This window comes from Cohnella sp. GCM10020058 (assembly GCF_042683485.1).
Taxonomy (GTDB): domain Bacteria; phylum Bacillota; class Bacilli; order Paenibacillales; family Paenibacillaceae; genus Cohnella.
In genome coordinates this window covers 172426-403111 of the sequence record NZ_JBHUJV010000009.1, presented here as the reverse complement: position 1 = coordinate 403111, position 230686 = coordinate 172426, and the positions used below count along the sequence as shown (strand labels likewise).

Genomic DNA, 230686 nt, shown 5'->3' with positions numbered 1-230686 from the left:
ATCGTCATCGTCAACAAGGACGGCGTCGACATAAAGGCGCTGCGCCGGCAAGCGGCCCGCTGTCCGGACGTTGCCGTCTACAGGGTGCCCGAGAGAATCTCTCTCGGTCAATGCCTCAACTGCGGCATCTCCAAAGCCAGGTATTCGCTGATCGCGAAGTTCGATCACGACGACTACTATTCCCCTTATTATTTGAACGAACAAGTCCAGGCGCTCCTGCGGACCGGCAGCTCCGTCGTCGGCAAGCACGCCTGCTTCGTCTACCTCGCCGCGAGCCGCCGACTGATCGTCCGTTCGCCCGCCGAGCGGCATCGTTTCATGAACTTCGTTCAAGGAGGCACGATTCTGTTCCGCCGGCGCGTGCTGAAAGACGTGCGGTTCGCCGATATTTCCCTGGGCGAGGACGTGCGGTTCCTGCGAAGCTGCCAGAGAAAGGGGCATAAAGTATACGCGACCTCGCCTTACAACTATGTCTATGTCCGCCGCAAGGACAAAAAGACGCATACGTGGAAGGTGAAAGACCGTTATTATGTGAAGGGAAGCACGCCCGTCGCGGTGACGGACCGGTATCGTTCCTACGCGATCCGAAAGGCATGAGCTTGAAGATGGCCCCATCGGGTTCGATCGACGGCAAAAGGCCTGCGGTCCGCATGCTCCGAAGGATGGAGATGCCGAACCGCAGGCCGCTTTTTCAAGTAAATATTCACAGTGCGTTAATGCCCGACCGCATACTCTTCCTGTTCGATCGACGGATCGAATTTCTCCCTGCTCATGAAGAACGCTGCGAGCAGCGCGACGACGGCCGGGACGATCGCCCAGGCGAACGTATGGACGATCGAAGAGGAGAGCGCCGCCGTGATCTTTTCCAGCGCTTCGGCAGGAATGCTGCCGCGCAACTCCGGCGACAGAATCTTGCTCGGGTCGCTCAGGTCGACCCCCTCGGGTGCGGAACCGGCGCCGAAGACGGCCGTCAGCTTGTACGCGAATACGTGGCTCTGGACGATGCCGAACACGGTGATGCCGAGCGTCATGCCGAGCTCCCGGTTGAAGTTCAGCGTCGAGCTCGCCGAACCCCGCTGTCTGGCCGAGAAGCCGTGAATGGCGGCATTGCTGAGCACGGAGAACGAGGAGCCGATCCCGAGGCCGACCAGAATCATAAAGATCGTAATCGTGAGCCGCGAAGAATCGGTCGTCAGCGTGGTGAGCAGGGCGATGCCGATCACGAGCAGCGTCAAGGTCGGAATCATGATGGAACGGTATTTAAGCTTGGAGAGAAAGGAACCGCCCCCGGCAGCGGTCACGACCGATCCGAGCATCATCGGCAGCAGGACGAGCCCCGAATTCGTCGCCTTCCCGCCCAGCACGCCCTGGATGAAGACCGGAATATAGATCGAGGCGGTGATGAACGCCGCGCCGCTGAAGATCGCCATGATATTGCTCGTCGAATACAGACGGTTGCGGAACATCCCGAACGTGATGATCGGCTCCTCGACCCGCCGCTCGATCAAGACGAAGGCGACGATCAGTACCGCGAATGCCGCGAACAAGCCAAGGATCGTCCCGGAGTCCCAGGCGTATTTCTTGCCGCCCAGCTCTAGCGCGAACATCAGGCACACGACCGAAGCGACCAGCGCGAACGCGCCGAAGTAATCGATCCGCTGCTTGGAATGCTGGACGGATTCTTTGTAGAAAAACGCGATCATCACGAACGCGATCAGGCCCAGCGGCAAATTGATATAGAAGATCCAGGACCAGTGGACATAATCCGTCAGATAGGCGCCGAGAAGCGGCCCGAATATGCTGGAGAGGCCGAATACGGCGCCGAACAGCCCGCCCATCTTGCCCCGCTTGTCCGCGGGAACGACGTCGAACATGATCGTGAACGCAATCGGCATAAGCGCTCCGCCGCCGATCCCCTGAATCGCACGGTAGATGCTAAGCTGCACGATCGTCTCCGCCGTTCCGCATAGGGCCGAGCCGGCCATGAACACGATAATGCCGAAAATGAAAAAGCGTTTGCGGCCGTACATATCCGACAGCTTGCCGAAAATAGGCATGCCGGCCATCTCCGCCACCATATAAGCGGAGGTCACCCACATTAGTTTATCGAAGCCGCCCAGGTCGCCCACAATCGTGCCGATCGCGGTCGCCACGATGGTATTGTCCATCGATGCCATGAGTATGGCCAGCAGCAGCCCCGCCAGTATGATGCCCATATTGGTTCTTTTTGCAGCCATTTCGTTTTCCTCCGGTTTCCCTTTTTGTACTGCCGCGATTTGAATTCCGTTTAAATTCCGTATCCCGCGGTTAACGCCAGCTTAAGATACTCCCCGGTATAGGAACCCTTTGCCCCCGCGACCTGCTCCGGCGTGCCCTCAGTTACCAGTCCTCCCCCGGCGTCGCCGCCTTCCGGACCGATGTCGATCACCCAGTCGGAAGCCCCGATCAGTTCCAGCCCGTGCTCGACGACGACGACCGTGTTGCCCGCGTCCACCAGCTTATCCAGCAACGCCAGCAGCCGCACGATATCGGTCGGATGCAAGCCGGTCGTCGGTTCGTCCAGTAGATAGAGCGTGTGGCTCCTGGACGGCTTGCCCAGCTCCTTGGCCAACCGGATCCGCTGCCCCTCGCCGCCAGACAGCGTCTTGACCGATTGCCCCCATTTCAGATAGCCGAGGCCGACCTCGCACAGCATCCCGATCATGCCTGCCATTTTGGGCTCGCCCGCCAGCACCGGCAGGCTCTCCTCCACCGTCAGATCGAGCAGGTCGGAGATGGAATATCCCTTGTAGCGCACCTCCAGTACCTCGTCCGCAAACCTTCTGCCTCTGCAATCCGGACACTTGACCTCGAGATCCGGCAAAAAGTTCATATCCACGGACACCGTGCCGAGCCCCTGACAGGTCTCGCAGCGTCCGCCCGGCGAATTGAAGGAGAAATGCTTGGCGGTCAGCTGCGCGGCCTTGGCCTCCGGCAAGCTAGCGTACATCTGCCTCAGCGGCGTGAACAGGTCCGTGTAAGTAGCGACGTTCGAGCGCTGAACCCGGCCCATCGGAGATTGGTCGACGATGACGATGCTGCCGGCATCCGCCAGACCTTCGATCGCGCTGCACCCCTGCGGCGCAGGTCCCTCCGGACTACCCTTGGCCAGCAGCTCGAACACGAGCGTAGACTTGCCTGAGCCCGATACCCCGGTCACGGCGACGAGAAGACCGAGCGGAAAGGAAACGGCCGGAATATCGAGATTGCGGAGCCGTGCCTCCCGGATCGTGATCCGCTTGCCGCTTCCCGTCCTGCGCGCGCGCGGGGGCGCCGGCCGGCGCTGCCCTGCGAGATATGTGCCGGTCGCCGATTGCCCGCTCGCCATCAGCTCCTCCAGGCTGCCCTCGCCCGTCACCATGCCGCCGTGCACGCCGGCGCCCGGGCCGATATCGATTACGTGATCGGCGGCCCGCATCATCTCGACGTCGTGCTCGATCACGAGCACCGTATTCCCCAAATCTCGCAGCTGCCGCAGCACCCGGATCAGACCCGCCGTGTCCCGTGGATGAAGCCCCGTCGTCGGCTCGTCCAAAATATACAGCACGCCGGTCAGGCCGGAGCCGAGCAGCGAGGCCAGACGCAGGCGCTGCGATTCTCCGCCGGACAACGTCACGGTCTGACGGCTGAGGGACAGATAGCCGAGACCCACGTCCATGATGCGCTGCAGCCGCATCGGCATCTCCTCGAGAACGGGCTCAAGCAGCTGCCGCCCTTCGACCGGCACCGACTCGGCAAGCCTCGCCGTCCATGCGAGCACCTCGCCGAGCGACATCTCCGACACCTCGGACACGGACGCGCCGGCGACCCTTACGCGTCGAATCTCCTCCTTCAGACGGGCGCCGGCGCATTTGGGACAAGTCTGCTCATGGAAAAATCCATCCTTGTCCGCGTTGCCGCCCTCTCCCTCCTTCTCCTTGTAGCGCCGCCACAAGCCGGGGATGACACCTTCAAACTTCGTTCCCTGAACCGGCTTGACGTTCGGATAGTGACGTTTGAACGCTTCGCTGTCGACACCGTAATAGAGCAGGTCGCGCTGTACCTTCCCATACGCCTCAAGCGGCTGATCCGGATCGAATTCAAAGCCGAAGTGTTTGCCGGCAGCGACCAGGATTCGCATCTGGATGTCGCGATGCACGCCGTTCAGCGAGGCAACGCCGCCGTCGCGCAGGCTGAGCGACGGGAAGAATACAGCCGCCTCGTTGAGGCTCGCCGCATGGCCGAGCCCGCCGCAGGTCTCGCATGCGCCCTCCGGCGTATTGAAGGAGAAGTGTCGCATGCCGAACTTCTCCAGCCGCGCTTCGCAGTGCGGACATGCGAACGAACCGGCCGCATCCCGATCGTCCTCCTCTTCGGCCGTCAGGCCGGGTGCAGGACCATAGGACGGCGGGATGCCGCCGCCGCAGAACGGGCATTCCCGCTCCCCCAGCCTCGAGAAAATAAACCGAACGAACGTATAGACGTCCGTCGCGGTGCCGACCGTCGAACGGGGATTGCGGCTCGAGACCTGCTGGCCGATGCTGATCGAAGGGGATAAGCCTTCGATGGAGTCGACCTTCGGTTTGCCGATCGCTTCGGCGCTCATCCCCATCGACTCCATATACTGCCGCTGGCATTCCCGCTGGAGCGTGTCCATCGCAAGCGTCGACTTGCCCGAGCCCGACGGCCCCGTCAGCACCACCAGTTTGTATTTGGGAATCGAGAGCGAGACGTTTTTCAGATTATTTTCCCGCGCACCTCGAATGACGATGCTGTCCATCATGAACATCCGCCCCTTCCATTTAGAATTCCCCTTTTGCATATGCAGAACCGATTCGTTACAATGTGGGATATTAGCTCTGCCTATCAAATATCTTGTCTATCTAATATCTTGATTGTCGAGATATATGTATCTTAGAAGGAGGTTGATCCTCTGTCAAGCGATCGGCAAGACCCCGAAGCAGACCCGCGGGAACAATTTACCTTGCTCATGCGCGGACTCGGCACGCGAACCGTTCAATACCAGCACAACGTCGCCGCCGCGCTAGGACTGTATAACAACGACTTTATATCCGTTGATATTCTCCGCGAAAAAGGGCCGATTACCGCCGGGGAGCTGTCCAGGCTCACCGGCTTGGCGACGGGCAGCGTGACCGCGCTCATCGACCGGCTGGAGAAGATCGGCTACGTCCGCAGGCAAAACGATCCGAACGATCGCCGCCGGGTGATCATCGTGCCGGAATACGAGAGCAAGGAAGAGATCGGCAACATCTACCAGCCCCTCCACGACGCCATGATCGAGTTGGCCGCATCCTATTCGGCCGAAGAACTGGCGTTGATCTCGGGATTTCTGGGCAAGGCCGGCGCCGTCATCGAAGCGCAGATCGAGCGGCTGAGCGCGGCCGTGCGGACCAAGTCGGGGCCGGAGGCGTAACGGGCGAGCCGACAGGAGATAAGACGAAAAAAACCGTCGGGGAGAGCGGACGTCCCCGACGGTTTTTAAGCATGGATTCCGATTCGATTCTTTCATTCGATCGCAGGCGGAAGCTTTCGTTCAAGCGACTTGACATCACGCCGTCTTCGCCTGCGCTTCCCGCGCGGGAGGCGCCGCGCGCCGGCGATGGTGCAGCATGACGTAGAACAGCACGGACAACAACGCGATCGATCCCGCGCCCGCGTACATCATACGGTAGTCCGAGACGGAAGCGATCATGCCCATGAAGTAGGAGCCGACGCCGTAGCCCAGGTCGAACATGAGGAAAAACGTGCCCGTAGCGCTCCCTCTCCGGTGCTCGGACGCCAGCTTGATCGCCAGCGTCTGGAAGCAGGGCAGGAGCGCCCCGTAGCCGATGCCCATGGCGGCGCCGGTCAGCAGCACGGCGGCGCTGGAGTGCGCCTGGCCGAGTACGATCATGCCGATCGCGAACAGAGCGATGCCGGGATAGTACAGATAATGCTCCTTGTAACGGTCGAACACCCGTCCGATGACGGGACGGGAGGCGACGATCATCACCGCGAACACGACAAAAAACAGCGCCGTGACATGCGTCTGATGAATCTCCTCGGTAAAGGCCGCGAAGAAACCTGACAGCGAGCTGTAAGCGAACGATACGACGAAGCCGACGATCGAGATCGGCAGCGCCTTCGGCTCGATCACGTCGCTCCAATGCAGGCGGCCCTTCTTCGCCCCGGTATTCGCCGCCACAGGCGCGGCGGGCCGATCCGGCTCCGGCCTAGTCCCGGTCACCCGCATGCCAATCCCAAACGCGAGCGACAACGCCGCGATGACGCATACCGCAAGCAGCAGCACGTCCACGTTTTTGTCCTTCCACAGCCACAGGCCGAGCGCCGGCCCGATCGCCATCGCGATGCTCATGAACATGCTGTAGTACCCGACGCCTTCCCCCTGCCGCGTGCGGGGAATGAGCGAAGTGGCGGCCGCGCTCGAAGCGGTCGACGCTACGGCATAGCTGACTCCGTGCACAAGGCGCACCGCGAGGAACAGCAGCATCCCTTTCGCACCGAAATAAGCGATGCAAGCGGCCAGGAAGACAGCCAAGCCGATTACCGTCATCCTTTTTTTGCCGAACCGGTCCGCCCACATGCCGGACAGCGGCCTGCCCAGCACGCCTCCGACGACGTAGATCGTGATCGCGAGGCCCATCTGCTGCTGACTGCCATGCATGCTGTCCTTCACGTAAAGCGGAAAGGCCGTGGCCAATATATAAAACGTCAAAAACATAAAAAAGCTGCTCAAACAAACGACGACAAAGTCTCTCGTCCATATTTTCTCCTTGATCACAGCAGTACGCTCTCCATTCTCCTCATAAAGCTTCTCTAGTGTGCAAACATTATAAGCCTCGCCGATTCATCATGTATAATACTAATTTTATGATAAATTGATCACATGAACGTTATATAAGGAGCGCGATCAAGCGGTGGAGTTTTTGCAGCTCAAATATTTTCAAGCCGTGGCGAGGCTCGAGCATATTACGAAGGCCGCCAAGGAGCTTAACGTGTCCCAGCCCTCGCTGAGCAATGCGATCGGGCGGCTCGAGAAGCGGCTCGGCGTGCCGCTGTTCGTGCGCCAGGGCCGGCAGGTCAAGCTCAATGCGTTCGGCAAAACGTATCTGAGACGCGTCGAGCAGGCGTTTCTCGAGCTGGAGGAGGGCGAGCGCGAGCTGGCGGACATGGCGGGACCCGATCATGGCATCGTCTCGATCTCGGTGACGCTCCCCTATGTGCTGCCGACGCTGCTCAAGGACTTTCTGACCGCGCATCCGCATGTCCGGATCATCCAGCATCAGCTCGGCTCCGTACTTGAGATGAAGACGAAGCTGGCAAATGCCGACATCGACTTCTGCGTCTCCTCGACGCCGATCGCAGGTCCCGATATCGAGTGGCTGACCCTGGCGGAAGAGGAACTGTGCCTGACCGTGCCCAAGCGGCACCGGTTCGCAGGGCGAGAGCGCATCGCGCTTGCCGAAGCGGCCGACGAGCCCTTCATCGCGCTGTCGCCGAGGTCCAACTTCAGGGAAATTACGGACAGCTTCTGCCGCCAGGCCGGATTCGAACCGCATGTCGCCTTCGAGCTTGAAGAAGTGAGCGCGATCCAGACGCTCGTCGAGATGGGGCTGGGCATCACCTTCACCCTGCCGCTCTCGCTCGGCAACCGAGCTTCGAGCCCGGACACCGTCCAGGTGAAGATCGCGGAGCCGGTATGCAGGCGGACGTTCGGCATCGCCTGGAACCGGAAGCATTACCTGTCCGAAGCCGCCGTGCACTTCCGGCAGTTCGCGATTCAGTTTTTCGGGAAGCTGTAGGCAATCGCAAAAACGACCGCTCCGGCTAGGACGAACGTCTAGCTGGTCGGGTTGGTTCCTACCTGGGAACAACAGCGCGACTCAGGCGTCTGACTGGTCGGGTTTGTTCCTACGTGGGAACAACAGCGCGACTCAGGCGTCTGACTGGTCGGGTTTGTTCCTACCTGGGAACAACAGTGCGACTCGGGTGTCTGGCCGGTTGGGTTGGTTCTTCGTGGGAACGACGAGGCGACACTTATGTGCTGCTGGTCTGAGGTACTCCCGACATCCCGCGCCGCACGTAACCGCACAAACAAAAATCCGCCCCGCAGTCCGTAATCGGACTTGCGAAACGGCTCCATACTTGCGGCCCATCCTTGCGCCCCGTATCCTTTCGACTCCCGTCCTCTCGCCTTACTCCGCGCTCCGCCGCACCGGCAGGCTCCCCTTCCGCTGCGCGAGAATCTCGGGGATGTGCAGCTCATGCAGAACGCGTTCACCTCCTGCACGCTGTCCTTGCCGAATTTTTTCAGGATGCTTGACGGCACTCAGGATGGCGGAGGCCGGTATATTTTTGAGCAAATAGTTAGTGACGCCCAGCTCGAAGGCGCGGAACACCGTGTCGTCGGTCTCGCACACGGTCAGCATGACGACCTTGATCTCCGGCTTGTACGCCAGAATCTCCGACGTCGCCCGCATGCCCGCCTGTTTATCCAATGGTATCCGGCCGGTACAGCGCCGCGAGCATCGTCCATTCGTAGCCGCCGGTCGCCCGCCCGACGCATTCGATCTGCGAATCCTTGAACAGGATCATCTGATAGCGCTTGGCGATCAGATCGTCGTCTTCGACGATCAGTACCTTGATGATTGGCTCGCTCATGAAGAACGCTACCGTCATAGGCATCGCATACCCGCGAGAAGACACGCCTTGGCGACTGCTCTCGGGCAAGATCAAACAAGTATGGAACCAACACGAGGAGCAGGCAAAGGGAGAAGCGCTGTTCGACTAAATGGCCCGGACGTACTTCAAGCCGATCTCTGCAGAAGCGCGCTATCCGCTGCAGTTCCGGATGCGCACGATTATGCAGGCAATCTGCGTCGAGCAGAACCTGAAGCCGTTCCTTGAGGAACTGCCATGGGAGGCGGCCTACCGGCTGCCGGAGTCGTTTCACTGGGCGCACTGCGACTATTGCGAGCCGTTGGCGGCGCTTGTGCGCAAGTATACGGGCGTTTGATGGCGCTGACCGGCTCGCGATCGGAGAATGACGTGACGGTCGGTGTCGGTCGTTCTATCGCCTTAATGCCTGCAAATATACATCTATTTTCGCCGATGTCTATCCTTTGGAGATAAAAAGATGCAAAAGCGCATGTATTTTCCTCCATTAGCCGGATTTTCGGCCTGCGCTTCGAATATGCCTGCACATTTGCAGGCTTTTCATCAAGTGCCGTCGGTCGGCAGAAAATTCATGTACAAATGCAGGCTTTTCGGCCAGCAGAACATCCCAAAAGCGCCGGCACGTCGGGCAGCGGCGCGTATCGGCTGTCGACTTCACGCCGCAAACGCGCTTACCTGTCCACGGATGGCCGCACCCGGATCAAAAAGGAAAGCGCTGCCTCTTTCGCTGAAGAGCGCCCTCCGAGGCGCTTTTTGGCGTTCCGCGTTCCCGTGCCCTTCTCGCGCTCCTCTCGTGCCCCTCTTTCGCCCTTCCCGCGCCCTTCTCGGACTCCTCTGTGCCCTCTTGCGCCCTTCCCGCGCCCCTCTCGCGCCCTTGCGCCCGGTCTGACCCGATGCTGGCAAATCGCCCGAAGGACGCTATAATGAAGCCGGGAGGAATGAGCATGTCACCTAGAAACGTGGAGAAAGACCAGCAAATGCGCGAAAAGCGCCTCGCCCATATTCTTGAATCGGCCATCGAGATCATGGCGGTCAAAGGGATCGGCTCCGTGAGCATCGGCGATATTGCGGCCGCCGCCGGCGTAAGCGTCGGCAACGTGTACCATTACTTCAAGTCCAAGGACGAGATTTTCGCGGAGCTGCTGAAGCGCGGGCAGACCGGATACGGCGCGTTCGTGACGGAGGTCGCCGGACGGGAGCTCCCCGCGGCGGACAAGCTGCGCGCGATCAGCGAAGCCTGGCTGGCGCTCGGCAACAGCTGGGCCTATACGCTGCTTATCCATACGGCGAGAATGTCCGAGACGTCGACCGACCAGCTCCGCCGCGAGGTCACGGGACGGTTCACGGCCAATCTCGGCCCTGTCGCGGAGATCGTCTCCCAAGGACAGCGCGAAGGCAGCGTCGTGCCGGGGGAGCCGACGGAGCTGGCGCTTTACTTTGTCAGCTTGATTCAGGGGCTGACGCTGCAGCGGGCGCCGGGCGTAGAGGTTCCTGTGGGCATTCGGGCGGAGGGCGTCGTCCGGCTGTTTCTTGCGGACGGTGCCGCAAGGGATGCCTAGCGCCAGGCTGCGCTTGAAATGCGCTTGAAAATACGTATTGACACCTCTGCGGCTCTGTTGATAAAATAGCCACAACCCGAATGATAATTCGGTTTGTGCAACGGAATGAATCGACCAGACCAACTGGAGATTGAAGTCCGCTCGGACGCGCACCTTATGCGAGTACGCTTTCGCATCATGCGCAGGACTTTAGTTTTCTTTTTTTATTTGCCAAATACCAAGTAATCGGGTAGGTTCAATCAATTAAAACAAAGGAGCTGACGAGATGCTGGCGATCGAGGGGCTAAACAAAACGTTTCCGTCCCCCTCCGGGGACATCGTCGCGCTGCATCAGATCCGGCTGCAAGTCGAACAAGGGCAATTCGTGACCTTCATCGGCCCAAGCGGCTGCGGCAAGAGCACCTTGCTCAAGATTATCGCCGGGCTTGACACGGCCTACAGCGGCACGGTGACCCTGAACGGCAAGGCCATCAAGGGACCGAGCGTCGAAAAGGGCGTGATTTTTCAGGAGCCCCGGCTGTTCCCCTGGCTGAACGTCGAGCGCAACATCGCAGCCAACCTGTCGCTGCGCGACCCCGCGATCCGCAAGGAGGTCGACCGGCTGATCGAGCTCGTCCGACTCAAGGGCTTCGAAAAAGCTTACCCCCGCGAGCTTTCCGGGGGCATGGCCCAGCGCGTCGCCATCGCAAGAGCGCTGCTCCGCAAGCCCGACGTGCTGCTGCTCGACGAGCCGTTCGGCGCGCTGGACGCGTTCACCCGCTCGCATATGCAGGAGGCGCTGCTGGATATCTGGCAGACCAGCCGCACCACGATGCTGCTGGTTACGCACGACCTGGACGAGGCTGTATTCCTCGGACAGCGCGTCGTCGTCATGAACCCGCGGCCCGGCCACATCCGCAGCGTGATCGGCATCGACCTGCCCTATCCGCGCAAGCGGACGGGCGCTTCGTTCCAGGAGCTCCGGACGCGGGTGCTGAGCGAATTCGAAAAAGTAGAAGCGCCGGGCATTCAGCTCGGCGCCGGCATCTAAAGCTAACGAAAAGAGGGAGTTCAAACACATGAACAGAAAAAGATCCGTAAAAGGCGGCGCGCTGTCGCTGCTGGCATTGATATTGGTATTGATCGTGGCAGGCTGCGGCGCCAAGAACGGCAACGGCAACGCTAGCCCTGCTGCAGGCAGTGCGAGCGCTTCGCAGGCTGCGGCGGACAGCGGCTCGCCTTCGCCATCCGCTTCGTCTTCGGCGGAGCCGGCGAAGACGACGTCCTATGACGGACTGACGGTCCGCCTCGGCGTGCAGGGCAAGGGCGGCCTGTTCGGCAAGGCGCAGGAGGAGAAGTGGTTCGAGAATGCCTTTGCCGAAGTCGGCGCGAAGGTCGAATGGATCGAATTCCAGAGCGGTCCGCCGATGGTCGAGGCGATGGCGTCGAATCATCTGGACTTTGCGGGCATGGGCAATATGCCTCCGATCGCGGCGCAGGCGGCAGGCGTCGATTTCAAGATCGTATCGCAGGTGCTCGAAGGCAAGAACAACGTCGCGATCATCGTGCCTAAAGACAGCGCCATCCAGACAGTCGCCGACCTGAAGGGCAAAAAGGTCGCGGTGACCAAGGGCAGCAACGCCTACAACTTCCTCTATCGGGTGCTCGCGCAGGAAGGCTTGAAGGAATCCGACCTGTCGGTCATTCAGCTTCAGCCCGACGAGACGCAGCCTTCGTTCGAAGGCGGCAAGGTTGACGCCTGGGCGGTATGGGACCCTTACATTACGCTCAATACGCTGACCGGCAAGGCGCGGGTGCTCGCCGACGGCGAGAGCGCCGGCGTGCTGTCCCCCTCCTACCAGCTCGTACGCGGCGATTTCGTGAAGAAATATCCCGAGCTCGTGACGCTGTATCTCAAGGTACTGGAGCAGGCGCGTTTGTGGGAGGACGGCAACAAGGACGAAGCTTACGATCGCTACGCGAAGGAGCGCAGCATCCCGGTGGACGTCGTCAAGGGCATTCAGGCGCGCAGCACGTTCATCAATATTCCGGTATCGGACGCGGTGGCCGCGGAGCAGCAGAAGACGGCGGACTTCCAGTTCGAGCTCGGCACGATCCGCAAGCAAGTAAAGGTAGCGGACGTCATCGACAACACGTATATCGAGGAAGCGCTCAAGCAAGTCCAGCAAGACAGCCAAAAGTGAGGTGCCCACGATGCAGGGAACGAGATACCGGCTGTCCGGCCGGATGATGAACGCGCTCGTCGGCGCGCTGCTGCCGCTGACGGTGCTCGCCGTCTGGCAGCTGTCCGCCGCCTACGGGCTCGTCAACGCGGTGCTCGTGCCGCCGCCCGCCGAGATCGCGCGCGAGTTCGGCCGGATGATCGCATCCGGCGACCTTCAGCACAACCTGGCGATCTCGACCGGACGCGCCATGCTCGGATTCCTCATCGGAGGCGCGCTTGGACTGGCGGCCGGCGTATGGGTCGGCTTCTCGCTCCGGGCGGAGCGGCTGCTCGATCCTTCGCTGCAGCTGCTGCGGACGCTGCCTCACCTTGCCGTAGCGCCGTTGTTTATATTGTGGTTCGGCTTCGGCGAGACGTCCAAGCTGCTGCTGATCGCCAAAGGCGCGTTTTTCCCGCTATACGTCAATGCGTTCCTCGGCGTCCGTTCGGTCGACCGGAACCTGATCGACGTCGCACGCGTCCTTCAGTTTTCCCGCTGGGAGACGGTCACGAGGCTGATTATTCCCGCTTCCCTACCGTCGCTGTTCCTGGGCGTGCGGCTGTCGGTCGCCGTCAGCTGGCTCGGGCTGGTCGTCGCCGAGCTGATGGGCTCGAGCTCGGGGCTCGGCTATATTATCAACGACGCGCGGTCGTTCTCGCTGACCTCCGTCGTGTTCGTGGGCATTATCGTTTTCGCTGCGGTCGGCAAGGTGACGGACGAGATCGTAAAGCTGCTGGAACGGCGGCTGCTGCGATGGCAGCACACGATGAAAGGGGCGGATTGAGATGGCGGCGCCTTCGCTTCGAACGGATTCGCCGGCGGTTGCCGCCCGCGAGGAAAGGACACGTGCAGGTACGAAAACGGCATCGGGACACGCCCGCTCACGCCTGCCCCGCTGGACGCATGGCTGGCTGCTGCCGCTCGTAGTGCTCGCAGTCTGGGAACTCGCTGCCGACCTCGGCTGGGTATCCGCCTCCATGCTGCCCGCTCCGTCAACGATCGCGGCAGCCTTCGTTCGCCTCGCCGCTTCAGGCGAGCTGGAGACGCACCTGCGAGTCAGTCTGATCCGGGCAGGCGGCGGCTTCCTGCTCGGCGGCGCGACCGGCCTCTTGCTCGGCTTGTTCACCGGACTCGGCAAATGGGCGGAACGCACGCTGGATCCTACGATTCAGATGATTCGCACCGTGCCGCTGCTCGCCGTCATCCCGCTGTTTATCCTTTGGTTCGGCGTCGGCGAGCTGTCCAAGTGGCTGCTTATCGGCCTCGGGTCGTTTTTCCCGCTTTATTTCCACACCTTCCTGGGCGTGCGCAGCGCGGACTTCAAGCTTTACGAGGTCGCCCGCACGCTGCGCTTCTCCCGGATTCAGCTACTGACGAAGCTGGTATTGCCGGCCGCGCTGCCGAACATTCTGCTCGGCGTAAGGCTCTCGTCGGGCGTCGCCTGGCTGATGCTCGCGGTAGCCGAGATGATGGGCGCCAGCGCGGGCGTCGGCTACATGATTCAGGACGCTCGCGTGTACGCGCAGACGGACATCGTCTTCGTCGGCATCCTTCTGTTCGCGCTCGTCGGCAAGCTGTGCGACTCGGGCGTGCGGCTGCTGGAGAGACGCTGGCTGCGCTGGCGGCATACGCACAAGGGCTGACCACATACTCAAGAATGGGAAGTGACCGCAATGGCGATTCAGAGCAGAGGACAACTTCATCTGGGCGCATTTCTATACTTTACCGGACATCATCATGCAGGCTGGCGCCATCCGTCATCCGGCGTGGAGCAGATGTTCGATATCGACAACTACGTGCGCATGGCGAAAAAAGCGGAGAGCGGCAAGCTCGACATGATCTTCTTCGCGGACCTGCTGCACCTGATCTACCCCGGCGCGGCCGCGGCGGGCATGATGGACCCGATCGCGCTGCTGTCGGCGCTCTCGATGGTCACGGACAAGATCGGCTTGACGGCCACGATGTCGACGACGTACAACGAGCCTTACAATACGGCGCGCAAGTTCGCCACGCTCGACCGGATCAGCGGCGGCCGGGCCGGCTGGAACATCGTCACGTCGCAGACGGACGCGGAAGCGCTCAACTACGGCCGCGACAAGCATCCCGAGCACGGTCTCCGCTACGAGATGGCGCAGGAATTCGTCGACGTCGTGACCGGCCTGTGGGACAGCTGGGAGGACGACGCGCTCGTCATGGACCGGGAGGCGGGCGTGTTCGCGGATACGTCCAAGCTGCATGCCAGCGACTATCGGGGCAAATGGCACTTCTCCCGCGGCCCGCTCAACGTCCCGCGTCCGCCGCAAGGCTATCCGGTGCTGATCCAGGCCGGTTCGTCGGAGCCCGGACAGAACTTCGCGGCGCGCATCGGCGAGGTGATCTTCACCGCGCAGCCGACGCTCGCGAGCGCGCAGGCTTTCTACAAGAGCGTGAAGGCGAAGCTGGTCGCGCACGGCAGGGCGGAGGACAGCCTGAAAATCATGCCTGGACTGTCGCCGATTCTCGGCTCGACGGAAGACGAAGCGCGCAGGCGGGAGCGCGAGCTGCTCGATCTCATCCGTCCGGAAGAGGCGACGGGCTTCTTGTCCGCCATGCTGCAGTTCGACCTGAGCGGCTATCCGGTCGACGGGCCGCTGCCGGAGATTCCAGATCCGGTCGGGATGTCCAACGGCATGAAGAGCCGCGTGCAGCTCATCATGGACTTGGCGCGCAGCGAGAATCTGTCCGTGCTGGAGCTCGGCCGCAGGCTGCTCGGCGCGCGGGGCCACTTGCAGTTCGTCGGCACGCCGGAACGGCTGGCCGACATGATCGAGGAATGGTTCCTGCAATACGGGTGCGACGGCTTCAATATCATGCCGCCCGTCCTGCCCGGCGACCTCGACGATTTTGTCGATCATGTCGTGCCGATCCTCCAGCGCAGGGGGCTGTTCCGCGAAGAATACGAAGGCTCGACGCTTCGCGAACACCTCGGCCTGCCGCGGCCGGCAATCGGCCACTTCAAGTCCGCGGCGGCGCAAGCCTGATCGCGGACGGAGCGAAGGCGGCTTGAACGGCACATCAACGACAAGACCGCCGGTGCGATCGCCCCGGCGGTCTTGTTGTTGATGTGCTTTCCTTGATGTGCTTTCCTTGATGTGCTTTCCTGTACGTTTGAGCCTAGGCCGAGACTTTCGTCGTCCCGGCCGCCGCGCCCCGGCGCTCCCTGCGGGAAAGTCCGAAGCAGAGCAGCTCGTGCATGACCGGCGATCAGCGCCTAGATCGTGGCCAAAGACAGCGTCGTGCGGCTCACGTTCTCGCCTTCGATATACAAGACCGTATCTTCTGCGCCTTCGGCATCGCGGAGCGATATCGCGATCTGCTTTTCGCCGCCGGCATCCATTTCGAAATAATTGTCGCTGTATTTCGCGCGCCGGTCCAGGATGTTCAGGCGGACGTTGCGCGCATAGCGCTCCGTCTTCAAATCGATGACGATGTCCCTGCCGCTGCGCGAGGCGCCGACGATCTTGAGTCCGGCGTCGCCAAGGCTAAGACGGTTGATCTCGCCGATGTCGGCAAAGAAATACCGGTTTTCGAATACCCCGCCGTCCGTTATCAATTCGACCTTGATATATTCGCCGAAAGCGTTCTTTGGCTTGAACTCGTCATCGGACAGGCTGCACAGCACCGTCGAATCGTCGCGCAGCGCCGTGCAGGCCAGCGTCTTGGAGGCCAGGATCCGCCCCGAGAAGTCCCGGCGCGTGACGACGAGCCGCCCTGCTACGTCCTCCAGCAGCTCGCTGCTGGCATAGACGTCGTAGCCGGCGTCGGTCTCTACGCAGGAGACGATCAGATCGTCATAGGCTCTACGGGTGTAGTAGTACGTCATCTTCGGCAGCCCGTACATGTCGACCGTCGCCATATGCGAAGGGAAGATGCCTCCCTTGGCGCAATCCGCCAGTGGATCGTTGAACTTCCAGTACAGCGAACCGGAGCAGGTCCACTTCAAACTTCTGAAGTACTCGATCCAGTATTTAAGCGCCATGGCGTTGTAGGTCTGGCTGTAATAAATCGTCTTGTCATGATCGGCATGATCGATATATTCGTTGCTGAAAGGTAAAAACTCGACCAGCTCTCCCCTGTAGCGCAGCGGTTCCCGCCGGAAGTTGAAGCGGTAGAACGTATCCTTCTCGGGCAGGCTGATGAAGCCGAACTCGCTCATGAACCGGGGCTTGAAGCTTCTGATCTTTTTATAATAGTTTTTGCCGTAATCGCGGTTCGCGTTGACGCCGGGGTCCGCCGACATGATGTAAAAATGCGAATCTCCCTGGTACGGAGACGAGGGGTTGTCGCCGCCTTTGTAAAACTCATCCGGGCTGTACGGCGAAGTCGGCATATAGAAACGGTGCGGATCCAGCCGCTTGCACGCCTCGTCGAGCACGACGTTGCTCACCTTGTCTTCCTGGAACTCGTAGGGTCTGCCGGCCCAGCCGTAGGCCTGGCCGTTCTCGTTGTCGCCGGCCCATACGACGAGCGAGGTCCAATTCCGGTAGGTCTTGATCACATATTCAGCCTCGCGGGCGACATTGGCCAGGAAGCTCTCATTTTGCGGATAGATGCCGCAGGAGAACATGAAGTCGTTCCAGATCATGATGCCGGCCTCGTCGCACAGCTCGAACATTCGTGGGCTCTCGTAGATGCCGCCGCCCCAGATCCGGAGCATGCTGAGGTTGCCTTCCGCGGCGTATTCGATCAGGTCCTCGTAATCCTTGTCCGCAATATCCGTATATACCATTTTGGTCGGCACCCAGTTCGCGCCGCGTATGAACAATCTCCTGCCGTTGACCGCGAACAGGAACGATCTGCCGTCGCCCTGCTCCTCCTGAATGATCTCCACGGTTCTGATTCCGAACTTCTGGCGCTTCTCCTGGATGACTTGCCCGTTCTTTTTCAGCGTCAGGCAAAAATCGTACAATTCTGGGTTTCCGTAAGGCCTCGGCCACCACAGGAGCGGATTCTCGACGACCAGCTCCAGCGCTTCGAACGACACCGGGCTATCTTCCTTGGCGCACACCTGCCGACCGTCCTTTTCGAGGCTGACGGCGATGCTGTATTCTCCCGTATCGCCCGCCAATTCCTCGATCTCAACCTCGAGACCGATCGTCGCCGATCGATCGTCCACGCTTTTGGTGTACAGATAATAAGCGCCGAGCTGCGCATCGTCGGTTGCGTGGATTCGGACATCCTTCCAGATGCCCGTCGTGACGCAGCGTCCGCAGAAGTCCCAGGAATAATTCATCTGCGCCTTGCGCGCCAGAATACGGTCGCTGGTCGTGATCGAGAAGATGCCGTTTTGGTCCATGCCCGCGACATGCTTGACCGGCGAGTAGAATCGCACGACGAGCACGTTTCTCGCGCCGTACCGGAGCAGTCCCGCGATATCGGCCGCGAACGGCGCATGCATGTTCTCGCTGAAGCCCAGTTTCACGCCGTTCAGATAAATATCGCAAAACGTATCCAGCCCTTCGAACGAGAGGGTTACCTTTTGCGCCTTCAGCGCGTCGTCCGCAAAAAATTCCTTGTAATAGACCCAGTCCGATTCCTCGATCCATTTCTCCTCGTCCGTATCCTTGTCGTAGACGTGCCCGCGAATGATCCCCGCCTTCCTGAGCGTAGCGTGGATCTCCTCGGGGATCTCGGCGCTTAGCCAGCCCTCCGGCACGAAGGTGTCTTCCAGAATGTCCGATACGGAATGACGATAAGGAAGGTGCGTCACCTTCCATTTGCCGTTCAAATTAAAAATCATCGCTGTCTATCCCTCCGGGCATTAATTGAGTAAAGGCTGTCAGCCTGCATTCTCCGTGTACTTCCGTATGAGCTTGTCCAGCTCTCCATACGTCTCGCACTGATCCCAGCGGAACGATTCGGGCAGGCGGAGGGCTTCCTCCCACGCCAGCTCGCGCAGGAACGGCTTCAGATTCTGCTCAACGCAGACGGCCTGCATAATCGTCCGCATCCGAAACTGCAGCGGGTACCGGAATTCCTTGGAGATCGGCTTGAAGAAAGTCTCCGCCATATAGTCGACGAGGGCTTCGCCCATCTCCTGCTCGCGCGCCTGATCCCACGCCTGTCGAATTCGGCCGGTCAGCCGGCGCCAAGGCGTCTCTGCCTTGGGAAACACGAGGCTCATCGTTGCGGCGTCTTTGTAAGACCACAGCGCCCAGGACACATCGTTGTCCTCGCACAGATCGATCATGTCCTCGAGGATACCGACCTCGAATTCGATCGTCTCCGGATGAAGGCCGACCCCCAGCTCGCCGCACCATACCGGGCGTTTATACTTGTCGCGTATCGTCAACAGCTTGTCGAATGCCGTCTTGAAAATCTCCCGGCGCCGCTGCCTGTCCATCTTGGGAGAGAGCACTTCCGGCTCGTCTACGAAGGGATAAAAATGGAATTCATAGGCTACCTGCGGGTCGTCTACCGGGTCAAGCATGGAGAAGTCGGTGGTGAAAGCATTGCCCTCGATGAAAATAATGTGACGCTCGTCATGCTTGCGGATCTCCGCGATGACCTTCCGGTAGAACGAGTTGAAGACGTCAGCGTCCTTGACCAGGGATGGCTCGTTGACGATATCGTAGGCCCCGACCCACGGCTGATCCCGATAGCGGCGGGCGATCCGGCCCCACAAGCCGATGACGGTATCGCGCAACGCGCTGAATTCCCAGAACAGCGGGAGACCGCTCGACGTGTCGCAGTGCCAGTCCGGATTCTGTCCTCCGGGCACGCTGTGGAGGTCGAGAATGCCGTAGATCTCGTACTTCTCGCATAGCGAGACGATCCGGTCGAGGTGGACGAAGCCCTCCTCCTTCTCGCTCTCCGGATGCTGATCGTCGATAAAGTATTTGTAATTGAACGGAATCCGGAGCGAATTCACGCCCAAGCTTTTCATGTAAGCAAAATCCCGCTCGTCCACGAACTCGATCAGGAATCGGTCGAAGAACGCCTGGCTTCGTTCTGCGCCGTACACGTCCGCGAATGCCTGCTTAATCATCGTGTCGGTGCCGGGCAGGCCGATCATAAAGTGCTCCAGGTTCATCCAGGTGCCCAGGCCGAACCCGCGGAATAAAATCTTCCGGCCGTCGACCGTAAAGTGCTCTCCGCATACTTGAACGAATTTTGATAGGTCTGTCATCGGTTTTGTTCCGCTCCTCTATCTTCTCTATTTGAATGCCTTCGTTAGTTTTTCATCCCGGTCGTGGCGACGCCCTTGGTGAAGAAGCGTTCTCCGATCAGGAAGACGATCATCATGGGGATCGTCGCGATCACGGTGCCGGCCATCAGCAGCCCGTAGTCCATCGTATGCTCCGTCTGGAAAGCCTTCAGGCCGAGCTGCAGCGTCTTGAGCGAATCCTGCTGAATATAGATCAAAGGAGCCAGATAGTCGTTCCACATGTACGTAAAAGTAAAGATGGTCAGCGTGGATACGGCCGCGCGGGAGAGCGGCATGACGATGCGCCAGTAGATCCCCCATTCGCTCAAGCCGTCGATCCGCGCCGCCTCGTTCAGCTCGTTGGGAAGCGACATAAAAAACTGCCGAAGCAGGAAAATACCAAAGCCGCTGAACAACTGAACGAGCACGTAGCCCGTATGCGTGTCGTATAGCCCCAGATGTCGGACAATATTGAACTGAGGCACCATAATCGAATGCCAGGGCATCATCAGATTCGTCATAAAAAGCATGAAAATCAAATTTTTGAACGGAATCTTGAGCTTGGCGAACGCATAAGCCGCCATCGAGCAGATAATAACCTGCAGCACGGTGGCGATGACCGAGAGCTTCAACGTATTGAACAGATAAGTGCCGAACGGAATCGAGGTCCAGACCTGTTTGTAATTATCCAGATACAGCGAGCCGGGGATCCAGTCCATCGGGTTCTTGAACAGATCCACATCGGTCCGCAGCGAAGCGGAGATCATCCAGAGAAACGGGAACAGCGCCGCGACGGAGCTAAGGACGAGCAAGCCCAGCAATAGCGTGTAGAGCAGCTTGTTCCATCCCTTGTTTCCGAAAACATTCGGCATCTTATTCCCTCCTTTCTAGTAGTTCACCCATTTTTTCTCCAGGCGGAATTGAATGACGGAGACGACCATGATGATCGCGAACAGCACGATGGACATCGCTGCGGCGTAGCCCATCTTGTAGTTAATGAACGCCTCCTGATAAATGCGGAACACAAGCACATTGGTCGAGCGCCCGGGTCCGCCGTCGGTCATTACCGATACGAGATCGAACACTTGGAACGAGCTGATCACCGTGAGGACGCCCACCATGAATAGCGTCGGAGACAGACTCGGCAGCGTGATATAAAGGAAACGCTTGAAGGCGCCTGCGCCGTCCAGCTTGGCCGACTCGTACAAGTATTCGGGAATGCCCTGGATGCCTGCCAGCAATATAATCATGTAATAGCCGAAGCTCTTCCAGGCCGCGACGAGCACGACAGCCAGCAGCGCCCAGCGGGAGGACATGAGCCATTCGGGCGGATGGGCAATGCCGATCGCCTCCAGCATGCGGTTAATCGGGCCGCGCATCGGGTTCAGCAGCAGCCCCCAAACGATGGCGATCGATACCATCGACGTGATCTGAGGGAAATAAAACGCCATCCGCAAGGATTTGCGCAGATGAAGGACGCCGTTCAGCGCAAGCGCCGAGAATAGCGCAAGCGCAAGCGTCAACGGCACGAAAATGACGGTGTAGATCAAATTGTTTTTAAGCGAGATCAAAAAATAGTCATCTTGCAGCATGTCCTTGTAATTGTCGAATCCGATAAAACCGGGCTTGAGATCAAATCCGCCGTAATCGGTAAAGCTTAGATACAAGCCGTATGCCAGCGGGGCGAAAATAAACACGAAAAAAAGAACGAGCGCGGGAAGGATAAATAAAGTTCCCGTCGCATATTCCCTGCTTCGCCTAAGACGTCTGATCATGGAGGTCCGCTCCTTTCCTTTCTAACCGCCCGTTCGGAAAGATCGGCTGCCGCCATGATACAGGGGGCAGCCGACCGTATGCTTCCGTTAAGGTTTGACGGCTTTGTCGCGTCGTTCAACGAAGTTCTTGAGCATCGTGTCCGCATCCTGCTCATGGAACAGGAACAGCTCCAATTGTTCGTTGTAAGCGCTGTTCACCGAGTCGATCTGCGGTATCGGCTGGTCGCCGATCACGGTCTTGGCTTCGAAGAACGCGCCGCTTCCTTGCAGACCCGTAGCGGTAAGGAACGCTTCCTTCGTCTTGTCGTTGGAGTAAGCCGGCAGTACGCTGGCGTTCGCGATGACGGTCTCGCCCTCTTCGCCCGTAGCGTACCGGACGAACTTAAAGGCGGCATCCTGGTGCTCGCTGCGCGGGCTGATGCCCATGAACGTGCTCAATCCGCCGACCGTTGTCGGATCCTTCGCCCCTGCGGGCTGCGGCAGCATCGCCATGTCGAAGCCGATGTCCGTTTTGCCTGCGGCGATGTCCGCCTTGAGCATGTTGATCGTCCATTCGCCGTTGATCATCATGGCGACATTGCCGCTCTCGAATTGCTTGAGCCAATCGACGCTTTCCGCCTTCATCTGCTTATAGCTCATATGGGACTGGTCGGTATTGTAGAGGTTATCCAGATAGTTAAGCCAGTTCTTTACCTGGTCCAGGTTGTCGTCGAGTATCGTGCTTCCCTGCTGCAGCGCCTCCATCGGATACATAATCCAGTCGGCATAGAATCCGCCCCACTGCTTGTCCGCGCCCTCGCCCTTCGTCAGCTTCTTGGCCAGCTCCGCGTACGCTTCCCAGGTCATCTCCTTCGGATAATCGATTCCTTCCTTGTCGAAGATGGCCTTGTTGTAGAACAGCGCATAAGCGGAGGTCCGGTAAGGCAGCCCGTAATATTTGCCGCCCGTGAGCGTAGTGGTAATGTCCTGAAGCATCGGACCGTAAGCGCCGACGTCGATATTCGCTTGCTTGATCCGATCGCTGATGTCCAGCAGCTGCTGCTTGGAGGAATACAGTCCCAGACCGTTCGTGCCGTTCATGCTGTATACGTCGACCGCCGAACCGCTGGACAAGTTCAGCATCATCTTGGTATTGTACTCGTCGGAATCGTTGCTGATCGTATTCATATGAACCTGAACATCGCTGTTCTGCGCATTGAAAGCGTCGACAATCTTCTGCATGTAATCCGCTTCGTCCGTCCAGGTGTAGTACTCCAGCGTTACTTTTTCCTGTGCGGCGTCCGCGCCTTGCTCTTCGTTGTTGCCGTTCGAGCCGCAGCCGCTCACGACCGCCGCGAGCGTTACTGTCGACAGCAGTCCGGCGGACCAGGCCGATTTTCTCGTCTTTCTCATGCTAACCCCTCCTGATGCATTGGATGTGTCCATCTTAACGCCCTGCCGGAAACGGCATAAGGTTGAACTTTTATCAACGAATACGGCAAGGAAGGGTCGAAAAGCGGGTTGTAATGTATAGTTTAAAATAGAAATAGAGGCTTAGAAGCGTCGTGTCCGCCCTGCAAGGGGGATAAAACTTCAACCTTCACGGGAATGCGCCGCCGAATTAAAATAAACCGATTGGGAAACCCTACCGGTGTCTAACTCTAAAAGGACTGAGCGTCCATGTTCATTTTCTTCATGTTTCTGATGTTCATCGCGATCGCCGTTTTTTGTCTGACCCAGCAGAAATACACGCGGGCGACGCTCTTCATGCTCGGCATGGGCTTGTCTTTTTTGCTGGTCATCAGCTGCATTATTACTTATATGTCCAAGGACGCTTATTACTATTACAGCCTGTACGACTACTTCGGCGTGAGCCAGCGGGTCCAGAACAAGCTTATGTTTCTGCCGATCCCGCGTTATTCCCTGATCCGGATTTTAAATATTTCATCGATGGCGTTTTTGTATACGGGCGTATGCGCCGCCGTTTTCTTCGCCTTCCATCTTGCACGGAAACAAAGCCGTCTGATTTTGCTCCTTCTCGCCGTCCCCTGTACGATCCAGGTCGTCCTGTACGATCCGGTATTTTACGAGCGGCTATATCTACGGCTTTATCCCGGCACGATGAGTTCCCGGCAGATCGTCGACCTCTACGAGACGATTCACCGGATCACGGTCGTCGTCAATACGTTTTATATCGCCGCAGGCGTCTTTCTGCTGATCTATGCCTGGTTCGACGCGCCTAAAGTCCGTCAGATCCGGAGCAATATTCTGATGATCGCGATCAGCTGCATATCGCTGCAAGTGACCTATTACTACGTCAACTTCTGGGCGCCGGACATGCTCATCACGGTGTCGAAGGCAACGCGGTTTATTCGGTTCAAGCCGATATACCTGGTAGGCAACCCGTCCATGTACGCGCTGCTCCCCTATATTGCCGGCACTTGCCTGCTGGTCAGCCTGTACGGCATCTATACCTATGCGCGCATCCAGAATCGGATCAGAAACCAGGAAGCGGTCATCTCGCGCAACATCGATTCGGCGGTGCTGACCTCGCGGGTGTTCAGCCATTTCATGAAAAACGAACTGCTGGCGCTCATGGCGCAAACCGAGTTCCTCGAGGACATGTGCGCGCAGTCTCCGGATGTCGTGAAGGAGATTAAAGTCATCGAGCAGCGATGCCGCAATATTTATGACCGTCTCGATGCCGTTCACAAAGAAACGCTGAAGTCGAAGATGGAGCTGCAGCCCGTATCGCTCCAATCGCTCTTGGACAAGGCTCTGGCTGAGAAAGACGCGGAGCTGAAGCGGATAAACGTCCACTATGCCCCAAGTCCGCAGCAGCTGACGATTATGGCCGATCCTTATTACTTCTCGCAGGCGGTCGAGAATCTCCTGTCCAATGCGGCCGACGCCCTGCAGCATGTGCCGGAGAAGACCAGGCGGATCGATGTGGAGACGAACGTCAAAAACAAGTGGGCGGAGCTGATCGTCCGCGACAACGGAATCGGCATGACGGAAGCGCATATGGCGCAGATCTTCCAGCCGTTCTACTCTTCCAAGCCGACCGCTACGAACTGGGGAATGGGACTATCGCTGTGCCACGCCATCATCACGACGCACGGAGGCAAGATTACCGCCGCGAGCAAGGAAGGGGAGGGCAGCGCCTTCCGCATCGTCATGCCGTTGCTGCGGACTTCCAGAGACTAGGGGATGGATCGCATGGACGACGTCATCAAAGTGCTCATTATCGAAGACGACAGCCTCATCGCCAAACGCTATCAAATGATCCTGGGCAAGGATCCGGGGATCGATATCGTCGGCCGGGCCGCCAGCGGTTACGAAGGGACGATGCTGGCGGCACTGTACCGGCCGGACATCATTCTGATGGATATCGAGCTGGAGGACAAACAAGCCGGGCTGCGGGCCACAACGGAGATTCTGGCCTATATGCCCGACATTAAGATACTCATGCTCACCGTCTGCGAGACGGACGACATGGTGTTCCGCGCCTTCGAGTTGGGCGCGACCAATTACCTGCTGAAGAACATGCCGGCCGACGCCATATTGAGCGCTATCAAGGATGCGTATTGCGGCATGCCTTCGCTGCATGCCAACATCGCGGGAAAGATCACCCGGGAATTCAAGCGCATCAAAACGGTCGAGGACAGCCTGCTCCGCAACTTCCATTTCCTGACCCTCCTGACCCCGACGGAGCTCGAGGTGCTGGATCTACTGATGAAAGACTACAATCGCCAGGATATTTGCAAAATGCGTCATGTAGAGCCTTCGACGCTTAAATCCCAAATCCACAGCATTCTTAAAAAATTCGAAAAAGAGAGCGTCCAGGAGGTCATATCCATCCTTCGCGAGCTGCATATCCCGGAGATCCTGGCGCGACGCAACGGAAGCCTGCCGCTTAGAGAAGGACGAGGCGATCGGGCTTGAGGGAAATGATGCGTAATGATGCGTCCGTGACAATGGCCTCATCTTCAATACGATCGACGGCATGAAAAAGGCACCCTCGCGGGTGCCTCGACGTTCTGCGATTATATTTTCTTGAATTCGATCCACCCCAGCTGCAAGCCGGGCTTGACGGCTTCGAGCCGCAGTTCGTGCAGGCCGGCCTCCAGTTCGACCTTCGCCAGTTTGTGCAGCATCCAGGCGCCGCCGGTCCCGTTGGTCTGAACGGTCGCGAGCGGTTTGCCGTTCAGCGTCAGGTTGCTCGCGCTCTGCGCCAGCTCGGATTCGGCCGACATGGCGCTCGCGAACAGCCGATAGACGCCTGCTTGCTCCACCCGAATGAAGGCCGCACCTGCGGCGTCCGGCACGATTCGCGCGCCGTCGGCCAGCGGTTGGGCGCTTTGCGCTTGCTCCGTGGCAGGGGCGGCGAGCGCCGGGAATGCTTCAACCGTCTCTTGGGTGACTTTATCCCGAGCGCTGACCGGCGCGCGCAGGATGAAGCCGAGGATGTTCGCCGCGGACCGCTGGAGCTCGCCCCGCGTGAGCGTCCCGTCGGCCAGCGATTCGATCGTGTTGTCCCCGTAGGCGTTGGTCTCCGCCCCGTAGTTGCTGACGACCATATACAGATCGTTCTGGGCGCGCACCATCCAGTTCGTATATTTGCGATCCGGTGCTCCCCCGTTCGCGGCGTCGTTCATGACGGCCCACCAGTCCGTCATGACGATTCCCTCGAAGCCCCACTCGCCGCGCAGGATCGTCGTGTTCAGGTCATAATTCGATGCTGCCCAGTGCCCGTTGATCGGGTTGTAAGACGTCATGACCGAGTTGGCGCCGCCCTCCCGTACCGCGATCTCGAAGCCCTTCAGGTAAATCTCGCGCAGCGCGCGCTCCGACACGACGGCGTCGACCTTGCTCCGGTGCTTCTCCTGGTTGTTGCAGGCGAAGTGCTTGAGCGTGGCGTTCGAGCCGCCCTTCATGATGCCCCGCACGCAGGCCGCGGCGAAGGCGCCGGAGATGAGCGGATCCTCGGAAAAGTACTCGAAATTGCGCCCGTTCAGCGGGCTCCGCCGGATGTTGAGCCCCGGCCCGAGCAGCGTGTCGATCTCGTTGCGGACGAGCTCCCGGCCCTCCATGACGTACAGCTCCTCGACGAGCGCCGCGTTCCAGGTCGCCGCGAGCAGCGTCCCGATCGACACCTGCGTCGCCTTGTGCCCGCTGTCCATGCGAATGCCGGACGGCCCGTCCGACGTGGAGGCGACCGGAATGCCGTAGCCGAGCAGGCCGTCGGTCACCCCGCCGAAGGCCGAGGCCGTCCCCGGCGTGACCAACGGGCTGCTCATGCCTTCGCCCCGGACGAGCGCGGCCAGATCTTCGTCGCCGAGCTGTGCGACGAAGGCTTCCAGGCCCACCTTGCCGTCTCGGACGTCCTTCAGCTTGTAGCCGCGATCCCCGGTCTGCGCGATCGCTTGCGGGAGGCGGCTCTCAATGCGGTCCGCCAGCAAAATCTTGCGCTTCGGCGCGTCTTCGTACGCGAGCTCGTACGAGCCGTCCGCCCGCCGCGCCCCCGGCTTCATCCGCGAGAGGCTCGCCGTCGGCGCCATCGCTTCCTCGAGCTGCCGCACGACCCGAAGGGCGTCGACGACATAGCCGTCTTGTCCTTCGAAGGCGACGGCCGCCGCTTTTCTCACGCTGGTCCCCGCGTAGAAGCGATAGGTTCCCGCCTCCAGCACGTAGGCGGAGGCTTGGCCCGTGGCGCCTGCATCGTCATAGGCGGACATCGCGCGGATCGGGAAGCTGACGGTCAGGCGCTGCGACTCTCCCGGCTGCAGCAGCCCGGTCTTGGCGAAGGCCGCTAGCGCTCTCGCTGGACGCCCGAGCACGCCTTGCGGCGCCTCGACGTACACCTGCACGACCTCTTTGCCGGCGTAGACTGTTCCCGTATTCGTTACGACGACATCGATCGCAATGGCGGCTTCGCCTTCGGCATCGATCTGGCGGGCATCTTCCGCCGCGAGGCCGAACGTCGTATACGACAGTCCGTAACCGAACGCGAACTGCACGCGGTCCGGGCGGAACGTCTCGAAGTACCGGTAGCCGACGTAGATATCTTCCTGGTACAGGTTGGCGAGCTCGTTGCCGTAGTTGCGGGTGGACGGATAATCCTCGAGCGCATAAGCGATCGTGTCCGTCAGCTTGCCGCTCGGCGTCACGTCTCCGGCCAGCACGTCGGCGATTGCGTTGCCGCCCTCCATGCCGCCATGCCAGGCGTAGACGACGCCGGCAATCGGATGAACGTACGCTTCGTCGTCCAGCCAGCTCATGTCGACGATGTTGGATACGTTCAGCACAACGACGGTCTGTTCGAAATGCGCCGTCACCTGCCTGAGCATCGCGCGCTCGTCGTCCGTCAGCAGGTAGCTGCCCGGCTTGTCCGCATTGTCCTGGTCCTCGCCGGCCGTGCGTCCGATGACGACGATCGCCTTGTTCGAGACGCGCCTCGCTTCGGCTGCCAGCTCGTCCGTCAGCGGCATCTCGCGCTGATGCCAGGGCTCCGCCGCCCAGCCGCCACCGCCGTTGTCGAACGGATTCTGCTCGATCCACTTCTCGTAGACGGCCGCGAGCGCCTCGTTGACCGCGACGTTTTCCTTGACGCGAAGGCCGTCAAGCAGGTTCGTCGTATACGCCACATGAACGCTGCCGCCGGAGCCCGTACCGCTGCGATAATAGTTAGCCTGAATTCGCCCGAAAACGGAGACGTTATCCCCTTGCCGCAGGGGCAGCGCCTCGTTCTCGTTTCTTAGCAGCACCGCGCCTTCCGCAGCTACCGTGCGGCTGAACGCCGCGAAGCCCTCCAATGGAACGCCGATCATCGATGTCGTCATTTTCGTATCCTCCTCAGGATGGTATCTTGAAGCCCGAAGCCCACCCGTCCGTTTGGGGGCTCGCGTTTTAGCCTAGTTTGCTTTTCCGACCGATTCGCCTTCGACCAGCTGTACGTAGATCCGTTCCTGCTCGACCGGCCGGCCCTCGATCATTTTCAGCAGCTGTTCGGCGGCGAGCGCTCCCCACTTGCGTTTGGAGTAGTCGATCGTGGCCAGCCGGGGCTGCATGTACTGCGCGAGCTCGATATTGTCGTAGCCGACCACGTGCACGTCTTTTCCGATCTGCAGGGCGGTCTGCGTCCTTAAATAGTCGCACAGACCGATGGCCATCTCGTCGTTCAGGCAGAAGACGCCGACCTGACCCTCCCGGGCAGCCTCGGCGATCCGCGGTCCCGCGGCATAGCCGGACGCCTTGTCGAAGGCGCCCGGAATCTCCTCGAGGCTCGCCTCCGGCGCGCGTTCGACCGCCTGCCTGACCGCCCGCATCCGCTGCTGCGCGTCAAAGGCCGACTCGGGCCCGCCGACGGCGCAGATCCGGCTGAGTCCCTGACCTAGCAGATGCTCCACGGCCAGCGTCGCGCCCGCTTTGTTGTCGAGCAGCACCTGATTGACGTTGGGATGATCAAGCTCGCGGTCGAGGACGACCAGCTTGTGCCCGCGGTCCGCATAGCCGATCAGCTCCTCGTCGGCGAACGTCGCGTCGAGGATGATCGCCCCGTCGAACGCCCGCTCCGGGATCATCCGGTGCGACCGGCGGCCGCTGCAGACGATGAGGTCGTAGTCTCTGCGATTCAGCTCTTCTTTAAGACCGAACAGCAAGTCCCCGTAGAAGTGGCCGCTAAAATCCGTCAGGAAGACGCCGACGAGCATCGTCTCCCGTTTCTTCAGCATGCGGGCGGCCCGGTTGGGTACGTAGCCAAGCTCGTCCGCGATGGCCTGGATGCGATCCGCAGTCTCCTTTGTAATCCGGTCGCTGCCGTTCAGTGCGTACGATACCGTGGAGATCGAGACCCCCGCCGCGCTCGCGATATCCTTGATGCTGACCAAGCTTTTCCGCTCCTTTCCCCGAAGCTATGATTTGCAGAAGCAATAGATTGGAGAAGCTATAATTTACGAAAGTCACGAAACGAGAAATTCATTTTCTGCGAAACGTTTCAATTATGTGAAATCAGGCCGGAAAGCCGCTCGCAAAAGCCCTTTACCATTCGTCATTCTCTAAATTTATCTGAAATCGGCGCCGTAATCAACAGAAAATATAGGGTTTGACGCCTGCCGAAAGCGGAATTATACTATCCGTAGAAACGTTTCGATAAACCGTTATCATCCTAGAAAGAGGGTTATATAAAATCATGTCCCCAGAAAAGCTGCCCCTGCACGTCTACCTTGAACGGATGACGCTGGACGAGAAGATCGCCCAGCTGATCCAGCTTGCCGTCCCCTTCTTCGAGGGCGCTTCGGAGGCCGGCCTGATCACCGGTCCGATGGCTTCGCTCGGCATCGGCGAGGATACCGTGCATAACGCCGGATCCGTGCTCGGCATGGCCGGCGCGCAGGAGACGATCAACGTCCAGCGCAAGCATCTCGAGCGCAATCGCCTGGGCATTCCGCTCCTCATGATGGCCGACATCGTGCACGGCTTCAAGACGATTTTCCCCGTGCCGCTCGCCATCGGCTGCTCGTGGGACCTCGCGCTCGCGGAGCGCAGCGCGGAGATCGCCGCCAAGGAAGCGTCCGTGTCCGGCGTTCACGTCACGTACGCCCCGATGGTCGACCTCGTGCGCGATCCCCGATGGGGGCGGGTCATGGAGTCGACGGGCGAAGACCCGTATTTGAACGCGCTGTTCGCGAGAGCGTTCGTCCGCGGGTTCCAGGGCAACGACTTGTCGGGCGATCCGGACCGGGTCGCGGCCTGCGTCAAGCACTTCGCCGCCTACGGCGCAGCCGAGGCCGGACGCGACTACAACACCGTCGACCTGTCGGAGCGCCAGCTTCGCGAGTTCTACCTGCCCGCATATAAAGCTGCGCTCGACGAAGGCTGCGAGATGGTGATGACGTCGTTCAACACGGTCGACGGCGTTCCGGCCACCGGCAACGTGCCGCTCATGCGGAAGCTGCTGCGGGAGGAATGGGGCTTCGACGGCATCCTCATCTCCGACTGGGGCGCGGTCAAGGAGCTGATCGCCCACGGCATCGCCGAGGACGAGCGCGAAGCCGCGCTGAAGGCGATGAAGGCCGGCGTCGACATCGAAATGATGACTTCGTGCTACGCCAAGCATTTGTCCGAGCTCATCGAAGCCGGCGAAGTGGACGCGGCGCTGATCGACGAAGCGGTCATGCGCATCCTGCAGCTCAAGGACAAGCTCGGTCTGTTCGAAAATCCGTACCGCGCGGCCGATCCCGAGCGCGAGCGGGAAATCGTATTCAGCGACGAGCACCGCGCGGCTGCGCTGGAGCTGGCGCACAAGTCGTGCGTGCTGCTGAAAAACGACGGCGTCCTGCCGCTCTCGCCTGCGCGTAAGGTGGCGGTCATCGGTCCCTTCGCCCGCAATGGCGATCTGCTCGGGCCTTGGTCGTGGACCGGATCGCAGGACGCGGTCGTCCGCGTATCCGAAGCGATCCGAGCCAAGGCGGCGGCTCCGGGCGCGGTGACCGTCGCCGAAGGCTGCGGCATCGAGTCCGACTCGACCGAGGCGCAGCTGCTTGAGGTCGCGGCCGCTGCGCAGGACGCCGACGTCATCGTGCTCGCGCTCGGCGAGCACTCCGACATGAGCGGCGAAGCCGGCTGCCGGGCAGACATCCGCCTGCCGGAAGCGCAGCTTGCGCTGATCCGCCGCGTCAAGACGTTCGGCAAGCCGGTCGTGGCCGTGCTGTTCAACGGACGGCCGCTCGACCTGCACGGCGTCATCGACGAAGCGGATGCCGTGCTTGAGGCATGGTTCCCCGGCTCCGAAGGCGGCACGGCGGTGGCCGACCTGCTCTACGGCGACGCCAATCCGTCGGGCCGCCTGACGATGTCGTTCCCGCACAGCGTCGGCCAGGTGCCGGTGTATTACAACGCCTTCAACACGGGGCGTCCTCAAGGCGCGCCGGACGCGCAGGTCCGCTACGTGTCCCAGTACCTGGACATCCCGAACGAGCCGTTGCTGCCGTTCGGCTACGGCCTGGGCTACGCTTCTTTCGAATACAGCGAAGCCAAGCTGTCCGCGGACGTGATCACGCCGGATGCGCCGATCACGGTCACCGTGCGCGTCACCAACGCCGGTCCGGTACCCGGCGTCGAGACCGTCCAGCTCTACGTCCGTGACATCGCGGGCGAGGTCGTCCGGCCGGTCAAGGAGCTCAAGGGCTTCCGCCAAATCAAGCTGCAGCCGGGCGAGAGCGCCGAGATTGCGTTCGAGCTGAGCGAGAGCCAACTGCGGTATTACCACGCGGACCTCACGCTCTCAAGCGACGCCGGTGCGTTCCTCGCGAGTGTCGGCCCGAACAGCCGCGACGTCGCGTCGCTGCCGTTCAAGCTCGTCAAGTAAATAAAGGAAAGCCCTCGGAGCGCGCTTTGAGGGCTTTCCTTTGCAGAAATTATGGGCTACGCTGAAGTTTCGGGCCGGGAGTTGCTGCCTGCTTCGAGCCGACGGCTGAGCCGAAGCAGGCAGCAAGCGCGCTCGGTACCGCCAACCGATTGCCCCCGTACGGCGGGCAATCGGCGTAAAGCTGCAACACCCAACCGATCTCGGCCTTTGAGTAACATTTTCTTTATATGGTGCACAAGTGTGAGCGGTTACTTAAGAGCGGTAGTGTAGGCGTGGGTATGGCGCTGGATGGCGGGCTTTGCGGGGGAGAGGCTTTCGGCAGGCACAATCATTGTGCCAGGAAGATTATAGCGGAGCTTTCTTCCGCTATCGGCCCACCGCGGCGAGGATACTCGCCTCTTAGCGGAACTTTCTTCCGCTATCGGCCCAGCGCGGCGGGACTGCTCGCCTCTTAGCGGAACTCTCTTCCGCTATCGGCCCACCGCAGCGTGGCTGCGCACGTCTTAGCGGAACTCTCTTCCGCTATCGGCCCAGCGCGGCGGGACTGCTCGCCTCTTAGCGGAACTCTCTTCCGCTATCGGCCCACCGCGGCGGGATGAACAACATTTCATCACGCCGCACCGGCTCTGTCTGCTCGCAGCCCGCTGCGGCAGCCCCGCCGCCAGCCGCAGCAGCAAAAAAAAGCGCGCCCGGCTCCGCCGGACGCGCCTTTACTACCTGTTACTCTTTGACGGCGCCGATGACGATGCCTTTGACGAAGAAGCGCTGCAGGAACGGGTACACGATCAGGATCGGCAGCGCGCCGATGAAGATCTGGGACGCCCGCAGCGTGCGCTGGGACAGGCCCGCGATCGCGGCCGGGTCGAACTTGGTCATGTCCGCTTGCACGATGATTGTCTGCATAAAGCTGGCGAGCGGCAGCTTGGCTGCGTCCTTCATATAGATGAGGCCGTCGAAGTAAGCGTTCCAATGGCCGACCATCGTGAACAGCGACACCGTCGCCAGCGACGGCAAGGAGATCGGCAGATAAACGGACCAGAAGGTCCGCACGTGACCTGCGCCGTCGATGAACGCCGCCTCTTCGAGCTCCTTCGGCACGGAACGGAAGAAGTTGAGGAGCAGGATGATGTTGTAGACGGCGACCAGGCCCGGCAGGATGAGCGCGAACAGGTTATTGATCAGATGCAGCTTCAGGATCAAAATATAGCTTGGAATAAGCCCGCCCGGGAACAGCATCGTGACGACGAAAAACCACAGATACGCGTTGCGCGCGCGGAATACCCGCGTGTCCTTGGACAGCGCATACGCGGCGATCGCGTTCACGAGCATGCCGAGCGCCGTGCCGAGCACCGTCCGCTCGATGGAAATCCAGAGCGACTTGAGGAAGTTGGCGTTGCGGAACGTCTTCTCGTAAGCATCGAACGTCAGCCCCTTGGGCCAGAGCGTGACCAGCCCCGCGTTGGCCGCGGCGCTGGAGCTCAGGGATACCATCAGCAGGTGGAACATCGGCAGGAGGCAAAGGATCGCGATCGCGAGCAGCACCGTATTGTTGAATGCGCTGAACACGCGGTAAGACAGCGTTTTATGATACACGAGGCAACACCCCTTTCTAGAAAATCCGGTATCCTGCAAACTTATAGGCAAGCCGGTACGAGAACACGATAAGGATGAGACTGATCACCGACTTGAAGAAGCCGACGGCCGTCGCGAAGCTGAATTGTCCGCCCAGGAGGCCTTCGCGGTAGACGAACGTGTCGATGATGTCGCCTTGCTGATAGATCATCGGGCTGTACAAGTTAAACACCTGGTCGAAGTTGGCGTTCAGGACGTTACCCATCGCCAGCGTCGCGACGACGATGAGGATCGGCAGCAGCGACGGCACGGTGATGTTGAGCGTCTGCTTCCAACGGGAAGCGCCGTCGACCTCGGCTGCCTCATACAGTGCCGGGCTGATGCTGGACAGCGCCGCGAGGAAGATGATCGTGTTGAAGCCGAACTCTTTCCACACGTCGCTCACGATGATCGTGATGCGGAACCACGTGCCGTCGCCGAGGAAGAAGATCGGCTTGATGCCGAAAGCGTTCGTCAGCAACTGATTGACGATACCCGTCTGGCCGAGCACGTCGATCAGAATGCCCGACAGCGTGACCCAGGACAGGAAGTGAGGCAAATAAACGAACGTCTGGATCGAACGCTTGAGCCCCATTTTGCGCACCTCATTCAGCAGCAGCGCGAACAGGAACGGCACGATCAGGTTCAGGACAACCTTCGAGCAGGCGAACAGCAGCGTGTTGCCGATGATCTTGACGAAGTAATCGTTGGTGAACATGTAGTGGAAATGCTTGAACCCGACCCACGGCGAGTGGGCGAACCCGAGCCTGGCCTTGTAGTCCTGGAATGCCATGACGTTCCCCAACATCGGGACGTAGGAAAAAATAAGAACGAGCAGGACGGCCGGCAGCACCATGAAGTGAAGCGTCCACGGTTGCTTGTAGCCGCGTTTTCTGTCCTTGAGCTCGCGCGCTGCGGATTTGGATGTATTTGCTTCCATAGCTCTCCCCCGTTTGCGGATCGATTGATGGGCACAGAGCGAACCCTTGTTAAGCCATAGTAGCAACCGGAAAGGCCTTACAACTATAAGACATTGTTAGGATCGATAGGGTTTTGTTAAGCAATTGGAGCCGAGGGGGAACGCGCGTATGCGCTGGAATATGGATGTCGGGCCTGCGATGAAGGGCGGGCCGCTGAAAATGAGCATGTTCGCCAAATACACGGGACTGATCGTCGCCCTGTTTATTCCGATCGGCATCGTGTTCGCCTACGCCAACAACGTCGCGAACCGCGTCATCGGCACGGAGATGCGGGCCTCGAACATCAGTCAGCTGTCGTTCCTCTCGAGCCAGATCGACTCGCGAATCAACCAGACGATGGACTTCGTCTTCACATTTTCCAAGGATCCGAACGTCCAGAAGTTCAACGGGCTCGGCGTTTGGGACGACCAGTACGACCGGATGCAGACGAAGTACATGCTGCAGGAGAAAATGGAGCTGCAGTCCGGCATCGTGACGATCTGGCCGGTCGAGTTCACGGTGTATTCGCAGGTGCACAAGGAAGCCGTGACCAACTCGAGCACGGACGCCCCGTACGACGAAGCGTATCTGGCGCGCAACCTGTCGGGCAATTGGATTTACGACGATCAGGCGCCGGCTTCGGGGCAGGCGAAGGCTTTTCGTTGGCTTTATACCGATTCGTTCGGACAGCAGAACAAGCTGACTGGAAGCAATCTGGTCGTACAAGCGAGCTTCGGTCGGGAAAACATACAGAATATGCTGGACACGTACAAGGAAGGCGGTCAGGGGGATCCGTTGTTCTACTATAAGGGCCGCGCCCCGATCCCCAATCGTACGTCGTCCGCCAAGCTTGCCACGGAGGTCCGATCTTACCTGGACGGGCTGAGCCTGGGCGACACGATGCAGCAGACGATCCGCCTGGACGGAGACAGCTATCTGGTCAGCCTCGTGAAGTCCCCGCTGCTCGGCGGCTATCTCGTCGACATCGCGCCGCTCGACCAGGTCCTGGGCCCGATCTCGTCGAGCCGCAACCTTTTTTACCTGTCGATGCTGCTGTTGTTCCTGTTCGGCACCTTTATCTCGGTTCTGCTCTACAGGGATGTGCAGCGTCCGATCGTAAAGCTCATCGGCGGCCTCAAAAGGGTCCAGCGGGGCGACTTCTCGGCGCGCATCGATGCCAAGGCGAACGGCGAGTTCACGTTCCTGTTCTACCGGTTCAACGATATGTCGCGGCAGATCGAGGGTCTCATCGAGAACGTGCTGCAGGAGCGGATGCGCGCCCAGGAAGCGACGATGAAGCAGCTGCAGGCGCAGATCAACCCGCATTTCCTGTACAACTGCCTCGGCTACATGATCAACATGGCGCAGATGAAGGAGAACGACGCCGTCGTCGCGATGGGGTACAACCTCAGTGCCTATTACCGATACATCACGCGGATGGAAAAGGAAACGGCTAGCCTCGCGGAGGAAATGAAGCTGATCGTGAACTATCTGGACATCCAGAAGCTGCGCAACGGCCGGATTCACTACACGATCGACGTGCCGGAGGAGATGCTGGCCCAGCAGGTGCCGCGCCTGATGCTGCAGCCCCTTGTCGAAAATGCCGTCATCCACGGCGTCGGCAAATCGTTCGCCTCGGGCGAGATTCGCATCCGCGGGGAAATGTCGGACGGCCTCTGCCGCATCTTCGTCGACGACGACGGACCGGGCATGGATCCGGAGCGCCAAGCCCTGTTGAACCAGCAGCTGACGGGCCCGCTCGAGGAAGACATGGGCGCAGGCCTGTGGAATACGAACCAGCGCATCGTCCAGTGCTTCGGCAAGCGATCGAGCCTTCACTTTACGCAATCGGAACTTGGCGGCGTCCGCTCGGAGATCGTCTGGGAGATGCCGAAGCCAGCGCCATGACTCATATCCCAGGGAACCGGACAAGGAGTGCTATCATATGCAATTGCTCATCGTAGACGACGAAGCGCACTGGGTGGACAATCTGTCCATGCATAAGCCCTGGCACACGCTCGGCATCGAGCAAGTCCACAAGGCGTATTCCGCGCGCGAGGCGCTCCAGATTATCGATACGCACCCGATCGACATCGTCATCTCGGACATTATCATGCCCGAAATGACCGGCGTCGAGCTCATCGGGAAAATTAGGGAGTATGACAAGCGGATCAAGTGCATCATCCTGTCCGGGCATGCGGACTTCGATTATGCCAAGGAAGCCGTCCGCAACCATGCGGTCGACTATCTGCTCAAGCCGCCGACCGACGAGGAGCTGTTCGGCGCCGTCCGTACGGCGATCGAGCAGCTGAACGCGGAATGGGAACGGGTCAGCTCGATGGAGCGGACGCAGTTCGCCCTGCGCGAGAATTTGCCGATGCTGCGCGGCCAGCTGCTGCTGGGCGCCATCCGGGGTGAGCGCATATCTGCCGAGGAGTGGACGCGCAAGCTGGACACCTATGGACTGCCGTTCCGCGACGGGAACTGCGCGCTCGCGCTCGTGCGCCTGGAGGACGAGTTCGATCCCTACCGGAACAACGGCCAGCATCTGCTCGAGTATGCGATCACCAATATTGCGGAGGAAATCTTCGGCGAGTTCATGGAGGTATGGAGCGTCAAGGAGGAACACGGCTATCTGGCGTTTCTGCTGCAGCTGAAGCAGGGCGCGGCCGTGGACCGGCCCGACCTGCTGCTCGAGAACCTGGCCATGCAGGTGCAAGCCAAGGTGAAGCAGTATCTGAAGGGCTCGCTGTCCGTCGTCATTACGGAGCCCTTCAGCTTCCCGGGCGAGCTCGCGGAGCAATACCGCCAGGCGTCCTCGTACTTCCGCCGGATCGTCGGCGACGAGCGCGAGTTTGTTATGAAGGTCGACCCGGCGGAACGGCCGGCCTCGCTCGAGGCGCTTGAGATGCTGCATCGGCCGCCGGTCCTCCTCCATCTCCTCGAAGCCGGGAGATGGGACGCCGCGGGGGAGAAGCTAGCCGCCGTATTCTCAGAGCTGGAGGACAAAGGCTCCGAATCCTGGGAACACTGCATGGAGGTCGGCTTCGCGATCTCGTCCGCCTTCATGCATCTGGCGCACCGCGGCGGCAAGACGCTGGCCGGCCTGCTCGGCGGAGACGGCGAGCTGCCGCAGCTGGGGGAGACGTTCGCCTCCATCGGCAAGCTGCGGAGGTGGTCGCTCGCGGCGCTCGCCCGGCTGCGCGAGGGCGCGGCCGACGACGCCCATGACGCGCGCTCGCACTACGTGCAGAAGATTCAGGCCTACGTGGACGCGAATCTTCACCTCGACGTCTCGCTGCGCGCGCTCGCGGATCACGTCAATTTGCATCCGACGCATTTGTCCAAGATCTACAAGCTCGAGACCGGCGAGGGCATCAGCGATTATGTCGCCGCACTGCGCATGAGCCGCGCCTGCCACCTGCTCAAGTCGACGGACAGGAAGGTCTACGAGATCAGCACGGAGATCGGCTATCTGGATCCCGCGTACTTCATCAAGGTGTTCAAGCGGCAGTTCGACGTCACGCCGCAGGAATACAGGGAGCGTCATTGAAACGTTTCGCCAACAGCCTAACAGAGTCCTACGAAAACTAATATCGCCATATGGAAGCCCTCCCCTAACGATTGGTACAGTTAACACATGCAGTCATCACGACATAGTGGGGGATAAAATATGGGTAAATTCAAGAAGTCCTGGCTCGTGCCCGCGGCCATGTCGGTCGCCATGCTGGCCGGCTGCTCGAGCAACGGGAACGGCAACAGCGCGGCAAGCCCGTCCGGCGCGGCATCGGGCGCCAGCGCAACCGCATCGTCCGAGCAATCCGTAGCGGACAAGGCTTTTGCAGCAGGCAAGTACGATCCGGCGATCGAGATCAGCACGATCCTCATGCCGACGACGTACTCGAACGGCGACACCAAAGAGAACAACGTTCACGACCGTTGGATGCTCGACACGCTCGGCCTCAAGCTAAGCAAGGATACGTGGTATCCTGCCGGCAGCGACCAATATAAGCAGCAATTGCAGCTCGCCCTGACCTCCGGAGAGAAGCTGCCCGACTTCATCATGGTGCCGACCGACTCGGTACTGACCAACCAGCTGATCGACTCCGGCGAATTTATGCCGATCGACGAGCTTTTCGACAAGTACGCCAACAAGATCTGGAAAGACCACGCCGCTCAGCACCCTGAGCTGTGGTATCCGTTCACCAAGGACGGCAAGCACTGGAACCTGCCGATCCTCGAGTATACCGACAACGACGACACGCTGCTCTGGCTGCGCGAGGACTGGATGGAAAAGCTCAACCTTCAAGCGCCGAAGACGATTGCGGATCTCGAGAACATCATGGATAAGTTCAAGAACCAGAACCCCGACGGCCTGGCGCCGAAGGACGTCTACCCGCTCGCCATCTCGCTCAAGAACAACACGAACACGTGGATGGGCGGCCTCGACTGGCTGTTCGGCGCGTACGGCACGATCGAAGAGCAGTGGAACAAGGACGCGGACGGCAATCTCGAGTACGGCTCCGTGAACCCGGGCGCGAAGCAAGCGCTGGCGAAGCTGCAAGAGTGGATGAAGAAGGGCTACATTCACCCGGATACCGCACTGTGGGACGAAGGCAAGTCCGCCGAGATCTGGACCAAGGGCAATGCCGGCGTGCTGCCTGGAGCGAACTGGGTGCCGGACTGGCCGGCGCCGGACCTGCTCAAGAACGTGGCAGGCGCGAAGTACAAGGCTTATCCGGTACCTGCGGGTCCGGACGGCAAGATCGGCACCAAGTGGCAGAACTCCGGCGTCAACAGCAGCTTCATGGTCAACAAGAACGCCGCGCATCCTGAAGCGATTCTGCTGTACTACAACTACATGCTGGACAATCTGGCCAACCCGCCTGCAGGCAGCCCGTACGAGCACGGCTTCGCCAAAGGCTACGACTGGGATATCGTCGACGGCCAGCCGACCAGCGACTCGGCCAAAATCAAGAACTATAACGACAAGTTCCCGTTCATCACCGGCCCGGCGCGCATTCCGGACCTGTACATGAAGACCCTCGTCAAGCTCGCCGACGGCGCCACGCCGGAGACGCCTTACGAGAAGCAGCAAGCCGAGTCCCGCAAGCCGGAAAACTGGTACGCAGCGAAGGTCGTCATGTCGCAGATCGACGTCCGCAAGCAGAACTACTTCACCGGCGCCGCGACGCCGACCATGATCTCCAAGTGGAATCTTCTGCGTCAATCCGAGCTCGAGACGTTCAACAAGATCATCTACGGCAAGCTGCCGATCGACGCGTTCGACACCTTCGTCACCAGCTGGAAGGCGAACGGCGGCGAACAAGTCACCAAGGAAGTCAACGATTGGTTCAAGTCGGTATCGCAATAAGGCGGATCGGCGTGAAAAGCAGGACGGCACGAGAGCAATCTCGCGGCCGTCCTTTTTTACGTTCGAAAAATGGCGAAAATGCGCGAATAAAACCGGATAACGATATATCATTTTGCCAAAATATATTATAATTTTTAAGGTGCATCCAATATTTTCATAGGTTACATGGCTGGCCAAGGCATTGACTGAAAGGAAGTGCAAGCGGTTAATCAGCGCTAGATACAGCATTCAGGCCAATTTAAGCTGGGAGACGATGCGAAGCAGATGGGTTATTCAACATGGAAAAAGACATCAAAACGTATGCTGCGGATGTCCGTTATGTTTTTGGTCTGCACGGTTGTTTACGCCTCGCTGATCGGAAATTTCGGGACCAGAATTTATGCAGAATCCGCTCCGCCGTCGTTTGACGAACAGCCTCAAGATGCAACGATCAATGCGGGCCAGGACACTTCCTTTACCGCATTGGTGAGCAATTCTGGCACTCTTCAATGGCAAGTGGATACGGGCTCAGGCGCCGGCTTTGAGGATATTGACGACGCAGCGCCTTACGGCGGCGTGAATTCGGAAACGTTGTCCATTACCGCCGCGACGATCGGCATGAGCGGCTATAAGTACCGGCTTGTGGCGAGCAATGATGTGTCTACAGTAGAATCGGACGCCGCGACCCTGACCGTAAATTCGGCGGATGATGCCCCGCAGCCTACGATTACCTTGCAGCCGGCCGACCATACGATGAATGTTGGCGATCATGCCAGCATCACGCTGGAAGTCAAGGCGCAAGTTAGCGGGGACGGGGGTTTAACCTATCAGTGGTACAGAAGCGACCCTGTCAATGGCATCTTCGCGCTTTCGGGCAAGATAGACGCTTCACTGACAGTGCCTACGACGAGTGCCAGCGAAAATTACTATTATGTCGTCGTCACCAACAAGGACACATCGGTTCCGGGTAACCAGACCGCATCGGTGACCAGCCGTACGGCCAAAGTCAAAGTAAACGCGCTGGCGGGGGCGGCGACGCCTAAAATCGACACCCAGCCGACAGCCGATACGGTGATCGACCAGAACGACAGCGTGGTTTTGCACGTAGAAGCCAGCTTGAACGCGGGCGACAGCGGTACGTTAAGCTACCAGTGGTACAGGAGCGATAGCGCCAGCGCCGATAGCAGCGTACAACTCGGCGGGAAGACCAGCGACTCGTTTACCGTACCGACCGGGGGTTCCGGCGTATTTTATTATTTTGTCGTCGTGACGAATACGGACAATTCGGCTCCTGGCGACAAAACCGCATCGGTCGCCAGCGCGGTAGCCAAGGTCACGGTGAACGCGTTGGCCAACGCTGCGCCGCCAACCATCGGTACGCAGCCGGCAGACGATACCGTCAATGTCGGCGACAGCGTCATCCTTCACGTAGCCGCGAGCGGCTCAGGCTCGTTAAGCTACCAATGGTATCGAAACGATAGCGACAGCAACGCCGGAGGCTTCCAGCTGGCGAACGCAATCGGCAACTCGTTTACCGTACCTACAGGATCCGCAGGCGTGAATTATTATTACGTTATCGTCACCAATACAGACGACTCGGTGGCGGGTACAAACACCGCGTCGGTCGCCAGTACCGCAGCCAAAGTAACGGTGAAGGCATTGGACAATGCTACGCCGCCTACCATCGGTACGCAGCCGGCAGATGAATCGGTTGATGCCGGCGACAGCGTCGTCCTGCACGTAGTCGCAAGCGGCACGGGCTCGTTAAGCTACCAGTGGTACAGAAACGATAGCAACAGCAACACTGGAGGCTTCCCGCTAAACGGCGCGGTCGGCGACTCGTATACCGTGCCGACTGGAGCCGCAGGCGTCAATTATTATTATGTCGTCGTCACTAACGCCGACAGCTCGGTGGCGGGCACGCAAACCGCATCGGTCGCCAGCAGAGCGGCCAAAGTAACGGTGAACGGGCTGGATGATGCCGAATTACCGATCATCGGCACGGAGCCGGCAGACGATACGGTAGACGAAGGCGGCAGCGTCACCTTGCATGTAGCTGCTGCCTTGATCGGAAGCGGCCAGCTGAGCTATCAGTGGTACAGAAACGATAGCGACAGCACCATCGGCAGCTCGCAGATTATGAATGCGACCGGCACCTCGCTTACCGTGCCGACAGCGGCTGCAGGCGTAACGTATTATTACGCCGTCGTGACGAATACTGACCTTAATGCACCAGGCAACAAGACCGTATCGGCCGCCAGCCGTATCGCCAAAGTAACGGTGAATGCGCTGGAAAATGCCCAGGCACCCGTCATCGACACCCAGACGGCTTCTGATCAGACGGTAAATGAGGGAGACGTGCTCACGCTGAACGTGACGGCTCGCTCCACCGATGGCGGAACGCTGACTTACCAGTGGTATCGGGTAGACGACGAATTCGGCAACGTAGCAGTCAACCAGGCAACGAATGCTAATTTTAACGCACATTCTGCGGTGGCTCCCGGACATGCCTTTGAAGTGTATTATTATTATCCGGTCGTGACGAATACGAACAATGACGTTCCCGGTATCACGTATGCTTCGGCGACCGGCGAAGTCATTAAAGTAACGGTGTACGCGAACGCGGAAAAACCCGTTTTCCTCACGCACCCGAAGAAACAGACGGTGAATGAGGGCGGCAGCGTAACGCTGAAAGTGGAGGCAACCGTACCGGTCACCGGCGTATTAACCTACCAGTGGTACCGCAACACGACAAACAGCACGACGGACGGCACGCTCATCCCGGGCGCGACCGACGGCGAATACGCGGTACCGACGGACAGCGTCGGCGTCACGTATTATTATGCGGTAGCTACGAACACGGATCCTACGGCTCTGGGCTACAGGGTCGTCTCGGCGACCAGCGGCATAGCCAAAGTGACGGTAAAAGCGCTCACGTACAGCATTACTCCCATCGCCGATCAGACCGCAACCGAGCTGGTCCAAGGCTACGCCTCCGGGACGCAGCAGACCCGTACGGTTGAGATTGCCAATACCGGCACCGGCCGGTTGGCGAACCTCGCCGTATCGCTGAGCGGGGAAAGCGCAGAAGATTTTATCCTCACGCAGCCCGCCTCGACGCTGGAGAGCGGCGCACCCGCTGCCAGCTTCACGATTGTGGCGAAAGACGGCTTGGCCGCGGGAACGTACACGGCTACGGTCACGATCAAGGCCGAGCATTTGGCGGACGTGACGTTTACGGTGAAACAGGTCATCCATGAACCGGCGCTCACGTACAGCGTTGCTCCGATTGCGGATCAGACCGCAACCGAGCTGGTCCAAGGCTACGCCTCCGGGACGCAGCAGACCCGTACGGTCGAGATTGCCAATACCGGCACCGGCCGGTTGGCGAACGTCGCAGTATCGCTGAGCGGGGAAAGCGCAGAAGATTTTATCCTCACGCAGCCCGCCTCGACGCTGGAGAGCGGCGCACCCGCTGCCAGCTTCACGATTGCAGCGAAAGACGGCTTGGCCGCGGGAACGTACACGGCTACGCTCACGATCAAGGCCGAGCATTTGGCGGACGTGACGTTTACGGTGAAACAGGTCGTCCATGAACCGGCGCTCACGTACAGCGTTGCTCCGATTGCGAATCAGACCGCAACCGAGCTGGTCCAAGGCTACGCCTCCGGGACGCAGCAGACCCGTACGGTCGAGATTGCCAATACCGGCACCGGCCGGTTGGCGAACCTCGCAGTATCGCTGAGCGGCGAAGGCGCCGAAGATTTTGTCCTCACGCAGCCGTCCTCGACGCTGGAGAGCGGTGCACCCGCTGCCAGCTTCACGATTGCAGCGAAAGACGGCTTGGCCGCGGGAACGTACACGGCTACGGTCACGATCAAGGCCGAGCATTTGGCGGACGTGACGTTTACGGTGAAACAGGTCGTCCATGAACCGGCGCTCACGTACAGCGTTGCTCCGATTGCGGATCAGACCGCAACCGAGCTGGTCCAAGGCTACGCCTCCGGGACGCAGCAGACCCGTACGGTCGAGATTGCCAATACCGGCACCGGCCGGCTGGCGAACCTCGCAGTATCGCTGAGCGGCGAAGGCGCCGAAGATTTTGTCCTCACGCAGCCGTCCTCGACGCTGGAAAGCGGTGCGCCCGCTGCCAGCTTCACGATTGTGGCGAAAGACGGCTTGGCCGCGGGAACGTACACGGCTACGGTCACAATTAAGGCCGAGCATTTGGCGGACGTGACGTTTACGGTGACCCAAGTCGTCAAGGCTCCGGAGGCCGTGTATACGGGGAACGGACAACCCGCTTCGACAAGCATCGAAGTGTTGGTAAACGGCAAAGCCGTGTATGCGGGCACTGCGACCACAAGCCAAATCGACGGGCGAACGGTCACTACCGTGACCCTGGATCCGCAGAAGCTCGCCGAGAGGTTGGCAGCTGAAGGCACGGGCGCTGTAATTACGATTCCGGTCGCTGGCGCATCGGATCGCGTCGTAGTAGCGCTCGACGGTCAAGCCATTCAAAATCTGGAGCAGAAGCGCGCTGTAATCGAACTTCAGGCCAAAAACGCCGTTTACAGCCTGCCGGTTCAACAATTGAACTTCAGCTCCGCAATCGCGCAACTAGGCACGAATATCGATCTGCGGGACGTTAAAATCCAGATCGAGATCTCCTCGCCGACGGCTGACGTGGCCAAGATTGTCGAGAACGCGGCGGCCCGCGGCAGCTTCTCGTTGGTCGTACCGCCGATCACCTTCACAGTCAAGCTCGCCTATGGCGATAAGACCGTCGAAGTCACGAAGTTCAACACCTACGTCGAACGTAAAATTGCCCTGCCTGAGGGCACCGACCGTTCCAAGATTACCACGGGCATCATCGTGGAGCCGGACGGAACGGTGCGTCACGTACCGAGCAAAGTAACGACGATCGACGGCAAGGATTATGTCGCGATCAACAGCCTGACCAACAGTACCTATGCAGTCGTATGGAACCCGCTTCAGTTCAGCGACGTCGCTTCCCACTGGGCTAAAGACAGCGTGAACGACATGGGATCGCGCATGGTCATCGGGGGCACGGGCGACGGCTTGTTCAGTCCGGATCGCGACATCACCCGCGCCGAATTCGCGGCGATCATCGTTCGCGGGCTGGGGCTCAAGCTGGAGGATGGCGCGACGCCGTTCTCGGATGCTGGCGCATCGGGCGGATACAGCAGCGCGATCGGCACCGCTTATGCGTACCATTTGATCAGCGGCTTCGAAGACGGCACCTTCCGTCCGGATGCCAAGATCACGCGGGAACAAGCGATGACGATTATCGCCAAGGCGATGAAGGTAACGGGCCTTAACAGGGATCCAGGTGCCGTGGTTACCGAAGATGCATTGCTGCCGTTTGCAGATGCCGCCACCGTTGCGCCGTGGGCGATCGACAGCGTCGCCAGCAACGTCCAGGCGGGGCTGGTTAAGGGCAGAACCCTCACTAGACTGGATCCGAAGGCTTATATCACCAGAGCCGAGGTTGCCGCAATCGTGCAGCGACTGCTTCAAAAGTCCGATCTAATCTAAAACATTCTCGAACATGGGGCTGCCCCCAAGTCATATCCTTTGACTTGGGGGCGGCCTCTTTACTTTTGCGCGGTTCTCTAGGTCAACGCAACGCATCTAGCGGATCCGTGCACGGGTCAACTGTTAATCAAAGTCAACACGCTTCGGCGCAGGGAAAGCACTTCGGCGCACGCTCGCGATTCCGGCGATCAAGCGCTGCCCGAGGAAAGCACTTCGGCGCACACACGCGACTCCGACGGCCAAGTACTGCTCACGGAAAGCACTTCGGCGCATGCAGGGGACTCCGGCACTCCGCCGCAGCAGCGAATCCCCCTAAACAAGCTAAGATTTCGCGCAAAATGTGCAGCTTTGCGGCTATTCGGAAACTGACAAGTCCGGTAGGCTCAGGGATGAACGCATCCCTTCGTTGCAAAGGAGCTATACTACCCATGAACGCCATCCAAGCGCGAATCGAAGCCCTGCGGCAATACGCGCCCTCCATCGCCGCACCGGACGACCTTGAAGCCTTCTGGGCGCGCGCATGTCGGGAGGCCGACGCATCGGCCGCCTATTCCGCGATCCAGCCCGCCGCCTCCCCCTTCCGGCAAGCGCAAGTGTTCAACGTGGTCTATGCCGGCGCAGCCGGCACGCCTGTCCATGCCTGGTTCCTGCTGCCGCCGGATCCGCTGCAGCAGCCTGTTCCCTGCGTCGTCGTGTTCCACGGCTACTCCCTATCCAGAGGCCAGCCTGAGGACCATGCGGCCTGGTTGCTCATGGGCTATGCCGTACTCGCCGTCGACGTGCGCGGACAAGGCGGCGATACGGGCAACGGGCTGCCGCAGACGTGCGGTATGGCCAAAGGCTGGATCACGCAGGGCATTCTCGATCCGGAGCGCTCCTACTACCGGGCGATCGCGATCGACGCCCTGCGCGCCGTCCGCTGCGCGATGGCGCTGCCCGAGGTCGATCCCGCGCGCGTATTCGCCTTCGGCGCGAGCCAGGGCGGCGGACTGGCGCTGCTTGCGGCCGCGCTCGCTCCCGGACTGCGGGCGGCGATCGCGCATGTGCCGAACATGTGCCATATGGATCTCGGCATCATGCAGTCGGTCGGCTCGATCTCCGAGGCAGCGGACTTCGCGGCACGGTTTCCGGACCGCCTGAACGACGTGCTCCGCACCCTCGGCTACTTCGACATCGCGAATCTGGCGGACCGCATCGCGCTGCCCGTGAACGTCACGGTCGGGCTGAAAGACAACACCTGCCTGCCCGAGACGATCTTCGCCGCCTACAACCGGATCGCCTCCCCTGCCAAGTCGATCGAGGTCCACCCGTTCATGGGACACGCGATGCCGCCAGGATATTACGCGGCTGCTCACGCTTTTTACTCGCGATTGTCACGATCGTTCGCCGTTCTTCGGGAGCTTGCAGACGATCCAGACGATCGGATTTCTATGCGACCCAGCCCCTCCAAAACACCTTTGACGAGCGCGGATTTGGCGACGTAGATCGGAAACGAGTAAACGTGCTGCCAATGGAGCATTTCGTATACGTTAATCCATATGCTGATGGGCTCTAAGACGAATGCGAATACCGCGCCCATGATCGTTTCCGCGATCAAAAATGACCGCCACTTGGGGAAATATTGATAAACCAGCATGTGCATAATAGGCAACAACCCGAGGTCGACCTCCGACAGCTCGGGCAACAATCGAAAAAGCTTTTGCGGGTAGATCCACAAGTTCAGCTCATAACCGATATGATCCAATAAAAAGACGAGGTAGCCGATCGAGACCCCGAATAGCAAAATATCCTTGAGTCTCGCTTTATCGACGATTTTCCACCAGACGATCCAGGGAAGGACGAACGCTGCCAGCAACAGCCACCATTGCGGCGCGAACAGATCGTAGTGCAGCCAATAATCCTGTCTGACTTCGGTCAGTTTATGATGGATATCCTTCATTTCCTCGAGCATGGAATCCCTCGACATACGGGTTCGACCTCCCTCAGGTAGGCCTATCCTGGCTATTGTTGCCTACAAAGGAATTGCTATGCGCGCAACAGCGCGGACGCAGGCTTAACCGTGCAGGATACCGCCGAAAACGATAGCTTTCCACCGTCGTATCCGCCGCTCGGCCGATGCTATAATGCCGATTAACGCGGATGGAAGCCGACGGAAAGAGGGGAATCACGATGACCAATCGCATGCCGCCGACGGAAACGGCGGACTGGCGTACCTGGACGCCACACGAGGCGCTGGCGCCCGAATTCAACAGGGAATTGCGGGACGGCGTGACTGTGACGCAAGAGACATCCGGGATCTCGGCGGCACCTACGGGAACCTGAACTACCTGCGGTCAGCCGGCTTCCGGATCAAGGCCGCCGGCTCGGCCGGCATGGAGTACTGGGTCGACGACTTCAGCATCAAGCCTGCTGTAACGCCGTAATTCGATTGTCCGGTACGCCGAATTGCTGAAGGGCGGTTAATTCCAGGCTCCTAATTCTAGGCATGCTCACTGACACGCGGAATTAGCTGCTAAAAGGCCGTTAATTCCCGTTAGGCTCACTGACGCGCGGAATTAGCTGCTGAAAGGCAGTTAATTCCCGTTATGCTCACTGACACGCGGAATTAACTGCTGAAAGGCAGTTAATCCTGCCACCAGCGGCTGAAATGCAGAGAATCCGTCGCGATAACTGCTTTTGGACAACTATTTTGCGGTATAGGGCACGTATGGGGCGAAATAGATGCCTTTTGGACATTATTCCAGCGGCGGAGCGACGCCAAGCATCGAATGTTCGCGCCGTCCGGCAATAGGAAAGGGAGGTCGGCAACCTGCCGGCCTCCCTTTCCTATTGCTTGCTATTTGGCCGACAATACCGCGCACACGGGATAGTGATCCGAAGGATACCGCCCCTCGTACCGGTCGCGATCCACTTCGATCCGGCTCACGGCGACATTCGGCGATACGAAGATATAATCGATGGGCTCCCCCGCCTCGCCGCCCCGAAAGTCATGGAACGTCGCGCCGGCCGACTCGGCTCCGCCCCCGCCAACCAGCGCCGAATAGCCGTTCACGTACCCCGCCTGCTCCAGTCCGCATACCACAGCATGCCCCGGACCGACGTTGAAGTCGCCCGTCAGCACGACCGGCGCCTCCGACCGCGCCCGCAGCGCTCCGATCCGATCCAGGATCAGCGACATCCCGTTCACCTGCGCCGGCTCGCTGACATGGTCGAGATGCGTGTTGAACACCGTTAGCCCGTCCTCTTTTCCGCTTTCGTTCGCAGTGCCGACGAGCCTCGCCCACGTACACATTCGCGGATAATCCGCGCCCCAGCCCAACTCGCCAAGCCGCTCCGGCGTCTCCGACAGCCCGAAGCTGCCGAATTCCGCGACGCTCCCCTTGCCAGTCTTGTACCAGATCGCGCAGAACTCGTCCTCTTGCCCGCCGCGTCGTCCTTCTCCGACCCATGTATACTCCGGCAGCAGCGGCGCAAGGTCCAGCAGCATCGCATAAAGCGCCTCCTGCACGCACACGACGTCCGGAGCGTGGCGCAAGATCGCCTTGGCAACGGCTTGCGGTCGCTGCGGCCAAGCGTTATCTCCGTCCGACGGGACGTTGGTTCGCAGGTTAAAGGTCATGACTATCCATTCCAAGCGGATCACCTCTGGTTCAAATTGGCGCACAAGCCATGCAACTTGAAACCAGTTTACCGCTCGTATCCCCTTCGGTCCATATCCGCTTTTTACATACATACGCTTCGTGACAGGCCGGGGCAGACAAGGCGCGCAAGATCTTCCGGCCGAAGCTGTAACCTTTTTCGCCCAACACAATACGCTGTATAGACAAATGACTATTTTAACGGAGGTTTTTTAATGAATCGTGGATTTTTTCCCGGCGGCGGCTTTGGCGGCGGGTTCGGTCGTCCTTTCTTTCGCCCATTCCCGCATCCCTTTTTCCCCGGCCGTGCCTTGTTTCCGTTTTTCTTCTTTTCTCCGTTCTTTTTCCCGGCCTTCAGAGACGGGCAATCGGACGATATGCTGTTCGCGCAGCATCAAGCCCAGCCTGGCGATACGTTAGCTTCGGTAGGCCACAAATACAATATGCCCCATGCGATCCTGGAAGAAGCCAACCCGCAGTTGTCCAATCCAAGCCGGCTTCAGGCCGGCGAGATGGTTTACATCCCTCGTATTTCCAATATGATGTGTCAAAAGTCTTACACGGAGATGCCGGCTTCGGAGCAGCAGGCACAACCCGCGATGCAAGGCCAGTATAAATAACGAAACGGACTTAAGCCGCCAAATCGGAGAGATTGGCGGCTTAATGATTGATTGTTGGAGCTACTGCCGGCTCGTTGCGACAAGCGCAAGTCATTTCATCCCGCTAAGCGCGATTCCCTGGATGATGCGCTTCTGGAAGATCAAGAACAGCGCGATGAGCGGCAGCACCGACACGGTCGCGCCCGTCATGATCAGAATCCAGCCGCTGTTGTCCTTCAACTCGCTGGAGAAGTAGACCATGCCGACAGGCAGCGTATAATTGCCTTCCGTCTGCAGCACGATGAACGGCCAGATAAATTGGTTCCAGCTCGAGATGAAGCTGAGAATCGCGAGCGTGACCATCGCCGGCTTCACGAGCGGCACCGCGATCGAGGTGAACACGCGCCATTCGTTCAGCCCGTCGATGCGCGCGGCGTCCAGCAGCTCCGAAGGCAGCGAAGACATGAACTGGCGCATGAGGAAGATCCCGAACGCCGAGATCAAGCCCGGCAGCAGCAATCCGACGTACGTATCGGTCAGATGCAGATCAGACGCCAGCAAATACCACGGAATGATCAGCATCTCCGTCGGAACCATCAGCGTGCTGATAATGAACAGAAAAATGACTTTTTGCCCGGCGAACTGAAATTTGGCCAGTACATACCCGACCGCGGTATCGAAGATCAGCACCGACACCGTCGTGACGACGGCGATGACGGCCGTATTCGCGATCCAGCGGCCGAACGGCGCCTTGTCGAACAAGTCGGCATAATTGCCCCAGGTCGCCGGCGACGGAATAAGCCCCATGTCGAACAAATGCTGCGGCTGCTTGAGCGAGGACGCCGCCATCCATAGAAACGGGAACAGCGTGACGGCGACGCCCGCAAACAGCAGCGCATACCGGATGACCGCCAGCGCGTCCCGCGCGATCGGCCGGGTCCGCCCCCTATCGACTCTCGTCCGCAATGGATTCGCCCCCTTCAATAGTCGACTTTCCGGTCCAGCACCTTCAGCTGCAGCAGCGTGAACGCCAGCAGAATGACGAACAGCACGACCGTCGCCGCCGAAGCGCTGCCCATGTCGAAGCTCTTGAACGCCAGCTTGTAGATATGGTAGACGAGCGTCCGGGTCGAATTGAGCGGACCGCCGTCCTGCGTCATGCTGACGATATGGCCGAACGCTTGCAAGTAAGAGATGCCCGCGATGACGGCCGAGAACAGGATGACCGGATTCAGCAGCGGGACCGTAATATGACGGAACCGACGCCACGCGTTCGCGCCGTCGATCTGTGCAGCCTCATAATACGAGCGGGGAATACCCTCCAGCCCGGTGATAAAAACGAGCATCTGGAAGCCGACGCTCTGCCAGATCATCGCCAGCGCCACGACGAACGGCGCCTGACGCGGCGACTGCAGGAACAGCTGCGCCGGAATGCCGAGGTTCAGCAGCTGCGCGTTGACCCATCCGTTCGGCATCAGCATCCAGCGGAACACCCAGCTGATCGCGACGATGCTCGTCACGTAGGGGATGAAGTACACGGTACGGAAAAATCCCCGCAGCCGCGTCGCGCTCTGCAGCAGCAGCGCGACGGCGAGCCCCGCCGCGAGCTGTCCCGGAATGCCCACCGCGACGAACAGGAACGTATTCGCCAGCGAACGGCGGAACGTCTCGTCCGCGAACAGCGCGGCAAAGTTCGAGAAGCCGACATACGGCTTCTCCGGAGACAAGACGTCCCACGTCCGGACGCTGATGTTGAAGGAATAAACGATCGGAACGAGCCTCGTTCCCAGAAAATAAAGCAGCGGTATGCCGAGCATCGAATAAATAAAAAGAATGCGCTGGGTCCGATAGGTGAAGCGGATCGCCAGCAGCCTTCGTCCCGCCTTGGCGCTCCTCTGGATCGCGCTCGATATCATGGGGGCGTCCCTCCTTTCTCGCACGACCGGAGCGCCGGCCTGTCCGCAGGCGCCCCGATCCGTCCGATGCCGCCGGCGACCTTACTTCTTGTCCGCCTTGGCCCAATAGTCGTCGTACAGCTTCTGCGTCTTGGCGACCAGATCCTTGAACGCCTGCTCGACCGGCACGTGGTTTAGCAGCACCTCGTTCGTCGCGTCGACGAAAAGCGTGCGCTCTCCGGTCTCGTCGATAAAGAAGTGGGCCTTGCTGTTGTCCAGCTGGCTAATGAACGGCCCGAGCTTCTCGTCGTTCAAGTATTTGTCCTGCGTGGCTACCGCACGCTGCGCCGGGAGCTCGCCGACCTGATCCACCCACTTCTCCTGAACCTCCTTGCTCGTCAGGAATTGCAGGAACTTGGTCGCGGCTTCGAGCTTCGCGCCGGATACGTTCTTCGGAATCGCGTTCGCCCAGAACGAGGAAGGCGCCGACTTGTTCTTGTAGGCGGGCAGCGGCGCGATGCCGTATTGAAGGTCCGGCGCATCCTTCTTGAGGGAGCCGAGGCGGAACGAGCCGTCAATGTTGATTGCCGCATGGCCGGTCTTGAAGGCGGTGGCGTCGTCGGTGAATACGCCCGTTGTGCCCACCTTGTGCTTGACCGCAAAGTCGATCAGGTACTGGAAGGCTTCCAGGCCGGCCGGCGTATCCGCCCACAAAATATGGCGCCGGTCGTCGCTCAGATCCTGGCCGCCCGCTTGCGGCAGCAAGCCGTCGCGGTACCAGTGGTGCAGCTGCGCGCCTGGCTCCCAGGCGAAGCCCTCGACGACGAATTGTCCTTTGCCGTCCTTCTCCGTCAGCTTCTTTGCGTCCTCGACGAGCTCTTCCCACGTGGCCGGAGGCTGCGCAATGTTCGCCTTCACGAACAGGTCCTTGTTGTAGAACAAGGCCAGCGTGCGGACCGCCGTCGGGATCGCCCAATAGGAGCCGTCGATCTTGGCCGCGCTCACGAGCGGATAGTAATCGCTCTCGATCCGGGCGGCCGGGAACGCCGACTCGGGCAGCGGCTGCAGGAAGCCGGACGATACGTATTTGGGCAACCAGCCGTAATAGAGGTTGATGACGTCCGGCCCTTTGCCGGCCGGCACGAGCGTCGCGACCTTCTCGTTGTACTGATCGTACGGGAAATTGGTTTGCTTGACCGTGATATTCGGATTTTCCGTCTGGAACTCCTTGATCAGCTCGTCGATGAGCGTCACTTTGGCCGGATACTCGTACTGCCAGTATTCGATCGTCACTTTCTCCTGGCTGGTGTCGCTTGCCGCTGCGGGCGATGCGGAGCCGGAGGCCGCCACCGATGCGGATGGCGGCACCGCGGCGGGCGAAGCCGCAGCCCCTTCGGCTTTGTTCCCGCCGTTGCCGCCGCAGGCCGTCAGCAGCAGGGTCAGGATCGCCAGCGCGGATAAAGGTTTCGTATAAGTCGTTTTTGTCGTCATCGGTTCGTCTCCTTTAATTCGGATCGTGGTATGGACGGCGCAAGGTTCAGCAGCTTCCTCGCGTTGTTGCCGAAGATCGCCTCGATCTCGGCGTCCGAAAAGCGCAGATCGCGCGTCACGCGGGTCTGGTCCTGCAAGTACCGGTAGTTGTAGCCTCTGGGAAAGCTGAGCGAATCGGTGCCGAAAAGGATGCGCTCCGGTCCGATCAGCTCGTAGGTTTTGCGGAACAGCGTCTCCAGCGTGAGCTCGTAGGGCATCCAGCGTACCCACTGATTGGAGCCCGACGTGTCGACGTATACGTTGGGACAGCTCCAGCACAGGTGCAGCAGCTCCTGGAAGTAGCCGCATCCGAAGTGCGGGATGATGAACGGAATGTCCGGGTAGCGACGGGCGACGTTAAAAATAGCCAGCGGATTAATGTTCAGATGCTGGACGATGCCGCCCGCGTGGCCGAGCAGTCCGAAGTGAATGAGCACCGGCAGGCCGCGTTCCGCCGCGACTTCCCACACAGGCTCAAGCGAGGCGTCGTCGAACGGAATCGGCGTGAGCGGACCGAACAGCTTGTAGCCCCGGAGGCCGAGCTCGTCGACCGCGCGCTTCAGCTCCTGCGCGGCGTCAGGCCGCTCGATCGGATGGGATGCGAAGCCGGTGAACCTGTCGGGCGCGGTCGCGATCTGGGCGGCGAGCTCGTCGTTCGTCCAGCCGGTCAGGAAGTTAAGTCCGCCGATTCCGTAGCGGTCCAGTTCGTCCTTCCAGCGCGCGATCAGCGGACGCTGCGCCTGATCGGGGTCGGGCTCGGACGCCGGCAGATCCCAGGTGAGACGCATCCGCTCGGCTCTCTCGCTGCCGTAACGGACGATCTTGTCGTGCCGACTCTGCGAGATCGGATAGTTGTAGGGCAGATGCCCGTGGATATCGAATACTTGAAAGCCGGCTCTAAACAATGGCTGTTCCTCCTTCATTCGTTCGGTCGGCTGGCTCGGAGCGGATCCGGATGTCCAGCAGCGCGTCGAGTTCGCCAAGCCTGGCGTCGATCGCCGCGCGGGTCCGCTGCGCCCAGTCGAGCGAAGCCTGCCGCAACGCATCCTGCACGGCGAGCGCGCGCTCCACCTCCCGCGGATTCGTGCCGCCCCGCAACCGGCGGACCGCCACGAAGTGCGTCGGATCCAGCGCCTGCGCGAGCTCGGCTTCCGAGATCGACAGCGCCCGGCCGATGACTTCCTGCGCCGCCTCGTTCAGCATGCCGACCGTCAGCGCCTGGACGGTCAGACCGGCGCCGGTCGCGGTCCGCACGAGCGACGCGACGATGGCATGCGCCGTACGGAAGGCCAGCCCTTCCTTGCGCACGAGCGTATCCGCCAGCTCGGTTACCGTCGCGAAGCTGGCCTCGGCCCGCCGCCGCAGGACGCCCGCCTGGATCTCCAGCGTCTCCACGATACGCGCCAGCAGCCGGTACGCCGAGGACAGCGTCTGCAAGCTCCGCCAAGCATAGGGCTGCAGATCGTCCTCGGTATCGACGATATCCCCGAACGGCGTATTGTGCATCATCGCGAGCACCGTATGGGCGTCCCCGGCGCAGGCGGACAGCAACGAACGCAGGTGCTCGACCGATACCGGATTGCGCTTTTGGGGCATGATCGAGCTGATCTGTACATAAGGATCGGACACGCGGGCGGCCGAAAATTCCTGCGTGCCCCACAGCAACAGCTCCTGCGTGAACCTGCCGAGATCGACGGCGGCCAGCGCGGCGGCGGTCGCGATCTCGCCGACGTAATCCGCGCCGCTGACCGCGTCGTAGGCATTTTCCACGATCCCGTCGAAGCCCAGCAGCTCGGCCGTCCGCTCCCTGCTGATCGCATAGCCGGACGTCGTAAGGGCGGCCGCTCCCAGGCTGCTGCGGTTGCAGTTGTCGTACGCGGCCCGCAGCCGCCGGATATCGCGGGTCAGCGAATCGGACACCGCAGCGATATAGTGCGCTACCGTCGTCGGCTGCGCCTGCTGCGTATGCGTATAGCCGATCATGAGCGTCTCCGTATGGCTCCGGGCAAAGGCGATCAGCCGATCCTGCAGCTCTAGCGCGTCCTGAATCGTGCCGAGGAGCTTCCCCCGGAGCACGATCCGGTAGATGGCGATGCCCATATCGTTGCGGCTGCGGGCCAGATGCAGATTGCCCGTCGCCTCGCCGCCGGCCAGATGCAGCTCATGTTCCAGTTCAAAAAACAAATCCTCGAACTCGCCGGTGTAGCGGCGGTCCCGCAGTTCACCCGGGTCCAGCTTCCGCAGCGCCCGGGCGATGAGATCCGCCTCGTCCTCGGCTAAAAGACGCTGCTCGCAAAGCATAATAAAATGGGCCTTGTTGATGGCGATCATCGGGTCCAGCAGCTCACGCTTGGCCTGCTCGTAAGCCGGCTCCAGCACGACTTCCGCATAGGTTTTTCCGGGAAACCGCCCCCCTTCCTCCCGACTCCGCTCCAGCGGCTCAGTCATCTTGACTCGCTCCCGTCCTGCTGACTCGACCTGTCCCAAAAGAAAAGGAGACCGCAGTCCTTGGGCAAGGACTTGGTCTCCAGTGATCTGGTAGAACGTTTTTCATTATTCCTATAAAACCTACTTGTTTGGTCTTATTTGATCATACTAGCATCCGTATTCTGGAAACGTCAATCGTTTTGGTTATAGAATCTCCTTATACTGCGATCGGCACTTTTTATAAGAGAATCCCTTTGAGCCAGATTTTCCAGCAACTCGCCCTGCCGGACATTACCACGGAAGCTCGCTGTCCATGTAGAAAAACCCGCCCGTGGGCCCGTCCTCCGGCAGTGTCGCCAGACGAACGGCTGTGATCGCGCCGTCCTCCGCCGACAGCTCCGCCTTATCGCCGCCCATACGCGTTTTGACCAGGCCCGGGTGAACGGAATTGACCTTGAGATTCGTACCCTTCGACCGCTGCGCCCAGTATGCCGTCAGCATGTTGAGCGCCGCCTTGGAAGCCGCATAAGCCGGGGTGGCGATCCGCTGGGCGAGTTCGTTGTTAAGCATTTGCCAAAGGGCAGCCCGGCATTAGTCGCGCGCCCGCGGGATCCAGCCGCTGAGCTCCGCCCCGCCTTCCGGCCGGTTGGCCGCGGTCAGGTCGCCGCCGTGCGCCCGGAAGATGCGCCGCGCGATGGCCAGGCCGAGACCCGCGCCTCCCGTGTCCCGGCTGCGCGACGACTCGCCCCGGTACAGAGGCTCGAAGACGCGGGGCAGGTCTTCCGGCGCGAACCCCGAACCTGTGTCCCTGACGATCACCGAAATGCGCTCGCTTTCCTGCCTGCATCGTACGACAACGGTGCCTTGCGGCGGGGTGTGCCTCATTGCGTTGTCCAGCAGGTTGCCGAAGGCGCGGGAGAGCTGGTGGGCATCGCCGCGTATGGCGCTCGGCCCGGCGCCCGGAGGCTCCGCTACAATCGATATTTCCTTGGACTCCGCCGCTCCGCGCACGCCTTCGACCGCACGCCGCACCTCCTCCGTCAGATCCAGCGTTTCTCCCGCATGAGCCGTCCGGGGGTACTCCGTCTTTACGAAAGCGAACAGATCCGATACCAGGCGGTCAAGCTGCCCTGCCTTGTCCTGACATACCGCCGCGTACTTCTTCGCCTGTTCCGGCGAAGCGGCGATCCCTTGCTCGAGGCCCTCGAGATATCCTCTCAGCGCAAACAATGGCGTCCGCAGGTCGTGAGCGATCGCCCCGATGAAAAAACGCCGCTCCTCCTCCAGCGCCTCCCGATCCGACAGCGATTGCCGGAGTCCCGCGACCATCGCCTCGAATCCGTCCCGCACCTCCGCGATCTCCCGGATCCGGGAGTCGGGCAGGGCGACGTCCAGATCTCCGCCTGCGATCTCCCGTGCGCCCCGTCCCATCGCTTCGAGCGGCTTCACGACCCAGCGCCGCAAGCCGTACCCGAGAAAGGCGGCGGCTAGCAGCGCGCCGGCGAGCGCGGCGATCCAAATGCCTGCACGGCTCGGCCGCCCTTCGCCGAGATGAAGCGCCCCCGCCTCCGCGATCGCGGCAGTCACGTATGTTGCCCAGGAGAGGGTCAGAACGGCCAGCAGCGCGAGCACCAGGAAGCTTCGAATGCGTACGCGCCTCATCGGGGCCTGCCCTCGAAGCGATAACCGACGCCCCACACGTTCGCCACATAGCCCGGCTGTTCCGGGTCGGGCTCGATCTTCTCCCGCAGCCGGGCGATATGAACCCGGACGGTATGCTTGTCGCCGATGCCCTCCCAGAATTGCCGGAGCAGCTGCTCGTAGGTGATCACTTGGCCGGGATGCTCGCACAGCAGTCGGAGCAGGTCGTACTCCCTGGGCGTCAATGGCACGCTGGCGCCGTCCACCTTCACGTCACGGCTAGCCGGATCGACCTGCAGGCGGCCGAAATCAAGCAGCCGTGGCGCACCATGCATCGGGGGCGCTTCCGCCCGCCGCAGCGCGGCCTTCACCCGCGCGACAATCTCGCTTGGGGAGGCCGTTTTCACGATATAATCGTCACCGCCAATGCCAAGGCCCCGAATCTTGTGCATGTCGTCGTCCCGCGCGCTAAGGAACAGGATCGGCACGCCGCTGACCGCGCGAATTCTGCGGCAGAACTCAAAGCCGTCCTGCCCCGGCATCATGATATCCAGCAGGATCAGATGTATGTCGGACGATTGGAACCGCGCCATCGCCTCCTCGGCGTGGCGCGCCGTAAGCACGCGGAAGCCGTCGTTCTCCAGAAAGTCACGCATCAGCTCCACGATGCTCTCGTCATCGTCTACGGCCAGAATCGTCCGTTGCCGCATAATCCATCCTCCCCAGCGCGCACTGCCGCTCGTTCGAGTCCCGCTCGCCTTTCATAAAGCCAGTATAGCATCCCCATTCAGCCGGACGCCTCACCCGCTCGCTTCGTGACGACTTGTTGATGGTTTCGTGACGATTGGTCCCCCCGATTTGCGACACTTTCCGCTTACAGTTAACGGAGAAAGCGCACACCCCCAATCAAAAGGAGAGATTCGCATGTCGTTCCCTAGTCAACTCCTGCTCTCGGCCAACTTGTGGTTCGGGATCTCGCTGCTCGTCTTCGTCGCCTTCCGGTTCGCCCGCCTACGCGGCGGACGCGGCTTTCGCAGACGAGGCCACGACGGCCATGATTAAGAAGCCTTACCGCCTCCTCGTCGCCCTCTCGGCCGGCCTCGTCGCCTGGACGCTCCTGAACCGGTTCGCGATCGATCCCGGCGCCGTCTCCTTTCTCGCGCACAAGACCGGAATCGCCCACCCGCTGCGGCTGCCGGCATGGCTGCGCGTGCTCGATATCCATATCGCCGGTGCCTGCCTGGCGCTTCTGGCTGGTGCGCTTAACTTCGCGGACCCGCCCAAAGGCGAGCGTAGAGGCCGACACCGGGCCGTCGGGTATGCGTATCTGATCAGCGTACTCGGGGTCTGTATCACTTCCGGGTATATGGCGCCGTATGCCACCGGGGGACGTCCTGTATCCATGGCTTTCAACCTGCTGAACCTGATCTGGATCGCCGTGACGGCAACTGCGCTGGTGCAGATCAAACGCCGGCAGGTCGACCGGCACCGCCAGTGGATGATTCGCAGCTACGCATTCTGCTTTACGAACGTGACCATTCACCTGGTCGAAACGGTGTTGACGCGTCTGCACGGCATGCGCTACGAGACGGCGTACGCCATCAGCGTCTACGCCACGATCCTGATTCTGGCCGCCATCGCGGAGCTCATCGTCAGACGGACCGACGGGAAACCGCAGAGGACCGGAACGTTCACGCACCAGTAGCGCTTTGGCGCCAAAAAACGGCTCCCGTGGGGAGCCGCTCTTTTCGACCGTATCTCTCTATTTAAAAATAACGAATTTTAAATGCTTCTCTTTTAAATATTTGATGATGGCGGGCAAAGCCTCTACGGTATGCTTGTCCTCGTGCATGACGTACACGCCGCCGGCGGACTCGACCTCGCGGAAGTACCGGATGATATCCTCGGCGCTTTTGGCGTTCCAATCCTCCGGATCCCGATTCCACAGGAGCGTCTTCATCCGCTGCTTCGCGGCTGCGGAGACGAGCGCTTCATCGACCGCGCCGTACGGCGGCCGGAACAGCGTCACCGGCACCTTCGTCAGAGATTCCAGCAGATCGCTCGTCATGGACAGATTTTTGCTCTGATCCTTCGCCGAGGCTTTGGTCAGCACGCTGTGATCCCAGGAGTGGTTCCCGATCGACATGCCGTGCTCGTGCGCGTAGACCACGCCTTCCGGATGGCGCTCCGCGTTTTTTCCGATGAACAGGAACGTTGCCGCGATCTGATGCTCGGTCAAGATGTCCACGATCTTCTTCGTAAGCGGGGAAGGCCCGTCATCGAAGGTTAAAGCGACTTCGTCCTTGGGCAGTCCGTAAAATTTTTTCTTCTCATCGATATCCACGATGACGGATCCCGTCGCCTTGGCGTCCTGCTGGAGCGAGGCTTGCACCGGCGCCGTCTGCACGACGGAATCCGCCGCAACATTTGTATGGGCGTCCCCAGGATCGTCCGCGCGGATATCGGCATGGGTCGCGGCTTCCTGCCGGGCGTCCTTCATCGCATTCTTCGCGGCGTCCCCCGCGGCGCCAGGGACCGTCGAGGTGCCTGCCCCCGCAACACTGACCGGCTTCACCGCCGCGCCTCGCGCCTCTCCGCCCGGCAGCGCATCCGCCTTCCCTCCTGCGGAGACGTAAAGAACGGCCACCGACCCGCACAGCAGCAGGAGAACCAGCGCAGACAGCCGCGAACGTCGGGCCGCAACCTTGCGCAAGAGCGGAGCTAGGCGACGGACCGGCTGCCCTTGACTGCTTGCCCGATCTGCGCTGCCGGCCGCGAGCGGCCAAGGCTCGGCCTGCAAAATCCGGCGGACCTGTTCCAGATACGCTTCGCTGCATGCAAAATACAGCGTGTCCCTCGACGCGCTCGTCGTTCTGATCAGCGCGCTATAATAAGTCTGCCGGTACGGATCCCACTTGGGGTACGGCGAGAGCCTCGCCCTGCCGCCGTCCAGCGGCCGCAAGGCTTCCAATTCCGAATAAGTACGCTCGTCGATATCGATCTCGTATGTATCCTGCCTGTCCTCGCGGGACACGCTTAATTCGATCCGGCGCCTGCCGTCCGCGGTCCGCACGAGCGACAGCAGCTCCATCACCTGTATGCTGTAGGTTTCCATGCCGTCTTCGCCCTTCTGTTCCCGATCCCGATTCTAAAGCCTTAGTCGGCGGAGACGTTATCCAGCCGGCCTGCGTTCGATGCGAATGGAGACGAGAGCCGGTTGGTGAAGTCGTTCACGATCGTCAGCAGATGCGTCTTCTCCTGGCGCAGCGCTTCGAACTTCTGCTTCATCTGGGCGAGCTCCGCTTCGAGCCGCTCGTTTTTTTCCTCAAGCTCGCCGATCTTCCTGTTTTTCTCCGCTGAGGTGCCGTTGTGTTTCTGGAGCAAGCCGCCATAGTTCTGGCGCTCAAGCTCGACGATGCCCTTGAGCTCCTCGATCTCGCCGGTAAGCGCGGCCTGCAGCTCCCGGTAATCCTCCATCATCTGATCCACCTTCAGGTTTTTGTCGAGCAATCGCTGCTCAAGCTCCTGAATACTTTTCTCGCGCTCCTCGATCACCTTGCCCAGATTTCTAAGATCCCGGTTCAGCCTGTCCGCCTGGCCGTTGGCATGGCTCAGCCGGTCCTGCAAGTCCTGGTGGCTCATCTCGATATGCTGCTTTTCCTTGATCATCTGTTCGACGGCGAAAATGAGATCGAGCGACTTTTTATCCATATGGCTCTTCTGAACTAGAACGGCGTCCGGCGACGCTTGAATCGGCTCGGGCGTCGCCGCCGCGAAGGATGCCCCCTCCGCCTGCGTCTCGTCCGGTTCCTTCCTCAAGCCTTTATCGTCGCGCGAAGGCTGCTGCTCCGCGCCGTTCTTCTTTTTAAGGAAGGGAGAAAACATCGACGAATTCACCTTTTCTGAATAAATGTTGATTCATGTCGAAATATGTTCCTTTCATTATAGATGAATTTTCCAATTTATTTGCGGGGCCGAAGTACCTATTTGTATACCGAGGTTTAGGCTAAAAGAAGGGGGAATCATGATGATAGCGCCATCATCGGGCCAGGAGCATGACTCCGAGCTTGGCATGAAGAAGACGAAAACCGTCAAGGCAGCTGGGAGCTCGCCCTGACGGTCATTTTAGGAATTGCGTATACCCGAATCTTGATTGATACGGAACGCTTGTCGAAGGCTCATCCGCCAGCCGTTCCGACGGGTCGGGGGATCGCCGCCCGCGTTGTTCTTTCGCCGAAATGCCTGCAAATATCAAATATGCATCTTTTTTTGCCACTTTCGATCCTTTCAAGAAGAAAAGATGCAAAAATGCAGGCATTTTCCTCCTCCAGCCTGATTCCCGGCTCTTGTATTGAATTTACCTGCACATTTGCAGGTATTCCATCACGTGCAGCAATTCGGCAGTAAATACATGTACAAATGCAGTCATGATGGACGTAGGACAGCTTCTTCGCCCCTCAGAACATGGAAAAGCGCCGGCGCGCCGAGAGCGCGTTTGCCTGTCGAGAAGCGCCGCCTGGATCGACTACGGGCCAGGAAGCGTTCGAGACGCGGCGTCAACCGTCGGTCTCGCGGATCTCTTTCTCCATAATAAAGTCGTCCATCACGTAACCGTTCCCGATATCCGCGATCTGCTTGCGCACTTTTTTGAAGCCTTTCTTTTCGTACACCGCGATCGATCCTTCGTTGTGCCGATTGACCGTCAGCCAGACGGCGCCAAGTCCCCGCTCCCGGCACAGCTGCGTCATAAAAGCCATGGCGCGGCTCGCATAGCCGTGCCCCCGATGCGCCTTCAAGACGTACAGCTTGCTCAGGAACAGCTTCCCGTCCTCTGCCTTGACGGCCAAGTACCCGACGTCGACCCCTTCGGCCCGCATCAGAAAATATTCATAGCCTTGCCGCTCCATCTGATCCGCGATCGCGCTCTTCGACTGGAACTTGTCCACCATATAGACGATCTGCTCAAGGGATAGTAGCGCCCCGTAATATTCATGCCAGATCTCCGAGGCAAGACCGGCCAAGGTCTCCGCATCCGCTGCGTTCGCCGGGCGGCATGCCCACGTTTCTTGCGCCATTTCGAATACAACCTCCCGTTCGCCTGCCGATCGCCGTACTCGGCCCCACGCTTCGCGCTTAAAAATGGTGCTTTTGCAGCGATTAGTTTGTCCATTCCAAGACCGACAGCCTGTCATATCTTATTTTATCTCTAACACAGGGGGTGAACAACAATGTCAGTCGTCAGCTACAACGCAACATCGGTCACTCCGATTGCGGACGGCGTGCAAATCCCCGTACCTCAGACGCCTCAGGGGGTCGGCCTTGCTACCGTCATCGCTACCGTCCCTTCCATCCCAAACACCGTCCAGCTCATGGCTTCGGTCGGTATCCGGGGCGACGTCGGCGTCGGAAGCGTATTGTTCCGCATCTTCCGCGACGGGCAAGTGATCTATTACTCGCGCCAAGGCATCGAATCCGGCTTCGAGCAGTTCGCTGTCGTCACGCTCCAAGCCTTCGACAATGCGACGCCCGGCCCTCATGCCTACACGCTGTCGATCGAGAAACTGACTGCCGGCTTAACCGCCACCGTCATCGGACCGATCAACCTTAGCGCCGCCGTTTATACCGTTTAATCAGGAAAGAAGGCAGTCCTCGCAGGTCGAGGGCTGTCTTTTTCGCGTGCCTTTCGCGACGTCCGCTTTTCCGTCCGTCATGGTCGGCCCTCAGTGCGACGGCGCAGGCTGCCCCACCGGCTGGGCCGCCGGTTTGCTCCAGGCAAGACGGGCGATGGTGATGCCCCAGGTAATGACGGCGATGAGCGCCAGATGGAGCGCAAACGAAGAGATCGAACCGCCGCCATAGACCAATCGGAAAAAGCCTTGGACGCCGTTAGAGGCCGGCAGAAAATCGCCGACATGGCGGTATGCGGGCGCCAGCATGGCTGCTGGGACGATATTGCCCGCGGTCATGAGCTGAAAGGGAATCAGCCCGGTGTTTACTAAAGCAGCCAGACCGCCGAACAGCGCGAAGGTCATTTGCGTCAGGCAGATGGATGCCGCATAGACCAGCATGTGGAAGCCCCACATTTCCCCGAACGAAGCGGCAGGTTCTACGAACAGCCTGGAAGCGCCTGTGGCCAGCAGAGATGCGAACACCGCCACGCCCGCATAAATGAGCTGCCTGGCCCAGAAGATCTGCCACTTTCCGTGCCAGCGACCCAGCATCATGGAGCCGATATTCAGTTGGATATTCATCGTCATCACGGCGATATACGTAATGAATCCAAGGATCATAGGCAGCATATTCGTCGCAAAGTTAGATTTATCGTTCAAGGTGACCATGTTGGCCGCGATAGGCGCTTGAGACGAATCGCCGTACTGGCTTTGGCTCAGGCTCGACGAGATTTGTGCCGCCGATGCCGACAGGATTCCGTTCGCGGTCTCTGCGCTAGTCTTGTTCAGATAAAACGTCAACTTTCCCTGCCCGGCCTGCGCATCCGCGGAGAAGCTCGCGGGGATCGACACGATCATGTCCGCCTCCCCGTCGTTCAGTTGCTTCTGCGCTTCTTGCAGCGAACTGTAGCTCGCAAAATCGTAAGGCATCCTATTCTTGATCGCCTGCTCGATCGCCGCCCCGGCCTCGCCCGTCTCGTTCACAATTCCCACTTTAAGCTGGCCGAGACGCTCCGTCGCGCCGTTATAGCCTGTCATCCACACGACGGAGAACAGCACCGGCAGGACAAAAGCAAAAGTAAGCCCGACTTTGGTCGGCAATAATTTAAAGAAACCTCTGAATGCGGCAATAACGGCGTTCATTCGTGTACTCCTCCAATTAATAGCTCAGCCGATAATAGGCTGTGCATGTATTTGCGTAAAAAAAGGCAGCTGTCGGGTCAGCTGTTTAAAGCCTGATTGAGCTTGCGCAGCAGCGCAGTGAGCTGATCGTTCCCCTCCGGCGTAATGAGGTCCACCAGATCGCCGTTCAAGCCTTGCATGACGGGAAACGTCTGCCCATAAAGCGCTTTGCCCTCGGACGACAGATACAGCAAGATCGCCCTGCGATCTACCTGGTCGGTCTTTCGGACGATCAGCTTTTTATTTTCGAGCCGCTCGAGCGTCTTGCCGATGCTCGTCTGGTCTTTGCCGTGCAGCTCGGCGAGCGCCTTCTGCGTGATTCCCTCCTGCTTGTTCAGCTGATGGAGAATGCCGTATTGCTCCGGGGTGATGCCGAACGCTTCAAGCAAATGCGTCGCTTTCTTTTTATGCAGAAAATAGGCTCTCGACAACAAGTAGCCGATGGCGTTATCGCTGAGATCCATTCCGTGCTGGCCCCCTCAAATACTAGCATGGCCTATTATCTCCGAAAATCCGATTAAAAGTCAATGGGTCGTGCGGTGAGCAAACCGTTCAAGCTTCATACAATCGCAAGCGTAGATACATGCATGTATGTATGCTTGCCAAAAACCTCCGCTTGCGACGGAGGTTTCGGCTGGAGCGATTACAGGCGGCTAAGCCTGCATGCTTAATTCAATTTATTGCTGCGGCGCCATGTTGTTGTATATGCGCGTCGCATTAACCTTGCCCGTGCTCACGTCTTCGCTCGTGAAGCCCGATACGATGTTGCCGACCTTGAATTCCTTTTGCAGCAGCTCATCGGACGGTTCTGCGGCCGTCGGGCCGTCGATGCCCATGGCGGTGTCCGGCGTAATGGTCACCCAGAGATCGCCCACCTTGAAGCTCTTGCCGTCCTCGCTTACTTCGGAGATAACGCCGTCGATGTTGACCATCGCTTTGCCTTTGATCGGGGCTTCCTCCTTTGCCGGTGCCATGTTGTTGTAAATGACGTCCGCCGTCACGCGGCCCGAAGCCACATCCTGGGAGGTGAAGCCGGACACGATGTTGCCGACCTTGAATTCCTTCTGCAGCAGATCTTCGGAAGGCGCGGTCGCAGTAGGCTCGTTGCTGCCCAGCTTCGTCTGATCCGTAACTTCTACCCACAGGTCGCCGATCTTGAAGCTCTTGCCGTCCGCGCTCACCTCGGTGATCACACCGTCGATGTTGACCTGTACCTTGCCCATAATCGGAGGCTTTGCAGTCGCGACAGCCGAAGGCTGGGCCGTCTCCGACGGGGATGCGACCGAATCCTTCGTCGGGCCGTTCTGATTGATTGCGAAGATACCGACTGCCAGCACCGCGCACGCCGCTACCCCAACCGTCCAACCCGTCAACGTCTTCTTCTTTGCCTTTTCCATTTTAGCCATCTCCTTGGATTGTATTTGATTAACCGAGCCGCCCGGCTCCGTTTTTTCCATTTCTTTCATTAACTTCTGGTACGTTGCCTCGTTAAAGTCCTCGCTCGTTTTCAAATGAGACATCGCGGATTTATATACTGAACGCTTCATCCTCTGCGCCTCCGATCTTCTCTTTTAACAGCATCCGTCCTCTGGCGAGCCAGGTCCCGACCGTAGCGGGCTTGGCCTGCAAAATGTCCGCGATCTCCTGGATCGAATAGCCCTCGTAATAATGCAGGTGAATCGGAATCCGGTACTTCTTGTCCAGCGCGAGCACGGCCTGCAGGACCTCGTTCTCTTCCCGCGGAAGGTAGCTCAGGTTTTCGGGAACCGGATTGCGGCTTTTGAACCAGCCGGCTTTGAGCATGTTTTTGCTTTTATTGATCGCGGTGCGGATCAGCCACGCTTTTTCGTGTTCGTTATTTTCGAATACGGGACGCTTTTGCAGATAGGCGAGGAATACGTCCTGCGCCACCTCTTCCGCATCGGCCATATTTTTCAAGTAGGCGAAGGCGATCTTGATCAGACTTTGCGAATATCGATCCAAGGCCCGTCGCACAGATTCATTGAGCTCAAATGAATTGTACACCTCAGCACCTCCTTTCCCATTGAATACAACTGAGGGCGCGGATATTTTTCACGGCGGGCGGTTTTTTTTAAAAATATTTGCTTTTTCGCTTCCGTTTACACGCTACAGACGTTGCGAGGGCCGCAATTGTATGCAGAACACCTGGGTTCGCCGCTGATAAGGCGGGCGAGGGTGGGCGCGAGCGGGCGCCGAAATGGTGCACGGTGACAGCAGAAAAAAGCCCGCGGCGACCGCGGGCAAAGTTCTAACCGATTTAAGCTTTAAAATGACTGATCGCTTCTTGCAGCTCTTGCGCCATCTTGCTCAAGGCTTCAGCCGAAGCGGACACTTCCTCCATGGCCGCGTTTTGTTCCTCCGAAGATGCGGCTACATTCTGCATGTTGGCCGCGGATTGCTCGGCGATGTGGGCGACGTTCTCCATCATCTGCAGCATGCTCTGCGTGCTCGAATTCACTTGCTCCGCGATGGAGGCGACCTCTTGCGACTCGACGGCCGCTTGTCCGACGGCGCCCGCGATGAGCGAGAACGATTCGCCCGACCGATTCACCAGCTCGATGCCCTTTTTAACGACAGACGCCCCGGCATCCATCGAATGCACCGCTTTTTCCGCTTCCTTCTGGATCTCTTGGATCAACTCTCGAACTTGACCGGCAGCTTCGCTGGACTGCTCGGCCAGCCGCCTTACCTCGCGGGCTACGACTGCGAAGCCGAGCCCATGCTCGCCTGCGCGCGTCGCTTCTATAGCGGCATTCAAGGACAGGATGTTGGTCTGGGCCGAAATGTCCGTAATCATGGCGGCGATCTGATTAATTTCTTTAGACTTCTCGCTCAAGGCATATACGACCTCCGACGTCTCGCTGACGGAATCTCGCACGAGGTTCATCTGCTCGATTGCCTGGGCCACGACTTGATTGCCTGCGTCGGCCTTGTCGTTCGCATCGGTATTGAGCGCCGCAACCCTTTGGATAGAAGATGCTGCTTGTTCCATGCCCTTTGAAATCTCCTCGGCTGCTTGAGCCGCCGCCGATACGCTAGATACCTGCAGGGTCGAGCCCTCCGCCACCTCTTGAATCGCTGCCGAAATTTGCTCGGTCGCCCTGCTCGTCTGTTCGGCGCTTGCCGACAGCTCTTCAGAGGTTGCCGCTACTTGCTCGGTGTTCGTCCCCACTTCGCCGATCAGTCGACGCAGATTCGTTTTCATCAGGTTGAAGGAAGCTGCCAGCTTGGCCGTTTCATCTTTATTTTTCACCCGAATATCGGGCTGTGTCAGATCGCCGGCCGCAATCTTCTCCGCACCGTCCACCAGCGCCAGAATCGGCCTGGCAATGACGCGGGATATCAGCAGCGCAATTCCGATCGCCAAAACGAACGAGATGATGCTCAGCGTAAGCACGGTCTGGATGACGGAGTCTACCAACTGCGAATTGGTTTTATTCCCTTCGTCCATCAACGAAGTTTGGAGCTGAGCGATCTGATCCGCCAAGTCCCGGATTTTAATCGCGATGGGCGACGTCGTTTCAACAAAGTATTCCTTTGCTTCCTCCGGATCGGTTCGCAAGAGCACGAGAACTTTGTCCGACTCCGTTTTAAACTCGGCATTCAATTTTGCAAGCTGCTGTAACGTGTCCTTCACTTGCTGAATGACAGCCAAGCCGCTCACCGTTTCAATAGCGCCTTCCAGATCTGAGATCACCTCAGCCAGCGTATCGGTAGCGCCTTCCTCCTGAAGCAGTGCAGCGCGCAAGCTGCTGTTTTCCCTGGATGCGAAATTTTGCATCTCCTTGGCTTGTACCAAAATTGCAGTCCGACGGTCGATGAGATCCGAGTAAGAATCGTCTATATGCCGCAACTGCAAATATGAAATCGTGCTGATCATACCGAGTAGAATAATAACGCCCAAAAAGCCGGCCATTAGCTTTTTACGTATCGTAAAGTTCATTTTCTGCCTCCCGCGCTGCTATGATAATTGCAAAAAGATAAATTTAATAGTAAAGATGAAGTGCAAAAAGTCCTAAACATTTTGTTCCAAATGACCGAAGACCCTCCAAATCTTTGTCGAAATTTGGTATTAGAATGGCTGTTTATACGTAAATCGTCGCAGGAAAGACTCATTTTAATTGAGAAAGGGGTTGTAGCTGGCTGAGATTAGCTGCCACTAGGAGCAAACAAGAAGAACCGTCAGGGAAAATCGCACTGACGGTCTCTTTTTTAGGTTGGCGAATATCCGAAACTTGATTTGTGCGGAACGCCTGTCGATGGCTCTTTCGCCAGCCGTTCCAATGGCCTGGGCGAACGTATCCGCCTTGCTCTTTCGCCGCAATGCCTACAAATATACATCTATTTCCCGCGATATCGACCCTCTCGAGAAGAAAAGATGCAAAAGCGCAGGTATTTTCCTGCATCAGCGCTTTTTCGGGCTTGTGCTTTGAATTTACCTGCATATTTGCATGTATTTTATCAAATGTCGTTGGTCGACAGAAAATACATGTACGGATGCAGTTTTCTCGGCCCGCATATAACATCGGATAGCTCCGGCACGCCGAAAACGCGCTTACCTGTCACGAATCGCCGCCCAATTTATACTTTCTGAATCTAGTAAAAAACGGGGGAGTCGTGATACGTGAGCGCAGCCACTCCCTGGCTTGCTTTATGTGTGTTCTGAAGCCGCCTCGTACAGCGACGCATCCAGCCCGCGAACGAACGGCGTCCACTCCCCCGCCGCATACAGCAACAGCCGATGCATCGCGCGCGTGCAGGCCGTGTAGAAAAGCTTGCGCTCGCTCTCCCGCCCGTAGGTCGCCGCGGAAGCGTCGTAGATCAGCACGGCGTCGAACTCGACACCCTTTGCGAGGTACGCCGGCAGCACCAGCGTCCCTTTCTCGAAGGTCGGCGTCTCCTTCGTGACGAGCCGCAGCCCAGGGCAGCCCAGCTCGCGCAGCGCCTCGTAGGCTTCAGCGCTCTCGGCCGCCGTCTTCGCGATGACGGCGATGGAGGCGAATCCCTCGGCCCGCAGCGCCGCGAGGTCCGCCGCCATCCGCACCGCGGACTGCTCGCGGCTCGCGGTCTTCGCGAGCAGCGGCTTCGGCCCGCTTCGCTCGAAGGGCACGATCTCCCGGCCGTCCGGCAGCAGCTCCCGTGCGAACGCCACGATCTCCCGTGTCGACCGGTAGCTGCGGACCAGCCGGATCAGGCTGGTGTCCGACTCGCCGTACAGCCGGATCAGCGGCGAATCCGCGCCGTGCAGCTCCGTCGCCTGCGTGAAGATCGCCTGCCCAAAGTCGCCGAGCACCGTCATGCGGGCGCGGGGAAACAGCCGTTTCAAAAACTCATATTGAAACACCGAATAGTCCTGTCCCTCGTCGACGAACACATGCCGGACCTCCGTGTTCGTCCGAATGCCCTCGACGAGCTCCTTCAAATATAAGTACGGCGTCGCATCCTCGTAGAAAAGCTCGAGCTTGCCCAGCTTCTCCCTGGTTTGCCCGCAGATGTCGTCCCACAACGCCGGGGCCTCCGTCTCGCCGGTCATCGCGAGATACGCCTCCCTGTCGCCAAAAAGCTGCGCGTACAACCCGGTCGTGTCGATGAACCGCAACCGCTTGACGATTCGCCGCAGCGGCTTGAATTGCTCCTTCACGACCTGCTTGCGCAGCAGCGCTTCCTCCCGCTCGGCATAGTCGAAGTCGCTCTCGTCCCGCCGGCTCCGTCCCTGCAGCCGCTCTTGGACTTGTTCATACCGCTCGGCGAAGTCGAACACGCCCCGGTCCTGATGCAGCTCGCGGAAGGCGGCGGCATAATCGTCCTTGTCGAGATAATCGAGCTCATCCTGTACCCACGGCGCCTCCTGCTCTTCGCGCTCGAGCACGGCCAGCTCCTTCAGCAGCCACTCTTGCAGCATGGCGATGCGGTTCGCCACGCCGATGACGGGATCGTAGCCGTAGAACTGCGCCTCCATGCGTTCGGCGGCGATCAGATCGCGATCGCGGAACCGGATGCCGACAAACCGCATGCCCGATCTGCCCAGCCAGTTCGCATAGCCCCGTAGCGCATGAAGAAACGCGGTGGACGCCTTGTATGCCATTCCCTCCAACCGGGCTTCGTACGCGCGCGAAGGCGACTCGGACAGCACGTACTCGATCTGATCGAACGGGTCCTCCGGACGCAGCCCCGCGCCAAGCCCGATCTCCAGGTATTCTTGGAACGTCGTTTGCTGCATATTCTCCTCGCCGAGCTCGGGGAGTACGGTGGACACGTAGCTGTTGAACATCGGATTGGGCGAAAAAAGGACGATCTGGTCCGCCTTGAGCCGCTCGCGATGCTTGTAGAGCAAGTATGCGACCCGCTGCAGCGCCGCCGAGGTTTTGCCGCTGCCCGCCGCGCCCTGCACGATCAGCAGCCGGCTCTTGTCGTCGCGGATGATGGCGTTTTGCTCCTTCTGGATGGTCGCCACGATGCTTTTCATCTGCGCGTCCGCGCCGTGTCCGAGCGCCTGCTGCAGCAGCTCGTCGCCGATCGTCAGGCTCGTATCGAAAACGTTTAGCAGTCGGCCGTCGCGGATCTGATACTGCCGCTTCAGCTCCATCGTCCCGCTCACGCGTCCGCCCGGCGTGTCATAGAAAGCGCGGCCCGGGGAATGATCGTAGTACATGCTCGCGATCGGCGTGCGCCAGTCGTAGACCAGAAAATCCATGCCGTTCGTTTCAACGAAGGACGATACGCCGATATACACCCGTTCGCTCGCGCCCACCCCGTCTTCATGGAAGTCGATACGGCCGAAGTAAGGCGAGGGCAGCAGCCGGTTCAAGCCCTTCCATTGTTGCTGGCGCAGTCGATAGCTTCGCTCTCGCTCGGACAGCAGCGCCTCTTGCTGCTTGATGCTGTAGAAGGTCTCCTCGAAGTCCTCGTCGGTGGCCGTATTCACCGTCACTTCTTCCCAGAATCGCTTGCGAAGATCTCCCGCCTGATCCCGCAGGCCCGACGCTTCCGGCTCCAGCTCCGCGATCCTCGCCCGCAGCTTCTCCGTCACCTCTTCCAGACGCGCCTGCTCTTGCCGCCAATCTTGTTCGCTGATCATTTTCCGATCCCGCTCCCTTCCGTCATGTGTAGAAAAAGAACGTTTGACAATCCATAAATCCACGTGGTATGATTATTGTGAAGATAAAATGCGATATCTGTGGATTTACGAAAAATAAAGTCAGTGGTTTCTTATCATACCACGGGTCTGCCCACGTTGCAATTGAAATTTTGAATACGTCTATAAACCGGCTGAAGCGCCGGTTTTTTTGTTTTATTTCCCACAAAAAAACAATATACCGGAGGCGACATCCCATGGAGACTTCATTTACGCGCAGACTCGGCATCCCCCATCCGATCGTTCAGGCGCCGATGGCTGGCGGGCCCGCCACGCCCGAATTGGCCGCGACGGTGTCCAATGCCGGAGGGCTGGGCAGTCTTGGGGCAGGCTACTGGTCGCCGGCCCAGATCCGCGACGCGATTCGAGCGGTCAGGCGGCGGACGGATCGCCCCTTCGCCGTCAATCTGTTCGTTCCCGAGCGGCCGGGGACAAAGGCGACGGATGACGACGTCTCCGCCATGAACGCGCATCTGAACGCGTATCGGGCCAAGCTGGGCATCGAGCCGGATCCCGCGCTCCCTGCCAATGCCGTATCGTTCGAGGATCAGCTGCAGGTTCTGCTGGAGGAGGAAGTGCCGGTATTCAGCTTCACCTTCGGCATCCCGCCTGCGGAAACGATCGAGGCGTTGAAGCGGCGCGGGATCGTCATCGTCGGCACGGCGACGACGATCGCAGAAGGCATTCGCCTGGAAGCGGCGGGGGTGGACGCGATCGTGGCCCAGGGGAGCGAGGCAGGCGGGCATCGCGGCACCTTCCTGAGCGAGGCCGCGGACGCGCTGATCGGCACGCTGGCGCTCGTGCCCCAGCTCGCGGACCGGGTATCGGTGCCGGTCATTGCATCGGGCGGCATCATGGACGGACGCGGGCTCGCGGCCAGCCTCGCGCTCGGGGCGTCGGCCGCGCAGATGGGCACCGCGTTTCTGGCGAGCCCGGAGAGCGGCGCCCATGCCGCGCACAAGCGGCTTGTGCTGTCGTCCGCCGAAGATGCCACGGCGGTTACGGTTGCCTATTCGGGCAAAGCGGCACGCGGCATTCGCACGGACTTTATGCGGGACATGCATGCCTACCCGGGGACCATCCCCGACTATCCGATTCAAAATGCGTTGACGAGAGACATTCGTCAAGCGGCAGCCCAGGCGGACGATCCGTCGCTCATGTCCCTCTGGGCGGGCCAAGGCCTGCGGCTGGCAACGGCGCAGGCGGCGGCCGATATCGTAAACCGAACGGTCGCGGAGGCGCAGGCCGCCATCGGAAAATTGAGCGGCTTCGCCGGAATGGGCGGAGTCTGAGCGAGACGCAGTATCCATACACGGCAAAAGCCGGGCCAGCTCCTCTAAAGAAGGTGCTGCTGCCCGGCTTTTTTCATACGCTCAACTTACTTGCGTGCTCGCAAACTGATTGTTGTACATATCCGCGTAGAACCCTTTCTGCCGCAAAAGCTCCTCGTGCGTGCCCCGCTCGACGATCTCGCCGCCCTGGATGACCAGGATCACGTCCGCCTCCTGAATCGTGCTGAGCCGGTGGGCGATGACGAAGCTCGTTCTCCCTTGCATCAGCAGCTTCATCGCCTCTTGAATGTGGAGCTCCGTGCGCGTATCCACGTTGCTCGTCGCCTCGTCCAGGATCAGGATCGCGGGATTCGCCAGCACGGCGCGGGCAATCGTCAGCAGCTGCCGCTGACCCTGGCTAAGATTGCCGCCCTCGGCATTCAGGTACGTGTCGTAGCCGGCCGGCAGCTTGCGGATGAACGCGTCGGCATTGGCATGCCGGGCGGCCGCTTCCACCTCTTGATCGGTGGCTTCCAGGCGGCCGTAGCGGATATTGTCCCGAATCGTCCCGGAAAAGACGTAGGCGTCCTGCAGCACAAGCCCGATCTGCGCTCTCAGCGCCTCCTTGTCGAGCTCCCGGATCTCCTGCCCGTCGATCAGAATCCGGCCGGACTGGATGTCGTAGAACCGCGTCAGCAGATTGATGATCGTCGTCTTGCCCGCCCCCGTGGGGCCGACGAGCGCGATCGTCTGCCCCGGCTCGGCGTGCAGGGACAGATGCTTCAGCACCGGCACCTCAGGCTTATAGCTGAAGTCCACATGATCGAACACGACGTCGCCCCGGATCGGCCGGTTCGTCCCGGCCTCGGCCTCGCGCGACGTCTCCGGCGCAAGATCCAGCACCTCGAACACCCTCTCCGCGCCAGCGACGGCCGACTGGAACAGATTGTACTGATTGGCGAGCTGGTTGATCGGCTGGCTGAATTGGTTGGAATAGTTCAGGAAGCTGACGATGACGCCGATCGTGATGAGACCGTGATAGGCGAACACGCCGCCGAATACCGCGATGATGAGAAACGTCAGGTTGCGCATCGTATTCATCATCGGTCCCATCGAGCCGGACAAGCTCTGCGCCTTTATGCCGACCGCACGCAGACGCTCGTTGATCTCGCGGAACCGCTCGATCGAACGCGCCTCGCCCCCGAACGTCTTCACGACCTTCAGGCCCGAGATGCTCTCCTGCACGAAGCCGTTCACTTCCCCGAGCTGCTTCTGCTGCTCCGTGAAGTAGCGGCGCGTGTACTTCGTCACCTTCTTGGTGATGAAAACGATGAGCGGCACTGTAAGTACCGTGATCAGCGTCATCCAGACGCTCAGGCTGAGCATCATGACGACGCTGCCCACGAGCATGAGCACGCTGGCGATGAGCTGGACGACGGTCTGGTTCAACGTGTTGGACACGTTGGCGATGTCGTTGACGGCCCGGCTCATCAACTCGCCGTGCGTCTTGCTGTCGAAGTACGGCACCGGGAGGCGCTGGTACTGCTCGAACAGATCGCGGCGCATATCCCGCACTGTATTTTGCGACAGGCTCGACGCCATATACTGCTGAATCCAGGTGAATACCGCGCCCAATACGTAGACTCCGAACAGGATCATGCCCATCCGGAACATGCCGTCGTATTGGCGTTTTACGATATAGTCGTCGAACATTTTGCCGATCAGGTAAGGGCCCAGCAGCGCGAACAACGTCGTCAATACCGTGCAGGCGACGACCCATACGAGCGTGCTCCGCTGAAGCTTCAGGTAGCTTCCGATTCTTCGCAGCGTGCCCGCGGTGTCCTTCGACCGCACCTTCGGCACCTCTCCCGGCCGCGGACCCGGTCCCGCGCGGAAGCCCATCTGATCGATATTCGACGGCGCCTTGCTCGCATTCGCGTTGGACGAATTGGAGTTGCTGTCCGACATCAGGACACCTCCCGCTTGCCGAATTGGGACCTGTAAATATCCCGATAGACCTCGCACTCGGCCATGAGCTGCTCATGCGTGCCGCTGCCCACGATTGCACCGTCGTCCAGCACGATAATGCGGCGGGCCTCGATGACGGAAGAGATTCGCTGAGCGATGAAAAACGTGATCGTATCCCGCATGACTTCCTGCAGGGCCGTGCGAAGCCGGCGCTCCGTGCCGAGATCCAGCGCGCTCGTGCTGTCGTCCATGATCAGGATCGGCGGCTTCACCAGCAGCGTCCGCGCGATCGAGAGCCGCTGCTTCTGCCCGCCGGACAGATTGACGCCCCGCTGGCCCAGCTGCGTGTCGTAGCCGTCCGGCAGCTTGGCGATAAAATCGTGCGCCTGCGCGATTTTCGCGGCCGCCTCAATCTCCGCCTGCGTCGCCTCGGGCTTGCCGAAGGCGATATTGTCCCGGATCGTCCCGGTGAACAGGAACGACTCCTGGAGGATGATTCCGATCCGGCGGCGAAGGCCGATCAGCGGCAGCTCGCGGATGTCTTTGCCGTCGATGCGGATGGCGCCCGACGTGACGTCATACAGCCGGGGAATCAACTGGACGAGCGTCGACTTGCCCGAACCGGTGGCCCCGATGATGGCGACGGTGTCCCCGCGGTTCGCCTCGATATCGATGTCCCGCAGCACCAGGTCCTTTGGATCGTTCGAGCCGTCGTAGGAAAAGGAAACTTGAGCAAACTCCACGCGCTTGGCCGGGATCGGGTCCTCCGCTTCGCGTGCCTGGCCTTCGATATGCGGCTGCGTCGTTAGCACCTCGCCGATGCGCTTCGCGGACACATTCGCCTGCGACACGTTCATCAGCAGCCCGCTCACCATGAGCAGGGAAGAGAGCACCTGCACGACATAATTGACGAAAGCCACCAGATCCCCCGCTTGAACGGACCCGATCGACACCAAGTCGCCGCCGTACAGCAGCACGGCGACCATGCATGCGTTCATGATGAGCGTCACGACCGGCGCGTTCAATGCGATGAAGCGGGCCGCCCGGATGGAGATGGCCGTATAGTCCTCGTTAACCTCCCGAAAACGTTTCATCTCATAATCGGTTCGGACGAATGCCTTGACCACCCGGATTCCGGCCAAACTCTCCTGTATGCGCGTATTGACGGCATCCAGCCGGGTTTGAACGCCGGCGAATAGCGGGTTGGAAAAACGAATCAGCACGACAAGCGCCGCGACCAGCACGATCAACGTCCCCAGCAGGATAAGGCCCAGCCGCAGATTCATCAGCAAGGCCATCACGACGCTCCCGATGAGCAGGCTCGGCGCCCGGACCATGCCCTGCAGCGCCATCTGCAGCAGGTTCTGGACCTGCACGACGTCGCTCGTCATGCGGGTGATGAGCGTCCCCGACTTGAACGCATCCATGTTATCGAACGAGAACGCCTGCACCTTGGTGAACAGCGCTTCCCGCACGTCTGCGCCGAAGTTCTGCGAAGCGCGGCTTGCGAACAGGTTGCACCCGACGCCCGTGATGAGCGACAGGAGAGCCACGCCGACCATCAGAAATCCCGTTCGTTCAATGACGCCGAAATCGCGGTCCACGATGCCGAAGTTGACGATATGCGCGGCCAGCCTGGGCTGGAGCAGATCGAAGAACACTTCAAAAATCATGAACAGCGGCCCGAGGATGAGGAATTTCCAATAGGGTTTGAAATACGCCCTTAAGCCCCACATCGGTTCAAGCTCCCCCTTCTTCGGTCTCCGCCCGTTGCGCCGGCACGCCGGACGATTGCCGGGGCGATTCCCCGGGCGATTCCTCCTGCGCGTCCCCAGGCGAATCCGCTTCCTCATCGGCCCGATGCAGCTCGAAGTGCCTGGTATACTCGTCGATGATCTGCTCGATCGCCTTGAGCTCGCCGAGCAGGATGGTTCGGATCTCCCGGTATTCCGGCGCCTCCAGCTGCTGCCTCAGCGTCTTGCGCTTGACGTCGAGCATCTGCCAAAACTCCAGCGCCCGCCCGCGGCGGAACGTCTTCGCCCCGTGATGATGCCTGCCCTTATGCCCGCCCTCGAAGTCTATGTCGCCTCTTCCTCTATGGTTACGCATCTATACACACGCTCCTTTATGTATACAATTGTATACACTTGATGAGTTAGTGTCAAAGTGAAAAGAGGCTGTCTGACCAGGTCAAGATGTGACCTTGGAAACAGTCCCTGGTGGTTGGGCGTGCAGCCGTGTATGAATTATGGCCGTACGGCAGAAATTGCGGGATTGCAATGTGGCCGGGCTTCAAGTACTGCTCTAGGGTAGTACTTGGCGGGGGCACGGGGTTTTGGGGCTTCAAGTGCTGCCCTACGGCAGTAGTCGGGCGGTTTGCGGCGCAGCAAGGCTTCAAGTGCTGCTCTACGGCAGTAGTTGGGCAGTTTGCGGCGCAGCAGGGCTTCAAGTGCTGCTCTAGGGCAGTAGTTGGCGGGGGCACGGGGTTTTGGCGCTTCAAGTGCTGCTCTACGGCAGTACTTGGGCGGTTTGCGGCGCAGCAGGGTTTCAAGTGCTGCTCTACGGCAGTAGTTAGGCAGTTTGCGGCGCAGCATGGCTTCAAGTGCTGCTCTAGGACAGTAGTTGGGCGGTTTGCGGCGCAGCAGGGCTTCAAGTACTGCTCTACGGCAGCACTTGGGCGGTTTGCGGCGCAGCAAGGCTTCAAGTGCTGCTCTACGGCAGTACTTGGGCGGTTTGCGGCGCAGCAGGGCATCAAGTGCTGCTCTAGGGCAGTACTTGGGCAGTTTGCGGCGCAGCAGGGTTTCAAGTGCTGCTCTACGGCAGTAGTTGGGCAGTTGCGGCGCAGCAGGGCTTCAAGTGCTGCTCTACGGCAGTAGTTGGGCGGTTTGCGGCGCAGCAGGGCTTCAAGTGCTGCTCTAGGGCAGTACTTGGGCGGTTTGCGGCGCAGCAGGGCTTCAAGTGCTGCTCTAGGGCAATAGGTAACACGTTATAAAATGGTTGACGTCTAAAGCGGGTATGATATGCTTAGAATAACAAAAGAAGCCGGTGCGCCAAACACCGACTTCCTGCACAACTGCTTCGGCGGGGTTACCTCCAGTCGAACGACCAACAAATAACCCGCGCTGTGGCGACAACCTCGGCGGGTTATTTTCTTTTATTCAAGTAAGTAAGCAATGCCAGGACAAACATACCGAGCATCATTACTTCCTGAAAAGAAAATGTCATAGCCTCACCTCCGATCTGGAGGCGGACTACCCCGTCTAGGCGAGTCGTACAAACTATATAATACCATCTTATGCCATCTTTTGGATGGCTTTTCTTATGCCTAAGAGCACGGCGTCACGCCGCAGTAATCGCGACGTCGTCAATGAAGGCCGTGTTGTCCCCGGTCGTCGTCGTGGCCAGGAACTTGATCGCGTGGCTGCCGGCGGTCGCCGCGAAGTTGACGGTGGCGAACGATACGTACGCGCCCGAGGTCGTCGTAAAGGAGCCGATGACGGCGCCGTCGTACAGGACGTTAAACGACTGGACGCCGCCGAAGCTCGTGCGCTGCGCCGCCTTGAAGGTTACCTTGTACGTGCCGGCCGACGGAAACGTCACGCTCTGGCTGAACTCGCCCGGCACGCCGCCGTCCGTTTTCAGATAGGCCGTCTGCACGCCCTCGGGCGCAACGGCGGACGGGCCCAGCACGCTGCCGTTGTACTGGAGGCCGGCGCGGCTGTTGAACGTCCAGCCGCCGTAGGTTGCCGGCCCCCAGGCCGTCTTGGTTGACGCGGCGGCGACGGACGGGGTCTCGAAGCCGGCGCCCGTGACGGGGACGACGGTCGCCGGGCTCAGCATCACTTCGTCGATGAACGCGGTATTGTCCCCGGCGGTCGTCATAGCGGCGAACTTGATCGTGTGGCTGCCGGCCGACGCTGCGAACGTCCCTGTCGTATAAGGCGCAAAGGCACCGGAGGCGGAAGGCGTGAACGAGCCGACGATCGTACCGTCGAACAGGACGTTAAACGACTGGGCGCCGCCGTAGCTTGCGCGCTGAGCGGCTTTGAAGCTCAGCGTATAGGTGTCGGCAGCCAGCGTCAGACTCTGGCTGAACTCGCCCGCCACGCCGCCGTCCGTCTTCAGGTAGGCGGTCTGCAGCCCTTCGGGCGCATAGTCCAGCGCGCCGAAGACGCTGCCGTTGCGCTGGATGCCCGCCCGCGAGTTGAACGTCCAGCCGGCGGTCGTCGGACCGACGACGGTGCCCGTCGTAGCAGGCGATTCGAACCCGGCATTGGCGGGCTGCGCGGAGCCGTCCGGATTCACACGGACGAGCGCGATGCCGTAGCTCGCCGGATCTGCCGTACTGGCCGCCTTCACGGCGACCAGCTTGCTGCTGATGACGCGCGGTGCGGTATATACGCCACCGCTCGAGATCGTACCGTTGCCGCTGCTGACGACGCTCCAGGTCACGCCGCCGGTATTGTCGACGACGCTCGCGGCCAGCGTGACGGATGCACCGGCCGTCACGGCCGGATTGACCGGCGACACCTCTACCTGCGTCTGCGCCGGCAGCGTCGTGTAGACGATCACGTTGTAGTTGGCGTCGATCGCGCTGTCGGTGAACGAGGTGCCCGCCGCAAAGCTCGCCACGGACTTCGGGATCGTCGCATTGGCGTTCAGCGCGACCGTGTCCTGATAGAAGTGCTTGCGGAACGTCTTGCCGACGTTGACGCCGCTGAAGTTAAACGTGACGTTGCGATCGGTGCCGGCCTTCGTCTCCAGCACGATCGTGTAGTCGCCGCCGCTCGTCTTGAAGGCGGCGGCCCGGACGTCGGCGGAGCCGGTACTGACGGAGACGACCGAGCTGTGCGCCGGAATGTAACGGGCGAGCAGTCCGGCGGCGTAGAATGCTTTTTTGGGCGTCAGTCCCGTGTACAGCGCGTCGTAAAGGTCGTAGTTGCCGTTCGTGCTGCCGTCGGGATCGGTCGAGTAGCCGCCGTTCAGCTGCCAGACCTGCGCGCCGTTCACGCCTTCGTTGGCCGACTTGATGACGGTGTTGGCGTAGCCGGAGTCCCAGCCGCTGTCGTTGTCGCTCGCCCAGCCGAATTCGGTCAGGTACACCGGTTTGGCGCCGACCACCGACGTGCGAGCCGAAATTGCAGTGCTCAGCGTCGCATACGGCTCGCCGTATACGTGGAAGCTGTAGCCGTCGAGATAGCTGTCGATGTTCGTTTTCATATACTGGGTCCAATCCGGCGCCCCCGTCTCCTCGGGTCCCCACAGCTTCACCAGGCTGCGGCGGCCATCGGCGACGAGACGATCATGCACTTTTTTGACCATATTTGCATAGTAGAGCTTCTGGTCGCCCGGCGCTTCGAAGTCCCACGAGCCGTTGGGCTCGTTGTAGAACGTCATGTACTTGATGTTCGTGTAGCCTCTGACCGAGATCAGCTGCTGCAAGGCGGCCGAAGCCGAGGCGGCGAACGCGTCCAGGTCCGCTGGCGCGCTCTCGTACGGCGTCGTACTGCCGGCGATGGGAAACCAGCTGTGGATGGTCGAGCCGTTTTTCCAGCCAAAGTTCAGTTCGACCTCGGTCCCCGCGCTCTTCAGGACGTCGAGGTACTGGTAAAACGCCTGCATCTTCAGATTGTCCCAGGAGTAGGACCCCTTGGCCGACTCCATCCAATCGATCTGGAACCAGACGCGGGCCACCTTGGGCTTCATCGCCAGGATGCGTTCTTTGTCCATTTCCCAATGCGCGGTCGTGTACCCTTGCTCCCTGGACTTCGCCATGAGCGCGCTCGGAATGATGTTGACGCCGACGCCCTTGTAATCGGATTGGACGACGGTATTCGGGTTGATCGTGACGGTGTGTACGGCGGTGGCGGAGGCCGGATGCGGGAAAACGATGGCGGAGGGCATGAGCGAGAGGAGCAGACAGAGACCGGCGAGCAACCTGCTTGTGGCCTTGCGTGTCAACTTCATCAATCTTCTCCCTTCGATTCGTGGAATGCCGACGGGTCGTCGCGGCAGTTGAATAGGAGGAGTCGGCTGATCCCAGTGTGACAGCAGGGAGAGTGAGACGACATGATTGATTTCCGTATTTCGTTGAAATGTTTACCGGCTTCTATATAATGGGACGCCGATCGCGATGTCGGAGGTTAACGACCAGGCGCGCCGCATGGCTTATGCCGTCGTCGAGAGCCAGACCCCGCTGCTGCATCACCACGCATCGTTCCAAGTCTTCCCGCACGGAGACGGCGTCGCCAGGCTCGTATGGACGACGGACTTTCTGCCGGACGATCTGGCCGCCGAGATCCAGGCGCGCGTCGACCGCGGGTCCCAGGTAATGAAGGCAGCGATCGAAGCCGAGGCGAAAGGGAGCGTTCGCTGAACGTTCCGCACACGAAACCGACCGGCGCAAGCCCGCGCCGGTCGGCGAAAACGCAACGATACATTCCTTTCCACGCACCCGCTCAGCTCTTGCGATAAAACTCCGGCGTCACGCCGAAATAGCTCTTGAACCTCCGAATGAAGTGCTGCGGGCTCTGATAGCCGACCTGCTCCGTGATCTCGTAAATGCGCAGCGAAGTGCCCTCGAGCAGCATCTTCGCCTTCTCCATACGGGCACGCAGAATATAGTCGCTCAAGTTTTCTCCCGTAATATCCTTATAGATCTGGGACAGATAGATCGCGTTCAAGTAAACGAAGTCGCCGATTGACTGCAGCGTGACGTCTTTGTTCAGATTCAGCTCGACGAAAGCATGCACCTTCTGCACGAGCAGCCGGTGATTCTCCTCGATCTTCGCGGGCTCGTGACCGAACAGCGCGTCAAGAATGACGCGGCTCCACGCATCCAGGAGCTTGGCCGAATGGATGGCCTTGCGCTCCGCGCGGACGGACGCCGGACTCACGAGGTCCTCCAGCAGCTTGCCTTTCTTGTGGGCCAGGTAGGTGAACGCGCTCAGCAGGTGCAGGTAAGCTTCCCGCGTATGCGCGGGGGAATCGGCATGCTCGGAAGACAGCTCCTCGAAGATGGCGTCCAGCTTGTCGTTGACCCGATCCCGGTTGCCCGCGTTCATGAGCTGGATTAGCATCGGCTGCCGGTAGAGCGCGGTTAACGGCTTCAGCGCCCGGTCCGTGCCGGCCGCCGGCTTGGACAGAATGCCGCCGTGCCGCTTCGCCGTCTTGAGCAGCATGGCGTTTACGGAAACGTGAGCCTGGTGGAGTGCTGCGGGAAAAAGGACCGGATCCGAGATGAACAGCGCGATGTTTCGTTTAAGATACCGCTCCGCGTTGGCCAACAACTTGGCTGCCAGTTCTTCCAGCAAGGCATCTTTTTCGGCATCCCAACCCGGCTGTGTCTCTTCCCCTTCCGTCGCAGGCTTGATTAACAAGGCAATATGATCTTGGGGAGCCTGGCTCGGCCAGATTAGAAATCGCTCCGAGAATTGCTCCTCCGCCATATTTATGACGGCGAACTTGAACAGCTTCATGTCCGCTTGGCTGTACGTCTCGTAGAACGCCTGATCGAACTTGATCGCGAGCAGCTTGACGGCATCTCCCCGCTCGAACGGAATCCGGTACATCGCCAGTTTCTCGTCCAGTTTTCCGCCATGCGCCGACTCCGGCTCCTGCAGAAGCTCAAGCAGCAAATTTTCCCGCAGAAGGGGCAGGTTCTGGTGCACGATCGATGCCGCGTACGCATAATTCTGATGATGCTGACGCTCGTGCCGGCGCTTGGTCACGATTTTCCCGATCGTCTCCATGAGCACTTCATCGCGGACCGGCTTGATGAAGTATTCAATGGCGTGCACTTCGACGGCTTTTTTGGCGTATTCGAATTCGGCATAGCCGGTCAGCAGGATGCAATCGACGTTTTTGCCGCGCTCGTTGGCGTACTGGATCAGCTCGAGTCCCGAGGTGCCGGGCATGCGGATGTCCGTGATCATGATATCGACGGGATGCGCGTCGAGGATGTCCATGGCGCCCGTCCCCCCGTACGCGCGATAAATCGTCGTGATGTCATAACGTTCCCAGGGCAGGGTCGCGGCCATCGTATCGACTTGATGCTTGTGATCGTCGACGATCAACACCGTGTACACGCTCGCTTCACTCCCTTTCAGCCGAATGCCAATACAATTCAATCCGGAGACCGCCCATGGCCGAATGCGCGATCCGCATTCCTGCATCGACGCCGAAGTAGTATCGGAGACGATGATTCACGTTCCACAAGCCCGTATGCCCGGAGTCGTTGGTGTCCGAGTCGATCCGACGGCGCAGCTCGGATAGCGCCTCCGGCGACAATCCCGACCCGTTGTCTTCGACGACGAGACGGTACTCCCGTTCGTCCGCCGTGCCCGCAATGACGATGAGGCCGTCTGCCATGCGCTCTTCGAGGCCGTGCACGATGGCGTTCTCGATGATCGGCTGGATCAGCAGTCTGGGGATCGGCAGTGCAAGCATGTCCTGCGGAATATCGATTGCATAGACGAACTTGTCGAGTTGGGAGCTCATAATGTCCATGTAGCTCCGGGCCAGCTCCATCTCCGACCGCAGCGTGGAGACCAGCGTCTCGTTGCGGGTCGTGTATTTGTAATAGTCGCCCAGATTATGCGCCATCGCGATGACCGATTCATGCTGACGCATCTTCGCCATGTTCACGATATAAGCCAGGCAGTTGTAGAGAAAATGAGGATTGATCTGCGATTGGAGCTGCTTCATCATGGCTTCCCTGGAACGGATCTCCTCGGCATATACCCGCCCGAGCAGATGATCGATCTCCGTGGCCATGCCGTTGAACGAATCGAACAGCTGCTGGAACTCGTTGCGCCGCACGCTGCGGATCCTGTAGGCGAAGTTCTTGTTCTTGATCTGCTCGGCGCTGCGGATCAGGATCGCGATCGGCACCCGGATATGATAATGCAGCAGCAGCGCGGAGGCCAGCCCGAGCAGCACGAGCAGGAACATAATGACGTAGAAAAGATTGCGATTGCGGACGACCGGCTTCAAAATCTCGTCAAGCGGCTCGATGTCGATCAGGCTCCAGCCTAATTTCTGCGAGGTCTTCACGTAAATGAGATAGGACTGGCCATCGAGCTTCGCAATATCGTGATAGGAATGGCCCGACTTGGATGGATCCGGCGAATACGACGCCAGCAGCCGCCCGATCCGCTCCTTGTTCGCGGTGCTGCTGTAGACGGCTTGGTCCGATCCTCGGTAAAAAAGGAAATCGCTCTCCCCGCCCTGCTTAAAGCCGTCCAGCAAGTTCGTAATGTTCTGCACCGGAAAATCCACGCGAATAATAAAGTCCGACTTCATGATCTCGTTCGGGTCATGCAGCATCGGGTAGACGAAAAAGCGGGAAAAAGCGGTCATGCTGACGCCCGCTTCATCGATGTCGCTTAACTGCCAGGCAGGCGAGTACGCTTGGACGAACGCCTGCCGATCGAAAGCGTCGGTAGACTGCGTGGACAGCGACAGATCGTGCTTGGGAAAATAAATCGTAATTCGGTTCATGACCTGATTGGTCAGGCTGAACAAATTGAGCTTGCCCGCGATCGACTCGATCGTATTGTAGCGATCGTAGCCGTCTGCGGGCAATTCGCCGAAGGCGACGCTTCGGATCTCCGGATCCTTCGCCGCAAGCGCGGCAAACAGCATATTCTGATCCATCAGGCTATCGATCTGGTTGAGAAAGTAGGTCAGCTTGTCCTCGTTCCTCGTGTTGATCTGTTCCTCGATGACGTGCACGCTCTGCTTGTAAGAATAGGCGTATAGCCCGACGACCGGCAGCAGAATGGCGATCAGCAGCAAAATGACCTTGGTGATGACGTTCATCGGGGTTCCCCCATGCCGTATTCGACGATCCTACCGGTATTATACTATTTCTCGCCTATTCTTTGACCGAGCCCAGCGTCATGCCTTGCACAAAATAACGTTGAAGGAACGGATAAACGAGCAGGATCGGCACCGTGCCAATGAAGATGAGCGCCGACTTCAGCGAACGCTCGGACAAGTTCTCCAGATCGGCGGGGTTAAGTCCGATCTTCGTGTAGTCGAAGCTCGCAACCAACGCCTGCAGGAAGGTGGCCAGCGGGAACAGCTCCGCCTTGTTCATATAAATCATGCCGTCGAACCAAGCATTCCAGTGGAAAACCATCGTGAACAAGGACAGCGTGGCGATCGAGGGCAGCGAGATCGGCAGGAACAGAACAAACAAAATTCTAAAGTGCCCCGCCCCGTCGATCATCGCGGCCTCCTCGAGTTCCTTGGGGATGCCGCGCAGGAAATTCATCATCAGGACGACGTTGAATACATTAACCGCGACCGGGAGGATGAGCGCCAGCAAGGAGTTGGTCAGGTGCAGCTTCTGAACGACCAGATACGTCGGGATCAGTCCGCCATGGAACAGCATCGTGGCGACGAAATACCACGCGTACACGGTTCTGCCCCGGAACACGCTGTCGTCCTTGGACATCGAGTAGGCAGCCAGCAGCGTCAGGAACATCGTCAGCGCCGTACCCGCGATCGTCCTGAGCACGCTCATCTGGAAAGCGATCAGAAAGCTGTTGCTGTTCATCGCCTTCTCGTAGGAAGCTAAGTTAAAGCCGATCGGCCAAAACTTGACGAGGTACGAGGATGTGGCATGGTCCGAGCTGAGCGAGACCGCGAGCACATGAACCATCGGCAGCACGCAGAGCAGCGCGGTGACGGCCAGGAAGACGACGTTCGCCGCATTGAACAGGCGATAGGATAACGATATTTTATACATGGCCGGTTCCCCTTAGAAAATTCGGTAATTGGCGTACTTCGTCGCCAACTTGTAAGTGACGGCGATCAGCACGAAGCCGATGACGGATTTGAAAAAGCCGACGGCGGTAGCGAGGCTGTAGGATCCCTGAATCAGCCCCACGCGGTAAACGTAGGTATCGATGATATCGCCTTTCTGGTATACGAGCGGATTGTACATGTTGAATACCTGATCGAAGCCGGCGTTCAGGATGTTGCCCAGGGATAAGGTCACGATCACGACGGCGATCGGAAGAATCGACGGCACCGTGATGTGCCGGGTCTTCTGGAAGCCGGTCGCGCCGTCCATGTCCGCGGCTTCGTACAAATTCGGATTGATGCCGGCCATCGCCGCCAGATAGACGATCGTGCCGAAGCCGAATTCCTTCCAGATATCGCTCGTAATAAGCGTGACGCGGAACCAATCCCCGTCCCCGAGGAAGAATACGCGATCCAGGCCGAGCGACTGCAGGAATTGATTGATCAGTCCGTCCGTAGACAGCAGGTCCGTCAGGATCCCGCCGAGGATGACCCAGTTGAGGAAGTGCGGCAGATAGACGAGCGATTGGACGGTACGTTTAAAAAACATATTTTTAACGCCATTGAGGAGCAGGGCGAAGACGAAGGGCGTGATCGCGCCGATCGCGATCTTCAGCGTCGCAATGACGAACGTGTTCCAAATGACTTGAATGGCAGTCGGATCGTTGAACATGAAATGGAAGTGCTTAAAGCCCGCCCAGGGGGAACGGAAGATCCCGAGCCATGGCTTGAAATCCTCGAAGCCGATCGCCAGTCCGGCCATCGGAATATAATTGAAAATAAACAGCAGCACCACCGACGGCAGCAGAAACAGATGCAGCGCCCAGTTTTTTCTGAGATTTAACGCGCCTTTCCGACTTTTCGAGTCGATCGCTTGGGTTCTCATCATCCAATCCCCTATCTCTATCCTTTCTGTTGAAAAAGACGAACGCGGAGCTTGAAAATTCGGCCTTCAGCTCCGCGTTCGCATGAGTCTTACCTATGATCCGACGCGCTTACTTGGAGGCGGCGACCTGTTCGTTCACCTCTGCGGTGATCTGCGAGCCTCCCTGATCGTTCCATTGCTTGACGAAGGAATCAAAGTAATCCGGTTTGGCCTTGCCGTAGATGATCTGCAAGTAGGCTTGCTCTTCGAGCGTCGACAGCTGCTCCCACTTCTCGATCATCGTCTTCGTGTTCGCGCCCAGGAAGCCGTTCGGCACGTCCGAGCTCTGCTGCTGGAAGGCGGTCGCGAATCCCTCTACCGTGAGCGGACCGTTGCTGGCCGCCAGCTTTTGCTCGAAAATATTGTTGAGCGAGCCTGCCGCCACGCGCTGGTAGATGTTCGGTCCGTCCATGACGTTGGGCGGCGTCGTGCCCGGCGACATCAGCATGTACCGGCCGAGGTCGATCGTTCCCTCCGGCACCGTCCAGTCCGGCTTGCCGTCCTTCATGACGTAGTCGTAGCCTTCGCCCTTGCCGGCGCCGAACGGGCACGCTTCGTCTTCGAGGGAACAGCTATAAAGCGTATCCCAGTACTTGAAGATGGCATCCATATGCTCGAATCCTGCGCGGAATACATAAGCCGTATAGGTCGGCGGCGAGGCTTGACGGCCGACCTGCCCGTCTACGCCGGACGGAATCGGGTAAGGCTTGATCGACAGCTTCTCGTTTTTCTTCTCGGCGTCGGCGATGGCGGTGCCGATCGGCCAACCGCCCGCCCAGCCCGGCGCGAAGACGATGCCGGCTTTGCCCGAGGTGAAGTCGGCCATCGCCTTCGTGGCGTCCTGCGTGCCGAAGTCCGGGCTCAGATAGCCTTTGGCGGACCAATCGCCCAGCTTGACGAGGCCGTCCTTGACCACCGGATCGACGGAGCCGTAATGCAGCTGGCCGTCATCCCCCTTCAGCCAGAAGTAAGGCTGGTGCTGGCCGAACACGAACATCGCGTCCGCCATGTAGTTGGCCGTCGGATGATGGTACCCGGTGTTGCCGCCGAGCGCCATGCCGTAGGTGTCCTTCTTGCCGTTGCCGTCCGGATCCTTGTTCGTGAAGGCATCGAGCACCGCCTCGTACTCCTCGACGTTGGTCGGCGCCTTCAGGCTCAGCTTGTCGAGCCAATCCTGCCGTACCCACATGACCGTGTCGCCCACGAAGCCGTTGGACAGATCGGGCAAGCCGTACATTTTCCCGTTGCGCGTGACGGTCGCCATGACCTGCGGGTTTTTGGCGTATGCCTCTTTGACTCTGGCCGTCGCGTACTTCTCGAACGCCTCGTCGATCGGCTGGATCTTGCCCGAGGCGACCAGATCCTCGAACAGCGTGCCCGATGCCGACAGGACGTCCGGCAGCTGCTCGCCGCTCGTCATCGCGAGCCGCACCTTCGTGCCAAGCGCATCCGCCTGATCCGTCACGACCCATTGATACTTGGTGACGATGCCCAGGTTGTCCTTGAACCAGCGGGAGACCGGGTTGTTCTCCGGCGTGTCGCCGTTGCGCAGCTTATCCGACGCCTTCAGCGCGATCGCGCCGGTGATCGTCACGGGCGGATCGAACTTCGTGCGGTCGTTCGGCTGCGGCTCCGCCTGCGCCGATGCGCTTGGCTGGGCCGAAGCCTCGGTGCTTGCCGTCGCCGACGGCTGCTTGCTCGATTCGCCCGAAGCTGCCGACGGCTCGTTGTTGCCGCCGCTGCACCCGGCGATGACGCTCACGGCCAGCATGCTGCCCAGCATGGCCGACCATGCTTTTGAATATCGTTTCATGGAGCTCCCCCTCGTCTACGACTCTTTCCTACTTCATTATTCCATCCGCGCCGCGGGATAGGAATGATCGGTATTCAAGTTCATGAACATCTCTTAATCAGATTGCCCGGCTCTCAAGCTCGACGCTGCCGATCTGCGGATTCCAGGTCTGTGCGGCGGTAATCGGAAAGACGATCTTCAGGTACTGCGTGCCTGCCGGGAGCGTGCCGCTATAGTCCACCTTGTTCCAGGAGCCCGTCACGGTTGCTTTAGCGGGGGTGAACGCCGCATAGGTCACGTTATCCGCAGACACGTAAAATTGGAAGTCGCCCGCGGTCTCGTACGGCCAGAACCAGGCCTTGGCGGCGAATTGCTTCAGATCCATGCCGGCTGCCGCTTTGTAGACGACGTATTCGCTGGTGTTCGTCTTCCGCTGGAGCCGCGAGGTATCTCCGCCGAAGGTCGCCGCGTTCGACGAATCGAAGGACAGCTGCGCGCTGTGCGCGAACATCTTGGTGAAGTCGTTCATCGTATCGGTCACGTTCGCGACGGTAGGGGCAGGGACCGCGCTCTTCAGCTCGACGCTGCCGATCTGCGGGTTCCACGCGTTGGTCGTGCTATGGGCGAACACGATCTTCAAATACTGCGTGCCCGCCGGGAGCGTGCCGCTGTAGTCCACCTCGGACCAGTTGCCTGCCGGCGCAGTCTTGCCCGGCGTAAAGGGCGTATAAGTCGTATTGTCCGGCGACGTATAGAACTGGAAGTCGTCGATCGTCTCGTACGGCCAGAACCAGGTCTTGGCGGTAAACTGCTTCAAATCCATGCCGGACGTCGCCTTGTAGACAACGTATTCGTTCGAGTTGGCCGTCCGGGCCAGCCTGGAGGCATCGCCGGCAAAGTAAGACGCGTTAGACGTGTTAAAAAAGAGATACGGGCTGTGCGCGTACATGTTCGAATAGTCGTTCATATCGTCCTTGACGGTGGCGCTGGTCACCGTCGGGTCGGGCGTCGGCGTCGGCAGCGGCACGTTCACAGCGGGATTGTATTGGAATTTGACGTGATGGGTGATGCCGTCTTTGACGCTTGTGTCGACTTCGAACTTGATCGTCGGGGCGAGCTGGAGCACCGTAACCGAAGCGTCCTTCGACACGACGGACAGACCCGACTTATGAATCTCGAACGTTACCTTGTTCTGCAGATGCGTAGGATCGGATACGCCGACATCGAGCGTGCCGGACAGATCCTTCAGCATGAGCGAAGAAGGATTGGAGGCCGTCAGGAAACTGAAGGTACTGGGCGCCCAGAAGTTGGCTCCGATGATACCGAGTCCCTTCTCCTTCACCGCCTGGGTGTTCGGGTTGTTGACGAGAATCTCCGTATTCGGATTCGCGCTGTATGCCGCGGTCTGCGAAGCCGTCTTGTTCGGCAGCAAGACATAAGCGTATTTTTCGTTCACCGGATTGGCGCCGTGGTCGAGCCACAACGTGACGTAATTTTTGGACAGCGTCGTGTCGGGCCCTCCTATGTTCAGCTGCTTCCAGCTGCCTTCGGATACCGCTCTCGCGCCCTTGATATTACTCGGTTGCGGGAAGTAGTAGCCGCCCGTGCCCTCGAGGTACGCATAAGAAACCCCGCCCATGCTCTCGGACCAGCCAAGCGCAGCCGACTTCGCCGTACCGTTCACGATTAACTGCTCGTCGCCCTTCACCTTGCGCGTCGTGTGGAGCGGATCCAGCACCGGGCCGAGCGCGGACGGCGAATAGAGCTGCACCTCCGATACGGCATCGGCAAGATCGACGTCGTTCCCGTGCAGGACGAGCTTCACGTACCTGGCATTCGCATCCGGGAAATCGTAAGCGGTCACCTCGGTCGTCGGCGCGGATTGGTACGGCGTGGCGTACACGGCGTTCCATACCGAATTGTCCGCGGACACTTCGATATCGAACGTATAGCGCCGATCGGTTCCCTGCGGAAAGGCGATGCCCGCGTAGCCGACCGGTTTTACGCTGCCCAGATCCAGCTTCAGCCACTGCCCGTCGCCGCTCGCCGTCCAGGAAGTGCCGATCTTGCCGTCCTGGATGGCCGTCAGATCGGCGGAGCCCAGGCTGTCGGAGGCGGATTCCACGTTAAGCGGGGCCACGATTGCAGGGATGATCAGATTGCCAGCCGAGCACGGCGCGTAGATCTGAACCTCGGCAATGCTGTTCCAGGGGCCCGTATTGCCGCCGTTCGCGCTGTTGTTGGTATAGCCATGACCGACAATGCGCACGTATCTGGCCGACACGTCGGGGAAGTCGAACACTTGGATCGCGTCGTTAGAGACGACGCTCGAGTTGCCGGAGTAAACGGTCGTCCACGCATTCTTATCTGCGGACACAGCAATGTCGAAGGTTGTGTACCGCGTGGCTTGCACATAGAAGCTGATCCCGACATATCCGATCTGCTGCGTCTTGCCCAGGTCGTATTGAATCCACTGGCCGTCGCCAGACGCGGACCATCGGGTGCCGAGGTTGTTGTCGAACGTATTCTCGGGTAAATTGCCATCGTTACCGCTGTCTGTAACCGCATACACTTTATGGCGGAGCGGCTCGCTTCCGACCGGCGCGGCGGCAGGCGCGGCCAAATCGGTGCCTTGCGTCGTTCTCGCTACATTCAGCATTCGATTTTCAACCGTCGTCTCGATCGTTCTTCCGTCGGTGCTGTTAATGCCGGCGCCAAGCGCGACAATCTCGTCGTCGAACATGAACCACGACTTCTTGGCCGTCAGCGTAGTTCCGTAATCTTGGTAATCCATGCCGGCGGCGGCGTATTGGCCGAGCAGCTCGGAGCCCCCCGCCCACGCCTTCGAGCTGAGGTATCCGCCGCCTTCGCCGTCCGTTCTCGTGCGCGTGTCGACCGTCGTTCCCGGCAGCCGATACTTGTTGACCGTCGGCCAGAAGCTCGAATACTGCTGCAGATCGTCGTTGTACAAATACGTCATGCCTGCGCCCGTGTACCAGCCTTTCAGATTTTCATTGTTCGTGTATTCGTACGTGCCGATCCGGCTGGAAGACATGCTGACGCCGAAGGCGTACCCCGGACGTTGCGTCACGGCTTGGTCCATGCCCGCGAACACTTTGGCGCCGGTCAGCTCCCCTCTCGGCACGACGCCTGAATCCGCCATGATCGCCTTGGCCTGGACAGCGACGCTCAGATCGACGGAGCGGAAAAAGTTGAGCGTCGTATCGGATTGGATCCAATACTTGACCATCGCCTTCAAGCGCTGGGCGTCGGCCGTCGGTGCTGCCTGAGACAAACGCACGAGCGAAGCGATGATGCCTTGCCCGACCGAATGGTCCGTCTCGTAGTTCCGCGAGATCGACCTGCCTCTGGTCATATCCATCATGGCGCCTTTGTAAATGAACGGCTCGTAAGAATCGTACACCCACTGATAAACGTTAGCGAGGCCCGACGACGTAGGCTCCCAGTCCGAGCCGTCAAGCAAATACAGCACGTTAACCAACTGCTGAAGCAGACTGGCGCCGTAGCTGCCGTTATACGCGTAAATATTGTGCTGGATAAAGGAGCCGTCCTCGTAGAAGCCGTCCCCGCTCGTGACATAGTCGAAAAGCGGATCGAGCGCATCGGAGGCAGCGGTCAGATCGGTATTCGACTTGATCAGGACGGCCCGGAGGCCGACGACCATGCACATCCAGGCGCGGTTGGCGCCGGTCGATACGAATTGGAACGGCTTGTTCACCCGCGTCGGATCGGGGGAGAAATGCCCGACGGCGTTCGTGTAATTTTGAATCTGGGTCGACGTGAGATCGTCGTACATGAGGGTGACGATATCGTTCAGCTGCAGCGGGGTGCCGATTTCCCAGTCCCACCAGTTATCGTACTCGGCCTTGTTCTCGTTATAGCGATTCGCGTACATCCAATCGAGGGCGCCGACGATATCGGCCTTAAGCGCCTGGTCGCCGTAAACGCTGGATCCGTAGGTGCGGTAGGCCAGCGCCATTCCTCTCAGACGGCCGTACGCGTTGGTGATTTGCGAGGAATTCGTCGTGCTGGCCATGTCGGACCATAGGAACGTTCTTCCCGAAGATTTGTCCATCGATGCCCAGCTCGTCTGGCTCACCGCGTTCAGCTTAAAGGCGATATCCGGATCTTGCGTATCGTACCCCGTGCCTCCGGTCAAGAAATCGAACCACTTGGTCCTCATCGCGTCAAACGCATCCTCCTCCGCATAAACGCTGCGCGCGCCTAAATGCCCAACCAAGCCGAACAATAAAGCCATCACCAACAGCAGCTTGCCGGAAATGCCGAATTCGATTGCCGACATCCTTGCCCTCATAAGTCCACCGCCCGTCTTTGTTTTAAATTCGGGCTCATTATCGCACCCGCCGCGAATGAATGGATATGATCAGGATTCAAGATCATGAACTTCCGTTAACCTGAATACGCAAAATGCCCCCTTCTGCAACAAATCCGAACCGCGATGCGCCAAATGGGCTCAGGAAGTTCAAGTTAGAAACAAATCCGGCTCAAATTTCGCCAAGTGCGCCTGGAGGTTTCTAATCAGAAACACGAGCGGCCATCCGCCGAATGCAAAAACGGGACGAAGCAGACAATGTCTCTGCGTCATCCCGTTTTGTTTCTAGTTCGGCCGACGGCAGGTCGGCCAGTCCGCAAACTGTTGATCTACGTTCACACTTGGCCCGTCGGGCAACCGATCACCCTTTTACGCACGTACCGCAATAAAAATGGCCCCCGCGCGTTGATCGCGCAAGGACCGGCATCGTGTCAGCCTGATTGCGGACGTATAACATCAGCGCCCGTTTTTACAGAGGCGGCTGCGCTGCAGCCGCCCCATCTTCCGCCTTACTGCTTCGCCAAAAACGCGTCGATCTGCGATTGCAGCTCGGTCTGGATCTTGGCGATGCCTGCCGCATCAAGCTGCTTGTTCAGATCCGCCAGGCCTTTGTCGATATCCTTGACCAGGCCGTACTCCAGCGGGATGCCGTAGCGCAGCATGACGTTGCCGACGTTGGCGATCTCGGTCTTCACCTTGCTGTTGTCGAACACGAACGTCTCGAGCGGGTAGTGGTACACGTTCGCTTCCCAGCTCTTGACCAGGTCGGACGCTTCCTGCGGGAACGCTTCGTTGTCGCGGTTGAGCGGCGAGTTGAAGCTCCAGTTGGAGAAGCCCGTGTAGTTCGGATTTTTGTCGAGCGCCTTGTACTTGTCGTCGCCGACCGGCTCGTAGTGAACGCCGTTGATGCCGTACATGATCAGGTCGTGCATCTCTTTATCGTTTTGCATCAGATCGATCGCCATCAGCGCGCGCTCCGGGTTTTTGGAGGTCGCGTGCACCGACGTGCCGTTCTGCGTCGAGATGGCCACCGATTTCTTCTTGCCTTGATTGACATCAGCCAATGCGACTTCGTACGGCGAATTTTCCTGGCGCATGAGCGCCATCAGCGCGCCGAGCGTGCCGTTGTTATGCGTGATCGAAGCCGTCTTGCCCGCCTTGAAGTCCGCCTGATGGTCGTTTTTGCTGTTCAGGACGTTTTTCGACCATGCGTTGTGGTCCGCGAGGTCCTTGTAATACGTCGCCAATGCCTTGAATTCCGGCGTGTTGTAGACGTTAAAGACTTGCCCCTTCTCGTCCGTCAGCTTGAAGGCGAACGGCATATCCAGGTCGAACATGTTCCACTCGTTCTGCTGCTTGAGCAGGACGCGGTCGAGGTTGTGGAATTTCCAGTCGCCCGTCTCCGGCGTGAACGGTACGATGCCTTTTTCTTTCTCGGCGACCGTTTTCAAATACGTAGCATATGCTTCCGGGCTGTTGATCTCGGGCAGGTTGTATTTCTTGCGCAGGTCCTCGCGGTACAGGATCAGCTTCTCGACGGATTCCCCGCGGTTCTGCGGCACCATGTACAGCTTGCCGTTGACCTTCGCCTGGTCCCAGCTGACCTTGGACATGTTCTTCCACGTTTGCGGCATGTACTTGGAGAGCATATCGTCCGTGAGCTCGAGGAAGCCGCCCTTCAGCGCCTGGTCGTTGTAGCCCGCCCAGTTGGCCGAGTAGATCAGGTCGAAGTTCTCGTCGGCGGCCAGCTTTAGCGGATACTTCTGCGCCCAGTCGGACCAATCGAGGAACTCGCCTTCAATCGTCGCGTTAATCTTCTCTTTGAGCTTCTTGTTGATCTCGGCGAAGACGGAATCATAGTCCACCGGCTTCGGTCCGACGAAGATCATCTTGAGCTTCACTTCCTTGGACGTGTCGACGGCGCCTTCGGACGGCGCGGCGGCGCTGCTGCTCGAGGCCGAGGCCGTAGCCGAAGCTGATGCGCTTTTTGACGGCTCCGTGCTCTGACTGGCTGACGACCCCGAATTCTTGTTGTCGTTGCCGCATGCACTCATGATCATCACAAAGGCAAACAAGAGCGTAAACATCGTCCATCTGCTTTTTCTCAACATGCCCATCTTCCCCCTAATGGTAGTCGTATCAAGCTCTATCGATAAACCGGGTCGCCCCGTATTCATCCCTTTACCGCGCCGATCGTCAGGCCCTGGACGAAGTACCGCTGCACGAACGGATACGCCAGCAGGATCGGGCCGGTCGCGACGACCGTCATCGCCATCTTAAGGCTCTCGGTCGGAATGGCCGTCGTAACGACCGCCCCCGCGCCCATCATCGCCTTGCGCATGCCGTCCATGTTGCCCAGCATTTTGTACAAATAGTACTGCAGCGGCATGAGCTTCTCGTCCGACACGAACAGCAGGGCGTTGTACCAGTCGTTCCAATAGGCCAGCGCCAGGAACAGCCCGATCGTCGCGAGCGCCGGCTTGGAGAGCGGCAGGATCAGCTGCGCGTAGATGCGGAAATCGCCCGCGCCGTCGATCTTGGCCGATTCGACGATCGCCTCCGGGATGCCGCCGAGGAACGATTTCATGACGATGATGTAAAAGACGTTGAGCACGAGCGGCACGATCAGCGCGAGCACCGTATCCTTCATATGCAGGTAGTTTACGATGAGCAGGTACCATGGAACGAGCCCTCCGCTGAACAAGGTAGTGAAGAAAAAGAAGAAGGAAAAGCCGTTGCGCCACTTGAAGTCCCTGCGGGACAGCGCGTAGGACGTCATCGAGGTCAGGAACAATCCCAGCAGCGTGCCGCCGATCGTCACCCCGATCGTCACCAGGTAGGCCTGGACCATCTCGGTCGGGTACTTGAACAAAATGCTGTACGCCTCCACCGAGAAATCCGTCGGGATAAACTGATAACCCGCCGTAATGATCCGGTTCTCGCTCGTAAGCGACGACGATACGACCAGCAGGAACGGCAGCAGGCAGAGCAGCGCCATGATCGTCAGCGCCCCGTATCCGATGGCGGCGAATATTTTCTGATCCGTCTTTTTGACGCCCGAGGTTTTGGCGAACGACTTGTCCGCATTCAGCTCCGTCGCGCTCATGTCATCAGCCTCCTCTTTAGAATAACGCGCGGTCTTTGTCGTACCGCCGCACCGCATAGTTGACCGCCATGATCGTGGCGAAGCCGAGCACCGATTGGAAGACGCCGGCTGCGGCCGACATGCCGATGTCGTTGGACGTGATCAGCGACCGGAAGACGAAAGTGTCGATGACGTCCGTCGCGGAGAACAGCATCCCGTTGTTGCCGACCATGTTGTAGAACATCCCGAAGTCCCCGCGGAAAATGTTGCCGACCGCCAACAGCACCAGGATGATGATCGTCGGGTACAGGTTCGGGATCGTCACCTTCAGGATGCGCTGGAAAATGTTCGCCCCGTCGATCTCCGCCGCCTCGTACATTTCGGTGTCGATGCTCGTGATCGCGGCCAGATACATGACCGTGCCGTACCCGAGCCCCTTCCAGGCGGACACCAACACCAGCAGGAACGGCCAGTAGGCGGGCGTGTTGTAAATGTCGACCGGCTCAAGCCCGAGTCCCCGGAGCATGGCGTTCACGGTGCCGATATCATAGTTCAGCAGGTTGTAGGCGATCGCGCCGACCACGACCCAGGAGATGAAGTACGGGAGGAACAGTGACGACTGAATGATTTTGCGAAACCACTTGCCTCCGACTTCAAATAACAGGATCGCTGCGAAAATCTGCAGGGCATTGTTCACGACGATAAAGGCGACGTTGTACAGCGCCGTATTGCGCGTCACCTGCCAGGCGTTGCCCGAGTCGAAGAAAAAGCGGAAGTTGTCCAGTCCGTTCCACGCGCTTCCGAAAATGCCGCCGGCGTAATCGTAGCGCTTGAACGCGATGACGATGCCCGCCATCGGGATATAAGCGAACAAAAGGTAGAAGACGACCGCAGGGGTCAGCATCAACAAGAACATTTTGTACTTTTTCACATCGTGCCAGAAGCTGCGCAGCCGCATATCCGCTCCCCCTCTCTCCTCTGTAGCTCTCATTATAGAAGGCAGAACGAGGCGGCATAATTCAGCGGAACAACTAAAGATAATACAAATTCAACGATCGAGGTGAAAACATATACGATCGGATGAATCGGCTGCCACAGCGCGTAGCTCGTGAAATAAGGATGCGACACATCGCTATTTCGCCGCCGCCCGAGGGGCTTAGCAGCACGCGGTGCCGCTATTGGCTCCGGCAGTGAGCGGTAGGCTGCCGTAGAAAAAACGAGGCCCCTGTACCCGCGGGAACAGGAGTCTCGCGACAGGGGCATCGATTTAAATATTGCGCTTCTTGCGATATTCGCCGGGGGACATGCCCATGTGCTGCTTGAACTGGCGGTTGAAGTAGATGATGTTTTTATAGCCGACCTGCTCCGCGATCTCGTAAATCTTCTTGGTCGGATCTTCGAGCAGCTCGCACACCCGCTTCATGCGCAGGTCGTTCAGAAAATCGCTGAACAGGCTGTTGGTCTCGGCCTTGAACAGCTGCCCCAGGTAGTTCGGCGTAAAGTTAAAATGTGCGGCCACTTCGTTCAGCGTGATCTTCTGCTCCAGCCTGTCCTTCACGTAAGCCGTAATGTCGTCGATCAGCTTGCGCTTCTGACGCTGACGCTTGAGGTAGAGCAGCTCGGACAGCTCAAAAAACCGCCTTCTGAGCCAGGACAAAATATCGTGCACCGTCTCGAATTGAAACAGGATGAGCGGCTGATGGGCGTCCCAATTCAGAATTTCGTACAAATGCTCGTTGAGCTGCCGCAGATCCGCGTGCAGCTTGGACGTAATGCGGATGATGAGATCGTAAATCTCGTTCTTCTGGGAGAGCGGATGGTCGCCGTCGAACAGCTGCAGCAGGCAATCGTCGATCGCCGTCAGGTCGTACTCGAGCATCGCCTTCAGCATCCGGTCGACGATCTCCTCCAGGTTCGGGGCGATCCGTTCCTTGGGGCGCCACTGCGAGGCGTCCTGGATGAGCCGATTCTTGCCGACGATCCACTTGATGCTAAGCGCGGCCTGCGCTTGCCGGTACGAGTCGTGCAGATGGTCGAACGCGGTCGTGTACATCCCGGTTCCGATCGTGACGGAGAAGGCGAACTCGGCGTAAAAGGCGCGAATCAGCTCTTCGAGCAAGGTGGAGAAAGAAGGCTCGGGCACGGCGGCCAGCAGGACGAAGCGGCTGTCGTAGGCATCGATGACGAGGCCCATATTGCGTTCCTGCGCGAACCGTCGGATGAACCCGGACGCGCTCCCAAGCCATGCGCGACGCTCCTCCGCGGTCGAGCGGCTTGTCTTCCACGCCATGTCGTCGATCTCGGCGATGGCGACCGCGGTGCCGCACTGGAGCATCGGCGCCAGGAAGCTGCGGATGTGCGCCTCGACATCGCCCGGCGCGGACTCGTTGAACCAGCGCAGCAGCAGCTCCTGGTTGACGAGCGACAGCGTCTCGGTCAGCGACGTATGCTGCTGCCTCTCCCGCTCGATCTTGCCGCATAGCTCCGTCAAGGTTGCATTCAGCTCGCCGTCCTCTACGGGTTTGAGCAGATAGCCGTGCGCGTTCAGCTGGATCGCCTGTTTCGCATAGTTAAAGTCCTCGTGACCGCTGATGAACACGATGGACACCTGCGGGTTGATTTCTTTGGCCTGTCGCGCGAATTCGGTGCCCGACATGATCGGCATTCGGATGTCGGACAGGATGATATCGATCCGCTGCTGCTTCATCAGGTTAAGCGCGGCGAACCCGCTCGATGCCGTACGTACGCTGGCGCCCTTCAACTGCTCGTGTCCGGCCACCCGGCGCCGCAGCCATTCCAGATCGACCGCCTCGTCGTCCACTAGCAGTACATTAATCTCGTTATCCGTCATTGATCACCGCGCTCCTTGTCTTCCCGAATCTCCGCGTTTTCCACCGGCAGGATAAGCTCGACGGTCGTGCCCGCGCCGTAGTAGCTCCCGATGCGGATACCGAAGTCGCTGCCGTATCTCATTTTGATCCGTTCTTCCACATTTTTCAGGCCGTAGCCGCCGGCGCGCGACTCGCTCGAGCGCATCCTTTTGAGCGTATCGGGCCGCATGCCGATGCCGTTGTCGATGACCTTCAGCTCAATCCGGTCGACGCCAAGCCGCCTGCCTGAGATCCGGATAGCGATCGACTCTCCGAACCAGGCGTGCTTAAATATATTTTCCACGAACGGCTGCAAGACGAGCTTAATGATCGGCACATGCAAAATGTCCGGGTCAATGTCCAGATACACCTGAAAGGCGTCCGCATACTTGACCCGCTGGATATCCAGATACGCCTTGACCTGCTCCACTTCCGCTTCAAGAGAAATATAGACTTGCCCTTCGTTCAGCGTCAGCCTGTAAAATTTGGAGAGCTCCTGCACCATCTTCGTCACCTTGTCGGCTTCGCCCAAATTCGCCAGGCTGCCGATCGTCGAGAGCGTGTTGTACAGGAAATGCGGACTGATCTGCGCCTGCAGCACGTCGAGCTCCGCCTGTTTTTTCTGCATACCCTGCTCGTAAACGTCCCGGATCAGCTCCTGGATGCTCTGGGCCATCTGGTTGAACGCGTCTGCGATGTACACGAACTCGTCGTTGCCGGCGAAGCCGATCCGCTTGTAGAAGTTGCCCTCCTGGAACGACCGCACGAGCGAGACGATCCGCTTCATCTTCTTGCCGGACAGCCGCGCGACGAGGAAGCCGATAAGCGCCATGACCGCAAAGCTGATCGCGCAGACGGCGCCGATCACCCTGCGCATCTTGCTCGCGTCTTTATTCAAGTAACGGTTCGGCACCCAGGTCTCGATCGCATAGTCCGAATCGGGAATGTCTTCGCCGATGACCAGATAGGCGCTTTCGTCGGCATTCGCCGCCACGGTCCCGCGCTCGTAGAGATTCGCGCCCGTCGTCTTGTCCTTCAGCCGGAGGGCGATGCCCTGCTCGATCGGAAACGTATCGAAGTTGCCGAGCAGCTCGTCGAACCTCGCCGTCACGCGGATGTAGCCGATGAGCGACTGCGCGCCATTGGAAGCGAACAGCTTGCGAAAATAGGAGATGTTCCCGAGCTCGCGGTCAGTGTCGATCTGCAGCCATAGCTTGTCCCTGCTCGAAGGGGAGACGGACTTGAACCACTCCGTCTGCGCAACGCTCTGCACGGACAGCACGTAATAATCGCTGCGGCCGATCGGCTGCGACATATCGTCGCCCGTAATCTCGAGCATCGTCTCGTTGACCGCGTACAGGACGAGCCGCAGCTTGTTGCCGTACAGCTGGAGCGGCGCCTTCATGTACGGCACGATATCGTCTTTCATTTTCAGCATGTTCTCCCGGGTATCGCCCCTGAACTGCAGCGCGTTCTGGAACGTCGTGTTGAGAAAAAGCGAATTCGTCATGCGCGTGATCTCGTCCATCTGATATTCGATATTGTTGCTCGTCTGCCGCATCGCGGTACGAATGTTCGTCTCCGCCATCTCGGTCCGGGAGTCCACGAGCATGGTGTAGGAGATGTAGCCCACCAGAATATCCGTCAGCAGCACCAGCACCAGGTAAGGCAGCATCGTCTTGTAGGTAAACGGGATGTATTTGCGGTTCAGCCGGAACTTTCTCATGCGCGCGCTCCCTTTCCGTTCGTAACCGTTCGTTGCGAGGGTTGCCCCATTTTACAACGAAATGAGAGCGGTTACTAGATGGTCGCTATCGACCGGACCCGAAGGCCGGTGTCTCGCGCGCCGACCATATGCTCCCTCACGCGCCGTCCGCCGGCATTGGTCCGGACGGGAAAGGCGGCATGAAAAAAAGAGGGGCCGGCGGCCCCTCTCGATAGGATGGCTATGGAATTGAGACGCTTGGTCCGCGTTCGAAGGGGGCCGACGCTCAGGCGTCGAGGAAGCCGATGGCGCGCAGCGTACGCAGGAGCATCGCCGCAGTCTCCGCGCGCGTGATCTGCTGCTGCGGGCGAAGGCGTCCCGACGCATCGCCCTGAATCAAGCCGCTATCGACGGCAGCTGTCATCGCTTCCCGGGCCCAGGCCGAGATCTGGCCTGCATCGGCGAAGCCGGCGAGCGCCGTTGGCGAGCCTGCCGCCGGGGAACGGCCCGCCGTCGTCATCGCGCGCATGAGCATGACCGCGGCTTCCTGCCGGCTGATCGGCGCATCCGGGCGGAATCGTCCACCCGCGTCGCCCTGCGCGATGCCCGCTTGCACGGCGGCTGTCACGGCGCCTGCATACCAGCTGCCGCTGTCCACATCGCTGAAGGCCGTATGCGTCTCGGCTGTGCCCTGCAAGCCGAGCGCACGCACGATCATGGCCGTCAGCTCCGCGCGAGTGACCGGAGCGCCAGGTGCGAAGCTGCCCTCGTCGATACCCTTAATGACGAGCATGGAAGCCAGCGTACGAACGGCTTCCTCCGCCCACGAACCCTGAACGTCGGCAAACTGCTTGTCGTAGGTCAGCAATGCGTAGATACCGCCCGTTTGCGTCTTCCATTGCACAGCTGTATCCCCTGGCATGGTCGGCATCGGCGCAAGCGTCTGCTGCGAAGCTACATAAACCGCGCTGAACAGTCGGCCTTGAACCGCGGTTGCAGGCCGAGGAACCGTGACCGTGACATAATGTCCGAAAGTGGACAACGGCTGCTCGGTCCCTCCGGCGAGCAGCGTCAGCTCCAGCTGGAGCGGCTGTCCGTGCACGACTGCGCCGAGCCGCTCCGCCGCGCGTGCGACCTCGCCCCGCTCGGCGGAGCCGGCAAGTGACAACCTTATGCGGAGCTCGTCGAACGGACGGTCGGACAGCTCGCGAAGCATCGCCACGGGCAGCTCGTAATCCCCAAGGCCCGTACGGACCTGCAGGGCGCCGTTCGGATTGACCTGCCGGAGCAGGTTGACAGTGTCCGAAGGCAGCGTCAGCGTCCAGGAGCCGGCAGCATTCGCGAACAGCGCCCGGCTGTCCAGTTGGATCGCGCCGGCTGCGAGTTCCTCCTGCGTCCACTTCGTATCGCGACTGGCCTTGTCGGCCGTCCATCGAATGATGTATTTGCGCAAGGGATCTTCTACCTGTACAAGATTCGGGTCCGACGGCGCGGCGATGGCGCTCACGGTGACGGCCTGAACCGCTTCGTTGCCCGCCGCATCGCGGGCGTAGACGGTATAGGATCCGTTCGCGTCAACCGTAAATGCGCGCGCCCCCAGAATGTCCGTGCCCGCGTCTCCGCCCTCGAAGTCTGCGAGCATTCGATTCCCCGGGAGCCAGCGCAGCTTGGCGAGCGCATTACCCGACGACGCTTCGCCATAGACGCTGCCCGTTACCGTAACGACCGCTGTAGCGCCCGGGGTCGTATCCGCGCTCAGTTCAAGCGCGGGCGGGATCGACACGACGCGTACCGCGCTTGTATCAGGCACAGCATAGTTCAACATAGCCGCCCCAACGCCGGATGCCGGCTCGATATCCGCGCCGTCAGGCAGGTCGACAAGCGAAGAGACCGCGATGCCGTCCGTATCCGCCAGTCCCGCCTGTACCTCGTAGGCAAACGAGAGCTGGGTGACGGGCGTGCCGCGGGTGCCATTATACGCCGCGTATACGACCTCGGCCACCGAGCCGCCATCGAGCGCGATAGCGATGCGCGGCTCACCCGTCACGACGACTGCGTCCCGGTAGGTCAGCGTAAACCCGAGCGTATCGCCCGCGCCGTACAAGCCGGCGTCCGGCGGCGTCAGGACGATGCCGACGACGGCCGCCCGGAAGGTCGCAATCGCCGCTTCCAGCGTCGCCTGTGCGGCATCCAGCTGCGCCTGCGTTCGATTCGCGGCTTCCTCGGCAACCGCCTGCGCCGCGTCGATTGCCGCACTCAGCGCGGACCGCGCGCCTGCCGGCGCCTGTCCGACTCCGGCACCGGCCGGATGATCGGCCAACGCTTGCTGCGCATCTGCGATCGCCGCCTCCAGCGCAGTCGCGTCGCCGGCCGTCAAGATATTGGCGATGCCGATCGTTTTCACGGCCTCATTGCCCGCGTCGTCCTTGGCGTACACCGTGTATGTGCCATTGGCAGCTGCATTGAAGCTTCGCGTTGTCTTGATATCGGCGCCGGCGCTTGCGAAGTCCGTAGCGACGCGATCGCCCGCCAACCATTTCAGGCTGTTCAATCCGTTGCCGGCGCCGTCAATCTGCACGTCCGCGGACACGGTTACCGGATCGAACGTATCGCCCGTCGTCGAAGGCGTGAGCGCGATCGCCGGCGAAGCCGGCATGACGACCGTATGCGTAAGAACAGCCGACGCGCCCGACGCGTAATTGCCGTCGCCCTCATAATAAGCGACGATTGAATGCGGCCCGACCGACAGGTTTGAGAGATTGAGCTCCGCCGTCCCGCCCGTCAACGCCACGGTCCCCAGCACGGTCGCGCCTTCCCGGAACTCGACCGACCCGGTCGGCGTATCCAGATCGCCGGTCGCCGCGGCAGTCAGCGTAATCTCCTCCAGGTAGGTAGAAGAGGACTTCGAGGCGGACAAGGCGACTTTCGGCTGGAACGCCAGCTTTGCAGGAGCTTTCTGTCCGCCGCCCCAGGCCCATATTCGTCCGGCGTTGTCGAGAGCGAACGAATGCTCGTAGCCGGCGGTTACCGAAGTTATGGAGACCGGCGTTCCGCCGTCCGCGAAGGCAATTTTATGAGGGAGCCCCCCGCTCGTCGTCGTGCCGTCTCCCAGCTGCCCATAGTTGTTTTTGCCCCATGCCCATAGGTTGCCGTCCGCATCTAGCGCCAGCGCATGATGATTGCCGCCCGAGACTTGCTTGAACTTGACCTGGCTGCTCCCGTCCATAATCGTCTGCTTCACGGGCGACCAACTTGTATCCGAATCTGGCGCGCCATCGCCCAGCTGGCCATAATTGTTGGTACCCCAGGTCCATATATCTCCGTCGCTCTCGAGCGCCACCGCGAGATGTCCCCCGTCTCCGTACCCGCTGCCGGCCGCGATGGCCTGGAACTGAGACGTCATGCCGCTATCGATCAATACGAACTTTTGAACGTTGGGGCCCGACTCTTGAATCTGCCACAGCTGATTGTACGAATCGATGCCGACGAGATGCTGTTCTTGTCCGGATATCGACCGCCATACGACGGGAGTGGCGCCATCCGAGACCGCGAACAAAGTCGGCACTTGATCGGTGCTCCCGCCATTGATGTACAATCCCCATGCCCACAAGCGGCCGCCGTCATCCAACGCATAACTCATACCCCGATTGGCTGCAACCTGCTTGAAGGTAACGGGGCTGCCTCCGTCCATGACGTTCAGCTTCTTCCAGGACGAAGACGAAGGAGACGTACCGTTTCCGAGACTGCCGTCATCGTCCAGACCGGTGGTCCAGATCTGCCCTTCGGTATCCAATGCGATAGCGTGGGTGAATCCAGGCTCCACCTGCTTAAAAGAAACCGGCGTGCCTGCGCCGTCCGTGACTTCGATTCGAGCAGGCAATCGCTCGGCGTTGGACGAGGTTCCGTCCCCGAATTGACCGAATAGATTGTATCCCCAAGCCCAAATCCCTCCTTCTTCGTCCAACGCGAACGAGGTCCATTGCTGGCTCGAGATTGAAGTAAACGCAACGCCGGCTGCACTCGCCTTAGACGGCGGCATGAGCAGCGGCCCGAAGATCAGCGACAGCGCGATGAAAACGAGAAAACTCTTCTTCAAACTTAAACATCCTTTCTTTGCGAGATTCTAGTGGAAATCATTTCTATTATTCTATCACACCGTTATGAAAGAGCGACTATACGTGTCATCGAAGGAGCGACTATACGTGTCATCTCGACCCTATACGTGCCGTCTGAGGTCAATTAACGCTTCCTCGGTCCATCCACGGAGACTTCTTTGCGCACACCGACTCGTCGAAGGAACAAAGTAGCTCTCACGGAGACCTCTTTTGGCACACGGGCTCGTCGACACACCAAAGAAGCTCTCACGGAGACTTCTTTCGGCGCATGAGCTCGTCGACGCACCAAAGTAGCTCTGATGGAGACTTCTTTCGGCGTACCTATTTCTCACACCACAACTAGTTGTCAGGCAAGCAAAGGTTTAAACGCTTCGGCCAACTCCCGGATACGCGCTTCCAGCGCTTGCGCCGCGGTCTTTGCCTCGGCCAGGGGCAGCGCCCCTTCCGCCTTGTTCGGGTTCGTGTGCCCGACGTGCTCTTTCCAGGCTGCGCTGACCAGCCGGTGACGCTGCATGATCAGCTCAAAGTACGCCGAGCCGTCCAGCTCGGCCACGAACGCCCGAGCGCGCTCCGGCGCGACGCCGAACAGCGTGCGCAGCAGCGACTGCGCCATCACCCCGTGACCCGGCGCGAACGGGTGAATGCCGTCTCCGGACAAGTAAGCCGGATCCGCCGTCCGTTCCGCCGCGATGTGCGCCAGCAGCTCGGCGTGGATGCTCACCGTCGCGTCCGCGGCCTCGCTGCCGAGCGACAGCACCCAGTCCGCATAGCGCTTCAGCACGGACTCGTAATCGGCGAAAGGCGTCTCGTAGCTGTATGCCGACTCCGGCCGGCCTTCGGGAAGCAGCCGGTTGGCGCCGTCCGGCAGCGAAGCCGGGTCGAACGGCGGCGGCGTCATGGCGATCGCCTTGGCGCCCGCCTGCCGAATCTGGCCGAGCAGCCGTAGAAGGCCATCCCGGTAGGCATCAAACCGCGCTTCGGACAGCGGATGATAGATGCCGTCGTTCATGCCGTAGCAGACGACCACCCAGTCGGGCCGCGTCTCGTCCAGCGCCCGGGCTAACCGGTCGTGCACGCATGGCCGCGGGAACGGGTGGATGGGCTCGCTCAGGCCCGAAGCCGTCTCGCTGCTGACGCCCAGGTTGATCAGCTCGATTCGGGAAGCCGGGGCATGCAGTCGAAAATAGGCATCAAGAAAGGCGATGTACGTGCCGTCGTCGGTAATGCTGTCTCCCAGAAAAACGATTCTGAGCACCTCCGGAAGCGGTTTGTCTTTCCCGTAAAATGGCTCCATGGCAAAATCCCAACTCTCGCAAGGAATGATATCGTCAACGCCATTATACACGCGAACGAGCGTTCAAACGAGAATGGCCGCACGGAACAAACCCCTTTAGAGACACAAGACTTCGGTGTCCTTCTAAAAAGGGGTCTGTTTTTTCTATAACCGCACCGCGATCACAGCCCGTCTAGTTGGCGGCTCAAAAACTGCCGGACGGCCCCCTCTGCGCTGAGTCCGATCGCCCGGCTGTACGCGGACTTCGCTTCATCACGCCGACGCATCCGTTTGTACAAGTGACCGGCCAGTGCCCAATAGGGCTGATAATTGGCAACCTCGGCAGGAGGGATAGACGCCAGCAGCGCCATGCCGCGGTCTGCGCCGTAGGCCTCCGCGACCGCCGCGGCACGGCTGACAAAGGCGCCTAGCGTGGGTTGCACGCGGATAAGCCCCTCATACAATTGTGCAATCGCGCCCCACTCGGTACGTCCCGTCCGTAGACGCTGGGCATGCACCGATTGAATCGCGGCCATGAGTTGAAACCGACCGATGCGGCCGGCTTGCGATGCCGCAAGCAAATGGCGCTCCGCCTCCGCAATCAAGCCTCGCTCCCATCTTGCGTAATCCTGCTCGGAGAGCGGGACATAATTCCCCTCTCCGTCGCGTCGAGCTTCGCGGCGGGCCTCGCAGTGCAGTATCAGCGCGAGCAGGCCGTTCACCTCCGGCTCGCCTGGGACGAACCGGAGCAGCAGCCTGCCGAGCTCGATCGCTTCCTCGGCCAATCCGCCGCCGGCTAAGCTCCCGCCAGGCGAGCCGGCGTCCGCCCCGTCCCACCCGGCCCCATAAGCGGCGTAGACGGCCTCCATAACCGAGTCGAGCCGAGCCGGGAGATCCTCCGCGTCCGCCGGCTCGAACGTGAGGCGCTCGGCGCGAATCTTGGCCTTCACCCGCGTCAGACGCTGGCCCATGGTCGAAGGCTTGACGATAAATGCGGAAGCGATGCGGGCTGCGTCCATCCCCAGCACCGTCTGCAGCATGAGCGGCGTACGCATCTCAGGTTCAATCGCCGGATGCGCGCACAGCAGCATCATGCCGAGCCGCTCGTCCGGCAATTCGGCGCCAGAAGCATGCAGACGCCGATTATCCTCCGACATGGACAAAAGCGTCGGCAGCGCTTCGGCGGAGACGCGGACGCGACGGGCGCGATCGATGAGCCGCCTGCGGGCGATCGTAACCAGCCAAGCCTCAGGTTTCTCCGGAATGCCTGTCTTAGACCAAGTTTCCAGCGCCGACAGAAAGGCATCTCCGAGCGCATCCTCCACGTCCTGCGGATTGCGCCAATGGACCGTCAGATAGGAGAGCAACCGGCCGTAAGCCTCGCGCGCCGTCTGCTCGACGATTTGTTGCGCTTCCATCCGAGGCTACTTCAGTGCAGGAATGTTCTGCCTGACCTCCACCGTGTCGACCGGCCCCCGGGCCGCCCATTCCAACGCGGCGTCCATATCCGGCACGTCGATCACGAAGATCCCGCCCAGCTGCTCCTTCGTCTCGGGAAACGGTCCGTCCTGAACGAGCAGATCCCCGCCGCGGCGCTTCAGTGTCGCGGCCGTCTCGGGCGCATACAGTCCGGAGCCGAACACGACGATTCCCGATTCCCGCAGCGCATGAACATAATGCGTCCAGCCTGCCAGATAGGCTTCCTGGCGTTCCGGGTCCTTTCTGGCAGCAAAGTCCTCCTCCGTTTCATAAAACAACAAGGTGTAATTCATACGATAAGCCTCCTGTAGACCTTTGAATTTTAGTTTCGTAATTCTGTCGTTTCGGCTTGCGCGATTTCTACATATCCGAAAAAATGCCGGCACATTTTTTTAAAGAAACTCCATCGTTCTCGGGAAACGAACCGAAAGCCCGCCTCTTATCGCCATCATCTATTGCAATTTTTTATTGCATTTTCCTCAGTATAACAAAACGCCGCGAGAGCGCAGCAAGCGACTCAACAGGACCTAAAATAACGCGAAGCTGCTCCATCCTGGGAAGAATGGAGCAGCTTCGCATTGCAGATATCCGATCCATGGGGCGCAGAAGAGTTCGCTTCGGCGCCCATACGCGGCATCAGCTCGCGCTGTTGGAGGCTCGACGTTAGATGCGTCCGGAAGCAAGCCGTCAGCGCGGTGCCGACGATTGTGACGCTTTGGGCGCTGATGAGCTCCTGGCTGCGGACTGCATACCGCCCGTAGCGACTGCGGATCTCTCATTGATCATCGCGCTGCGGCTCTGCCGTATGCGCCGGCTATGAGATCTTCGAGCAAAGTCGGACCGGTCGGCGCCCAACCGAGCAGTTCGCGCGTGCGCGCGCTGGAGGCGGACATCGTCAGTCCGAAAAATCTGCCGACAAAGCCGAAATGCGTACTGGCTTCCTCCCGCGCGATCGAGACCGCCGGGATGCCGAGCGCGCTGCCGATGGCCTCGGCGATCGTCCGGGTGGAGATCGCTTCCTCCGCGACTGCATGCAGACGCGACCCGGCCGGCGCCCGCTCGATCCCCAGCCGGATAAGCCGGGCTGCATCGGAACGGTGCACCGCGGACCACGCGTGCGCCCCGTCGGCGATATACCCGGATACGCCATGCTTGCGCGCGGCGGACATCAGAAAGTTGACGAAGCCCCAATCCCCGGCTCCATGAACCGTCGGCGCGAATCGGACAATGACGGTCCGTACGCCGCGATCGACGTAGTCTAGCGCGAGGTTCTCCGCGCCGCCCCGTCTGGCGCTCGGTCCGACGGCAGGCGAGGGATCCGTCTCCAATGCCGGCCGGTCCAGCGCAAGATCCGATAAGCCGTTCGCAACCAGAAACGGACGGTCGCTGCCTGCCAGCGCCTCGGCGAGCGTCTCTACCGCGGCCCGCTCGGCACGGTCCGACTCCGCCGGGTTCGCCCAATCGTGCTTGTTGGCCAGATGGACGACAGCATCCGCTTCGGTCGCTCCGCGGCGCAGGGAATCGAGATCGTCGAGATCTCCGCGCAAGGCCGTCGCTCCCTTCGCACGGAGCGACGCCTCAGCCGCCTCCGACCTTGCCAGCCCTGCGACTTCGTGGCCCGCCTCCAATAGGTCGTCCACGACGGCGGATCCGATCCACCCCGTTGCTCCCGTTACAAATACACGCATGTACGTTGCCCCCTTGCGGCCCTTCGGCGGGCCGGCTTTTCATTTACGGCGCTCGCACCGTTAGAAACCGCGCTTAAAACGACGCCAGCTCCGCCATTAACGAGACACCATGTCTCATAATATACATGATTCGATACACGGTGTCCATTAACTAATTGATTTAGCCTCCCGCGCTTAGGATGTCCGCCTTCCTGAGACATGGACAAAGAAAGCGGTCCCCCTGTATAGTGGAGGCATGGAAAAAGAAAATTCAGTTGGCGGCCGCCCCCGCAGCGAGCAAGCCAGAGCGGCAGTGCTGCATGCGGTCGACGACCTCTTGGTCGAAATCGGCTATGCGGAGATGACGATGAAAGGCATTGCCGAGCGCGCCGGCGTGTCCCGGCAGACGGTGTACCGCTGGTGGTCCAGCAAGGCGGAGATCCTGTTCGAGGCCAGCGCGATCGATGCCAAGCTTGAACTCGCGATCGTCCCCGCCGACTCGCCGCTGGCGGAACTCACCGCTTACTTAGAGGCGCTCGTGCGCTTCCTCGCGCATTCGCCGGCCGGCGCCGCCTATCGGGCGCTCCTTGGCGAAGCGCAGCATGACGGCGCCGTGGCCAAGCTGCTGTCCGCAAACGATCCGCTCGGCGATAGCGCCCGGGTCGTGATCGAGCGCGCCTTCGGAGCGGAGGCGCTGCCCGTCCCGCCGGATCAGGCTACGGCCCTGCTCATCGGTCCGGCCTTCTTCTGGATTCTGAGCGGTCGCGAGCCCGACCAGCTCTTCCCCCGGCGATTGGCCGAGGACTTCGTCCGAGACCTGCAGGCCAGGCAATCTCGCTGATCGGCTCATTGACGCATCGTACGGACCGTCTCCAATCCGCATGAAGAAAACCGTCAGAGGAAAATCGCGAGGCCACTGATAAAGTCCGGATAAGGGTGCGGAACAGCATATGGAATGGAAAACGAGCCTCTAGAATCGCTTCTAAGGCTCGTTCCGCGTTCAGGAAGACATTTTTGCCCCCTAAAATCTATTCCTTTTCTGAAGTCAGCAGTTTTTCAGTTTAAGGATTGGCGATATCCGAAACCGGAGTCGCGCGGAAAGCCTGCCGCCGGCTCATCCGATAGCCGTTCCAATGGACCCGCGTATCGTCGCCAGCGTCGTTCTTTCGGCGCAATGCCTGCAAATATACATCTTTTTATGCCGATATCGACCCTTTTGAACAGAATAGATGCCAAAGCGCAGTTATTTACCTTAATCAGCCGAATTTCCGGCTTGCGCGTTGCATTTACCTGCATATTTGCAGGTATTTCATCAAGTATCGCGCGTCGGCAGAAAATACCTGTACAAATGCAGGTTTTTCGACCGCCAAACATCCGAAAAGCGCCGGCACGCCTAAAGCGCGCTCACCTTTCCGTGTATGGCCGCCCAATTATACTTTCAAATGATCCTCACAGCAAAACGGAAGCCCTCGGCCTCGGCTTCCGTTCGTTTCGCATTTTCTGTTTTCGGCAATCAGCTTGCTACCCCTCACAGGCTTGTCAGCCAGTCGGCCAACTCCTCGGTCTGGCTTAGAATCGCGATCGGATCCCAGTAGCCGGAGCGGGCGCTGGTCCACAGAAATACATGATTGTTCTTGACGGCCGGCAGCGAGCCCCAGATCGGGTCCGCTTTAAGCTCGTCCAGCGTCTTCGAATCGGAGGTCAGAACGATATAGTCTCCCGCGTACTTCGGCAATAGTTCGGCAGAGAATGCCGCCCAGCCCGGATCGGCCATCTCGGCGGCGACCGCCGCAGGAGGCTTGAACCCGAATCCGTTGTAGATCGGCTGTCCGCCCTTGCCGTAGTCGGTTCCGACGGCCATCAGCTCTTTTCCGTTGAGTTCGATAACCGAAAACGTGCTGTCCCCGGGTACGGCCTTCAAAACGCGTTCTTTGGCGCTCGCGATACGGCTGTCGTAGTCCGCGAGCCATGCGTCGGCCTTTTCCTTTTCGCCCAGCAGGTCGCCGAAATAAGAGACCTCTTCGTGCACCGTCTTCAGCGAAGCGTAGGGGATAACGACCGTAGGCGCAATTTTGGCCAACTGCTCGTTCACCTCCGGATAGAAATCGTCCACGATGATCAGGTCCGGCTTCAGCGCCAATATCTTCTCTGCGTTGCCGTTGCCGTCCCCGATATTTTCGACGCCCTTCAAATATTGCTGAAAATACGGATTTTTAATGTGATGATCGGACGTGCCGACCGGTGTAATGCCCAGCGCGATCAGGCTGCCGAGATACTCGCCTGCCACGATTCGCTTCGGATGAGCGGGGATTTCCACCTCGCCGTTTACCGTTTGTACTTTTTTAGTCTGCGGCTCCGCCGAAGCGGCCGTCGTCTCGCTCGGACTCGGCTGCGAAGCGGCCGTCTCCGTCGCCGCCCCGTTCGAGCCGCATGCACTGAGCAGCAGCATGAGACTTAACAGCAGTGCCGATGCCAGCGTGGGCCTTCCCTGTTTAAACATGATATCTCCCTCTCCGCTTTCCTGATACTGATAATCGTTATCATCAAAATCAGTATATGGAAACGGATCGGGAGGGACAATGGAGGATCCCATGGTTATGGTAGGACGATCTGCTCGTTTCTTCTTTTCGGCATGCGATTCTCTATAACTTATAGGGGAAACGCCTTTGTACTTTTTGAACAGCCTGCCCAGATAGCCCGGATCTTGATAGCCGACGCCCGCCGCGATCTCCTTGAGCGTCGCATCCGTCTCGCGCAGCAGTGCCGCCGCCTTATCGATGCGAACCTTGATCAAGTAGTCGATCGGACTGAGTCCCGTCCGCAGCTTAAAGTACGACGATAAATGGGGAACGCTATAATTCAGGCGCTCCGATAGCGATTCGAGCGTGATCGTATCCGCATAATGTTCATGAATGATGGCCGCGACCTGGGAAGCCAGATCTCGCTTGGCCGGGCGTTGGCCATGCTCCGGCATCTGCTGCAGCAGCTCGTGCGCGAACTGATAGAGCAGCGTCCGGGCGCGCAAACGCGCTAGCGGCTGCGGCTTCCCCCAGGCCCGGAACATATCGGCCGCAATCCGATGCAGCGCTGCCGGATGGTCCGGCGCGACGCTGTAAGACCGCTCGATAGGCCGCCCCCCCTCCAACAAAGCGGCTAGCTCGGACGAGATCGAGGTGCCAATGACGGCCTTGTAATAGATGCTATAGTAATCCAGCCCCGCGCTACTCGCGACGAGGTCGAGCATGGCGCCTTTGCCTGCATGAAGCACCGCGAAGCGCAGCATCCGGCGAGCTTCGCCGTCCAGGCGGGCTGTGGCGTCGCCGCGAACGGACATCAAAAACATGCTGGAAGGCACGCGGTAGCCGCGTATGGACTCGCCCGCTCTCATCGTGATACGGCGAACGTCTACCACCTTGCAGTCGGCATGATTCCATAACGCGATCTGCTGATTGACGTCCATGCCGCGCCTCCCCTCTTGGTTCCCCTGTTCAACGATAGATTTAGATCGCCTTCATCCGATTGTTCCTCGGATGATGCTCGACCTCCGCCAAGCCCAGCGCTTCCATCAGCGGCGGGATGTACATGCCGAACCGCCCCCGAAAACCCTTCTTGAGTCCGTACCAGCCGCCGACCGGATTGTCCGCCGACCGGGCCCACGCCTCTACGGTTTCTTCCTTCGCCGGCTTCTGTTCGTCCGCACTGCCCAGCTCAACCCAGTCGCCGCGCTGCCGCAGCATCGCATGCAAGTCGTCCAGACAGCGATAGTCATAATGCAGCACCGTCTTGCCCACCGTGCAGACGAGAATGTCCTTGCCGTCCTTCTCGTCCTTGTACATCTCGTATTCGGACGTCTGCGGCGGCGTCTTGAGCTTCCAAGGATTTTCCTTCGTACCTAATGTGGACACCGATTCGACCTCCGTCCGTTTGTTTATGCTTTTGGTATAGTGTATCCCATCGGAATGCCCGCAACAAACGCCGCCTATCTTCCTGTTGACTTAAACCATGGTTCAAGTCGTATCCTATTGTTGTCGACATGATTGCATATAACTTGGAGGCCTCCGGATGAAATACCGTTCCATCAGCGAAGCATCGGCCGAGCTCGATATTCCCGACTCCACGATCCGATATTACGAAAAAATGGGGCTGCTGCCGTTAATCGAGCGCGACAAAGCCGGGAGAAGAATCTTTTCGGAAGATCAGATGACGCTCCTCGGCACCGTCATGTGCTTGAAGAACACGCATATGCCGATCAGCGACATCAAGCAATACGTGGATTGGATCGTAGAGGGGGACAGCACGCTCGAGCGCCGGCTCGAGATGATGAACAACCACAAGCAAGCCGTGCTGGACGAGATGGCGTTGATGACGGAAAGCTTGAAAGGCATTGATTATAAAATCGACCGGTATGCCAAGCAGCTCGGACGAAAATAAACGGAGAAGAGGAAATTGCATGAGACTAACGGATAATACGATCCTGATCACGGGCGGGAGTGCCGGCATCGGCCTCGCTTTTGCGGAGCGATTCCTGAAGGCAGGCAATCGGGTCATCATCTGCGGCAGGCGCGAGCAAGCGCTGCAGCAAGCCAAGGAGAAGTACCCCGACCTCATCACTTGCGTATGCGATCTGGCTGACGCGTCCGAGCGCACCGCCTTGTTCGAATGGATCGCCGCCAACCATCCGGAGGTCAACGTATTGGTAAACAATGCCGGGATTCAACAGCGATTTAATGTGCTGAAGGCGGATGCAAAAAACGATTGGTCTGCGCTGAGCCAGGAGATCGCCACCAACATCGAGGCCCCGTTCCACCTCTCCATGCTCTTCGCTCCGTTTTTTGCAGCCAAGGAAGCGGCAGCTATTATCAACGTGACGTCCGGCTTGGCCTTCACGCCGTTTGCGATCGCTCCGATCTATTCGGCGTCCAAGGCGGCGCTCCATTCCTTTACCATGAGTCTCAGGCTCCAGCTGTCCGATACTTCCGTAGAAGTGATCGAGATCGCGCCGCCGGCTGTCAATACGGACTTGGGCGGTACGGGACTGCACGTGCACGGGGAGCCGCTGGATGCCTTTGCGGACGGCATCTTTCAGGGGCTTGAAGCGGGGTTGGCGGAGATCGGCTACGGCACTTCGGTCGGCCGTCTGCGCATGTCGCGGGACGAGATCGATCAATACGCGGAAAAGATGTACGAAGCTACGAAAAACGCGATTGAATAAGAAAGAGCGGCGGCAGTTAAAAAGCCCGCCCTTCGGCAAACGGCCGGAGCGGTTGGGCTTTTTTTTCAACAAAAAAATGTTCTTATTCGAGAACAATTTATTGTAAATCAATAAATTGCATGCTAAGATCACATCACCATATATAAGCGGGGTGCTGGAAATGAAACGGAAAACGCTCATGCTGCGGGCGGTCATATTTCTGATCGGAATCGCGGTTCTTGCCTTGTGCGTCGTCGGGCTGCCTTCGACCTTCGACGATGCGGCCGCGAATTATCCGATGTGGACCTACTTGCCTCTATTCATCGGCATGTATGCCTCGGCGATTCCTTTTTATGCCGCATTGGTCCAGACGATGCGCCTTTTACGCTATATCGACGACAACAAAGCGTTTTCGGCTTTGTCCGTCCGAGCGCTCTACGTCATCAAATACTGTGCGTGCGCGATCAGCCTCCTGTATGCCGCATGCATCCCTTTCCTCTATCAGATTGCCCAAAAGGTCGATGCGCCCGGCGTCCCGGCGATCGGCTTCGTCATCGCGTTCGCTTCCTTCGTCATCGCCGTCTTTGCCGCCGTGCTGCAGAAGCTGCTCCAGAACGCCATCGATATACAATCGGAAAACGAATTAACGATCTGAGGTGAACCCTGTGGCGATTGTCATCAACATCGATGTCATGCTGGCGAAGCGCAAAATGAGCGTGACCGAGCTGTCGGAGCGGGTCGGGATCACGATGGCCAACCTGTCCATTCTTAAGAACGGGAAGGCGAAGGCGATCCGCATCTCGACGCTGGAAGCGATCTGTAAGGCGTTGAAGTGTCAGCCCGGCGATATTCTGGAATACACGGATGAAGAGGAGAACGCGCAATGAATCTTCTAAGTCTGAGGAGAGCGGCCGATACGGTGGGCCTTCCCCGCAGTATGCGGCAGCTCGTGCGTTTCGGTTGGGTGCAATCCATGTCCTGCGTGTTTCCCGTCGTCATCTTCGTCTCCCTTGCCGCGACCCAGCAATTCCCCCTGCCCTGGCTGCCCCGTTACGACTGGCTGCTCCTGATTTGCCTGGCCATGCAGGCGTGGATGCTGCTCGCCGGACTTGAGACGCGCGACGAGCTCAAGGTCATTACCGTGTTCCATCTGATCGGCCTCGCGCTGGAGCTGTTCAAGGTACATATGGGGTCCTGGGCGTATCCCGGGGAGGGTTGGGCGAAGGTCGGCGGCGTTCCGCTTTACAGCGGATTCATGTATGCGAGCGTAGCCAGCTACCTCTGCCAGGCGTGGCGGCGCATGCATGTCCGTCTGGAAGGTTGGCCGCCGCTCCGGCTCGCCGTCCCGCTTGCCGCCTCCATTTACCTGAACTTTTTTACGCACCACTATTGGATTGACCTTCGCTGGTGGCTGTCGGCTCTCGTGCTGATCGTATTCCGACGGGCTTGGGTGACCTATCAGGTCGGCCGGCGCCGTTACCGGATGCCGCTCGTCCTGACCTTCGCGCTGATCGGCTTCTTCATCTGGATCGCCGAGAACGTCGCCACCTACTTCAACGCCTGGAAGTATCCCAATCAATCCGACACCTGGCATCTCGTATCGCTCGGCAAGATCAGCTCCTGGCTGTTGCTCGTCATTATCAGTTTTCTCATTGTTGCTTCGCTGAAGCAGGTGAAGGAGCGGCGGCTTCCCGATACCTCCGTTTCCCGCGATTCCACTTCCCGATTTATCCGCTAAACGGCGATGCCATCAGCAGGATTCAACACGGTTTGTGTCGAATTTCGGCTGTAAGCAAAGGAAGTTAGCTTAAATTGGGAAGGTTGGAACGATCATGCCACGTTCGCCTCGCGTTTTGATCAGCATCATGTCTGTAACGTCTGTCGTTCTTCTCCTGGCGTACGCGTACCTCGCCTCTTTCCCCGGCCACGACACGATGTACGACCTGCCCCGTTTCCACTTTTATGTGATCTCTCCGACGCTCCTGGCGTTGGCCGTCAGCGCGATCATCCTGGGTTGGACGGGAATCCGGCTGCGGGACATCAGCGTACTCATGCTGGCGCTGGCCATCTTGTCGCTAAACGGTTTTTTTCTGATCCACGCACTGTCGACCCCGGGCTTCATTATCCACGATCAGTACCATCTAGCCGGCGTTGCCTCACAAGTCGCGTTGACGACCTGCGCAGCCTGGATCTTTCTCTCCACGCTGTCTTCGGATCATCCCTTTATTCGCAGCTTATCCAAACATCGGAGGCGGATCGTCGTCGGCTGGGTGGCGCTGATCGTCCTGTTGAATGTTGCGGCGCTGGTGAACCCCGACCTTTCCGAATTCATTCCGATCGATATCGAGCCGCTGAATTACCTCATGGCGGCGATTACCGTCCTTCTGTTCATTTTCGCTGCCGTCCGATATTATCAGCAGTTCCGCATCGTCCAGTTTCCGTTGCATGCAGCCATCGTATTCGGCTCCGTACTGCTGGCGATCACCGAATGCTTCATGATCAGCACCATGATGTGGACCCTCGCCTGGTGGCTGTACCATGTCGTTCTCGCTGCGTCGGCCCTGCTGCTGTTGTACGGCATTATCGCCCAGTACCGGTCGAACGTCGCAGTGAAGCAGACTTTCCAGCAGGATAACCGGCAGTCGTCGCAAGGCCAGCTGCGTATCAGCATCTCCGGCAGCATGCAGGATCTGATCGTCGCCACGGAGACGAAGGATGCTTATACGGCGGGCCACAACTACCGCGTCGCCATGTACGGGCTGCAGCTTGCACAGTCCATGAAGCTGGATGCGGAGATGCTCCTGGCGCTCGCCCGCGGCGGACTCATCCACGACGTCGGGAAGACCCAGACCCCCGGCGAGATTCTGAATAAACCGGGAAAACTGGATGCCAACGAGCGGCTCGTCATCGAGCAGCATCCGGTGGTCGGCTACGAGATGTGCAAGTATATCGGCTTCATGAGCGAAGAGCTGTCCGTCATCCGCCACCATCACGAAAAGTGGGACGGAACGGGTTATCCGGACAAGCTCAAGGGCACGGAGATCTCGCTGCTCGCCAGAATCCTTGCCATTGCGGACGTGTACGACGCGTTGACCTCGCGAAGATCCTACCGCGAGCCATGGCCGCAGGAACGCGCGCTGCAGGTTATCGTCGAGGGCAGCGGCTCGCACTTCGATCCTGATTGCGTCTCTGCCTTTGTCCGGCTTTGCGAGAGCGGCCAGCTGCTCGTGCCTGACGAGGGCGACCGGATGCATTAGTCCGTGTAAATGATAAACGGCTCTTCGGATGGGCGCCTTAAGCGCGTCCATCCGAAGAGCCGTTTTTTATTTGTCGAGGTTCGCAATCGTTTCCTTGACCGTGTGCAAGTCTCCGACGATGCGATACGAGCCTCGCAGCGGCACATAACCCAGGCTTTGATTCACCTTCAGGATAGCGCCGTTTAAAGAGTCGTTGTCCGTCTTCAAGTAGACGGCGCCTTGCCGCTTGGCCAGCTGAACGGCGCGGATCTTGAGCGCTTGCGCGATCTTGCGGCCCCGGTATTCCCGGCGGACGCCGGTGTATTCATGGTACAAACCGCCGGTCGCTTCTTTGTAAGGAATATTCGATACGGCGGCGTACCTGCCATCCTTTACGTCGACTGCAAGCAGCACCCGCTCGGGGGCATAGCCCTCGACCCGCAAGTGCCACTTCGACCATTCCTCCCGATCGGGCACCTCGCCCATAAACCCCGGAATATCGGCAAGCGTCTCCAGATAGACCTGATAGATCTCTGCTTCGTTTTCTTCCGTCACGCCTTCTTCCGCGAAGGTCCGGATCCGGATGCCTTCCGCTTCCAGCCGCTCGAACAGACCGGTTTCATTCAGAATCTCCGGCTTCGCCGTCTCGAGGTCCAGCACGGATTGGAAGGCATGCCGGTCCGCCGAAAATCCTCTCCGCTCGGCGAAGGCGCGCGCTTCCGGATCGTCGTCCCAGATCTCCGCGACAAGCTTGGCGGCACCCAGCCCTTCGCCCCACTGCACCAAATGCCGCAGCAGCCGGTCGCCGATGCCTTGTCCGCGATATTCCTTTTTCACGACGACGGTAGTTGAGATAGCCCGGTTCGGTCCAGGGCGCCCGCCACGACCAGACATAGCCGACGATCAGATCGTCCCCGGTCACCGCGACATAACGCGTGCGGTCATAGCCGGCCAGCAGCCCATTGTCATCCATGTACGTATGGCCGACCTCGAACAGACGCGCATCGTCTTCCTGCAGGCGCTCCGCGGATATCGGCTCCGAGAAAAAGGCGTTCAGCAGCGTCGCCAATCCCTCATAATCCTCGGGTACCTTTAAAGGCCGCAGCTCGTAACTTGTTCCCATGCCTCTCACGCCTTTTTTATCCAGCTTATCATGGGATTGCCCGTTATGTCCCGGTTATTCCGGACGGATCGTCACTGCTCCTTCGAAAAGTCCGTCGAGAAGGCGAGCTCCTTCTGCGCCTCCAGCGCTTCGAGACGGCCGGTGAGCGCTTTGTGAATTGCCAGGTAGGAGTCGCTGCCCAGCGCGATTCTTTTAGGCGCCGGATGCTGGTCGACGCTGTCGATCATGATCTTGGCCATTTTCGCAGGATCACCCATCGACACGGCCGTCTTATCCTCGGCAATGCGCCTGGCGCCGGCGGCCGGAGAGATGTCGTAAGCTTCCATTCGAGGACCCAGCTTCAAGCTGTGATGCCTGAAATTCGTTCGCGCTCCGCCCGGTTCTACGATAGTCACGCCGATGTTGAACGGCGCGACTTCCTGCATCACCGCTTCGGCAAAGCCCTCCATTCCCCATTTTGTCGCGTGATACAGGGAGCCTCCCGGGAATGCGGCCTGCCCGCCTACCGTAGAGAGCTGGATGATGCGACCGCAGCCTTGCGCGCGCAAGTGCGGCAGGACAGCGCGCACCAGCTGGATAGAGCCGATCAGATTGGTGTTGATCTGATGGGTGATCTGCTCGTTGGTCAGCTCCTCCGCCGCGCCGATCAGGCCGTATCGCAGGCCGCTTAAGATCGGCGCTTCCGCCGCCGTTTTTGTTAACATCCATCATGACGATCGCTACCGCCTGGGCCTCGACCAATCCCTTTGGCCCGTCGCTTAATCCGGAAGCCGCGAAGGATGTGGACGCCTTGCGAGCGTCCGTCGCCAGCGCGGTCAAGCTGCTGGTTCAAGCCGACCTCCCCGCGGACCGCCCGTAGCCGTGATAACTGCTGAGCCAGTAGGAGCCAGCAGCAGCCTTCGCCGCCGCACGCTTGCACGCAAAAAAGGGAACTCTCCGGACTTCGGAGAGTTCCCTTTTTATATCCTGCTCTTCTCGATTACTGATTGATCTGACCGCCATCCACCGTGTAGATCGACTGCGACACGTACGAAGCGTCATCCGACAGCAGGAAGACGGCTACGCTCGCGACTTCCTCCGCTTCCCCGTATCGGCCTAGCGGAACCGCGGCGCCGAATGCTTTTCTTGCGCCCTCGGCATCCTCCGGCACCGTGTTTTTTTCGATCTGACGCATCATGCGGGTGTTGATGACCCCCGGAGCCACCGCGTTCACTCTGACGCCGAACGGCGCGGCTTCCAGCGCGACGACCTTGGTCATGCCGATCACCGCATGCTTGGAGCTGTTGTAGCCGACGAAACCAGGCGATCCGATTAATCCGGCACCCGAAGCCGTATTTACGATGCTGCCATAGCCTTGCTTTTTCATCACGGGAACGACGTATTTCAGTCCCAGGAACGCGCCTTTTACGTTGACGTTAAGCACCAGCTCAAAGGTATCGGTCGGATAATCCTCGACGTTGGCGGTAATGCCCTCGATCCCGGCGTTGTTGAAGAAACCGTCGATCCTGCCGAACTTCGCGACCGTGGCGTCGACATACGCTTTGACCTCTTCTTCCTTTGCCACGTTAGCTTGCAGTGCGATCGCCCGCGATTCATCCAGTCCCAGTTCGGCGATGGCTTGGTTCACCGCGTCCAGGTTCAAATCGACCAGCGCAAGCTTTGCGCCTTGATCCGCCAGCTTTTTCGCAGTCGCTTTGCCGATGCCGCCTGCCGCGCCCGTCATAATGATGACTTTATCGTTAAATGAACTCATGGTTGGCACCTCTCCTTATTGAGCTGTATAGCCGCCGTCGACGGTCAAGCTATTGCCGGTCATAAACGACGAATCGTCGCAAGCCATGAAGAGCACGGCTTTGGCCATCTCCTCGGCTTGGCCGAGACGCTTCATCGGCGTGAGCTGGGCCAGCGCCTGCTTGCTTTCTTCCGGAATAATAGGCGTATCGATAAAACCGGGGCATAATGAGTTAATGCGAATATGCTGTTCGGCATATTCGAGCGCGAGCGAGCGCGTCAAATTAATGACCCCGCCCTTGGCCGCATTATAGGCAGCCGACCCGGGCGAGCCGACCCAGCCGTACATCGATGCCGTGTTGACGATCGCGCCTCCGCCGGTCTTCAGCATCTCGCGGATCGCTTCGCGTGCGACCAGGAAGACGCCATCCAGGTCGACGTTCACGGTGTTGCGCCACTCCGAGTAGGCCAGGTCGTGCGAAGAATGCACGCGCCCGATGCCGGCATTGTTGAAGACGACATCCACCCTGCCGAAGGCCTCGACGGTTTGCTTAAAAATATGAGCGACTTCTTCTTCATTCGTGATATTGGCTTTAACAAACAGCGCATCGGCGTTAAGCGCCTTGAGCTCGCTCTCGAACGCCTTGCCCTTTTCTTCATTTAAATCGACGAGGACCACCTTGGCTCCCTCGGTTACGAATAATCTTGCCGTAGCCGCGCCGATTCCGGATGCTCCTCCGGTAATGACGGCCACCTTGTTCTGCAGTTTGCCCATCGCTGACGCCTCCAGTAAAATATGTCGTAATAGTCTCAGGCAGCGCCGCCAATTGTGACTATCTTGTTCACAATTTAATTGTACTATTTTGATCACAGTTAACAATCATCAACAAATCGCGGAGTGTCTACCTCGTAGACAGATGGCGCCAAAGTGTCTTTTTTGGAGGGAGTATCGGGTTGAATAACGATAAATCCGCGACGTCGCCGCGGCGGGATCGGACGAACGAGCATTTAAAATCGGCCCTGACGAAGCTCATCAAGGAAAAGGGCTTCCACGCCGTAACCGTCAGAGATATCGTCGATTGTGCCGCCTATAATCGCAGCACGTTCTACGCGCACTATCAGGACAAATTCGAGCTTGCGGAGGATTTGCTGACTTCCATGCTTCACGGGCTGGAGGCTGCCGTCGGCCAGCCCTACGTTCACGGACAAAAAGTGTATACGGAGAAGCTGAACGCACCGTCCTTTAATATCGTCGCCTACATTTACGAACACCGGGATTTTTTCGAGTTGATTAAATACGGGGATACGCTGCCGGGATTGCTCGCGGAATTTCCGCAAACGATCCTGAAGATCTACCAGGAGCAGTTCGTTTTCGAGACGATCAACAACATCCCCGTGAACATGGACTACTTCAAGCGCTACACCGCCTACGGCTTTTATGGGCTTGTACTCAATTGGATCCGGAACGACTTCAAGGCGTCGAAGGAGGCATTCATCCAGGAGGTAATCGAGCTCACCAAGACGCATATGTATTCGTTCAAGTATGTGGGGAAATAAAAGCTGTTACACCGTAATTGTGCAGCTTCACGCCCGGTACCCAGTCCGTCTCGCCGTTCTCGCGTATCGTGCACCATAATTGTGCATCTTCATGCCTGGCACCCGCACTCGCACGCCAACATACATTGACAATCCAATAAACCTGAATTAGGATTAGAATGAACATTCGATCTATCGTCTTGATGCGATCCGGCATCTCGATGGCATTCCGAGTCTTGATGCCTTCGAAGTCTTGATGCGATCTAACGTGTTGATGATAATGCGCGTTAATCTGATGTTTCGATGGTACTCGGAGTCTTGACGAGATTAGATCGAACGTTCTATCGAAAAATTGGAGGGATTCGCATGACAAAGACAGTATTCATCACGGGCACGAGCTCCGGACTTGGCAAGCTGACGGCCATTCGTTTTGCACAAATGGGCTGGAACGTCGCGGCGACCATGCGTACGCCCGAAAAGGAAACCGAGCTTTCGGCTTACGAGAACATCCGGATCTTCAAATTGGACGTTACCGACGTCGGGCAGGTCCGTTCCGCCGTGGAAGAAGCGATTGCCGCATTCGGAAAAATCGACGTCGTCGTCAATAATGCCGGCATGGGCACTTACGGTCCGCTGGAATTGGCCCAAGAGAACGATATCGATTGGCAGTTCGCCGTCAATACGCGAGGTCCGATCAACGTCATACGCCGTTTTTTGCCTCATTTTAGAGCGAACGACGGCGGCATGTTCATCAATATCAGCTCCTTCATGGGGATCACGACAGCCGTACCGCTCGGTTCGCTGTACAATATGTCCAAGTTTGCTTTGGAGGGATTGACGGAGGGACTGTATTACGAGTTGAAGCCGTTCAATATCGAGCTCCGACTGATTGAGCAAGGCGGCTCCGCGGGAAACAAGTTCAAAGAGAGCATCGTATGGAACCGCGACGAGCAGATCAGGGACTACGACGACATGATCGGAAAATTGGAGCAGGTCATGAACACGGCGGGCGATAGCGGCCAGCTAGACGACCCGCAGACAATCGTGGACGCCATCGTCGCCCAGGCGACGGGCGAGAGCAGAAAATTCCGTACGGTAGTCGGCGCGGCGGGCAACGGCCTGATGGCGCTTCGGAACGCAATGCCGATCGAAGATTACCTGGAGAAAATGGCCGAAAGCTATCGGTGACGCCTGCTTGGCCCCTATTCCCCGATACTGCAAATGAACGGACTGCGCTTGCATCCTTCGCGCTGTATTGACTGACAAAAGCATTATGTATATGCTGTTTAGAATGAACGTTCGTTTGGTATCGGGAATGGGGGACTTCCAATGTTCGAGTCTTACAACAAGGTGCAGCGCGCCGTCCTCGAGACGACGCTCGACATTATTATCCGCAAGGAATTGCAGGCCACCTCGATGTCGCTCATCGCGAAGGAGTCGCGGGTATCGACGGGCAATATTTATCATTACTTTCAGAGCAAAGAGGATATCGTCAACGAGCTGTACAAAGCCGTCGTCACTTTCAACGGCGAGTACGTGCGGGCAGGCCTGGCGCAAGGGGAGACGATCCGCGAAAAATTCGAATTAGGCTGGCAGCGGGTCGTCGACCTCGGCAAGCAATATCCGCAGGGCTTTCAATTCATCGAGCAGTATTCCTTCTCGCCCTACATTTACGACGAAGTGAAGAAAGCCGTCTATGTCGGCGGCTGGTGCGGCCCCATGAACCAATTGTACGAGGAAGCGATTCAGCAGAAGCTGTTCATCGCGCTCGATCCCGGCATGATGGTGCAAATGCATTACGGGTCGTTCGTCTACATCCTGAAGGCGCACCTGCAAGGGGTCATCGAATTAACGCCCAACCATGTAAATGAGGTCATCCGTTCGTGCTGGATGGGCGTGCAGCTTGCGGATCTGCCCGTGTCGGGTTGACGGCAGGAACATTCCCTTCAACGTGCGTGCATTGACGCAAATGGTTAGACGATCAAACTTGATTTGTATGGAACACCTGTCGATGGCTCATCCGCCAGTTCGTTCCGATGGGTTGGGCGATCGTCGCCCGCGCTATTCTTTCTTTCGCCGTATGCCTGCATATATACATCTATTTCGGCCGATGTCGGCCCTTTTAAACAGAAAAGATGCAAATGTGCAGCTTTTTTCTTCCATCGGTCCCATTCCCGGCATATGATTTGAATTTACCTGCACATTTGCAGGTTTTTCATTAAGTGTCGCTGGTCGAAAGAAAATACATGTACGGATGCAGGCTTTTCGACCCGCAAAACTTCGAAAAGCCCTGGCATGCCGAAAGTACGCTTGCTGCTGCGAATTGCCGCCAAATTTGTACTTTCTGATCTATATAGCAAGCAAAAGGCACCCGCACGGGTGCCCATCTGCCTCCCGCTCGAGTGCTTCGCATTGCTTCTTGCATTGCTTTTTGCTTTGCTTCTTGCATTGCTTCTTGCTTTGCTTCCTGCCTTGCTTCTTGCTTTAGTTCTTGCTTTGCCTCTTGCATTGCTTCTTGCTTTGCCTCTTGCATTGCTTCTTGCTTTGCCTCTTGCCTTACTTTCTGCCCTTCGACAGCATGAAGGCCGGAACGACCGCCAGCACGGTGAAGCCGAAGGACCACCAGAATGCCGCCTGATAAGCGTGGGCGACCGCATCGATGCCGGCAACCGCCGCGCTTCTGATCTGGCGATCGATGACGGTCGCCAGAATCGCCGAGCCGAAGGCGCCCCCGATCGTCTGGAAGATCCGCGTCGAGGTGCTGGCGTGCGGAATCTGCTGCTTGCTCAGCCCCGTATAGGCGGACACCATGATCGGGATAAAAATGCCGTTTAATGCCGCCCCTCGCACGAACTGCGCGATCGCAAGCAGGACATGATTCGTATTTGCTCCGGAGAGCGCAAAGGGAATCGTACCGATCGCCGTCACCGCCAGGCTAAGCAGCACGATATTGCGCGAGCCCATCCGATCCGCCAGCCCGCCGATCCAGCTCCGCGTCGCCAGCATGCCAAGCCCTTGCGGAATCAGCAGCAGGCCTGTATACAGCACGCTCTCGCCGCGCACTTGCTGGTAATACAGCGGCAGCAGCAGCATCGCCCCGTTCATCACCATCCCCGTCAGGAACAGCGTCACGTTCGAAGCGAGAAAATGACGCGAGCGGAACAGCCGCAGATCGAGCAGCGGCGACTGCTTCATGCGCAGCGCATAGACGATGTATGCTCCCGTCAAGACGATCCCGCCCGCCAGCGGGAGCGAAGCCTTCAGGTTGCTCAAGCCGCCATGCGTGCTGGCCTCGGATATGCCGTAGATAAGGCCGGCAAATGCTGGAGACAATAGTAGCAGACCCATGAGGTCAAGCCTCGGCTTGTCCCGTGCCGGTTCGTCGGTCGGAATATGGCGCCAGCTCAGCCAGATCGCGACGAGCATGATCGGGATATTCACGTAAAAAATCCAGCGCCAATCGAGGTTTTGGATGAGCAGACCGCCGATGACGGGACCGAGAATCGGGCCGATCAACGCGGGAATGCTGATGATCGCGATGAGCCTCCCGAGATTGCGGCCGCCTGCCGATTGCACAAGCACGTTTTGCATCGTCGGAATGAGCAGCCCCGCGCCGACGCCCTGCAGCAGCCGGAAGCCGATCAGACTGCCGGTATTCCAGGCCACCGAACACAAGACGGATGAGACCAGGAAAATGACGAGCGAGAATACATACACCTTTTTGCCGCCGAAGCGCTGTATCGCCCATCCCGAGATCGGGACCGCCAATCCCATCGTGAGTACGTAACCCGTCACGACCCATTGGATCGCGGACACCGTGCTGTGCAGGTCGGCTGCCAGCTTGTCGATGGCCACGTTGATCATGGTCGAGTCCAGCTGGGACGCGACGGCGCCGAAGACGAGGATCAGTGCGATCCTCAGCACGCCGGCGTCTATTTTTTCTTTGAGCGGCTTGGACGCTCGCGCCTCCGTCTGTACGCTTGCCATAGAAAGTCACCTCTTCGTTCTTTTAGAGTACGGTACGTACCGTACCTTATAACAATAAGATATGCGATTGCAGCGAGAAATGCAATATACTAAATAAAAAGCGCTCCAAAGTCACAAGAATGTTGAGAGGGTAAAGCGATGGCCAAAACGAAAAAGGAGCCGGCTGCGGGCGGCAGCGCCGGTACGCGCCGCAGGGGCGACGTGCTTGAAAACGCGATTCTCCAGGCGGCCTGGGACGAGCTGGAGACGACCGGCTATAACCGTCTGACGATGGAAGCCGTGGCCGTGCGGGCGCAGACCAACAAGACGGCGGTCTACCGGAGATGGCCGAACAAAGCGAAGCTCATTATCGCCGCTCTCGTGAAGTTCGCGCCCAAGCCTTCCTTCGAAGCTGCGGACACGGGCGATCTGCGGACGGATGTGCTGACCTTCCTGCAAGGGATCTTGAAGCCGCTGCAAGCGATCGGCCCCGAGACCATCCATGGCCTCATGAGCGAATACCCCGGCCAGGAGCACCCGATGTCGAAGCCCCTGCCGCCGCGGTCCGAGGACGCGCTCTTCGCCGCCATGAAGGCGATCGTCGGCCATGCGGAGAAGCGCGGCGAGCTGCTGCCGGGCCAGCTGTCCGAGCGCGTCATCTCCCTTCCGGTCGACCTGCTGCGCTACGAGATGCTCACCACGCACGGCCGAGTAACCGAGGACACGGTCGCCCAGATCGTGGACGAGCTGTTCCTGCCGCTGGTCCGGACCGCAGTCCAAGCCGAATGAGAAGAAGCCCGTCTGCATCGATTGCAGACGGGCCTCTTTTTTTAAAGCTTGCATATTGTCTCAAACTGCTGTAATATAAGAAACCTGACCAACGATCATATGATCGACAGACTTGTTTTACTGCCGCGGGGTGGAGCAGCCCGGTAGCTCGTCGGGCTCATAACCCGAAGGCCGCAGGTTCAAATCCTGCCCCCGCAACCAACTTACAATTTCAACTCGGCACATATAGCAATGCCCCTTGGCCACCGGAGTGGACGAGGGGCATTTTTATTATTTATACAACACTTTTTCCACGTTGTACTTAGCTTTATATTCGTTAATAATGTACGTCTCGTAAATTTCCCGATGGACGGCATCCTCGACCAGACAAACCTCGATTTTCGTCACTTCGTTCCGCTTGTCCTTGATGACCGACGCCGCATCCTCGAAGTGCTTCTTGATCCGCGGCCTCAGCTTCCGCGCCTTGCCGACGAACAGGAGCTCATCCTTGTCGTTATAGAACATAAAGATTCCCGCTTTATCTCTGGGGATCAGGATAAAATCCGTAAATCCGTAGATGTGGCTTAACTCGGGCGCTTCCTGCTTGTGAATCGTGACATCCGGCGTAGGTACCGTTATTTGTATCATGAACATCCACTCTCTCTTGTGCGTCATATTATTTTGGGCTTCTGGTCCGTATTACATTCTATCCATTATAAACATACCCGTCCACCGATAAGATACCAGGTCAAGGATCATGTTGACAAAAAAAGACGCGGTGCTGTAATTTGCATAGGCTGTCGCTATTTCTTACATAGCTTTCATGAGGCGGATCATGCCATAGGAGTCGGGTTTTCTATCGTGCGGATACGGGCTATACAGGTTATGCATGCGGTAAGCAGCGATCTGCTTCACTGGGAAAAACTGCCCGAGGATAAGTTCTATGCGCCTGCGGAAAAGTATGAGCCTGACGATTGGCGGGATCCGTTCGTATTCTGGAACGAGGATGCAGGGCAATATTGGATGCTGCTGGCCGCACGCGCCAAGGAAGGCCCGGCTATGCGTAAAGGCTGTACGGCGCTGTGCGTATCGACGGATCTGCAGCATTGGGAAGTCGCGGATCCGCTCTGGGCGCCCGAGTCTCATTACGCGCACGAATGTCCCGATCTTTTCCGGATCGGGGGATTGGTGGTATTTGATCTACTCCGGGTTCACGGACCGCTGCCTGACGCGGTGCCGCAAGGCTAAGGATGCACGCGGCCCCTGGCTTGCTCCGCTACGACGACGCGTTCGACGGCCGCGCCTATTATGCAGCTCGGCAGGGCGACCAAGCTGGGCGTCCAGTTGAGATACAACGAATGCTCGGACGAGAGCTACGTCTATGCGCTCGAGAGCTGGCTCCGAATGCGCGGATGCATCGCAATGCGGGCGCGGATATAGCCGTACTCGTCGCGGACGGCGGCGCTCTGTTTGAGGGAGTGACGGTGTATCGGCCTTAGCGTGGCCCGTCTTAAGGGCCATCCTTTTGGGCGGATGGCCCTTTTTTACCAGTCAGAAAGTATAAATTTGGCGGCGATTCGTGATAGGTAAGCGCGTGCTTCCGGCGTGCCGGCGCTTTTCGATATTTTGCGGGTTTGCGGTTTGCGATTTTCCGTCTGCGGTCTGCGGTTTGCGGTTTGCGGTTTGCGGTTTGCGGTTTGCGGTTTGCGGTTTGCGGTCTGCGGTCTGCGGTCTGCGGTTTGCGGTTTGCAGGTCGAAAACCTGCATTTATACAGGTATTTTTCCGCCGAACCACGAATGCGATGAAATACCTGCAAATATGCAGGTAAATGCAAAGCGCAAGCCGGAAATTGGGCTGGTAAAGGGAAATAACTGCGTTTTTGCATCTTTCCTTATTAAACGGGGTGACATCGGTATGAAAAGATGTATATTAAGTCAATTTCATAATTCAAAAAGTCGCTAGTTTAAACAAACTTAATCATAAGACTTGACGAATAACGTTCGGTTTTGGACTTATTTCCGAATCTCAGAGGTTCTATTTTGTATTAAAAGTTCGGATTTATTCTGGTAAAAAATGTTTATGAAATTGACTTTATTTGCAGGAATTGCGGCGAAAGAACGACGCTGGCGATCACACGCGGACCCATGGAACGGCTGTCGGATAAGCCGTCGACAGGCGTTCCGCGCAAAACAAGTTTCGACTATCCGCCAAACCACCAAAAAAATGTAAGTTGGACCTTTCCTGACGTTTTTTTCTTAAATCGGCGATTTAATATTCGCCTTTAATGACAAAGTACGAGCCTCGAATCGTCCCGGCCAGCTTGGATTTCTGTCTCGCGAACTTGAACTTCTCCTCGAGCTCTTTAGGCACTTCCATCCCCTCGGAGAGCTTAAAGCCTACGGCGCGCTTCTTGGCATCGTCTACCGTGTACATGACATTGAGAGACAGGCCGTCTTCATAAAAGACGTAAGTAAAGAGGATATCCTCCACCTGGAAACGCGACGTCTCCAACGGCTTGGCGGCAAACGTAATGCCCCGTTCTTCCTTCAAAATGCGGTTCACATAATCAAGGCTCTCCTGGCTCTCGCTAGCCGGCACAACCGTGAATGCATGCTCGTACTTGTTCATAAAGTAACGGGCTTCGTTGGCGCGCAAGCCCGCCAGCGCTTCCGCTACAGGCGAAGATTCCAAACCTACCGTGGACACATCTTTAAAGTCAACGACGTAAGACATGGCTTTCCCTCCGTTTATTCCATTATTCTTAACAGGAAAAATCGATTTCATTCTATCGTGCCTACTCCGCTATCAGACACCTTTTAGTGTCTATTTATTGTAGGATACCTTTTGATGGCCTGTCAACGTTATGTTGCAGCTTAGCCCCGTCACGCGGACGGCCCGCGGACACCATCTGGGTCCGTTGCTTGATTCCGCGGTGCTGCTAAGATCGGCCTCGCGGTCATCGGAGTCTCCCGGCAGTCCGGCAGTGTATGGACACGCAAAATGCCGGAGGCAGCCCCATAAGGGATGCCTCCGGCTCCTGCCGTCAAGCTTGCTCCTGCTCCAGACGATCCGTCAGACGGATGATCTTGGTCACGCTTCCGCGCGGGTCAAGCCCGCAATTGCGTCAAAGATATTGTTGCCCTTCCCTTCCATAAGGCCGGCTTCCACGACCGCTGCGACTGCGCCTTGCGCCCACGCCGGGAGCTTATACGCGTCGGATTTGTGTCCGTTCCCGGATTTGTGCCCGTGTTCGGATTTGTGCCCGTTCCCGGATGTGTAATGGAAGTAAGAAGCATATTCCATTATAGTTAAGAGTGATTTTTATGGCGGACTTGGCTACAAGATCAGGATTGCGGACCAGGAGCCTGCCCGGCGTTCATCCCGAAGTACGGAGGGCTTGTCTCGAATTTATAAAATGGCTGCGCCTCACGATGGATTTTCCTGTTCGAGTCGTCATCTATTTAAAAAAGGATTATCGCATCCGAACCCGTGACCGCAAGCAGGTCACAGCCTCTTTTTTTGCCCCCTTTAACAAGAGCGACGAGCCCTATATCCGAGTCGCAACCGGCGATTTCGAAGAATCGCTGATTGAAGTTGGACAAGACCACACGTTGGCCGGATACTTGCACTCCATTGCGCATGAACTCGTGCATTATCAGCAATGGCTTGCGGATGCGCCTTTTAGCGAACGGCAGGCGGTGTCGCGGGCTAGAACAATTGTAGAGGCGTACGCACTGACAAGGGAGCATCCTTAAAGTGAAACTTACGTTTAGTGATGCTGCCGAATCGTCCATTCTCCATTCTTATACATAAGCCAATGCTGCGATCTGGCCTCGGATTTATATCTTTCTATGTTGTTATGCAGCTCGTCTTGATTTGCGATTGTTCCTATGACATGGAGTGGAATCTCCACGCCGGTATGAGACTTAACAAAACTAGATCTCTCTATCAATAAGCCGTCCTTTGCGAATAACTTTAACTGTTCACCGACGTCTGCAGTTAAGGGAGGTGTATCTAACCCATACGTTTTCAAACGGTATGCAACCAAGTTCCGCAACATATCCGTGTATAACTCGACATTTTTATAAAAGACCTTGTTGAACCAGCCGTCATCGTGTGCCATGTATACAAATTGATTGCGGAGTTTTTCGAAAAACGGAGTTCCAAGCGGTTGCTTGAAGTGATTCAGATATAACAATTCCGCTTTTTCTTGAGGATCGAGCTTGTCCAGGGCCGCCAATTCGTCAAAGTCCACCCAACAAAAGTCTCCGTAGGCATATACGTTTTCCTTGTATAAAGCTTGAAGGTACTCTTTTCTGACATACTCCATCCTCAGTCCTGCGTGAAAGTCCCCATCTGCATACCCCGAATCGAGAAGCAGAATATGGTTAATCCCGATTGGGAGGGAATGGACAAAATCCGCAAATTCGATTCCCGTAGAGGTCACGGACTGCTCATTCTCGTTGTAGATCATGTAGAGAAATTTTCTTTTTCCCATTCGCGCACCTCGTGAATTGGATTTATTGAGGGGTACTAAAGGTGAGGAGATTTCGATTCTTGAAATTATCTTTGAATATGCGGACAACGAAAACTACTTCTAGCTTTAACTGGGCTACCATACAACAATAGCAGGATTACTCCAAAATCCCTCGAATATGTAAAATATCTATATTTTCTAAGGGATGGAAAAGATGAATTGCAAACTGCTTATGGTCTTCCTACTATTCCTTCTAATATGCGGGTGCAGTTCAAACCAGACGTTGCCTGACGAATCCGTATTTAACCTGGACTTTGAAATCCCGACTCGTGTTGCAGCAGGGCAAGTTTTCGATGCCACAGCTTATCTAACCAATAATTCCCGCAAAAAGCTGGACATCACTCATGGTGTTAATGTATTTACATTCGATATCAAAAATGCAGACGGACAGTTAGTCGAGCAAAAAGGGATTGTAGTCGTATTTGGCATAAGCATCTTATCCAAGCTGCCTCCAAAAAAGCCATACTCCTACATGGACACAAGTTCGGAACAGTTCCGAAGATTGTCCGTATCTAAACCGGGACATTACTTCATAACGGCCAAAGCCCAATTTAGAATAGAAGAAAAAGATACGCATAGGGATATCAACTTAACCTCTAAGCCGAAGGAAATCATAATCGAGTGAGCTTTCTGTGCAGGGTCCGATACGTCAAATCCGGATCTAAAAAACAAAACGGCAATAGCCTCAGCTATCACCGAATTCAAGTTAGTCTAAAACAGCTGTCATGTGCGCCTTTGTCACAGCCCAGTGCGTAGCGCTCCAATACTTCGCCTTGTCCTTGATGTAAATAATCTGAGGCGATTCGTGTTTGACGTTCAAATCCTCTGCGATTTGGTTCGACACGGGACGGGATTCGATAACTTTGACCAGTGTGTAATCCACATCCGGGTTCGGCGCAGCTTGGAGGTACGCTTCATATTCGTGCAACGCATTGGCGCTGACTGGACAAGTCGTGCTGTGCTTTAAAATAACCTGACCGCGTTCAGCAGATTTGGCCAAAAGCGCATCCCACTCGTCTATTGTCGAAATCTCTTTCCAGGCCATCGTCTTACCTTCTTTCGTTTATTCGGATCATTTGATTGATTGAATTTTATCATACCGTGAGACAGGACGAAAGCGAGCCTTGGCCGTTCGTTTGCGTGCGTGGATTTCATGCTGTCCCCCTCTCCTCCGTTCGCCGAGATGAAGTATAATTAATCCAAGTAACTCGAAGGCTACACGACAGCATTCGCGGATTATGCCCCTGCGACGAACACCAGCATGAAAAGGAGACGTTCAGAGCCGCCATGGAATTATTTTTTACGATCTTGATTCTGCTCGCGCTGGTTGGCGTATCCAACATCTTGAGCGGCAAATTCCCGCTCGTACCCGTGCCGCTCATGCAGATCGCGCTCGGCATCGTCATCGCCGCGATCCCATCCGGCCTGCACATGCATCTCGAGCCCGAGCTGTTCTTCGTGCTGTTCATCGCGCCGTTGCTGTATAACGACGGCAAGCACGTGTCGCGAGCCGAACTATGGAAGCTGCGCGTCCCGATACTCCTGCTCGCCGTCGGCTTGGTTTTCGCGACGGTGTTCCTGATCGGCTACGCCATCCATTGGATGATTCCGTCGATCCCGCTGCCCGTCGCGTTCGGCCTCGCGGCCATCCTGTCGCCGACGGACGCCGTCGCGGTCAGCAGCCTGGCGGGCCGCATCCGGCTGCCGAGCAGCCTCATGCACCTGCTTGAAGGCGAGGCGCTCATGAACGACGCTTCGGGTCTCGTCGCCTTCAAGTTCGCGATCGCTGCCGCGCTCACCGGCAGCTTCTCGCTGGCAAACGCAAGCGTCAGCTTCCTCCTCATCGCGATCGGAGGCATCGCGGTCGGCGCGGTCACGGCGCTGCTCATCTCCGGCGTCCGGGTGTGGCTTCGCCGGTCGGGGCTCGAGGACGAGACGATGCATATGCTCGTTCACCTCTTGACGCCGTTCGCGCTGTACATGATCGCGGAGCACCTCGGAGTGTCAGGCATCCTGGCCGCTGTCGCCGGCGGCGTCGTGCACGCGATCGAGCGCGACCGGATGGCCAGCATCAAGCCTTTGTCCAATGAGCTGTCGGATAACACATGGTCCGTCATCGTGTTCATTCTCAACGGACTCGTCTTCGTCATTCTCGGCCTGCAGCTGCCGAGCGTGTTCAATGAAGTATTCAAAGAGCCGACGCTGAACAACGGCGAGGTGATCGCTTACGCGGTCGTGATCTTCCTCATGCTGCTCGCCCTCCGCTTCGTATGGGCATTTTTGTTCTCTCGAGGCGGTCGATGGATCGGCAAAAAGACGGCGCCCAACGTCAAAATTTCGTTCCGCATGCTTGCGATGACCGCCCTGTCCGGCGTACGCGGAGCGGTGACGCTTGCCGGCGCCTTCTCGATCCCGCTGCTGCTGGACAACGGGGGGCCGTTCCCGGAACGAAGTCTCGTCATCTTCCTGTCGGCGGTCGTCATCCTGCTGTCGCTTGTCGCGGCGAGCTCGCTCTTGCCGCTGTTCGCGCAGCACCCTGCCGAGAGCAGAGCGGCGGAGCTCGCGGCTGCCGAGCGCAAGGGAGAGCGGCTGATCCTGGGCGCGGCCATCCGCGCCGTCCACTCCGCGACGACCGAAGACAATGAGGTCGAGTCGGCGGCCGTCATCTCCGATTATGAGCGCTGGCGCAGAAATCCGGAAATGGATATGCGCCGGATGCAGCGCGGCAAGGACGATCTGGAGGAGCGGGAACTGCGGCTCAAAGCGATCGACGAGGAGCGGCGCACGGTGAACAAGCTGCTGCGGGAAGACCGGATCACCGAGACGCAAGCCTCGCTGTTCCAGAGCAATCTGGAGCAGATGGCGATGGTGTTGTCCGTGCGCACGAATCTGTTCAAGCTGCTGGTGAAATTCTGGCTGCGGGAGCTGAAGGCGCTGCTGACCAAGCAAGAGTCCCGGTTCAAGGCAATGAAGGACTTATCGCAAGCGGACCGGGAGGCGATCCGCGGGCTGAAGGTGCAAACGTGCGAGGCCGCGTTGTCCTCTCTCCGTTCGGAACGCACATGCGACGCCAGGGAGGCGGTCATGAGCCAGTACGAGCATATGCTCACGAGATTGACGTCGCCCTACTCGTTCGGGAAGGCTCCTGCAGGCAACGAAGAAGTGCGGCGCGACCTGCAGTGGGTAGCCATTCAAGCCGAGCGGGACGAGGTACAATCGTTGTTTGAGCGCAATGAAATCACACGCGACGTCGCCAACAAGCTGCGCAGGACGATTCGGACGCGCGAAGCGACGTTGTTAAGCGAGGCGCTCGACTAGAATTCGTACGCCACGCCGTATTGCTCGAAGATCGCACGGTATTTATTTTCGAAAATAGTCCAGCGATTCTCCGCCCCGTGCTTTTCCTGCAGAGCCTTCAAATAGCGCCTGGCCGCCCCCTCATCGCCGGATTGCAGCAGCAGTTGAAAGCTCTCTTCGCCCAGATGCAAGTAGGGCCCTGCGACGTAGTAATCGACGATGGATCTGGCGCCGGTCACCGTATCGTAGAACTGAAGGACCTGATCCAACCCGTTGAGCAGCGTGTCGCTTAAGTCGTCCATATTCGTATCGGGCGTGATGGAAAATCGCGCCGGAACAGACCCGGCCAATTCCTCGATCCTTGCTCTGAAGTGGCATTCCGGCTCCTGGGGCGTTGTCAGGATTTCCTTGGACTGTATGCGCGCCAAATCGGCCGAGTAGATGCCGCAGTTTACGTAAAACATCACATGGTCCGCCGAATTGCCGCCGGATTTTTGGAAGTTGATTATATAGACGAGGCCATCTGTGCTTTTGCTGAAATTCAGACTCTTCTTGGCAAAGCCGCGCTCGGCAAGAAACGGCTTTACATCCTGCATAATCAGATCGTTAAAGCGCTGCTGCATCACAATCCCTCCCCGTTTAAACACTTTTTACTCATTATACCGGTTCCTCAACGACAAGAAAGACGCCTTCGGACAAGGCGTCTTTCTTGTCGTACCCGCAGCGCGGTTCGGCTATTTCTTCATCCTGCCCGCCGGCCCGCGCCCACGCGCAGCCGCTTCATGCACAATTCCTGTCCATCTTCGCCGCGCGCAGCCGGCCCATGCTCGCTGACCACCAACGCTAGGCTTGCCTCGAACCGTCCGCTTTTTCAAAAAACGCCCCGTCCTGCAGGTCGTTCACGAATCTTTGGAGCCATTCGTAGTAACCGACGGCGTGCTTGAGCTTGTGCAGATCCTGGAGGCAGAGCTTGCGCTCCTCGTCCGGCGTGCCGGCGTCCAGGATGACCTCGGACAGCTCCGGAATGGCCGCCTCGATGGCGCCGCGCATCACGTCGACCTCGCGCTGCAGCTTGACGGCGAAATTTACGATTCAATCGGCATGAGCCAATCCTTGAAGCAAGCTTCCGGCGGCGGCATTTTTGAATTCTGCGGCATCGAAGTCGTGGATCAATTGCTATTCGGCGGCATACCCACCACAACCGAGGCGCGGAAAGATATGCTCGCACAAGTCGAGAAAACGTTGGGCGCCCTGTAAGCGGATGACGAAAACCGTCAGGGAAAATCGCCCTGACGGTTCTTAGGTTTGAAGAATATGCGTCTCCCGCCCGCGTTGCGCGCTAGCCTTAAAGCCTGCATTTATACATCTAATTGCACCTATATCGACCCTTTTCAAACGGATAAATGCAAATATGCATCTTTTACTCAAAAAAACCCGGTTACCGCTGCATTCTTGAGATTTAACTGCACATTTGCATGTATTCCATCAAGCTTCGCTGTCCGGCGAAAAATAAGTGTACAAATGCAGGTATTCCGCCAGGCGCCCATCCGAGAAGCTCCTCCTATCCGAACGTGCGCGCTCCCCCCGCCATGTACGAAATTACCGCTGCATCATCTGAATCAGGTTGCCGCACGTATCGTCGAAGACCGCGATCGTAAAGTCGCCCATCTTGGTCGGCTTCATCGTGAACTTGACGCCGTTTTCCGATAATCGTTCGTATTCGCCATGAATATCCGCCACGCCGAACATCGTCGCCGGGATGCCGTCCGCAGCGAGCTTCTTTTGATACTCTCTGGCGGCAGGATGCTCGTTCGGTTCGAGTATAAGCTCGGTGCCGTCTTGATCTTCCGGGGACACGACCGCGATCCACCTGAACTTCCCGGTAGGCACATCATGCTTTTTCACAAAACCAAGCGTTTCCGTATAGAACTTCAAGGCGTGGTCCTGATCTTGAACGAATAAACTGGTCACGATGATTTTCATGAGTCGATCCATCCTTCCAGCAAATGTTTAAGCGGTTCGTTGTGAAACACGATGACGCGGTATTTTCCTTCTTTTTGCGACTGTACGAGCCCCGCCTCCTCCAGCGCTGCAAGGTGCTTGGCAATGGCTTGGCGCGAAATGGCCAGGTTGTGCTTCACGATAAGGCGCGCCGTTAGTTCGTACAGTGTCTGCTCCTTGCGGTCGGCCAGTTCGTCCAACATCAGCCGCCGCGTCGAATCGCCGAGCGCCTTGAATATCTTGTCTCTGTCAACTTTCATAATCCGATCATAAGCAACTCATGGGTTGCATGTCAAGCATAAGCAACTAAAAAGTTGCATGTAGATTGCCATATTGATTTCCATTCCAGGCTCGAGTGCTTTGCGATAGGCTTTGGGCGTCGTGTTACGATGTATTTTCGGGCGAGGACATTCCCTTGTTTCAATCGACAGGCGGCTAGTTGACGCTGTTTGGCATGGGCATGTACTACTGGTCCAGGCCGAGGGGCGGCAGGAGGCTGGAGCTCCGGACGAACGAGGCGAGATAAACGAGAAACGCGAAGACCCCTTTCGCAAGGGGCCTTTTTTTTCTGCGGTAGATTCATTGCGGCGACACGTTTATTTGGCAAAATAGTGCCCTTGCTCAAGGTCGGGAATGAGCGCGGCGTGTACCGGACGCCATCCCAGCAATGCCTGCGTCTGCGCGCTCGACCGTGGGATGTCGAGCGCTGCCAGCATGCCGAGGAAGCCGAAGTGGGCACTGGCTTCTTCGCGCGAAATGCTGACCGTCGGCAGGTTCAGGTGCTTGCCGATGACGCTTGCGATGTCGCGGAAGGGCACGCCCTCGTCGTGCACGCCGTCCAGCCGCGAGCCTGCCGGAGCGGACTCCACCGCGAGGCGGAATAAAGACGCCGCATCCAGACGGTGTACGGCCGGCCAGCGATTGGCCCCGTCGCCAACATAGGCGGCCACGCCTTTTTCGCGGGCGATGTCGATCAGTCTCGGCACGAAGCCCTTGTCGCTCTCGCCGTGTACGGTCGGCGCAAGCGACACAATCGATGCCCGTACGTCTTGCTCCGCCAGCGCCAGTACCGCATTTTCCGATGCCTCGCCGTTTGCGTGCGCCGTAATGACGAACGGCTTGCCGGAGCCCTTGAGCGCCGCGCCCATCGCCTCGACGGCATGAAGATCCATGCCGAGCGAACCGGCAAAGTCGGAGAAGTCGTGTCTGAACGCCAGGTGAATGACGCCGTCCGCGGCGGCCGCACCGCTGCGAAGGCTGTCGAGATCCTCAAGCGATCCTGTATGCGCCTCGGCACCCGCTGCCGCAAGCGCTGCGGCGCCGCGATCCGAACGCGTCAAGCCGACGACCTGATGGCCCGCCCGAATAAGCTCGCCGACGACGGCCGACCCGATATACCCCGTTGCTCCTGTAACGAAAATTCGCATTCTGATCTCTCCTTCGGCTTTTGATGCTCACTGCTTTACTGTAAACTATAGAGTAGACTCTAAGGCAAGCCGTTAATAAGGAGCATCCCTCATGAAAATTCAGGAACTTGCGGAGAAGACCGGTTTATCGGTTCATACCATTCGTTATTACGAAAAGGAAGGGCTGCTGGATGGGCGTCACGTCGGCCGGGATAAAAACAACTATCGCCATTATTCCGACGAAGCGATCGAGCGCCTGACGCTGGTCAAAAGATTTCAAAGCGTCGGTTGTTCGCTAACCGAACTGAAGCAAATTCTGCAGGGCCTGGATACCAACACGACGACCACGCAGCAGGGGATTGACTGGGTCTTATCCAAAATCAAAGAAATCGAGCGCAAGAAGGAAGAGTACGATCAGGTGCTGGCCACGCTTAACCGGATGCTGGAATATAAAATGGGTTTGCACGCTACTTCAATTCAAACGCCATCAAGTCCCGGCCGACCGTGATCGGACCGTCGTAGATATCGCTCATTCCTTCGATGTACGCTTGCTCCGCCGCCTCGTTGGCCTCCGGCGCTGGAATATGATGGGTCAGCACGAGATGCTTGACCCCGGCCCGATGCGCGATCTGCGCCGCTTCGAGCGTCGTCGTATGATACTTGGCGGGGTTCGACAGCGCCTTCCCGTGCTGCGGATATTTCTCAATCAGGGCGTCCAGCCACAGTTTGTTGTATGCCTCGTGAATGAGCAGGTCCGCCCCGGCCGCATGCCGCTCCATGCTCGCCACGGGAATCGTATCGCCGGAGATCACGACCGTTTTGCCGTTATACTCGAACTTGTAGGCGACAGCCGGATAAACCGGGCGATGGTCCACCTCGAAGGCGGTAATCCGGATACCGTCTTTGTCATAGACGACGCCCTCGTTGCATTCCGTGTATTCGATTCGCGAGCCCGCTTCGTCCGACAGGTTATAGCTGATACGTAGCTTGACGTCGAACTCGAAGGACTCCCGCATTTTGCCGATGATCGCCTTCGTCGTCTCCGGTCCGTACACCTGCATCGGCACCGAGCGGCCTTCGAAGACCTGCTCGGCGGTAATATGCGTGCGCCAGCTCGTGATGAATACGTCGAAGAATCCGCCGTTATGATCGTAGTGGTGATGGGTGAACAAGACGTCCGATATCCGCTGGGGCATGACGCCTGCTCGGACCAACTGGTCCACCGCGGCGCCCCCGCAGTCGACGAGGAACGCCTTGTCTCCCGCGAGCACCGCGACACCGGGCTTCGCTCGCCCGTAGAAGGCGCGGGGAGACCCCGTTCCGAGCAGAACGACGGTCAGATGCGGGTGGTAATCCGGTCGCAGATTCTCCTGAGGCTGGATGTAGATCTCTGTCATCGCTGTCATCCCTTTCTCCGTCAGGCTATTTGCCTTCCTGCGTTTCCTTCAGCAGCGACAGATCGTACAAACCTGCCAGATCCAGGCCGCCCGCGCCCACGTCCTTGATGTAGCCGGCATCGACCGCGACCTGAGCCATGGCTTGCAAGGCGTCCTGGTCAATGTTAGTCGTGAGGCTGAGGTGCGATAGCGCGGCCTTGATCAGCTCGGCTTCCAGGCCCTTGCCGGTCAGCTCCTTCAGCTCGTCGCTGACCAGCTTATACGTGTCGTCCGGATTGCCCTGGATGTACTGAATCGCGTCCTCATTGGCAAGCAGAACGGACTTGGCCAGATCACGATGCGCCTTCAGAAAGCCGTCGCTGGCGACGACGATCGTGAGCGGATAATTCCCCTTGTTGGGCGGAATCTGATCCCAGTCGACGGCGATCTCGCCGATGCCTTCGTTCGCAATCTGCGTGCCCCATGGCTCGGGCACGAGCGCCGCGTCCACCTGGCCCTGCTTCATGGCCGTCAGCGTATCGGCCGGCGCCATCGCGATGATCTGCACGCCGCTCTTGTCCGCCGTTATTTTGAGGCCCTGCTCCTGCAGCAGCAGACGGAGCGAGATCTCGTTCGTGCTCCCCTTGGTCGGGATGGCGACCAGCTTGCCCGCCAGGTCCTTGGCGCCCGTCACGCCGGCGCCCTTTCTCGCCACCAGCACGGCGCCGCCGTTGTTCGCGCCGGACAAAATCTTGATGTTCTTGCTCCTGACATATTGGTTGATGACCGGGCTCGGCCCCACGTAACCAATATCGATCTCGCCCGTCGCCATCGCGGTCGAGAAGTCGGAGCCGTTGTTGAAGCCCTGTACCTCGATCTTCACGTTCGCGCCGAGACGGTCTTGCAGATAGCCCTTCTTGATCGCGACGAAGGCCGGGGCATGGGTCACGTTTTTGAGCACTCCGATCTTCACCGTGACCGGGTCGGCAGGCTTGGCGCCGGCGTCGCTCCCCGAATTCGATGTGCCGCAGCCGGACAACAGCGTCAGGATCAGGATCATGGTCAGGATCAGAACCGAAGAACGCGATAAAGCCGCCTTTTTGAACATGGATGTATCCCCTTTTCTTAGATAAGCTTACGTTTTGGCCGTGTTCAGGCCATATTGGAGCAGGACCCGATCCTCGATGCGCTTGAAGACGAGGTGGTCGGAGATCGTGCCGAGAATCGCGATGACAAGCACGATACAGAGCATGAGCGAGGTATCGCCGAGGCTGCGACCTTCCTCCAGCAGCTGGCCCAGCCCGATGCCGCGCGCGATCAGCTCGCCGGAGACGAGCGCCCGCCAGGCGAACGCCCAGGCCATGCGCATGCCCGTGATGAGCTGCGGGATCGCGGCGGGGACCATCACCTGGTAGAAGAGCCGGAATCCGCGGCCCGTCCCGAACATCTGCGCCGACTTCAGATAGATCGGCGGGATGTTCTTAATCCCGCTCCGGCTCGCGATCGTCATCGTCCAGGTCGCCCCGATCGTCGTGATGAACACAACGGCGAAGTCGTTCAGACCGAACCAGATGATTGCAAAAGGCAGCCAGGCGATGCTCGGCACGGTCTGCAGCGCGACGACCACGAAGCCGAACGTCTCGTCCAGCAGCCGGATCCGGGCGAACAGGACGCCCAGCGTAATGCCGATGACGCACGACAGGGCGAACGCGACGAGGATGCGCCGCAGGCTGCCAAGCGTCGCCTTGAGCAGCTCGCCGTCCGCCATCCCGTCGTAGAACGTCCGCATCGTCTGCAGCGCCGACGGGAAGCGCCAGCCCCAATGCATCGTTCTATATGCCGTCTCCCAGATTATGAGCAGCAGAAGGAGAAAGAGGGCTTTTCTCCAAAGCGTAGTCATCGCCGTATTCCTCCTTCGCCACCTTCTCCAGCTCGGCGGCCAACGTGTCCATGATCTGACGTTCGATATGGTGCAGCACGGAATCGCCGGGCGCCCGCGGCCGCGCCGCCTGTACGCGGAATTCCTTCTTGATCCGTCCGGGCCTGGTGGACATGACGAGCACCCGTTCCGACAGCGTGACCGCTTCCCGGATGTTGTGCGTGATGAAAAGGATCGTCTTGCGCGTGCTGAGCCAGATCTGCTCCAATTCCTTGTGCAGCAGCAGCCTTGTCTGCTCGTCGAGCGCGGCGAACGGCTCGTCCATGAGCAGAATCTCCGGGTCCATGACGAGCGCGCGCGCGATCGCCACCCGCTGCTTCATGCCGCCCGACAGCTCATGCGGATAGCGGTCCGCGAACTTGCCCAGATGGACGGTCCGGATCTGCTCCATGGCGCGCTCGCGGCGCTCCTTTTTCCGGATCCCCTTTTGCTTGAGGCCGAACGCGACGTTCTCCAGCACGGTGAGCCAAGGGTACAGTGCATGGTCCTGGAACACGACGATCCGGTCGGGCCCGGGACCCGTGACGACCTTGCCGTTCGCTTCGACGCTGCCGCGGTCGGCCCGCTCCAGCCCCGCTACCAGATTCAGCAGCGTGGACTTGCCGCAGCCTGAAGGACCGAGGATGGAGACGAACTCCCCCTTCCCGATCTCGAAGGCGATGTCGTCCAATGCGGTGTAGCCCGCTCCGCCCCGCTGCGCGAACGTCTTGCCGACTCCCTCTAACCGGATCATGCTCCGCCACCCCCATGGCTTTCTTATCGTTACACGCGCTGCTCAAATGCATCGGTATCGAAAATAACGACCTGCTTCTTCTCATAGCGAATGATGCCTTCATCCCGCCACCGGCCGAGCGTCTCGGTCACCGTCTGCCTGCTGCAGCCGATGACATAGGAGATCTCCTCGTGGCTCAGCGGAAGCGTGACGACCGTCTCCTTCCCCGCGCGCACGCCGAGCTGCAGCAATAGCTGCGCGAGACGCCAGGCGACCGGCCGCGAGATGAGCGTCTCCACGTAGCGCTGCGTCTGCAGCAGCCGGCGGGCGTTGGCCACCGTCAACGCGTAGAGAGCGTCCGGATGCTGCTTGAGCAGACCGGTGAAGGAGGCAGCCGGGATCGAGAGAATGCGGCTGTCCGTGATGCACCTTGCGTAACGCTGCCTCTTCTGCCCCGTCAGCACCTCCGCCGCGCCGAACACCTCGCCTTTGTGCCGCAGGAACAAGGTAATGCTCTGCCCTTCCTGCGCGAACTGCGAGATTTTCACCAACCCGTCCTGCACGAAGTAGATCTCCTGACTGTCCTCCTCGCTCCTGAAGATAAAGGCATTCTTCTTCACGTCGCGGGAAGCGCCGAACGCCTCGAAGAGCTTCGCCAGCGCGAGCTGCTCGGCTTCGCCATTGTCCGTTGCGGTTCCTTCCGAAAAGGAGGACATCCCCCCTTGAATCATCGTCCATGCGCCCCTTTCTGGCTGTCCGGGTAATTCAAAGTTTGCTCATCGGTATTTATGATTATATGGGATAGTTTAAAGCAAAAACTGTCGGATAGGCGACAAAATCGGAAGGTTATTAGGGTTTATTTCTCGAAAAAAGCTGCGCAGGCAAAAAAACGGTTATCCCGAAGGCCGGCAGGGCCTCTGAGACAACCGATATGACGAACGACCCGGCAGCGCCGCCGCCGATTCGCGCAAGTATTTGTTCGTCCGCGTCACTCTCTCTTCCCGCGCCACTATCTCTTCCCGCGTCACCTCTCTTCCCGCGTCACTCTCTCTTCCCGCGTCACCTCTCTTCCCGCGCCACTATCTCGCCGGAATGCCTGCAAATATACAGGAAATTTTGCCGATATCGATCCTTTTGGACATAAAAGATGCGAAAATACAGGTATTTTCCTTCACCGGCTAGATTTCCGGCTTATGTGTTATATTTACCTGCACATTTGCAGGTATTTCATCACCTGCCGTTGGCCGGCAAAAAATACAGGTACAAATGCAGGTTTTTGACATGTACAACATTTATAAAGCGCCGGCACTCAGAGAATGCGCATAAAAATATCCATCCCGCGGCGCGAGATGGACATTCATTCAAGCGATCTATTTATGCTTCAAGTGTTCTAACGTAACCTGTATGATCTCCTCGATATGCGAGTCGTCCAGGGAGTAATAGACGGTCTTCCCGACCTTGCGTCGCTTGACCATTCGCATATTCCTGAGATATCTGAGCTGATGCGAAACGGCGGATTGTCCCATCTCAAGCAGCTCGGACAAATCGTGTACGCATAATTCGCGGCGCATAAGCGCACTTATAATTTTAACCCGGGTAGGGTCGCTCAGCACTTTGAACCACTCCGCGATATCATGGATGAGCGATTCTTCGATCATCTCCGATTTGATGCGAACCAGGTCCGCTTCCGAACCTCCGCATGTAACTTCGCAATCGTCCGTTATATGCTGCTGCATCCTGACACCTCTTATCTTCCGTAAGCGATGACTCATTATAACAGACGACCGTTTAATTCGAAAAGATTACGGTTAACCTCTGGCCGAAGCCAATACGCTTGATCCCGCATGTAGTAAAGCGTTTGAAAAGATTGACATCCTCTTTTCTCCGGCATATCATATGAACATATACTCATATGTTGTTATCGAGAATGGAGCGTTGCTGCGATGACGATGGAACTCCGGGTGAAGGGACTGTCCTGTCCAAATTGTACCCATGAGCTCGAACAAGAAATCAAACAGCTGGAACACGGGCAATCGGCCAAGTTAAGCTATAATTCCGGCAAGCTGACCGTGGACGAGAAGGTCGATCTGGTTAAAATCGAACGCATCCTCAAGTCGGACGGCGCTTCGCTGGAACGCCAGCGCGCGCAGGATCATGGACATGACGCACAAAAAAGCCGCACAGGCCACGATGATGGACACGCTCACGACCACGATCATGGACATGATCACGGACACGACCACGCTCACGACAACGCTCATGGACATGACCACGCCCACGGCCACGACCACGCACATGACCACGGAGCCGGAGGCACCAAGCGTATTGTCTGGCTTTTGGCCGTCTCCACCGTTTTGTACGCGGGCACGATGATAACGCAAGACATGCTGCCGACAGCCGTGTCGATTTCCGTTTATATTCTGGCTTCGCTCCTTAGCGGATATTCCACATTCTGGCGTGGGGTCAAGAACCTTGCGAAGTTCAAATTTAACATCGACACCCTCATGACGATTGCTCTCGTCGGAGCTGCGGCGATCGGGGACTGGAAGGAAGCGACGCTTGTCGCCATCTTGTTCGGTCTCAACGAGCTGCTCGAGGGCATGGGCATGGAGAAGGCGCGCAAGTCGATGGAGACGCTGCTGCAGGTCGCTCCCAAAGAAGCCGTGAAGCTGGAAAACGGCACCGAGACGGTTGTCCCCATCGCCAGCCTGGCGGTCGGCGATATCGTCATCGTGCGGCCCGGCGAGAAGATCCCTTCCGACGGCACGGTCGCAAGCGGCAAGAGCTCCGTTAACGAAGCCGCGATAACAGGCGAGTCGCTTCCGGTGGAGAAGACGAACGATCAATCCGTTTTCGGCGGCAGCATCAACAACGAAGGCGTGCTCCAGGTCCGCATCGACAAAGCTTACGAGGACTCCTCGCTGGCCAGAATTCTTCATCTGGTGCAGGAAGCGCAGGAGACCAAGACGCCTACGGAGTTGTTCATCAATAAATTCTCGAGGTATTATACGCCGCTCATCATCCTTGTCGCGCTTCTGGTTCTCCTCGTCCCGCCCCTGCTTCTCGGAGGCGATTGGCAGAAGTGGCTCTACCAAGGCCTGTCGGTATTGATCGTCGGCTGTCCCTGCGCGCTCATCTTGTCCTCTCCGATCGCCATCGTGTCCGGCATCACCCGCAATGCACGCAACGGGATTTTGGTGAAAGGCGGGGTTTTCCTGGAGCAGCTCGGCAAGCTGGACACGCTCGCCTTCGACAAGACCGGTACGCTGACCAAAGGCGAACCCCATGTGGAAAAGACCGTCGTGTACGATAAAGAACGGTTCTATGTCGTGGCGGGCGCGATTGAGAAAGCCTCCATCCATCCGCTGGCCAAAGCGGTGATGAAGGAGATCGACCGGCTCGGTACGGCGGTCGGCGAAGCCGACGACATTCAGACCGTCTCCGGCCAAGGAATCACGGCAACTTACGAGGGTCGCAAGTACTGGCTGGGCAACGAGAAAGGCATGGCCCATCTCTCCTTCACGGAAGAGGTTCGCACGGCCGTTCAGCATCTGAAGGACGACGGCTTGACGCTCGTGCTGCTGGCCGATGAGCACGATGTGCTGGGCATGTTCGGCATCGCCGACGAGATTCGCGAGGAGAGCGCGAGCGTGATCGGGGAGCTGCACCGCAGCGGCATCCGCCGCACGGTCATGCTGACCGGAGACCACCAGAAGACGGCGGAGAAGGTGGCGAGAGCGGTCGGCGTCAGCGAATACCACGGCGGCCTGCTTCCCGAGGACAAAGTAGCGAAGGTGAAGGAACTGGCTGCCGCCGGCACGGTCGGCATGATCGGGGACGGCATCAATGACGCGCCTGCGCTCGCCTCCGCTCAGCTCGGCATCGCGATGGGCAAAGGAACGGACAGCGCCATCGAGACGGCGGATATCGTACTGATGCAGGATCATCTCGGCAAGCTGCCCACCGCGATCCGGATCGCGCGCAAGGTGAACCGGATTATCCGCTTCAATATTAGCGTGGCGCTGGGGCTTAAGCTGATCGCCCTGCTGCTCACGATCCCCGGCTGGCTGACGCTGTGGATCGCGATCCTCTCCGACATGGGCGCTACGATCTTTGTCACCTTGGTCAGCCTGACCGTATTAATCCAAAGACGTTCGTAAGCGCGAAGAGCCGCCGCAACTTATCTTTAAAAAGTTCCCATACCTAAGCCGGATAATCCGCGGAAAGCGTTGGCGGCAGAAGTCCGGAGCGGTGAATATAAAAGAACAAGGCTGCTCTGAATTTGAATTCAAAGCAGCCTTGTTTTATGTGCCTTTATTCGCTCCGTTGCTCCAGCATTTTCAAGAGCACCGTTACCGCCTCTGCCCTTGTCGCTTTATCGCCAGGCGCGAACCGGTTCGCGCCTTTGCCTTCGATAATGCCCAGCTTTTTCATAGCAGCCACTGCGCCTTTCGCCCAGTCCGGAATGTCTTTATCGTCCGCAAAGCCGGTTGCCGCGACGGATTCGCCGGTCTGGCGCAGCACCTTTGCAATCATCGAAGCCATTTCTGCGCGAGTGATCTCTGCATTCGGGCGGAAGGTGCCGTCTTCATAACCGTTAATAATGCCCGCATAGACGGCCTGCGCGACGGATTTCTGCGCCCAGGAGCCAATCTTCGCCTTATCGGCAAACGTCAGCGCCGTTCCGTCTCCCTGCGGTTTGAGCGCGTTCATCAGCATGACCGCAAACTCCGCGCGCGTCACGGAACGTCCCGGCTTGAACGTGCCGTCCGCATAACCACTGACGATGCCTGCGCTTGCCGCTTTCTTGATGCTGGCTTCCGCCCAGTGCGCGGCGATATCGCTGAAGCTCGCTTCCGTTGCCGGAGGAGCGGCTTCGGCTACGGCGAGTACAGCGTATTTCGTGAAGTGGTTGACCTCTACGGCGATGTTGTTGCCGTTCACTATGCCGCCGACCTTCACCCATTCCTTTTTCGCTTCGTCATAATAGAAGACGACGGGCTTCTCATTGCCCTTCAAGCTGTTAACATCGAATTTGAATGAGATCGCGACCGGTTTATCGAAGTTCTCCGCGAAGTTTTTCACAATTTCAAAAACCGGGCTGAGCAGAATGTCCTTGCTTGTAATCAACGTCTGTACGTCCGAGACTTTGTCGATCGTTAATTTTAGCTCTTTGCCGGCAGCGTTGGCAGGGATGACGATCTTGATCGCATCGCCTAGGCTAACCTCTCCCGCTCTACCTGCCGGAAGCGTTAAACGGCCGTCCGCGGAGGTGACCTTGGGGTCGCTCGTTGTCTGGACCGGTGTATATGGGCCGCCAGCGCTATTGTCGTTCGTTGCGACCGTTATGCTATCGCTGACATTCGAGATATTGCCCAGCATGTCGACGGCCTTGGCCGTATAAGTATAGGTCTTTGAAGAAGAAAGTCCGGTATCGACATACGTGCTTTCAGCCGTTTCCGCAATGAGCGTCCCGTCGCGATAAACCATATACTTGGCTATGCCTGAATCATCGTGCGCGTCCAGATGAACCGTAATTGAATTTGCCGTTTTTGCGCCCGATGCGATGGTCACCCGATCCGGTGCAGCAATATCTGCAAGCACGCCGTAGGTGGAGAAATGGCCGACCGTCGTCTCGATGCCGTTGTCCGTTACGCGAGAAGGTTGATACTCCCACTTGCCTGTAGACAGGTTGTAATAGTAGATCGCGATTTGATTCCGATTCGAACCCGTGTCGTACCCAAGTGTGATCGTTACAGGTTGGTTAATGGTCATGCCTTCGAATTTAAAATCGATAACCTGTCCTGCTTTATCGAGCTTAACTTCCCCGGACGGAGCGACGGTCGAATCCTTCACCGTCAATGTCGCCCCTTCGGGAATCGCCAGTCCGTCAGGCAGCTTGATCGTGAGTCCGCCCGAATAAGCAAGCTCGCGAACCGACGGATCTAATCGCACCGGCTCTCCGATCGCATATTTTCGGGTGACCGTGACCACGTAGGCCGTGCTTGACCCGTCTTGCGCCGTCACCGTGATCCGGATGGGGTTGGGTCCGACGACCAAGCTTGCAGCGTTGTAGGCATACACACTGTCGGTTACCGAGAGATAAGTCGCCCCCGCAACCGTTAGAGATTGGGCAGGATCTCCTTTGCTCAGGAAAAGGTTGAGACTTGATACCGAATTGTCCACTTCTACAGCATAATTCGTCTGCGATGGCAAAAAATGAATGGATCCCTGATCCGCCGACAAGCCGGACAATAAGGCGATCGTTGACAGCCATTGCGCATATAAGGTGACATTTTGCGTACCTATAGGAAAGCTTTTCCCGCCGGCGTAGCCCGTACCGCTGCCGTCCGCCGCTATATTCCAGCCCCCGAAGGTGTAGCCCGTCTTCACCAGGTTCCCGCCGTTGCCGGCCACCGTCACCGCTGCGCCTTCCTCGTACGAGCCGCTATCGGTCGGTGCGCTGCCTCCCGTACTGCCGTTGCCGTCGTACGTCACCGTGTAGGTCGGGATCGGCATCCACTTCGCGTAAAGGATTACATTGGATGGGCCCATGCTGAATGTGGCGCCTGCCGCATAATCCGTACCGCTGCCATTCGCCGCCGTATTCCAACCGGCAAACGTATAGTGCGCCTTCACCAGACTCCCGCCGTTGCCGGCCACCGTCACCGCTGCGCCTTCCTCGTACGAACCGTTATCGGTCGGTGCGCTGCCTCCCGTACTGCCGTTGCCGTCGTACGTCACCGTGTAGGTCGGGTTCGGCACCCACTTCGCATATAGCGTCACAGCGGACGCACCCATGCTGAATGTGGCGCCTGCCGCATAATCCGTACCGCTGCCATTCGCCGCCGTATTCCAACCGGCAAACGTATAGTGCGCCTTCACCAGACTCCCGCCGTTGCCGGCCACCGTCACCGCTGCGTTTTCCTCGTACGAGCCGCTATCGGTCGGTACGCTGCCTCCCGTACTGCCGTTGCCGACATACGTCACCGTGTAGGTCGGGTTCAAGGTCCACTGCGCATACAGCGTCACATTGGATGAGCCCATGCTGAATGTGGCGCCTGCCGCATAATCCGTCCCGTGTCCGTCCGCCGCCGTATTCCAACCAGCGAACGTATAGTGCACCTTCACCAGATTGCCGTCGTTGCCGTATACCGACGCCGCAACGCTTTGCTCGTACGAGCCGCTGTCGGTCGGTACGCTGCCTCCCGTACTGCCGTTGCCGTCATACGTCACCGTGTAAGTCGGGTTCGGCATCCACTTCGCATATAGCGTTACATCGGACGCGCCCATGCTGAATGCGGCGCCTGGCGCATAATCCGTGCCGCTGCCGTTCGCCGCTGTATTCCATCCTGCAAACGTGTAGTGTGCTTTGACCAAAGTTACCGCTTGGTTATTAACGTCGACCTGTGCGCCCGGTGCGTACGATGTAAGGTCAGTCGGCACGCTCCCGCCTGCGTTTCCGTTCCCGTCGTAAGTCACGAACTTTTGTATCGCCTGCAAGTAGGGATATCCGTTATTGCGCGACGGACTTATCCCCCATGCGCTTGCAAAGTCCCAGCCTGCAAAGGTGCTCTGCGTCTTCATCATTATGGTCGTTTGTCCAACGCCCTTGCCTGTATCCGATTGTCCTGTCGTATCGGAGTCGTAGAAGCCGGCGCTGATCACTCCACCATTGTTGCCAACTAAACCGCCTAATTTGGCGCCGGTTCCCGTTACACTTCCTGTAGCATAACCGTTGCTGATCTCTCCACCATTGTTGCCAACAAGGCCGCCTACATTGGTCCCGGTTCCCGTTACATTTCCTGTGGCATAGCTGAAGCTGATCTCTCCAGTATTACCGCCAGTCAAACCGCCTACATTATTACCGGCTCCTGTTACACTGGCCGTGGAGAAGCTGCTGCTAACTGTGCCGTAGTAATTGTAGCCGATCAAACCGCCTGCATAGGTGCTTTTTCCTGTCACGCTTCCACTGACATAGCTGTTACTGACCGTGCCGTAATTGTAGCCGATCAACCCACCCACATATTGCCTGCCTGTTACATTAACGTTATCGAGTATTACGTTGGTAATACTCGCTTCATAGTAAATATAACCAAACAGCCCTGCGTAATTAGTATCCGGCCTATTAACCGTCAATCCTGTGATCTTGTGTCCATTGCCGTCCATATGCCCGTGAAATGGTTGACCGGAACCCCCGATCGGCACCCAACTTTGGCCGTAGCTACTCAAATCGATATCCGCCGTGAGCTTGAAATAAAGATCCGGATTCAAATAATTTCGGACCGTATCAAGCTCCTCGCTCGTGGAAATCCGATAAGGATCGCTTTCCGTACCCGTCCCCACGTCTAAAACCTTCGTCCATAGCGCATATAAAGTCACGTCCGACGTAATCGTGCCCTCAGCGTCCGCTGCATAATACGTTCCTTGTCCATTCGCTTGCGTGTTCCAACCCGCGAACGCGTAGCCCGTCTTCGCCAGATGTCCGTCGTTGTCGTGAATTGAAGCCTTCGTGCCGCTATACGAGCTGCTGTTAGCAGGTACGTCTCCGCCCGTGCTGCCATTGCCGTTATACGTCACCGTGTACCTAGGGTGTACGATATACGTAATGGACGCTTCGCTTGCGGCGTGGGCAGCATCCCCCGGGAAGGCCGCGGTAATGGTATGCGTACCGACCGCCAGATCGGATGTCTTCAAGCCGGCGCTGGAAGAGGCGCTGAGGAACTCGTCCCATCCCATCGTGATCGTCTTGTCATCTTGGCCCCAGAAGGTGAAGGTTCGAGCTGCAGCATCCATCTCAATTCGCGATAAATAACGCGCTCCCGCCTTTTCAAGGTCCTGAACAACAGTGCCGGAAGCATCGTAAGTCTTAATATTCAACGCAATGCGATTGTTCTCATAACTGTTAGCCCTGATGGTGTATACCCCCCATTGAATCATGGGACAGTCGAAACTGCAGCCGGCTCTTGTCGTAATCACCGGCACAGCCGTAGATAATTCAGCTGTCAGAAGATCCTGATTGCCGTCCTTGAAGGTGACTGTCCCGCCGGGGGTCGTGCCGCCGATGACCGGATCTAAGGCGGTAACGGTAAAGGTTACTTCTTCCCCGACCGTCGAAGTACTGGCACTGGGTGAAACCTTCAATGTGGCCGTACCCTGCGCCTTGGCGATCCCCGAATATACGATGACGAATACGGCCAAAGCGAGGACGACCATCATGATTTTATTCCGTTTTACCATGCTCAAAATATAATCCACCCCAATTTCTCCATTGTTTTTTGTGCTGCAAAATGCTGTATGCGCTAGTCAGAGCAAGGCTGCTCTATTACTCCACTCTCCTTACTGTGTCATTCGACAAGTTACTACTTATTCCTCCAAATTTTGAATGAATAATTGTCCTGTTGCGCTTACGCGACCGCTACACTCCCGTACATACACTAAAAATGGTACGGTCATCCTATTAGGGCCAAAGAGAAAAAAGCAGGGCGCCCAGTCGGGCACCCTGCTTTAAGCGTTATTGACACTCTTAAGGCATGTCACGCAGAACCACCTGGGGAATGAGGCGAACATAGACAAGCTCTCCTGCGAGCTCGACGATCGTCTGCGTTACAATAATCGCAGCGACAAGCGTGCTCCAATCATCAGGCAGCGCTAGCGCGAGGGGAAGAACCACAAGGGAATTGCGCGTTCCTGCGCTGAAGATAACGGCCCGGCCCGATCTCGCGTCCAGTCTAAACCCTTTTACGATCAACCGGGTAACGATCGGCATGATGCACATAAAGGCGGCGTAGACGGGAATGACTTTGATAATCGTGGCCCCGTAAACGGATAACTTGCTGATCTGCGACGAGACGATAATAAAAAGGGTTAAGGCCATCAGCGGAACGGGAATCCACGCAGACGCATCCAACAGTCGCCCACCGCCACTGCGGGCTTTTTTAGAAAACAATTGCAGTCCCAGAGCCAACAGAAGCGGCATTACGATGATGATCAAAAAAGCTTCCATAAAGGGGCCGGGGTTAACAACCTCGGACGCCTTGTCGCCCATGAACAGCCACAGGTAAACGGGCAACAGAAGCATTTGCGTAACAAAAAGGATAGGCGTGGATAATAGCATCGCTTTTTCATTTCCGCGCCCGATTTGAGTGAACACGATGACATAGTCGATGCAAGGCGCCAGCAGAACCAGATACACGCCCAGCAGCACAGGAGATTGTTGGGGTAAAAACAGAGATAGCGCCCATACGACAATCGGTACTGCGATATAATTGGCGGTCAGGATGGCGAGGATGAAGCGTCGATTGCCAAGCGACTCCTTGATGGAGGTGAACGGAATCTGCGTAAACATCCCGAACATGAGAACGGCGATGACGATTGAAATGAGGATATGATGATCCAGGCCGGTCATCAGATCAGGAGCCGCCAGGCCAAGACAGGCCGCTAATATTAATGTCGCGACATACAGCCAAACCTGGTTATGTTCAAGCTTTTCGCGGGTCATCATCGCTTTAGGTTCAAACGATATTCTCACAACGCTTATCATTCCACCCCTTGCACAATGCAAAGTTTTTCTCTTAAGCAGTATTCGCCCCGTGGCATCTCTTCTCCTTCACCATTTACTTGATGCATCATCGCCGATCGGCATGTTTTTGACAGGCTTGCACTCCGCTCTACAACGCAGCCCCGACAATTCGTCGATAGTACCCGATGGTTAGGACGGCAAACAGAAAATAGACGAACGTGTAGACGGCCATGGCAACGGCGGCGGGAAAGCTGATGTCCGACAGTGTCAATGCGGCGGCTGTCTTGACGGCGAAGCTGGCATGCACAAGACCGATGGCGAGCGGGATCGCGAACACGAACAGCTGCTTGCGAAAAATGCCGCCCATGATCTCGCGTTCTCCGAAGCCGAGCTGCCGCAGTATCGTAAAGCTTTTCTTCTCCTGCTCCGCCTCCGTCATCTGCTTGAAGTACAAGATACTGCCGGTCGCGATCAAAAAGACAAGACCGAGGAAGCCCGCCGTAAAAATGATGAGCCCGAATTTCTGGAACGAAGCTCGCGCATACGCGTAGAAATCGGGGCTCGCTTCCCTGTCCTTTACGTATTTGGCGTAAACATCGGACGCCGCCGCGAGATCGCTTTTGGCCGCGATCCGATAGGAATCTAGCCTGACGACGGCATGCGCCGCATGCGCAGGCAACTGATCGCGGATTCGCTGCAAGGTTGCTGCCGGCACGACCAGCTGACGACCGTTCACGCTGAAGTTCATGGCATAACGATCCACGCTTTTCGCAATTGGCAGCGCAAGCCGGAAATCGCCTTCCTCTATCTCGGCCTCCAGTGGAAAGACTGAAGCGTCCTCCCCGTTGTCGAGCGCTTGCCGCTGCCCCTTATACCATACCGCTTCGCCTTGTTGCGGAACGAGAACATCGACGCCGGTCTTTTGCAACTGCTCGGCGGGAAGCAGCAAGAGACTGTCGCGCGCCTCCTCTTTCTCGCTGCCGAAGACGCCTGTCAGCCGCACGGCTTCAATCGGCTCATGCCGGAAAGCAATCCCCTTCTTTTCCAGATCGGACTGAAACGACGCTGCTACCCGCTCCTTATTTTCGAAGATAAAATCGTAGGGCAGCATGGCGCGGGATTCGCGATTGGCCGAATAGTACAGCGAATACGCAATGGCGATCATCGTCAGCGTCATGGCGGACAGGACGGTAATCAGGGTCAGGGAGTTCGCATTCGCCTTCAGCCGATGCATGATCGGCGCCAGCGACAAGCTGTTTTTTAATCCGAGTTGTCCGTTTTTGCTCCGTCTAAACCGGTCGAACAGCCAGCCGATCGTAACGCGAAACAGCAAATAAGTGCCGAAAATGGTTGAGGCGAGCACGATCGCGATATGCAGCAGCAGTTGATCTCCGGACGGCTTGCCCGACAGCCAGTAGCCGGCCGCGATCGACGCGATGCCGAGCAGCCCTATCGCGGCCGCCAGCGCCTGGCTCGTCCGCCGCGGGCGGTCATGCTGCCGGTCCGCCCGGAACAGGTCGAGCAGCGTCGTACGGTAGACATGGTTGAGCATTTGAACGAGCGTTAGCGCGATCAGCGCTGCAAATACATAGATGGTCTGAATGGCCGCCGCGGCAGAGAAGGTAAGCGAAATGACGCCGGAAGCTCCGATCAGCTTCATCAATATAAGCAAGAAGAGCCGGGACATGAGCGCGCCGGCGCCAATCCCGATTAACAGCGCTCCCAATCCAAGCACGGCAGACTCGGTCGTGAGCAGCAGCGCCACTTTGCTCCGCGTCAGGCCGATAAGCTGATAAAGGCCGAGCTCCTTGCTTCGCCTTTTCAGAAAAATACCGTTGGCGTAGAGCATGAAGATCGCGACGATCGCAAGCAGCAGCACCCCCGACGCTTGAAACAGCGAGGCGAACTGAACGTCGCCGAAAGTGGCGGCCAGGATCGACTTGTCGTTCTGCAAGGCCGCAAATACAAAATAGAGCGTTGCGCTCATCATGAGCGCGAAGAAGTACAGGTAATACATCTTCATGTTTTTGCGCATGCTGCGGACGGCCAGTTCAAACAACGTCAACGTGGCCACCTCCGAGCACGGCCTGAACGTTCATGATGTCCTTGAAAAAGGCTTGCCTCGTTTTACTGCCGCGATACAGCTCGGAATAGAGCATGCCGTCCTTCAAAAATACGACACGGCTGCAGTAGCTCGAGGCGACCGGGTCATGCGTCACCATCATGATCGTAATGCGGCGCTGCCGGTTCAGCTCCTCCATCACGCCAAGCAGCGAAGAGGCAGCCTTCGAATCCAGCGCGCCTGTCGGCTCGTCCGCGAAGACAATGGCCGGTCGATGGATGAGGGCCCGCACCGCGGATGTTCGTTGACGCTGGCCACCGGATATTTCATGCGGATACTTGTGCGCAATGTCTAAAATGCCGAGCTGCGAAGCCAGCTCATGAAAGGCCGCTTCAGCCGCCGACCGGTTCGCCTTGCCAAGCGAGACGGGCAGCATCGCGTTTTCCTTGACCGTCAGCGTGTCCAGCAAGTTGTAGTCCTGAAAGATAAAGCCGAGCCTGTCCCGCCGGAAGTTGGCCAATTCAGCGTTTTTCATTTTCGAGATGTCCGAATCCTCGACGACGATCTTCCCTTCCGTCGCTTGATCGATCGTCGCCAGCACGTTGATCAGCGTAGACTTGCCCGACCCGGAAGGTCCCATGATGCCGACGAATTCCCCTTCCGTCACGCGCAGGTCGATGCCCTTGAGCACCTGCTGGACATTGCCCCGATAACCGTACGATTTTCGGACATACTGCGCATGCAGCACGGTTTTTTGACTATCGTTCGCACTCATCATTTATAGCCTCCCGCTTTGATCTTTCCTTCATTGTAGGGAATCAGATCGCACCCGTCGCTCGCAACAGATGACAAGCGGGAGATCAAAGTGACATTATTGTCATTCTGGGAATCCTGAAATCTGAACGCCTTCAAATGCATTTCTTGCGGTAAAAATCATGTCCATCTCCGTTCCTTTATGCAGCGCCGACCTCGCGACCAGATGAATGCCGATTCTGCTCCCCACTGTCTGCGCCAGGTAAAGTCCAAGGCCGGTCGCGGCGTTTTGCAGCCTCCCGTTGTCGCCGGTAAATCCTTTATCGAAAATGCGCGGCAAATCGTGGTCGGCGATGCCCGGACCTTCGTCTCTGATCGTGAGGCGACCGTAACCTTCCCGCGAGACGGCTGCCGCGACCAGGATCGTCCCGTCCTCCGGACTGTACTTGACCGCGTTGGTAAGCAATTGCCGAACGACGAATCGACACCACTTGCGGTCGGTCGTAACGGAAACTTCATCGCCATCGAACTCGACGGCGATGTTTTTTTCCAGGCACATGGAGGCCAGCTCGCGCACTTCCAGGGCGACAAGCTGCTGAATGCCTGCATTCTCAAGCACATAGTCCGTCTCCAGCGTCGGCAGGCGGGAAATATAAAGCTGCTGGTCGATGAGCAGATGAATGCGCAGCCATTCCGATTCGATCTTGCGGATGACCGGATGGCTTCGGTTGGCGTCGATCGTTAGCTTCATCGCGGTCAGCGGCGACTTCACTTCATGTACCCAGGCGGCGATATACTCCTGATCCACCATCCGTGCCGTACGGCTGTCCGACAGCTTTTGCCGATGCAGCCTTCCCGCCTCCAGCAGCAGCCGCTGCGCTGCCGCTTCGTGATGAAAGCGGGCAGGCGGCAGCGCGTCCATCCAATCCTCCGCCAGGTCGTCGGCCAGCTTCGCCAGCGATCGCGCATAAGCCGTTTCTTTGCGATAACGCCACGCAACAAAGACGATCATCGACAGCAGGAGAAGCGCGTTCAGATAAATCAGCGATTCCGTCCGAATCGCCATGCCGTTGTCGAGCCATACCAATAAATCTACGAACAGCAAGGAGAGCAGGTAATATACGATCCAGCTGACTCTGTCAGCCGCATAACGGAGCAGCAAGTCATTTCCCCCCTTTATAGCGAAGCTGCCATGTAGCCAAGCCCCTTTTTCGTGACGATGGCTTCCTCGAGACGGATCGCCGTCAGCTTCTGGCGCAGCCGGGTTATATTCGCGGTCAGCGTGTTGTCGTTGACAAAGCGCTCGTCATCCCACAGCTTGCGAATCAAGTCGTGGCGCGAGATAATCGTGTCCTTTGCCTTGACGAGCACGACGAGAATGTAAAATTCATTTTTGGTCAGCATCACTTCCTGGCCGTCTTTGCGGATCAAGCCGCGGTTCATATCGAGGATGGCGCCGTTCCACTCGAGCAGATCGGCCGCCTCTTCCCCGTATGCGTACGTCCTGCGGAGGATCGCCTGAATCTGGGCCAGCAGCACGTCCATATGAAAAGGCTTCTGAACGTAATCGTCCGCCCCCATATTCATCGCCATCACCATATCCATCGGATGATCCCGCGAGGACAGGAACAGAATCGGCACCTTCGATATCGCGCGAATCTCGCGGCACCAGTGGAAGCCGTCGTACATCGGAAGCTGAATATCGATCATGACCAATTGAGGCTGAGCGGCAACAAACGCGCTCATCACATCGTCAAAACGCTCCGGTCCCGTCACGCGAAACGACCACTGCTCCAGCCTCTCCTTCAAGGACCGAAAAACGGCGACGTCGTCTTCAATGATAAAGATGCTCCAATTCATCCAGAACAGGCTCCTTTCCCGGCTGCCGTTCGCTTCTATCTTTCCCCATACTAGCAGGGTTGCGGACGAAAAATAAGAAACCGTCAGGGAAAATCGATAATCGCCCTGACCGTCTCTTTTTAAATTGGCTTATAGCTGAAACTTGATTAGTGCGGAATGCCCGTCGATGGCTCATCCGGAAGCCGGTCCGATGGGCTTGGAGATCGTCGCACGGGTTGCTCCTTCGCCGCAATGCCTGCAAATATACATCTTTTTCCGCCGCTGCCGGCTCTTTTAAACAAGATAGCTGCTAAAGCGCATTTATTTTCCTTCATCAGCGCCATTTCCGGCTTGTGTTTTGAATTTGCCTGCATATTTGCAGGCATTTTATCAAGTGTCGCCGGTCGACAGAAAATACATGTACATATGCAGGCTTTCGACCCCGCCACACATCGAAAAGCGCCGGCACGCGAAAGTTGTGCTTTACGAAAGTGTGCTTTACAGGAAGCCACGCTCGCGCGCTTCCCTTTTCCTATTCCATCTACTCGGCAGGCAGCAGCATCGCGTATAAGAGGGCCGCCATTTCCTGCTTGTTCAGCGCCCGCTGCGAGCCGTAATCGATCGGACCGCCCGATTCGGATACTTCCGGCCCATGCAGCTTCCAGCTGACGACGGAGCTGACCGCCTCGACCGCCCATTTCGACGTACCCGGCGCCATCGCGACCGTCGCATCCGGCATTCGGATCCCGTTGCCGGCCAGCAATCGGAAGGCGATCACGGCCGCTTCTTCGCGCCGGATCGGCCGGTTCGGCTCGAACAAGCCGTCGGCGGTTCCGTTCACGAGGCCGGACTCGAGGGCGGCCTGCACGTCTCCCCGGTAAGCCGTGCCGTCCAAGTCTTTGAAGGCGGACGGGTTGGAAGACGGCTGAATGCCCCAAATGACGTTAAACGCATGGATAAAGGCACCGCGGGTTACGAGCTTCTGCGGCTCGAACGGCTTGTCCGGGTCGTCCCGCAGCAATCCGATCGCTTGCAGCGCAGAAATATAGCGAGCGTAAGGATGGTCTGCGGCGACGTCCGGGAAGCTTTGCCGAACCTCCGGCAATTTGGCCGCATAGCTGAATAAGTTCAAATACTTTAGATCCGTAATGCTGCCGTCGGCAGCTTGCTTGAAGGCAAGGGGATTGCCCTCTTCGTCCACGAACAACGACTCGCCTGCCTGCTCCAGTCGATGAGCGCCCGTCATGTCGCTCACCGCCAGGACACCGTCGCCGACTGCCTCGACTTTGGTGAGAAACTTGACTCGAAGATCGGCGTACAAGCCTTCGAACTTGGCAAGTGTCGCCTTAGACTGCGGTTTAAAGCCTGCCTGTCCGAATGTCGTCGGACGTCCCGCATAATAATGATCCATGAATGCGCCGAATAGATCGTTTCGCAGATCGTCATTGGCATTGTATGTGACAAAGACGCCTGTCCGGCTGTCGGGCAGCATCCACAGCAGCGAGCTGTAGCCCAGAATGTCGCCGCCTTTGGAGATGACGTTCTCGCCGATGGCCTTGGCCGGCAGGACCGGCGACTCGAAGCCGTAGGTCATGTCGGGCATTTCCGGCTGAATGGCCACATGATAGGCGGACATCGCCTTCACCGATGCCGGCGTGAGAATCGTCTTGCCGTCGGCGGCGCGTCCGTCATTCAGGAAAGCCTGCATAAACCGGCTCATATCGGAAGCGGTCGATATCATGCTGCCCTCCGGCCACTCGCGCGGCGACAAATCGTACAGCGGGAGCGCCTCGTTCGCCGGATCGTAAGCGGTCGCCAGACGGCCGGCCAGCTCCTTCGTCAGGGCGAAGCTGCTGGAGGTCATGCCGAGCGGCTTGAAAATATGCGTCTGCACATAGCTACCGAAAGACTCCCCGCTTGCTTGCTGGACGATATAGCCGAGCAATCTTGTCGCGAAGTTATCGTACATGTACGAGGTGCCGGGTTCGCGTACGACAGGCGGGAATACGGCGAAAATGCTCTCTTTTAACGAGACCGGCTTGAGGCCGGGATCCGTCACATAGCTGGCATCGGACGGCTCGCGCGTCTCAAAGCCCGTCGTATGGGTGAGCAGCTGCTCGATCGTAACGGGCTTTCCGAACGGATTGTCGATCTTGTATCCGTCCAGGTAAGCTTCAATATTGTCCTGGAGCGAAATTTTTCCCTGTTCGACAAGCTGCATGGCGGCGACGGCCGTAAATACTTTGGAGACGGAGGCGATGCGGAAGGCGGTACGGCTTGCGTCCACCGGCGATTTCGACGTCCGATCGGCGATGCCGTAGCCTTTGGAGACGAGCACTTCCCCATCCCGGACAACGGACACCGCGACAGCCCCGGCTTTTTGCCTGATCGCAGCCTGGGCAAAAAACGCGTCGAGAAACGCCTCGACTTCTTTGGCAGATCGCGGTCCGTTCGTATAAGCGTCCGGGACGGTCTCGCCGTCTGCCGCAGCTACATGGAAACCCGCAAGCGTCTCCGCCGATGCCGACTGCGTCCGCGCATAAACGCCCATCCCCCCGACGATGCTCACTGCCAGACAAGCGGCCAAAAAGCCACTCGTCCGACGCGTCTTTTTCCTATGTTCGTTCAATATAATCCTCTCCCCCATGTTAAATAGCCTGCATGAAGCAAATGTGCTTCATACAGGCTTAGTGTAAAGGATCGTTGGAGGAGCGTCGTTGGATTGGGATGACAATCAGGCGAGGGAAAGTTACAGTTTTGTCATGTTGGAAAGCCCTAGAAGGCAAATAGCGGCGCTCCTGTCCGCGAAGACATCGGAAACGCAGCATTCGGTGGAAATAAGGGATCCTGTGTCCGCGCACAGATCCTATGGATTCAAAATTTCAGTCACCCGCTTGAAAGAAACGGCACTGACCTTCCAGCTTTTATCCTTATCCGCGTAAACCAGCGTAGCATACCGGTAAAGCGTCTCGTTATTCGAATTCATCCCGGAAGACTGAACCAGGGTCGCCGTACGATCATCTTTATAGGTAACGCCTGATTGATAGATCGTTTTAAATTCAACGTCGTTCTCAAGCCCTTTATTTTGAACAAGGGCATTAATGAATGGGTCCGTAAAATAAGGACTGAAATACGTTCGGATTTGCTTCATCGCAGAAATGTCGGTCGCTTCGTTTAATTTGTCGACCAACACTTGGACTCGCTGATCCGTGACCCGTCTGGACGACGGAACTTCGACTTTCTGGTCCATACTGACGACAAGCTGTCGTTCTGCCGTCGTAATCGTCGCTTGCCTGGCTTGCTGATTCCAACCAACCTCCGCCCCCAGCGTTTGGCTTACAAAGCGCAGCGGAACGTACGTCATGCCCCCGTAAAATAACTGCGCGGGAACGTCAAGCGTAACTTGGGTTTGGTTCACCGATACCTTCGGAGAATCCAGTGCGAGCACAATCTTTGTGCTGCCACTGATGATGGTAATTTGTTTCGTTTGTTGATTCCATTGTACGTCCGCACCCAGATTTTCCGATACAGCCCGCAAAGGAATCAGCACCCGATTGTTTTGAAGTTTTCCGCTGTCTAATTGAACAGGCGTGCTGTCCGCGTAGCTGTATGTCGCAAAGGTCGGCACGATCAGCATCGCAGCAGCCAGTATAGATGAGATCCTTTTCATCAACATCAAGCCCTCCTAGAAATCCTTTATATAATCTATAAACACTTCACTCCGCAGAAAGGTTGCTTGTTCAAGCAAAAAGGAGCCAGGAACTGTCTCGATCAGGCTGACTCCCATTGCCCTTCTTATTCAGGACTGCTGATAATTTACGGCCGCAATCAGACAAGCCCCGCACAGAAAGGCATAATAAATTCCCTCGCTGTCCGCCTCCTGCTCCATATCGATCTGTCCGATAAATGCCATCGTCTCCTGGCAGCAGGGACATGCGGGGTACTCCGCATCCTGAATCCAGGCCGGGTGGCCGCCGATCTGAGAGGCGGGTGCCTCGAGCGTCCAGTAAGCCCCTTCGTACATTCCCATCGGCCGATCCGACAGCCGCAATGGAAATAATAAAATTTCCTCGTCCGGATCCGTATCCGGCAAATATTCGGGAACGATATTGAGCGGACTCCAAGAATAGCCGCCGTCCTGCGTCAAACCTCGCTCGATGCGTTCATCTGTAAAGCATACCAGCGACAGCAGGATCTTCTCGGCTTGATCCAAATCCTCCTGCTCTATCAACGAGATCGCGTACGTCTCCATGTGCTCCCGTTCAGCCGCTGTCAGTTGACGGTAAAGCTCCTGCGCGCTTATAGGATATGGAATTTCCCGCACAAGCGGGTCGTATGGCCGGGGCGCATGCATGATCTTAAGAATCTCGACGGAATCCGTAACGCCATCGTACCGATCGACGTCTTTTCTATTTTGCAGAATATAAGCTTCCCTCTCCCTGGCAAGCTTCTTCTGATGGCATGGCATACAGGTCCCGCCTGTCTTGAGCGCGGTTGCGGGAAGGATCGTGGCCGAGCAGCCGACGTTTTGACAAGGTATACGTTCGGCCATTGGATTCACTCTCCTCTATGCGAGCCATTCTCGAATTGCGCATGGCATGGCGGCTTCACCCTCTTCAATCATACCACCAGGTCATTCCTATCTGCGTCCAATCCGATCCGCCCGTGCACATTTTCAGTCGTGCCGTGCACATCGCCGCCGAAGCATCGTGCTAAAATCTAAAATTGTAAACGCTAACATGTACCGCAAAGGAGGAGAGCAATGGCTCAGCCCGTTCCGGCCGCCCCATCCGTGCCCGCCCCAGGAGCGCCCGCAGCCGAAGTGACGCTGTGGCGGCGGATCGTGCGGCATCGCATGCTGTACCTGATGTTTTTACCGGTAGCCGTCTACTACATCGTGTTCCGCTACTGGCCGATCGGACTTGCCTGGATCGTTGCCTTCAAGGATCTGAAGCTCGGCATGGGCGTATTCGACAGCGCCTGGGTCGGACTGGACAATTTTCGCGTCATGTTCGAAGACCCCGAGATCGTCAACGTGCTGCGCAATACAGTGGAGATCAGCCTGCTGCGCATCGTCGTCGGCTTTTTTCCGCCGATTATTCTGGCCATCATGTTCCACGACCTGTCGTCCGGCAGGCTGAAAAAATGGCTGCAGAGCGCCGTTTACATCCCCCACTTTTTTTCGTGGGTCATCATTTTCGGCATCGTGTTCGCGTTTTTCTCCACCGGCACGGGCTTCGTCAACAATGTGCTGGAAGCGATGGGCCTGCCCCGAGTCGAGTTTTTCCTGTCCGAGGGCTGGTTCCGGCCGATCCTGATCGGCTCCGCGCTGTGGAAGGAGATCGGCTGGAGCACGATCATCTATCTCGCGGCGCTCAGCACGATCGACGCCCAGCTGTACGAGGCGGCCAGGATCGACGGCGCGGGACCGATCCGACGCATCTTCGCCGTCACGCTGCCCGGCATCCTGCCCGTCGTCACCTTCGTACTCTGCCTCAGTCTCGGCAATATTTTGTTCGCGGGCGGCGAGCAGATCCTGCTGTTCTACAATAAAGCGGTGCTCGACACGGCGGACGTCATCGAGACCTGGGTGTACCGCGAGGGACTGAGCCGGCTGCAATTCAGCGTGGGGACGGCCGTGGGCCTGTTCCAGTCGCTGATCGGCATGGTCGTCATCCTGGCCGGGAATACGCTGGCGAAGCGGTATACCGGCCGCGGCATCTGGTAGAGGAGGCTGCATATGAAAAGCAATTCAACCGGCGAGCGCGTCTACCAGATTGTCATTCATCTCATCGTCCTGCTCGTCGCGGCATCCGCCGTCTTTCCCCTGCTGTATGTCATCGGCATGTCGCTGACGACCAAGTCGGAGATGATCGCCCGCGATTATTTCGTCATCGTCCCTCATGCCCCGACGCTGGAGGCCTACAAACGGATCATGTCCTCCTCCGTCATCTGGCATTCGTTCGTCGTCTCCGTCCTGCGGAGCACGGTCGGCCCGCTGCTGACGCTGACGCTCACCGCCATCGGCGCTTATGTGCTGGCACAGCGGACGCTGCCCGGACGCAGCATCTTCCTGTTTTTCGTGCTCGCCACGATTCTGTTCAACGGCGGACTGATCCCGACCTATCTGGTCGTCAAGCAGACGGGACTGATCGATTCGTTCTGGTCGATGATCCTGCCGATCATGGTGGACAGCTTTGGACTGCTGGTCATCAAGATTTTTATCGAAAATCTGCCCGACGGCCTGACCGAATCCGCGCGGATCGACGGCGCCGGCGACTGGAGCATGCTGTGGCGGATCGTGCTGCCGCTCGCGGCGCCCGCACTTGCGGCCATCGGCCTGTTCAATCTGGTCGCGCACTGGAACAGCTGGTTCGACGCGCTGCTGTACCTGAACGACAAGTCGATGTACCCGCTGCAGATGGTGCTCAAGAATATGCTCACGATCGACTCCGTCAGCGGCGACTCGATGAACGCGATGCTGAAGACGTCGCAATCGATCAGCACGGAGACGCTGAAGATGGCGGCCGTCGTCGTCGGCATTATCCCGGTGCTGTGCGTCTATCCGTTTTTGCAAAAGCATTTTGCCAAGGGCATGTACATGGGCTCCGTGAAGGGCTGAGGCGCCTACTATTCGCCTACTATTATTGAGGGGGCATTCCTGTGAAAAAAAGAAAGCATTACGCCGCCATGGCCGCGGCCGTCGCCGCTTGTACCCTGCTGAGCGCCTGCTCCGGCAACGGCAACGAGCCCAAGCAGGCAGCGCCGTCCAGCGGCGCTGCCGCAACCGGAGACGCGAGCGCCAAGCCGTCCGGCGGCGATACGGGAGCGCCCATCAAGGAGCTGAACTACCCCGATGCATTCCCCGCCGTGCCGAAGGCGGTCGACAGCGCCAGCTACGCCTACGACGATCTGGGCAAGAAATACGACTTGGACGTAATGGTGTCGGGCGCCTTCAACCAGCCGGTGCCGGAGGACAAGATCAAGTCCTATCTGGAGAAGCAGTTCAACGTATCCCTGACGTTCTCCAGCATGAACAGCGAGGATCTGAAAAATGCCGTTACCGTCCGCTATGCCTCCGGCGACGAGCCCGATCTCGTCATGTTCCCGTTCAAGGACGTAGCGCTATCGCTGTACAACAGCGGCCAACTGCTGGATGCCCGCGAGATGCTGCCGTATATGCCGCAGACGATGCAGTATGTGACCAAGGACTATGCGAACTGGGCGACCGTCGACGGCAATATGATCGGTATCCCCCGCTATCCGGTATTCCCGGACAACTGGAGCTACTTCATCCGCCAGGACTGGCTGCAGAAGCTCGGCATGAGCGCACCGACCAACGAAGACGAGCTGTATGCTTACGCCAAAGCGGTCGTCGAGAAGGACCCGGACGGCAACAACAAAGCGGACACCTGGCTGATGGCCACGGCCGGCGGCGGCAACGGCTGGTCGATGATGGACGCGCTGAAGACGATGTACGGGCATCCGAGCTGGAACGTAGAGGACGGCAGGATCAACCATCCGATGCTCGACGGCACGACGAAGCGGTTCCTTCAATTCGTCAAGAAGCTGTACGACGAGAAGCTGCTCGCCCCCGACTGGTACACGATCGGCTGGGAGCCGTTCAAGGCTTACAGTCTCAACGATCAGATCGGCATGGTCTGGTATCCGGGCTGGAACATCGTCGACGAGCAGTACAACGCCAAAAAGAAAGATCCTGAGGCGGTCAAGATCTGGGAGCCGGTCCAGCCGCTCAAATCCAGCGACGGCAAGGGCGGCATGTACGGTCCGGGCGGCAATCCCGGCGGTCTCTTCATCGTGTCGAAAAAGGTGGCGAGCGACCCGGGCAAGATGAAGCGGATCGCGCATCTGATCGATTCGATGATCTATCCGAACGTCAACTACTGGGCCGTATCGCAGGGCGGCGGACCGGAGATTTTCCAAGGCGAATCCCGCGTACAGATGAACGAAGACGGCACGAACGTATTTTTCATCAAGGACACCCACATCCAGAAAGCGAAGCCGGAATATCAATCGCTCGCAGACTGGCAGTTCTTCGGCTACACGCTGATCTGGCAGGTGTACGACGACGAGCCCGTAGGCGTCACCGGCAGCAAGTACAATCAGCAGATCGTCGCCATGCCGCGTTACAAAAACTACGATATGTACCTGACGCTCGACGGACCTACGGTCACGAAGCTGAACGATTTCCAGAACAAAAACGAGATCTCGTTCGTGCTCGGCAAAAAGTCGTTCGACGACTGGGACAAATACGTGGCGGACTGGAAAAAAGCCGGCGGCCAGAAACTGATCGACAGCGCGGCCGAGCAGCTTAAGGTGGAGAAGCAGTAACGATCCAGGCCGAACCGGTGTCGACGGACTCCGGTTTGGGCGGTTCGCGGACCTTGGCGCGGTGGCGTATGGCTCTGCGGGGGCTTGTACGGGACGGACGATCGTGCGTATAATCGGTGTATTTCATGAGCCGCAGAGGGAGGAGCACGACCGTCTTGGACTGGTACAGAATCGGCTCCCGCTACAAGCTCATCCTGCTGCTGGTCATTCCCAGCACGCTGTTCGTCATCATCGTCACGCAGATCGCCAAGGCCAACGCCCTGCACTTCCTGCGGGATACGCAGAACGAGGCGCTGGCGGGCATGGCCGGCCAGGTCGTGCATCTGATCGGGATTTACAATAACGAGATTACGTACAACATGCTGGAGACGGAGGAAATCGTCAAGCAGGAGGGCGGCGCGGGGGACCGGCTGTACGAGGCGATGCATACGGTCGCCAAGGTGCGCGCCGACTTCGTTCGTGGCGTCGTTTATATCGGCGCGGACGGCGCGATCACCGGCTATCCCTCCGCTTTCTGGGGCAACTTCTCCGACAAAGAAGAGGCGCTGATCCACGAGCAGGCGTCGCGCAGCCGGGGCGTGTTCGAATGGTCGAATACGATCCGCTCCGACATCGGGCGTTCCGGCACGTTCGGGCCGACCAGCATCGTCACGAAGTCCGTATACGACGACGGCGGGCAACTGATCGGCTATCTGGCTTTTCTTGTTGACCTGTCCGCGTTCCTGGAGCGCAGCGCGGCGTTCGCCGGCAGCTACGAGACGCAGACGCTGCTGTACGACCGCGAGGACGCGCTGATCGATTACCTCGGCGCGACCGATCTCGCCTCCCCGCCGGTGCTTTTTTCGGAGGAAAAGGTGCAAACGCTCTCTTCCGCACTGGCCTATCTGGACAGCCGGGGCATCTACCATTCTGTCGCAGGCATGGAAGCCAATCTGGGCTGGAAGGTCGTCGTCGTGGGCGACGTCGAAAAACTGGAGTCACGGTTCGAGCCGCTTAGCCAGATCGCCTGGGCGATCCTGCTGTTCGGATTAGCGGGCTTCCTCTGCATTCATATCGCGGTGTCCTGGTGGTTCACGCGGCCGATCCTGCTGCTGACCAAAGGCATGCGCACGGTAGCCAAAGGCAAGCTGGATACGAAGCTGGCGGTCGTGCGCCGCGACGAGTTCGGCGAGCTGGCGAACCAGTTTAACCGGATGACGGACACGGTCAGGGAGCTGATCTCCGACCTGCGGCGCACGGAGGCCGCCAAGCGGCAATCCGAACTGCAGGCGCTGCTGTCGCAGATTAATCCTCACTTCCTCTACAATACGCTCAATACGATCGATATGATGGTCGACTTCAGCCCGAAGACCGAGCTGCACGCCATGATCCATGTGCTGTGCCGGCTGCTGAAGTACAGTCTGGACGGCAACGAGGTACGGACGCTGGCGGACGAGCTGCAATATACGAAGGACTATCTGTACATTCAATCGGTACGTTACGAGCATCGCTTCGAGTGCCGCGTCGCTCCGGCCGAGGAAGACCTCGCCCGCCTCCGGGTGCTCAAGCTCGTGCTCCAGCCCATCGTCGAAAACGCTGTTTTCCACGGCCTGCACGCATTGGAAGGACGCCGCGGCAGCCTGCGCGTGACGGCCGGGCGGGAGGGTGGCATGCTGCTGCTGACTGTGGCGGACAATGGCGTGGGGATGACGAGCGAGCGGCTTGACGCGCTGCTCGTCGCGCTGGAGAGCGAGGACGGCGGCACCGAGGACTTCGGCATCGGCGTGCGCAACGTGCATCGGCGCATCCGGCTGTTCTACGGTCCCGAATACGGGATCGCCATTGACAGCGTGGAAGGCGAAGGCACGGTGATGACGATCAGGCTGCCGGCGGGAACGAATGCCCGTCCGGCGCTTAAGGAGGGCACGGCGGATGGATAAACCGGCGATGAAGGTGCTCGTCGTGGACGACGAGCCGATGGCCCGCAGGCGGATCCGCTCGTTCGCGCTGGAGGAACGGGGCTTCGTCATCGCGGGCGAGGCCGAGAACGGCGAGCAGGCCTGGCGGATGATTCGGGCGTCCGCCCCGGATATCGTGGTCGCGGATATCGGCATGCCCGTGCTGGATGGCCTCCGGCTGCTGGAGCGGGTACGGGGACTCGCGCCGGCTCCGAAGTTCATTCTGCTCACGTGCTACGAGGAATTCGACAAGATCCAGGCGGCGCTCCGCCTCGGCGCGCACGATTATATCACCAAGCTGCTGCTGTCCGAGGAGGAATTCGTCGCCTGCCTGTCCAAGGCCGCCGACGATATCCGGCGGGAGCGCCGCCACCGGCACAAGGCGATACGGCAGCTGCTGCTGGAGCTGCTGCTCTCCGGGGACGAGGCGCGAGCCTCGCTCGAACAGCTGGTCGCCCTGTCCTTTCCGGCGCGCCAGCATCGCCTGGCGCTGATCCGCTTCGCGCCGGAGCGCGCGAGGACGCTCCTGCCGGCGGAGCCGGCATTCGAGGACGAGAGCGGCGGGCCTTACGCATCGCTCGTCCTGCCCGTAGAGCCCGGCTTGTGGGCGATGCTTGCCGTCTCGCGGGAGCGGAGCGAGGGCGCGGACTTCCTCGCCTGGACGATGAATGCGCTGCGCCGCGGCGGCGAAGCCTGCCGGATGCTGGGTGTACCGACCGTGCAGGCGCTGTCCGACCAGCGCGCGGACCTGCTGCTGCTGCCGCGCGCGCTGGCGGAATGCAGACGGCTGCTGGACGCCGCCTTTTACGCGCCGGCAGGCGAGCCGGTCACGACGCGGGACGAGACGGCGCCGGGCGAATACCCGCCGGAGCGGCTCGACGCGCTGCTGCGGGATTGCCGGACCGCAATGGAGCGCCACGATTATGCCGCGGCGGCGGAGGCGCTGCTGCATTGGGCGGATGAAGCCGCCGCCCACAGGCCGGCGCCCGCCCGGCTTCGCCTGATGGGCGCGGCGCTGGCCGGCTGCCTGCACGAGGGCACGGTCAGGCTGCGCGACGGGACGGAGGCGCCGCTGCGGCAGCGGCTCCAGCAGCGGCTCGCGGCCGTAGGCCATATGACGGAGCTGCGGGCGGCGGTAGAGGAGGCGGCGGAGCTGCTGCGGGAGACGCCGTCTCCGGCTCCCGCCATCCGGTCCGAGATTCGCGAGGCGCTGCGCCTCATCGAGACGGAATATGGCGAGGACCTCGATCTGCAGGCGGCGGCCAGGCATGTCAGCCTGAGCCCGAGCTGGTTCGGCGCGCTATTCCGGCAAGAGACGGGGCAGAGCTTTTCCGACTATCTGCAGGGTTACCGGCTGGAGCGCGCCCGCGAGCTGCTGCTGCGCACGGACCTGAAAATATACGAGATCGCCGCCGGCACCGGCATTCCCAACTCGCGTTACTTCTCCAGGCTGTTCGCCGACAAGTACGAGACCAGCCCGCAGGAGTACCGGGCACGGATGCGCGAGGCGCGCTGCCGAAGATAGAACGGCAAGCGCAGAGACCGATGGGATCGAGAGCAAACGATAGCTGGGACCAAAAGAATACGATTTGGAGCGTGACGATATCATGGGCGAATACGACAAGCTGCGGGCTGCGTTCCAGTCCGCCAATCCGCCGCGCAGCCTGTATCCGCTGCTGTGGCTGCACGGCGACGAACGGGAGACCGAGGCCGTCATCCGCGCAGAGATCGCGGCGATGGACGAAGGCGGCTCGGGGGGCTTCATCATCGAGTCCCGGCCGCATAGCGATTACCTCGGGGAACGCTGGTGGCGCGATGTCGGTTACTGTCTGGAGGAGGCCGCGGCGCGCGGCATGGACGTCTGGATTTTCGACGAGGAATATTATCCGTCCGGCATTGCTGGGGGCCGGGTGCTGGAGGGGCATCCGCAGTACCGGATGCGCGTGCTGATTAAGCGAACCTCCCAGTGGGACAGCGCATCGGCGTACGAACCGCCTCCGGACGACGGCGAGCGTCGCATCGAGACGTTGCTGCGCATCATTTGCACGTCTGATCCGGCGACGGGGAGCGGCAAGCGGGCCGTCTTCCGCACGGAGCAGGAATTCGCGTTCTGGAGAGACGAAGTCCGACGGGACTGGAACGGCGACGGGATCGGCGGCGGGATCGGAGACTGGGGCGGAGACGGAAACGGAGATGGGAACGGGGATGGGGAATTGTGGACGGTGCATGCCATCGGCCTGACGCCATCCTGGAGCGGGCGGATGTTCGACAAGATGGTCGACTATATCGATCCCGAGGTGACGGACCGCTTTATCGAGCTGACTTACGAGGAGACCCGGCGCCGATTCGCCCCGTACTGGGGCACGACGATCAAGGGCTTTTTCGGCGACGAGACGAGCTTTGAAAACTTCGGCGCCTACGATGCGCTGTTCGGCGAGGATACGCCATGCTTCCCCTGGACGGCCGATCTGGCTGAACAGTTTTCCGGTGCCAAGGGCTACGAGCTGCTCGATTGGGCCGATCTGCTCTGGCACGAGGCGGAGACCGGCGGCGTCTCCCCGGATGCCGGAAATGCCCGACCTTCCACGAACGACCGGATTGCTGCCCAAGACATCGTCCCTCCGGTGCGTTACGACTTTATGGATGTCATGACGCGCCTGTTCTCGGCGAACTTTTTCGGCCGCCTCCAGGCTTGGTGCCATCGTCACGGCGTCTCCTTCATCGGGCATGTCGTCGAAGACAATCACGCACATATGCACCACGGCTACGGCGTCGGCCATTTCTTTCGCTCGACCAGGCACTTCGATATGGGCGGGTACGACTTCGTGCTGCGCCAGCTCGACTCGGAGCAGAAGCGGACGCCGTACGAGGAGTCGTATCCGCAGTGGCACCACTACCGCGACGCGCCGTATCCGGCTTTCTTTCATTTCACGCTGCCGAAGCTGGCGCAGTCCGCCGCCCATCTGGAGGTCGGCACGAACCTGGTCATGTGCGAAAACTTCGGCGCGTACGGCTGGGACCTCGGACTGCGAGAGATGAAGTGGCTGACCGACTGGATGACGGCACGGGGCACGAACTGGTATGTTCCGCACGCCTTTTCGCCGCTGTTCCCCGATCCGGACTGTCCGCCGCACTTCTATGCGGGCGGACGCAATCCGCAGTGGCCGTTCTTCCGGCAGTGGGCGGATTATGCGAACCGTTCGTGCCTGATGCTGAAGGAAGGCGATCATGTCGCCCCCGTGGCCGTGCTGTATCCGGCGGAATCTCACTGGTGCGGGGATAACGACCGGCTGGACGAGGTATGCCGCCTGCTGTCCGAGGACCAGTACGACTTCGATATCTTGTCCTGCGATCTGCTGGCGGACGAGACGCGCTGCCGGATCGGCGACGGCGAGCTGCTGATCGGCCGCGAGCGCTTCCGGGCGATCGTGCTGCCCGGCGTCGAGACACTCCCGCTAGCCGCAGCGGCGCGGCTGCGCGCCTTCGCGGAGACGGGCGGACACATACTGGCCGTAGGCGGGATACCGGCGTTCGAATGCGAAGGACAGCATGCGGCGCTCCGGTCGGAGCTGGCAGCTGCGGCAACGATTGCGGCGGGCGGCATCCGCGCCGTTTCCGCCGAGACGCTTGGCGCCGCGCTGCGCGAGACGGTCCCGCCGGGCATCGGCATCGGGGCGCCGTTTGCGGATTTGCGCTACTGCCACTATCGGCGCGGGAAGCTCGATATCTTCTTCCTACGCAACGAGAGCGTGGAAGCGGTCTTCGACGGCGAGGTCGCGCTGCCCGGCGCGGGCGTGCCCGAGCTCTGGCATCCGATGGACGGCCGAATCGAGCCGGGCGCAGGAAGTTCGCAAGGCGGCGGCCCGGACGGGGACGGTAACGCTGACGGCGATGTCGGCGGCGTGGCCGTCCCGCTCCGGCTTGCGCCGTACGAAGCCGTGTTCGTCGTGCTGCGGCCTGCGGAGGCGTCGGCGCCCGCAGCCGGAGCGAGTCACGACGAGCCGCAGGCAAGCGCGGGACGAATGATCGGCGCGGCGACGCATACGATCGCGGCGCTTGCGCTGAACGACTGGCGCGTCGCCGCATGTCGCACGCCGCTCGAAGGCGCTGCGCTGCCGGCCGACCTGTCCCGATCCGGCAGCCTATCGATCCCCGCCGAGCTGTCAGCCTTCGGCGCAGGCGATTGGCACGCATACGCTGAGCTTGCTGCCTTCTCAGGCACCCTCGTCTATGAGATCGAGGTCGGACCGATCGGGGCGGCGCTCGGGCAGCTCGACGAAGCGCATGGGGAAGACGCGGCGGGAGGCGCAGAGCTGTACGGTCTGCTCGACCTCGGCGAGGTCGGGGAACTCGCGGCCGTCACCGTGAATGGGCACAAGCTGGCTCCGGCCATCTGCCCGCCGTACCGCTGGACGTTCCCGCTGGAATGGCTGGCGTCCGGCGTCCGCATTACCGCGGAGATCACCAACACGCTCGGCGGTTTCTTCCGGGACGAAGCGTTCGGCCGGCGGACCCCGACGCCTGCGGGGCTGATCGGCCCCGCCAAGCTGATGATCGTGCGGCAAAATTCGAATGAATGATGACGGGCTTCAAAGTCTAAACGCCGAAGTCTTAGAGATGATCAGAAAAAAGCAGAAGCAGCCTGAAGTTTTACGGCCGTTTTTCTTATCGCTTGTTTGGGTGCAAGAAAACGAAGACGAAAATGAAACAATCGGCAAAGAAGTCGTTCAGGAGATCGTGTACACTTGCTTCCAGTTCGTCGTAGAGTCCAATTATTCAGTCGGCGGCGATTTGTACTTTGCAGAGTTTCAACAAACTTACGATGCCCTCAAAAGCGTGCTGGCATCTCCAACAAGTCCGCTAGAAGTCGGATTAGACCGCCAAGTCGTGGACCTATTGCAACATGAGGCAGGCACGCGCGAGTTTAATAAGAAGTACGCCGCTATAAAGAAAGAAATTAAAAATGGGATTAAACAAGCTGCGGAAGAAGATCGGATGGAGAAAACTACCGTTCTGTCGGTGTTGAATATCACGGTGAGCTTCCTGAAAAGGTCCGACTACTGGAAGCAGCCCACGCCGCATGGACTGATCCGCACGAATCAGGCGCAGATTCTCGAGCCAAACCTGGTCTGCTTTTGGGAATTGTACGAGCTGCTCATGGCATTGATCGGTATGATGCAAGACTTGTAGACATTTCACAAATTGGAGAAAAAATAATTGATAAGTTGCCACAAACCGCTTAACGCTTTATACTAGACTCCATTCGTATAACCTCGCAGACGCATGCAGCACACAGGGCGAGGGTTTCTACAGGGGCCTTAACTTCCTAACTACGAACCTCGAGACAAGCTTAACGCTTGTGTCAGGTGACGGAGTTAGGATTTTTTGCGTCCGGATCGGCTTCAACAAATATATTTTGCAGATAAGGAGTTATCGAAGAAATGAAATATTATGTGGCCGTTCTCGCAGGAGCGATGAGCTACGGCATATTGTCGACGATCGTGGTATTGGCTTACGGGCGGGGCTATCAGCTGGGCGAGGTGGTCGGAAGCCAGCTTTTAATCGGCGTTATTTTATCCTGGTTGCTCGTGATCTATACCAAGTTCAGACAGATCCGCAAGACGCGCTCAGCGGGACAAGAGCAAGACGCAGCTCGTCTCCCTTCGGGGTCCCAGCGACTGAAGTGGAAGCAGCGTCTGATTCTGATGATTGCCGGCACGCCGACGGTCATCACCGGCCTCGTGTACTATCAATCGCTGCGCTATATTCCGGCATCGCTCGCGATTATCCTCTTGTTCCAGTTCACCTGGATAAGCGTGCTGATTCAGGCTTTGATGCGACGCCAGCGCCCCAATAAAGTAACGCTCTTCACGCTGTTGGTCCTGTTTGGCGGCACGTTGATCGCGGCGGGGTTTCTGGAACAGGGGCTTAGCAAAATCAATGTCTGGGGCATCGCATTGGGCCTGATGTCGGCGGTCAGCTATTCGCTGTTCGTGCTGTTCAGCGGCAAGGTCGTGCCGGAGGCACATCCCGTGTACCGGAGTGCCTGGATGGTAACCGGCGGCTTCGTTCTGCTGTGCATCTTGTTCCCGCCGACGTTCCTTTTCAACGGATTGCTCTGGAGCCCGCTCCTTGTCATCGGCTTGCTGCTTGGTTTCTTCGGCGCGTTCATTCCGCCCGTCCTGTTTGTCTACGGCGTACCGCATATCGGCGGCGGGATGGCAGGAATTATGGGAGCGGTCGAGCTGCCGGTGGCGGTGCTGATGTCCGCTACCGTGCTTCGCGAGCATGTGAGCGGATGGCAGTGGATTGGCGTGATCGTCGTGCTTATCGGCGTCGCGCTGCCCGAGCTGTATCGGTTATCTCGGGCGAGGCGGATTTTTTCCTGGTAAATGATGACTAGTAAAATGCCTGCTGCGTGAGCAGCAAGCTCGTGCAAGCGAGATTGCGCGGTTAGCACGGCGCGTTCGGCAGCGCAGGAGGAGATTCGGGTGGAAGATGCGTACGCGCCTCGCATCCAGGGCGTGCTGACCGCGCTGGATACGATTAACGGCAAGTGAAAGCCGCTTCTGTTGTTGATTCTGTCCAAAGAAGGGATCAAGCGCTGCGCCGCCTGATTCCCGACGTGATGGACGGCATGTGCGGCTGGGGAAAGGCCCATCAGGCGTATTTAAGCCTGAAGTCCGCCTCTCCCGAGACTTCTGTTTAGACCCTTATTTTTCGACCAGACGACCATTCTCTAAATAAAGCACGCGATCGCACAGCGGCAGCACCCGCTCGTCGTGCGTCACCATAACGGCGCTCTTGCCCCGCTCTTGTGCCTCCCGGGCAAGCATCCGTACCACGTCCGTCCCTCTGGCGGCATCCAGACTCGCCGTCGGCTCGTCCGCCAGCAGCACGGCCGGATCGTTCATGAGCGCTCTCGCGATCGCGACGCGCTGGCGCTCGCCGCCCGACAGCTTGTCGGGATAGGCATGCCTGCGATGATCCAGGCCCAGTTGATGCAGCAGCTCGCTTGTACGTGCTGCAGCCTGCGCTTTACTCATCGTCCCCAGCTTATTGATCAGGATCAGTTGCTCTTCCACCTTCAGATAAGGGATCAGATTGGCGCTCTGGAAAATAAACCCGAGCTTGCGAAGCCGCAGATCGGTTAGCGCCTGCTTCTCCTTGCCGGCCAGCGATTCCCCGTCGATGAGCACTTCGCCGCTTGTCGGCGCGAGCAGCGCGCCCGCGATCGACAGGAACGTGCTTTTCCCGGAGCCGGAAGGCCCCATCACCGCGACCAGCTCCCCTTCCGATACTTGCAGGTTCAAGCGATCGAGTACCATTCGTTTCGTGCCGCCGTCCTCGAAGGCGTGCGTGATATCGCGCAGGATCAGTCTATGTCTCATGCCGCCGTCCTCCCGATCGCATCCAGAGGGTCGATTCGCGTCACTTTCCAGACCGAGAGCAACGATCCGGCCAGCGACATCGCGATAAATGCCCCGCCTGTTGACGCTAGCGTTGCGGCTTGCAGCCGGAAGGGCATGCCGTCAGGCAGAACAGCCGTCATGGCTTGAACAAGCAGCATGCTGACGACAAGACTGCCCGCAGTCAGCAGCAATACCTGAAAGGCAACGCTGCGGGCCAGATAAGCCGTGCGCGTGCCGATCGCCTTCAGGATGCCGAACTGGCTGCTCTTCTGAATCGTAATCACATAGAAAAACACGCCCAGCACAAAGGAAGAAATGATAAATAAAAAGATAATCATCATCCACAGCGAGCCCTGCTCTTCCTTGTAGCCGGGGATAGCCGATACAGCATCCGACTTGGCGACGACTTCGGCATCCGACAAGGCCGCAGACAGCTGCTCCGCCTGGAGTTTGGTCGCCTTCACCGCAATGGCGCTGTAAGTCGCGCCGTCCTCAGCGCCCTCCCCTTCCTGCCGCACAGCCGACTTGTCTTGCAGCTGCTGCCAGTCGGAAGCATTCAAGATGACCGCCGGCGAATGGCTGAACGATTCCTCGCTTACAAAGCCGGCGACCGTCCACCTCGTACCGGTCGCTTGATCGACAATAACGGTCCCAAGGCCAACGCCCGATTTCTTTAGTTTGCGATCGACGAGCACTTGCCCTGTTCCTTCCGACGAGAGCGCCGCCCCTTCAACGACCGCGGGTATCAGCCATCCCTCCGGCCTCATGCCGAGCAGCGTCACGTCGAGCTTGCCTGCCGCGTCTGCTGCAGTCACGGTTGTCATCCTGACCCCTAGCGGCTCCGCGTTTTTTTCGCCGACGATGCGGCTTGCCTGTCCCCCTGCTTGCTCGCCGATCTGCGAGCGGGTGAAGCGATGATTGGCGTCTTTCTCCATAATGAAATGCGTCGCGTCCATATTCTGAACCGATGCGGCGTTGTCATAGGCAAGCCCGCGGGCCAGCCCGGTTACGAACAGCACCAGAAACGAGACCAGCAGCATAATGACGGCGATAAGCGAGTAGCGTCCTTTGGCGAATCTCATCTCTCGAATGGCTAGATACATCCGGCTTCCCCTCCTCCTGGATGTCTCCAGTGTAGGAAACCAACATAAACGGCACATAAATAACAAATTACAATTTGGGAAGGGTGACCGTAAATTGCGTGCCTGCACCGGGCGAGCTGCTTACTTCAATATTACCTTGGTGCAGCTGCACGATTCTCTTCACGATCGCCAGGCCCAGACCCGTTCGGCCCGATGCGCGTTCCCTCGCGCGGTCGGCGCGGTAGAACCGGTCGAACAGGAACGGCAGATGCGCCGGCGCGATCCCGTCTCCCGTATCCTTGAATGTGACAGTGACATGCATCGGCCCGTCCTCCGCGCGGACTTCGATGCTCCGGCCCCGCGGAATATGATTTACCGCATTGTCCAGCAAGTTCGACCACACCTGCAAAAGCAATACTTCGTCGCCATACAGGGCAAAGGATGCCGGGATGGACAGCTTAAGCAGCAGCTCCTTTTCTTCCATCTGCCATTGCAGCATATCGGCCGCTTGACGAACGTGACCGCGCAAGGAGAAATGGGTTTTATTCAGCGCCTCTTCCCCTTGCTCAAGAGTGGAGAGCTGCAGCAATTGCTTGCCCAGCAAGGAGAGATGACGGCTCTCGCCTTCCACGATGGAGGCGTATTGTCTTCGTTCCTCCTCTGACAGCTCCCCTTTGGCCAATACTTTGGCAAAGCCCTGAATAGAAGTGAGCGGCGATTGGATCTCATGCGATACGTTGGATACGAACTGCTGTCGCGCAAGGTCGACCCGCTCCAGTTCGCGGCTCATTGTCATGAAGTGTGAAGCCAGTTGACCGATCTCATCGTGTCTGCGCGTCGTGAGCCGGAGGTTGTAATCTCCTTGCGCAAGACGCTTCGTCGCTTCGGACAGCCTGGTAATCGGCTTGACGATATAACGCGTGCTGGCCAGGAACAGCAGGATGCTAATGACGATGGTGAGCAAGCCGATCAGCGCAAAGAAAATGCGAAGTTCGCCGAATTGCAGCAGCACGTCCGGACGCATGAATAAGGCGTAGTTCTTGCCGGACAGTTGAATGGGCACGCCCACCGTATTGCTCAAGCGGTTATCGAAAAAGCCGGAGATGAATGGTTTGTTCGGAAACTGCGCCACGCCGTGATAGACGCCGCCGCCAAGCACGAGTGCGATGTGTTGCCTATCCAAGTCTTCCTGTCGAAATTTTTTTCCGTAAAAATGCGCGTCCCCTTGCCCGTCCGTCACATACATCTCGTATCCAAGCGCAGCCGCGTTGCGAAGATAACGCTCCATATCCGCGGGCTCCGATTCAATATAGCGCTTCATATTCTCGGCGATGTCCACCAGCTTTTTATCGTTAAAGGGCTTAAGCTTCATATGGTAGTAGACGTTCGAAGCGAGGAATCCCAGCACGCTGCTGGCGAATATGACTGCCAACGTAATCAGAAACACGCGATAATACAAGCTCTTCATTTGTCCTTCACCACAAGCTTGTAGCCGAAGCCGCGCACCGTTTGGATGACAAAGTCATCCGTATATTCGGCAAAGCGCTGCCGCAGTCTGTTGATATGGACGTTTATCGTATTGTCGTCCCCCTCGTAATCGTGTCCCCATACGAGGCGGATTAATTCGTCTCGGGTGAATAGGCGACCCGGATATTGCGCCAGCTGGGACAACAGCTCGAATTCCTTCATGGGCAGCAGAAAAACGGATTCGCCGTCGGTCACTTCGACGTTCTTGCGGTCAATAATAATGCGATGCATCCGGATGATGTCGCTCGCCGCGCGCTTGTACCGGCGGAACAACGCCTTGACCCGGTACAGCAGCTCCTCCGGCTCGAACGGCTTGGTCACGTAGTCGTCCGTCCCTTTGAGATAACCTCGCTCTTTGTCGGACAGCTCGCCTAGGGCCGTCAGCAAAATAATGGGGATATCATAGTGCTGCCGTATGTGCTCGCACAGTTCGAATCCGTCCATCAGCGGCATCATTACGTCGATGATGGCGAGATCCACCTGCAGGCGCTCCATGAGCGCGACCGCTTCGGCGCCGTCTTGCGCCTCATGCACGCTATATCCCTCCCGGGTCATGACATAGCGCACCAGCGCTCTTATATTCGCATCGTCGTCGGCCAGCAGAAGATGGTTCAAGATGATACCCCCCGTTATTTACAGCGTTTATACACCTACACTTATGATAAGGTATAACGCGCCTTACGCAACTTTAACAGGACAAAACCACGCAGAGCTGTCATCCGCGTGGTTTTGCTTCTGCTCCTTCTGTTTGTCGGCGGCGTCTTGGCAGTTCGTCACGCTCGCGCTCGCGGGCATATCCGTCCACTTTCTCTTTGCTTCCCTGGCGGAGCTCCTTACTTTATCTACTTGCTGTGAAAGGAACGCCGGTTAAAGGGAATAACGTAAAGCCTGCAGGAGCTTGCTCTTGTCCTTCGTCTTGCCAAGCTACCCGTCTGCCGGCTCGGGCACGAGCACGTCGATATGTCGCGGCAAGACGGCCAGCTCGAGCGGCATCGGCGGCCCCTCTTCGCCGTCTACGTTCGTGCCGATAAGGCTCGGCGAGCTTACCGACACGCTTTTGGCCGTGAAGTAGATGACGTCCTTATGATCCTGCAGATGGCCCCGCAGCAGCGACAGCCCCGCCGTCAACGTGCGGAAGAAGCTCAGATCCTTGACGATGAAGCCGTGGATGAGGCCGTCGTCGACGGCGGCCTCCGGCGCGAGCCGCTCGAAGCCGCCTACCGAGTTCGTCAGCGCGGCGATGAATAACGGCGACTCGCCTTCCCAGACCGCTCCGTCGTAACGGATGACGAGCGGATGCCCGGAGCGGCCCAGCAGATCCTTCACGCCTTCCTTGAAGTAAGCCAGCGCGCCGAAGCGGGATTTGTCCGCCGACGTGACGGACGACAGCGTCTCGGCGAGCGGGCCGGCGGCCACGACATTGGCGAACAGCCGGCCGTTCAACCGGCCGACGTCGACCCGCTGCGTCCGTGACGACGCGAGCGCGTCGATGGCGGCCGACGGATCGAGCGGGATACGCAGCGCCCGTGCAAAATCGTTCACCGTGCCGAGCGGGACGATGCCGAGCCGCGGCAGGTGCGCCTGGTTCTCGAAGCCGTTGATCGTCTCGTGCAGCGTGCCGTCCCCGCCGATGGACACGACCAGCTCGCAGCGTGCCGCGCACGCCTCCGCGCAGAAGCGGGTCGCGTCGTGCTCCGCCTCCGTCTCCTTCACCGACACCTCGTAGCCCTGCGCGCGCAGCAGTCCGGCGGCGTTCTCCACGAAGGCGGGGGCCTCCTCTTTTCCCGACGAAGGATTCATAATAATGATCGCCTGCTTCATATTCATTGCGCTCCCCTCTTCATGCCTTACCTCTGTATTTACCCGCAGAGTGCAGCCTTATTTACTTCCGTCGTGTAAACGCAAACATGCTTTATTTATCGCGGCTTTATTTTATTTGGCATCATTACCCAGAATCTAACAGAATTAAATTGACAAAAAACTTTAAGCGTCGGCATAATGAAAACAGAATCGATAAATAGCGGGGTTTCTCATCAATTAAGTAAATTTATTGCATTTTTTCTGGTAGAGTAGGGGGATTGCTTTGACGAAAGTATCCTTGATCTCGGAATCTAAAAAGAGATGTGAACAGCGAGGGATCGATCCCAAGGGGATTCCCTCTTTTTCTAACTTTTTATCGGAAGTCGATTTGCATTTAAAGCGGGCCGAGTACGAGGAAATATTGTCCGTCATTGATTTCTTCGTTAATAAAATGCTGGAGCTCATGAAGGGACTTCCGCTGCTGATCCTGATCTCCGACGAGAACGGCTGCATTCTGGAAATGGCCGGGGATGAAGCGATCAAGAGCGTGGTTCAGCAATCGGGCATTCAGGTTGGCCTTGTATTCAACGAGCACGAAGCGGGAACCAACAGCATCAATCTGGTATTGGATCACCGTGAGCCCATCCAGCTTGTCGGCGATGAGCATTATTATGAATTTTTAGGGTCTTCCGCCTGTTATTCCGTGCCCTTCCAATATACCGACATCTCTAATTTGCTCGGCACGATCACGATCATGACGACGATCGATCAGCATAATCCCTTTTTACTGGCGATGCTATGCACGGTCGTCGATTCGATCGAGAGAGAGCTGCTGCTGAAAAAGCAAAATAGACGATTGCATATATTGAATCAGGTGGTCATCGAGACCACGAGAAACGGCATCATCATTACGGATCGGGACGGCAACGTCACCGAATTCAACAAGTTTGCGGAAATTTTAACCGGTTCCAAAAAACAGGATGTCATCAACGGGCCGATTCCGGATGCCAAAATAAATGACTTCATTAAAGAGGTCCTTCTAACCGGAAAAGATTACGAAGACATGGAATTCATGCTGTGTCCCCAGACGGGACAAGGCGAACTGGTCTGTCTGTTCGATGCCTTCCCTATTCTCGACGAGAACATGCAGGTCATGGGTGCATTTGCGCAGTTTAGAGACATTACGGAGCGTTATCATACGGAAAAGCAAATCAATTATCTCGCCTATCACGACGACTTGACCGGTCTGCCGAACCGCAGGTTTTTTACCGGGCATATCGATGAATTGCTGAGACACGGGGTGAACGAAAACAGTATCTTTGCCGTCATGTTTCTCGATCTGGACAGCTTCAAGAAGATCAACGACACGCTCGGCCATAACAACGGGGACGCATTGTTGAAGCTGGTTGCCGGGCGGCTGACGGCTTGCTGCCACGCGCCGGGTCAACTGGTATCCCGGATGGGCGGGGACGAATTCACGATCCTCTTGCAGGATATTACGGATCGTACGGAAGCCATTCAGGTTGCGGAAGAGATCATTAAAGCGTTTGAGAAGCCATTTGCCGTGGACAGCTACGAGTTCTACATCACGGCCAGCATTGGCATTGCCTTCTATCCCCAAGACGGGACGAATGTCGAGATGCTGATGAAAAACGCCGACATTGCCCTTTACAGGATGAAGGACGACGGAAAGAACAACTATAACGTGTTTAAGCCGAATCCGAATGCCGGCGGTATCGAGCGGCTGACCTTGGAGAATTCGATTCGCAAAGCGTTGCAGCAGGGTGAATTCGTGTTATATTACCAGCCCCAGATCGATATTCTGACCGGGAGAATCATCGGTACCGAGGCGCTCGTTCGCTGGAATCACCCGACGCTCGGCTTGCTTCCGCCTGCGAAGTTCATCCCGATCGCCGAAGAGACAGGGCTCATCGTCCCCCTCGGCGAGTGGGTGCTCAGAACCGCGTGCCTGCAGAATCAAGTATGGAGAGAACAAGGCTTCGCCCCGATGAGCGTGTCGGTCAATCTCTCCTCTCGCCAATTTTCAAAGCATGACCTGGTGGAGACGATCAAAGAGATCTTGCTCGAAACCCGCATAGATCCGCAATACCTTGAGCTTGAAATCACGGAGTCGATGACGATGAACGTCGATGTCGCGATCGAAGTGCTCGGGAAATTGAAGGAGCTGGGGATCCACCTGTGCATCGACGACTTTGGGACGGGCTATAGCAATCTTTACTATTTAAAGCTGTTCTCGATCGACCGGCTGAAGATCGACCGTTCCTTTGTCAGGGATATCATGACGGATTCAAATGACGCGGACATCGTGGCTACGATCATCGCGATGGCCCATAAGCTTGGCATCGATGCGATCGCAGAAGGCGTGGAAACCATCGAGCAATTGGACTTCCTGCGCAGTCAGAATTGTCATGAGGTACAAGGCTTTTATTATTTCCAGCCGCTACCGGCAGAACAAATCGAGCAATTGTTGACGAAATCGGCGGAAATAAAAACCAATTTGCAAAGGTGATACGATGAAAAAGAGAGTGTATACCCTATTGGTCGAGCATTTTAAAAATTGGGGAATTACTCACGTATTCGGCATCCCTGGAAAGTCCATTTCTCCGCTGATGCTTGAACTTGAAAGCTATGGCATTGAATATGTGCTCGGACGCCACGAAGCCGGCAGCGGGTTTGAGGCGTCGGGCTATGCGCTGGCGAAAAAAACGCTGGGAATCGCGATCGGCACCTCCGGACCGGGAGGGACGAATCTGATCACAGCCGCAGGACAGGCCAAAGAGTTCCAGCTGCCTGTACTGTTCATCACCGGACAGCCGTCGATGCAGGACACGGGGCGCGCTTTAAGCCAGGATTCAAGCCAGTTCGGCGCAGATCTGGTTAAGATGTTCGAGCCCGTCACCTTGTTCAGCGCCCGCATCGAGCGGGGGGATCTTCTTTACCTATACCTGAAGCATGCCCTGGAAAAGGCCTATACGGGCGAAAAGGGTCCGGTTCATCTGTGCATCCCGTTCGATGTGCTGATGGAGGAGGTGGAGCCTTTCAGCCTGCCTTTGCCGGACCACATCTCGCCTGTCGTATCCCCCGACATCAATAAGGCTGTAACGCTGCTGAGCGAAGCCAAGAAACCGGTCCTCTTTTTGGGTAAAGGCGCCGTCATGTCGGATACCTATCCCCAGTTGCAGGCCATTGCCGAGCATTGGGGGATTCCCGTCATGACCACGCCTGGCGGCAAAGGGGCTTTTCCCACCAATCATCCTTTGTATTTGGGCGGATACGGTCTCGGCGGCGCCAAGCGCGCAACTGAATATATGAAGTCGGGCATCGACCTGATGATCGTCGTCGGCAGCAGACTGTGCGACATGTCCTTATCGGGATTTACGGCCGATATGGAGCCTGAGAAGGTTCTGCAATTCGAGTATGACCTCAAGTTCGCAGGCAAGACCATTCAAGTGCCGACGCAGATCATCCTTGGCGATATCCACTCCAACCTGAAGCAGCTCGTATTGCAGAGCGGAGCAACTGCCAGGGAACTCGAAGTGCCGGCAGCGTGGGCAGAAGCGGCAGCAGCGACCCTCCAAGCGGAATCCGCGACCGCGTTATCGGCGGGTACGGCGTTCAGGCGCCTGCGGACCGCGCTTCCGAGCGACGCGGTGCTGTTCGGGGATGCCGGGAGCCACTCCTTCCATGCCGTTCAAAACTTCGAGATCATCGAGCCCGGGACGTTTTTCTTCGATGAAGTGTTCATCGCCATGGGGGCGGCCATCGGCTATTCGATCGGCGCCAAGATCGCCATGCCCGACCGCCCTGTCGTGTGCGTGACCGGCGACGGCTGCATCATGATGCACGGCACCGAGATCTCGACGGCGGTGAACCACGGCATTCCGGTGATCTTCTTCGTCCTGAACAACGGTCGGCTGGACATGGTAGAGAAGGGGATGTCCTATAACACGGGACGCTCCGTCGGCGCAGTCTACGAGCGGCCGCTCGACGTCAGCCTTTTCGCCCAATCCATGGGCGCGTTGGCCTATCGCTGCAACACCGGAGCAGAAGTCGAGAACGCGGTTCAGTCCGCCTTGCAGTCCAACACGGCATCGGTCATCGAGGTCATGGTGGATCCGCAGGAAATCCCGCCGATTCTGACCAGACTGCTTAGCTTAGATTAAAGCTTACGGAGGACGTACATGGAAACGAATCGCTACGATAAAGGCATCGAAGTGCTGCAACGGATGGCCAGCGAAGAAACGCTGAACGCCACGGTCAAAAGAATGGAGCAATTCAGTCCCGGCATGGCCAAGCTGATCGTCGAGTTCCCTTACGGCTCGCTATATTCCCGGCCTGGGCTGGACTTAAAGCAAAGGAGCCTGCTTACCATAGCGGCTATGCTTGCTTCGGGATCTGCCACGCAACTCGATTTTCATATCAAAGGGGCTCTGAATGTCGGCCTTACGCCCAACGAGATCGTAGAAGCCGTCATGCACTGCGTATCGTATGCGGGCTTCCCCAAGACGCTGGATGCCATGTTCGTGGTCATGAAGGTGTTCGAAGAGCAGGGAATTACATACGAAGAAGGATGACGCTTAGGCGCCATCCTTTTTTCTGCGAACGCGGCGGGATAACGTACTTATTTAAAGCATCGGCTTAACGACCATCAGTACGGTTACGGCCAGCGTTAACAGCTGCGCAGTCGTTTCCAGGGGCGCCAGCTTTCGCAGAACCAGCCTGATATCGGCGGATAACTCGTGGCTCTGGCTTTGGGATGCGACTTCAATCCGGTGAATAAGCGGTTCAATGAATCCCCCTATCGTGACAACGAGTACCAGCGATAACAGGATAGAGAGATTTAGCCACATTTGAGCAAGCCCCGCCTTGGCGATAACCATGAGCCAAATGCCGGTGATTACAAGCAATGCGGCGCCAATTTTAGAAATCCAGGCTATCTTAGCCGTCATATCGAAAAAATAGCGAAGCTGCGCGGCGGTTTTAGCCGATCTGCGGATGATCGGCACCAGGAAGGCCGAGCCGATGACTGCGACCGCGCTGAAAATATGCAACACAAGCAGGAAGGCGAACAAGCGATCAACCCCTCTCTTCGATTAGCGAACCGACTTCTCTTCCCGATAGGCGAGACCCACCCTTTTGCCTTTATACGGCCCCGCAAGATCCACGTGATTTAGCATAAAATTCGCGACATCCTCATAGGTGACGTCCAGCTCCTGAAGCCGGCTGAACAAGTGACCCGCCAGTTCGGCCCCGGAAAGCTCTCGTATCGTGTCGGGAAACGGCAGGGGCAAGATATCCGCGGTGGTATGCAAACGAAGCGACGAGGCGTAGGGCTTAGCGTCGGGCCTGGCATCGACCATCGTTCCCGGACACATCACGGACCAGTCCAGACCCGTGCACCGCAGCCGGTCCAAGTTTCGGTTGTGGTACTGGAACGCCGGCGGGAAGCCTGGCAAGTCGTTGCCGATGAGATCGGTATGTGGAATATCGAGCAGTCCGGCGCCTCCCATCATCCATACGCGTCCGGAAAACAGCGGTTGACGCTCGCACTGGCTAACGATACAGTCGACGATGCGAACGAATTCTTCTCCTTGGCCTGCATGGCCTGCCGCGATAACGGCGGCGTCCTGATGCGCCAGCGCCGCAAAGACGCTCTCCGGATCCAGGATATCTTGCGCGATTACGCGCACTCGCTCGGCGGACTGCGCGTCTTGCTGCTCGTTAAGCTTTTCCGGATTGCGTACGAAGGCAGTCATTTCATGCCCCATACGAACGCCTTGGGCAAGCACTCTTTTCCCTGTATTCCCCGTCGCCCCGAACACAATGATTTTCATTTCGCGATTCCCTCTTCCCTGACTTGATTTGTTTTCTTGCTGTCGTCATCGGATTGACTCCAGCCTACCACGAGGCATAAAATCTTGGTAAGAACCCACTTTTTTGTAGGGCACTTACTTCCAAGTAAGCATGGCGGAGGAGGGTTGGGATGGAAGCGGACGTGGAGACTGCGGCAGAGCGGAAATGTCCCATTGAAACGGTGATGCATTTGTTGGGCGGAAAGTGGAAGCCCTTGATCTTGTGGCACCTGTTGGAAGACACCAGACGATTCAGCGAGCTGGAGAAGCTGATTCCCGAAGTGACCCAGAAAATGCTGGCGCAGCATTTGCGGGAGCTTGAAGCCGACAGTTTGGTGACGCGAACGATTTACCCTTCGGTTCCTCCAAAAGTGGAGTATATGCTGAGCGACTATGGAAAAACGATGGTTCCGGTCTTGGAAACGATGTGCGCGTGGGGAGAAAATCACAATCGTTTGAACCTAAAGCCGGCTTCCCCGATCACCGCCCATTCGGTGTAAATGTTCCAGCAAGTGCCGGTTAAAATATGGGCGAATCGCCGCTTATGCCGACCGTTGATTTGGCTTAGCGTAGTTACCGTAGACGACTGAAAGGCATGTGATTCCAATGTCGATCAGAAGGGACAAGTGGCTGCAATATCGCATCCTCAGCCATGCGCCCTCGCTCGCCGGACGGCTGCCGGAAACACGGTTGCTTAAGAGGAACGGAAAAAACGCTTTATCCAAGATGCTGCTTCAACATCGGAGCGTCGTACTGCAACCTCGGGACGGGAGTTTCGGAAGGAATATTCTGTTCATTACGCGGAACGGCGCGAACGCCTATCGTATTCAAAACGAAAAAAATGCGGTCACCCTGAGAGACACCGTTAAAGTGCTCAAATGGCTCCGCAAGGAAAGCAAAGGTCGCGGCTATATCGTTCAGAGGCGTCTGCAGCTTGCCTGAATTCAGCGCAAGCCATTTGACATTCGGGTCATGGTTCAGCGAAAAAAAGGCCTTTCATCCACTTGGGCCGCGACTGGCTCGTACGCAAAAGTGGCGGCGCGAGAACATCTGGTCACGAATGTGACGAGCTGCACCATTCCGGTGCTTGAAGCGTTAAAGTTAACCCGGATCGAAGACCCGAGCTTGCTTGGTAGAGTGGAACGGCTCGCACGACTCGCTGCCAAGCGTCTGGGGGAGCGCTACCCGAAGCTTAGACAGGTCAGATTCAATATCGGGATCGACAGGCAGCGCCGGCTACTTATACGATTCGTCTGGGAAGATACGCTTTATTGCTCATCCGAGCGAGTTCCAACTTGTTGGTCTGTGCATCCCCCACGTCACTCTCTATTGCGGTAAATGCAAAAACAATCCAGCCCGCCTTGCGCTTGGAACGCCAGGGTGTTCCTGAGGAGGAACAAGTCCGGACGGCCTTGCGTATGAGGCGCCTTGGTGTTCCTAAGTAGTTACCGTTTTGCATTTATTTCCTCGGCCACTGTTTGTTAGAAAATAGATGTACAAATGCAGGTTTTCTTCGGCCCGCACGCAGTCTGTCATGTTCACTGTCGATACACGGATTCTCCTGCCGCTACCGTCTCCGTGACGACGACCGCTCCGCCGGGTTCGTAGCGGAAGAGCGTCAGATCGGCCCGCATGCCGGGCCGGAGCGCGCCGAGCGTCTCGAATCCCATCACCTTTGCCGGCCGTATGGTTACGACCTGCACGGCCTCGGCCAGGGACAGATCCGTGAATCGAACGGCATTGGCGATTCCATCCGCCAGCGAGGAGGCGGAGCCGGCCAGAATGTTCGGATTGGCAGCCGTATGCAGCAGCCCGTTCGCCTGCAGAACGACCTGTCCGCCGATCGGGCTGCTGTAGGCGCCCGGCGCCATGCCGCCGAAGCGAACGCTGTCGCTGACGAACAGTGCCTTGTCGCGCTTGGCCCGCAGCATCGCCTTGAGCACCGGGGGCGCAAGATGGTGTCCGTCCGGTATGAACGTCGCCCATAGCCGGTCGTCGGCCAGCTGCTGCCAGATATAATTGGGATGCCGGGGCAGCACCGGTTCCGAGCCGTTGCCCAGATGCGTAGACACGCGGGCTCCCGCTTGTACGGCTTCCTCCAGTCGTTCGGCGCCGGCTCGGGTATGCCCGATGGCAACCACGACGCCCGCATCCGAGAGGCGTCGAATGAACGGAATCGCTCCCTTGCGTTCCGGCGCGATCGTGACCATCCGGATCAAGCCTTCGGCCGTCTCCTGCAGACGCTGGAATTCGTCCCAATCCGGATCGCGGATATGCGCCGCAGGATGAGCGCCGCGGCTCCCGTCCTCACCCGATAAATAAGGACCTTCCATATGAATGCCGACGATCGAACGGCTGCCGAAGCGCCTCTCTCTTACATAACCGGCAATCGTCCCGAATGCGTGCCGCATTTGTTCGATCGGCCCCGTGATAATCGTCGGCAAGAAGGCGGAGACCCCCTTCGGGTGCAGCGCGCGGACGACGCCCTCCAGATCCCCGGGCGTCAGCATCTCTCCGTTAAGATCGTATCCCCCGAATCCGTTCACTTGCAGATCGATCCAGCCGGCGCTGATCCAGGGCAGGTCTTCGGCGCCTGCTTGCGGCTCGGCCGCGCTTCTGACGTCAACGATCCGCTCTTGCGAGACCGTCACTTCCACCGCCTGTCCCGTTACCGCATCTCTACCTTTCCACGTCATGCCTAATCCCCCTCTGTCAAGACGATTGCATGCCCGACAGTCCTTAGCAAGGCTGATAGATCAAGGATGCCGATGCTTGGTCCAGATACAATTGCCAATGGGAATGCGTCTTCAGAATCGTCGAGGGAAACTGCGGATCCACGCCCTTCAGCATGGTGTTGCGAATGGCCTCCGCTTTTACCCCATGCGGAACGACCGAGAGAATATGGCGGCTTTTCATAATCTGCTTCACCGTCATCGTGATCGCCTGTTTCGGTACCTCGTCGCGCGATGCGAACCAGCCCTCTCCAACCTGCTGATCCTTGCAGGAGTCGTTCAGATCGACAGCCATATACGGTTCCTCGATGTCGAAGTCGGCAGGCGGGTCGTTAAAAGCGATATGACCGTTCTCTCCGATGCCGATCAAGGCCAGATCGATCGGGGCCCGGGCAATCTCCTCCTTAAGCGACTTCAACACGTCCGGGACCGATCCCTCTCCGTCTACCAGATAAGCGCGTTTTACCTTCACATCCTGCAGGAACCGTTCCTTTAGATATTTGCGAAAGCTCGCAGGATGCGCTTCCGGCAAGCCGATGTACTCGTCCAGATGAAACATTTCAACCCGGCTCCAATCGACGTTCCTGGTTGTGAGATGCTTCAGAAATTCAAACTGCGACGCGCCGGTCGATAACAACAGCCGTGCCTCTTTTTGCTTGGCCAATGTATCCTGCAGAATTCGCTCCGCCTCGATCGCCGCTTCCAGCCCCGATTGATCGGGCGTATCCGATATTTTTAAATTCATTGCTCCCCATTCCCTTCCATTTCGAATTTAGCCATCCCGCGGAGCCCTATTCCCTTGTCGTTGGACCGGCGATATCGACATATTGCAATAGGCCCGGAAAAACGGCGCTCATCCAATCCTCGTTCGGATCGCCCGCCGACAGGAACCAATCCGCTATTTGATCGTATTCGATATCCGAGTAAACTTGCCCGATCCGATCGCACAACAGCGCCGCGAGGCGGGCGGACAGCCATGCGTTGCCCGGGGCATAAATCGACAGGCTGGCATTTCCGGCGACGCTTGTTATCCATTCCGCACATCGGATCGTATCGTACGTCCGCAAGGCTGCGAGGCTGTCCCCAAGCCAGATCAATTCGTCCGCCAGCTTATGCAGCATCCCGAACAGCTCCCGTACCGGTCGGCCGTACACCGGGGCCGGTTCGTGCGGACCGGCGCCGGAAGCGTTCAGCACCACGACGCTTCTTCCGGCTTCGCATTGCTCGCGGATCCAGGGCCAATGCCGACTCAGACAAGTCGTGCCGCCCGCCCAAACAGCCATTACGATTTCAGCCGGACAGGCATCCGCATCCCGGGCGCCGTCGAACCAGAGCGCGCTGTTCATCACGCCGCTCTGCGACCACCACATCCAATACGCCGTCGATAGACCGTCGGTATCCGCCAGGCGCATATGCCTGGTATTGAACGGGCACGGCGTACGGCCGGCATAAACCTGATCGCGCAGCCATTGTTCTCCGTTCGGCGCAAGCGCATCCGACGACCGCCCGTTGTTGTTCGAGCGGAACCTCTCGTAACGGCTCTGCACAATATCGGACAAAGTCAACGCCTGCGGCCATTCGGACGTCACTCGGCCCTGCTTCGTACACCACAGCTTGTCGGGCGGCACCGCGGGCAACGCATGCCCGGCCGAATCCCGCGGATGCGCAAGCAGCCGTTGCGCAAAAAAAGCCGCGGCCTTCTTCGCCATGCCGTCCGTATAGAGGTGCAGCGACGGTTCGATGTAGCATTCAAAATCGGCTTCCTTGCCGAGCATCTTCCAATAGCGCCGGGATCTCGTCACGGTCCGCCTTGTGCCCTCGATCGGGAAAAAATCATATTCGGCAGCAAGCACAAGCAGCGGCTTCGGCGCAAAGGCTAGCAGTACGTCTTCGTGATCGAACCCCGCTTCCGTCAGGCCGGGCCAGACTTGCTCCGCGTCTTGCACCCCTCCGGCGTACATATAGCTCTGCCGGTCCATGATGAACGTAGCCGGCGCAGCGGCGGCGATGCGCTCGTCGCAAATCATCATCATCGCGGTCTGGGTTCCGCCTCCCGAATTGCCGGTCACGCCAAGGCGGGAGGTGTCCAGTTCCGGACGCGTCTCCAGATAATCGATCGCTCTCATAGCATCCATGACGAAGTATCGGGCAATGCTCTCTCCGAACGGATAACACCGGACTCCGATCCGCTGGTGCTCCCCCGTGCCCCATATGCGGTCGCCGGCGTCGTCCAGCGCTTCCCCGACACGTTCTCCTTGTCCCGGGGGGTCAAAGGCGAACACGGCCAGCCCCGCTTCCACGAATCGCAGGATGACCCGGTGATAATAGTCGCCATGCTTGCCTTCAAGCTCGTGGCCGGACAAGAAGAGCACGACCGGGCTGGGCGAAGCGGGTGTCGCTTGCGCAGGCAGATACAGATTGGACGTGACGCGGTAGCCCGGCAGCGGTTCGTAGACGATGTTTTCGATCCGGTAGCCCTCTTCCCGCACCTGCCCGACGATCACGGCACTCATCTCCGCTTCCCGGTCCGGTATCCCCCCGATCGCATGAATGAACGCCGTTTTCATCGCAAGCTGCCGTTCGCGCAAGCCGCTCTCGGTCGAGACTCGGTCCCGCTCCAGGTCCCCTCGGGCAAACGCCAGGTCCGCCCTCCCATAAACGTGGCGCTTCAATTGATCCTGCGTATCGTAAAGCATAAATACCGTGCGCTCAAGCGCTTGCGGCAAAAGCATGGGAGCCTGCCTCCTTGGCTTCAGTTGTCATCTCACCAGTCTTCGGGACTAGGAAAGGGAAGCGAGCGGCCTTCCGCGATGGAGCGATTGGCGAGCGCCCCGATCAAGGAGTACGTGAGCAGGACGCCGCTGTCGTACCTCACGTTCACAGACATGTTGTCGTAAATGTCGATCCGATCGTCGAACACGCAACGGTCTGCGCCAGCATGTCCTGGAACGTTCGGTAAACCGGGATGTGACCGCACGCCTCGCTTAGCAGCGCCGCCCGCACCGGGTTCTTGTCGTAGACGCCGGCAAGCTTTATTCGATCCGACCACTCCGATGCCATCGGCTTGGCGAACATATACAGGGATCTGGAGCCGGCTCCTGCAATGACATACGTTTTCACTCTCCAAACATCTCCTGACTGATTAGCCTCGATAAGAAAAGTAATCGATATCTATTTGGAGCGTACCATGAAAGTGTTTGCAGATCAACATTCATTGCTGATAATTGATTGAAATATCGCTTATAACGATGACTTTACTGTTTTTATATTTGCTAAATTAGTAATCGATTACTTTATGGCCCACACGCAATGATCTAGCGTTAGCCATTCAAGTCCCGGACCGAGTGCCGTTCCAGCAGCTTGGGTTGAAGGGTAACGTTGAACATCGGCTTATCCTTGCCCATCGTCATGTCGACCAGCATTCTGCAAGCCATCTTGCCCATTTCGTAATCGGGTTGCTTAATGGTCGTTAACGGAGGATGAATCATCTGCCCCACGTCAATTCCGTCGAATCCCATGACCGATACGTCGGACGGCACTTGCAGTCCCCGAGCCCTGAGCTCATGAATGACGCCGAATGCCAGAAGGTCGTTGCAAGCGAAGATCGCGGTCGGCGGGTAATCCGCATCCATCATGCGCCGGGCAAGCTCCCTGCCCGTCTCGAATTCGAAGATCGGATTAAAAGGCTCGTCGGAGCGGTATTCTTCCACAAGCGGCTCAAGACCCGCTTCCTTCATCGCATCCATGTAGCCGCGGCAGATCCCTTTTCGGCTGGGGCGATTGAGCTTGGTCGTCGCATAACCGATGCGGGTGTGCCCTTTGCCTTGCAAGTATTTGGCTGCCAGGAAACCGCCCTTGTGATGGTCGAACTCGATTTGCGATAGGCCTTCCTCGTCCAATTTTTGATCGATGGCAATGACATTCACGTTCATTTCAATTAATCGCTTCAGCTTCTCTTTATTTGTGGTGATGGAGGAGATAATGACCCCTTTGACCTGCTTCTCCATCATGGTCTGGATATACTCTTCCTCCAGCTCCGGATCCTGCAGAGAATTGCAGGCAAACACCGTGAATCCCTCTTGTCTGGCCACTTCCTCCACGCCGAACACGACAGAAGAGTAGAAAGGATTGATAATCGACGGAATAATGATGCCGATGGTCATCGTCGAATTTTTCTTCAATTGCTTGCCGAGCAAATTCGGAACGTAGCTGACTTCCTCGGCAATCTTGAGAATCCGGGTTCTGAGCTTATCGCTGACCGGATAGTTGCTGTTGCTGAGCACCCGGGATACCGTAGCTGACGATACGTTGGCCAACTTGGCGATGTCGTGAACCGTCACAGACTTGGACATGGAGAACCTCTTCAACCCGTAAATTTGCCTTGCAGCATAGCCTAAATATAGCATAGTCCCACAGGGTGAGGAAGCGGGCCGGGGAGGGGCGGGTAACCGTCCCCGGCGATTCCTTAATCGATTCATTCGTAAGGGGCGGACACGAACGCTTCCAGGTTCTCCTCCTGATGCCGGTCCACCCCGACGAAATAGGCCGTGTAGTGGATGCCGTTTTGCTCCCAGACATAATACGTTTGTGATTTAAACTTTAACTGATCGTTGTCTGAATGAATCGGCTCCGAGTAGACATGGTCCTGATCCGTGTAAGCGGAAATGCCGATGCCATCAATCACCAGGGTACGTACGAACGACAGCTTGTTGACGTCCACCGCCGGCACGCTGCTCTGATAAAACGAAATCGTGTCATTGATCTCGTAAGCGGAAGAATTGTAGGGAACGCGATAAGAATTCCATAAGGCGTCCGCGTCCGGCCTGATATTGAATCCCGTATTCTGATCGTCGGCCCGCTGCATCATCGAATCGGAAAGCTTGAGGCCATAAGCGGAAATGTCGAACGGAAACTTCACCGGAAAGCCGAGGATGCGCTTCGCTTCTTGCAGGTCCGTCTCATCGTATAACGGGAATGAGTTTCCCGCGCCGCTATAGTCTACATGCCGAACCTCGTCCGGCCACACCGCCGACTGCACGATTTCCGCCAGCTCCGTTTGTTCGAGATCCTTGCTGTAGTAATTAATCGCATACGTTAGATCGTTTTCCTGCCATACAAAGCTCTTGGCTGTCTCAGGCTTTTGCTTATACTTCGCTCTTGAAGCCGTGTACATCACGCCTGTCCGATCGCCGACAGCCAAGGCTTCTTCTTGGCCCGGCTTCCCGGAATTCGGAGTCCCCCACAATAAACGATGCTCCAGTAAAGTGCCGTTTCCTCTGGAAGCATACACCTCAATATTCCGTTCGTCCTGTTGCCCGAAGTTTTCCACAAAGGTGATGGATACATATTCAACCAAATCCGCTTTGTGGGCCTTGCTAAAGTTCTCATTCAGATCGATATACTTCAGGCGATACCCTTGAGGCATATAGTCAGGCACCTTAAAGTCAAAATTCGAAAAAGCGAGCGCTCTGTCCAGACGATTAAACCATTTGAACGAGGGGATCAGCCTGTCAATGCGAAAGGAGGAAACCGTATTCTGCTCCTTGGCACCCCCTGTCCTGGAGGCGTTCGATTCGGCATTTGCGTTGGTGAGCAGGATCGCGCTCAAGATCAATATCGACAAGATCGCCATGACAGACAGCTTGGACGAGCCTTGCTTGAACTTTGCAATCATAGTAACTCTCCGTTTGGTCTCATTGTTGTTGTTGATGAAATGAGGTAGATTTGCGCGCATGGACGAGCTTCGGGAAAATAACCGCGACAGCATGAGAAGTGTCAGACCATACGACGCGGACTCCTTTTCGCCCAGCGCCTCAAGCACGACCGCATCGCAGGCCACTTCCCGGTCGGCAGCCATCTTGCGCCGGGCCAGCCAGACCAAAGGATTAAACCAATGCAGCCATACGGCTAGCGTCCACAAGGCATTGAGCCATAGATCTTTGCGCTTATGATGCGTCAGCTCGTGCAGAAGAATATGGGTCAGCTGCCGGGAATCGGCGATGACGCGTATATCTTCCGGCAAATAAATGCGCGGCTTAACCGTTCCGTATATGCAAGGGCTGTGAATGCCTGCTGCCTCATATACGGGGACGGTGTGCTTAATACCTAGTTTTTCGCTGCATGCTCTGACAGCCGACAGCATCTCTTCATCATGAACCGGGCGAGCGTGCCTGACTCTTTTCCTGAATACGAGGGTTACGATGAGATACTGAATGCCGAGCAGCGCCAATCCTGCAAGCCAGATGAATGCGCCTGCGGTAAGTATCCCTGACCAACGAGAAGCTCCATTAGCCGACGTGGAATCCGTTAACGGGGTCACGGACGAATCGAGAGACGGGTGGCCCTCATGCAACCCGACGTCCAAGTCGCTATTGGATGCGGGAGCGGCAGAAGCGAGCGGTTGCGGCTGGCTGCCTTCTCTGTTCTGCACGAGTCCGAAGGGGTCGGCAAGATTGCTTGGTTCCATTGTCCATGGACTTCCAACCGTCTGGGGAATCAGATTGAACAAGCTGATCGGACTCGACGGGCCGACAGGGACGAGCAGCTTAATTAAGACCAGGAGCCACAGAAGATAAATGATGGCGGGCTTCAATCGCAGATGAAACAAACGCCGAACGAAGAGCAGCAGCAAGACGATTACAGCCGATGCCAACGATGCGCTCACGATCAGGGCGAATATCGTTTTCAGGACGATCATGATCGCTTCTTCTCTTCCAGCAGTTGTTGCAGCTCCTTAATCTCTTTGTCCGAAAGCTGCTCTTCCTCTATGAATCTGGCAAACAGCGTACCTACCGCACCGTTATAAACTCTGTTCAAAAAGGAGCGGTTCTCGGATTTTAAGTATTCATCATAGGAAACCAGCGGAGAATACAGATAGTTCCTGCCTGTTTTCTCAAAGCGGATCGCATTTTTCTTGTGCAGGCGGTTCAGAAACGTTTTGACGGTTTGATCAGACCATTGCATCTGCTCCGTCAACTTGAGAATGATCTCATTGGCGGACAACGGCTCCTTCTGCCAAAGAAGCTTCATGACTTCATGTTCAGCGTCGGTGATATGGGGAAGATTGTTCACGAACGTCACCTCACTACGGCTTCTTTTTCTGTTTACAACCGTAAACGTTAATTTATAGTTTACACGCGTAAACAAAAGAAGTCAAACAGGAGTCCATGGAAAATATGGGTAACTGCCGCTTATGCCGGCGCTGATTTGGCTTAGAGCAGAAAATAGGTGTACGAATGTTGGGTCGCGCGCCTCTCGGCATCGCCGTCGCCGTCTTAAATTTCCAAATTAGACTATAATATCGTAAGATGCTTTACTTTTTAATATACTGTGCTATTATTAAGCACTGACAGATCACACATCATAGGAGGCAATTCCCCATGGCAAACGTACTGTTCGTCAAGGCCAATAACCGCCCTTCCGAGCAAGCGGTCAGCGTGAAGTTATACAATGCATTTTTCGAATCGTATAAGGAAAGCAATCCTAACGATACGATTACCGTACTCGATCTGTTCGCTGCAGAACTCCCTTATTACGACAATGACATGATGACGGGACTGTACAAAGCGGCGCAAGGAATCGAAGCAACGGCTGAAGAGAAGAAGCTGGCCGATCTCGCGAACGGCTACTTGGATCAATTTCTGGCCGCCGACAAGATCGTGTTTGCTTTTCCGCTCTGGAACTTCACGATTCCGGCTCAGCTTCTGACGTATCTGTTCTACCTGGGCCAAGTGGGCAAAACGTTCAAATATACGGCAGAAGGCCCTGTCGGTCTGGCCGGCGACAAGAAGGTCGTTATCCTGAACGCGCGCGGCGGCGTTTATTCCGAAGGTCCGATGGCTCAGCTCGAAATGTCGGTCAACTACGTGAAGAACACGCTTGCCTTCTGGGGCGTCACGGACATCGAGACGGTTATCGCCGAAGGGCACAACCAATTCCAGGACCGTTCGCAGCAAATCATTGAAGACAGCATCGCTCAAGCAACGAAGTTGGCGAGCAGCTTCTGATCGAATCCGTTAAACAGAGAAACCAACGCAGGCCGCGGCCGGCGTTGGTTTCTCTCGTTTTCTGATTAGCTGTCGTAGACATCCAGGACAGCCTGCAGCGCTTGGCAGACGGTTCGAAGAATATCGGATATCGCCGGATCAGAGACCATACGACAAGCGAAGTGGTGAGTATCTACAAATCCATTGTGAAGGGCAAGGGCTTCATCGTGTTAAACGTCAATCCCTCCTACTTGAAGCTGAGCTTGCAGCCCATCATCGAAAATAGCATCCAGTATGGGCTCGAGGCGAAGGACAAGTTAAAGCTGAAAGTGAGGGCGCGACTATCGGATCGTGTGCTCCGCATTACCATTCTGGATGACGGCCCGGGCATCTCCGAGCCTCTAAGTTCTTTGCGGCGGTATCGGCCAGCCAAACAAGCGTATCCGCGCCCTTCTCGGGCGTTTTGGCCAGTCTCTTCATGACGGCCATCGTCATTCGGGCCATCCATCCGTTGTCCTGATTAAAATTCGTGGCGACAAGTCCCGGATCGAAGCAATACGCACCGACATTTGTGCCTTTCAGCCGTTGCGCCAGTTCGGCGGTAAAGATTAAAAGGGCCATCCTTTGCGGGATGGCCCTTTTTTGAAGACGGGGGTTCGATAACCGAATGTTTTCTCTTTTACGCCGCTATTCATACTGCATCGTAACGACCCCTGCATATTGGGCAAGGTTTTCCTGGGACAAGCTCAACGTCTTTACGTTTGTCGTCCGTGTCCCGGCAGCCTCGAGGAATTTGTCCGCACTATCGAAGGCTATCTTCCCAAGGATTCCCAAAGCCTTCGTGCTATAGTGCATCGGAATCGCGATCGTCGCTTGCAGTTGACGCATCACTTGAGCCGCTTCCGGCCCGTCGAGCGTCTTTTTCTTTCCGCCTACCGGCACGATAAGTACGTCCGCTTTACCGATTTCTTTGACTTGCTCTTCCGATAGCAGATGGCCCAGATCCCCGCAGTGGCAAATCGTCAGTCCGTCGATCTTGAAGCGGAAAACAATATTCGGACCTCTCTTCCGGCCGTTCACCTTATCGTGGAAAGTCTTGAACCCGCTAATGCTCACATCGCCGCGGCTGTATTCTCTCGGCTCGTTTACCAGCAAGTACTCGCCCGAAGCAGCTTTAACTTTATTGTGATCGCCGTGATTATGCGTAACCACGACAATGTCCGATTCAACGGGTACCGGCATGCGGTAGCCAAGAAACTTGTAGTAGGGGTCGATGAGAATCTTCGTCCCCTCATCCGAAGTCAGCAGAAAAGAAGAATGTCCGTACCATTTAATCTTCATAAGGAATACACTCCCCGCGTTCAATAGACTGGCCGCCGCTTTCCCCGGTCACGAACCTGCAAATCAGCAGATGCATGTCATTCGTTGTATGCGCTTAGTCGGTATGCTATTATAAAGCGGAGTCGACTCCACTTCATAATAAGCGGAGAGCGCTCCGCTTGTCAACCGAGAAAAGAACGAAATTAAAGGAATGGTCGAGCCTATGCAGGATCGCGTTACTTCTTCCGTACGTTCCGAACGCCGCGACGCGGCGGCGAATCGGCAAAGCATCCTGGATGCAGCGCAGCGGTTGTTCGAGCGGCATGGCGTCCAAGCCGTCAATATGAAACAGATTGCGATCGAAGCGCAAGTTGGACCTGGAACGCTTTACCGCCGCTACAAAAATAAAAGCGAACTATGTCTCGATCTGATCCGGGACAGCGCCGACCTTCTGTTCGCCGAATTCGAGTCCTACTTGCAGCGACACCGCACCGAACCGGCAAAAGAACGCGCGAAGGGCATTCTCCGTTTGCTGATCGGGTTCCGGGAAAAGAAAGCGCAGCTGCTGATCGGCGTCGAGGACGCGGCGTCCGCCAACCGGAGGAAGGCGCCGACGAACAGTCCGATTTTCAACGAGCTGAACCAAATTTTCGTGCCGTTATTCGACGAGATGGCCGCTTCCGAGACGTCAAGCCCGAACAGCGTTTTTAGAGCCGAGATGCTTCAGATGGCGCTAAGCCAATTTTATTCCATCCAAAGGGATGTCCACGGCCACTCGCCCGAGTCGATATTCGAGCAGATCTGCTTAACTTTTCAATTAGGATGAAGGGAAGGGGAGACCGACATGAACGAGCTATATCGGGAAACATACGCGAAGCTCCCCGAGCAGGAGCGTCAGAGACTGCTTGCTTCGCTGGCGGAGAGGCATCCCGGCCTTGAGCTGAAGCGATTTGACCGTTTCGAGCGGTTCGACAGGGGAACGGATACGGCGATTTATTCGTTAGAAGGAAGCGAGTTTGTTTTTGTGCCGGGCGATACGGTGACGCTGGGATGGCATTCGTTCGCCGACGGCTTCGACGACACGACGAAGCAGGATGTGGACGAAACGCTGGGGGAGTTCGATATCGCGGATGGCGAGGCGTGGATCGGGAGCCTCATGTCGCCGGTCCGTACGGTGACGGTGCCGCCGATGCTGGTCGAACGCAAGCTGCGGGAGATCGGCTGGACAAAGGCGCAGCCCGACGATAGAGCGATCGTGGAGAGATGGAAAGCGGTCATCGACAACTTCGAGCGTACTTCCACGAATCGGCTTACGATCGATAAACGACTGCGGCTTGACCGATCGGAAGGCTTCACGGTCTTGGCCACCTACGCGCCGGTGAGCTACGAACAATTGCTTCAAGGCCTTCGCTCGGAGGGCTTTTCCCTGCCGACGGAGGACGAATGGGAATACCTGTGCGGCGGCGGCTCCCGGACCTTATGGCGCTTCGGAGACAGCTTCGATTACGGCATGCACCTTCGGCATTTCCAGGCTCCGGAGCGAAAAGGCGAGCCGTACGACTTGGAGCTGCCTAACGAATTCGGTCTTTGCATCGCCTACGATCCGTACAAATACGAGGTCGTGGACGGCGCCGCCTTTTTGAAGGGCGGCGACGGCGGAAGCCTGATCTGCGGAGGCACGGGAATGGCGATCGGTTATTTGCCGACCGCGACTTATTACCGTCAGTCCTATATGGGAGAAGCGGCGGAGGCGGATTATAAAGCCGATATCGGCGGCGATTATACCTTATATCGCAGAATCGTGCGTTTGGGATGAATCCGTAACCGTCGCATGCATCGCTTCGGCAATGATTAAAAAATCTTCGCGCTCGATCTCGAAGTGGCCGGTTCGGAACGGGTAACCCCAATTTCGCCGGCCGCGGGTGAAGCTAAGCCGATCGAGCAAGTCCACGATTCTAGCTTCCCGGCAGGGAACGTACGCGATGTTCCGGCGGAAGGGCGCAAACGTCGCGGACATCGCGTGCTCGTATACACGATCGTCCGCTACCCGACCGATAGCCGTGAATGCTTGGAGCGGCTCCCCGCCTCCCATCTCGGTGCGAGGCGAGTAGTACGCCAGCCAGTCCCCCGGCTGCATCCTGCGCAGCGGCGCAGACTTACCGTGGCACATTTGGGCGAAGCCGCCCTGAATCCCCCGCTGCACGTGCGACGCCGAGACGACGCCGATCCAATAGCGCGGTCTCGCATGTTCCGAACCGGCACCCGCTTCGCCCGTGAATGCGTCAGGCATTCGTACCGCCTCATGCATACGTTTTCCTCCAAGCGTCGTCCAGCCGCTTCTTCTGCAGCAGATGGTGACGATAATGCATCTCGATCAGTTGGAACCACTCCAGCGCGTTCAAGCCGCCGAGTCGCGGATGAACGACCGCATTTCGCACGAGCCCGGATGTCGTATCTTGTTTCGGATCAAACGCCGCCGCGACCTTCGGTTCGATCTCGGTCATCCGACTAACCGTATCGCGCAGCCCGTCCATGATTTGTTCCTTGCTTTCCGGTTGCGGCGGCGTGTATTGAGGCGATGGGGGGACCTGAATGCGCTCCGGCGGAAAGCTTCCCGCTCCGAACAACGCCTCCCCCTGCTCCGTCTTTCCCGTTAAAGAATCCGTCGGATTGTCATTCGGCGCGAGGCACTGCGCTACGTTCCGCAAATGCATAAACTGCGCAGAACGGATCAAATGCATATGCATCTGACCAAGCGACCATTCATCTGCCGCTGGTTTCCATAGCAGCTGCTCCAAGCTGAAGCCCTCTAATTCCTGAATATAGCCATTCACGGTGTCCTCGAACTTACGCAGCGTTTCCTTCGTATTCATGGCCGAAACCACTCCTTTAACTGAGTTGGCTCCAGCATACGACAACGCTCCTGACACAAGTCTGTCAGTACCTTTTTCGCATGTTTTCGGTTTTCTCGCGCATGCGATCGCGCAGCGATTCGTTTCCAAGAATCACATGGTCAGCCCGTCCGCATTCATGAGGGCTAAAACGATGATGAACAGAAGGAACACAACAGGTTGCATCGTTTTGCCAAACGCATCTTTGACCCTTAAGTGCGCGAGAAGTGCCCCTGTCATCGTAATTCCAAGCCAAATTGCGCCCCAAGCGATCGCATCCGCATCCCAATAGCCCCTTACAAGCACTACGGCGCCGACCAACTGAACGATTCCCGTGATCACGCGAAACCATTGGGGAATCCTTAGATCGTTGAATATATCGACCCAGTACTTGACCCCGGCAATCTTAGCTGAACCCGAAAAGACATAGTACAAAATCAACAAGCTCTGAAGCGCGATCGAGAATACGATCATTTGGATTTCCTCCCCTTATCGGTTGCTGAACAAATGGTAAGTTATAACTTTCTAGTTGTCAAGTTATAATTTAACTGTTGGAAAGTTATAACTTGACGCCTTTTCAGCAATCAACTACGATGACTTTATTAGAGTGGGTATGGAGGTTCAACCGTATGGGAGAAGTGCGGAATGCGGAACGCACGAGAAACAATATTCTCGAAGCTGCGCAAAAAGAGTTTTTCGACAGAGGGTTCAAGGGGGCGCGGATCGAGTCGATCGCAGAAGCCGCGGGGGTAAAGAAACAGTTGATTTACCATTATTTCAAAGGAAAAGCAGAATTGCTTGAAGCCGTTCTGGCTAACTCTGCAACGAACGAACCCGAGTGGGCTTCGCAAATTCCCGATCATCCGGTTAAAATTGCCGAGCATCGATACAGGGTCAACAGCCAGGCGAGAGCGGACTTTATCAGGTTTGCCGCTTGGGAGGCGCTTGAATCTTGGGCAGAGCCAACGTCTTGGAATAAAGGAGGGGAACTTGCTCTTCAATCCTATGCGGAGTACTGGAAAGCTCAAAAGGAAAACGGGCTTGTCCCGCCGGAGATCGAGCCTGAGCTTTTGACGCTGGCATTAACCGCTTTGACTGTTTATCCTATTATTTTCAGCAATATTACCAAGTTGATTACCGGATTCGATTCGACCGATCAGGATTTTCAAGCCAGGTGGTCAACCTTTCTAACCCAACTAAGCGAACGCCTCTTAAACCAGCAGCAAGACCATAAGAGTTAATATTGAATTTACCCGAATCCAGACCGTACCAAGGCGGTCCGGACTCGGGCGGTTTTCATTTTACGGAAAAACGTGCCGATCGCGCCGGAGCGCCCAGGATATCCGACAACGTCGGTGCCAAGCCGTCCGCCATACGAAGGAAGCCAAGATCGGTCGGATGAATGCCGTCAACCGTGCATTCGTCGAAGCGGTCGCCGAGCAGCTCGCCGCCATCCTGAAAATATATATGGGCATCTCCTTCTCGCTTTAGCCGCTCGACCGTTTCCATCCCAAACGCCCGGGTATCAAGACGACTTTGCACAGCGGCATCGTCGAAGGTCTCCCGAGCGTAGCGAATCTTGGACAAGACCAGAATAGGCACGTCGGGATGAGCCTCGCGATACAGGCCGATAAAGGTCGGCAATGTCTCCCGGTAGCCCTCCGGCGAGACGTTGGCAACATAGTCGAGCACGAGCAATCCGGGATTGTCGATCTCGGCCAGCATACGGGCCAGCTCCGGCTCGCCCTTGCCGTTTCCCGAGAACCCTTCATTAACGAACTCATACGGTAATCTGCGGCTCAGCACGTTCGTATACGCCATGCCAGGGCGGGAAGCGCAGCCGCCTTGCGTGATCGACGTACCGTATACGATGATTTTGCGGCTATCGCCATACGACGCCGGCGGCTCGACCGCGGCCTCCGGAGCGACGCCGATCCATATCTCCCGCACGCCCTGATAGAGCGGGAGATTGATCGTCACCTCGCGAGGCGTCGCCGCAAGCTGCTCGAACAGCGGATGGCAAATCTGCGTCGCCGCGGTACTCATGCGCGTCGTTCCGGCATAGACTTGCGCCCCGAAACCGCCGATATAGCAGTCGAAGCCGCATTGTCCGCTGGCAGGCATGTGGTCCATATCCGCCGGACCCGACAACACCGCCTTGACGACGACGGTCGGGGAATCGGTGCGGAAGCGAATCTGCCCGCCAGCCGGGCAGTCGGCAAGCATATCGACCGCCGGCGGCAGCTTATGCGCCGAAGCTGCGGGCAGGCGGCGGTACAACCTTTCTTTCTTCAGCCACGGAAGGCCCGCGATCACAAACGGTTCGGCGAGCGGCGACAGCCATCGCAATTCGTCCCCGCTACGTTCCGCAATGACCATATTTTCATCCAGCTCCTGCGGTTTAACGCCGCTGCGATCCGCCATTCCACCACTTCCTTTTCCTATTTTCATAGTACGCATTACCTTCTCCTCTAGCTGCCGGAAGGAGTATACTACATATTAATGGAAATAGTAAACTCGGTAGAGCAGGACGGCTGCCTCCGCTCGGGTCGCCTTTTCGATCGGATGGATCATGCCGTTCGAGCCTTCCGCCAATCCGGCGGCAGCAAGGTTTGCAATGCTGTTCCGAAAATAGCTGCCGACGCTGTCCGCATCCTTAAATCGGCTCCAATCGCCGTTTGCGTCGGAGTTCAGCTTGCCGATCGTCGCCAAGGCCCGCTCCGTCATCGCCAGCATTTCCTGCCTCGACAAAATTCCCCTCGGGTTGAAGCGGTTGTTCCCCGTTCCTTCCGCAATGCCCAAAGCTTTGCAAATGCCTACCGCTTGACTATAGAAGTCCGATGTCAGCACGTCTTCGAATCGAGCCGTCGATTCCGCATGAAGTCCCAGCGTGTTTACGAGCATGACGGCATATTCCGCGCGGGTTATCGCTTTTTCCGGGGCGAACTTGTCCGTCGCAACGCCTTGGAACACGCCTTTCGACGCGAGAACTTCAATGCCGGTTCTGGCCCACGGATAGCTTCCGAGATCGCCGAACTTTTTGACGACGAAGGCCGTTGCGTATTTCGAAAAGTGGGTCGTTGTAAAAGCAACCGTGTCGGATCCAATGTCATATCGTCCGCTTGGAATCGGGATAATATTGTCTTCTCCGTCCAGATAGACGATGACGATATTCTCCGGCGACTTAAGTTCTTCTTCCGTCGGCGTGTACGGGAGCGACACGGTCAACGCGGCGCTCGGATTGCTCCAATCCAGCTTCTCTCCGTCGGCCCACAAGCTGAACTCGATAACGTCCCGATTGCCGATCAGCTCCCGCGCTTCTCGACTTAGCGCGGATTTATCCGCCGCTTCGATCCGGATGGAAACCTTGCCAGACTCGCCGAATCCGAGCTGCCCGAGCATGTTCCCGGGGATGCCGATTGCCCCGAGCCCCGTATTCACCTTCACAATGCGGTTGGCGTCTCCATGGGACAAAGAGGCGGCGTCAAATTCAAGCGAATAGGCGCTGACGCCTTCCACGCTCGGAAGATCCACCGTTACCGTCTTGCCGCCGCTGTCATCGGCTTGTTCGGCGGCAAACGCCTTATCCAGCAAAGCGGCCGTAAGATTCGCCGCCAGGCTGCCGGAGGCCCGGTCCAGCGTTAACGCAACCTTCACATGACCCGCGCTAGCTTCGGTCGGCACTGCTGCGATCAACCCGTTAGCTCCTGGCGATGCGGCCGGCCCGGGCGTCGGACTCGGCTCCGATGTCGGTGTCGGTGTCGGGCTCGGGCTCGGGCTCGGACTCGGGCTCGGGCTCGGACTCGGGCTCGGACTCGGGCTCGGGCTCGGGCTCGGTTCCGGTGTCGGACTCGATTCCGATGTCGGTGTCGGGCTTGGCTCCGGTGTCGGGCTTGGCTCCGGTGTCGGCGTAGGCTCCGGCACCTCGTTCGGCTCGGCTCTGACGTAATCGACGTAGAAAAATCCTGCCCAAGGACCTGCGTAATACTGAAGATCCTTGCCCCGGTAAGAAATCTCGATGCTTTTCACGCTGTCGCGGCCCGCAAACCCGGATAAATCCACGGATACGTGCGTCCAATCGCTGGAGAGGACGGTTTCCTGCTCAAATTCAAAGGATGTTTCGTCGGCGGCTACAACCCGGATCTTGGTCAGATAACGGGACGAAGTTCCTCCCCAGCCGTACAAATCATATTTGATTACGCTGTATTCGCTGAAGTCCACGGGCTGCGAGAACGTTTTGACGACTTTGCTTTCATTGGTTGCGGGCTCGGGCACTTTGGCGCTTTCCAGCATGTTGAGCCCATGGTTTGCCGCGGCCGGGAACAAATGATGGATGGAGTCGCTTTGCACGGATTGCACGAGAGCGGTATGGTCGCCCGCTACCCAGCCGTCCGTTCGGCCGTCCTCGAAATCCCCCAGCACCCGCATACCGTCGTCGTCAACGACGTAATCCGGCAGGTTTACCTCCGTTAGCTCGTAGGTGTACACCTTGCCGTCCACCGTCAATTCCAGCTTCCCGCTCTCGTAGTTCTCGATCGTCATGCCCGTAATCGTCGTCTCAATGTCGGCTTGCTGGCCGAAGGCGAGGGACACCGGGCTGCCGGTCTTATCCAGCGTGACGCCGTTTAAGCCGGCGACCCCGACGACGCCCGCATACGTCCGATTACCCTTATTCCGAATATGGATCGTCAGCGTATCGCCGACCTCAAGCGCTTCTTCGCGATCCAAGGAGACTACCAGATTCGTCAGATCGGCGTCGGCCGCGGCGGACACTTCGTCGACCAGCAGCGCGCCGGTCGCCCAGTCAACTGCGTCGGCAGGCCGCGCCCAGATCTTGATCCGATCGACGCTCCCCGCACCGTCCCAGTCGCCCAGGTCCAACCCAACCTCGTTCCAGGTCTCCGCCGTCGCCAAGACAGAACCTTCAATCACCTTATCGCCGCTATAAGCGCGAATCATGAATTCCGCCTGCTTGCCCGCGCCGATGCCGACGGCTTTGACGAAGGCCTTGACGACCGGAGTGGCCGTCAAATCCAGCGGCGTATCCCACTGCCCGGTGATTCCCTTGAAATCCTTGAGCTGCGAGGCGACAACCGTAGCTCTCAAGCTCCCCGCCCCCGCCACCTTGTCCGCCGTGTCCAGAACCAAGCCCGTCACGTTATCGTTGTCCTGCCAGCCATCCCAATCGCTGTCCAGCCCGTCGATAGACACTGCGCCGACCGTGCCCGAGACGATGCCCGCCGAGGCCTCGGTCCTGGCCGGTCGGTTTTCCAGCATTTGCGGATCGAACCCCGGAATAATATCGCTCCACTCGTCCACGCCAATCACGCTTTTGGCGAACTCGGTCGCGGCAAGCGAGTCAACCGTATCGATTTTTCTGAACACGTCGTAAATGAGCTTTTCCGTACCCGGCGAGTTGAGGTGACCCGGCAGGTTCGTCCACATCCCCAGGTTCAGTCCGCCTTCTGCGGCATGATCGATATGGCGGGACAGGATAAATGCGTCGATACCCGGCAGCGACTTAACCTTGTAATAAGCGTAAGCGAAGCCCGCAGCCTGCACCTTCTGGTCCTCCAGGCTGTTCGTTCCCCCGTGGAAGCCCTGTTCCGACAAGATCACGCGGCGCTGGGAGCCGTTATACATCAACTGCGGCTGCTGCAAATACTCCGTCAGCACCTGCAGATTTCGAAACGTGATCCGGTAAGTGTCGAAGCTGTCGGTCGCCGAAGCATCCGCCCAGGTGCGCGGGTTGAACAGATCCTCCGGATAAGGGTGATAAGCGATGTTCCAGCCGAAGTCTCCGCCTTCCTTGGTCATTTGGCCCAGCGTATCCACAAGCGCCTTGTTGCTGTAGGTCCACGTCGAATCCGGCGCATGCCCGTCGTTCCAGAAATGGTCCAGAGAAACGTATACCCTGGCATTGGCCGACTTGCTTTTCACGATATTGTAGGTTAGCCGCAGCGTGCGCTCATATTGCTGAACGTAATCCTCCATCAAACGAGGGCCCATATTGTTCCACGTCTGGTTGTTCCCCACCTCGTTGCCGACGATGAAGCCCATGACTCTGCCGTAGGCTTTGTCCTCTCGGGAATATCGTTCCGCGAGAAAGCTCGTAATCGCCTTGTAGTAGTTCACCCCGGTTTCGTCCGTCAGGTTGGGGGCGAACACCGTTCCGTCCGGCGTGCTGTCCGGGTGGATCATATCGCTGTTGGGCGAATCCGGGTCGTCCATTCCGGTCCGCATCATGAGCAGAATCGCCGTCACGGCCATTCCGTTTGCCGTCATGGATTTGATGTTGGAGTCAAGACGGTCCATGGTCGCCTTGCGAAAATAGTAAGTCCGGCCCTCATACTCGTATGGGATTGAATCCGCGCCATGATCGCTCAAGGTCAGCATTTGATTGTACGTCATGTTGATCGCGGCATGCTGCGCCCCCAGGCGTTCGGCATCCGTCAGCATCTGCACGTCCTGCCCTTTGATGCTTGAAGTCGCCGTATACGGATACGTATGCTCCGCCATCATCTCCGGATTCGTAATGGATTGCGGCGTATCGGCCAACGTGTATTCGCCGCCTTCGTTCAGCACGACCGCGAATTTGGAAAATATTCTGGAGATCCCGTTCTCGACCGCCGCGAACCCAAGGTTAAAAGAAGCGGCCGCGGCCTGCGTATCGAGGGCGTCCAACTGACTGTAGTCCGTCGTTTTCTCGTTGGCGTACACCGGCAGCTCGAAGACCTCGACCTCGGCGGACGGATGATCGGCGAGATATTCGGCCTTCACGCTTCCCGCAACGGAAACTGTCGTCTTATTGCCATCGATTGTAACGCTTTCAACGTTTCCTTGGTAATCGTAAGTATCCAGCGTCTGCAGCGCGAATGCGATTGAATCGATCTCCAGCTTCCGGCCGGCCTCGGCCGCGGTCACGGGGGAGATGCGAATGCGATCGATCGTGTCCTGCCACTCGGCGCCGGACATTTCGAAGCTGTATTCGGCATACGAAGCCGCATCCGCCAAGTCGAACTGCATCGACTTGGCCTCGTCCCAAGCCGGATCCTGATCGGTAATCCAGGAGATGCGCATTTTTTCGGCCTCCGTATTGTTTTTCATCCGCAGCTTGATGACATTTCGCTTGGTCGCGTCCAGCTCCAAGCGGGGAGTTTCGATATACGTGGCAGCCGGATTCGTGACCGTATATTGCAGCGCCTGCTGGTCCGCCGACATCGTCCCTCCTTCAACCGTAAACCCTTCCGTAACGCCTGTCACGTCAAAATCCAGATTGGCCGCCTGCGTAGCGCTTAAATAATCCAACTGCAGCCGGCCGTCCCAATAGGCGTAGCCCGGATCCCCCGGCGACACGCCTGCCAGATCGAAATTTTTCATGTAGGAAAATTCGATTCGGTCGATGCCGTTTTTGCCTGCCCAGTCGTGGATATCGAAATAGATGACATTCCATTTGAGCGCCATGGCGGAGACCGCCTCGAAGGTGTCTGTACCGCTTGTAAGCTTTATTCGTAAAAAGTAATCGTCCTGCTTCCATCCCCATATATTCGCCGCCAATGCAATGAAATTGGCATCCGAGAGATCGAGGGGATCGTCGAACGTCCGATAGATCGTCCGCCACTCATAAGCCTTTACTTGCTGCGGCACAACCTCCAGAACGCCTGCGCCTTCAAAGGGCAGCCCGGGCGTGTTCAGAATCGTCGTTGCAAAGTTGGCCTGATTGACATTGCTTCCGGCCTGCCACTGCGCGGCCTGATCCGCCGTGTTGAAATCGTTGATCACCTGCCGTGCATAGATGGCGCTGCCACTTGTCGAACGGACAGGCTCTAGCAGCGGGTCGTAAGCTCCGGCAAACGTCCGAATCGGCAGCAACAGCTGAACGACCATGGATAACGCGAGCAGACTCGACAACAAACCGCTTTTTTTCCTCATCTCATTCACACCTTTCGATTGGTTTATCCGTGCCCGCCAAGCTAATCAGTATGTTATCTCTCTACTATCCGCCCATCATTGTATGTATATTTCGATTAAAGTATATTATAATTAATGAATTTCGTAAATAATATACTTTACTATCAATTAAGCATACGATTATCTGACGCTGGAGATACGCATATAAAATGACGATTTGGACGAAGCGGATGAGGTCAACCTCTCTGAACGCGCAAAAGCGCCCGCCCCTCCCGGGGACCGGACGCTTTCAGCTTTGGAACGATTAAGCCAACTCCAAGAATCAGATAAAACCGCGCGATATGATTTCAGTTGGAACCGCCTTGGTATCCATGGCGGGACCACTCCCTTTAACCGAGTCGGCTCCAGCATACAACAACGGGTCCTGACACAAGTCTATCCGTACCTTTTTCGCATGTTTTCGATTTCCGCGCGCATGCGATCCCGCAGCGATTCCGGCTCCAGCACGCGCACCGCACCGCCCCAACCGAGCGTCCACTGAAGCAGCTCCTCGATCCGCCGCACGCGAAACGTCGCCAGCCAGCCGTCCTCCCCCGGCTCGAACGATTCCATATAGAAGTTGTCCGCTCCCTGAACCAGGTCGGCGACGGCCGGTTCGACCAGCATCCGCACGATCACGTTCCGGTCGTCCGCGGGCCGCCGATCCTGCAGATTAAAGCCGGGAAGGACTTCAAAAGATTGTTCGAGCAAGACGAGTTCATTCATGCGGGACAGCCGAAAGTGACGAACGTCTCGCCTCAGGCCGCAAAACGCGACAAGCATCCACGCCCCCTGGGAAAAAACGAGCCCGTAAGGATCGGCCGTACGCTCGCTGTGGCGATTGCCGTCCGTGTCCGGCAGATTCTTGGAATAGCGGAAACGAATCTTGCGCTTCTGCACGATCGCCCGGCGCAGCAGCTCGAACGTCTCCTTCTCCTCCCCGCGCGTTCTCCCCGCTCTATCGTTCAACAGCCGGATCGCCGAACGCAGCCGGGCCGTCTCCTCGCGTACGCTCTCCGGTAAAATGGCCTCGATCTTCTCCTGCGAGCTGCGGGCGCTCGAGCCGTACTCGGCGTCCAGCCTCAGCTCGACGAAGTCCGCCCCGACGAGCAGCGCCATCGCTTCCTGTGCCGTAAAGCTTACCGGGGGTAGGAAGTAGCCCTCCATCAAGGAGTACCCTACGCCCGGCGCGCCTGCCACGGGAACGCCCATCTCGCTGAGCGCCTGCATGTCGCGGTAGATCGTGCGGACGCTCGTCTCGAACCGGCCGGCCAAATCCTCGGCGCGCAGGACCCCTTTGCGCTGCAGCTCGATGACGATGGCCAACATGCGCTCGGTTTTATTCATAGATGTCCGCTTCCTTTCTCCTTGCGAGCAATCAATAACGATTTATCGGCGACGCTTTTGAATAGGCTGCTGTTTCAAGGAGCCGTGGAGGGATAAGTTACTATTATCAAACTTTTAATATCTCATTTTATCATATGGGTTTTTAGGAATGATAAATACCGGCTTCGTCGTTGAACGCTCCGAAGCCGGGCACGGTGAACTTGATCATGGGACCAGGTGAGAATATGCGAGATGCCGATTGGACAAGATTAGAGGTTGAGGGCATTGCCAAGATTGAAAAATTAGTTGCTGAGTATGTAATTACGCAGCTAGATGTACCTACGGGAAGATTTCGAGTAAGAATCTACGAATCCGCTAATCATTGGTTTATGGGAATAACGAATTTGCGAATTAAGAATACCATAGACGGTTACCCGGAAGCCGGAGTAGGTAATGGGCGATCGCCAACAGAGGCATTAGAAGACACCCTCCGTAACTTTATGCAGCTCTTGTTAGAAGACCGTGTAATAACGGATGACGATTTTGTTTTTGTGAACTATTGCGATTTTTAAAATGTATAGGATTCAGCACGTGCGCAATAACCCTGCATGGCTTCATCTGCCGGCCGTCGCGCAAGGGGCGCACGTGCTGAGTAGACTGACTTGCAATACCCGGGAGCCTTACCTTTAAAATTCTAATTCATGAATGACGCCGATCGGATTGCACAAGATCTCGCAGCCGTCCTCCCGGATGACAGCCCCCTTCTCCCAGCGGATGCCGAACGTATCGGTGGTGACGAAGGTGTCGATCTGGAAGGTCATGTTCGGCTGCAGCAAGTAATCGGACGACGTTTCCATCCAGGGGGCTTCAACCTCGATCATCCCCGTACCGTGGCACGGTCCGTACAGGTAGTTTTTCTCGTACCCGTGATCTTTGAAAAATTGATAAAATCCTTTCGCCACATCGCTGGCGCGCACGCCCGCCTTCAGCTGCGCCTGCGTCCATTCGTGCGCCTTCAAGCCGAATTCAATGACCTCGCGTCGCTCGGGCGCCAGCTTGCCGAGGCTGATCGGCATCCCGATGCTCGGGGAGTAGCCGTCTACCTTGGCGGATAGATTCAGCTGCACGATGTCGCCTTTGTTGATGACGCGGTGCGAAGAGCGGGAGATCGCGTGCCGGGTGGACTTTTCGCTGAAGATATACATCGGCAGGCCTTCGTACTCCGCGCCGTTCTCATAGATGACCCGCTGGGCGACACCGACCATTTGCGTCTCCGTCACGCCCGGGCGGATGCTTCGAATGACTTCTTGGGTCGCAAGCTCGGTAATCCGGAACCCTTCGCGCATGCAAGCCAGCTCATTTTCCGACTTGATGCTGCGCAGGGCGACCATGATGTGATCTGCGCTTGAAATTTCCGCTTCCGGAAAGTTACTTTTGAGCCCTTCCATCATGACGACGCTCGTATCCAACAGGCTGGCGACGCCGATCTTGAGCTTCGCGCCGGTCACGCGCAGCGATTTGAATACATCGGCGTACGTACTCGGTCTAAGCTCGGGGTAGCTGGGGTTCGCGGATTCGCGGTACTCCATCAGGGTGAAGATGTTGTCGATCTTCCCGAAGTCGGATGCGTAGATTGTGCTCTCCGGTCCGACGAGCAGCGCTGCGTCCCCCGCAGCCGTAATGGCCACCCCCGCCCGTTCGAACAGCGGCCAGAATCCGCTGAAGTACCGGGCATTCGCGTAGTCCGCTTCGTTCGAATTGACGATCATGATGTCCAGGCCGCTTTGCCCGACCATCTTGGACGCCCTTTGAATTCTTTCTTGGTACTCCCGGTCGGGGATACGCACCCTTGCGGTCATCTCGATCCCTCCTTATGTTTGGCGGCCCGCTGTCTTGCTCCACTGCAAGGCGAATTGATCCGCCCGGTGGAACGTCGCGCCTATGTCCTTCAGTCGGTCAATCAGCAGCGAGAACGCTTTCATCGCGGTGTCCCCGCAGCCAAGCGTGAGAAACCGGTCCGGCGTTACCGTCGCTTCGCCATAATGGTAGCTCTCCCGGACCGGGATGAATTCCCATGGGTGAAAATAAAAACAGAGAACGACGGGTAAATTCCGCTCCCGCAAAAAGGCCACGAAGCGCTCGATATGCCTCATCAGCGCATCGGCCCCTTTCGTCCGGAACAGCGGCCACTGGTCCCGATCCCGCTCCAGTCCCGGGTCGTTGCTGGTCATGGCCATATCGGCGAAGTTGGGAATCTCGACGATATTCATCTCGCCTTCCTGCGTCCAGTCCGACGCGCTTGGACGGTAAGGAACGAAGCGTTCCCGGTAGAAGTACATCGGGTAGGAGGCATCGGATACGTAATTTAATTCCTCAAGGGCGTTCAGCAAAGCGGTGGAGCCCCACAGACGGGGCGCGCGAAACGAAACCGGCTGCTCGCCGAGCACCTGCCGCACCCACTCCGTCGCTTTGGCGATCCGAAGCGGAACCTCTTCGGGGAGGAGCGGGACGACCCCCGGAATCGGGAACAGCGCATCCCCCACCGTCTCATGGAACAGCGAGTGGCAGCCGACCTCGTTACCGCTTCGCTTCACCAGCTCGACGCTTTCCGGATTTCGCCGTGCCGCATCGCCCGTATAATAGAACGTGCCCTTGATGCCTTTTTTGTCGAACAGCTCGACGAGCGGAGCCGTCGCGTTCTTGACGCCTTCATAATAAGGCGTGAAGCTGCCTACGTCCGTCTCCATATCGAACCCGAAAATGACTTGGATATTGTCGCTCATCCGATTCCATCTCTCCCTGCTCAGACGCTCATTAGACGCTTAATCCCATGGTCGTGTAATAGGCCATATTGGATTGCCGCGTGTCCAGCCTGCCGTACTGAACGACGACAGGTGCATCGCTAACCAATCTGACGGCGTACTGGGTTTCTGTCGGTACCACGAAGCCCCCCATATCTTCGGGGTTATCCAACCGGTAGCAGCGAACCCGCCGGGCTTCGACCATAGTGGAAGATAGCCTCACCGGCTCCCTGTCGGCAAAATAAAGCGTCAGCTCCAGACTTGCCGGGGCGTCGTTCATATTCAGCACAATAATCGATTCGTGTCCCTGGAGAAGCGAGTCGCCAGGCGGCGGCAGCTCGCAGTCGGGGTACACCCACTGCAACTTTCCATTGCGATCCTCCATGCCGTTCGCCTCCTTGTGCTTGTTCATTTAACCCGTGGCCCTTAACCCGGCTGTCCCGCCTCATGGCGTCGCGCCGCTCTCAGCCGGCCTCGCCGGGGAGGTAAGAGCCAATGACCGGCGATAGTCCGCGAATTCGCTGTCCAGCACCGTGCGGACCTGATGGATTTTCCAGCGTAGATGATCGGGATCCGTCATATAGGCCATGCTCGGCTCCCAGCCCAGTCTCGAATCCGCCTCGACGAGCGGGAGCGCCGCTTCGGCATTGGCGATCTCCCGCTCCGCCAGCTGCGCCAGCCGCTCGAGCCACTTCTCCGCCAACTGCGGATCGGGCTCCCGGAACAGCGCTTGCTTGGCTTTCCACCACTGCTTCACGTGAATCGTCGTCTGGACGCAAAGCGCGATGAACCGCCCCAACCCCAGCAGCCTTGCGACTTCCGCCTGCTTCCCTGGAGGGGTCGCCGCCAGCGCCTGCTCAAGCAAGCCATTGCCGGCATGCATCCGCTCCAGCATGCGTTCCAGACTTCTCAGCTCGACGTCCACGCGCGCGCTGCCGAGCGATTGTCTCGGTCCCTCCAACGGCTGATAGTTCGTGACAACGATCTCATTGCCGAACATGGCCTTCTGATCGGCGGGAACGTTTACCGGGTTGCAGAATACGAGCGGATAGGACGGACCGATGCGGAAGGGACCGTACTGGTCCTCGTTCGTCGGCACGTAATGCTGGATCGCCTCGCTCCAGCATGCCCAGGCCGCCATGGCCAGCGGGGCCCCTTCCGCGCCAAAGTCGCGCCTCGCCAGCTGAGCGAGCACGTCCTCGTAGGCGGGACTCGGATGCCAGTAAGCAGCTTTCGCAAGCTCGCTGATAAAGGACGGCCACCAGCCGTAGTGATGGGACTCCATCAGGCCGCTCAGCCCCCAATCGTGCCGGGCTTGCTGCAAAGCCCGATGCCGCTTGTTCCATTGCCCCGGGAACGGTTCGTACGGAATGACGCCGATATCCCACGTCAGCCCGCCTGTATTGCTCATGGCGTACAGCTTGATCCCGCGCTCCTTCGCCACGGCGGCCTCGCTGCGGAAATACGCGCCGGGGCCGATGGAGGACAGCGTATAGTCAACGCATACGTTCGTCACGTGCTCGCGGCGGATCTGCTCGAACATCTCGAACGTCACGAGCAGCGTGATGCCCTCGGGCAGCGCCCGGATGAGCCGGAGCCGATCCGCCTCCGGGGCATAGCCCCAGTTGTACGTCCAGAACACGATATCCGCCTCCGCGTTATGGGCGCGGATCGTCTTGGCGAGCAGCGTCAGCCATTGCGGGAAATCCGTGCACGGCCACCAGCCGGGGCTCGGCTTCGTGCGAGGCTGATCGGCCGGCCAATCGAGGCGCAGCTTGCCAGTCGTATTCGGGTCCTTGCTCGGGAATTCGCAGGATTCGCCCACGAGGATGACGCCCTTAAATCGCGGACAAGCCTGGAACACCCGGCCGTATGTTCGCTCATAATCGTCCGGCGCGTCCGGGTCGTCCGGGTGGAGCCGGCTGGCGAGATTGCTGTACATGTAGACGTCCAATCCGTATAAAGCGGCTCGATCTACCAGGTAGTTGAAATCCTGGTAGCCTTCCGGCGTCTCGTCGACGTCCTTCACGAACACCAGGATCGCGTCGATGCCCGCATGGGCCATCGCGTTCAGGTGGGCGTCGGGGAAGCGGTCGAGTCCCCAGCCGGAATGGGCCATTCGCGGCGAGAACAGCGGCTCGCGGCTGATATCTCCGTGCGGCCAGAGCGGCGCCTCGCGGAGATTCATCTGATCCTCGAGGTAGTAGCTGGCCTGCGCCGCGCCCCGTTCATCGTACCCGCAGAGCAGGATGCGGCGATCTCCGGCCATGATGCGATAGCTGCGGGGTCGCGCCAACGCCTCCCCATAGGATGGCGGGAGATCCGTCTTCGTCGCGAACACGATCGCCTGGTCCGCGTCGCGGGCTGCCTGCTCCAAGTCCGTTACCCGCGATAGCCGAACGGACACGTTCATGCTCGCGAACAAGTAGTCCTGCAAATCCTTTGCCGTATTCAGCAGCAGATCCCCTGCCTCCACGCCTACCACGATGCGCCATTCTTCCGTGATCTCCAGATCGTCCGGGGAGGCGTGCACCTCCGGGTTGCGGCGATCCGACCGGTGCACTTCCTCCAATCGCTTGCGGAATTCGTAGTTTCGCTCCATCTACACGCTCCTCCGGATGACTTCCCAGGGCCGATTCGTGGACGCATCTTCCATCTCCATGCAGAGGCGCATCGTTTCCGAAGCGTCCTCAAGCGTAATCGACGGCGGCAGGCCTGCCGCAACGCGGTACACAATATCCCGATTTTGCGCGAACGTATTATGAAAGTGAAAATGATCCTCTTCTTTATCCCAACTGTAACGCGCCGCTATGACCGCGGAAGGCGTATCGTGGTGCGGCTTTCCCGGATGGTGATAGACCCGCAGCTCCCGATGGAACAAATCGATCTCGATGGCTCCTTCCGTTCCCGTGATGATGTAGTTCAGCTTGTGCCCCAGTTTGTCCTGGTCGAACAGGTCCTCGCCGTCTTTGATCAGATCGTTGTTGTACCCCGGCGCCGCGGTCATCGTAAAAAACAATTGGCTTACGGTTCCGTTTTCGAACCGGTAGGACACATGCACATTATCTTTAATCTCGAAGTAAGGAATGACGTTCGGGGCGCTTGTCGCGATAAAATCGTTCACCCGCGAGCCGTTCCACCAGCGTACCAGGTCTATATAATGACAGAGCTTTTCCAGGCACATCCCCCCGGAGAATTCCTTGCGGACGCGCCAGGAATCCTTCGTGTAAGGCGGCATGCTGTACGTAAAATGCACGTTGACCAGCTTGCCGATCTCGCCTGAATCGATATAAGATTTGGCAAGCTGATACACTTTCGAATATCTCAATTCAAGTCCGACCTGTAAGAAACCGTTCGTTTCCCTTTGCGCCTTCAATAAATCGCCGATTTGCTCCGGGTTGACGCCGGAAGGCTTCTCTGTCATTACCGCTTTGCCGGCGCGCAAGGCTTGGATCGCCAGCGGCGCGTGCGTTGCATTCGGCGTGGCGATAAAGACCAATTTGATGCGTTCGTCCTTCAGAATGCCGTCCAAATCCGTCGTCACCGCAATGGGGAAATTCTCCCTTGTCTTTTCCAGAGAATCCTCGGAAATATCGTAACCCACGATGGATGCCAGATACGGGGAACCGGATATTTGCTCGATGATCGTTCGTCCCATAGCTCCGCACCCGATTACGGCCACTGCAATTTTGTTCATGTGCCATTCCTCCATACTCCGCTTACGGGTTCAAAAATCATCGCTTCCATACGTTCAGGATTGCGGTGGCGTCGGCTTCAAGCGCCGTTCGCGCCTGGGCGGTAATCTTATTCTGTTGTCCCTTATTGTTCAGATGCTTCAAAAAGTTTTCCAGATGCTTCATCGCTTGCTGGGGCTTTCCTTTCGACCGCATGCTTTCGGCTTGATCGAGCGAATTGTTCAGCTGGCTGGCCAGGGCGTGCGCAATAGCTCCCGAAGACTCGTTTTGCTCGATCAAATGCAGGATGCCAGCGATCGCCTCCGTCTCCGTCGTCACTTGAAACGAAAACCGGTACGTCTTCGATTTTTGACCGTCCGAGGCGGTGACCTTCACGCTCGTTACCTCTTGCAGCGTATTGGCCTTCGTCACTTCGACCGTCGCCTGCGGGTCGGCGGCTTCGACCGTTATCGCCGGAACCGAGACGGTGCCGTACGGCAATACGATGGTATAGTCCTCTCTATCGTAGGCAAACCCCGCAACCGTCTGATTTCCCATGCTAGCGCCGCTCAGGAACACGGAAGGCGCAGCAGGTATCGTAAGCTCAAACGCCTTGACGGCGCTGGACGCGCCCTTGGCCACGACGGCCGTCAGCGTTACGGTTTGATCGGCGCCTTCCGGTCTGGCGACGGCCCCCGACGCAAGATCTAGGAAGCCTGCCGGCGAAGCGCTCCATGCGATCGTACTGCCGTGCGCTCCTGCATCCGGCAGATACACCGCTTGGGTAACGCTGCTCGGATCGGCATTTTCACCTCTGATGACATCCCAGGTAAGCGCCGACCGATCGTCGGCTACGCTGTCGGCGTCCGAGATCGTATAGGTCAAAAACTTGGCGTCGGCCCACACAGCCTGATCGGCGAGCAAGCTGCCGTTCGCGACCGTTTCCAGACGCAGCTCGTTAACGCCGTTGATCGGAACGCTGATCTTGACAGCGTTCTGATTCCGGTTTCCAACCGCGCCGCTCTCATAAAGCAGCTTCCCGTCGCCGTAAATGCGGAAAATCGGTCCCTGATCCGCATCAAGCTCTGCTTGCAAATACGCCTTGGGCTGGTTGTTCCAGGTAATGGCCGACGGACTCCAATTGTCGTTGCTTATGGCCGTAATCTGAACGCTAGGGCTGTTCTTGGACAATATAAACAGCTTCAGCTTCACCGATTGGATATCGCCCGCCGACAAGCCGGCAGCGTTCAGATCAAACTTCAGGTAGGCGATTTTCAGCGCACCCCTGCTGACGACAAGCTGGGATTTCAGCGCGCCGTCCGCGTTATAATTCGTGTCCGCGGAAGTGCCGCCGACGACTTGCGAGTTTTCGCTTGCTACGATCGTACGCGTGGTGTTATCGTTCAGCGTGATTTCAAGCACCGGCGCCTGGCCTTGCGCCGCCTGCGTTTTCGTGCGGAAATAGTTGTTCCCGTCCGCATTTCCGCTAAGCTTGAAGCTAAGCGTGCCGTCTCCGCCATACTGCACCGCGCCTGTCGTTACATCCGTTTCCGCGTAGGTCGAATTTGCTCCCAGAGACATGCTGTACGCGATTCCGCTCGGAAGCTCGGCGCCTTGATCGATGCCCGCATAAGCCTCGAACTGCTCGAACCCCTTGCCGGTCAAATCGTAATAAAGCTTGGAAGGCGCGACCGCGCCGACGCTCTTGGCAAAGGCTTGGGCCTGCCCGCCGGTCCGCACGGAATAGGCGTTGCCTTGCGCGTTCGCATCGTAATGGATGCCGTCCTGCTGACCTTCGGCTTTTGCCCACGACTTGACCGGATCATACGACAGCTCGCTTAAGAAGGCTTCAACTTCAGAGGTCAGCGGCAGCAGCACGAGGCTGTCATGCGCGCTATCAATCTGCATCGCAGCCGTCTCGACTTCCTCCTGGGTGGCGTCGGCAATATGCTGCGTCAGCAGCAGCTTCGCTTGGTCCACCGCCGCCTTCAAGCTTAAGATGGAGTTCGTCGTGTAGTGCAGCGCGCCGGAATTGGACAGGAAGTTGTCCGTAACGTCAATCAGCGCGTCCAAGCGGCTCGTATCGATGCCTTGATAGACAGAAACGTCGTCGATATAAGCCGGTACGCCGTCATCCAGCTGATAGGCATCCATATACACCCGCATATATTTGACAGGCACATTGTTAACGGAACCCGGCACATTGAAGAGCAATTCGGCGCGTTTCCATTCGCCGGCCGCATCCTTGAACATTTTGCGTCCCGTATACGCGAAGTTCGCCTTGAGCAAGTTCTTGTTTGCATCGTACAAATCGCAGATGACAACCATCGAGCCGCGCGTCTGCGTGCCCGGCGGCGAGTAATAGTACGCGCTGACGGTGGTCAGGCCTGCGGTTACCGGCACATATTGGGCGGGTCCTGCTTCGCCGATATTCTCCAGCTTGACGCTCATGCTTCCCGTGTGCGCGACGATGTTGTCGTAACGAATGGAATTGCCCGAGCCGCCCATAATGACATTCGGCTCCCAGACGTCTCCGGCTTGCAGCTCGCCCGGCTGTCCCGATTCGAAGGACGGATCCGCGATGACATATTTGTCCTTCCACGCTTTGAGCAGCAATCTGGCAAAATCGCGCTGCTGCGACGAGGCGGGAGCCTTGGCAAGCTGCAAAACCCGGTCAACGACGGGACCTCCGTTAGGCTCCGCGCTCTTCATGTAATCGTCGAGCGCGAAAAACAAGCTGGAATTCAACCCGTTCCATTGCATGGCCGGCAGATACCGCGGATCCCGTTCAAATAATGGCGGCTTCTTCGTCATTTCCTGATCGAGAATCTGGTTTCTTTTCACCGCCATCGTCAATGCCGATTCAAGCGTCCCGTTATCCGCCAGATAGCCGAGTGCCGTGCTCTCGTCGGCGATCGGGTCGTACGTTCTCGGATAACTGAGCACGGAAGCTTCGTAATACTCGAAGACGCGATCAAGCATCTGCGCGCGCTTCTTTTCTTCAGGCGTACTCGCCTTTTCCAGAACGGCTTCCATGAAACCCCTGCTTGTCTCCATATCCTCGCTCGTCGGCACATTTAAATAGGAGGCGTCGTAGAAGTGCAAATACGTACCGTTTTTAAAGGTTTCGAACCAGGTCGAACCCGGTATATCCTGGCTCCAGAAGGCTTCCCAGTAGTCGTAATATTGCCTTAAGTAGGGGGCCGCTTCAGCGCCTACCGCCCGCTCGCACCATAAATCGATCAGCTCATCGACATCCAGATCGGGATCCCATTGCAGCTTGGCCATGACCCAAGGCTTCGGCCCTTCTCCCCAGTTCGGGTTCAGCTCCGAGAAAAAGTATTTTACGCCTTGCGATTCTCCGAATTGGTAGTTATCGGCCATTTGATGCATGTATACGCGGGGGATGGCATACGTCAATCCGTAGTCGTAATCGTACCATCCGAGGGCGCTCGCTCTCGCGCTCCATGCGGCATTCAGGCTTTTCCCCGCCGTTTCCACCCCGGGATCGACCCAGGTCGTCCGATCCTTGGTCAAGAAGGGCACGACATGCGCATCCAGATCGAACGAGGGCGGATCGGCCACCCAGTCGTAGGCGATTAATCCGAATTTTTTATTCTGATATTTCGGATCCTGAACGACCTCGCCCACGACATCGTTCACCCATTGGTAATAAACGTCGGACAGATTAGGCAGGCCTACTGAATTCAGCGGGGCATTTGCGATGTATTCGTCGCTGTAGCCGCCGGAATCGTTTACGCCAAGCGCGAACCAGGTTTTGGTCGGATTCGCGTCGAAATAGGCTTTAATTTTATAAACCGCAATCGATACTGTAATAGGCTCGGTGAATCGGGGCTGCCAGACCGTGGTTTGTCCTGCACTCGGAATCTTTCTTTGACCGTTGATGATCGGATAAATTTCCGGATGCGTTGCGGCAAATTCCTGCGGCGGAAACAGACTGTATAAATTATGGCTGAACCATACGTTGGAGTCGTTTGCCGTATTTCGTTTATTCCGGTCGATCCATTCCTGATTTTCTGCGCCGCCGCTATAAAGCACCCCTTCCGTAAAAGCAGGCTCCTCGCGAACCGGCGTTAACGGAATGTCCACCGTACTTGTCTTCGGCACATATTCGCCGTCCTCGCCCGGCATGAGCCAGAGCACGCCCAGATAGCGTTCGAGAAAAGCGCTTGCGCCGAACCGCGTTCCCCAGGTCGTTGGCCCGATGATCGTAATGCCGTTGTCGTACGGCCGGATCAAGTAGCCGTCGTTCGTCATCCCGTTCAGATCCGATTGAATGTCGGGATCGCTCCCCGCCGAAGCGAAGCCGACATCGATTTTGACCATGTTTTGATAGGTTGCGGCCGCGCTGTCGACAGCCGTTTTGCTTTTCACTTCCAAATCCGCGTTCGTCGATTTTTTAATGTATTGCTTGAGCAGGTTCGCCGCATATTGGAGGTTGGCGTCGCTGCTGTCCGGCACGACGATGACGGCTTGCGCCTGGCCGTTCTCGACGATGGTCAAATGCGGTTCGGGGGTATCCGCTGCGGCCGTCTGCCGCACATGGGCTGCCGGCCATACGGATATCAGCAATGCCATGATTAAAATGCGCGAAACCGACTTATAAAGCTTGTTTTTGCCCACTCGTCAATCACTCCTTGAATGATTTGATGGCCGTGCGACAGTCTATACGCCCGTCTTGACCCAGTCGGCAGTGCTCGTACCCGTCGATTTGTACCAGGCTTTGTTTGTCGTATCCAGCAGTTCTTCGCCTATAAAAAGAGGGACCGTCGAACCGGCCGGGCTTCCCGCACGGCTCCGGTATCCGTTCTGTCCGAACGCGCGGAATTGGAACGGCTGGCTGGCTACGGCTGCTGCGGTTAAGGAGGCAGTATACGCGGAGTCTACCTTGACGGTCGTGCCCGAGATGGATAGCACGCGTTTGTAGCCGCTTGTGCCGGCCACGGTGATGAAGTCTCCCGGAATAAGCTCCGTTACGTTCGCGACGGCGGTAAGCGAATCCGACCCGGTAGCCGTCGTCGCCGTCACGCCGCCGATCGCGCGTCCCGTTCCTTCCGCAACGCAAACCCAGCCCGCATTGCCGCCCTCCACCGGATTTTGCACGGAAACCTTGTCTCCGGCCGCCCATGTTCCCGTCGTGGGCATTCCTTTTCCCTCGTCGTAGCAGTCCGCATTGTTCCTTACCGGTATCGGAATGACGTCGCCTGCAGAGAGGGTCAAGCCTTTGATTTGCACCCAATCCGGCTTGACCGTGCCATACGAGAAATCCAGCAGCTCGTTGATCGCCGTCTCCGTGCCGGTTATCTTGTAGAACCCCTCCACCGTCTGCCAGTCCCAGCAGTTGCCCGGCTCGAACGCAACGCTGCCGATCGCGATCGCGCCGGGATTGCTGAACAGCTTGACGTTAAATGTCGCGCTTGCGGACAAGTGCGGGCAGCGCAGCTGCAGGGCGACATAGACGTAGCGGTCTTTCATCTCCGCGATGTTCAGTCCGACATTCCTTAGCTCCGCCAGCCGCCAGACGCTGGCCGACTCGGCGCCTTTGCGGATCAGCAGCGTCGAGCCCAGGTACGGGTCATGCTGCGGATGATGCGCGCCGATGCCGGCGTAAGTGCTTTTCAAGACAAGCTTCTGGTTCGTATTGCTCATGAATCCCCCCGTATATTCGTAAAGCCTCTTCGCCGTGGGCGGGGTAGCCGGCGTCAGCATGCCGGTGCCGGATACCGCGTTGCCGGTCACATTGTAGAGAAAGCAGCTCTGGAGCGTCACCTTCGGGATGGCGCACAGCCAGTTGTACACATAGTTGCCGGAACGGAACTGGCATCGGTCGAAAATGACCTGCGTCTTGTCCGCGATGTCCGCGGCGGCCCGGATCGGAAGGTCCGTGTCGTAAATAAACGGGATCGCCTCCAGATGCACAAGCAGGCTGCCGCCGCTGCTTCTAGTGACGAGATTGTCCATCCATCTGGATTCGCAGATCCGTACCATTTGGGCGGCGTCGCCGACGTAATCGCTGCTGAAGATGCAGCCGACCGCGTTCGGCGCGTTGCTGCCCGCGCTTTCAAGCCATAGTCCGCGAATCTCGAACGAGCGGCACGGGCTATCGATATGCAGGTGCTTGGCCCCGGCGTACGTCGGAGCCAGATCGCTGCGGAACATGCCGCTGCCCTCCAATACGACGTCCGTCAGCAGCGACATATTGCAGCCGACCAAATGCAGCGCCGGTCCGATCCGGTCCATCCCGTAAAACCGGAAGTTGTCTATGCGCAAACCGCTCGTCGAGTGAGGATAGTAGCTGACGCCGGGGTACGGCGTGATTTTGATCGCGCCGCCGCCCTTGGACATAATCCGGGTAAAATGCATGTTGCCGGAGTAAACCATCTCGGAGAAGTCAAAGCAGTAGCCGGAGGCCACCACCTCAAGATCCTCGAAATGGTACCACAGCGACTTGTTCGCAAGCCCTGTACAACGGTAGGCGATGCCCGCCTGATTATTGGCTCCTGTCGCGGTAATGATCAGACTCCGGATAAACGCTCTGGCATCGGAAGGGGGATAGGCATTGACCGGCGTGATTACGATGGCCGCATCTCCCGCCGTCGTGCTGTTAAGCACGATCCTCGCCTCCGGATTGGCCCCGACGAGGCTGGTCTTGGAAGCGGACGACAGCAGCAGCGATTGCGTAATCCGGAAAACGCCCTTCAGCAGCACCGTTTGCCCGGTTCCCGCAGCGATGGCCGCCTGCAGCGGAGCCGTATCGTCGGCAGTACCGTCGCCCGCCGCTCCAAACCATTTTGCGTCCAATTCGTTTCCGTATATGCGCTTGAATCGTGCTCCGGATGCCGATACGACGACCGTCCCCGTGTTGTCCGTTGATGCGGTATCGCCGGGATCGTAGCGAAAATGCCCCTCCTTCCCCACATCCCGCACGTAATAGTTGCAGCTGACAGAAGGCGCGGCAAGCGCCCGAAGCTCCGCTATCGTGACTGAATCGCAGCAGGCCGTCTCTTCCCCGTTGTCCGGCATTGCGCTTCCACCTCTCCTAATGGCTTGTTGGAAAATCGGCCGGTCATCCGGCTGCGACGCATCAGCCTTTTACGCCGCCGAGCGTCGCTCCTTCCATAATCATGCGCTGGAACAATACGAAAACCACGATCGACGGAACCATGGCGATCAGGAGCCCGGCAAAAAGGGTGACCCAGTCGGTCGTATACTGCATCATCTGGTTCGCCAGATACATGTTGACCCCGATCGTGTACTTGGCGGGATCGCTCAAATAAATGAATGGTCCCAGAAAGTTGTTGTACAAGCCCAGAAACTTGAATATGCCGACAGTCACAAGCCCGGGCATCGACAACGGCAGGATGATGCTCCAAAAGGACCGGAACAACGAGGCGCCGTCCATATAGCCGCTTTCTTCCAACTCCTTGGGCAAGGACTGCATGAACCCGCCGAGCAGCATCAAATAGAACACGCTCTCTCCGAGACTATCGAGAACGATGAGCCCGGTCAGACTGTTCGTCAGATGCAAATCGCGCATCAGCACGTATTGCGGAATAAGGGAATTGATGCCGGGAAGGAACAGAGACAGCATGACAATCGCCCAGATCAGCTTGCGTCCCTTGAACGTCAACCGGGTTAGCGCATAAGCGTTGACTGCGGTCAGCAGGGTGCCGAGCACGAGACTGACGCCCACATAATAGAGCGTGTTCAGCATCGTCCGGCCGATGCCGAATTTCACCCAGGCTTTGCCGTAGTTGCTCCAATGCAGCGTTTCCGGCAGCCGCCAGGCGCTTTGAAAAAACGCCATGTTCGTCTTTAAGGACTCGTAGAACACCCATATCAACGGAAACAGAATGCCGAGCGACCATATAATCAGAATGGTCCACCATAGCAGATCGGCCAGCGAGCGGCGCTCTTTCACGTCATCCTATCCTTTCCGATAAAGTGTCGCCTCCCGGCAGCAAGATCAATATTCATAGGAGCGGTTCGGCAACGCTTTATCCATGATGACCTTCGCGCTTACCAGTATCGCGAACAGCAGCATGCCGACGGCGGAGGCATAGCCGTAATTGTGGAAGTCCGTTCCGAACGCCATATTGAACATGTACAGACCGATAACCTCCGTCGAGCCGGAAGGTCCTCCGTTCGTCAAAATGAGCACCTGCTCGAAGCCTTTGATCGTGCCCAGCATCAGAAACAAGGCGCAAACGCGGATGATCGGCATGATCAGCGGCAGCGTAATGCGGAACAGCCGCGTCATATGGCTGGCGCCGTCCAATTTGGCCGATTCGTATAAGGAAGGCGGAATGGACGTCATCGCGTTGATGATGATGACGACGTAAAATCCGACGCCTCCCCAAACGCTGGGAGGCACGATCGCCCAGATTGCGGTGCTCTTCTCTCCGAGCCAATAATAGTTGTCCATATGCACGCCGATCAGGCGAAGCAGCGCGTTCAAGATGCCGAAGCTGCCGTCGTATATAAAGGTCCACAGCAAAGCCACGATGACGGAGGAAAGCACGTTCGGAAAGAAGAACAGCACCTTGAAAATTCCACTCCCTTTGTAGCCCTTGTTCGTCAATATATAGGCGAGCACCAGCGAGATGGCGATCACGGACACAGGAACGGTGACGGCGAAAAAGAGATTGTGCTTCAGCGCGCGCCACACGTAGGGATCGTGCGCCAGCGCTTTGAAATTTTGCAGTCCCACGAATCGGGGCTCCGAAATGCCGTTCCAGTCCAGGAGCGAATACACGATCGCGAGCAGATTCGGGTATAGCGTAAAGAGTGCATACCCGCCCAATGCGGGCGTCAGCGCGACGATCAGAAAAATCCGCTTTTGCGCTTGCGCCGAAAGCGACCTGGCTTTGCGGCCTTCTATGCGGGAGGGTTCGACAGCGGATGGGTTCAACTGTTTTCATCCTTTCAGGGTTGGGGAAAGCAGATTTGGCTCCGCTTCCCCCGCCCCGGTCATTTTGCGTTTTTCTGCGCCTCGAGCGCCTGGGTGTGCAGCTTCTCCGCTTGCTCCAGCACCGGAACCGGGTCCTTTTTGCCCGACGTGATCTCCGTAATGGCCTCGGTCAACGTTTTTTCCGCTTGCGCCGCAGCCGGATCGGAAAGCGTTACGGTGCGGATTTGACTGGTCACGACGGTTTTGTTGGCGCTCATATATTGCAGGACCGCTTTCGGTGCACTCTGCAAGGATTCCATCAACGTCTTGTCTGCTACGAATTCTTGGCGCACCGGCGTAGCGCCGCCTTTTTCCGCGAGCGCCTTCTGGACGTCCAGCGTCCACAGCCACAACGAGAACTCTTTGGCCCACTTCTTGTTCAACTCGGGCTTGGCGGCCCAAATGTAGTTGCCGTTGCTTGTAGAGCTGGAGATCCACTTGGTGCTGTCCGGGTCGTTCCCCATCGGCACGGCCATGTATCCCCACTCGAGATCCGGCGGAACCGAATCCTTCATTTCGTTCTGAACCCAGTCGCCCGTGAGCACCATGGCCGCTTGGCCTTGCAGCATTTGCATTTGCGATTGCGTATGGCTTAATGCGGCCACGCCGTCCGGGAAGTATCCCTTCTTGCCGAGCTCGTAAATGCGCTTCCAAACTTCTACGGTTTCGGGAGCCAAATATTGCGGAAGCGCATAGGTCTCGTAGTTTTTCTTGAACGTATCGAGCGTTCCGTTCTGCTCGGCGAGCTCGAACATTTTGGCGAAGCCAAAGCCGTTGTCCAGATAACCCGGATATTGGCCCGGATACGTCATCGGAATGATCCCCTTGGCCTTGATGTCCGCGAGCAGTTGTACGAATTCGTCCCAGGTCTTCGGATTTTGATTCCAGCCGTACTTCTCGAACAGCTTTTTGTTGAAGAACAAACCGCCGTTGCTCACGACGTTAGGCAGATTGTACGATTTGTTGAAATAGCGGAGGGCCCCTTCATAGATGCCGGGAATCGCCAGTTCCTTGACCGTTTTGCCGTTGCCGTCGGCGACGACTCTGTCCCACAAGTCGTCCTGCGGTTCGAGCTTGCCGGCCTGCACGAGCGGGATCATCGCGTTTCTTCCGCCCGGCAGGGTCGTGTTGAACAGATCGAACATATTCTCGTCGTCGTTTGCAGCGATTTTCGTTTGAATGATCGTATTGATTTTGGGCGAATACATCACTTCGAAGCTGACGTTCGGATACTTCTTCTTAAATGAATCCATCGCCAGATCGATGTATTCTCTGCCCAGGCCGCCTTCGAAAAAGCCGTATTTCAGCACCACTTTTTCATTTTTCGGCAGTCCGTTCTCCGGATACGTATCCGAGGCTGAAGAAGCGGCCGCTGATGACGATGCGGGTGCCTGCGAAGATTGTTCCGCGCTGTTTCCTCCACCGCTGCATGCAGTGCCCGTTGCGGCCAGCAGCGTCGACATGACAGCTAACAGTGCCGGTCTCGTTCCGATTTTTAGTTTCACCGGTTTCATCCCCTTAACGTCCTTTTGATTTTTTACATTCGATTCGTTGCTCGATTCGCTGCTCGATTCGCTGCAACTGTCGAACCCGTTCCTAGGCGGCAATCAAATGCACCGCAAATGTACCATCCTGCCTCGCAGCCGGTAAATAGACCGTTTTTTCCGGCTCACCATAAATTACGCGGTCCGAAAAACCCGCATGGTTACAGGCATTTCGGCGTTCCCCCATGAAGGACGCAAGGATTCGCCGTTCCGTGGATAAACAAAAAAAGACCGGTCCCGCCCGGCGGAACCTGAGATTCGCCCGATGGAACAGATCTATACCGTTTTTGCCGGCTTGGCGGTTTTTACCTTCATTGACGGCGGTAATGCCCCGGCGTATTTCCGGTATGCCGCTTGAATACGCGATTAAACGTGTTGACATGCAAGTAGCCCACCTCGGCCGCGATATCCTGGATGGCGAGGTCCGACTCGCGAAGCAGCTCGATCGCCTTCTCCGATCTGACCTGCCCGACGAAGTCGACGAAGTTAATGCCGAGCTCCTCCTTGAAGATCCGGCTCAGGTGGCTTGCCCGAATGCCGAATTGATCGCATAACATGTTGAGGGACAAATCCGGATTGCAGAAATGATCGGAGATATACTGCCGTACCTCCATAATAATTCCGTAGCCCTGCCGGAGCTCCCTCTCTTTACGAAGAAGCTTAAAAATGCCGTGCAGCGTATCGGACAAGGTACGCTTTGCATCCTCCAACGTTTCCGTTTCGGCAATTGCCTTTCTCACTTCGGGGTACGCCTCGTTGTCCCAGAATTCGCGCAGCTCGCCGGGAAGCTCCTCCATTTCCTTGAATAAATTCGTGGACAGGTAGCTAAGCAGGTTAGCCAACTGCTCTCTGGACAACAGCCGCCCGTCGAGCAAAGCGTACAAGTCGCCTAGATGCGCGCTCCACTCCTCCTCCCCGGCGCGGTAGGAGCGGCATAATTCGCGGATATGCTTCAGACATCTGGAGATTTCAATTTCAGGGCCGGAACCGATGTCTTCGGGACGAATCACCCGGCCCGAGCCCAGCGAAGGCTTATAATCGAGTACGGTTCGGGTTAGCTTGTAGGAAACCGAAATATTCGCGATCTCTTGTACCTTCGAGCCTAAGGCGATCGTCGCCGTAAACGACAAATGCTCGCGAATCCAGTTGTTCATCTGCTCGGACAAATGGACCAGCTGCCCGTAATCGCCCCGCTCCCTCGATAAACCGAACAAAACACCCAGCCTTTCCTGGCCGATCCATTCCGCCCAGATGACCACGGATTCATTCGCCGCCATCTCGGACAGAACGGATTGAAGCACCTGCTTCATTAATATTTGGTCGCCCGAGCGATACATGTCCGAGAAAGAAGCGAAACGGTCGATCTCCAAAACCGATACGACAAAATCACGTCCGTTCGGATCGACGGCGAAGCGCCTCAGCTCTTCCTCCCATCGCTTCGTCCCGCTGCTGTCCTCCAGCATCTGCATAAACATATGGCGTTTTCGATAGGCGAGATTTTCTTTGTTTTCTTCCTGAAGAATATTGGAGCGGTCGACCAGATGTTCGATGGCGTTCTCGATCAATCCGAATTCGTCCTTCGGCTTGTCCGGCCATGCTGTATACTTGCGATCTCCGATGCCGTAAATCTTGCTGGCAATCTGACGGATCGGCTTGTAGTTGCGCCTGGAAGCGTTGATCAGCCATAGGACCGCGATCACGACGGTCGTAAGCCCCACTGCGAGCCACAAGTAAAACAACGAAGCGATCCATTCGACGATGCCCGACTTGTATATGCCGCTGCGGATCGTCCAGCCCGTATAATCGGACCGGACATGGGACCATTCGTTTCCCGCATCCTTTTCGGAAGCCGGCAGACCGGAGGCCAGCAGCTTGTCCTCATCGTCGACAAGCTGTATGTAGGTCAAATTCGAATCGGCCATGCGATGAATGAGCGCCCCTAACGCTTCCGTACTAATATTGACCATAATCATGCTGCGGTCGGATAAATTGGCGATTTTGACGAGCGAGACCACGTTTGCAGGCTCGACGCTTCCAGGCGTGATCTGCAGCTCCCTCGGCCCTTCCCATCGAAAGGGCGTTAAGCTGGCGATATGGAGGGCAATCCATTTTTTGTCCGCAAACTGATCGATCGTCGTGTTCTCCCAAGGGGTGAGCACCTTCTGGTCGCTTGAACGAAAAAGGACGATCGATTGAATGAGCGGATTATCCGCAATCGCTTCTTTAAGCGCGCCGGCCGCTTGGTAATCCGTATACAAACGGCCCCCTTCGTCGGCACGCCGAAAAAAACGCTCGATCCGCGGTTCCTTCAGCAAGGCCAGCATTTTTTGTTCGACGTCTTGCAGAGAGGAGTCGATCATCCGGGAAATGTCGTGCGACAGAACCTCGTTCGCTTTTTTGGCGGACTGCTTGGACATTTCGTTCAGCGTCATATAAGACATGGAGAGCAGCGTTAATGCGATCACGAATACAATAGGAAAGAAGGACCAGAAAATGCGGTTAACGCCGGTCTTTGGCATGGTGGCCTCTCCCGTCTGCGGCAAAATCTCATTTGTGCACTCGTCCTGAATATGGATACATTATATATATCACGATATAGATGGAATCAGGGAGTTTTCAGTGCGGCAGTAGAAAACGGATGATTTCGTTTGCCATGTCATAATCATAGAATATATAATTTTGTATAAATCGGATTAAACGATGGAGCTGGAGAATAGGTGACCCGGGTGAAGCGAACAATCATTGCAGCAGTTGTGTCGTTGGTACTCGTGAGCGGGCTTGCTTTATGGATACAGGATCCTTTCTCCGACCACTCGGAATCTCCCCAGCTATCGAAGCAAGATGAACCGTTGTCCTTGCATATTTTCGTCAGCAGCCCTCCTTCTTCCTCTTTGCCTGACCCATCGGTGGACTTTGTCCGACAGACGATCGAGTCCAAGTTCCATGTTCGGCTTGAAGTTTCAGCCGTGCCGGAGGGCGACTATGACACCCGATTAGCGGCGCTGCTCGCCTCGAACGCTCCGCCGGACATGTGGCTCGGCATCGGGGCGGATGGAGGCGCTTCTTACGCACTGGACAACGCCCTCGCGGAAATGACGTTATTCGTAACCCCGGAAACCATGCCGAACTATTTCAAATATTGGGTAAATGAGACTGAATTGCGCCGATACCAATTCCACAACAAGTTTGTGCGGGCGCCTCTGCCTTACGACAAGCAGGCATACAGGGCTTATTATATTCGCAAAGACTGGTTAGATCGTCTGGCCCTGCCCATTCCCGATAATTACGAAGCCTATGTTCAAACGCTTCGCGCATTCACCTTTAATGATCCGGACGGCGACGGCAAGGACGATACCTACGGCTTCACCGCCGCTGGCGACGGGAGAAGCTTGTCTACGGACTGGCCGGAATATATCAAGCATGGACTCATCTATCCCGCCTTTTATGACGGAAACAGACTCGTCGATATGCAGATGGACGAGCATGTAGGCCAGGTTGTGGACGATATCCTGAGCATCATCCACGAAGGCGTAGTGGAACCGGACTGGTTCCTGAACGATCGAGCCGATGCGCTTGAGAAAGCGGTTCGCGGCAAGGCCGGCGTCGTACTGGGGACAACGGCGGATTTTGCTTACGATGCGAATCCCAAGAGTCTTCAGGCCCGAAGCAAAGCGTTCGATCCGAACGCGAACTGGGTTCCCTTCAATCCGCTGGGCCAATCGCCGTTGCAGGCCGCCGTCTTGCCCGGCGCTCCGTTCGTATTCTCGAATAACGCTGCCGGCCTGAACCCGGACAAGCTGAAGCGGATCGCTCAAATCCTGGATTGGCTCAGCAGCGAAGAAGGCTTTTTGATGACCCACTACGGGATCGAAGGAAAACACTATACCCGCCAAGGCAACACGATTACGCGAATCCCGTCCGCCTACGAGAACGACATCGTCAAGAAGGGAAACTTTCTCGATATATGGGACTTCTTCACGCCGGATTCTCCTCAGACGTTCGGGTTGAAGGTGATGGATCCAAGAAAAACGGCAAGAGACGAAGCGATCGCGCAGACGCTTTCCGCGATTCCCGTATATGAAAGCGTAGGGACGCCATTGACGCCGCCGCTGGATATTAACGTCGAGACGATGCGCGACAAACAAGACGAGCTGCAGGTCAAGATGCTTTTCTCGGACAAGTCGGGCAAAAATTGGCCCGCATACCGTAAGGAGATCATGCAAAATTACAACGGCAACGCCATATTCAATCAATATAACTTAGAGATTCGTTCGGCTAGAAACGGTAAATAAATGGATCGACAGCGGCCGGCAAATCGTGCAGAATCTGCCGATCGACGAGCTGCCCGCGTATGTTCGAAATGCGGATTATTTGTTCTACTTCAACGGTTGTACTCGTGTCATCGGATGGCGTCTCCGTTTCTTCCGGCGCTTCTTCCTTCACGATCGTCGTCAGGGCGTCCATCTGCAGATCGGTCTCGCTGACCCAGATCATCCCCTGTCGGCCTATCGCCGCCACGCCGTTCTTTCGCTGCAATGCCTGCAAATATACATCCTTTTTCGCCGATTTCAATCCTTTCGAGAAGAAAGGATGCAATCGCGCAGTTATTTTCCTTCATCAGCCCGATTTCCGGCTGTGCTTTAGAATTTGCCTGCATATTTGCAGGCATTTCATCAACAGCCGCGAGCAATTGGAAAATACATGTACATATGCAGGCTTTACGCTCCCGCCACATATCCGGAAAGCGGCCGTTTCGCGGATCGCGCGCTTACCTGTACGCCAATCGCCGCCGGAATCAGCAATCAAAAAAAGGCGGCCAGGCGGCCGCCGTACGTCTTGCTTGCGCTTGCTTATTTGACTCAATACTCGCCTTTAACGACGAAGAACGAACCTCGAATGGTGCCAGCGAGCTTGGACTTCTGCCTCGCAAATTTAAACTTCTTCTCCTCCAGCTCCTTAGGGACTTCCATCCCTTCGGATAGCTTAAAGCCAACGGCCCGCTTCTTCGGATCATCCACCGTGTACAAGACATTTACGCCCAAGCCGTCCTCATAAAAGACAAAGGCCCAATCGATATTTTCGACTTGAAAACGCGATGTTTCCAGCGGTCGGGCCGCAAACGCAATACCACGCTCTTCTTTCAAAACGCGTTCCACATAATCCAGCGTCTCCCGGCTGTCGCCGGCAGGTA

185 protein-coding genes, 1 tRNA gene and 3 pseudogenes (2 of these 189 running past the window's edge) are annotated in these 230686 nt (G+C 58.0%); 66 read left to right on the top strand and 123 right to left on the bottom strand.

What is annotated here, in order from left to right; genetic code table 11:
* On the top strand, positions 1–597 hold the 3' portion of the coding sequence (locus ACFSR7_RS17305; RefSeq protein WP_378163646.1) for a glycosyltransferase family 2 protein. It extends 105 nt beyond the left edge of the window; 597 of the gene's 702 nt are visible here — the last part of the coding sequence; its start codon lies beyond the left edge, outside the window; it ends in the stop codon at positions 595–597.
* A gap of 116 nt (positions 598–713) precedes the next feature.
* Here ACFSR7_RS17305 and ACFSR7_RS17300 read toward each other — a convergent pair whose 3' ends face one another.
* Together ACFSR7_RS17300 and uvrA are read right to left on the bottom strand one after the other, a co-directional pair.
* On the bottom strand, positions 714–2237 hold the full coding sequence (locus ACFSR7_RS17300; RefSeq protein ID WP_378163645.1) for an MDR family MFS transporter: 1524 nt from the start codon (positions 2235–2237) through the stop codon (positions 714–716).
* A 50-nt stretch (positions 2238–2287) separates the two neighbouring features.
* The gene (gene uvrA, locus ACFSR7_RS17295) at positions 2288–4801 is read right to left on the bottom strand and encodes an excinuclease ABC subunit UvrA (RefSeq protein WP_378163643.1); all 2514 of its coding nucleotides are present in this window, start codon (positions 4799–4801) and stop codon (positions 2288–2290) included.
* A gap of 207 nt (positions 4802–5008) precedes the next feature.
* Here uvrA and ACFSR7_RS17290 point away from each other — a divergent pair, with 207 nt between their 5' ends.
* Positions 5009–5452 carry a MarR family winged helix-turn-helix transcriptional regulator gene (locus ACFSR7_RS17290; protein ID WP_378164624.1) on the top strand — a complete coding sequence of 148 codons (444 nt, stop codon included), beginning with the start codon at positions 5009–5011 and terminating at the stop codon, positions 5450–5452.
* 135 nt (positions 5453–5587) lie between these two features.
* On the opposite strand, the gene ACFSR7_RS17285 is transcribed toward ACFSR7_RS17290, so the two are convergent.
* Complete coding sequence (locus ACFSR7_RS17285) at positions 5588–6820, bottom strand: MFS transporter (RefSeq protein WP_378163641.1); 1233 nt, start codon at positions 6818–6820, stop codon at positions 5588–5590.
* A 136-nt stretch (positions 6821–6956) separates the two neighbouring features.
* Between ACFSR7_RS17285 and ACFSR7_RS17280 the strand changes: the two genes are divergently transcribed.
* Positions 6957–7841: a LysR family transcriptional regulator gene (locus ACFSR7_RS17280; protein WP_378163639.1), complete on the top strand. Its 885-nt coding sequence runs from the start codon at positions 6957–6959 to the stop codon at positions 7839–7841.
* 393 nt (positions 7842–8234) lie between these two features.
* On the opposite strand, the gene ACFSR7_RS17275 is transcribed toward ACFSR7_RS17280, so the two are convergent.
* Together ACFSR7_RS17275 and ACFSR7_RS17270 are read right to left on the bottom strand one after the other, a co-directional pair.
* Entirely contained in the window at positions 8235–8519 is a 285-nt protein-coding gene (locus ACFSR7_RS17275) for a response regulator (protein WP_378163637.1), read from the bottom strand.
* Positions 8520–8529: 10 nt separating this feature from the next.
* The gene (locus ACFSR7_RS17270; protein ID WP_378163635.1) at positions 8530–8700 is read right to left on the bottom strand and encodes a helix-turn-helix domain-containing protein; all 171 of its coding nucleotides are present in this window, start codon (positions 8698–8700) and stop codon (positions 8530–8532) included.
* On the opposite strand from ACFSR7_RS17270, the gene ACFSR7_RS17265 reads away from it, so the two are divergent.
* The 8 genes from ACFSR7_RS17265 (at position 8699) to ACFSR7_RS17230 (ending at position 15498) form a co-directional block, all read left to right on the top strand.
* The gene (locus tag ACFSR7_RS17265) at positions 8699–8830 is read left to right on the top strand and encodes a hypothetical protein (RefSeq protein WP_378163633.1); all 132 of its coding nucleotides are present in this window, start codon (positions 8699–8701) and stop codon (positions 8828–8830) included. The genes ACFSR7_RS17270 and ACFSR7_RS17265 overlap by 2 nt on opposite strands.
* Positions 8831–9055: a hypothetical protein gene (locus tag ACFSR7_RS17260; RefSeq protein WP_378163631.1), complete on the top strand. Its 225-nt coding sequence runs from the start codon at positions 8831–8833 to the stop codon at positions 9053–9055.
* Between the two features lie 604 nt (positions 9056–9659).
* Entirely contained in the window at positions 9660–10274 is a 615-nt protein-coding gene (locus tag ACFSR7_RS17255) for a TetR/AcrR family transcriptional regulator (protein WP_378163629.1), read from the top strand.
* 265 nt (positions 10275–10539) lie between these two features.
* Complete coding sequence (locus ACFSR7_RS17250) at positions 10540–11304, top strand: ABC transporter ATP-binding protein (RefSeq protein ID WP_378163627.1); 765 nt, start codon at positions 10540–10542, stop codon at positions 11302–11304.
* 28 nt (positions 11305–11332) lie between these two features.
* Entirely contained in the window at positions 11333–12457 is a 1125-nt protein-coding gene (locus tag ACFSR7_RS17245; RefSeq protein WP_378163626.1) for an aliphatic sulfonate ABC transporter substrate-binding protein, read from the top strand.
* 10 nt (positions 12458–12467) lie between these two features.
* Entirely contained in the window at positions 12468–13262 is a 795-nt protein-coding gene (locus ACFSR7_RS17240) for an ABC transporter permease (RefSeq protein WP_378163624.1), read from the top strand.
* Between the two features lies 1 nt (position 13263).
* Positions 13264–14121, top strand: coding sequence for an ABC transporter permease (locus ACFSR7_RS17235; RefSeq protein ID WP_378163622.1), 858 nt, complete (start codon positions 13264–13266; stop codon positions 14119–14121).
* Positions 14122–14151: 30 nt separating this feature from the next.
* Positions 14152–15498: an LLM class flavin-dependent oxidoreductase gene (locus ACFSR7_RS17230; RefSeq protein ID WP_378163620.1), complete on the top strand. Its 1347-nt coding sequence runs from the start codon at positions 14152–14154 to the stop codon at positions 15496–15498.
* A 230-nt stretch (positions 15499–15728) separates the two neighbouring features.
* Here ACFSR7_RS17230 and ACFSR7_RS17225 read toward each other — a convergent pair whose 3' ends face one another.
* From ACFSR7_RS17225 to ACFSR7_RS17205, 5 genes are all read right to left on the bottom strand, one after another.
* Positions 15729–18257, bottom strand: coding sequence for a beta-mannosidase (locus tag ACFSR7_RS17225; RefSeq protein ID WP_378163618.1), 2529 nt, complete (start codon positions 18255–18257; stop codon positions 15729–15731).
* 39 nt (positions 18258–18296) lie between these two features.
* Positions 18297–19646 (bottom strand): glycoside hydrolase family 5 protein, encoded by a 1350-nt coding sequence (locus ACFSR7_RS17220; protein ID WP_378163616.1) that lies wholly within the window; start codon positions 19644–19646, stop codon positions 18297–18299.
* Positions 19647–19690: 44 nt separating this feature from the next.
* A complete protein-coding gene (locus ACFSR7_RS17215; RefSeq protein WP_378163614.1) occupies positions 19691–20536 on the bottom strand; it encodes a carbohydrate ABC transporter permease in 846 nt (281 codons plus the stop codon).
* Between the two features lie 15 nt (positions 20537–20551).
* Complete coding sequence (locus ACFSR7_RS17210; RefSeq protein WP_378163613.1) at positions 20552–21439, bottom strand: carbohydrate ABC transporter permease; 888 nt, start codon at positions 21437–21439, stop codon at positions 20552–20554.
* Between the two features lie 87 nt (positions 21440–21526).
* Positions 21527–22831 carry an ABC transporter substrate-binding protein gene (locus tag ACFSR7_RS17205; protein ID WP_378163611.1) on the bottom strand — a complete coding sequence of 435 codons (1305 nt, stop codon included), beginning with the start codon at positions 22829–22831 and terminating at the stop codon, positions 21527–21529.
* A gap of 267 nt (positions 22832–23098) precedes the next feature.
* Here ACFSR7_RS17205 and ACFSR7_RS17200 point away from each other — a divergent pair, with 267 nt between their 5' ends.
* Both ACFSR7_RS17200 and ACFSR7_RS17195 read left to right on the top strand, forming a co-directional pair.
* Positions 23099–24625, top strand: coding sequence for a sensor histidine kinase (locus ACFSR7_RS17200; RefSeq protein ID WP_378163610.1), 1527 nt, complete (start codon positions 23099–23101; stop codon positions 24623–24625).
* 12 nt (positions 24626–24637) lie between these two features.
* Complete coding sequence (locus ACFSR7_RS17195; protein WP_378163608.1) at positions 24638–25363, top strand: response regulator; 726 nt, start codon at positions 24638–24640, stop codon at positions 25361–25363.
* A 101-nt stretch (positions 25364–25464) separates the two neighbouring features.
* Here the strand turns inward: ACFSR7_RS17195 and ACFSR7_RS17190 are convergent, their stop codons facing one another.
* Together ACFSR7_RS17190 and ACFSR7_RS17185 are read right to left on the bottom strand one after the other, a co-directional pair.
* A complete protein-coding gene (locus ACFSR7_RS17190) occupies positions 25465–28260 on the bottom strand; it encodes a glycoside hydrolase family 3 protein (RefSeq protein WP_378163607.1) in 2796 nt (931 codons plus the stop codon).
* A gap of 72 nt (positions 28261–28332) precedes the next feature.
* Entirely contained in the window at positions 28333–29307 is a 975-nt protein-coding gene (locus ACFSR7_RS17185) for a LacI family DNA-binding transcriptional regulator (RefSeq protein ID WP_378163606.1), read from the bottom strand.
* 302 nt (positions 29308–29609) lie between these two features.
* Here ACFSR7_RS17185 and bglX point away from each other — a divergent pair, with 302 nt between their 5' ends.
* Positions 29610–31787 carry a beta-glucosidase BglX gene (bglX, locus tag ACFSR7_RS17180; RefSeq protein WP_378163605.1) on the top strand — a complete coding sequence of 726 codons (2178 nt, stop codon included), beginning with the start codon at positions 29610–29612 and terminating at the stop codon, positions 31785–31787.
* Positions 31788–32507: 720 nt separating this feature from the next.
* Here bglX and ACFSR7_RS17175 read toward each other — a convergent pair.
* Both ACFSR7_RS17175 and ACFSR7_RS17170 read right to left on the bottom strand, forming a co-directional pair.
* Positions 32508–33380: a carbohydrate ABC transporter permease gene (locus ACFSR7_RS17175; protein WP_378163604.1), complete on the bottom strand. Its 873-nt coding sequence runs from the start codon at positions 33378–33380 to the stop codon at positions 32508–32510.
* A 16-nt stretch (positions 33381–33396) separates the two neighbouring features.
* Complete coding sequence (locus ACFSR7_RS17170) at positions 33397–34338, bottom strand: ABC transporter permease (protein ID WP_378163603.1); 942 nt, start codon at positions 34336–34338, stop codon at positions 33397–33399.
* 148 nt (positions 34339–34486) lie between these two features.
* Here ACFSR7_RS17170 and ACFSR7_RS17165 point away from each other — a divergent pair, with 148 nt between their 5' ends.
* From ACFSR7_RS17165 to ACFSR7_RS17145, 5 genes are all read left to right on the top strand, one after another.
* Entirely contained in the window at positions 34487–36265 is a 1779-nt protein-coding gene (locus ACFSR7_RS17165; protein ID WP_378163602.1) for a sensor histidine kinase, read from the top strand.
* 37 nt (positions 36266–36302) lie between these two features.
* Positions 36303–37910, top strand: a complete 1608-nt coding sequence (locus ACFSR7_RS17160) for a response regulator (RefSeq protein WP_378163601.1) — start codon at positions 36303–36305, stop codon at positions 37908–37910.
* A 120-nt stretch (positions 37911–38030) separates the two neighbouring features.
* Positions 38031–39731 carry a type 2 periplasmic-binding domain-containing protein gene (locus tag ACFSR7_RS17155; protein WP_378163600.1) on the top strand — a complete coding sequence of 567 codons (1701 nt, stop codon included), beginning with the start codon at positions 38031–38033 and terminating at the stop codon, positions 39729–39731.
* A 264-nt stretch (positions 39732–39995) separates the two neighbouring features.
* Positions 39996–45269, top strand: a complete 5274-nt coding sequence (locus ACFSR7_RS17150; RefSeq protein ID WP_378163599.1) for an S-layer homology domain-containing protein — start codon at positions 39996–39998, stop codon at positions 45267–45269.
* A 428-nt stretch (positions 45270–45697) separates the two neighbouring features.
* On the top strand, positions 45698–46753 hold the full coding sequence (locus ACFSR7_RS17145; RefSeq protein ID WP_378163598.1) for an acetylxylan esterase: 1056 nt from the start codon (positions 45698–45700) through the stop codon (positions 46751–46753).
* A gap of 50 nt (positions 46754–46803) precedes the next feature.
* On the opposite strand, the pseudogene ACFSR7_RS17140 reads toward ACFSR7_RS17145, so the two are convergent.
* Positions 46804–47208: pseudogene (locus tag ACFSR7_RS17140) on the bottom strand (CBO0543 family protein); the annotation flags it as partial.
* 230 nt (positions 47209–47438) lie between these two features.
* Between ACFSR7_RS17140 and ACFSR7_RS17135 the strand changes: the two are divergent.
* Complete coding sequence (locus tag ACFSR7_RS17135) at positions 47439–47591, top strand: hypothetical protein (RefSeq protein ID WP_378163596.1); 153 nt, start codon at positions 47439–47441, stop codon at positions 47589–47591.
* 514 nt (positions 47592–48105) lie between these two features.
* Here ACFSR7_RS17135 and ACFSR7_RS17130 read toward each other — a convergent pair.
* Positions 48106–48912: an endonuclease/exonuclease/phosphatase family protein gene (locus ACFSR7_RS17130; protein WP_378164622.1), complete on the bottom strand. Its 807-nt coding sequence runs from the start codon at positions 48910–48912 to the stop codon at positions 48106–48108.
* Positions 48913–49122: 210 nt separating this feature from the next.
* Between ACFSR7_RS17130 and ACFSR7_RS17125 the strand changes: the two genes are divergently transcribed.
* On the top strand, positions 49123–49527 hold the full coding sequence (locus ACFSR7_RS17125) for a LysM peptidoglycan-binding domain-containing protein (protein WP_378163594.1): 405 nt from the start codon (positions 49123–49125) through the stop codon (positions 49525–49527).
* A 90-nt stretch (positions 49528–49617) separates the two neighbouring features.
* Here the strand turns inward: ACFSR7_RS17125 and ACFSR7_RS17120 are convergent, their stop codons facing one another.
* The 8 genes from ACFSR7_RS17120 to ACFSR7_RS17085 all read right to left on the bottom strand — a co-directional run bounded on the left by ACFSR7_RS17120 (position 49618) and on the right by ACFSR7_RS17085 (position 57709).
* Positions 49618–50472 carry a carbohydrate ABC transporter permease gene (locus tag ACFSR7_RS17120; protein WP_378163592.1) on the bottom strand — a complete coding sequence of 285 codons (855 nt, stop codon included), beginning with the start codon at positions 50470–50472 and terminating at the stop codon, positions 49618–49620.
* Positions 50473–50486: 14 nt separating this feature from the next.
* Entirely contained in the window at positions 50487–51422 is a 936-nt protein-coding gene (locus ACFSR7_RS17115) for a carbohydrate ABC transporter permease (protein ID WP_378163590.1), read from the bottom strand.
* An 81-nt stretch (positions 51423–51503) separates the two neighbouring features.
* Positions 51504–52892: a sugar ABC transporter substrate-binding protein gene (locus ACFSR7_RS17110; protein ID WP_378163588.1), complete on the bottom strand. Its 1389-nt coding sequence runs from the start codon at positions 52890–52892 to the stop codon at positions 51504–51506.
* Positions 52889–53836: an amidohydrolase family protein gene (locus tag ACFSR7_RS17105; protein ID WP_378163586.1), complete on the bottom strand. Its 948-nt coding sequence runs from the start codon at positions 53834–53836 to the stop codon at positions 52889–52891. The genes ACFSR7_RS17110 and ACFSR7_RS17105 overlap by 4 nt, the downstream gene beginning before the upstream one ends.
* On the bottom strand, positions 53829–55379 hold the full coding sequence (gene argH / locus ACFSR7_RS17100) for an argininosuccinate lyase (protein ID WP_378163584.1): 1551 nt from the start codon (positions 55377–55379) through the stop codon (positions 53829–53831). Before argH ends, ACFSR7_RS17105 begins: the two co-directional genes overlap by 8 nt.
* 270 nt (positions 55380–55649) lie before the next feature.
* Positions 55650–55928: an SDR family NAD(P)-dependent oxidoreductase gene (locus tag ACFSR7_RS17095; protein WP_378163582.1), complete on the bottom strand. Its 279-nt coding sequence runs from the start codon at positions 55926–55928 to the stop codon at positions 55650–55652.
* Between the two features lie 21 nt (positions 55929–55949).
* A complete protein-coding gene (locus tag ACFSR7_RS17090; protein WP_378163580.1) occupies positions 55950–57020 on the bottom strand; it encodes a sensor histidine kinase in 1071 nt (356 codons plus the stop codon).
* Positions 57017–57709 carry a response regulator transcription factor gene (locus ACFSR7_RS17085; protein ID WP_378163578.1) on the bottom strand — a complete coding sequence of 231 codons (693 nt, stop codon included), beginning with the start codon at positions 57707–57709 and terminating at the stop codon, positions 57017–57019. The genes ACFSR7_RS17090 and ACFSR7_RS17085 overlap by 4 nt, the downstream gene beginning before the upstream one ends.
* Before the next feature lie 214 nt (positions 57710–57923).
* Here ACFSR7_RS17085 and ACFSR7_RS17080 point away from each other — a divergent pair, with 214 nt between their 5' ends.
* Both ACFSR7_RS17080 and ACFSR7_RS17075 read left to right on the top strand, forming a co-directional pair.
* Positions 57924–58061 (top strand): hypothetical protein, encoded by a 138-nt coding sequence (locus ACFSR7_RS17080; RefSeq protein ID WP_378163576.1) that lies wholly within the window; start codon positions 57924–57926, stop codon positions 58059–58061.
* Positions 58054–58704: a DUF2306 domain-containing protein gene (locus ACFSR7_RS17075; protein WP_378163574.1), complete on the top strand. Its 651-nt coding sequence runs from the start codon at positions 58054–58056 to the stop codon at positions 58702–58704. Before ACFSR7_RS17080 ends, ACFSR7_RS17075 begins: the two co-directional genes overlap by 8 nt.
* A gap of 57 nt (positions 58705–58761) precedes the next feature.
* Here the strand turns inward: ACFSR7_RS17075 and ACFSR7_RS17070 are convergent, their stop codons facing one another.
* The 4 genes from ACFSR7_RS17070 to ACFSR7_RS17055 all read right to left on the bottom strand — a co-directional run bounded on the left by ACFSR7_RS17070 (position 58762) and on the right by ACFSR7_RS17055 (position 62074).
* Positions 58762–60114 (bottom strand): polysaccharide deacetylase family protein, encoded by a 1353-nt coding sequence (locus tag ACFSR7_RS17070; protein WP_378163572.1) that lies wholly within the window; start codon positions 60112–60114, stop codon positions 58762–58764.
* Positions 60115–60155: 41 nt separating this feature from the next.
* A complete protein-coding gene (locus tag ACFSR7_RS17065; RefSeq protein ID WP_378163571.1) occupies positions 60156–60884 on the bottom strand; it encodes a hypothetical protein in 729 nt (242 codons plus the stop codon).
* A 235-nt stretch (positions 60885–61119) separates the two neighbouring features.
* Complete coding sequence (locus ACFSR7_RS17060; RefSeq protein WP_378163569.1) at positions 61120–61317, bottom strand: hypothetical protein; 198 nt, start codon at positions 61315–61317, stop codon at positions 61120–61122.
* Positions 61318–61555: 238 nt separating this feature from the next.
* On the bottom strand, positions 61556–62074 hold the full coding sequence (locus ACFSR7_RS17055; protein ID WP_378163567.1) for a GNAT family N-acetyltransferase: 519 nt from the start codon (positions 62072–62074) through the stop codon (positions 61556–61558).
* 153 nt (positions 62075–62227) lie between these two features.
* Here ACFSR7_RS17055 and ACFSR7_RS17050 point away from each other — a divergent pair, with 153 nt between their 5' ends.
* Entirely contained in the window at positions 62228–62629 is a 402-nt protein-coding gene (locus ACFSR7_RS17050) for an exosporium protein C (protein WP_378163565.1), read from the top strand.
* Between the two features lie 90 nt (positions 62630–62719).
* Here ACFSR7_RS17050 and ACFSR7_RS17045 read toward each other — a convergent pair whose 3' ends face one another.
* The 7 genes from ACFSR7_RS17045 to helD form a co-directional block, all read right to left on the bottom strand.
* Complete coding sequence (locus ACFSR7_RS17045) at positions 62720–63811, bottom strand: YhgE/Pip domain-containing protein (protein WP_378163563.1); 1092 nt, start codon at positions 63809–63811, stop codon at positions 62720–62722.
* 77 nt (positions 63812–63888) lie between these two features.
* Complete coding sequence (locus ACFSR7_RS17040; RefSeq protein ID WP_378163561.1) at positions 63889–64314, bottom strand: MarR family winged helix-turn-helix transcriptional regulator; 426 nt, start codon at positions 64312–64314, stop codon at positions 63889–63891.
* 213 nt (positions 64315–64527) lie between these two features.
* Positions 64528–65397, bottom strand: a complete 870-nt coding sequence (locus tag ACFSR7_RS17035; protein WP_378163559.1) for a hypothetical protein — start codon at positions 65395–65397, stop codon at positions 64528–64530.
* Positions 65378–65875, bottom strand: a complete 498-nt coding sequence (locus tag ACFSR7_RS17030) for an RNA polymerase sigma factor (RefSeq protein ID WP_378163557.1) — start codon at positions 65873–65875, stop codon at positions 65378–65380. The genes ACFSR7_RS17035 and ACFSR7_RS17030 overlap by 20 nt, the downstream gene beginning before the upstream one ends.
* A gap of 253 nt (positions 65876–66128) precedes the next feature.
* Positions 66129–67814, bottom strand: coding sequence for a methyl-accepting chemotaxis protein (locus tag ACFSR7_RS17025; RefSeq protein ID WP_378163555.1), 1686 nt, complete (start codon positions 67812–67814; stop codon positions 66129–66131).
* 169 nt (positions 67815–67983) lie between these two features.
* A complete protein-coding gene (locus ACFSR7_RS17020) occupies positions 67984–68397 on the bottom strand; it encodes a hypothetical protein (RefSeq protein ID WP_378163553.1) in 414 nt (137 codons plus the stop codon).
* Between the two features lie 125 nt (positions 68398–68522).
* Entirely contained in the window at positions 68523–70949 is a 2427-nt protein-coding gene (gene helD / locus ACFSR7_RS17015; RefSeq protein WP_378163551.1) for an RNA polymerase recycling motor HelD, read from the bottom strand.
* A gap of 68 nt (positions 70950–71017) precedes the next feature.
* Here helD and ACFSR7_RS17010 point away from each other — a divergent pair, with 68 nt between their 5' ends.
* Positions 71018–72298 (top strand): NAD(P)H-dependent flavin oxidoreductase, encoded by a 1281-nt coding sequence (locus ACFSR7_RS17010; RefSeq protein WP_378163549.1) that lies wholly within the window; start codon positions 71018–71020, stop codon positions 72296–72298.
* An 81-nt stretch (positions 72299–72379) separates the two neighbouring features.
* On the opposite strand, the gene ACFSR7_RS17005 is transcribed toward ACFSR7_RS17010, so the two are convergent.
* From ACFSR7_RS17005 to ACFSR7_RS16990, 4 genes are all read right to left on the bottom strand, one after another.
* Entirely contained in the window at positions 72380–74245 is a 1866-nt protein-coding gene (locus ACFSR7_RS17005) for an ABC transporter ATP-binding protein (RefSeq protein WP_378163547.1), read from the bottom strand.
* Entirely contained in the window at positions 74245–75981 is a 1737-nt protein-coding gene (locus ACFSR7_RS17000) for an ABC transporter ATP-binding protein (protein ID WP_378163545.1), read from the bottom strand. The genes ACFSR7_RS17005 and ACFSR7_RS17000 overlap by 1 nt, the downstream gene beginning before the upstream one ends.
* 4 nt (positions 75982–75985) lie before the next feature.
* Positions 75986–76354 carry a hypothetical protein gene (locus ACFSR7_RS16995; protein WP_378163543.1) on the bottom strand — a complete coding sequence of 123 codons (369 nt, stop codon included), beginning with the start codon at positions 76352–76354 and terminating at the stop codon, positions 75986–75988.
* A gap of 1230 nt (positions 76355–77584) precedes the next feature.
* Entirely contained in the window at positions 77585–80212 is a 2628-nt protein-coding gene (locus ACFSR7_RS16990; protein ID WP_378163541.1) for a glycoside hydrolase, read from the bottom strand.
* A 166-nt stretch (positions 80213–80378) separates the two neighbouring features.
* Between ACFSR7_RS16990 and ACFSR7_RS16985 the strand changes: the two genes are divergently transcribed.
* Complete coding sequence (locus tag ACFSR7_RS16985) at positions 80379–80621, top strand: SRPBCC family protein (protein ID WP_378163540.1); 243 nt, start codon at positions 80379–80381, stop codon at positions 80619–80621.
* 82 nt (positions 80622–80703) lie between these two features.
* Here ACFSR7_RS16985 and ACFSR7_RS16980 read toward each other — a convergent pair whose 3' ends face one another.
* From ACFSR7_RS16980 to ACFSR7_RS16905, 16 genes are all read right to left on the bottom strand, one after another.
* A complete protein-coding gene (locus ACFSR7_RS16980; protein ID WP_378163538.1) occupies positions 80704–82332 on the bottom strand; it encodes a response regulator in 1629 nt (542 codons plus the stop codon).
* A gap of 7 nt (positions 82333–82339) precedes the next feature.
* A complete protein-coding gene (locus ACFSR7_RS16975) occupies positions 82340–84067 on the bottom strand; it encodes a cache domain-containing sensor histidine kinase (protein WP_378163536.1) in 1728 nt (575 codons plus the stop codon).
* Between the two features lie 55 nt (positions 84068–84122).
* Entirely contained in the window at positions 84123–85001 is an 879-nt protein-coding gene (locus ACFSR7_RS16970) for a carbohydrate ABC transporter permease (RefSeq protein ID WP_378163535.1), read from the bottom strand.
* Between the two features lie 12 nt (positions 85002–85013).
* A complete protein-coding gene (locus ACFSR7_RS16965; protein WP_378163533.1) occupies positions 85014–85943 on the bottom strand; it encodes an ABC transporter permease in 930 nt (309 codons plus the stop codon).
* Positions 85944–86052: 109 nt separating this feature from the next.
* Positions 86053–87795, bottom strand: coding sequence for an extracellular solute-binding protein (locus ACFSR7_RS16960; RefSeq protein WP_378163531.1), 1743 nt, complete (start codon positions 87793–87795; stop codon positions 86053–86055).
* A gap of 97 nt (positions 87796–87892) precedes the next feature.
* Positions 87893–92098 carry a polysaccharide lyase family 8 super-sandwich domain-containing protein gene (locus ACFSR7_RS16955; RefSeq protein ID WP_378163529.1) on the bottom strand — a complete coding sequence of 1402 codons (4206 nt, stop codon included), beginning with the start codon at positions 92096–92098 and terminating at the stop codon, positions 87893–87895.
* 539 nt (positions 92099–92637) lie between these two features.
* A complete protein-coding gene (locus ACFSR7_RS16950) occupies positions 92638–94239 on the bottom strand; it encodes an ABC transporter substrate-binding protein (protein WP_378163527.1) in 1602 nt (533 codons plus the stop codon).
* 62 nt (positions 94240–94301) lie between these two features.
* Entirely contained in the window at positions 94302–95234 is a 933-nt protein-coding gene (locus ACFSR7_RS16945) for a carbohydrate ABC transporter permease (RefSeq protein ID WP_378163525.1), read from the bottom strand.
* Between the two features lie 16 nt (positions 95235–95250).
* Positions 95251–96171 (bottom strand): ABC transporter permease, encoded by a 921-nt coding sequence (locus tag ACFSR7_RS16940; RefSeq protein ID WP_378163524.1) that lies wholly within the window; start codon positions 96169–96171, stop codon positions 95251–95253.
* Between the two features lie 309 nt (positions 96172–96480).
* A complete protein-coding gene (locus ACFSR7_RS16935) occupies positions 96481–98064 on the bottom strand; it encodes a response regulator transcription factor (protein WP_378163522.1) in 1584 nt (527 codons plus the stop codon).
* On the bottom strand, positions 98061–99809 hold the full coding sequence (locus tag ACFSR7_RS16930) for a sensor histidine kinase (RefSeq protein WP_378163520.1): 1749 nt from the start codon (positions 99807–99809) through the stop codon (positions 98061–98063). Before ACFSR7_RS16930 ends, ACFSR7_RS16935 begins: the two co-directional genes overlap by 4 nt.
* A gap of 265 nt (positions 99810–100074) precedes the next feature.
* Positions 100075–103884, bottom strand: a complete 3810-nt coding sequence (locus ACFSR7_RS16925; RefSeq protein ID WP_378163518.1) for an S-layer homology domain-containing protein — start codon at positions 103882–103884, stop codon at positions 100075–100077.
* Between the two features lie 365 nt (positions 103885–104249).
* Complete coding sequence (locus ACFSR7_RS16920) at positions 104250–105197, bottom strand: SGNH/GDSL hydrolase family protein (protein WP_378163516.1); 948 nt, start codon at positions 105195–105197, stop codon at positions 104250–104252.
* A gap of 161 nt (positions 105198–105358) precedes the next feature.
* A complete protein-coding gene (locus ACFSR7_RS16915) occupies positions 105359–106594 on the bottom strand; it encodes an RNA polymerase sigma factor (protein WP_378163515.1) in 1236 nt (411 codons plus the stop codon).
* A gap of 6 nt (positions 106595–106600) precedes the next feature.
* Positions 106601–106948 (bottom strand): YciI family protein, encoded by a 348-nt coding sequence (locus tag ACFSR7_RS16910; RefSeq protein WP_378163513.1) that lies wholly within the window; start codon positions 106946–106948, stop codon positions 106601–106603.
* Positions 106949–107437: 489 nt separating this feature from the next.
* Complete coding sequence (locus ACFSR7_RS16905; RefSeq protein WP_378163512.1) at positions 107438–108343, bottom strand: SDR family oxidoreductase; 906 nt, start codon at positions 108341–108343, stop codon at positions 107438–107440.
* Between the two features lie 235 nt (positions 108344–108578).
* On the opposite strand from ACFSR7_RS16905, the gene ACFSR7_RS16900 reads away from it, so the two are divergent.
* Positions 108579–109163: a TetR/AcrR family transcriptional regulator gene (locus ACFSR7_RS16900; protein ID WP_378163510.1), complete on the top strand. Its 585-nt coding sequence runs from the start codon at positions 108579–108581 to the stop codon at positions 109161–109163.
* Positions 109164–109850: 687 nt separating this feature from the next.
* Here the strand turns inward: ACFSR7_RS16900 and ACFSR7_RS16895 are convergent.
* Together ACFSR7_RS16895 and ACFSR7_RS16890 are read right to left on the bottom strand one after the other, a co-directional pair.
* The gene (locus ACFSR7_RS16895) at positions 109851–111782 is read right to left on the bottom strand and encodes an AraC family transcriptional regulator (RefSeq protein ID WP_378163508.1); all 1932 of its coding nucleotides are present in this window, start codon (positions 111780–111782) and stop codon (positions 109851–109853) included.
* 40 nt (positions 111783–111822) lie between these two features.
* Positions 111823–112227, bottom strand: a complete 405-nt coding sequence (locus ACFSR7_RS16890) for a DUF6855 family protein (protein WP_378163506.1) — start codon at positions 112225–112227, stop codon at positions 111823–111825.
* 157 nt (positions 112228–112384) lie between these two features.
* On the opposite strand from ACFSR7_RS16890, the gene ACFSR7_RS16885 reads away from it, so the two are divergent.
* The 6 genes from ACFSR7_RS16885 (at position 112385) to ACFSR7_RS16860 (ending at position 116770) form a co-directional block, all read left to right on the top strand.
* Complete coding sequence (locus ACFSR7_RS16885) at positions 112385–112753, top strand: MerR family transcriptional regulator (protein ID WP_378163504.1); 369 nt, start codon at positions 112385–112387, stop codon at positions 112751–112753.
* A 19-nt stretch (positions 112754–112772) separates the two neighbouring features.
* On the top strand, positions 112773–113534 hold the full coding sequence (locus ACFSR7_RS16880; RefSeq protein WP_378163502.1) for an SDR family oxidoreductase: 762 nt from the start codon (positions 112773–112775) through the stop codon (positions 113532–113534).
* A 160-nt stretch (positions 113535–113694) separates the two neighbouring features.
* Positions 113695–114168, top strand: coding sequence for a DUF2975 domain-containing protein (locus ACFSR7_RS16875; RefSeq protein WP_378163500.1), 474 nt, complete (start codon positions 113695–113697; stop codon positions 114166–114168).
* Positions 114169–114178: 10 nt separating this feature from the next.
* Positions 114179–114400, top strand: a complete 222-nt coding sequence (locus tag ACFSR7_RS16870) for a helix-turn-helix domain-containing protein (protein WP_378163498.1) — start codon at positions 114179–114181, stop codon at positions 114398–114400.
* Entirely contained in the window at positions 114397–115251 is an 855-nt protein-coding gene (locus ACFSR7_RS16865) for a DUF817 domain-containing protein (RefSeq protein WP_378163496.1), read from the top strand. Before ACFSR7_RS16870 ends, ACFSR7_RS16865 begins: the two co-directional genes overlap by 4 nt.
* A 94-nt stretch (positions 115252–115345) precedes the next feature.
* A complete protein-coding gene (locus ACFSR7_RS16860) occupies positions 115346–116770 on the top strand; it encodes an HD-GYP domain-containing protein (protein WP_378163494.1) in 1425 nt (474 codons plus the stop codon).
* Between the two features lie 66 nt (positions 116771–116836).
* Here ACFSR7_RS16860 and ACFSR7_RS16855 read toward each other — a convergent pair whose 3' ends face one another.
* Together ACFSR7_RS16855 and ACFSR7_RS16850 are read right to left on the bottom strand one after the other, a co-directional pair.
* Positions 116837–117643, bottom strand: coding sequence for a GNAT family N-acetyltransferase (locus ACFSR7_RS16855; RefSeq protein ID WP_378163492.1), 807 nt, complete (start codon positions 117641–117643; stop codon positions 116837–116839).
* 300 nt (positions 117644–117943) lie between these two features.
* Entirely contained in the window at positions 117944–118576 is a 633-nt protein-coding gene (locus ACFSR7_RS16850; protein ID WP_378163490.1) for an SDR family NAD(P)-dependent oxidoreductase, read from the bottom strand.
* Between the two features lie 5 nt (positions 118577–118581).
* Between ACFSR7_RS16850 and ACFSR7_RS16845 the strand changes: the two genes are divergently transcribed.
* On the top strand, positions 118582–118731 hold the full coding sequence (locus ACFSR7_RS16845) for a hypothetical protein (RefSeq protein ID WP_378163488.1): 150 nt from the start codon (positions 118582–118584) through the stop codon (positions 118729–118731).
* Positions 118732–118851: 120 nt separating this feature from the next.
* Here ACFSR7_RS16845 and ACFSR7_RS16840 read toward each other — a convergent pair whose 3' ends face one another.
* Both ACFSR7_RS16840 and ACFSR7_RS16835 read right to left on the bottom strand, forming a co-directional pair.
* Positions 118852–119625, bottom strand: coding sequence for an SDR family NAD(P)-dependent oxidoreductase (locus ACFSR7_RS16840; protein ID WP_378163486.1), 774 nt, complete (start codon positions 119623–119625; stop codon positions 118852–118854).
* 15 nt (positions 119626–119640) lie between these two features.
* A complete protein-coding gene (locus ACFSR7_RS16835; protein WP_378163484.1) occupies positions 119641–120378 on the bottom strand; it encodes an SDR family NAD(P)-dependent oxidoreductase in 738 nt (245 codons plus the stop codon).
* Positions 120379–120557: 179 nt separating this feature from the next.
* Here ACFSR7_RS16835 and ACFSR7_RS16830 point away from each other — a divergent pair, with 179 nt between their 5' ends.
* The 3 genes from ACFSR7_RS16830 to ACFSR7_RS16820 all read left to right on the top strand — a co-directional run bounded on the left by ACFSR7_RS16830 (position 120558) and on the right by ACFSR7_RS16820 (position 123068).
* Complete coding sequence (locus ACFSR7_RS16830) at positions 120558–121160, top strand: TetR/AcrR family transcriptional regulator (protein ID WP_378163482.1); 603 nt, start codon at positions 120558–120560, stop codon at positions 121158–121160.
* Between the two features lie 345 nt (positions 121161–121505).
* Complete coding sequence (locus tag ACFSR7_RS16825) at positions 121506–122327, top strand: SDR family oxidoreductase (protein WP_378163480.1); 822 nt, start codon at positions 121506–121508, stop codon at positions 122325–122327.
* A 141-nt stretch (positions 122328–122468) separates the two neighbouring features.
* On the top strand, positions 122469–123068 hold the full coding sequence (locus ACFSR7_RS16820; protein ID WP_378163478.1) for a TetR/AcrR family transcriptional regulator: 600 nt from the start codon (positions 122469–122471) through the stop codon (positions 123066–123068).
* A gap of 289 nt (positions 123069–123357) precedes the next feature.
* On the opposite strand, the gene ACFSR7_RS16815 is transcribed toward ACFSR7_RS16820, so the two are convergent.
* Together ACFSR7_RS16815 and ACFSR7_RS16810 are read right to left on the bottom strand one after the other, a co-directional pair.
* Positions 123358–123672: a hypothetical protein gene (locus ACFSR7_RS16815; protein ID WP_378163476.1), complete on the bottom strand. Its 315-nt coding sequence runs from the start codon at positions 123670–123672 to the stop codon at positions 123358–123360.
* A gap of 23 nt (positions 123673–123695) precedes the next feature.
* Positions 123696–125126, bottom strand: a complete 1431-nt coding sequence (locus ACFSR7_RS16810) for an MDR family MFS transporter (RefSeq protein ID WP_378163474.1) — start codon at positions 125124–125126, stop codon at positions 123696–123698.
* A 138-nt stretch (positions 125127–125264) separates the two neighbouring features.
* Here ACFSR7_RS16810 and ACFSR7_RS16805 point away from each other — a divergent pair, with 138 nt between their 5' ends.
* Both ACFSR7_RS16805 and ACFSR7_RS16800 read left to right on the top strand, forming a co-directional pair.
* Entirely contained in the window at positions 125265–125894 is a 630-nt protein-coding gene (locus ACFSR7_RS16805) for a TetR/AcrR family transcriptional regulator (protein ID WP_378163473.1), read from the top strand.
* Positions 125895–126018: 124 nt separating this feature from the next.
* A tRNA-Met gene (locus tag ACFSR7_RS16800) sits at positions 126019–126095 on the top strand.
* Positions 126096–126164: 69 nt separating this feature from the next.
* On the opposite strand, the gene ACFSR7_RS16795 is transcribed toward ACFSR7_RS16800, so the two are convergent.
* Complete coding sequence (locus tag ACFSR7_RS16795; RefSeq protein ID WP_378164620.1) at positions 126165–126521, bottom strand: nucleotide excision repair endonuclease; 357 nt, start codon at positions 126519–126521, stop codon at positions 126165–126167.
* Between the two features lie 213 nt (positions 126522–126734).
* On the opposite strand from ACFSR7_RS16795, the gene ACFSR7_RS16790 reads away from it, so the two are divergent.
* Complete coding sequence (locus ACFSR7_RS16790; protein WP_378163471.1) at positions 126735–127121, top strand: glycoside hydrolase family protein; 387 nt, start codon at positions 126735–126737, stop codon at positions 127119–127121.
* A 1021-nt stretch (positions 127122–128142) separates the two neighbouring features.
* Here the strand turns inward: ACFSR7_RS16790 and ACFSR7_RS16785 are convergent.
* Both ACFSR7_RS16785 and ACFSR7_RS16780 read right to left on the bottom strand, forming a co-directional pair.
* The gene (locus ACFSR7_RS16785; RefSeq protein ID WP_378163469.1) at positions 128143–128607 is read right to left on the bottom strand and encodes a phage tail protein; all 465 of its coding nucleotides are present in this window, start codon (positions 128605–128607) and stop codon (positions 128143–128145) included.
* A 357-nt stretch (positions 128608–128964) separates the two neighbouring features.
* Complete coding sequence (locus ACFSR7_RS16780; protein ID WP_378163467.1) at positions 128965–129177, bottom strand: S-layer homology domain-containing protein; 213 nt, start codon at positions 129175–129177, stop codon at positions 128965–128967.
* 20 nt (positions 129178–129197) lie between these two features.
* On the opposite strand from ACFSR7_RS16780, the gene ACFSR7_RS16775 reads away from it, so the two are divergent.
* Positions 129198–129629, top strand: a complete 432-nt coding sequence (locus ACFSR7_RS16775) for a hypothetical protein (protein WP_378163465.1) — start codon at positions 129198–129200, stop codon at positions 129627–129629.
* 14 nt (positions 129630–129643) lie between these two features.
* Here the strand turns inward: ACFSR7_RS16775 and ACFSR7_RS16770 are convergent, their stop codons facing one another.
* The gene (locus ACFSR7_RS16770; protein WP_378163463.1) at positions 129644–130372 is read right to left on the bottom strand and encodes a hypothetical protein; all 729 of its coding nucleotides are present in this window, start codon (positions 130370–130372) and stop codon (positions 129644–129646) included.
* Positions 130373–130565: 193 nt separating this feature from the next.
* On the opposite strand from ACFSR7_RS16770, the gene ACFSR7_RS16765 reads away from it, so the two are divergent.
* Positions 130566–131036: a hypothetical protein gene (locus tag ACFSR7_RS16765; RefSeq protein ID WP_378163462.1), complete on the top strand. Its 471-nt coding sequence runs from the start codon at positions 130566–130568 to the stop codon at positions 131034–131036.
* An 81-nt stretch (positions 131037–131117) separates the two neighbouring features.
* Here ACFSR7_RS16765 and ytxJ read toward each other — a convergent pair whose 3' ends face one another.
* Entirely contained in the window at positions 131118–131456 is a 339-nt protein-coding gene (gene ytxJ, locus ACFSR7_RS16760) for a bacillithiol system redox-active protein YtxJ (protein WP_378163460.1), read from the bottom strand.
* A 242-nt stretch (positions 131457–131698) separates the two neighbouring features.
* Between ytxJ and ACFSR7_RS16755 the strand changes: the two genes are divergently transcribed.
* A complete protein-coding gene (locus ACFSR7_RS16755) occupies positions 131699–133729 on the top strand; it encodes a Na+/H+ antiporter (RefSeq protein WP_378163458.1) in 2031 nt (676 codons plus the stop codon).
* On the opposite strand, the gene ACFSR7_RS16750 is transcribed toward ACFSR7_RS16755, so the two are convergent.
* Positions 133726–134331: a DUF4304 domain-containing protein gene (locus ACFSR7_RS16750; RefSeq protein ID WP_378163456.1), complete on the bottom strand. Its 606-nt coding sequence runs from the start codon at positions 134329–134331 to the stop codon at positions 133726–133728. The genes ACFSR7_RS16755 and ACFSR7_RS16750 overlap by 4 nt on opposite strands.
* Positions 134332–134551: 220 nt before the next feature.
* Complete coding sequence (locus ACFSR7_RS16745; RefSeq protein WP_378163454.1) at positions 134552–134758, bottom strand: hypothetical protein; 207 nt, start codon at positions 134756–134758, stop codon at positions 134552–134554.
* A gap of 63 nt (positions 134759–134821) precedes the next feature.
* On the opposite strand from ACFSR7_RS16745, the gene ACFSR7_RS16740 reads away from it, so the two are divergent.
* Positions 134822–134965, top strand: a complete 144-nt coding sequence (locus tag ACFSR7_RS16740; protein ID WP_378163452.1) for a hypothetical protein — start codon at positions 134822–134824, stop codon at positions 134963–134965.
* A gap of 342 nt (positions 134966–135307) precedes the next feature.
* On the opposite strand, the gene ACFSR7_RS16735 is transcribed toward ACFSR7_RS16740, so the two are convergent.
* From ACFSR7_RS16735 to ACFSR7_RS16725, 3 genes are all read right to left on the bottom strand, one after another.
* Positions 135308–135691 (bottom strand): VOC family protein, encoded by a 384-nt coding sequence (locus tag ACFSR7_RS16735; RefSeq protein WP_378163450.1) that lies wholly within the window; start codon positions 135689–135691, stop codon positions 135308–135310.
* Positions 135688–135969, bottom strand: coding sequence for an ArsR/SmtB family transcription factor (locus ACFSR7_RS16730; RefSeq protein ID WP_378163449.1), 282 nt, complete (start codon positions 135967–135969; stop codon positions 135688–135690). Before ACFSR7_RS16730 ends, ACFSR7_RS16735 begins: the two co-directional genes overlap by 4 nt.
* 336 nt (positions 135970–136305) lie before the next feature.
* Positions 136306–137136, bottom strand: coding sequence for an SDR family oxidoreductase (locus tag ACFSR7_RS16725; protein ID WP_378163447.1), 831 nt, complete (start codon positions 137134–137136; stop codon positions 136306–136308).
* A 91-nt stretch (positions 137137–137227) separates the two neighbouring features.
* Between ACFSR7_RS16725 and ACFSR7_RS16720 the strand changes: the two genes are divergently transcribed.
* Positions 137228–137623, top strand: a complete 396-nt coding sequence (locus ACFSR7_RS16720; RefSeq protein ID WP_378163445.1) for a MerR family transcriptional regulator — start codon at positions 137228–137230, stop codon at positions 137621–137623.
* Here ACFSR7_RS16720 and ACFSR7_RS16715 read toward each other — a convergent pair.
* From ACFSR7_RS16715 to ACFSR7_RS16690, 6 genes are all read right to left on the bottom strand, one after another.
* Complete coding sequence (locus ACFSR7_RS16715) at positions 137583–138521, bottom strand: MBL fold metallo-hydrolase (RefSeq protein WP_378163443.1); 939 nt, start codon at positions 138519–138521, stop codon at positions 137583–137585. The two genes, ACFSR7_RS16720 and ACFSR7_RS16715, sit on opposite strands and share 41 nt — an antisense overlap.
* Before the next feature lie 16 nt (positions 138522–138537).
* A complete protein-coding gene (locus ACFSR7_RS16710; protein ID WP_378163441.1) occupies positions 138538–139599 on the bottom strand; it encodes an ABC transporter substrate-binding protein in 1062 nt (353 codons plus the stop codon).
* A 27-nt stretch (positions 139600–139626) separates the two neighbouring features.
* Positions 139627–140391, bottom strand: coding sequence for an ABC transporter permease (locus ACFSR7_RS16705; protein WP_378163439.1), 765 nt, complete (start codon positions 140389–140391; stop codon positions 139627–139629).
* The gene (locus tag ACFSR7_RS16700) at positions 140324–141163 is read right to left on the bottom strand and encodes an ABC transporter ATP-binding protein (protein ID WP_378163437.1); all 840 of its coding nucleotides are present in this window, start codon (positions 141161–141163) and stop codon (positions 140324–140326) included. The genes ACFSR7_RS16705 and ACFSR7_RS16700 overlap by 68 nt, the downstream gene beginning before the upstream one ends.
* A gap of 29 nt (positions 141164–141192) precedes the next feature.
* Complete coding sequence (locus ACFSR7_RS16695; RefSeq protein ID WP_378163435.1) at positions 141193–141873, bottom strand: Crp/Fnr family transcriptional regulator; 681 nt, start codon at positions 141871–141873, stop codon at positions 141193–141195.
* Between the two features lie 639 nt (positions 141874–142512).
* A complete protein-coding gene (locus tag ACFSR7_RS16690) occupies positions 142513–142878 on the bottom strand; it encodes an ArsR/SmtB family transcription factor (RefSeq protein ID WP_378163433.1) in 366 nt (121 codons plus the stop codon).
* 207 nt (positions 142879–143085) lie between these two features.
* On the opposite strand from ACFSR7_RS16690, the gene ACFSR7_RS16685 reads away from it, so the two are divergent.
* On the top strand, positions 143086–145302 hold the full coding sequence (locus ACFSR7_RS16685) for a heavy metal translocating P-type ATPase (RefSeq protein ID WP_378163431.1): 2217 nt from the start codon (positions 143086–143088) through the stop codon (positions 145300–145302).
* A 154-nt stretch (positions 145303–145456) separates the two neighbouring features.
* On the opposite strand, the gene ACFSR7_RS16680 is transcribed toward ACFSR7_RS16685, so the two are convergent.
* The 9 genes from ACFSR7_RS16680 to ACFSR7_RS16640 all read right to left on the bottom strand — a co-directional run bounded on the left by ACFSR7_RS16680 (position 145457) and on the right by ACFSR7_RS16640 (position 160870).
* Positions 145457–150382 carry an InlB B-repeat-containing protein gene (locus ACFSR7_RS16680; protein ID WP_378164618.1) on the bottom strand — a complete coding sequence of 1642 codons (4926 nt, stop codon included), beginning with the start codon at positions 150380–150382 and terminating at the stop codon, positions 145457–145459.
* Positions 150383–150668: 286 nt separating this feature from the next.
* Positions 150669–151646, bottom strand: a complete 978-nt coding sequence (locus tag ACFSR7_RS16675; protein WP_378164616.1) for an arsenic resistance protein — start codon at positions 151644–151646, stop codon at positions 150669–150671.
* A 166-nt stretch (positions 151647–151812) separates the two neighbouring features.
* Positions 151813–153729 carry an FtsX-like permease family protein gene (locus ACFSR7_RS16670; RefSeq protein ID WP_378163430.1) on the bottom strand — a complete coding sequence of 639 codons (1917 nt, stop codon included), beginning with the start codon at positions 153727–153729 and terminating at the stop codon, positions 151813–151815.
* Complete coding sequence (locus tag ACFSR7_RS16665) at positions 153716–154501, bottom strand: ABC transporter ATP-binding protein (protein ID WP_378163428.1); 786 nt, start codon at positions 154499–154501, stop codon at positions 153716–153718. Before ACFSR7_RS16665 ends, ACFSR7_RS16670 begins: the two co-directional genes overlap by 14 nt.
* Before the next feature lie 102 nt (positions 154502–154603).
* Positions 154604–155641: a sensor histidine kinase gene (locus ACFSR7_RS16660; protein WP_378163426.1), complete on the bottom strand. Its 1038-nt coding sequence runs from the start codon at positions 155639–155641 to the stop codon at positions 154604–154606.
* 14 nt (positions 155642–155655) lie between these two features.
* Positions 155656–156339, bottom strand: a complete 684-nt coding sequence (locus tag ACFSR7_RS16655) for a response regulator transcription factor (protein ID WP_378163424.1) — start codon at positions 156337–156339, stop codon at positions 155656–155658.
* Positions 156340–156859: 520 nt separating this feature from the next.
* Positions 156860–158947, bottom strand: coding sequence for a serine hydrolase domain-containing protein (locus ACFSR7_RS16650; protein WP_378163422.1), 2088 nt, complete (start codon positions 158945–158947; stop codon positions 156860–156862).
* A gap of 237 nt (positions 158948–159184) precedes the next feature.
* Positions 159185–159988: a copper amine oxidase N-terminal domain-containing protein gene (locus ACFSR7_RS16645; RefSeq protein WP_378164614.1), complete on the bottom strand. Its 804-nt coding sequence runs from the start codon at positions 159986–159988 to the stop codon at positions 159185–159187.
* Positions 159989–160117: 129 nt separating this feature from the next.
* Positions 160118–160870, bottom strand: coding sequence for a hypothetical protein (locus ACFSR7_RS16640; protein ID WP_378163420.1), 753 nt, complete (start codon positions 160868–160870; stop codon positions 160118–160120).
* Between the two features lie 210 nt (positions 160871–161080).
* On the opposite strand from ACFSR7_RS16640, the gene ACFSR7_RS16635 reads away from it, so the two are divergent.
* From ACFSR7_RS16635 to ACFSR7_RS16600, 8 genes are all read left to right on the top strand, one after another.
* Entirely contained in the window at positions 161081–162046 is a 966-nt protein-coding gene (locus ACFSR7_RS16635; protein ID WP_378163418.1) for an ABC transporter permease, read from the top strand.
* 12 nt (positions 162047–162058) lie between these two features.
* Positions 162059–162940, top strand: coding sequence for a carbohydrate ABC transporter permease (locus tag ACFSR7_RS16630; protein WP_378163416.1), 882 nt, complete (start codon positions 162059–162061; stop codon positions 162938–162940).
* A gap of 41 nt (positions 162941–162981) precedes the next feature.
* Positions 162982–164670: a type 2 periplasmic-binding domain-containing protein gene (locus ACFSR7_RS16625; protein ID WP_378163414.1), complete on the top strand. Its 1689-nt coding sequence runs from the start codon at positions 162982–162984 to the stop codon at positions 164668–164670.
* Positions 164671–164825: 155 nt separating this feature from the next.
* Positions 164826–166589 carry a cache domain-containing sensor histidine kinase gene (locus ACFSR7_RS16620; RefSeq protein ID WP_378163412.1) on the top strand — a complete coding sequence of 588 codons (1764 nt, stop codon included), beginning with the start codon at positions 164826–164828 and terminating at the stop codon, positions 166587–166589.
* Positions 166582–168132 (top strand): response regulator, encoded by a 1551-nt coding sequence (locus ACFSR7_RS16615; protein WP_378163411.1) that lies wholly within the window; start codon positions 166582–166584, stop codon positions 168130–168132. The genes ACFSR7_RS16620 and ACFSR7_RS16615 overlap by 8 nt, the downstream gene beginning before the upstream one ends.
* 82 nt (positions 168133–168214) lie before the next feature.
* Positions 168215–171187 carry a glycosyl hydrolase gene (locus ACFSR7_RS16610; RefSeq protein ID WP_378163409.1) on the top strand — a complete coding sequence of 991 codons (2973 nt, stop codon included), beginning with the start codon at positions 168215–168217 and terminating at the stop codon, positions 171185–171187.
* A 37-nt stretch (positions 171188–171224) separates the two neighbouring features.
* Positions 171225–171797: a hypothetical protein gene (locus ACFSR7_RS16605; RefSeq protein WP_378163407.1), complete on the top strand. Its 573-nt coding sequence runs from the start codon at positions 171225–171227 to the stop codon at positions 171795–171797.
* A gap of 251 nt (positions 171798–172048) precedes the next feature.
* Positions 172049–172999 (top strand): EamA family transporter, encoded by a 951-nt coding sequence (locus ACFSR7_RS16600; RefSeq protein WP_378163405.1) that lies wholly within the window; start codon positions 172049–172051, stop codon positions 172997–172999.
* A 321-nt stretch (positions 173000–173320) separates the two neighbouring features.
* On the opposite strand, the gene ACFSR7_RS16595 is transcribed toward ACFSR7_RS16600, so the two are convergent.
* The 5 genes from ACFSR7_RS16595 to ACFSR7_RS16575 form a co-directional block, all read right to left on the bottom strand.
* The gene (locus ACFSR7_RS16595; RefSeq protein ID WP_378163403.1) at positions 173321–173998 is read right to left on the bottom strand and encodes an ABC transporter ATP-binding protein; all 678 of its coding nucleotides are present in this window, start codon (positions 173996–173998) and stop codon (positions 173321–173323) included.
* Positions 173995–175122, bottom strand: coding sequence for an ABC transporter permease (locus tag ACFSR7_RS16590; protein ID WP_378163401.1), 1128 nt, complete (start codon positions 175120–175122; stop codon positions 173995–173997). Before ACFSR7_RS16590 ends, ACFSR7_RS16595 begins: the two co-directional genes overlap by 4 nt.
* A 67-nt stretch (positions 175123–175189) precedes the next feature.
* Positions 175190–176569: a sensor histidine kinase gene (locus tag ACFSR7_RS16585; RefSeq protein WP_378163399.1), complete on the bottom strand. Its 1380-nt coding sequence runs from the start codon at positions 176567–176569 to the stop codon at positions 175190–175192.
* Entirely contained in the window at positions 176566–177243 is a 678-nt protein-coding gene (locus tag ACFSR7_RS16580) for a response regulator transcription factor (protein WP_378163397.1), read from the bottom strand. The genes ACFSR7_RS16585 and ACFSR7_RS16580 overlap by 4 nt, the downstream gene beginning before the upstream one ends.
* A gap of 309 nt (positions 177244–177552) precedes the next feature.
* The gene (locus tag ACFSR7_RS16575; RefSeq protein WP_378163395.1) at positions 177553–178455 is read right to left on the bottom strand and encodes a diacylglycerol/lipid kinase family protein; all 903 of its coding nucleotides are present in this window, start codon (positions 178453–178455) and stop codon (positions 177553–177555) included.
* Between the two features lie 361 nt (positions 178456–178816).
* Here ACFSR7_RS16575 and ACFSR7_RS16570 point away from each other — a divergent pair, with 361 nt between their 5' ends.
* From ACFSR7_RS16570 to ACFSR7_RS16560, 3 genes are read left to right on the top strand one after another with little or no spacing between them, the layout of a single operon-like run.
* The gene (locus ACFSR7_RS16570; RefSeq protein WP_378163393.1) at positions 178817–180958 is read left to right on the top strand and encodes an EAL domain-containing protein; all 2142 of its coding nucleotides are present in this window, start codon (positions 178817–178819) and stop codon (positions 180956–180958) included.
* A 4-nt stretch (positions 180959–180962) separates the two neighbouring features.
* Positions 180963–182612 (top strand): thiamine pyrophosphate-binding protein, encoded by a 1650-nt coding sequence (locus tag ACFSR7_RS16565; protein ID WP_378163391.1) that lies wholly within the window; start codon positions 180963–180965, stop codon positions 182610–182612.
* Positions 182613–182630: 18 nt separating this feature from the next.
* Positions 182631–183023, top strand: a complete 393-nt coding sequence (locus tag ACFSR7_RS16560) for a carboxymuconolactone decarboxylase family protein (RefSeq protein WP_378163389.1) — start codon at positions 182631–182633, stop codon at positions 183021–183023.
* A gap of 51 nt (positions 183024–183074) precedes the next feature.
* Here ACFSR7_RS16560 and ACFSR7_RS16555 read toward each other — a convergent pair whose 3' ends face one another.
* Entirely contained in the window at positions 183075–183521 is a 447-nt protein-coding gene (locus ACFSR7_RS16555; protein WP_378163388.1) for a DUF2269 family protein, read from the bottom strand.
* 21 nt (positions 183522–183542) lie between these two features.
* Positions 183543–184283: an NAD(P)-dependent oxidoreductase gene (locus tag ACFSR7_RS16550; protein WP_378163386.1), complete on the bottom strand. Its 741-nt coding sequence runs from the start codon at positions 184281–184283 to the stop codon at positions 183543–183545.
* A gap of 149 nt (positions 184284–184432) precedes the next feature.
* Between ACFSR7_RS16550 and ACFSR7_RS16545 the strand changes: the two genes are divergently transcribed.
* Together ACFSR7_RS16545 and ACFSR7_RS16540 are read left to right on the top strand one after the other, a co-directional pair.
* Complete coding sequence (locus ACFSR7_RS16545) at positions 184433–184801, top strand: winged helix-turn-helix transcriptional regulator (RefSeq protein WP_378163384.1); 369 nt, start codon at positions 184433–184435, stop codon at positions 184799–184801.
* 106 nt (positions 184802–184907) lie between these two features.
* Positions 184908–185639: pseudogene (locus tag ACFSR7_RS16540) on the top strand (YheC/YheD family protein).
* Between the two features lie 200 nt (positions 185640–185839).
* Here ACFSR7_RS16540 and ACFSR7_RS16535 read toward each other — a convergent pair.
* The 7 genes from ACFSR7_RS16535 to ACFSR7_RS16505 all read right to left on the bottom strand — a co-directional run bounded on the left by ACFSR7_RS16535 (position 185840) and on the right by ACFSR7_RS16505 (position 194104).
* Positions 185840–186997, bottom strand: coding sequence for an N-acetylglucosamine-6-phosphate deacetylase (locus tag ACFSR7_RS16535; protein WP_378163382.1), 1158 nt, complete (start codon positions 186995–186997; stop codon positions 185840–185842).
* Between the two features lie 43 nt (positions 186998–187040).
* The gene (locus ACFSR7_RS16530; RefSeq protein WP_378163380.1) at positions 187041–187778 is read right to left on the bottom strand and encodes a glucosamine-6-phosphate deaminase; all 738 of its coding nucleotides are present in this window, start codon (positions 187776–187778) and stop codon (positions 187041–187043) included.
* Between the two features lie 46 nt (positions 187779–187824).
* A complete protein-coding gene (locus ACFSR7_RS16525) occupies positions 187825–189765 on the bottom strand; it encodes an alpha/beta hydrolase family protein (RefSeq protein ID WP_378163378.1) in 1941 nt (646 codons plus the stop codon).
* Between the two features lie 145 nt (positions 189766–189910).
* Positions 189911–190153 (bottom strand): hypothetical protein, encoded by a 243-nt coding sequence (locus ACFSR7_RS16520; protein ID WP_378163376.1) that lies wholly within the window; start codon positions 190151–190153, stop codon positions 189911–189913.
* Between the two features lie 200 nt (positions 190154–190353).
* Entirely contained in the window at positions 190354–191385 is a 1032-nt protein-coding gene (locus ACFSR7_RS16515) for a LacI family DNA-binding transcriptional regulator (protein WP_378163374.1), read from the bottom strand.
* Between the two features lie 122 nt (positions 191386–191507).
* Positions 191508–193730, bottom strand: coding sequence for a M56 family metallopeptidase (locus ACFSR7_RS16510; RefSeq protein WP_378163372.1), 2223 nt, complete (start codon positions 193728–193730; stop codon positions 191508–191510).
* The gene (locus ACFSR7_RS16505) at positions 193727–194104 is read right to left on the bottom strand and encodes a BlaI/MecI/CopY family transcriptional regulator (protein WP_378163370.1); all 378 of its coding nucleotides are present in this window, start codon (positions 194102–194104) and stop codon (positions 193727–193729) included. The genes ACFSR7_RS16510 and ACFSR7_RS16505 overlap by 4 nt, the downstream gene beginning before the upstream one ends.
* Positions 194105–194412: 308 nt before the next feature.
* Here ACFSR7_RS16505 and ACFSR7_RS16500 point away from each other — a divergent pair, with 308 nt between their 5' ends.
* Positions 194413–195039, top strand: coding sequence for an FMN-dependent NADH-azoreductase (locus ACFSR7_RS16500; RefSeq protein ID WP_378163368.1), 627 nt, complete (start codon positions 194413–194415; stop codon positions 195037–195039).
* A 101-nt stretch (positions 195040–195140) separates the two neighbouring features.
* Positions 195141–195500 carry a sensor histidine kinase gene (locus ACFSR7_RS16495; protein WP_378164671.1) on the top strand — a complete coding sequence of 120 codons (360 nt, stop codon included), beginning with the start codon at positions 195141–195143 and terminating at the stop codon, positions 195498–195500.
* On the opposite strand, the pseudogene ACFSR7_RS16490 reads toward ACFSR7_RS16495, so the two are convergent.
* Positions 195436–195630, bottom strand: a pseudogene (locus ACFSR7_RS16490) (short-chain dehydrogenase); the annotation flags it as partial. The gene ACFSR7_RS16495 and the pseudogene ACFSR7_RS16490 sit on opposite strands and share 65 nt — an antisense overlap.
* A 75-nt stretch (positions 195631–195705) precedes the next feature.
* Entirely contained in the window at positions 195706–196359 is a 654-nt protein-coding gene (locus ACFSR7_RS16485; RefSeq protein WP_378163366.1) for an MBL fold metallo-hydrolase, read from the bottom strand.
* A gap of 202 nt (positions 196360–196561) precedes the next feature.
* Here ACFSR7_RS16485 and ACFSR7_RS16480 point away from each other — a divergent pair, with 202 nt between their 5' ends.
* Entirely contained in the window at positions 196562–197164 is a 603-nt protein-coding gene (locus ACFSR7_RS16480; protein WP_378163364.1) for a TetR/AcrR family transcriptional regulator, read from the top strand.
* 18 nt (positions 197165–197182) lie between these two features.
* Positions 197183–198154 carry a hypothetical protein gene (locus tag ACFSR7_RS16475; protein WP_378163362.1) on the top strand — a complete coding sequence of 324 codons (972 nt, stop codon included), beginning with the start codon at positions 197183–197185 and terminating at the stop codon, positions 198152–198154.
* Here the strand turns inward: ACFSR7_RS16475 and ACFSR7_RS16470 are convergent.
* The 3 genes from ACFSR7_RS16470 to ACFSR7_RS16460 all read right to left on the bottom strand — a co-directional run bounded on the left by ACFSR7_RS16470 (position 198125) and on the right by ACFSR7_RS16460 (position 199703).
* Positions 198125–198628, bottom strand: coding sequence for an EVE domain-containing protein (locus ACFSR7_RS16470; protein ID WP_378163360.1), 504 nt, complete (start codon positions 198626–198628; stop codon positions 198125–198127). The two genes, ACFSR7_RS16475 and ACFSR7_RS16470, sit on opposite strands and share 30 nt — an antisense overlap.
* A 10-nt stretch (positions 198629–198638) precedes the next feature.
* Positions 198639–199211 carry a DinB family protein gene (locus ACFSR7_RS16465; protein WP_378163358.1) on the bottom strand — a complete coding sequence of 191 codons (573 nt, stop codon included), beginning with the start codon at positions 199209–199211 and terminating at the stop codon, positions 198639–198641.
* A 132-nt stretch (positions 199212–199343) separates the two neighbouring features.
* A complete protein-coding gene (locus ACFSR7_RS16460) occupies positions 199344–199703 on the bottom strand; it encodes a DoxX family protein (protein ID WP_378163356.1) in 360 nt (119 codons plus the stop codon).
* A gap of 155 nt (positions 199704–199858) precedes the next feature.
* On the opposite strand from ACFSR7_RS16460, the gene ACFSR7_RS16455 reads away from it, so the two are divergent.
* A complete protein-coding gene (locus ACFSR7_RS16455) occupies positions 199859–200470 on the top strand; it encodes a TetR/AcrR family transcriptional regulator (protein WP_378163355.1) in 612 nt (203 codons plus the stop codon).
* Positions 200471–200525: 55 nt separating this feature from the next.
* On the opposite strand, the gene ACFSR7_RS16450 is transcribed toward ACFSR7_RS16455, so the two are convergent.
* The 3 genes from ACFSR7_RS16450 to ACFSR7_RS16440 form a co-directional block, all read right to left on the bottom strand.
* Positions 200526–201653 carry an SGNH/GDSL hydrolase family protein gene (locus ACFSR7_RS16450; protein ID WP_378163353.1) on the bottom strand — a complete coding sequence of 376 codons (1128 nt, stop codon included), beginning with the start codon at positions 201651–201653 and terminating at the stop codon, positions 200526–200528.
* A 75-nt stretch (positions 201654–201728) separates the two neighbouring features.
* The gene (locus ACFSR7_RS16445; protein WP_378163351.1) at positions 201729–207161 is read right to left on the bottom strand and encodes a DUF5722 domain-containing protein; all 5433 of its coding nucleotides are present in this window, start codon (positions 207159–207161) and stop codon (positions 201729–201731) included.
* A gap of 414 nt (positions 207162–207575) precedes the next feature.
* A complete protein-coding gene (locus ACFSR7_RS16440) occupies positions 207576–208526 on the bottom strand; it encodes a helix-turn-helix transcriptional regulator (RefSeq protein WP_378163349.1) in 951 nt (316 codons plus the stop codon).
* 194 nt (positions 208527–208720) lie between these two features.
* On the opposite strand from ACFSR7_RS16440, the gene ACFSR7_RS16435 reads away from it, so the two are divergent.
* Positions 208721–209077 carry a hypothetical protein gene (locus ACFSR7_RS16435; RefSeq protein ID WP_378163347.1) on the top strand — a complete coding sequence of 119 codons (357 nt, stop codon included), beginning with the start codon at positions 208721–208723 and terminating at the stop codon, positions 209075–209077.
* 114 nt (positions 209078–209191) lie between these two features.
* Here the strand turns inward: ACFSR7_RS16435 and ACFSR7_RS16430 are convergent, their stop codons facing one another.
* From ACFSR7_RS16430 to ACFSR7_RS16380, 11 genes are all read right to left on the bottom strand, one after another.
* Positions 209192–210364 (bottom strand): M24 family metallopeptidase, encoded by a 1173-nt coding sequence (locus ACFSR7_RS16430; protein ID WP_378163345.1) that lies wholly within the window; start codon positions 210362–210364, stop codon positions 209192–209194.
* A gap of 12 nt (positions 210365–210376) precedes the next feature.
* A complete protein-coding gene (locus ACFSR7_RS16425) occupies positions 210377–211288 on the bottom strand; it encodes a polysaccharide deacetylase family protein (protein WP_378163343.1) in 912 nt (303 codons plus the stop codon).
* A 31-nt stretch (positions 211289–211319) separates the two neighbouring features.
* Positions 211320–211718 carry a sensory rhodopsin transducer gene (locus tag ACFSR7_RS16420; protein ID WP_378163341.1) on the bottom strand — a complete coding sequence of 133 codons (399 nt, stop codon included), beginning with the start codon at positions 211716–211718 and terminating at the stop codon, positions 211320–211322.
* Positions 211719–211751: 33 nt separating this feature from the next.
* A complete protein-coding gene (locus ACFSR7_RS16415; RefSeq protein ID WP_378163339.1) occupies positions 211752–213908 on the bottom strand; it encodes a hypothetical protein in 2157 nt (718 codons plus the stop codon).
* Positions 213909–215003: a Gfo/Idh/MocA family protein gene (locus ACFSR7_RS16410; RefSeq protein WP_378163337.1), complete on the bottom strand. Its 1095-nt coding sequence runs from the start codon at positions 215001–215003 to the stop codon at positions 213909–213911.
* A gap of 37 nt (positions 215004–215040) precedes the next feature.
* The gene (locus tag ACFSR7_RS16405) at positions 215041–219624 is read right to left on the bottom strand and encodes a DUF4838 domain-containing protein (RefSeq protein ID WP_378163335.1); all 4584 of its coding nucleotides are present in this window, start codon (positions 219622–219624) and stop codon (positions 215041–215043) included.
* Positions 219625–219666: 42 nt separating this feature from the next.
* Positions 219667–222024, bottom strand: coding sequence for a hypothetical protein (locus ACFSR7_RS16400; RefSeq protein ID WP_378163333.1), 2358 nt, complete (start codon positions 222022–222024; stop codon positions 219667–219669).
* A gap of 61 nt (positions 222025–222085) precedes the next feature.
* Positions 222086–222922, bottom strand: coding sequence for a carbohydrate ABC transporter permease (locus ACFSR7_RS16395; RefSeq protein WP_378163331.1), 837 nt, complete (start codon positions 222920–222922; stop codon positions 222086–222088).
* A gap of 45 nt (positions 222923–222967) precedes the next feature.
* On the bottom strand, positions 222968–223912 hold the full coding sequence (locus tag ACFSR7_RS16390; protein WP_378163329.1) for a carbohydrate ABC transporter permease: 945 nt from the start codon (positions 223910–223912) through the stop codon (positions 222968–222970).
* Between the two features lie 59 nt (positions 223913–223971).
* The gene (locus ACFSR7_RS16385; protein WP_378163328.1) at positions 223972–225456 is read right to left on the bottom strand and encodes an ABC transporter substrate-binding protein; all 1485 of its coding nucleotides are present in this window, start codon (positions 225454–225456) and stop codon (positions 223972–223974) included.
* A 350-nt stretch (positions 225457–225806) separates the two neighbouring features.
* A complete protein-coding gene (locus tag ACFSR7_RS16380; RefSeq protein WP_378163326.1) occupies positions 225807–228014 on the bottom strand; it encodes a helix-turn-helix domain-containing protein in 2208 nt (735 codons plus the stop codon).
* A gap of 330 nt (positions 228015–228344) precedes the next feature.
* On the opposite strand from ACFSR7_RS16380, the gene ACFSR7_RS16375 reads away from it, so the two are divergent.
* Positions 228345–229787 carry a type 2 periplasmic-binding domain-containing protein gene (locus ACFSR7_RS16375; RefSeq protein ID WP_378163325.1) on the top strand — a complete coding sequence of 481 codons (1443 nt, stop codon included), beginning with the start codon at positions 228345–228347 and terminating at the stop codon, positions 229785–229787.
* On the opposite strand, the gene ACFSR7_RS16370 is transcribed toward ACFSR7_RS16375, so the two are convergent.
* Together ACFSR7_RS16370 and ACFSR7_RS16365 are read right to left on the bottom strand one after the other, a co-directional pair.
* The gene (locus ACFSR7_RS16370; protein ID WP_378163323.1) at positions 229771–230040 is read right to left on the bottom strand and encodes a hypothetical protein; all 270 of its coding nucleotides are present in this window, start codon (positions 230038–230040) and stop codon (positions 229771–229773) included. The genes ACFSR7_RS16375 and ACFSR7_RS16370 overlap by 17 nt on opposite strands.
* Before the next feature lie 314 nt (positions 230041–230354).
* Positions 230355–230686, bottom strand: partial view of a phage tail protein gene (locus tag ACFSR7_RS16365; RefSeq protein WP_378163321.1) — the 3' portion only. Its footprint extends 136 nt past the window's final position; 332 of the gene's 468 nt are visible here — the last part of the coding sequence; its start codon lies off the right edge, out of view — the gene reads right to left on this strand; it ends in the stop codon at positions 230355–230357.

Excerpts from the sequence above, each read along its gene's own strand:
- ACFSR7_RS16955 (WP_378163529.1), bottom strand. The coding sequence starts at position 92,098 with ATGTCGGCAATCGAATTCGGCATTTCCGGCAAGCTGCTGTTGGTGATG.
- ACFSR7_RS16915 (WP_378163515.1), bottom strand. The coding sequence starts at position 106,594 with ATGGAAGCGCAACAAATCGTCGAGCAGACGGCGCGCGAGGCTTACGGC.
- ACFSR7_RS17205 (WP_378163611.1), bottom strand. The coding sequence starts at position 22,831 with ATGAGAAAGACGAGAAAATCGGCCTGGTCCGCCGGACTGCTGTCGACA.
- ACFSR7_RS17260 (WP_378163631.1), top strand. The coding sequence starts at position 8,831 with ATGGCCCGGACGTACTTCAAGCCGATCTCTGCAGAAGCGCGCTATCCG.
- ACFSR7_RS17275 (WP_378163637.1), bottom strand. The coding sequence starts at position 8,519 with ATGCGGGCGACGTCGGAGATTCTGGCGTACAAGCCGGAGATCAAGGTC.
- ACFSR7_RS16420 (WP_378163341.1), bottom strand. The coding sequence starts at position 211,718 with ATGAACAAGCACAAGGAGGCGAACGGCATGGAGGATCGCAATGGAAAG.
- ACFSR7_RS16840 (WP_378163486.1), bottom strand. The coding sequence starts at position 119,625 with ATGAGTTCATTTAACGATAAAGTCATCATTATGACGGGCGCGGCAGGC.
- ACFSR7_RS16380 (WP_378163326.1), bottom strand. The coding sequence starts at position 228,014 with ATGCCAAAGACCGGCGTTAACCGCATTTTCTGGTCCTTCTTTCCTATT.
- ACFSR7_RS16960 (WP_378163531.1), bottom strand. The coding sequence starts at position 87,795 with ATGAAACGATATTCAAAAGCATGGTCGGCCATGCTGGGCAGCATGCTG.
- ACFSR7_RS16525 (WP_378163378.1), bottom strand. The coding sequence starts at position 189,765 with ATGCTTTTGCCGCAAGCGCTTGAGCGCACGGTATTTATGCTTTACGAT.
- ACFSR7_RS16430 (WP_378163345.1), bottom strand. The coding sequence starts at position 210,364 with ATGACCGCAAGGGTGCGTATCCCCGACCGGGAGTACCAAGAAAGAATT.
- ACFSR7_RS16765 (WP_378163462.1), top strand. The coding sequence starts at position 130,566 with ATGAATTGCAAACTGCTTATGGTCTTCCTACTATTCCTTCTAATATGC.
- ACFSR7_RS16780 (WP_378163467.1), bottom strand. The coding sequence starts at position 129,177 with ATGGAATATGCTTCTTACTTCCATTACACATCCGGGAACGGGCACAAA.
- ACFSR7_RS17150 (WP_378163599.1), top strand. The coding sequence starts at position 39,996 with ATGGGTTATTCAACATGGAAAAAGACATCAAAACGTATGCTGCGGATG.
- ACFSR7_RS17270 (WP_378163635.1), bottom strand. The coding sequence starts at position 8,700 with ATGAGCGAGCCAATCATCAAGGTACTGATCGTCGAAGACGACGATCTG.
- ACFSR7_RS16640 (WP_378163420.1), bottom strand. The coding sequence starts at position 160,870 with ATGGCCGAACGTATACCTTGTCAAAACGTCGGCTGCTCGGCCACGATC.
- uvrA (WP_378163643.1), bottom strand. The coding sequence starts at position 4,801 with ATGATGGACAGCATCGTCATTCGAGGTGCGCGGGAAAATAATCTGAAA.
- ACFSR7_RS16770 (WP_378163463.1), bottom strand. The coding sequence starts at position 130,372 with ATGGGAAAAAGAAAATTTCTCTACATGATCTACAACGAGAATGAGCAG.
- ACFSR7_RS16835 (WP_378163484.1), bottom strand. The coding sequence starts at position 120,378 with ATGGGCAAACTGCAGAACAAGGTGGCCGTCATTACCGGAGGAGCATCC.
- ACFSR7_RS17265 (WP_378163633.1), top strand. The coding sequence starts at position 8,699 with ATGAAGAACGCTACCGTCATAGGCATCGCATACCCGCGAGAAGACACG.
- ACFSR7_RS17165 (WP_378163602.1), top strand. The coding sequence starts at position 34,487 with ATGCGCTGGAATATGGATGTCGGGCCTGCGATGAAGGGCGGGCCGCTG.
- ACFSR7_RS16550 (WP_378163386.1), bottom strand. The coding sequence starts at position 184,283 with ATGAAAATCATTGTGTTCGGGGCGACGGGGAATACAGGGAAAAGAGTG.
- ACFSR7_RS17080 (WP_378163576.1), top strand. The coding sequence starts at position 57,924 with ATGTCGTTCCCTAGTCAACTCCTGCTCTCGGCCAACTTGTGGTTCGGG.
- ACFSR7_RS16445 (WP_378163351.1), bottom strand. The coding sequence starts at position 207,161 with ATGAGGAAAAAAAGCGGTTTGTTGTCGAGTCTGCTCGCGTTATCCATG.
- ACFSR7_RS16665 (WP_378163428.1), bottom strand. The coding sequence starts at position 154,501 with ATGAGTGCGAACGATAGTCAAAAAACCGTGCTGCATGCGCAGTATGTC.
- ACFSR7_RS17110 (WP_378163588.1), bottom strand. The coding sequence starts at position 52,892 with ATGACGACAAAAACGACTTATACGAAACCTTTATCCGCGCTGGCGATC.
- ACFSR7_RS17225 (WP_378163618.1), bottom strand. The coding sequence starts at position 18,257 with ATGATTTTTAATTTGAACGGCAAATGGAAGGTGACGCACCTTCCTTAT.
- ACFSR7_RS17055 (WP_378163567.1), bottom strand. The coding sequence starts at position 62,074 with ATGGCGCAAGAAACGTGGGCATGCCGCCCGGCGAACGCAGCGGATGCG.
- ACFSR7_RS17070 (WP_378163572.1), bottom strand. The coding sequence starts at position 60,114 with ATGGAAACCTACAGCATACAGGTGATGGAGCTGCTGTCGCTCGTGCGG.
- ACFSR7_RS16700 (WP_378163437.1), bottom strand. The coding sequence starts at position 141,163 with ATGATCCGGTTAGAGGGAGTCGGCAAGACGTTCGCGCAGCGGGGCGGA.
- ACFSR7_RS16685 (WP_378163431.1), top strand. The coding sequence starts at position 143,086 with ATGACGATGGAACTCCGGGTGAAGGGACTGTCCTGTCCAAATTGTACC.
- ACFSR7_RS16850 (WP_378163490.1), bottom strand. The coding sequence starts at position 118,576 with ATGTTAACAAAAACGGCGGCGGAAGCGCCGATCTTAAGCGGCCTGCGA.
- ACFSR7_RS16605 (WP_378163407.1), top strand. The coding sequence starts at position 171,225 with ATGATCAGAAAAAAGCAGAAGCAGCCTGAAGTTTTACGGCCGTTTTTC.
- ACFSR7_RS17010 (WP_378163549.1), top strand. The coding sequence starts at position 71,018 with ATGATTATTGTGAAGATAAAATGCGATATCTGTGGATTTACGAAAAAT.
- ACFSR7_RS16750 (WP_378163456.1), bottom strand. The coding sequence starts at position 134,331 with ATGCAGCAGCGCTTTAACGATCTGATTATGCAGGATGTAAAGCCGTTT.
- ACFSR7_RS16730 (WP_378163449.1), bottom strand. The coding sequence starts at position 135,969 with ATGAAAGTTGACAGAGACAAGATATTCAAGGCGCTCGGCGATTCGACG.
- ACFSR7_RS17160 (WP_378163601.1), top strand. The coding sequence starts at position 36,303 with ATGCAATTGCTCATCGTAGACGACGAAGCGCACTGGGTGGACAATCTG.
- ACFSR7_RS16930 (WP_378163520.1), bottom strand. The coding sequence starts at position 99,809 with ATGAGAAAGTTCCGGCTGAACCGCAAATACATCCCGTTTACCTACAAG.
- bglX (WP_378163605.1), top strand. The coding sequence starts at position 29,610 with ATGTCCCCAGAAAAGCTGCCCCTGCACGTCTACCTTGAACGGATGACG.
- ACFSR7_RS16725 (WP_378163447.1), bottom strand. The coding sequence starts at position 137,136 with ATGCGAATTTTCGTTACAGGAGCAACGGGGTATATCGGGTCGGCCGTC.
- ACFSR7_RS16455 (WP_378163355.1), top strand. The coding sequence starts at position 199,859 with ATGGGAGAAGTGCGGAATGCGGAACGCACGAGAAACAATATTCTCGAA.
- ACFSR7_RS17170 (WP_378163603.1), bottom strand. The coding sequence starts at position 34,338 with ATGGAAGCAAATACATCCAAATCCGCAGCGCGCGAGCTCAAGGACAGA.
- ACFSR7_RS17135 (WP_378163596.1), top strand. The coding sequence starts at position 47,439 with ATGACCAATCGCATGCCGCCGACGGAAACGGCGGACTGGCGTACCTGG.
- ACFSR7_RS16655 (WP_378163424.1), bottom strand. The coding sequence starts at position 156,339 with ATGAATTGGAGCATCTTTATCATTGAAGACGACGTCGCCGTTTTTCGG.
- ACFSR7_RS16905 (WP_378163512.1), bottom strand. The coding sequence starts at position 108,343 with ATGCGTGTATTTGTAACGGGAGCAACGGGGTGGATCGGATCCGCCGTC.
- ACFSR7_RS16875 (WP_378163500.1), top strand. The coding sequence starts at position 113,695 with ATGAAACGGAAAACGCTCATGCTGCGGGCGGTCATATTTCTGATCGGA.
- ACFSR7_RS16985 (WP_378163540.1), top strand. The coding sequence starts at position 80,379 with ATGTCGGAGGTTAACGACCAGGCGCGCCGCATGGCTTATGCCGTCGTC.
- ACFSR7_RS16610 (WP_378163409.1), top strand. The coding sequence starts at position 168,215 with ATGGGCGAATACGACAAGCTGCGGGCTGCGTTCCAGTCCGCCAATCCG.
- ACFSR7_RS17235 (WP_378163622.1), top strand. The coding sequence starts at position 13,264 with ATGGCGGCGCCTTCGCTTCGAACGGATTCGCCGGCGGTTGCCGCCCGC.
- ACFSR7_RS17195 (WP_378163608.1), top strand. The coding sequence starts at position 24,638 with ATGGACGACGTCATCAAAGTGCTCATTATCGAAGACGACAGCCTCATC.
- ACFSR7_RS17040 (WP_378163561.1), bottom strand. The coding sequence starts at position 64,314 with ATGGATCTCAGCGATAACGCCATCGGCTACTTGTTGTCGAGAGCCTAT.
- ACFSR7_RS16470 (WP_378163360.1), bottom strand. The coding sequence starts at position 198,628 with ATGCCTGACGCATTCACGGGCGAAGCGGGTGCCGGTTCGGAACATGCG.
- ACFSR7_RS16450 (WP_378163353.1), bottom strand. The coding sequence starts at position 201,653 with ATGGCGGATCGCAGCGGCGTTAAACCGCAGGAGCTGGATGAAAATATG.
- ACFSR7_RS17290 (WP_378164624.1), top strand. The coding sequence starts at position 5,009 with ATGCGCGGACTCGGCACGCGAACCGTTCAATACCAGCACAACGTCGCC.
- ACFSR7_RS16820 (WP_378163478.1), top strand. The coding sequence starts at position 122,469 with ATGTTCGAGTCTTACAACAAGGTGCAGCGCGCCGTCCTCGAGACGACG.
- ACFSR7_RS16515 (WP_378163374.1), bottom strand. The coding sequence starts at position 191,385 with ATGTCCAAGTCTGTGACGGTTCACGACATCGCCAAGTTGGCCAACGTA.
- ACFSR7_RS16510 (WP_378163372.1), bottom strand. The coding sequence starts at position 193,730 with ATGATCGTCCTGAAAACGATATTCGCCCTGATCGTGAGCGCATCGTTG.
- ACFSR7_RS16965 (WP_378163533.1), bottom strand. The coding sequence starts at position 85,943 with ATGAGAACCCAAGCGATCGACTCGAAAAGTCGGAAAGGCGCGTTAAAT.
- ACFSR7_RS17060 (WP_378163569.1), bottom strand. The coding sequence starts at position 61,317 with ATGCCTGCATTTTTGCATCTTTTCTTCTTGAAAGGATCGAAAGTGGCA.
- ACFSR7_RS16465 (WP_378163358.1), bottom strand. The coding sequence starts at position 199,211 with ATGAATACGAAGGAAACGCTGCGTAAGTTCGAGGACACCGTGAATGGC.
- ACFSR7_RS16940 (WP_378163524.1), bottom strand. The coding sequence starts at position 96,171 with ATGCGGCTGCGCAGCTTCTGGCACGATGTGAAAAAGTACAAAATGTTC.
- ACFSR7_RS16975 (WP_378163536.1), bottom strand. The coding sequence starts at position 84,067 with ATGAACGTCATCACCAAGGTCATTTTGCTGCTGATCGCCATTCTGCTG.
- ACFSR7_RS17250 (WP_378163627.1), top strand. The coding sequence starts at position 10,540 with ATGCTGGCGATCGAGGGGCTAAACAAAACGTTTCCGTCCCCCTCCGGG.
- ACFSR7_RS16880 (WP_378163502.1), top strand. The coding sequence starts at position 112,773 with ATGAGACTAACGGATAATACGATCCTGATCACGGGCGGGAGTGCCGGC.
- ACFSR7_RS16775 (WP_378163465.1), top strand. The coding sequence starts at position 129,198 with ATGGCGGACTTGGCTACAAGATCAGGATTGCGGACCAGGAGCCTGCCC.
- ACFSR7_RS17190 (WP_378163607.1), bottom strand. The coding sequence starts at position 28,260 with ATGACGACATCGATGATCGGCGTTCCATTGGAGGGCTTCGCGGCGTTC.
- ACFSR7_RS17000 (WP_378163545.1), bottom strand. The coding sequence starts at position 75,981 with ATGTGGGGCTTAAGGGCGTATTTCAAACCCTATTGGAAATTCCTCATC.
- ACFSR7_RS16410 (WP_378163337.1), bottom strand. The coding sequence starts at position 215,003 with ATGAACAAAATTGCAGTGGCCGTAATCGGGTGCGGAGCTATGGGACGA.
- ACFSR7_RS17075 (WP_378163574.1), top strand. The coding sequence starts at position 58,054 with ATGATTAAGAAGCCTTACCGCCTCCTCGTCGCCCTCTCGGCCGGCCTC.
- ACFSR7_RS16995 (WP_378163543.1), bottom strand. The coding sequence starts at position 76,354 with ATGCGTAACCATAGAGGAAGAGGCGACATAGACTTCGAGGGCGGGCAT.
- ACFSR7_RS17240 (WP_378163624.1), top strand. The coding sequence starts at position 12,468 with ATGCAGGGAACGAGATACCGGCTGTCCGGCCGGATGATGAACGCGCTC.
- ACFSR7_RS16630 (WP_378163416.1), top strand. The coding sequence starts at position 162,059 with ATGAAAAGCAATTCAACCGGCGAGCGCGTCTACCAGATTGTCATTCAT.
- ACFSR7_RS16715 (WP_378163443.1), bottom strand. The coding sequence starts at position 138,521 with ATGACAGCGATGACAGAGATCTACATCCAGCCTCAGGAGAATCTGCGA.
- ACFSR7_RS16990 (WP_378163541.1), bottom strand. The coding sequence starts at position 80,212 with ATGAAGTTGACACGCAAGGCCACAAGCAGGTTGCTCGCCGGTCTCTGT.
- ACFSR7_RS16690 (WP_378163433.1), bottom strand. The coding sequence starts at position 142,878 with ATGCAGCAGCATATAACGGACGATTGCGAAGTTACATGCGGAGGTTCG.
- ACFSR7_RS16695 (WP_378163435.1), bottom strand. The coding sequence starts at position 141,873 with ATGATTCAAGGGGGGATGTCCTCCTTTTCGGAAGGAACCGCAACGGAC.
- ACFSR7_RS16425 (WP_378163343.1), bottom strand. The coding sequence starts at position 211,288 with ATGAGCGACAATATCCAAGTCATTTTCGGGTTCGATATGGAGACGGAC.
- ytxJ (WP_378163460.1), bottom strand. The coding sequence starts at position 131,456 with ATGGCCTGGAAAGAGATTTCGACAATAGACGAGTGGGATGCGCTTTTG.
- ACFSR7_RS17300 (WP_378163645.1), bottom strand. The coding sequence starts at position 2,237 with ATGGCTGCAAAAAGAACCAATATGGGCATCATACTGGCGGGGCTGCTG.
- ACFSR7_RS16855 (WP_378163492.1), bottom strand. The coding sequence starts at position 117,643 with ATGTCTGGTCGTGGCGGGCGCCCTGGACCGAACCGGGCTATCTCAACT.
- ACFSR7_RS16970 (WP_378163535.1), bottom strand. The coding sequence starts at position 85,001 with ATGTATAAAATATCGTTATCCTATCGCCTGTTCAATGCGGCGAACGTC.
- ACFSR7_RS16865 (WP_378163496.1), top strand. The coding sequence starts at position 114,397 with ATGAATCTTCTAAGTCTGAGGAGAGCGGCCGATACGGTGGGCCTTCCC.
- ACFSR7_RS16885 (WP_378163504.1), top strand. The coding sequence starts at position 112,385 with ATGAAATACCGTTCCATCAGCGAAGCATCGGCCGAGCTCGATATTCCC.
- ACFSR7_RS16895 (WP_378163508.1), bottom strand. The coding sequence starts at position 111,782 with ATGGACGTCAATCAGCAGATCGCGTTATGGAATCATGCCGACTGCAAG.
- ACFSR7_RS16590 (WP_378163401.1), bottom strand. The coding sequence starts at position 175,122 with ATGTATCTAGCCATTCGAGAGATGAGATTCGCCAAAGGACGCTACTCG.
- ACFSR7_RS16680 (WP_378164618.1), bottom strand. The coding sequence starts at position 150,382 with ATGGTAAAACGGAATAAAATCATGATGGTCGTCCTCGCTTTGGCCGTA.
- ACFSR7_RS16535 (WP_378163382.1), bottom strand. The coding sequence starts at position 186,997 with ATGACGTGGAAAGGTAGAGATGCGGTAACGGGACAGGCGGTGGAAGTG.
- ACFSR7_RS17045 (WP_378163563.1), bottom strand. The coding sequence starts at position 63,811 with ATGAACGCCGTTATTGCCGCATTCAGAGGTTTCTTTAAATTATTGCCG.
- ACFSR7_RS16945 (WP_378163525.1), bottom strand. The coding sequence starts at position 95,234 with ATGAGCGCGACGGAGCTGAATGCGGACAAGTCGTTCGCCAAAACCTCG.
- ACFSR7_RS16745 (WP_378163454.1), bottom strand. The coding sequence starts at position 134,758 with ATGCGCGGCGCCATCGAGGCGGCCATTCCGGAGCTGTCCGAGGTCATC.
- argH (WP_378163584.1), bottom strand. The coding sequence starts at position 55,379 with ATGACTGAGCCGCTGGAGCGGAGTCGGGAGGAAGGGGGGCGGTTTCCC.
- ACFSR7_RS17050 (WP_378163565.1), top strand. The coding sequence starts at position 62,228 with ATGTCAGTCGTCAGCTACAACGCAACATCGGTCACTCCGATTGCGGAC.
- ACFSR7_RS17145 (WP_378163598.1), top strand. The coding sequence starts at position 45,698 with ATGAACGCCATCCAAGCGCGAATCGAAGCCCTGCGGCAATACGCGCCC.
- ACFSR7_RS17115 (WP_378163590.1), bottom strand. The coding sequence starts at position 51,422 with ATGATATCGAGCGCGATCCAGAGGAGCGCCAAGGCGGGACGAAGGCTG.
- ACFSR7_RS17255 (WP_378163629.1), top strand. The coding sequence starts at position 9,660 with ATGTCACCTAGAAACGTGGAGAAAGACCAGCAAATGCGCGAAAAGCGC.
- ACFSR7_RS16910 (WP_378163513.1), bottom strand. The coding sequence starts at position 106,948 with ATGAATTACACCTTGTTGTTTTATGAAACGGAGGAGGACTTTGCTGCC.
- ACFSR7_RS16440 (WP_378163349.1), bottom strand. The coding sequence starts at position 208,526 with ATGAATAAAACCGAGCGCATGTTGGCCATCGTCATCGAGCTGCAGCGC.
- ACFSR7_RS16755 (WP_378163458.1), top strand. The coding sequence starts at position 131,699 with ATGGAATTATTTTTTACGATCTTGATTCTGCTCGCGCTGGTTGGCGTA.
- ACFSR7_RS16735 (WP_378163450.1), bottom strand. The coding sequence starts at position 135,691 with ATGAAAATCATCGTGACCAGTTTATTCGTTCAAGATCAGGACCACGCC.
- ACFSR7_RS16460 (WP_378163356.1), bottom strand. The coding sequence starts at position 199,703 with ATGATCGTATTCTCGATCGCGCTTCAGAGCTTGTTGATTTTGTACTAT.
- ACFSR7_RS16500 (WP_378163368.1), top strand. The coding sequence starts at position 194,413 with ATGGCAAACGTACTGTTCGTCAAGGCCAATAACCGCCCTTCCGAGCAA.
- ACFSR7_RS17125 (WP_378163594.1), top strand. The coding sequence starts at position 49,123 with ATGAATCGTGGATTTTTTCCCGGCGGCGGCTTTGGCGGCGGGTTCGGT.
- ACFSR7_RS17090 (WP_378163580.1), bottom strand. The coding sequence starts at position 57,020 with ATGAGGCGCGTACGCATTCGAAGCTTCCTGGTGCTCGCGCTGCTGGCC.
- ACFSR7_RS16560 (WP_378163389.1), top strand. The coding sequence starts at position 182,631 with ATGGAAACGAATCGCTACGATAAAGGCATCGAAGTGCTGCAACGGATG.
- ACFSR7_RS16600 (WP_378163405.1), top strand. The coding sequence starts at position 172,049 with ATGAAATATTATGTGGCCGTTCTCGCAGGAGCGATGAGCTACGGCATA.
- ACFSR7_RS16530 (WP_378163380.1), bottom strand. The coding sequence starts at position 187,778 with ATGAATTTAAAAATATCGGATACGCCCGATCAATCGGGGCTGGAAGCG.
- ACFSR7_RS17230 (WP_378163620.1), top strand. The coding sequence starts at position 14,152 with ATGGCGATTCAGAGCAGAGGACAACTTCATCTGGGCGCATTTCTATAC.
- ACFSR7_RS16810 (WP_378163474.1), bottom strand. The coding sequence starts at position 125,126 with ATGGCAAGCGTACAGACGGAGGCGCGAGCGTCCAAGCCGCTCAAAGAA.
- ACFSR7_RS16795 (WP_378164620.1), bottom strand. The coding sequence starts at position 126,521 with ATGATACAAATAACGGTACCTACGCCGGATGTCACGATTCACAAGCAG.
- ACFSR7_RS16950 (WP_378163527.1), bottom strand. The coding sequence starts at position 94,239 with ATGTTGAGAAAAAGCAGATGGACGATGTTTACGCTCTTGTTTGCCTTT.
- ACFSR7_RS16595 (WP_378163403.1), bottom strand. The coding sequence starts at position 173,998 with ATGAGACATAGACTGATCCTGCGCGATATCACGCACGCCTTCGAGGAC.
- ACFSR7_RS17245 (WP_378163626.1), top strand. The coding sequence starts at position 11,333 with ATGAACAGAAAAAGATCCGTAAAAGGCGGCGCGCTGTCGCTGCTGGCA.
- ACFSR7_RS16545 (WP_378163384.1), top strand. The coding sequence starts at position 184,433 with ATGGAAGCGGACGTGGAGACTGCGGCAGAGCGGAAATGTCCCATTGAA.
- ACFSR7_RS17005 (WP_378163547.1), bottom strand. The coding sequence starts at position 74,245 with ATGTCGGACAGCAACTCCAATTCGTCCAACGCGAATGCGAGCAAGGCG.
- ACFSR7_RS16565 (WP_378163391.1), top strand. The coding sequence starts at position 180,963 with ATGAAAAAGAGAGTGTATACCCTATTGGTCGAGCATTTTAAAAATTGG.
- ACFSR7_RS17025 (WP_378163555.1), bottom strand. The coding sequence starts at position 67,814 with ATGAACTTTACGATACGTAAAAAGCTAATGGCCGGCTTTTTGGGCGTT.
- ACFSR7_RS16845 (WP_378163488.1), top strand. The coding sequence starts at position 118,582 with ATGACGATCGCTACCGCCTGGGCCTCGACCAATCCCTTTGGCCCGTCG.
- ACFSR7_RS16485 (WP_378163366.1), bottom strand. The coding sequence starts at position 196,359 with ATGAAGATTAAATGGTACGGACATTCTTCTTTTCTGCTGACTTCGGAT.
- ACFSR7_RS16585 (WP_378163399.1), bottom strand. The coding sequence starts at position 176,569 with ATGAAGAGCTTGTATTATCGCGTGTTTCTGATTACGTTGGCAGTCATA.
- ACFSR7_RS16920 (WP_378163516.1), bottom strand. The coding sequence starts at position 105,197 with ATGGAGCCATTTTACGGGAAAGACAAACCGCTTCCGGAGGTGCTCAGA.
- ACFSR7_RS16705 (WP_378163439.1), bottom strand. The coding sequence starts at position 140,391 with ATGACTACGCTTTGGAGAAAAGCCCTCTTTCTCCTTCTGCTGCTCATA.
- ACFSR7_RS17020 (WP_378163553.1), bottom strand. The coding sequence starts at position 68,397 with ATGTTATATGCGGGCCGAGAAAACTGCATCCGTACATGTATTTTCTGT.
- ACFSR7_RS16710 (WP_378163441.1), bottom strand. The coding sequence starts at position 139,599 with ATGTTCAAAAAGGCGGCTTTATCGCGTTCTTCGGTTCTGATCCTGACC.
- ACFSR7_RS17155 (WP_378163600.1), top strand. The coding sequence starts at position 38,031 with ATGGGTAAATTCAAGAAGTCCTGGCTCGTGCCCGCGGCCATGTCGGTC.
- ACFSR7_RS16635 (WP_378163418.1), top strand. The coding sequence starts at position 161,081 with ATGGCTCAGCCCGTTCCGGCCGCCCCATCCGTGCCCGCCCCAGGAGCG.
- ACFSR7_RS17095 (WP_378163582.1), bottom strand. The coding sequence starts at position 55,928 with ATGCTTAACAACGAACTCGCCCAGCGGATCGCCACCCCGGCTTATGCG.
- ACFSR7_RS16400 (WP_378163333.1), bottom strand. The coding sequence starts at position 222,024 with ATGCCGGACAACGGGGAAGAGACGGCCTGCTGCGATTCAGTCACGATA.
- ACFSR7_RS16475 (WP_378163362.1), top strand. The coding sequence starts at position 197,183 with ATGAACGAGCTATATCGGGAAACATACGCGAAGCTCCCCGAGCAGGAG.
- ACFSR7_RS16805 (WP_378163473.1), top strand. The coding sequence starts at position 125,265 with ATGGCCAAAACGAAAAAGGAGCCGGCTGCGGGCGGCAGCGCCGGTACG.
- ACFSR7_RS16860 (WP_378163494.1), top strand. The coding sequence starts at position 115,346 with ATGCCACGTTCGCCTCGCGTTTTGATCAGCATCATGTCTGTAACGTCT.
- ACFSR7_RS16615 (WP_378163411.1), top strand. The coding sequence starts at position 166,582 with ATGGATAAACCGGCGATGAAGGTGCTCGTCGTGGACGACGAGCCGATG.
- ACFSR7_RS16675 (WP_378164616.1), bottom strand. The coding sequence starts at position 151,646 with ATGATGACCCGCGAAAAGCTTGAACATAACCAGGTTTGGCTGTATGTC.
- ACFSR7_RS16575 (WP_378163395.1), bottom strand. The coding sequence starts at position 178,455 with ATGAATATGAAGCAGGCGATCATTATTATGAATCCTTCGTCGGGAAAA.
- ACFSR7_RS17210 (WP_378163613.1), bottom strand. The coding sequence starts at position 21,439 with ATGATCAGACGTCTTAGGCGAAGCAGGGAATATGCGACGGGAACTTTA.
- ACFSR7_RS16900 (WP_378163510.1), top strand. The coding sequence starts at position 108,579 with ATGGAAAAAGAAAATTCAGTTGGCGGCCGCCCCCGCAGCGAGCAAGCC.
- ACFSR7_RS16825 (WP_378163480.1), top strand. The coding sequence starts at position 121,506 with ATGACAAAGACAGTATTCATCACGGGCACGAGCTCCGGACTTGGCAAG.
- ACFSR7_RS17085 (WP_378163578.1), bottom strand. The coding sequence starts at position 57,709 with ATGCGGCAACGGACGATTCTGGCCGTAGACGATGACGAGAGCATCGTG.
- ACFSR7_RS16645 (WP_378164614.1), bottom strand. The coding sequence starts at position 159,988 with ATGAAAAGGATCTCATCTATACTGGCTGCTGCGATGCTGATCGTGCCG.
- helD (WP_378163551.1), bottom strand. The coding sequence starts at position 70,949 with ATGATCAGCGAACAAGATTGGCGGCAAGAGCAGGCGCGTCTGGAAGAG.
- ACFSR7_RS16480 (WP_378163364.1), top strand. The coding sequence starts at position 196,562 with ATGCAGGATCGCGTTACTTCTTCCGTACGTTCCGAACGCCGCGACGCG.
- ACFSR7_RS16720 (WP_378163445.1), top strand. The coding sequence starts at position 137,228 with ATGAAAATTCAGGAACTTGCGGAGAAGACCGGTTTATCGGTTCATACC.
- ACFSR7_RS17220 (WP_378163616.1), bottom strand. The coding sequence starts at position 19,646 with ATGACAGACCTATCAAAATTCGTTCAAGTATGCGGAGAGCACTTTACG.
- ACFSR7_RS17215 (WP_378163614.1), bottom strand. The coding sequence starts at position 20,536 with ATGCCGAATGTTTTCGGAAACAAGGGATGGAACAAGCTGCTCTACACG.
- ACFSR7_RS16415 (WP_378163339.1), bottom strand. The coding sequence starts at position 213,908 with ATGGAGCGAAACTACGAATTCCGCAAGCGATTGGAGGAAGTGCACCGG.
- ACFSR7_RS17035 (WP_378163559.1), bottom strand. The coding sequence starts at position 65,397 with ATGAAGCGTTCAGTATATAAATCCGCGATGTCTCATTTGAAAACGAGC.
- ACFSR7_RS17200 (WP_378163610.1), top strand. The coding sequence starts at position 23,099 with ATGTTCATTTTCTTCATGTTTCTGATGTTCATCGCGATCGCCGTTTTT.
- ACFSR7_RS17065 (WP_378163571.1), bottom strand. The coding sequence starts at position 60,884 with ATGTTTTCTCCCTTCCTTAAAAAGAAGAACGGCGCGGAGCAGCAGCCT.
- ACFSR7_RS16785 (WP_378163469.1), bottom strand. The coding sequence starts at position 128,607 with ATGTCTTACGTCGTTGACTTTAAAGATGTGTCCACGGTAGGTTTGGAA.
- ACFSR7_RS16815 (WP_378163476.1), bottom strand. The coding sequence starts at position 123,672 with ATGCAAGAGGCAAAGCAAGAAGCAATGCAAGAGGCAAAGCAAGAACTA.
- ACFSR7_RS16935 (WP_378163522.1), bottom strand. The coding sequence starts at position 98,064 with ATGACGGATAACGAGATTAATGTACTGCTAGTGGACGACGAGGCGGTC.